The organism is Mesorhizobium sp. L-2-11 (assembly GCF_016756595.1).
Lineage (GTDB): Bacteria > Pseudomonadota > Alphaproteobacteria > Rhizobiales > Rhizobiaceae > Mesorhizobium.
The window spans coordinates 1804439-2035124 of record NZ_AP023257.1 but is presented as its reverse complement, the minus strand read 5'-3'; the positions used below and the strand labels follow the sequence as shown (position 1 = coordinate 2035124).

Below are 230686 nucleotides of genomic sequence, written 5' to 3'. Positions count from 1 at the left end.
CCCGTTCCACCTTTCCGTCCCGTGCCTCGTGTTCGCAGAGGATCGCACGGCTCTCGGCCTGCCGCGCTTCGACTTCCGGGTCTGCGCGATTGAGAACGGGCCGATCCGCACCGATGCCGGGCTGACCATCAGCGTCGCGTACGGGCTTGCCGCGCTTGATGGCGCCGACATCGTCATCGTGCCTAGCTGGAAGGAGCTCGAAGTCCCACCGCCGGCGGCACTGATCGAGGCGCTGCGTCTCGCGCACCAAAGGGGCGCGCTGATTGTCGGATTGTGCCTGGGAACGTTCGCGGTTGCGGCGACCGGATTGCTTTCTGGGCGGCGTGCCGCGACGCACTGGGCCTACACGGATCAACTGCAGGCGCTCTATCCCGACATTCTCGTCGAGCCGGAGGTGCTGTACATCGACAATGGCGATGTCGTGACCTCGGCCGGTGTCGCCGCCGGGCTCGATTGCTGCCTGCATATCGTGCGAGCCCGCTGCGGGGCCGAGGCGGCGTTGCGCCTCGCTCGGCAAATCGTGCTGTCTCCTCACCGGCAGGGCGGGCAGGCGCAGTTCATAGAACGCCCGATCGCCAGGACCGAAAATGCGGACCGCTTCACCCAGGCGCTCGACGCGGTGCGCAGGACGCTGGGCCAGACGCACAGTCTGGACAGGGTCGCCGACGCCGCCGGCCTCACCCGCCGGACATTCACGCGCCGCTTCCAGAAAACAATCGGCACCAGCTTCGGCGACTGGCTGATCGACCAGCGCGTCGCGCTGGCGCAACAACTGCTGGAAGTAACGGAAAAATCGATGGACATGATTGCCTTCGAGGCGGGCTTCGGCAGCGCCACATCGCTGCGCCAGCACTTTGCGGCGCGGCTCAGAACCACGCCGGCGCAGTACCGTCGCGAATTCTCGAAGAACGCTCAGGAACGCGTGGCGCACGCGCCGAGGTGAGGCAATCGCTTCAGGTTTGCGCTGCCCCTCATTGCCCTGCCGGGCATTTCTCCCCGTATAGAGACGGGGAGAAAGACGCCGTCTCCGACGATTTCGCCACCTGTCAGCGTCGCAAAAAGAGGGCGCCGAGGTTGCGGCCAGCCGCTTCTCCCCGTCACTATACGGGGAGAAGATGCCGGCAGGCAGATGAGGGGCGGCGCCGACGCCGAATTGCCATCCAACTGGCCATCTTTTCTCGGCTCTCGATCCTGCGCTCGCTTCGGGTCCCTTCTGCTACGCCTCTGGTCAAATCCATAAGCTGTGCTAGCCTGCCCTGGCTGGGCTGTCCCAGGCGGTGTGTTCGAGGGGTCAATCATGCTGTACATGCTTGCGCTTCTGATCGGCGTCGTTGCCGGCCTTCGCGCCATGACTGCGCCTGCCGCCGTTGCCTGGGGCGCCTGGCTCGGCTGGCTGCCGGTCGCCGGAACCTGGGCCAGCTTCATGGGCCACTGGATCACCGTCGGCATCTTCACCATCCTGGCCATTGCCGAACTGATCACCGATCAGTTGCCGTCGACGCCGAGCCGCAAGGTGCCGCAGCAGTTCGGCGCGCGCATCGCTGTCGGCGCCTTCATCGGCGCGGTGATCGGCGCCACCGGTGGCGCCACCGTCGGCGGCCTGATCGCCGGTGCCATCGGCGCGGTGATCGGCACGCTCGGCGGCGCCGAGCTGCGCAAACGCCTGGCGCTGGCTTTCGGCAAGGACCCGCCCGCCGCCTTCATCGAGGACGCGGTGGCGATCGTCGGCGGTCTGCTGATCGTGGCGGCCGTGGCATGACGGCAAAGCCATTCGACGCCATCATCATCGGCGCCGGACAGGCCGGCCCGCCGCTCGCCGGCCGGTTGACCGCGGCCGGCATGAGCGTGGCGCTGATCGAGCGCAAGCTGGTCGGCGGCACCTGCGTCAACACCGGCTGCATGCCGACCAAGGCCATGGTGGCCAGCGCCTATGCCGCGCATCTCGCCCGCCGCGCCGCCGACTACGGCGTGACGCTCTCCGGTCCGGTCGGCGTCGACTACACGGCGATCAAGGCGCGCAAGGACAAGGTGACGAACGACGCCCGCGGCAATCTCGAGAGCTGGATTGCCGGCATGGAGAGATGCACGCTTTATCGCGGCCATGCACGCTTCGAGACGGCCGAAACCGTGCGCATCGGCGACGAGCTGCTGAGCGCCGAAAAAATATTCATCAACACCGGCGGCCGTGCCTCGGTGCCTGATCTGCCGGGCGTCGACGACATTCCGTTCCTGACCAACTCGTCGATGATGAATCTCGACGTGCTGCCGCGTCATCTCGTCGTCGTCGGCGGCAGCTACGTCTCGCTCGAATTCGCGCAGATGTTCCGCCGTTTCGGATCGGAGGTGACGGTGATCGAAAAGAGCCCGCGGCTGATCGGCCGCGAGGACGAGGATGTCTCGGCCGCCATCCTGTCCATCTTCGAAAACGAAAATATCGCCGTCCATCTCGGCGCCGACGACATCAGCTTCGCCAGGCAGGGCAACGAAATCGCCGTGACCTTCACCGCCGGCGAGGCGCCGGCGGTCGGCTCACATGTGCTGCTGGCAGTGGGCCGGACGCCCAACACCGACGATCTCGGCCTCGACAAGCCCGGCGTCGCGGTCGACAAACGCGGCTTCATCGTCGTCGACGATCAGTTGCGCACCAGCGTGCCCGGCATCTGGGCGATGGGCGACTGCAACGGCAAGGGCGCCTTCACCCACACCTCCTACAACGACTACGAGATCGTCGCCGCCAATCTGCTCGACAACGACCCGCGCAAGGTGAGCGACCGCATCGAGGCCTATGCGCTCTATACCGACCCGCCGCTCGGCCGCTGCGGCATGACCGAGGCAGCGGTCAGAAAGTCCGGCCGCCGCGCGCTGGTCGGCCAGCGGCCGATGACCCGCGTCGGCCGCGCCGTCGAGAAAGGCGAGACGCAAGGTTTCATGAGGATCCTGGCCGATGCCGACACCAACGAAATCCTCGGCTGTTCGGTGCTCGGCCCCGGCGGCGACGAGGCGATACACTGCGTGCTCGATCTGATGTACGCCAAGGCGCCGATCAGCACGCTCGCGCGGGCCATGCACATCCACCCCAACGTCTCGGAACTTCTGCCCACCATAGCCCAGGAATTGAAGCCGCTGGCATAGGCCGGGCCGCGTTGGACCAGTATGTCCATCGGGCCCGGCCGGTCTTGCGCCCATGGCGCAGCAGACTGGACCAATCGACAGCGTATCGGCGAAGGGGCATGTGTGTTCCTGGAGGCGTATCATGCAGAAATCGATCGAGCGTATAGTCGGCGACAGCGAGGGCGTTTCCTACGAATTCCCGGTCTTCCGCTTCCAGGGGCTCCGCTTTGACGGCAGCGACAAGGCCGCACCTTCGGCCTATCTGCAGGCGGCACTGCATGCCGGCGAACTGCCGGGCGTCGTCGCCATCGACACGCTGATGCCGATGCTTGAAAAGGCCGAAGCCGAAGGCCGCATCAAGGGCAATATCACCATCGTGCCGCAAGCCAATCCGATCGGCCGCGCCCAGTATCATTTCGGCGAGCACCAGGGCCGTTTTCACTTGGGCACCCGCACCAACTTCAACCGCGGCTTTCCGCTGCTGGCCGCGCCTGACGTTGAATTGTTGCCCGACACCACGCTTGCCACTGCCGATCAGCGGCTGAAGAGCCGGCTGCTGCAGCTGTCGATCGGCCACGACATCGTGCTTGACCTGCACTGCGACGACGAGGGCCTCGCCTACCTCTATGTCCATGCCAGCCTGTGGCCGGCCATGGCGGATTGTGCAGCGGCCATGGGCGTAGATGCGGTGATCCTGTGGGATGAAGATACCGACGGAACCTTCGAAGGCGCCTCGATCACGCCATATCTGAACCTCCCTGCAGAGGTGGCGCGTTTCGACCGGCGCGTCGCCACCACGGTCGAGTATCGCGGCATACTCGATGTCGACGGCACTTTGGCCGGCGCCGATGCCGAAGGGCTCTATCGGCTGCTGGTGGCGCGCGGCGTGATCCTGGACCAGGCCTTGTCCACGCCCGGCAGCTTCACTGGTACCGTCGCGCCGCTCGAAAACATCGACATGATGCCGGCGCCGCGGGCCGGCGCGGTCCTCTACGAGGTGAAGCCCGGCGACCGTGTGGCAAAAGGCGCGCTGCTCGCCACCATCGTCCATGCGCCGGGTGAAGCCGGCGGCCGCACGCAGGTGTTCGCGCCGCAGGCGGGCATCATCCTGACACGGCGTTCCCGGCGCATCATCCGCGCCGGCGAAGATCTGCTGAAACTGGTCGGCGACAGGAAAAGCGCCGATGCACGGTCGGGAACGCTGGAGGATTGAGAGCCTCATGCCCTTTTCCATGCCCTCCCCCGTCTCCATGCCCTTCATTGAATCCAGTTGCGCGGCCGTGCAATCGCCGCTATTGGAATCGCCATGAACATGCGTTCGATCAAGACCGTTTGGTGGTGGGCTCGCTGACAGCGGCCTGTTCGAACGCGTGCGCGTGAAAAATAGAAGGTGGCCGCAACGGAATGTCCGGGCGGCCATTTGTTTTTTAAAGCCAAGCCCCGGGTCCGTTGCCCCCAAGACGCTGATAGAGCCAAGTCGCTGAAATACCCAAGACGCTGATGGAGACGGCAATGACGACGAAAATTCTGGAGAACGGGGCGGAGCGCTTCGTCACGGCGGGTGGCGTGACGATTACCCGCGAGCGCCATGACCGGCCTTACCAAGGCGCGATCGACTTCTATGTCGACGGGCTGAATTCACGCCGTGGCGCCGTGTTTTCCTCGAATTACGAATATCCCGGCCGCTATACGCGTTGGGACACCGCCATGATCGACCCGCCGCTGGTGATCTCGGCGCGCAGCCGCGCGATGCGCATCGAGGCGCTGAACAGCCGTGGCGAGGTGCTTCTGCCGGTGATCGGCAAGGCGCTCGGCAGCCTTGACGACGTGACGATCGCCGAGACGTCGAAGAGACTGATCCGCCTCGACGTGGCCAAGCCTGCCCAAGTCTTCACCGAGGAAGAACGCAGCCGCGTTCCCTCCGTCTTCACCGTGCTGCGCGCCATCACCGCTCTGTTCAAGACAGAGGAAGACGCCAATCTTGGCCTCTACGGCGCCTTCGGCTACGATCTCGCCTTCCAGTTCGATCCGGTCGACTACAAGCTCGAGCGCCAGCAAAGCCAGCGCGACCTGGTGCTGTTCCTGCCCGACGAGATTTTGGTCGTCGACCACTATTCGACAAAAGCCTGGACCGACCGCTACGATTATTCCGGCGATGGGTTTTCGACGCAGGGATTGCCGCGCGACGAAATCGTCGAGCCGTTCAGGACCGCCGACCGCATCCCGCCGCGCGGCGACCATGAGCCCGGCGAATATGCCAATCTGGTGCGCAAGGCGATGGAGAGTTTCAAGCGCGGCGACCTGTTCGAGGTGGTGCCCGGCCAGATGTTCTACGAGCGCTGCGAGACACCGCCCTCCGACATCTCCCGCAGGCTGAAGGCCATCAACCCCTCGCCCTATTCCTTCTTCATCAATCTCGGCGAAGGCGAATATCTGATCGGCGCCTCGCCCGAGATGTTCGTGCGCGTCAACGGCCGCCGTGTCGAGACCTGCCCGATCTCCGGCACGATCAAGCGCGGCGGCGACGCCATTTCCGATAGCGAGCAGATCCTGAAGCTGCTCAATTCGAAGAAGGACGAATCCGAGCTGACCATGTGCTCGGACGTCGACCGCAACGACAAGTCGAGGGTCTGCGACCCGGGCTCGGTGCGCGTCATCGGCCGCCGCCAGATCGAGATGTATTCGCGGCTGATCCACACCGTCGACCATATCGAGGGGCGGCTGCGCGAAGGCATGGACGCCTTCGACGCGTTCTTGTCGCATGCCTGGGCGGTCACCGTCACCGGCGCGCCGAAATTATGGGCTATGCGCTTCATCGAGCAGAACGAGAAGAGCCCGCGCGCCTGGTATGGCGGTGCGATCGGCATGGTCAATTTCAACGGTGACATGAACACCGGCATGACGCTTCGCACCATCCGCATCAAGGACGGCATCGCCGAGGTGCGCGCCGGAGCCACGCTGCTGTTCGACAGCATTCCCGAGGAAGAAGAAGCCGAAACCGAATTGAAGGCATCCGCCATGATCTCCGCCATCCGCGACGCCAAATCAGGCAATGCCGCCGACACCGAACGCGCCACCGCGCGCGTCGGCGACGGCGTCAACATCCTGCTGGTCGACCACGAGGACTCCTTCGTCCACACGCTGGCCAATTATTTCCGCCAGACCGGCGCCAATGTCTCGACCGTGCGCACGCCGGTGCCGGACGAGGTCTTCGACCGGCTGAAACCCAATCTGGTCGTGCTGTCGCCCGGTCCCGGCACGCCGAAGGATTTTGACTGCGCCGCCACCATCAAGCGGGCCCGCGCGCGCGACCTGCCGATCTTCGGCGTCTGCCTCGGCCTGCAGGCGCTGGCCGAAGCCTATGGCGGAGAGCTGCGGCACCTGCACGTGCCGATGCATGGCAAACCGTCGCGTATCCGCGTGTCGAAGCCGGGCATCATCTTTTCCGGCCTGCCCAAGGAGGTGACGGTCGGCCGCTATCACTCGATCTTCGCCGATCCGGTGCGGCTGCCCGACGGCTTCGTCGTCACGGCCGAGACGGAAGAAGGCGTCATCATGGCCTTCGAGCACAGCAAGGAGCCGATCGCCGCGGTGCAGTTCCACCCGGAATCGATCATGACGCTCGGCCACAATGCCGGCATGCGCATGATCGAGAACATCGTTGCGCACCTGCCGCGCAAGGCCAAGGAAAAGGCGGCTTAGCTCCGGTTTCGGCGGCCGGAAGCAATCGATGACCGCTATTGAGTCGAAAAACGCCGCCAGGCGCAAGGTCGCCAGCCTCGCCTTCTGGTCGATAGTCCTCGCCTTCGTCGTGCTCGGCCTGAAGCTGGCGGCCTGGTACGTCACCGGTTCCGTGGCGCTCTATTCCGACGCGCTGGAATCGATCGTCAACGTCATCGCCTCGGCCGCCGCCTATTGGGCGATCCGGGTCAGCTACAAGCCGGCCGACCAGGATCATCCGTTCGGCCACCACAAGGCCGAGTATTTCTCTGCTGTGCTGGAGGGCGTGCTGATCGTGCTGGCAGCCCTTCTGATCCTCAACGAAGTGTGGTGGTCCCTGCGGCATCCCGTCCCGCTCGAACAGCCATGGACCGGCCTCGCCATCAACGGCGTCGCGACGGTGATCAACGCCTTCTGGGCCTTGACGCTGATCCGTGCCGGGCGTGCCGAGAAGTCACCGGCACTGGTCGCCGACGGCAGGCACATCATGACCGACGTGGCGACCTCGGTCGGCGTGTTCATTGGCCTGGTCGGCGCCGTGCTGACCGGCTGGCAGGTCGTCGATCCCGCTCTCGCCGTCATCGTTGCGCTGAACATCCTGTGGCAAGGCTGGCACGTCATCGGCTCGTCGATGAACGGTCTGATGGACCGCGCCGTCGACACGCAGGAGCACATGCGCATCCGCGACATCATCTCGGCCAATTGCAAGGGCGCGCTGGAAGTCCACGATCTGAAGACGCGGATTGCCGGCCGCGCCACGTTCATCGAGTTCCACCTGGTCGTCGACGCCGACATGTCGGTAGGCGCCAGCCACATCATCTGCGACCGCATCGAAGATGCGCTGAAGGCAGAAATCCCCTCGGTGCGCGTCACCATCCATGTCGAGCCCGACGACGAGGCAAAACTACCCAAGGGCACGACGGCAGTGCCGTTCGCGTGAGGCCTGGACACCGGCTTCCCTGCCATGACATCAAGAACGTCGAGCCGGTGCAGAACATCTATGTCGGAGGGACAGCACCCCCCTCTGTCCTGCCGGACATCTCCCCCGCAAGGGGGGAGATCGGCAGCTTCATTTGGCGGCTCTAATTTCCAACGCTCAAGATTAGCGAAGGCCGGGATGACGACCAATCTCCCCCCTTGCGGGGGAGATGTCCGGCAGGACAGAGGGGGGTGGGAAGGATCGCTGCCGGCGCCGGTTTCCGAACCGGGGATCCGGATCGTCACAACTGTAGCTCTGCCTGCGTCATCAAACTTACCGAATTGCAGCGCCAGAGCTACGCCTATTTGCGGTCGAAAACCTCTGCGGACTTGAACATCAGCACGGCGAGGCTCTACGAAGAGCAGGAGAGTCCCGGAGGAATAGCCGTGCCAGCCACCACAACCGCCCCTAAATCCGCCCCTGTTAATTCCGCCCTTGTCACCCCCACTTTGGTCATCCCCGACCTCGCCGGCAAGGCGGTGCTGATCACCGGCGCTTCGACCGGCATCGGGGCGGCACTTGCACTGGCCTACGCCGCGCAGAAATGCCGCGTCGCGCTGCATTACAATTCAAGTCGGGCGGCTGCCGAAAACCTGGCCAAAACCATCCGCAACGGCGGTGGCGAGGTATTCCCGGTCCAGGGCGATTTCTCGATCGCTGCCGATGTCGAGCGCGTCGTCGAGGACAGCGCGCAACATTTCGGCCGGCTCGATGGCCTGGTCAACAATGCCGGCGGCATGCTCGGCCGCGTGCCTTATGCCGAACTGACCGAGGCGCATTACGACGCGGTGATGGACCTCAACGCCCGCTCCGTGCTGACCGCATCACGCAAGGCGATGCCATGGCTGAAGCGCCAGGGCGGCTTCATCGTCAATACCTCGTCGATCGCCGCGCGCAATGGCGCCGGCGGCGGCGCCGGCCTTTATGGCTCGGCCAAGGCCTTCGTCTCCAATGTGACCCGCGGCATGGCCAAGGAACTGATCGGCTTCAACATCCGCGTCAACGCGGTGGCGCCGGGCACCATCGCGACGCCTTTCCATGAGCGCTATTCGACCGAGGAGCACATGAAGGCCATGGTTGCCACCATCCCGCAGGGCCGCGCCGGCACGCCGCAGGACTGCGTCGGCGCCTATCTGTTCCTCTCGTCCGCCCTGTTGAGCGGTTACATCACCGGCCAGGTGATCGAGGTGAACGGTGGCCAGTTGATGCCGTGAGCGGCGGCCTGCATACTTGTCGCAGCAAGCAACGGAGAAACCGGCAATGTATGGTCTGATCGGCAAGATGCGGGCGACGCGCGGCCAGCGCGACGCAATGATGGACGTCCTGCTTGCCAGCACCGGCGCCTTACCAGGCTGCTTGAGCTATATCATCGCCACCGATCCGGCCGATGCCGACGCGATCTGGGTGACCGAGGTGTGGACCGACCAGGCAAGCCACAAGGCTTCGCTGCAATTGCCGGAAGTCCAGGCGGCGATCGCCAAGGCGCGGCCGATCATCGCCGGGTTTGAGTTCCAGGTGGAAACGCATCCTGTTGGTGGGTTCGGGTTGCCGGCGAAGTCGAGCTGAGGGGGAGAGATGCCCGCGGGACAGCGCCCCCCACTGTCCTGCCGGACATCTCCCCCACGAGGGGGGAGATGCCAAGTGGTGGCAAAGAAGGGCAGGACAGAGGGGCGCGCGAAGGATCACTACCCAAGCCGGTGTACCACCCGCCACCATACTCCCCGCAAAAAGGGTTCGCATTTCTCCCCGGCCCGTTTAAGAGCCGGATATGGACTCTTTGCCGAACCCGCCGGCCCCCAACCCGCCGGCCATCGAGCATCTGGCGCGGCTGCCCAAGGTCTGGCAGTGGCTGGCCCTGCTGATCATCTCGATGCTGTTTGCCGGCGCGCTGGAATTCGGCGCCTTGCCGGCAGCGCTGCTGATCGGACCGATGCTGGCGGCGATCCTGGCCGGCACCAACGGCGCCACGGTGCGTGTGCCGCGCCCTTTGTTCGGCGCCGCCCAGGCAATCGTTGGCTGCCTTGTCGCCGCTTCGATCTCCGCCGACATCTTTCCGCTCTTCTACAAGGAATGGCCGCTGTTCCTCGGCGTTGTGGTGGCCACCGTTGCGGCGTCCAGCCTGCTCGGCTGGCTGATCAGCCGCTGGCGCATCCTGCCCGGCACCACCGCGGTCTGGGGCTCATCGCCGGGCGCGGCCACCGCCATGGTGCTGATGGCCGGCGCCTTCGGCGCCGACCAGCGCCTCGTCGCCTTCATGCAATATCTGCGCGTCATCCTTGTCTCGATGACTGCCGCACTTGTCGCAAGGGTCGACACATCAGGCGTCGAGACCCCGGCCATCATCTGGTTCCCGCCGATCGATCCAATTGCCTTTGCCGCAACACTTGGCGTGGCGCTCGTTGGCAGTCTCATCGGCAAGCTGTTCAGGCTGCCGTCACCCTTTTTCCTCGGCACCTTCATTCTCGGCACTGCGGTGCATCTCGGACTAGGCGTGACGATGCAGTTACCGCCCTGGCTGCTCGCCCTCGGCTATACGATGATCGGCTGGACCATCGGCCTGAATTTCACCAGGACGATTCTGCGGCACGCGACGCGTGCGCTGCCGCAGATCGTCGGCTCGATCATCATCCTCATCGCCTTCTGCGGCGGCCTCGGCTTCATGATCAGCCATGTGCTCGGCATCGATCCGCTGACCGCCTATCTGGCGACCAGCCCCGGCGGCATGGACAGCGTCGCCATCATCGCCGCCGCCGCACAGCATGTCGACATCTCCTTCGTCATGGCCCTGCAATCGGCCCGCTTCCTCGTCGTGCTGCTGGTCGGACCGAGCGTGGCGCGGCTGGTGGCGCGAAGTCTGAGGGAATAAAGCTGCGGCTGCAGAAAGACCTGCGGCGCTGTCACATAAATGGACCGCAATCTGTTCGCGGCCGCTAAGGGGCCAGCCCGGTCGCTCAGGATTGCGTCGGGTAGCATGGAAACCACCAGGCGTCCGGCCACTGTCGTTCAGGGCTCCGAGGTTAACGGCGTAGGTCACCGAGGACTGCGGGGAGGTAGTCGGGCTCCAGTCGGGCCTCGCCTCTATCGCCTTACAGCAGCGCGTCTATCACGCTTCAGTCAGGAGGTTGTCCGAGACGTCCAGCTAAGCTACCGCTTTAAAAATCGTCAAGTTCAGTCACGAGAGTTCGAACCGCGCGAAGTTCGTCCGCGCAAAATTCGCAACTAGCGAACCGGATAAGCATCATGTTTTTCAAGACAATATTCTGTGTGATCTGCCTTCTAGCCTGCTCATGGTCAGCGACGGCGGAAACGCGCGCTCCGTTCAGGCTTTTCGAAGCTATCCGGTTCGCCGGCGGGCCCGATTTGCGGGCGTTCGGCTTCGAGCATCTTACGATCGTGGACCCTCATGTTCTGGGACCAGATGTTCCCGACGCCGGCCAGGTGCGGCAAGCGCTGGCAGTGCCGAGGAGCAACGAATATCTCAATGTCGACATTGAAAGCTGGCCCCTTGAGGGTCCGGTTCAAGCATCGTCCATCGCGAAATATCAGAAGACGCTCAGCGCATTCAGAAAGGCAGACCCGAGCGTAAAGCTCGGACTTTATGCTGTCTTGCCGATCAGGGATCATTGGAGAGCAATCGGCCATCAGGGCGCGGTTGCACTGGACGACTGGAAGCAGCAAAACACCAACCTCGCTTCCTCCCTCATCCCTTATGTCGATGCGCTATTTCCCTCGCTGTATACATTTTACGGCGACAAGGACGCTTGGATAGCCTATGCGCAATCCAACATCGGGGAAGCACGAAGGATTTCACAAGGAAAGCCAGTCTACTGCTTTCTGTGGCCGCAGTTTCATAATACGCTTGCGTTTCTGCCGGGTGACCTTTGGTATACCCAACTGGACACTTGCAGGAGGCTGGCCGACGGAATCGTTATATGGGGCACTATCGGTAGCAATTCGCCCTATCGGCCAGCGAAAAGTTGTGTGCGTCAAGTTCTGCAAAAATGGCGTGGCATTCAGCGGTGACGTTGGCGTGTCCGCCGCGCAGCCCCCGTGTTTAGCGGAGCGGCGGACATGGCGGCCGCGTCAGGCGGCCAGTGCCCTCAGGTTCTCCTTCTTGTGCTCGCGCAGATGATCCATGTTGAGGTAGCGGGTCGCCTCGAGCCAGTTCTCGTGGATCTCCACCGCCAATGCCCGAACCAGCCGCAAACAGCTCTGCGGGTTGGGGAAGATGCGAACGACCAGGGTGCGCCGCTTGATCTCCTGGTTCAGCCGCTCCAGCATGTTCGTCGACTTCATGTGCTTGTGATGCGGCAGCGGCAGCCGATAGAAGCTCAGCGTCTCCTCGATGTTGTTCTCCACCCAATCCACCAGCTTCGGGTATTTGGCCTGCCATTTGGCGATCCACTGCGCCAGGTCGCGCTTGACCTCGGCGAGGTCGCGCCGGTCATAGAACCATCTGAGCTCCATCAGGCAGTCGTCATCGACCTTGCGCGGCACATAATCGAGCGCGTTTCTGAGGAAGTGCACGTAACAGCGCTGCCAGACTGCCTCGGGCAGGACTTCGCGGATCGCTGCCCTGAGCCCCGGATGGTCGTCGGAGACGACAAACTCGACGCCGGCGAGCCCGCGCTGCTTGAGCCCTGCCACGAACGCGCGCCAGCTCGAATGGCTTTCACGGTTGGCCAGCTCGACACCGAGCACCTGGCGCCGGCCTTCCCAGTCGACGCCGATCGCCACCAAGACGGCCTGGCTGGCGATCACGCCGGCCTCGCGCGCCCGCTCGTAGCGCGCGTCCAGAATGAGGTACGGGTAAGGTTCGGCAAGCCGCTGCTCAAAGAACGCCTTCAGCGCCTCATCCAGCCGCGCCGTCGCCTGGCTTACCGTCGAGGCCGAGAAGGAATGGCCGCACAGATCCTCGGTGATCGCCTTCACCTTGCGCGTCGACACGCCTTGCACGTACATCTCGACCAGCGCCGATACCAGTGCCTTCTCCGAGCGCTGGTAACGCTCAAACAACTCCGTCGAGAACCGGCCGGCCCGATCTTGCGGAACCCGAAGTTCCAGCACGCCAACCCGCGTCACAAGCTTGCGTTCGTAATAGCCGGACCGGTAACCAACCCGCTCCGTCGTCCGCTCGCCTTTCTCGGCCCCGATCGCCTCCGTCATCTCGGCTTCCAAAGCCTCCTGCACCACAGTCTGCAAAACTCTGCGGAAGCCGTCCTCATCCGACAACAGCAACGCTTTCAACTCGCCTCTGCTCAGTCTAACCTCTCGCTTGGTCATGGCACTTACCCTTCCACGGGAATCGGTGATCGCAACGTCACCAGCGTGCCATGGCCGCCCCTCGCCTCAGAGTAAGGGCTGTTCTCTCTCCAGAGCTTTTTGCAGAACCTTCAGAACACTATCCAGCGAAATGGGATGAGAAGGCGGAATGGTGGCAGGCTACCCGGAGATTCCTGAACGAGCTTGACAAAGCCCCATAGCTGGCTGTGACCGTATTTCAGGCTTATATTCCGGCGTATCCCGGCTTCGAACGGCAATGTTTGTCGGGTTATCCGACCCTACCGGGTACCCCAAACTGGGCATATGAGCGCCACATCCCACCTCGGTGTGCCCACATTCAAATGACCTCATGGCATTGAAGCGGAAGATCAAGACGGTGATGGTGATCCAAAGGAACGCCGATCCCCAGAGCGAGCCGGAAAATTGCGCTCAGACGATGGCTTGCGTGGTCAAAAGCGGCAGAAGCACCAAGCGCTTGTCGGCCAGGAACTTTACCGCCAATGCTATCCTCATGAAAACCGGAATGAATATCGCCATACCGAGAAGGCCCATTGCTTGAAGGATCTCCATGAACATATTGTGGGGATATACGAACAGTGGCAGTTGTGTTCCGTAGCCAAACAACGGGTCTTGCTGAAAAAGTTCCCACGACAACGCAACCGATCCTAGACGTGCCGTCGTTGAACGGTCTTCTCCAATCGTCGTCAAATGAAGCTTATCGAGCAACGGCGTTATGTCCGTGATTGCCAACGCCAATACCGCGACTGCAAGACACAGCAGACACAGGATCATGGTGGTGAATTTTGGGCGGAGCATAGGAAGCACAACGATGCAGCATGCCAAGGCAACAACTGGACCGCGAGCAGCTGCCAGATAAATGGCGAATACCGAAGCAGCAACTACAGCAACAATTGCTATTTTAGCGATTTTTCTTCGGGAAATTCTTATCAGAGTATATGAGGCTATAATTGTAGTTAGTCCGGCGTGACCTATGGAAATAGGATTTAACCGATCGAGAGTGACCCGCTCAGTGTAGTCGAGCCGCACGGCATTGGAGCCAGTATACTGCAGCCAAATGATACCCAGCACGCTCAACGCTCCGACGATGAAGAGTGCCCATGCTACATTGATCTCCGACCATTTGTTTGTTGACAAACCCAGAAGAGCCGCAGGCACCATCGAAGTGAGGACGGCAAATACAAGGGCGTCCGATGCCCCATTTATGTCGTAGCTGGCATCAATACCAAGCTTCATTGTATAGAGTCCCGCAAAACCAAATAGCCATGCGTCGATGGACCGCCAAGCTTTCTGCCGGTCTGAAAAAAAAGACAGCCCACAGAGGCCGATTACCAGAGCGCGAAAGGCGATCGGTAAGACTTGATCTTCTCTTGCGGTCACAGATGAGACGATTCCGACCAAAGGATAGCCGGCAATCGCCAGGGCAAAGCTGCAAGCCCACAAATCCTTGTAGATCGGAACATGTTTTCTGACATGCATGACGATAGTAGTGGCCCTGATTGCCTGCCTTCGAAATTCCGCTGTACGCTTACTTCCACAAATCCACTACGATGGAAAGTGGGCGCGGGTGGCTCGCTACACGAGGGTCTCTATAGGACGTTCGCAATACCCGCCCATATGATTCATCGACGGGCTTGATGATTGCGTGGCCGTCGGGATCATAGCCTTCAAGCACGTCCCATTTCGAGAACGGGCTTGCCGCCGCGAGCGCAGTAACGCTTTCGTATGTTGGAAACCACAAATGCCCGCCGCCAGTGACGATGCCATTTTCAAATTTGCCGCCGCCGACAGGGTCGAATACGAAACGGTCGCCATCCTTGACCGAGCGATCCCGGTACACGTCGAAGCGATAATCGGGCACGCTCATCCGGAACAAGCCGCCCGGCTTCAGCACGGCATGGATGTACGCAAAAATCTGCGGCAGTTTTTCGTAAGCTACGTGTTCAAAGACGTCTTCGGATTGATATATATCGATGCATTGCTTCAGCGGCATCGGCTGCGTCACATCGTGGTTGATGTTACGAGGTGATGGGCTGTAGGGCGTTAGTCCAATATGCGTATCGAATTGGGGTAGATTGCGTGTCAGCCGCCCCGCGTAGAGCTTGCCGCATGATCGCGCATCATCCCAGGTTGCAATACGAAACCCGAAGGTTGCCAGGCGCCGCTCGACCTCGTCGGCAATTTTTCCATACATGCGCATGTCTCCAAACCAATCGTCTGATAAAGGCTCGCCTCGAACGAGGGAGCCCTCAAGGGGCGGCTATGACAGCAAAATTCCTGCAGGTTTTCAGAGCAAGCATACCAAAAATTCGGCGGCACGCAGAGAATTCCCAGCCATCAAACCCCCATCGCTATCGGCCGCGAAATCACCCGCCGGCTACGCCAGTTCGACAAACCGGTCGAATTGGCGTTGCTTGCTGTATTCTTCACGAATTGCACGGTTTCCGGCCCAGCCGATCCTGTCCCAGCTGCCGTCGTCCAGTTGCTGCTCGATTCTTCTCGAAACGTCTTGCGGCTGCTCATAGACAATCATGGTTTCGCCATCGCGCATCGGCCCGGGGTAGTTACCGGCGTCGGAAACCAGCAGAGCTCCAGCCCCCATCGTTTCGAAACAACGCATATTGCCACGATCCGGGCCCGCCATATCGATCGAGGCATTGATCACGATCTTGGCTCTTCCAAGCTGTTCATACATGGCGCGCCCGAATACGGGAGGCGCGCTGACTTTGCGGATCGCGCGCGGGCGGCGCACCGCGCTCAGCGGACCGAACAAGCCAAGCGGCGTCTCGGCGAGTGGCGTATAGCGTGACAAATGCAAATGAAAAACGACGTGGCGGCGGCCGGAAAGACCGGCGACAGCTTCCAAGATCTGCCGCCGACGCTGGTGGTGGCGACTATAGCCGCCGAAGAACAGGACATCGATGTCTCTGTTCCGATTCGCGGCCACTGCATCGAGCTCCGGGTCGTGAGCCGGAAAGAAGTCCGCTGTCCTGGCGCCCTGCTCTTCCCAGAGCTGTCGCATAGACGGGAAATTGCAAAGCACCAGGTGATAGCCGGAAAAGTCGATCTTGCCTGGTGCGGCGCGCCAGGCAATCTTTCGTTTCACGTGCCCAGGCAAGCGGCGCACAAAAGCGGCGCCGTAACGAAACGGGTCGAGATTATAGAAGACTTCCGTCTTGTGATGCTCGATCTGGGCAAGAAGGATGTCGGCCAATGACGTATCTTCGCCAAGGCCGTTTTCGCGTGCCCACGCCCGCTGCAGCGATTCGTCATCGCCATTCGTAAAGAACGCCTCCGGATGACGGTCGAGTACCGGTAAAAGGATATGCGCGGCGCCGTAGCGATCGTTCAGAAACACGTTCTTCTGCTGCTCGAATCCGCTGGCGTCGCCGACGAGTTCGTCCAGCCGAGGTTGATAGGTGGCATTGATCCCGGAATTTTGAAAAAGTCGCATGGCCTCGTTCTTACTGACAGCTAGTCTGCGGGTCTTGTGGCGCTGATGACGAAACCTGAACTGAAGATGCGCCAGTTCAAGGCCGCACAAAGATTCTCGAATAGAGCGACGGAAACATAGGCAGGCAGGAAGAAAGCGAAGTAATCGCTGGCACGGAAGAATGGCATGACGTTGATCTTCTCGAATCCTTGCTCGCGAAATACCTTCGCCATATCCGAGGGCGAGCAATGGTCGAAAAAGGCCGGATAGCCGGTAACGCCCACCGCGGACGGCCGGAGGTACGGGATCAGCCACTTTTGCATGACTGGTCCGACGAGCCGCAGTGCGATCGAATAAGGATGCCATTTCGAGGGCATATAGTGGTGCATCGCGCCACCTGGCCGTAATGCGGAAAACATCGAACGCGCCGCCGCCCTGTTGTCCGGCACATGCTCCATCAATGTGATAGAAACGAGCATATCTGCGTCGACATTAACCGGCTGCTCGATCGACTGCACGATAAATCGATCGTAGACGGTATAGCAATTAGGCCTCTCCTCGATATCGAGGCCGATGTAGCGAAAGCCGAGGCCACGCTGCAAAAGTGGCCGATCGATCCCGCCAACCTCGAGGATCGCAGATGGCTTGAGGCGCGCAATGTCGTCGGCGATACGGCGTTCGAGCTCCGCTTTGTAGGACGGGGCGCCGAACACCTCGGGAAAGCGGCGTTCCAACCACGCGGCGGCATTCCTGTTCCAGCCAATGAACTTCTTGAGAATCACCCCACTCCTTTTGGTACCAAGTGGCCATCGCCCGTTAAACCGGCGAGCCGCCATCTGCATATCGCAACCAAAGTGCGCAACGGCCGGGATATGCATGCATCACGCCAAAGACGAAAGCGACGCGTCTTAGTGCAGAATGATCGCGCCGCTGCTGATCTGTGCCAGCGTGGCGTGGCGACCCTTGACCGCCACCGGATAAGCGCGCCCCTGGCACTCCACCTTTGCAGAGGATACGGCGTCTTCTGCCTGCCAAGGGTTGATCACCAGCGCTACACAGCCCTCTTTGCCGACATCGAACATACGAACCAAGGGACGTCTCTCCCGCCAAAGCACGTTGGCAGGCTCCCCGGGAACGAGGCGCCCCCTGCCGATGAGGTCGGACACCGTCGACAGCCGCGCCAGAGTATGGGTGAACAAGGGCAGCTGCGAATATGGCAGCGGGTCGCCCGATTTGACGCTCGGCTCGTGGCCCCACAACACAACGGCGCGAGCCCCGCTGAAATAGGGTACCAGTGTCATTGCCTCGACCAGGAACGTATCCACCAAGGGCGTGGCTTGCCGCCAGTCTGGGCCGTAGTAACGCAGCCATAGATAGGCAAAAATCGGCTTGCCGCTTATTTTCTCTGATCGATAATAGTTTTGTTCAATCTGTGTCGCGATGTAAAATACTGAATCCGGTTTCGAATCCGGGAGATATGCTTCCGTAATAATAAAATCTACATAGGGGTCTATGCTCTTCCACAATTTCAGGTCGAAACTATGCTTCTCCGCGAAGTCCTGGGCGCTGTAATCTCTAATCTTGCCGGTCTCTTTGAAAAATGGCTGTGGCCCGAAGATGCCAACGACCGCGTCAGTGTAGCGTTCGCGGGTCCACTTGACCGGCAGCACGAACCACGTCGCCCATTCCTTCCAATACGAGTCCTCAAACTCGGTAAATGATGAAAAAAATCGTCTGCCGATAGCGTTGAGTACCCACGCCTTCAGGGCTGACCGCTGAAATACGAATTCTATGTCGTGGACGTAAATGCCTCCGGCAACAGGAAGGGCAAGATCGATATTCCGCCTGACGATACGCTCGAAGAAGTCAGGCTTTCGCCAAGGGTTCGTATTCAGTTTTCCCAGAAATGTGTTGATATTTTCCCGCTGCGCCCCGGGATAATCTGCAAACGTGTTCTGGATCGTCACCGGCAGGAAACCGTGGCATAGCGCCGCCGCCACATGGCTACCGCCACTGCCGTCGTAAACGTTCCAGTATGCCTTCAGCCCACCTTCCAGCCTAAATGCCTGAACCTCGTCCCATCTGGGCGCGGCCGGACACTGTGGCGCCGATCGAGCCTGCGGCACGTATGTCGCGGTCAGCCATAGCGAAAGCACAGCGACGGCCAGGCCAAGGTTGCGAACTCTGTTCATCGGCCCGCCGAGGCAGGGCGCGCGTACACCGCAACGTAGGCCAGCGGAAAACGCCACGCCGCCCTTTCGTTAAGGCGCCTTATTGTCGGGAGCAATTTTGCGATCATCCAACCGTGGTAGGGGATCCGCGCCAGCGGTCTCCAAAAGCCACCCAAAAGCTTGCCTGTAAGGTCGCTCCAGACATCAAAAGCACCACCAGCCTCGATAATCTCCACCGGCGGAACGTGGTGTTTGAGACCGAAATGCGCCAATGCGAACTTTGTGTAGCGAAAATGATCGTGCGGCTCCTCGTGAAGATAATACAAAAATGGAACACCTACTATTATGTGTCCGCCAGGCTTAAGCATTCTGGCCAACTCCGAAAACAACAGATCAGGTTCGGCGAGATGCTCGAGTACATCAGTAAGTAAGATAGTGTCAAATGAACGATCCTTAAAAGGGAGTGGACTATTAAGGTTCACTTCAAAATCAAGGTCAAATCTTTGATGTGCCGAATTCTCCCAATCAGCCCACAGATATTCATCGACGACGCCGCGATATATTCCAGCCAATGGGGCGTTGCCGCAGCCCAAATCGATAAGTCGTCCGCGCGCGTATTTCTGGATTGCGTGCTCGTAGACAGCGACCTGGAGGTCGCCCACAAGCCGAGAAATTACCCCGCCTGTCCTGGCGCTCCGCCACCGTCCGTGATGAAATTCAAATTTGGTAGGCACCCACGCGCTCTTCGGCCGCGACGCTAATCTATCCATACTGGATCCTTCCAACATATTGATGCCGGCGATTTTCAAATACTATAATTCCGAAAGTAAGCCACACCATTGGATCATAAAAGAAGAATTTTGTTACAAGAAATGGGCAAAACAACAGAGCGAAGCTTGGACCCCAAAGTCGAAACAATTTAATAAAAGATACAGAGAATATTAACAAGGAAGGTATTATTCCTAGATAAAAGAACATATTAAACACGAGACCAAGATCTTGCGGTGATAAGCAGTAATCACAATATGTTCTCGGCAAGGGAGAGCCGAGGAGCATCTCCTCGCCCGCAGAATCTTGCCATGCACGAAACGCCTGGTCTTTATAATATCCAGATCCCTTCTCCCGTTCGGCGCTGAAGCGATCATTGAAGTATTCGACGTACTGAGAGCCGAAAATCTGCGGTGCAATCAAGGGCGCCGAAATGGAAAGCAGCGATACCGAAAACAGAACTGTGGCAAAGCGCAGAATTTTTGGAACCTTAGGATTCAAGATCATGAACTCGATCGCAAAACAGACGATATAGACTGCTGCACCAACCACTGCCCACGCAGCCAAGGTCGCTACCGTGCTGAGCATTGCAAAGAGGTCTAAGAAATTAACGATCCGTCGCCGGAAGAGGCATCTCAGGAAAACGAGTAAATAGACGATATTCGAGTAGTTTCCGGGCTCTAGCTGAAAGCCAGAAAGACGAACCTGATTCATCATTATGCCGGCGCGCGAAGCGCTGAATGGAAATATAATTCCATGTAAGTCGACGATGTTTCCGGACAAAAGATAAATGGCGAGACCCAGGACCAGGCCGACAACATTGAAAATGAGATAGGCTCGAAGCAGGAATTCCAGCCGCTCACGCCAGGCAGCTCGAGTAACCACGCCGAACGCCAAGCCCCAACTCATGAAAGCGATCGCCATGAGTGAAAACCGCGAAAAGTCACTGATATTGATGATGAAAAAATAGAGCAAAAACGCAGAAATTATCGCGACATTGGCGTGAAACGCAGAAATTCCGAACCGAAACACCATTCCACCAAGGAAGGCCAGCGCCGCCAACGAGCGGATGAAGAATGCAACGCCACCCGAACGCGGATCGTCGCTGATCTCGAGCTGAGTGGCGATCACTATGAAGAGCGGAAAAAGGATCAGCCAGTCGGATAGCCCAATCGCCTGAAAACTGGCGACCCTACGGTAGCCGCTCAGCGCCGGATAAGATTTCGGCAGGCCTAGCAAGAGCGCGCCTGCATCGATTGGAGAATGTCGATCAGCTCGCCAGAATTCGATGCTGAATGATAGCGAGCCTGCCATATCTTGCGGGGCGCGGCCCGCGCCAGCTCACCTCCAGGTGAAAGCGCCTGCAGAACGCGCTCCGCCAAACGTTCCGAATCCTGCGCCTCGTCAAGCGAGACAAGCAACCCGGTCTCGCCATCGATCACCGCTTCCGGGGTACCATCGACGGCCGTCGCGATCACTGGTATCCCGAACGACATTGCCTCCATGATCGACACCGGGACTCCTTCGGACAAACTTAGATTGACGAAGATATCGACGTGGTTCTGTCGGTAGAACTCCATCACTTCAAGGTTGTCAGTCTGCCCCCAAAGCTTGACCTCCAGGTTGGGAACCTCCTTTTCCAGGACGGAATTGACCTCGGTAAAATCTCCGCCACCAAAGTGATGCCACGAAACTCTCGTGTGCTTTGCCAGGGCGCGGACCAGCGCGGCGATCAGATGAACCCTTTTCACCGGAAAAACATTCGAGCAACTGACTATCGTTAGCGAAGTGTCTCCAGCCATCCGCGGAGGGGTTTGGCCCCTATCCGGCACGCCCAGACGGTTGACAGCGAAATTGGAGGTCAGCCCCCCAGGCCATTTCTCCTGGAAGTACGCAAGGCCATGCTCTGAAATGAAAAGATTCATGGCAGCGGCTGATGCGATTTCCTCACGCCAAGGAAAATATTGGGAGTTTCGCGATAGATAGGATCCGGTTTCCATGGCATGTTCGTAGAGATCCACTCGGTGATAGCGCACCGCGCAAGGCACATCGGCCTTCGCCAGCAAGGGGATTGCCAGATCGGGCACGTGCCCCCAATAGCTATAGGCCACCACCTCGGACGGCGCGCCAAGAACTTTTCTAACTGCAGGAGATCGCTCGAGCGCCGTGCGATACATGGACCATAAAAGCACACGGTAGATTAGACCGATATGAACTCGCTTTTGGCGCCAGCTCAGGGACACCGCCTCCGGCCAGAAGAGTGACCAGGTACGAAATTTTGCGAGTTGCAAAAGGTAGAATTTGTAACGCGACCGCTGGGAATCCCAAATGGGTGGTTCCACGGTGACGTTCGCCGGAACTTTCCGCATTGGCCCGGAGCCGCTCATTGGGAAGATTGAAATGCGTTCAAAACCTTGGCTGAGAAAGGGCATCTCCAAGCCGATAAAAGGTTCGTAGTGGCCATACGGATAGTTGATCGTGAAAAGAAGGAGATGCTTTCTCAACGCCCCGACCCTTCGGCACCAGAAAAGTGATCCCTGGCCACAGAAAATGGTCGAGGGGTTCGCGAGACAACAAAGAACAAAACTATAAGCGAAATCATGTAGGGCATAGAAACGTATACGGATACTGAAACGGATCTCTCCAGCGACATACCGAACCAAGTCGGTATGAAAAAACCGCCCACGAAAATAGCATTTTGGACAATAGAAAGTATCAAGGCCATTCTCTGCTGGCGGGCGATAACTGGAACCGGGGCAAGAGCGGATAGAACGAGGTGTACAGCAACGTACGGCGCAAATAGCTCGGCCAAATGACCCGACGGCGCCCATTGTGATCCAAGCACAAATGAAAACATTTGCACGCCGAACAATAGTAATACAAAAAACAATATCGCTCCGAGCAACATCTGAAGTATTAAAACCCTCATGACAGCGCCATCGAACCTGCCGGTCTTTTGCACCAGCTGGTGTGCCTCGACATAAAGAATCTGGGCGACCGCTATGCTGATAATCCCGGCAGGAATCGTTACGATGCGCTGCATCATGAAATATTGTCCTGCTTCCGTAGACGAAAAGAAACCAACAATAATTACGATCAAGACAAAGCCGCTTAGGCTATTAATTAAAAATTGCGGCAGGCTAAACTTTGGAAAGGACTGATGTCGTAGAGCAACCAACAAAAGAGGCCTTCGCTGCCTGGGCTCGAAGACATTGAGCCGAAGATCGGACAGACAAGACCATCTACGCGCGGACAGGAGCAAGGCGGCGCCGACGCTTGACGCAAAGGTCTCGCCAATTATCAAGCCCCATGCGTTTGGCAAAATAGTCAGGCCCAAGGCAGCTTGTATCAGAATTGCGACCATCGCCTTGCAAAAGCGGCTGACGGAGATTCCCCCGTAGCTCTGCCTCCGTGAGGCAACCATGGTGAAGGTGGTGGTGATAGAGACGAAGAAGGCCGCAATGGACGTCAGTGGCCATGCCAAGCCGAGCGAAGTATTGAAGATGAGGTCCAGTTCGCGCGCGAACAGCGTCAGCACGAGTGCGCTCGCCAGGGCCGAAACAATAGCCAAGCTGACGCACAGTGCCGTAAGCGCGCTAACATGTCTCTCCTCGGCGACCATTATCGCCTGCTCGTAGCGAGCCGCAAAGCATGTGCCGAGCAATTGGCTGCCGAGAAAGAACATGGCAAACACGCCAAAGTCATTAGCATTGAAGACGCGGGCCAGGACGGGGACTGCGAGAACGCCGAGGAACTGTGCCGAAGCAGCACCCGAACCAAGTGTCAGCGTGTTGGTAAGCAGCTTCAGATTCGAGTTCATGCTGAAACCATACGACTACCGGATGTGTCGCTCGGCTGCGCGCCGGCGGGAACAAAGCCGTGTCGCGTGTCCGAGCAACTGAACCCTACCAGCCGTGACGTCTCGCACTTAAGACGCACTGAAACGTCATTGTTTCTCCACATGCCGGGGCGCGAAAGGCCACCCCCAAATCTTATGCTCCTAGTCGGCGCATTGCGGCGTGCGCTCACGTTCTCACGTCTCGCTCAGGCAAATAGCAATCATCCTCGTCTAATCTCGCCGCGCCAAAACGAACTGCCTGATTTTCCGCGCCGGCTTGGCAACAAGCGCATAGTCGACGGGGCCGGATCCGAGCCAACGGCGCCTGGCACGCAACGCTTCCAGATTGTGCCCGATGTGGGAACGCAAGCTTCTTGTGCTTGCGCCTCCTATCATCATGTCGACAAGGACCTGATCCATCGTCGCGACCCTGAATCCATGGAGATCGACGGCCCTCAGCATCCAGTCGTAGTCGGAGGAAACTTTAAGGGCCAGATCGAATGATCCGACCTTTTCGGCAACGGCACGCCGAACATAAAAGGTCGGGTGAGCAGGCATCCAACCCGAACGGAAGCCATTGCGAGGTCTTGGTTCTGCCCGCCAGCGACGAACCACCCGCTTGCTATCGTGGTTGTCGACAAAATCGAGATGGCCATGGACGATATCGGCGTCAGCGAGCGCCTCGCTGATCTTACCAAGCGCGGAAGCGTCATGGAACGCGTCGTCTGCGTTAAGAGCCCCTATTGCTTCGCCCGTGCAAAGCGCAAGCCCCTTGTTCAGCGCGTCATACATGCCGCGGTCGGGCTCGCTGATGATCTGTAGGCCTTGCCCGGCATAGGAACGAACGATCGCGAGCGTTTCGTCGGTCGAGGCTCCGTCGACAACGACCAGTTCCTTGTCCTGATGATCTTGGGCAAAAAAACTGTCTAGCGTGTGCCTGATCGTTGCCGCTGAATTCCAGCAGACCGTCAATACCGAGATTTTCATTTGAAGCGGCCCAGCGTCGCTTACTGTGCCGCAGCGCGAATGCGATCCTCGTCCAGGCGCCGGTGCTCGAATTCCCGTCTTACCGTTTCGAGGTCGGACTGAACCATTTCCTGGACCATCGCATCGAGCGAAGTTGTTGCCTTCCACCCGAGAACGCGCTCCGCTTTCGAAGGATCGCCGATCAGCAGCTCAACTTCGGTCGGCCTGAAATAGCGCGGATCGACCTCAATCAGGACAGCGCCTGATTTTGCATCGATGCCTTTTTCGTCAACGCCGGAACCAACCCATTGGATCTCGGTCCCGACCTCGCTGAATGCAAGCTCGACAAAACGGCGGACTGAGTTCTTCACCCCGGTTGCAAGGACGTAGTCGTCCGGCACTTCATGCTGAAGGATTCTCCACATGCCTTCGACGTAATCGCGGGCATGGCCCCAATCCCGTTCAGCCGACAGATTGCCGAGGTAGAGCTTGTCCTGAAGGCCGAGCCTGATTGCAGCAGCAGCGCGCGTGATCTTGCGGGTGACGAACGTTTCGCCGCGCATCGGGCTTTCGTGATTGAACAGGATGCCGTTGGAGGCATGGATATCGTAAGCTTCGCGGTAATTCACGGTGATCCAGTAGGCATAGATCTTTGCCGCCGCATATGGCGACCGAGGATAGAAAGGCGTCGTCTCCCGCTGCGGGATCTCCTGCACCTTGCCGTAGAGCTCAGAAGTCGAGGCCTGATAAAAACGCGTCTTTTTCGTCAGGCCAAGCAGCCGGATGGCTTCGAGGAGACGCAATGTGCCGATCGCGTCGGCATTCGCGGTATATTCCGCGGTCTCGAAGCTCACCTGGACATGCGATTGTGCGGCGAGATTGTAGATCTCGTCCGGCTGCACTTCCTGGACGATGCGGATGAGGTTGGTGGCGTCGGTCATGTCGCCATAATGCAGCGACAGCCTTACGTCCTTCTCATGCGGATCCTGGTAGAGATTGTCGATGCGACCGGTGTTGAACGACGAGGAACGCCGCTTAATGCCGTGGACGTCATAGCCCTTCGCCAGAAGGAGTTCGGCCAGATGGGCACCATCCTGGCCGGTGATGCCGGTAATGAGTGCGGTTTTTCGGCTCATTTCGTTCCCTTCGGCGGCTTTAGAAACACAACGATTAGCATTCTCCAGTCCAAATGGAACCAGGCTGAATTCAAATCGGCTATTATCGGGACCCAAACCCGCTTAGCATCGTTTTTAGGGTCCTTAGCACAATAACGATGTCAAGCCATGGCGAGAAGTTCTTGATGTAGTAGAAATCATAATGCAGCTTCTCGATCTCGTCGTCGTCGTCCGACACATATCCCTGATTCACCTGAGCCCACCCGGAAATTCCTGGACGAACGATATTTCGGTAGCGATAGAACGGCAGCGCCATCGAATAATGAGAAGACAACACTGTCGCTTCGGGGCGGGGCCCAATCCAGCTCATTTCCGAGCGAACGATATTTATCAACTGCGGCAGTTCGTCAATTCGGCTCCTGCGAAGGAAGCGGCCGAGGCGGGTAATCCTGCTATCGCCCGGCTTCGTCACTGCAAGACTGCGAACGTTCTCCGCCTCAGGCGCGCTGACGGTCATCGTTCGGAACTTATAAACTGTAAATGATTTCCCGCCGTAGCCTAGGCGTTCCTGGCGAAATATGGCGGGCCCAGGAGATTCCAGCCTGATCATCAGCGCAACCAATAACAAGAACGGCGCCAGCACAATCAGGGCCAACAGGGCGCAAACCCAGTCGATCACCTGCTTGATCTTGATATAGGCCTGATTGGGATTAAGCGAACCCAGCGTGTTTTCGGACAAATGCTCAATTTCAACGCGACCAGTCAGAGATTCACTGATCTGCTTGACGTGATAGACTGGAACGCCTGCGAGAGCCTGGTCAGCTATGTAGCGCTCCCAATCATCGGATAGCTCGGCACGAAGGTCGGCCACGACGCCACTCACGCGGTCAATGACCGTCTCGGGTGAGCGGAGCCAATGCCAGTTCACGCCACCAATCTCTTCAAGACGACTGACGGCCCCGCCTGGAATCACGGCGAGACTGTACGGGTCCAGGCGCCGGCTCAGGATGCTCAAACTGAAATACCAGAAGATCGACAGCGTCAAACTGCCGGCTGCCTGGAAAGCGCTATAGTCAATACGGAACAGGAAAATTACCAGATACACAAGTCCGTAGGACATGGCAAAGGTTGGCATGATATAGCCGGCAGCCGCGACGCCAGGCAGATTGATTATTCGACGAAAGAAAAAGAAACCTACGGTATGCGCGACGATGCCTGCGAAAATCGTAATCTGAATGTTTGAATAGTACAATATATCGGCATTTAACAGCATTCTAACTAGCGCAGGAGTTAGAATTGCAAAAGCCAATCCACCAAGAAGCTGAAACCTGATCCGATGCAGCAGGTGCCGCTGGCTTTGCGGCTTTATAATGGGAGCATTCAATTCCGAGCACTCACCGGCAGATCGGTAAAGAAGTCGACCATTCTCAATGTTCGGGGCTCGATAACTCTTCGATCCGACAATAAGGATTTCAAATCAAAATTCATCGACCGGTCAACTGATATACCGATGGAGCCGGTGCAGCAGCCCTCGGCTGCCCATCCTGTTTTCGCGCCGGGGAAGTTGCCGATCCGCTTGTAAAGCATGTAACCCGATGTATGAGCGACCAATGGCGCAAAAATGGTTGCCTGCATGTTCGATGACCAGATTACGCGGGGATCGACCGACATCCTGATGAGAGCCGGCAGTAGAATGGCGAATGTCAATCCGCCAAGCAGCTGAAAGCGCATCCGAAGCAGAAGATGCCTCTGCCTGGCCAGGTTGATAGTGGTGGTGTTCAAATTGCCACTCGCAAGCCGGGTCCCGCGAAAACCTGACGTTCACTTAACAAGATGCCGCTCTCGGCCAACGCTCGAATAGGCTATGCCTTCCTTCACGACATCCTCACCTCGGTAAACGTTTCGAAGGTCAACCATCACTGGCATCGCCATCAGTGCACGGAGCCGCTTGAGATCCAATGACCGAAAGGCATTCCACTCGGTGACGATCACTATCGCATGGGAGCCGTCGGCTACCGCGTAGGCGCTGTCCCCGAATTCAATGCCCTCGATCAACTTGCGCGCCTGCTCCATGCCGACCGGATCATACGCCTTGATCGAAGCGCCCGCATCCTTCAGCGCCTGAATGATGGCCAATGAGGGGGCGTCGCGCATATCGTCGGTGTTTGGCTTGAACGTAAGGCCGAGGACACCAATGGTCTTGCCGCGAACCGAGCCGCCGCAGGCATCGACCACTTTGCGCGCCATCGCCCGTTTACGCTGGTCGTTTATCGAGACCGTCGTTTCAATAAGCCGGATGGGACTTGCCGCGTCCTGCGCTGTCTTGACCAGCGCCAGCGTATCTTTCGGGAAACAGGAGCCGCCGTAGCCCGGCCCGGCGTGAAGAAACTTTGCGCCGATGCGATTGTCCATGCCGATGCCCCGCGCGACGTCCTGCACATCGGCTCCCAACCGCTCGCAGAGATCGGCAATTTCGTTGATGAAGGTGATCTTCATCGCCAGAAATGCATTCCCTGCATATTTGGTAAGCTCCGCCGTACGTCGGCTCGTATAGAAAATCGGCGCGGCATTCAGCGAGAGCGGACGGTAGACCTCGCCCATCACTGCCTTGGCCCCTGTGGCGTCGGTCCCGACAATGATGCGATCAGGTCGCTTGAAATCGTCGATCGCCGATCCCTCGCGAAGAAATTCCGGATTGGAGACCACCGCAAAATCGGCCGTTGGATTCTGCTCGCGGATAATTCGCTCGACCTCGTCACCAGTACCAACAGGCACCGTCGATTTCGTCACAACGACCGTAAATCCCGTCAACGCCCGGCCTACTTCGGCCGCCGCGTCATAAACAAAGGATAGATCGGCAAAACCGTCGCCACGTCGCGACGGCGTGCCCACGGCGATGAAGACGACATCCGATTGAGAAACCGCGTCCGCCAGATTGTCGTCGAAACGCAAGCGACCTTGCAAAGTGTTGGTCGTGACGAGCTCTTCGAGCCCTGGCTCATAGATTGGTATCTTGCCGCCTTTGAGCATGGCAAGCTTTTCTGGATCGCGATCGATGCAGCAGACCTGATGGCCAAAGTCGGCGAAACAGGCGCCCGAGACAAGCCCAACATAGCCGGCACCAATCATTGTTATTCGCATGCCACGTACTCCCAATCGGCGCGGATGAGGCGATCTCGCAGAGACGCAAGTCTTACCAACCGACGGCTACCGCACTCCAGGGTGAAATCCCGAGAGCGGATACCACAACAACTTACATCACGGCGCCGCCTTGATGGTGGCGCTATGCGATTGCGACGAGTTCCCTTGAATCCATGTCAACAGGGATCTCGCCATTCATGATGGCAACCAAAACCCGGGCCCTTCCGGCTGGATCGAGCCGGTCAAGGCGACCGATCATCTCCGCGAAAGGACCTGAAAGAATCCGAACCGATGCGCCCGCAGCGAGGCCTCCGCGGAAATCAAGCAGGCCGTCCCTGCCGGTCAGGGCTATGAACCGCTCCACCAGCCCCGAGGGGACCGGCAATGGCCGCTCGCCCTGCATGACGAGGGAGCGCACACCGAACGTTCCATTGACCGAGCGCCACCGCTGCAGCGCGACATCGAGGGCGATGAACATGTAACCTGGAAAATAGGCTGCCGGTCGCGTCTCGATGCGGCGGGCATGACGAATGGTCTTCTCGCAGCGAGGCGTAAACGGGTGAAACCCCTGTAACCGGAGATGCCGTTCGGCGACGTCTTCTTTTCCCGGAAAAACGCTGGCGGCATACCAGCGTGCTGCGGCGCCGACCGCGGGCCGCTGCAACGATATAGTCGCCTTAACAGTTGTTTTTTCCGGACTACTCACGCGTCCCCCTCTGGGCGGTTCTCGGCATGGTTGATGGCATGGGTTACGACAGCGTGAAGACACCAGCAAGCAACCATGTCGCGAGAATCGATGCGGTTGGTCGAATCCTGTTAATTGTCCACTACTTTAGCTGCGCCTAAAAGGCATCGCGCCGCTTTCTTTTTCAGCTATCCAGCAGCGGTATCGAGCAATTGTGTCGATATGTAGCTGCTTGGTAACGCTGACTCGCGACGACCGCTGGCTCTTCTGGTCCTTAATCGGTCGATTTGAACATTGTGTGACGGTTATCGTTAGCAAAGTGTTAACCGACCGCTTGGCGCGGTGGCCTGCTTCGACGAGAACTCGCGGCAGGCCGTCGCGGAAACGGGACCATTCCACGATCTGTGGTTGCGTGGACTCGATCGGTGCCGCGCCCGATCTACCGACCGCAGTTCAGGGGCGTTTGAGCAGCGACCAGACGGCTGGCACAAGGCTCGCCGCCAGGGCGACCTTGATCAGATCGCCGACGATGAACGGCACGACGCCGAACTGCCATGACTTTTCCGGGCCGATAAGCAGCGCCAGCCAGGCAAAGCCCATCGACATCATAACGATTTCGGCAACCAGCATCGCATTGAAGAGTTTGACCGGATGGCGATCCCAGCCGCGATCGGCGGCCCAGCCGACAATCGCCGCCATGACGACGAAGCCGGCAAGATAGCCGCCGGTCGAGCCGAGCATGTAAGCGATGCCGATACCCTTTTCCGGCGTGCCCTGGAAGACCGGCAAGCCGATGGCGCCCTCCGCCATGTAGAGAAGCAGCGTGGCGACGCCGAGGCGCATGCCGAATGCAGCTGATATCAGGAACACGGCCAAGGTCTGCATCGAGATGTCGACCGGTCCGAGCAAAACCCTGGTCTTGGCCGACAAGGTCAGCAGCAGCGTACCAACGATCGCCAGCAAAAGCTGCGTCGCCAGGCGGGCTGCGCCCTTTTCAGGCAGAGCGAGAGAAACAAGCGGCATCGTTGCAATTGCCATGGTCTTCCTCATTGCGACTGCCGCAGATCGCGGCCTTGCGTTTTCCTATATTGGCTTCCGTGCTATGCGGCAATCGGTTTTGCCGACATCGGTTTTGCCGCCTCTGGAACAGGGCTGAACTGCCATGGCGCTGAAATTCGACACAGACTTCGACCCGGCCTACGGCCAGGGCGTGACCGTTGCGCCCGACGTGGTTCGGATCACCGCGAAAAATCCCAGCCCGTTCACATTCTACGGCACCAACAGCTACATCGTCGGGCGCGAGACGCTGGCGGTGATCGATCCGGGGCCGGATGACGACGCGCATCTCAAGACACTGCTCGGGGTGATCGCAGACAGGCCGGTCAGCCACATTTTCGTCAGCCACACGCATCGCGACCATTCTCCGCTGGCAGCGCGGCTGAAGCAGCACACCGGTGCAATTGTCCTGGCCGAGGGTCGGCATCGGCCGGCGAGGCCGCTACGCACGGGCGAAATCAATCCGCTCGACGCCAGCGCCGACACCGCCTTCAATCCGGATATCGCGCTTCCCGACGATATGATGGTCGACGGCGACGGCTGGGCGATCAGAACAGTGCTGACGCCGGGCCATACCGCCAATCATGCAGCCTTTGCGCTGGAAGGAACCGGTATCCTGTTCTCGGCCGACCATGTCATGGCCTGGGCGACCTCCATCGTTGCGCCGCCGGACGGCGCCATGGCCGACTATATGGCCTCGCTGGATCGGCTGATCGAGCGCGACGACCGCCTGCTGCTGCCCGGCCATGGCGGGCCGGTGACAGCGCCGCGCAGCTTCATGCGCGAGTTGAAGACGCATCGCAGGATGCGCGAGCAAGCGATCCTGGAGCGGGTCACAAGCGGCGACCGGACGATCAAGGAGGTGGTCGCGGCGATCTACCGGGATACCGAACCTCGCCTGCACGGCGCGGCCGGGCTGTCGGTGCTTGCCCATCTCGAGGACCTGGTGGCGCGCGGCCTGGTGAGCACCGACGGCGACCCGGCGATCGACGGGATTTTCAGCCTGCCTGGCTAAGCTCCCGCCAGAACGCGCGCTAGGCTCCTGAAAGCTCAGAACCGGCGGGAACGCTCTTCCGGTTGAGGCGACTTCAGACCCTGGCAAGAGCATTGCGGATTGGCCGGCAGTCGCGCGGCGGTCTCCAGCGCGACCCGCGAGGCTGTCATGGAGAGATTGGGCAGCACGTCCTCCTGCAGCAATTTCTGGCGGTTGCGGTCCATATAGTCGTTAAAACCCGCCGTGACGAACGCACAGGGCACGAAGCAGGCGCCGATCTCGCGCGCCAGGGTCGCCTCAGGGGCGATGGAATGGTTGAGCACATCCGCCCCCATGCCGCGATACGCCAAGGCTTCGGCTGGGGTTGTCAGCCGCGGCCCATAACAATGGGCAGCCACCAGCTGCTGTTCGATGCCATGAACGCGGCATTCGGCTGGCCAATGGCGGCGGGCCGTCTCGACCAGAACCGCCGCACATCTTGGACATACGATCTGCTTGCCCGAACAGTCAAAACTCTGGCGATCCGGAAGCAGTGAAAACGGGGTCTGCGTCAGTTCGATGATATCGGCGTTCACCACCAAGTCGCCGGGCTGGATCGCCTTGTTGACGGCGCCAACGGTCGAGCAGGCGAGGACCTGCCGCACGCCCGCTTGCATCAACACCCAGAACGCGCGGCGATGGCAGGAATGGTCGATATGGTCGCGGGGATTGCCGTGCGAATACATGCACAACGCCCGCTTTGCTCTGCCTTCGGCTGAAATCGAGGCATCGAACTCGAGCAACTTCCAGTTGTCGCTACGACCGAAAGGCGTTTCAAAACTCATGTCGCGCCGCAGCGTGCGCACGCCGTCGAATCCGACATCTTCCGGGAAGGCAAGCCCCCAGTTTGCCGACCCGGTGATGATGGCCAAGCCAACCTGAGGTATGTCAGTCGATTGATCCGCCGGAGCACCGGCTGCGTGATGATTTTTGGGCATGCTTCCCGTCTCGGTCAGGATTTTGGCTCGGTCAGGATTTTTGGCGCAGGGCCACGATCACGACGACGACCACAACAATAGCGGTCCACAATGTCGAGATCGCCGCAATGGTCGGATCGATCTGATCGCGCAGCGACAGGAACATGAGCTTCGGCATCGTGCTGTTGCGACCACTTGCGACGAAGATCGAAATCACAGACTCGTCGAGCGACGTCAGGAAGGCCATCAATGTCGCCGACAACAGACTGATCCGAAGTTGCGGAACGATTATGCCGCCAATAGCCCTGGCCCAGTCCGCGCCGAGGCTGCGCGCCGCCTGAACCTGGTTCCAGTCGAAGCGAGCCAGGGCAGGCAACAACACGATGCACGCCACCGGAACGGCCAGCACCACATGTCCGACCAGCACACCGAAAAGCGTTCCGACCAGACGTTGTGCCGCCAGCACAAAAAACAGGCCGATCGCCAGCAGGATCCCCGGGGTGACCGAGGGGGTGAGCAGGACGCTCTGGATGGTCGCAGCGGTCTTCCCGCCCAGCCGATTCATCGAGATGCAGGCGAGCAGCGCCAAAGGCACCGCGATCAGCGCCGTCAATGTCCCAAGGATCAGGCTCGTCCTGAGTGCTGCCATCCACGTCGCCGAGCCGAAGAAGTTCTCGTACCAGCGCAATGAGTAGGCGTGCGGCGGAAACTCGAGGAGGCTAGACGCCGAAAACGAAAGCGGCACCACCACGAGCGTCGGCAACATCAGAAATGCCATGACAAGGGCAGCAAAGCTCCAGAGGACAATGCGGGCGAGCCGGTTTTGCGGATAGGCTTCAAGCATGGGAGGCTGCCACTGCGTTCTGGGCCAGCAGGCGGCGTGCCGCCAGCAGCATCACACCGATCAGCGCCATGAGAACGAGGAGCAGAATGCCCAGGACGCTCGCCGACCCCCAATCCTGAAAGGTCGATAGCGCACGCTCGATCCGGGTCGAGAGAGGATTTACCTTGCCGCCGCCCAGCACCGCCGGCGTGATGAAAAAACCGATGGAATAGATGAGCACGATGACCGAACCCGAAAAAATGCCGCCGGCCGACAGCGGCATGATGACGGTGCGGATGACCTGCCCGAGTGTGGCTCCCATGCTCGCTGAAGCGCGAACGAGGTTTGGGTCGATATCGCGCATCGCGGCATAAACCGGCAGCAGAAACAGCGGCAGCATGTAGTGAACCATGCCGATCAGCGTTCCGGTAAAATTATAGACCAGCGGCAAAGGCTCCGCCGTCAGGCCCGAACCAGTCAACGCCGCGTTGATCAGGCCATCGCGCCGCAAGAGCACGAGCCAGCCATAGGTGCGCACCAGGATGGCGGTCCACAATGGCAGCATGACGAAGGCCATCAGCACGTTGGCCACCCTTGGCCTGGCGCTGGCCAAAGCGAGTGCCAGCGGGGTGCCCAGAAGAATGCAGATCGCCAGCGTGCCGAGGGACAGTTCAAGGGTGGTGACGAGCGCCGACCATGTCAGTCCGCTCGAAAGCACTTTCGCGTAATTGCCAAAAGTGTACTCACCGCCTGTGGTCAGGAAAGATTGCCGGATGATCCAAAGGATGGGCAAAATCGCCGCTAGTCCGACGATGAACAGCGCCGGCAGCGAAAGCGAAAGGAAGAAACGCCGCTCGCGTCGCGCATCCGCCAGGAGCGCTGGATCCACAGTGACGGTCACGCCAGCGCTCCCGGTATCGCGTGAACCTTCGCTGCCGGTGCATATGCGGTCATCCGCTGACCGGCGGCAAGCTCGGCGCAGCCGCCGGCCAGCGCTGCCGGAATGCAGACAAGGACCTCCTGGCCACCGTCGAGCGCCAGTGTCAAAAGCCAGTTCTCGCCGCGGAACGCCTTGGCGCGCAGTATGCCTTCGAGAGCCACTGAGTCTGCCCCGACGAGCTTCGCATCAAGATGGAAGCTTTCGGCGCGGATCATCAGAGTTTCGCCTGACGCTTCGGCGCCGTCGATCCTGCGCACCGAGCCCGGCGCCACAATGTTGGCCTCGCCCATGAACTCGGCGACGAAGCGGGTCGATGGACGATCATAGATCCGCTGCGGCGTATCGATCTGCTGGATGCGGCCGGAGTTCATCACCGCAATCCGGTCAGACATGATCAGCGCCTCGCGCTGATCGTGGGTCACGTAGATTGTGGTGATGCCGAGATCGTCGTGCAGCCGCCGGATCTCGTACTGCATGGTTTCGCGCAGGTTCTTGTCGAGCGCCGACAGCGGCTCGTCCATCAGCATGACGCGCGGTTCGAAGACGATCGCCCGCGCCAATGCCACCCGTTGGCGCTGGCCGCCGGACAGTGCGGCGATATTGCGCTCCGCCAGGCCATCCAGCTTGACGCGGGCCAGGGTGGCAAGCGCCCGCTGACGCGCCTCCGCTCTCGGCGTCTTGCGCAGCGCCAGCGGATACGCGACATTCGCCAGGACGTTCATATGGGGAAACAAGGCGTAATTCTGGAATACGATGCCGATGTCGCGTTTGTTGGGTGCCAGGCGAGTAATGTCGCGATCGCCCAACAAGAGTTTTCCGGAATCCGTCCGGACAAAACCGGCCAGAGCCATGAGCAGCGTGGTTTTGCCCGATCCCGATGGCCCCAGCAGCGTGAGGAACTCGCCAGCTTGAATGTCGAGCGAGACATCATCCAGCGCGACGTAGGACCCGTAAGCCTTGCTGACGCTGTCGATGGTGATCGGGAGCGACTTCATCATCTGCTCCAGCCTTATCAACCGAGACTCAGCGGGCCATCATCTCATCGAAGGCTTGTTGGGCAGCCTCGCCGTTCTTGACCCACCATTCTGAATTCGAAAACACCGAGGTGCCGGCATTCTCAGGCGCGGTCGCAAGCGTCTTCAGACGGTCCTCGGGAATCAGGCCACCCTCATAGGCCGCAGGATTGACCGGGCCATAGGCGATGAAATCGGTCAGCTTGGCAACACGCGCGGGCTGCGTCATCGCTGCGATGAGCTTCATCGCGGCTTCCTTGTTCGGCGCTCCCTTCGGCACCCCAAGGCAGTCCGTGCCGATGACCGAACCCTTGAACGTGTAGTCAGCCGCGCCGCCATCTTTCTTCACGGTTTCTGCCCGTCCGTTCCAGGTAACCACCAGATCCGCCTCACCGTCTTTCAGCAGCTGCGCCGACTGGGCTCCCGAGGTCCACCACACGGCGACATCCGGTTTGATCGCTTCGAGCCGCTTGATGGCGCGCTCCAGCCCTTCCGGCGTGCTGAGCACGGCATAGACGTCGGCCGGCGCCACACCATCGGAGAGAAGCGCGATCTCGATCGAGTCCTGTGCATTGGCACGCAACGCGCGGCGGCCCGGGAATTTGGCAACGTCCCAGAACTCGGCCCAGGTCTTCGGCGGGTTCTCGCCATAGGTCTTGGTGTTCCACGACATGACGGTGCCGTAGGAATCGAACGGATAGCAGTAGTCGGATTTTGCGCCCTTCGGCACGGATTTGGGATCGATGATCTTGTAGTCGAGTGGCTCGAGCAGCGACTGAGCGGCCGCCTGCGCGCCTTCCGGCGAGCCGAGGTGGATAATGTCGGTCGCAATTGCCCCCGAGGTGACCTGCATCTTCAAGGCGGCCAGGCCGTCGCTCAGGGTCTCCTCGCGGACCTCATAGCCAAGCTCTTTTGCAGCAGGACCCCACATGGCCTCTTTCATGGCGTTGCCATAATCGCCGCCTGCGGTCGTGATGGTGAGTGTTTGCGCATGGACGGGCAAGGCAGCCGAGATGGCGAATGCTGTTAAGGAAATGCGCAGCCAGGACATAGGTTCTCCTCCCAAACGTTCATCAAATATTGCCTGAAACGGCCATTTTTGTATAATCGTAACGTTACGATTGCATCTGAATGCGCAGGAGTCAAGCTGCTTCGTACGAGCGTTTGGATTGACCGGGATGTCGAATCCGGTAACCTTATGGCGGTCAGCAAGTCAGCCGGGCGAACAATGGCCAATCTAAAGCAGATCGCGGCGGAACTTTCCCTCTCGGTGACCACGGTGTCGCGCGCTCTGAAGGATGGGCCGGAAGTGCAGCCCTCGACCATAGCCCGCGTCAAGGAGGCGGCCAAGCGGGTCGGCTATCTGCCAAACCATCAGGGTCGTGCGCTCAAGACCGGTCGAACGCTGACGCTGACGGCAGTCCTCCCGATGGAAACCCGAGACCATCTGTCCGATCTGTTGAAGCTGCCTTTGATCGAAGGCATGACGCTGGCGGCGCGAAAAGCCGGTTATAGTCTGTCCATCTATTCCACCACTCCCGACGACGATCCGGTCGAGAGTGTGCAGCGGCAGCTTCAGGCGCGCAGCACAGACGGACTGATCATCACGCGCCTGGTGTCTGGCGATCCGCGCGTCAAGCTGCTGCTGGATCAGCGCATGCCATTCGTCGCGTTTGGACGGACCGACCTGGACACCGCGTATCCTTATGTCGATGTCGACAATGAACAGATCGCCTACGAGGCGACCCGACGGCTCATGGACAAGGGCTGTCGACGCATTGCACTGCAACTTCTGGTTGCGCAAGATCAGGCAAGTGCCATGCGTCTTTCCGGCTATGCAAGGGCAATGGCCGAGGCCGGCATTCCGATCGACCAATCGCTGATCGGTCATGGCATGTTCACCATGGAATCGAGCGCAGCCTGGTTCGATCGCTTGCTGGCTTGCTCAGATCCGCCGACAGGCTTGGCATGCGCCAACGAACTGGGCCTTCTAGGGGCGCTGCACGCTCTTGGCAAAAGAGGTCTTGTGCCGGGGAGAGACGTCCACATCGTAACGCGTGACAGCACGCGGCTGGCACGCTTCCTGCCGGCGAAGATCGGAGTGCATTCCGTCGATATGGCGGCTGTCGGCCGCAAGCTTGTCGAAGTCCTGGAGAACCGGATCATCAATCAGCTTGGGCCGGTGGAGACAATCCTGCTCAAGGGTGAATTTGACCCTGGCGACTAGCCTGGACCTCACTCGGCAGGGGCCGTGCCGACCTGGCCGGCGACTTCCTGATCCAGCTCGGCCAGGAAATCGACGATGCGGGCCGCATTGTCGCCAAGGTCGTAGCGGCCGTAACGCGAGGCCGAACGCATGTCGACGGTGACAGCATCGCCATCGTCGCTCACCCGGATGGCGACGTCGGCGGGAAGGCTGAGGATGAAGCTCCTGGCCAGGGCGTTGATCGTCACCTCGCTTTGCCCGATCGCACGCGGAAACGGCGCCGCAAGCTGCCAGTCGCGACGACCGAGCACGGTTGCAACCGCTTCCAGGACCCGATCGAAAGGCAGGTTGTAGCTGCGTCCGGTGACAAGCGGATAGGTCTCGGTCTGCAGGCGCCGCTCACCCGGGCTCGGCGGCGAAAGCGCGTTCATATCCCCGGTTCGGGTGCCGGTGTCGAGCACCGGCGGATCGTCGAAATCCGTCGAGATGTCCCTGAGCGGCGGAGAAGTCGCTGCCCAGTAAGCGGCAATGCCAAAAGGAACAAGCACCAGCAGGGCCAGCACCGCGCCGACGCTGAGATCGCGACCGCCACGGTCGCCGAAATTCCAAATTCTCGAAAAGGCTAGGCCGGCGAACAACAGCGCAAAGGCGGCAAGCAGCGCGACAATGCCGAGCACCCAAAGGAAAGCCGGCGTTTCGACAAGGCCATAGCGGTGGCCGACGAGGACGGTCAGCAGCAGGACCGCCGAAAAAGCCCCTGCCCGCCGCGACCAGCCGGCCGCCCTCGACGTCCGTCGCTCGGGATTTTTCATTATTTTCAGCACTGCTTCACCCCGAACCGGCGCTTAGGCCGTTTAGGGGCGGCTTGAAGGCGAAAGACGTCATGTCAGTCAGTCCGTCGGCAGGCGATAGTCGCTGAATTGCTGGCGCAAAGTTGTCTTCTGGATCTTGCCGGTAGCGGTGTGGGGAATTTCGCCGACGAAGGCGACGTCATCCGGCATCCACCACTTCGCCACCTTGCCGTCCATGAAAGCCAGGATATCGTTTTTGGTCGGCTCGCGGCCCGGCTTGCGGACCACGACAAGCAACGGCCGTTCGCCCCATTTCGAATGCTGGATGCCGATGGCGGCCGCCTCTGCCACGTCAGGATGACCGATCGCGAGATTCTCGAGCTCGATGGTCGAGATCCATTCGCCGCCCGACTTGATGACGTCCTTGGCGCGATCGGTGATCTGCATGTAGCCGCCCGGGTCGATATGGGCGACGTCACCGGTATCGAACCAGCCTTCTTCATCGAACTGTTCGGAGCCGATGCCGCCATAATAGGCGCGCGCGACGGCCGGCCCGCGGACCTTCAGGCGCCCGAATGTCTTACCGTCCCAAGGCAGTTCCTTGTCGTCGTCGTCGGTGACCTTCATCTCGACGCCGAAAGGCGGAAAACCCTGCTTGCCCTGGACGTCGAGCCGGGCTTCGCCCTCAAGCCCGGCATAATCCGGCTTCATGGTGCACAGCGTGCCGAGCGGCGACATTTCGGTCATGCCCCATGCATGGATGACCTCGACATCGTAATTGCCCTGGAACTTTGCCGTGATCGCACGCGGGCAGGATGAGCCGCCGATAACGACCTTGTTCAGATAGGGAAGTTTCTTGCCGGTCTCCTCCAGGTACTGCAGCAGCATCAGCCACACGGTCGGCACGGCGGCGCTGAACGTCACCTTTTCGGTGTCGAGCAATTCATAGATCGAGGCGCCGTCCATCTTGCAGCCAGGCATCACCAGCTTGGCGCCGATCATCGGGCCGCTCTGGCCAAGGCCCCAGGCGTTGGCGTGGAACATCGGCACAACCGGCAGTATGGTGTCGCGCGAGGAGAGGCCCATCGCATCGGGCATCGCTGCAATCATGGCGTGCAGCACGTTCGAGCGATGGCTGTAGAGGACGCCTTTCGGATCGCCTGTCGTGCCCGAGGTGTAGCACATGCCGGCGGCGGTGTTTTCATCGAACGTCTTCCAGCTGAAGGCGCCGTCGGCTTCGTCAAGCCATTCCTCATAGGCGACAGCATTCGGTAGCGTCGTCTGCGGCATGTGCGCCTTGTCGGTCAGCACGATCACCTTTCTGAGCGATTTGACCGCGCCGGCGATCTTTTCAAGCAGCGGCACGAATGTCAGATCGACGAAGATCGCCTTGTCCTCGGCATTGTTCATGATCCAGGCGATCTGCTCGGGAAACAGGCGCGGATTGAGCGTGTGATAGATCGCGCCGACACCCATGATGCCGTACCAGGCTTCGAGGTGGCGCGCCGTATTCCAGGCCAATGTGGCGATCCGGTCGCCAAACCCAAATCCGTCACGCTCGAGCCGCTCGGCGACCCGCAGGGCGCGGCGCTGGATTTCGGCGTAAGTGGTGCGGACGATCGGGCCCTCGATCGAGCGCGACACGATCTCACGTTCGCTGTGCTGCCTGGCTGCATGGTCGATGAGCTTGTGGCAAAGCAGCGGCCATTCCTGCATCAGTCCGAGCATTCTTCTCCTCCCATTCGTTTTCGTTCCCATTGGTTTTCGTTCCATTGTGGGACGAACAAGCGGATTGTCCAGCCATGACCGGGCAGACGCAGCGCATTGTTCGAAAACGCAGGGAACCCGGCCTCAATCCGGCCGCCACAATCCGGCCATTGTCGACGTTAACTTTGATTAATGGTAGGGGTGTGATTGGCGAATGAAAGAGGTTCGCATGGACGCGCAGCTCGACGACAAAGCTCTCGAAAATTCGCTTGCCGAAAGCCTGGCCGATTTGGTGCCGGACGCCAAAACCGTTTCCGAGGACGAATTCGTCGAAGTCGTCGGCGGCGCCCTTGAGGCGGTCGGCGGCACGCTGCTGTTCAAGATGTGCGTTCAGAACGAAGGCGAAAGCCAGCATGTCGCCGCGGCTTGCGTCGGCGATGGCGGCAACCGCCAGTTCCTGCTTCTTACCTTGCCGACCGGCGGTGGTGCGCTCAAGGTCGAAACCGCGTCGCGAAGCACCAATCCGGTCGCCGGCATCGCCGCTGCCTATGCCGGGCTGATGGACGCCTTTCAGGCTGCCGCCTGATCGGTCGTTTGCAAGGCCGGTTTGACGAGAGATCCGGCAACGCCAAAGGCGATGGTTTTTTGAGCCCCGCATTCGATGGCGGCCTTGCATAGCGCGTGCGTCCGACACACCTTAGGTCGATGCAAGGAGAACCCCTCATGGACCAGATCGCCAATCCGTCACCCGGCTTTCAGCGCAACCCGGATAAGGTGATTACGATCGAGCCCTATATCGGAACTGTGACCGTACGCGCCGGCAACGCGGTCATTGCCTCGTCCACGAGGGCCAAGCTGTTGAGCGAATCCCCCTACCCCGCGGTCCTCTACATTCCGTTCGAAGACATCGATTTCGACCAGCTTCGCAAGACGGCATCGTCGACTCATTGCCCATACAAGGGCGATGCGAGCTATTGGAGCGTGCTGCCTGCCGCGGAAGCAGGCAAGGATGCGATGTGGGCCTATGAGCAGCCTTTCGACGAGATGATCGAAATCCGCGATCACGGCGCGTTCTATCCCAACAAGGTGACGATCGAAGCCAAACCAGCCTGAGCAGGGCCAGCCTGAGCAAGGACGACTCGTGACCTGTCCTGCCGATCGTTCGGTGGCAGGGCCATGGCCTACGTCGGCCGCTTACCCGCGACCGTTCTTAGCAGCCTGCACCGCCGCCTGCGCGGCAGCCAGCCTGGCGATCGGCACGCGGTAGGGCGAGCACGACACGTAGTCGAGGCCGACCTCTTCGCAGAAATGGATCGACGCCGGATCGCCGCCATGCTCGCCGCAAATGCCGAGCTTGATCTCCGGCCGAGTCGCCCTGCCCTTTTCGGCCGCCATCCGCACCAGTTCGCCGACGCCCTCGATGTCGAGCGACACGAACGGATCCTGCTCGATGATGCCCTTCTGGCGATAGGTCTCAAGGAACGAGGCCGCATCGTCGCGTGAGATGCCGAAGGTGGTCTGGGTCAGATCGTTGGTGCCGAACGAGAAGAATTCGGCCGCCTCGGCGATGATTTGGGCGCGGATCGCGGCGCGCGGCAGTTCGATCATCGTGCCGGTAAGATAGGTGATCTTGACGCCGGTTTCCTCCATCACGCTCGTGGCGACGGCATCGATCCGCGCCTTGACGTAGTCGAGTTCCTTCACCAGACCGACCAGCGGCACCATGATTTCCGGGACCACCAGCGCGCCGGCCTTCCTGCCGGCTTCGACCGCCGCCTCGAAAATGGCGCGCGCCTGCATCTCGGCGATTTCGGGATAGGAAACCGCAAGCCGGCAGCCGCGATGGCCAAGCATCGGGTTGAACTCGTGCAGGGCCACGGTGCGCTGCCTGAGCTTGTCGGGCGACAAATTCATGGCGGCGGCGACTTCGGCCACCTCTTCCTCGGTCTTGGGCAGGAATTCGTGCAGCGGCGGATCGAGCAACCGGATCGTCACCGGCAGGCCGGCCATGATCTCGAACAATTCGAGGAAATCCGAGCGCTGCATGGGCAAGAGTTTTTCGAGTGCCGTTCGCCGGCCCTTTTCCGTGTCGGCCAGGATCATCTCGCGCATGGCAACGATGCGGTCGCCCTCGAAGAACATGTGCTCGGTGCGGCAAAGCCCGATGCCTTCGGCGCCGAAGGAACGCGCCATGCGCGCGTCGAGCGGCGTTTCGGCGTTGGTGCGCACCTTCATGCGGCGCACGGCATCGGCCCATTCCATGATGGCGGCGAAATCGCCCGACAGCTCCGGCTGCAGCATCGGCACGGCGCCTTTCAGCACCTGTCCGTTACCGCCGTCGATGGTGATGATGTCGCCCTTGCGGAACGTCGATCCCATCGCCATCAGGGTGCCGGCCCTGTAGTCGACGCGCAGCGAACCGGCGCCCGACACACAAGGCTTGCCCATGCCGCGCGCCACCACCGCAGCATGGCTGGTCATGCCGCCACGCGTGGTCAGAATGCCTTCCGCCGCATGCATGCCGTGGATGTCCTCGGGACTGGTCTCGATACGCACCAGGATCGCCTTGCGGCCTTGCGTCTTGAGCTCCTCGGCATCGTTGGAGGAAAAGACGATCTCTCCGGTGGCTGCGCCCGGAGATGCGGGCAGACCGATGCCGATGACATCGCGTGCCGCCTTCGGATCGATGGTCGGATGCAGCAACTGGTCGAGTGAGGCCGGATCGATGCGGGCGACGGCCTCCTCCTTTGAAATGAGCTTGTCACGCGCCATCTCGACGGCGATTTTGAGCGCCGCCTTGGCGGTGCGCTTGCCGGACCTCGTCTGCAGCATCCAAAGTTTGCCGCGCTCGATGGTGAATTCGAGATCCTGCATGTCGCGGTAGTGCTTTTCCAGACGCTCGGAGATGGTGACGAAAGACTGGAAGGCGTCCGGCATCAGCTTCTGCAGCGACGGCTTGTCGGAGCCGGCGGCAATGCGCGCCGCCTCGGTGATGTTTTGCGGCGTGCGAATGCCGGCGACGACATCCTCGCCCTGCGCATTGACCAGGAACTCGCCATAGAGCATCTTTTCGCCGGTCGACGGATTGCGGGTGAAGGCGACGCCGGTGGCCGAGGTCTCGCCCATATTGCCGAAGACCATGGCCTGGACGTTGACCGCGGTGCCCCAGCTTTCGGGAATGTCGTGCAGGCGCCGATAGGTGATGGCGCGGTTGTTCATCCAGCTCGAAAACACGGCGCCGATCGCACCCCAGAGCTGCTCGTTCGGATCCTGCGGAAACGGCTTGCCGAGTTCCTCCTCGACCCTGGCCTTGTAGAGCGCGATCACGCCCTGCCATTCGATTGCGCTCAGTTCGGTATCGAGCTCATGGCCAAGCCCGCCCTTCTGGTCTTCGAGGATTTCCTCGAACACCTCATGGTCGAGGCCCATGACGACATCGGAATACATCTGGATGAAACGCCGGTAGCTGTCATAGGCAAAGCGGGCGTCGCCTGAATCGGCGGCCAGCGCCTCGACCGTCTCGTCGTTCAGGCCGAGATTGAGCACGGTGTCCATCATCCCGGGCATCGAAGCGCGGGCACCGGAACGAACCGACACCAAAAGCAGTTTTGAGGGATCGCCGAAACGGCGCCCGGTCAGCCGGCCGATATGATCCAGCGCGACCGCGACATCCGCCTCCAGCGAGGCCGGGTAGGTGCGGCCGTTGGCGTAATAGGCGTTGCAGACCTCGGTGGTGATGGTGAACCCCGGCGGCACCGGCAGGCCCAGGCTGCACATTTCGGCCAGATTGGCGCCCTTGCCACCCAGCAGATTCCTGTCGCCGGCACGGCCTTCCGCAGCGCCGTCGCCAAAGGTGTAGACCCATTTGGTCATGCTTGCTCTCCGGTTGCAGGAGATTGAAAAGATTGACGAAGCCGAAGTTCCGCCGTGTCCCTACACGAGCGATATGATGCTGCAGTGCGAAAGGCAAGGCTCGGCAAAGCCAGCCGGCTTTCTACAATCGATTAAGCAAAAGCTGTGGCAAAAAGACTTGCGGCTCGGCGGCCAGCGTATAAAACAAAACAGGAACAACTGACAACGCCATGTGACTGACCGAAAAGCTCGATTTTCTGGAGATGCCGGCCAAGCGGTGGAACGATGGACAGGCTCAAGCGACAGCAGACATGATATGCGAACGCTGCGAGAACCGCTGGATCAGTTCCGCGCCTTGCCATTCTCGCCATTGAGCTTTGCGTCGGCTCGTCCTATAAGGCCGCGCGCAGTGGGCATATTCCCCGCTGTTGGGGCGTAGCCAAGTGGTAAGGCATCGGTTTTTGGTACCGACAATCCCAGGTTCGAATCCTGGCGCCCCAGCCAGGTCGGGCATTGGAGGCCCCTTCGAAGCTGACATTGCAAACGCGGGCGCCTTTACGACCGGGGCAGTCGGGTTTCTTTCTGAGTTCGAAGAGCAAGCGATGACGGGTATCTGCCTACGCGGCTGGCTGCCGGTGCGGACTCGGGGTGGAGGCCTTCCATGGCGATAGCCGCGGCGGACAATTACCGCGCGTTCATCCCGCAAACCCGCCTTCTTCGAGAAACCTTTGTTCCTCTTCAGTCATCGCGCGGCCGAGAATCGGATTGCGATGGGGGAAGCGCCTGAAGCGTCGCACGATGTCGCGGTGCCGCTCGGCATGGGAAAGGTTGGGCTGCCCGAGGTGCCTGTTGAGCGCCACTGATCGTTCCTGATCAGTCAAATCTTCCGAGTGTCCAAACGGAAGATAGAAGAAGAGTCGTAGCTTTTCCTCCACGCTGCGGTCGTGGCCAGCAGCGATGGCGGCAGCTGCCATTTCGCGTGCCAATGCGTCGGTCTGATACATGCGCGGCGTGCCGCGAAAGGCGTTGCGCGGAAACTGATCGAGCAGAAGCAGCAGGGCCAAGGCACCGTATGGTGTGCTGAGCCAGCCCGCAAGTTCGCCGCGCACCGCAGCCTCATGCCAGGAAAGAAAGCGCTCACGGAAGCTCCTGTCGAAATCCGGATTCTTGGCGAACCAGAGATCGGGACCGGCGTCCTGCCAGAAAATAACGACGGCAGCAGCTTCCATAGGCGACGCAAGCGCTCGCTTAAGGCTTTCGTTAAAGGCAGCGGTCGCGGCTGCGTCCTCGGACCCCTCGGCAGCCGATCCTGAAAGTGTGCCGACATCTGACAATCCATGGCCCGTGAGCGATGCCATCTGCAAAAAGGCTTCCATCGAATTGAGTCCACGGAGTTGGGCAGCCCATTCAAACGTCCACGACATCCTAAGCTCCAATTATTGGGTGAGGAACTCGCTTCGTCGCTGCTCAGCTTGTTCAGCAAGTAGCGTGTCGAATTCGCCGAGTGTCGAGCGCAAGTCGTGAACCTCCGACGGGTCCAGCAACCTTGCAATCAGGCGGTCGATTTTCGGCGTCAGGATGATGAGGTACCGGCTCGGCTCGACGGCCCGGTAGGTGTGTGCCAGACCTGCGGGCACGAAGACCGTCGTTCCCGGAGTGGCGTCGATTTCCCGATCCAGGAATTTGAAGCGGAGCCGCCCCTCCAGCACATGCCATGCCTCGTCATCCGACTCGTGAACATGCATCCAGGAGGGGCCGGACATCGTCCACTCCCGAATCACGAGAGATGTTCCGGCAGCGGAGATCGGAGGCGCACCGGGCTCTGCGATGATCGGGTGCGGGCCCTCGGCGGGTACTCGTGACATGGAACCTCTCCGAAGTGATTTGTTCACTGGGGAGAAATTCCCACTTGCCGCCACATGAATCCAGCGACATTATTTCAGTGATATGCTGAACCAAACTGATCTATCGCGTGTCGACCTTAATCTCCTGGTGTTGTTTGAGACCGTGCTGGAAGCGCAGCATGTCGGTCAGGCGGCGGGAAGACTCAACCTCTCGCCATCGGCGGTCAGTCACGGTCTCGCGCGCCTGCGGCGACTGCTCAACGATCCGTTGTTCCTGCGAACGCCGAAGGGCGTGGTGCCGACCGACCGGGCGTTGGAACTGGCCGAGCCGGTCGCCGACATTCTCGCGCGGGCGCGCAGCGTGATCGCCACTGCCGCGCCGTTCGACCCGGCTACCTCAACACGTCGTTTCACGATCGGCGCACCCGATGGCGTCTCGGCGGTGTTCCTGTCCCCGCTTCTGGCGGAACTACGCAGGCTCGGTCCGCGCATCGACATCAGCGTGCGGCAAATCCTCCCCCCACGCGCCGTTAGGACGATCGAGGGCGTTTGGGAACCGGTCCTCGCCGACCTCGATGCGCGTGCCATGGATATTGCGGTGGTTCCCGCCGACGAGGTTCCGGCGCGGTTCGTTGCCCGGACCCTTTACGAAGAGGATTTCGTGATCGCGATGCGCGCCGGGCACCCGTTTGGCAAAGACCCGACGCTTGATGCATTCTGCCGGATGCAGCATCTGATCGTTTCGCTCACCGGAGATGCCTACGGCTTCGTCGACGATATTCTTGGCGAGCACGGATACTCACGCCGGGTAGCGCTCAGTGTCCCCAACTTCATGTTCGCGCTCGCGGTCATTGCGGAAACCGACCTCATCGCCGCATTGCCCAAGACGTTCGTGGCCATGTACCCGCCGCGATTCGGCGTGGTCAGCGCCGAGGCGCCGCTGCCGCTGGTTCATTCCCGAATTCGCGCGATTGCCTCCAAGGCCGCCCTCATGGATGCGGGCGTGGCCTGGCTCTTTGACCTGCTGGGAAAGCCGTAAAGCCTGCAAATGTCTTTGGATAAAGAACGCCTCTTACCAGCGCACCAGACATTGCCTCGTCAATAACAGCCGTCTCTTTAGCTAGCGATCCATGCCGACAGCAAGGGGCGCGACACCTTCGCTTTTCGATCCGATCTGCAGTCCCCATCTCGAGATTGCCGACGGCCTGCGCATTCGGACACCCTATTCGGAGACCGTCCTTAGGGAACTCCACGAAATTCCCTGGGCAAGTCGGGACAATGAACTCCGGCGTGGCGCGTCCCGATTCGGCCGTAAGAGGAACTACGGCGCCGGTGGCCGACAACCGAAGAGGCTGCCCTACGAGCGGAAAGAATGGCGACCAAACCAAAAGCACCCCGATTCCCGATGCAAACCATTGGCAGCGAAAGCGGAAGCTTCCTGAGAAGCATGGGTAGCCAGGCGGTGAGGAGCACGATTGCTCCAAAGACCGCCAAGAGGAGGGCATCGGACTGCATGTGCGTTTAGGTCATTGAACGCATCTTCGCGCCAACCTTCTTCCAACCCGAGCACAAACAGGCACCCCTCCAACATTCGCCCGCCATATGCTTCCCCAACGCATCGCTTGACCGACGCTATCGTAACACGGACTTGGAGCCGCTGTCCGCGCTTAAGGGGCACCGTCAGCGGCGACCGGCGCCTGCATGCGGAGGCGATCCGCGGCTTATGCCTTCACCAATTCGGTAACTGAGGCTCGAGCAGGATTGATCCGCGTATCGCATTTCAGTTCATTGGCCAAACGATCATAAGCATCGGCACGGCAACAATGATGACGAGGAACGATAACGGCAGTCCCAGGCGTGGATAGTCGCTGAAACGGTAGCCGCCAGGCCCCATGACCAGCGTGTTGCACTGGTGGCCTATCGGGGTGAGAAAATCGCAGCCGGCGCCAATGGCGACTGCCATCAGAAATGCTTCCGGCCTGTAGCCGAGATCGCCGGCGAACGCGGCGGCGATAGGCGCCATGACCAGAACGGTGGCGGCATTGTTGAGGAATGGCGTAACGGCCATCGCGGCGACAAGGATAAGCGTCAGTGCGCCGGTCGCCGGCAGAACGGTCCCCAGTTTGGCAAGCTCGCCGGCGATGACTCCTGTCGCCCCGGTGCTGCGCAGCGAATCGCTGACTGGAATGAGAACGGCGAGCATGACGAGGATCGGACCATCCAGCGATTGGTAGACGTCCCGGAGCGGGATGACCCTGAAAAGCACCATCCCGACCGCGGCCGCAAAGAAAGCGACGGAAACCGGGAGCAGCCCGAACGCAGTCGCCAGCATGGCGAGAGCAAGGATGATTACCGGCACGATACCCTTACGGACGCTGCCAAGCAGGATAGCCCTTTCTGCCAGCGGCAGGCAGCCGAGCTCACGCAGTACATCGGGTATCGTCGCTGCATTGCCCTGCAGCACGACGACGTCGCCGAGCCTCAGCTGGACTTCGGCCAGCCTGCGGTCGAGGCGCTCGCCGTGACGGCTGACAGCCAGCAGGTTGACATTGAAGCGGTGATAAAGGGCAAGGCGCTGGGCTGTCCAGCCGATCAAAGGGGAGCTTTCACCGATGACGGCTTCGATGGCGACCATCTCGCTGGCCATGTCGTCACCGCTGACCCTGTTACCCGTAACGCTGAGCTTGCCCTGGGAGACAAGGCGATCCAGCGCCGCCGGGTCGCCCTCGAGCAGCACAATATCGTTCAGTTTGAGGACGACGTCGGGCAGTGGCGTCATCCGCATGGTCCGGTTGCGCAGGATCGACGTCACGACAGCATCGCCGCCGGAGAGCTTCATGAGGTCTGCGACGGTTTTCCCGAGCACAGTGGAATCGCGGACAATTTTGGCCTCTGTCAGGTAATTCTTGATGTCGATGGCTTCATTCACCGACCCGCCCAGCTTTTCGCGCACCGGCAGCAACCAATAGAAAAGCACCAGGAAGGTCGTTCCGGCGGCGGCCAGCGCGGCTCCAACAGGCGTGAAGTCGAACATTGTGAAGGCGGCGCCGGTCAGTTCCTCCCGCACCCGGGACACGACGACATTGGGAGATGTCCCCACCTGCGTCATGAGTCCACCGAGCAGTGACCCGAACGCCATAGGCATGAGGAATATCGACGGTGAAACGCTCGACCGGCGCGCGAACTGGAAGGCTATCGGGATCATGATCGCGAGCGCGCCGATATTCTTTACAAAGGCAGACAGGATCGTGACCACGATGACCAGCAGCGCCAGTTGCGAGCGAACGCCCGACAAGTTCGGAGCGAAGCGCCTGATGGCAACTTCCATGATGCCCGAGCGTGCGATGCCTGCGCTCACCAGCAGGGCACTGCCGACAATGACCACGATATCGTCGCTGAACCCGCTGAAGGCTTCGTCAAAAGGCACGATGCCGATCGCCAGTGCTAGCAACAGTGCCGCGGCTGCAACCAGATCATATCGATACCGACCCCATACCAGCGCCGCCATCATTGCGACGATAACGGCGAATGACAGGATTTGCGGCACGGTCATGTTGCGGATGCCCCCGGCCACTCGTGCAACTGATCAGAACGGCCAACCCGCCCCTTGGTTGCTTTCGCTGATCGCGGCTTTGCCAGCACGCTTGTGAATGCCGAGACTTCCATGCTTGCCGACAAGCCCGTGTGGGAGCGATGTTCCTGGCTCTCGCAACCAGGCCCTGGGTGGCGCTTTCAACCCGGCCGGCGCTGACCGTTCCGACCTTACATCGATAGCCGTCATTCTCGCTAGTGCCCGGCTCGCTAGTGGTCCCGGATCGGGCCGCGTCAGGCCTTCTGCTTTGCTGCCGCCTTCCTGGTCGGCGCCTTTTTGGCCGGCATTTTTGCGCCTGCCTTGCGGCCCAGGCCGATTGATTTCGCCAGCTCCGATCGCTGCGCAGCGTAGCTTGGCGCCACCATCGGGTAATCAAACGCCAGCCCCCATTTGGCTCGATACTCATCGGGTGTCATGCCAAGCAGCCCCAAATGGCGTTTCATCGACTTGAACTTGCGGCCGTCTTCCAGCGAAATGATGTGGTCGGGAAACACCGACTTCTTCGGATTGACCGCCGGGGCCCGCGCGGGCTGCTCGACTGCGGGCGGCGCCCCCAGGGAAGCGAGAGCGGCGTTCACAGTGGCTATGAGATCCGGCAGGCCGGCGACCGGCACCGCGTTGTTTTGGACAAAAGCCGCGACGATATCGGCGGTCAAGCCCACCAGATCCAGATTTCGGCGGTCTGTTTCGTCAGTCAAATCGTCAACTCCTCTTGAGGTCCCCAAAAGGTCCTATTGTGGAAACCCGGATTGTGCAACGGTTCGGCCGAAGGGGCTGACGCCGGCAAGCGCAATAGCGTTATCGAACAGCAAAAAAATCTCCGCTCGCGCACCACGCGGCAGCCTCAAGAGCTGCAAACGACCGGGCGATTCGCCATCTTCTCCATCGAGAACCGGCGAGATTGTCAGAGTGCTGCTTGCATCGCCATCCCAACGCCTCATGCGCCGTCGAAGATCCGGCCGCGGTTCAGGATGCCCTTTGGATCGAGCGCGGCCTTCAGCCGGCGCATCGTCCCGATCTCGGCCGCACTTCGCGACAGATGCAGCCAAGGCTTCTTGTCGATGCCGATGCCATGTTCGGCCGCGATCGACCCGCCGCTCTCCGCAACCATGCGATACACCGTCTCCATGGCCTCGCGAGCTTTCGGCGTCGCGAGCACATAGTGCAGATTGCCGTCGCCGAGGTGGCCGAAGACGAGGAACTCCGTCTCGGGATCGACGCGCCGGACGGCCGCCTGACTGGCGCTCAGGAAGGCTTCGATGCGGTGGAGCGGCACGCTGACGTCGCCGCCGACGATGTGATCGCGCGTGCGCACATAGTCGGAGCAGGCGTCCCGCATCGTCCACAGCGATTGGAACTCGCGCGGCGACTGCGAGACCACCGCATCCTCGGCATCGCCCTCCTCCAGCGCTTCCATGAGGCTCGCCGAAAAGCGTTCGATGGCCTGGTCGTCGCGGAACGACTGCACCTCGGCGAGCACGTAGAACGGCGCCTGCGCCGCGAGCGGGCGTGGCATGCCGAGGAAGCCCGTCACGCCCGCATAGGCCTGTGGCAGCATGATCTCGAATGCCGAGAGACCTGGGCCGACGGCGCCGCGCAGGCGTTTCAGGAGAGCGAGCGCGGACCCGACCGAGGGGACCGCGACAAATGCGTTGGCCTCGTCCAGGGGTTTTGGATGCAGCCGCAACAGGGCCTTTGTCACCACGCCCAGCGTTCCCTCGCTGCCGATGAAGAGCTGGTTGAGGTCGTAGCCGGCATTGTCCTTGTCGAGGCCGCGCAATGCAGACAGTACCGTCCCGTCGGCAAGCACCGTCTCCAACCCCGCCACCTGGCCGCGGAACATGCCGTATCTCAGCACGCGGATGCCCCCGGCATTTGTGGCGACGTTGCCGCCCACCGTCGCTGAGCCACGCGCGCCGATGTCGACGCCGAACTGGCAGCCGGCGGCATCGGCTGCTTCCTGGACCGCCTGCAGCGGCGTGCCGGCCGAGGCAAGCACCGTGCGCGTGAGCGGCTGAACCGCGCCGAGCAGGCGCATGCGTTCGGTCGACAGAACCGCCTCCCCGTCGGCGATGCGATGCCCGCCCGAGAGCCCGGTCCGGCCGCCCTGGACAACCAGCGGCTGGGCGAAATCGTTGCAGGCGGCGAGGCAGGCTGCCACTTCTTCGGTCGTTCCTGGCCGGGCTACAAAACGGGGCCTGGCCGAATAGCGCCCTCTCCGATCCTCCTGGTAGCGCGGCTCGATGGCGTCCCCGACGAGCAGGGCATTGCGCGGCAAGATGGACGCAAGCCGATCGAGCAGCGCGGCGGGGACGCCGTCGCCGGCGTGGATGGCAGTCGGAACGGGAACTGACATTGGGCGTCCTCGAAATGCGAGATCGGAAAAAGTCGAGCCAGGTTTCCCCAGTCAGCCGCGTTGTCAGCCGCGAAATCAGCCGCGGGGGGAATAGCCGAGTGCGATCGAGATGCTGCGTGCGGCCTCGATGACGTCGACCGAATACTGCTTGATCTGCTTGCGCTTGATGCGGGTGTCGGGGCCCGACATGCCGATCGCGCCGACCAGTTCACCGTTGCGGCCGAGGATGGCGCAGGCGCAGGCAGCGATGCCCTCGCGCCATTCGCCGTGCAGGACGGCCGCGTAGCCTTGCGCACGCGCCAGTTCCACGTCCGCCCGCAATTCCTCCATCGCCGAGCGTGTGGCTTCGGTGTAGCGCTTCAGCTGCGGGCGGAAGCGTTCCAGATAGCTGTCGGGAAGCTGCGCCAGCATGGCCTTGCCGGTCGCCACCGCGTAGGCGGGCGCCCGGGCGCCGACGCTGGTGTGGGCGCGGATGTGGTGATCGCTCTCGATCTTGTCGACATAGAGGACCTCGGTGCCCTCGAGCACCGACAAATGGATCGTCTCGCCGGTCGCGGCGGCGAGCCTGGTCATGGCCGGGCGCGCCAGCTTGACGAGATCCATGCGGCGGATGACGTGATTGCCGAGCTCCCAGATCTTGGTCGTCAGCTCATAGGTGCTGTGCGGCGGGATCTGCCGGACATAGCCATGCGTCTGCAGCGTCGTCAGCAGGCGGTGGACATTGCTCTTGGTGAGCTTGAGCTCGGCGGCCAGGTCGGTCACGCCCCGGGGCTGTTCACTGAGCGCAAGCGCCTCCAGAAGTCGCAATCCCTTGATGAAGGCTTTGTCCATGTATGACCGCTTCGATGTCCATACCTTCGATGTCCATGCTGGGGCTGTAGCACGCCGGGCCGCGCCACCAAAGCCCGCTGATGAGGGCGGCCGCGATACGCAACCAGCGGCCGCCCTCATCGTAATGGGAGGCGTTACTGCGCGAGCAGGGCGTTCAGCTTCTCCTGGCCGTACTCCTCATTCGTGGAGTTGCCGGCCGGCGACGGCGCGCCCCAGTAGTCCGGACTCCATTCGATCGCGCGCGAGACGTTCTTCGGGTTGTTGGCCCAATAGATGCTGATCGCGGGATCGGCGGCTTCGAACACGACCGGGGATGGCAGCGCCACCGGGAAATTCGAGGTCAGTTCGGCCGCGCGCTGCGGGTCGAGGCGCCACGACAGCAGCTTGTGGGCGTTCTCCCGGTTGGGTGCGCCCTTCGGGATCGAGAAGAAGTCGTAGTAGACGAAGCCCTGGTTCCATTCGAGCTCGACCGGCGCGCCTTCGAGCGCCAGCTTGCTCATCGAGCCTGTATAGGCCATGCACATGTCGGCCTCGCCATCCAGCAGCAGCTGCGGCGGCTGGGCGGAGGTGGTCCACCATTTGGCGATGTGTGGCTTGATCTGCGCGATCTTCTTCAGCGCTCGCTCCATGTCGAGCGGGTAGAGCTTGTCCTTCTCGACCCCGTCCGCCATCAGCGCCGCCTCGAACACGAAGCGCGGCCAGCCTGGCATGCAGCGGCGGCCCGGGAACTTCTCGACGTCCCAGAAGTCGGCCCAGCTCCTGGGCACATTGTCGCCGCTGAACTTCTCCTTGTTGTAGACCATGGCCACGCCGATCACCTGCAGCGCCACGCCTTTCTTGCGTTTCAGCTTGTCGGGCATCGCCGCCAGCGTCTTCTGGGCCGGCTCGGACAGCATCGAATAGTCGATATCCTCAAGGCAGCAGTCGCCGAGCAGCTTGGTTTCCTGATCGAAGATGAAGGTCAGGTCCCATTCGGCCTTGCCGGCGTCGGCCTGGGCCTTGATGCGCGGCCCGCTGCGGGCCTCCTGCACGGTGATGACCTTGATCCCGGTCTCCGCCTCGAACGGGTCGTACATCACCTCGCGCAGCGCCTCGCCGTAGCCGCCGCCCGGGTCCTGCATGATGACCTCGGTGCTCTGGGCCATCGCCATCCCGGTGCCCGCACTCGCAGCAACGGTCGCCGCAAGCAGCGCCGTCGACAGTCTGCCTATCGTCCTTGCAAACATTTCAGATCTCCTCCGATTGATTTTTGCAGTCTCACGCCACGCCCCGCGACCCGGCCAGGACCGGCCGCGCGAGAGCTATTCCGCCCACGACAAGCAGCACCTCGAGGGTCGACACGACCGCGAGGACCGGATTGAGCTGGTAATTGATGTCCGCCCACAGCATGAGCGGCAGGGTTTTCAGATGCGCGCTCGACAGGAACAGCGACAGCACCAGTTCGTCGAACGAATGCAGGAAGGCGAAGAAACTCGCAGCGGCGAGCCCTGGGGCGATCGCCGGCAGCGTGACGCTGGCGAACACGGTCACCGGCGAGGCGCCGTGGACGGCTGCCGCCTGCTCGAGCCTGGGATCGACCGCCTGCAGCGAGGCCGCGACGATGACGACGACGATCGGCAGCCCGCCGATCGCGTGCGCTGCCGCCAGCCCCCACATCGAGCCGACCAGATCGAAACGCAGGAACAGCGTGTAGAGTGAGAGGCCGAGCACCACCGGCGGCACGATCACCGGGCTGACCAGCAGCAGCATGATCGCAGCCTTGCCCCTGATGCGACTGCGCACGATGCCCATTGCCGCCGACGCACCCAGCGTCACGGCGATGCAGGCCGACATGGAGGCGATTGCGAGCGAGTTCCAGAACGCCGCCATCCAGTTGGAATCGGAGAAGAACTTCTCGTACCAGCGCAGCGAGATCGCCGGCGGCGGGAAGGTGAGATAGGTGGCGCTGCTGAAGGAGATGATCATCACCACCACGATGGGCAGGATCAGCCCGGCCACCACGACGCCGCCCATCACGCGAACCGTCCAGGTGCCGAAACTCTGCGGCAGGCGGCCGGCCAGGCGCAGCAGCGGCCAGCCGATCGCATCGGCTGCCGCGCTGGCCGGTGAACGCCGCCTCGCGGAACCGCGCCGCGCCGCGCCGGCGGCCGGCTTCGCCGCCGCATCCGACAATCTGCTGCCGCCCCAGATGAACTCGAAGCCGAGGAAGCGGCCGGCGATCCCCACCACGGCGAGCGTAATGACCAGCAGAACCACGGCCAGCGACTGCAGAAAACCCTCCGAGGTGGCGAAATCGGCCTGCTGGGTGATGTGCATGGCGAACATCTGGTCGGCCGGGCCGCCGAGCAGGGTCGGCGTGATGAAGAAGCCGAGCGCCGTCACGAAGACCAGCAGGAAGCCGGCCCCGACGCCTGGCAAGGTCAATGGGAACAGCACCCGCCAGAACACGGCGATCGGCCCTGCCCCGGCGGCCTGAGCGGCGCGCGCCAGGCTCTGGTCGAGGCGCGCCACGCTGGCATAGATGCTGAGGACCATCAGCGGCAGGAGAACCGCGGTCATGCCGAGCAGGACGCTGCCGCGGTTGAAGAGCAACTGCGCCGGTTCGGCGAAGACGCCCAGCGCCGTCATCAGCTTGTTGACCGGGCCGTTGCGGCCCAGCAACACCATCCAGGCGTAGGTGCGGATCAGGATCGCGATGAAATAGGGCAGCACGATCGCGGTCGCGATCAGCACCTGGGCCACGCCGCGGCTGCGGTGGATCAAAAGCGCGGTCGGATAGCCGAGCAGCAGGCACAGGCACGCGACGGTAAACGAGATCTGCATCGTGCGCAGAAGCGATTCCCAGTAGAGCGGAACCGAAAAGACGCGCTCGAAATAAACCGACCAGGTCGGCCCGCTCACGCTGATGCGGCTGAGGTCGATCAGCGGCAACAGATAGATGAAGGCGAGGAAGCCGGCCGCCGGCAGCAGCAACAAGGCGGGATCCTTGATCCGCTGCGAAAGCCGGACCGCAGGGGTGCGCGCCGGCCGCGCGTCAAAGGCGGCGGTCGTCATGACAGGACCCAGCAGTCTTCGGCGCCCCAGCTGAGATGCAGCGGGTCGCCGACCGACGGCAGCGGGCGGCCGACCCTGTCGGTGCAGCGGATGAGCAGGGTCTCCCCGCCTTCCATCCGTGCCTCGACGCGCAGGATTTCGCCGAGGAAGAGCGCCGAGGTGACGACCGCCGGAATCGAGCTCGCCGCCGGCATATCGGAGATCGCGATGCGCTCCGGGCGGACGAGGACTGTTACGCGTCCGACGTCGATCGCGTCACGACTCTCGGCGCTGAATAGGTAGCCGGCGCGGTTCTTGAGCGTCATGGTGGAGCCGCGCTTTTGCACGACCTCCGCCTCGATCAGGTTGCTCTCGCCGACGAAGGAGGCGACAAAACGGTCCTTCGGGCGACGATAGATTTCGGTCGGCGTGCCGACCTGGATGATCCTGCCGGCGTCCATGACCGCGATGCGGTCGCTCATGGTCAGGGCCTCGCCCTGGTCGTGGGTCACGAACAGGATCGTCGAGCCGAGGGCCTGGTGGAGCTGGCGAATCTCGATCTGGATCGACTCGCGAAGCCGCCGGTCGAGGGCACTCAGCGGCTCGTCCATCAGCACGACCTTGGGCCGCAGCACGATGGCGCGTGCGATCGCCACGCGCTGCTGCTGGCCGCCCGACATCTGCGACGGCATCTTCCCGGCATGGTCCGACAGCCGCATGATCTCGAGCGTTTCGGCGACGCGCCGCTCAGCCGTTGCGCGGTCGATGCCGGCCATGCGCAGCGGAAACGCGACGTTCTGCGTCACGGTCATGTTGGGGAACAGGGCATAGCTCTGGAAGACCATGCCGAAGCCGCGCTTGTGGGTCGGCACGTCGTGGACGGCCTGACCATCCACCGCAATCTCACCCTCGTCGAGCCTCTGGAAGCCGGCTATGAGGTTGAGAAGCGTCGTCTTGCCGCTGCCCGAGGGACCAAGCAGCGTGATGAATTCGCCGGGCTCGATATCGAGGCTTATCTGGTCGGCGGCGCGGAAGGCGCCGTAGGACTTCACCACATCGCGAATGGCGAGACCCGATCCTATCACGCTTCGCCCCTTGGCGTCGCCCGCGGCGCCAGGGGCATTGTCGGCGATGCTGCGGCGCTCGACGCGCCAGGCCATCTCGTCGGCCATCTCACCACTCCTCCCTCTGTTCCATATTGTAGAACAGCATTCTGTTTTTTATCATTCGCCGCCGCTTCGCGCTTGTCAAGCCTTTCGTGAAATGCCTGCCTCGCCACGGTTTGCCCCGGTGGTCGGAGCCGTTTCGCCTTACTGAACCATGCGAATCCGGGCCGAAACCGGATTGACAGGCACCAGCACCTGCGACTACGCTATTTTTCAGAATAGTGTTCTATATTCTAGAACCATTGCAAGAGCCGAAAGCCGGCCGTCCGTTCGCCCCAAGCGAACGGGACGGAATCTGGAGGATTGACGTGCCGACTTCCCTTGGCGACATGGCGAAGAACATCGAACAGGGCATGCGGATCGCCCTGCCTGTCGATTATGCCGGCGTCTCGATGGCCATGACGAAGCCGATCATCGAACGGGGCGCCGGCGATCTTCACCTGATATGCGTTCCGACCGGCGGCCTTCAGGTCGACCAGCTGGTCGGCGCGGGCCTGGTGCGGACGGTGGAGACCAGCGCCGTGTCGCTCGGCGAAGCCGGCGGCGCCCCCCGCTTCAACGAGGCGGTCCGTGCAGGCGCGATCCGGGTGATGGACGCGACCTGTCCGGCCATTCATGCCGGCCTGATGGCGGCGCAGAAGGGAAGCCCCTTCGTGCCGATGCGCGGCCTCATCGGCACCGACGTCCTGCGCTATCGCAGCGACTGGCGGGTGATCGACAACCCCTTCGCGGAGTCTGGCGACCCGATTGTTCTCATTCCCGCCATCAGGCCGGACATCGCCGTTTTCCATGCCCCGGTCGCCGACCGTTTCGGCAATGTGTGGATCGGACGCAGGCGCGAGCTCGCCGCGATGGCCTATGCCTCCGCCAAGACAGTCGTGACGGTCGAGCGCATCGTGGAGGAGAGCCTGCTCCTGTCGGAGACCACCGCCGCGGGCACCTTGCCGGCGATCTACGTGACCGCGGTCGCCCATGCGCCGAAGGGCGCGTGGCCGTACGGCTTGTGGGGCGAATACCCGACCGACACCGCCGAACTCCTCCGCTATGCCGGCGCGGCACGGACCGCCGACGGCTTTGCCGACTACATGCGAGCCGACGCGATGGAGCCCGTGCAATGAGCCGGATCCTGCCACGCGAGGTGCTGATCGTCACCATCGCACGGCTGCTGGACGGGGTTCGCCACGTCGCCGTGGGCGCCTCCTCGCCGATTCCCGCCGCGGGCGCCATGCTGCTGCGCGCCATCAAGGCACGGGCCGGAGCGCCCGAGCCGCGCCTGTCGATCCTCGGCTCCGTCGAGCACAACTTCTTCACCAACGGCTCGGCCGAGCTGTTCGACTGCGCCGGCCAGGGCCGCATCGACGCCTTTTTCCTCGGCGGCGGCCAGATCGACGGCCACGGCAATGTCAACCTGGTCGGCGCCGGCGAATACCCGCGCTCGCGCGTGCGCTGGCCCGGCTCCTTCGGTTCCAGCTATCTCTACTTCGTCGTGCCCCGCGTGATCCTGTTCCGCGAGGAACACAGCCCGCGCGTCTTCATCGACAAGGTCGATTTCGTCAGCGCGCCCGGCCTCAGCGATGACGGCGTCTACCGCGCCGGCGGGCCCTATGCGTTGCTGACCGGCAAGGCGCTGTTTGCCTTCGACAAGGCGCGGCCGGGCTTCCGGCTGGAAAGCGTGCATCCCGGTCACGATCTGGAGGATATCAGCCGGTCGACCGGTTTTACCTTTGCCCACGACGAGGCGCCGCGACAGACGGAGCTCCCGGACGAGTCGACGCTAGCCGTTTTGCGCGGGCGTGTCCTCGACGAGCTGGCGCAAACCTATCCCGGCTTCGCCGACCAGATGCGCAAGGATCTGGACCGCGCTCAAGCGCCCGCCGGGCTCGCCTCATGAATGAACTGGACAGGATGATGATGCTGAACACGGGCTCGCTGGCCAACATCAAGGTGATCGACGCCAGTCGCGTGCTGGGCGGTCCCTATGCCGGCCAGGTGTTGGCCGACCACGGTGCGGCCGTCATCAAGGTCGAGCCACCTGCGGGCGACGAGACGCGCGGCTGGGGCCCTCCCTTCCTCAACGGGACCGCGAGCTACTTCCTCGGATTGAACCGGAACAAGCGCGGCATGGCGCTCGACATGGCGCAGCCGGCCGGGCAGGAACTGCTTTTGGCGCTGCTGGAGACGGCGGACGTCTTCATCGAGAACTTCAAGACCGGCACGCTCGAGCGCTGGGGCCTGACCCGTGAAGAGCTGGAGCGGCGCTTTCCGCGCCTCGTCCACTGCCGCGTCTCCGGCTTCGGCGCCGACGGGCCGCTCGGCGGCCTGCCGGGATACGATGCCGCGATCCAGGCCACGACCGGCATCATGAGCGTGAACGGGGAACTCGGCGGCCAGCCGCTGCGCGTCGGCCTGCCGGTCGTCGACATGGTGACCGGCCTCAACGCGGTGATCGGCATCCTTATGGCGCTCAACGAGCGGGCGGTGAGCGGCAAGGGCCAGTTCGTCGAAACCACGCTGTATGATTGCGGCATTTCGCTGCTGCATCCCCACTTGCCGAACTACTATCTCTCCGGCCAGGTCGCAGAGCCGTCCGGCAACGCGCATCCGAACATCTGTCCCTACGACACATTCGCCACCGGAACGGAGCCGATCTTCCTCGCCGTCGGCAACAACCGGCAGTTCCAGACGCTGTGCCGGATCATCGGACGCCCCGACCTGCCCGACGACCCGCGCTTCGCCAGCAATGGCGAGCGCAGCATCAACCGCGATGGCCTGAAGGTCGAACTCGAAAAGGCGCTCGCCGCGTTCGAATGCGATCCGCTCGCCGATACTCTGATCAAGGCGGGCGTGCCGTGCGGCGCCGTGCGCAGGATCGATCAGGTCGTCGCCGACCCGCATACCCGCCACCGGGAGATGGTGGTCGACATCGGCGCCTACCGCGGCACCGGCAGCCCGATCAGGATGTCGCGAACCCCGGCGAGCTACCGGTTGGCGCCGCCGCATTTCGCCGAGCATACGGCCGAGATCCTTGGCGAGGTCGCTGTCGACGGCGATCGGTACCGGGACGTCCTGCCCGGGTTCGACGGCGACGGCCCCGCCCGGGCCAGGACGAAGACCGCATAGGAGTGCCGCCAATCATGGACCTGGTATCGCAAACGCGTCCGCTGTCGATCGGGATCATCGGCGACGGCTTCATGCAGCCCGGCTTCTTCGAGCAGGCGCTGTCGAGGCGGCTCGGCAAGCGTGAGGCGAGCTACCGGCAGATGCAGCTCGACTGGCCGCTCAAGCTGCAGTCGACGAAGTTCGATCCGCATCTTCCGGTGGCCGAATTCGTCGGCCGCCCGGAGCACTATTTCGAGTTCATCGCCGACCTCGATATCCTGGTGACGCACCTGGCGCCGATCACGGCCGACAGCCTCGGGCATGCGCCGAAGCTGAAGATCATCGCGGTGTCGCGCGGCGGGCCGGTCAACATCGAAATGGCGGCGGCTCGCGCCCGCGGCATCACCGTCGTCAACACGCCCGGCCGCAACGCCTCGGCGGTCGCGGAGTTCACCATCGCCTCGCTGCTGGCGCAGACGCGTAACCTGACACGGGGCCATCTGTCGGTGGCGAGCGGTGAATTCCGCCGCGAATTCTACCATTACGACCATGTCGGCCCGGAACTGGGCGAGCTCACGATCGGCATCGTCGGCTTCGGCGACATCGGCTCGCGCGTGGCGCGGCTGCTGCGGCCGTTCGGCTGCCGCATCGTCACCCATGATCCGTTCCGCCATCTGACGCAGGAAGAGGCCGAGGCCGGCATCCAGAAGATGGAGCTGCACGAACTCCTGTCCCATTCGGACGTCGTCACCTTGCATCCGCGCGTCACACCGCAGACCAAAGGCATGATCGGCCGCGCCCAGATCGCCTCGATGAAGCCCGGCTCCTACATCGTCAACACGACACGCGGCCAGGTGCTCGACTACGACGCACTTTACGACGCGCTGGTGTCGAGACAGTTGCGCGGCGCGGCGCTCGATACTTTCGATCCCGAACCGCCGCCGGCCGATTGGCCGCTGCTGAAGCTGCCCAACGTGACGCTGTCGCCGCACATAGCCGGCGCCTCGCGCCTTTCCATCGCCAAGGCTGCCGACATGATCGCCGAGGATATCGGTCGCATCCTGGAAGGCAGGCAACCCCTCTACCCGACAAAGTGAGATGGCACCCGCAATGACCGACGAAGAACACGCGCTGAGAACCGAACTGATCGAGGCATGCCGCAGCATGAACAGCCTCGGCATCAACAAGGGCACGGCAGGCAACATCAGTGTCCGCCATGGCGACGGATTCCTGATCTCCCCTACCGGCATCCCCTACAAGGACCTCGTCGCCGAGCACGTTGTGGCGATGAACTGGGACGCCAGCTTCGCCGGCGACGTCCTGCCGTCGAGCGAGTGGCGCTTTCACCGCGACATCCTGCGCGCCCGGCCGGACCTGAGGGCGGTCGTCCACACTCATTCAACGCATGCGACCACCGTCTCGATCCTCGGCAAGGACATTCCGGCGATCCATTACTCGATCGCCGCGACCGGCGGCGCCACTATCCCATGCGCGCCTTACGAGATCTTCGGCTCGCAGGCGCTGGCCGACGTCGTGGTCAAGGCCCTGGAGGGCCGCCGCGCCTGTCTCATGGCCCATCACGGCGTCATCGCGGCGCATGGTTCCATCGCCCGCGCGCTGGCGCTTGCGGTGACGGTCGAGCAGTTGGCGCAGCAATATCTTCTGTGCCTGCCGCTCGGCGAACCGCCGGTGCTCTCGGACAGCCAGATCGCGGAGGTGCTGGTGAAGTTCAAGACCTACGGACAGCAGGGCACGGCCGCGCCCGAAGGGCTGCGGCGGGCCTCCTGATCCAGGACATGAGCGCTTTCCTGCTCTGCCTCGATTCCGGGACGACGGCGGTCAAGGCCGCCGCCTTCGACCGGCATGGCCGGATCGTGGCGTCGGCGCAGCGCCAGAACCGGGCGCTGCGGCGCGACGGCGCCCGCATCGAGCAGGACATGGCCGCAACCCGCGACGATGCCTTCGCCGTCCTGCGCGAGTGCGCGGCCGGGCTCGGCGGGACGCTCGACGGCATCCTCGTCACCGGCCAGGGTGATGGCCTGTGGCCGCTCGACGCGCAGCTTCGGCCCGCCGGCCACGCCATGACCTGGCTCGACGGCCGGGCACGGCAGATCGCGTCCGAGCTGCAGGACTCAGGCGCGCTGGACGAGATCCAGGCGGTGACCGGGTCGCGTCCTACCGCCGCGTCGCAGAGCCTCCAGCTGCTCTGGCTGCAGCGCAACGACCCGCAGCGCCTGGCGACGATCGCGCATCTGCTGCGGCTGAAGGAGTGGCTGTTCTTCACGCTGACACACGCCCTGCTTGGCGAGCCGACGGCCGCCCTGCCCGTCTGGGGCGACTGGCGTTCGGGCGCCCTGTCGCCGATCGTCCAGCGGACGCTCGGCCTGCCGCGCGGGCTGGAACTCCTGCCCGACTTCGCCCCGGTCGGCGAATGCCGCGCCAGGCTTTCGCCGCAAGCGGCCTCGGCTACCGGCATCGCGGCGGGCACACCGGTGCTGCTCGGGCCCGGCGACGTCCAGTCGACCCTTGTCGGCCTCGGTCTCGGCGTCCGGCCGGCGGTGACGCGCGCCTCGATCTTCGGCACCAGCGCCATCCATGCGTGCCACATCCTGGACCCGGCGCTGACGCCGGCGGCGCCGGCTGGGGCCATGCTGCAGCGTTTCGTGCTCGGCGACGGCTATTTCCTGTTTCAACCGAGCTTCAACGGCGCGACGCTTTTCCAGCACATCGGGCGCATCGCGGCTGGCCTACCGGCCCATGCCGAACCTGCCTATTCCGGACTGATCCTGCACCCGTTCCTCGAGCCGGGCGGCGAGCGGGCTCCCTATACGTCGCCCAATGCCAGCGGCGCGCTGTTCGGTCTGACCGCACACGCCCGGCCCGAACAGATCGCCTGGGCCGCCCGCGAAGGCCTGGCATTCGTCGCGCGCGCCAGCCACGAGATGATGAATGCGCCCGCCGGCGTCCTCTCACTCGGCGGAGGCCTGGCGGCGGACCCCCACTTCGCCGGGTTCCTGGCGACGCTTCTGGACACCCAGGTCGAGCGCGCCGGCGGGGCCCAGGCCGGCTTGCGCGGGCTGGCCGCCATCGGCGCCAGACATCTGCTCGGCACTGGCGACGCCGAACTCGCCGGCTCGTGGGTGGTGGCGCCCGATGCCGTCGCCGCGCCGCGGACCGGCAAGGTGGCGCAGTATGCCCGGGAAAAATACGCACTGTTTGTGGACCTGCTCGATTCGATCTCGCCGCATTGGCAAAGGATGGCCGCGATCCGTGATCTTGCGGACATGATGGAGACCACGCGCCAATGAACGGTGCCGACCTGCTATGCGAGACACTGCTCGCCAACGACATCGAAATGTGCTTCGCCAACCCGGGCACATCGGAAATGCATTTCGTGGCAGCGCTGGACCGCCAGCCGCGCATGCGCTGCGTGCTCGGCCTGTTCGAGGGCGTGGTCACCGGCGCGGCCGACGGCTATGCCCGCATGGCCGACAAGCCGGCGGCGACGCTGCTCCACCTCGGTCCGGGTCTGGCCAACGGCCTGGCCAATCTCCACAACGCGCGGCGCGCCGGCTCGCCGATCGTCAACGTGGTTGGCGATCACGCGACCTGCCACCTTGTGCATGATGCGCCGCTCACCTGCGACATCGACTCCCTCGCCTGGCCGATGTCGCACTGGGTGGGGCGCGCCGAGACCGCCGATACGGTCGGCGAGCGGGCGCAGGATGCGATCCGCGCCGCCCGCGGCACGCCGGGCCAGATCGCGACCATGGTCCTGCATGCCGACGCCGCGTGGAGCCAAACGTCGCGCGGCCTGCCGGCGCCCCTTCCCCCCGCCACGCCGGCCCGCCCCGACCAGACGCGCATCGACGCCGCGGTCGCTGCGCTGCGCTCGGGTCGGCCAACAGTGATCCTGGCGACCGGACCTGCACTACGCTCGACGCAGCTCGAGCGTCTCGACCGCATCGCCGCCCGCACCGGTGCGCGCCTGATGGCGCAACAGGCGAACGGCCGCATGCAGCGCGGCGCCGGGCGCGTGGCCGTGGACCGGGTGCCCTATGTCATCGATCAGGCGGTCAGGACATTCGCCGAAACCGAACAGGTGATCCTTGTCGGCGCGAAGGCTCCGGTCGGCTTCTTCGCCTATCCGGGAAAGCCGGGAAGCATGTTGCCCAAGGACTGTCACGTGCTGGACCTCTACGTCGCGGGCGAGGACCCCGTCGCGGCGATCGCAGCGCTGTTCGACGCGGTCGGCGCCGGCGAAGCGCCGCCGGCGCGCCTGGCGCTGCGGCATTCGCCCGAATTGCCGTCCGGGCGGCTCACGCCCGAGGCGATCGCGATCGCGCTTGCCCGGCACATGCCCGCCGACGCCATCATCTGCGACGAATCGGTCAGTTCCGGGCGCGACTTCTTCCGCAGCACCTACGGTGCCGAGCCGCACGATTTCCTCCAGCTCACCGGGGGCGCCATCGGGATCGGCCTGCCGCTCGCCGCCGGTGCCGCCTTAGCCTGTCCTGATCGCAAGGTGATCGTGCTGCAGGCCGACGGCAGCGGCATGTACACCGTCCAGGCCTTGTGGACGCATGCGCGCGAGAAGCTCGATGTCGTCACCATCATCTTCGCCAACCGCCGCTACCAGATCCTGCTGGGCGAACTGAACAATGTCGGGGCCGGACCGCCCGGCGAGAACGCCAGCCGCATGCTGAATCTCGACGACCCGGCGCTGGACTGGGTCAAGCTCGCCGCCGGCATGGGCGTGGAGGCGGCGCGCGCCGAGACCGCGGACGGTTTTGCCGACCTGCTGGCCTCGGCCTGCCGGCGCAAGGGACCGTTCCTTATCGAAGCGATGATCTGAGCAGGGGCTGAAATGGCAGCAATCAGACGATTTCCGCACTGCAGCCACTGGGGCGCCTACACGATCCTCGTCGAGGCTGGCCGCATCGTCGGCGTCGAGCCCTTTGAGCACGATCCGGCGCCTTCGCCGATGATTCAATCGATCCGCGAATGGGCGAAGCCCGACCGCCGCGTGCTGCGGCCGATGGTCAGATCCGGATGGCTCAAAAAGCGACAGGCGAGCGACCGCGGCGGCCGCGGCAGCGAGAGGTTCGTGCCGGTCAGCTGGGACGAGGCGACGACGCTGGTGGCGGATGAGATCCGGCGCGTCTCTGGCGAATTCGGCAACGCGTCCATTTTTGCCGGCTCCTATGGCTGGACAAGCTGCGGGCGCTTTCACCATGCCTCGTCGCTGCTCAAGCGGACGCTGAACCTGGCCGGCGGCTATACCGGTCATGTCGACACCTATTCGATCGCGGCCGGGCCGGTGATCCTGCGCCACACTCTCGGCAACGACGACGCCTGCGGCGGACAGGCGAACACGCTGGACATGATCGCCGAGCACACCGAGACGCTCGTCGTGTTCGGGGCGCTGTCGCCACGCACGGCCCAGAGCGAGGCGGGCGGCATCGGCAGCCATAGGCTGGAGACGCATCTGCGGCGGCTTGCACAGCGCGGGGTGAAGGTCGTCCTGGTCTCGCCCCTGCGCGACGACCTCCCCGATTGGCTGGCGGCAGAATGGTGGCCGATCCGGCCGAACACCGACACCGACACCGCACTGATGCTGGGTCTCGCCGGAGAGATCGTCAAGGCGGGACGCCATGACCGGGGTTTCCTCGTCCGCTGCACAAGCGGCGCGGACCGCCTTCTCGCCTATCTCGAAGGCGATGGGGACGGCGTGCGCAAAGATGCGGCCTGGGCGGCCGGCATCTGCGAGCTGCCAGCGGACGCGATCGCGCAGCTGGCGCGCCGCCTGGTCGAGACGCGCAGCATGCTCACCGTGAGCTGGAGCCTGCAGCGCGCCCAGCACGGCGAGCAGCCCTTCTGGGCGGCGCTCGGTCTGGCGTCGATGATCGGCCAGATCGGCTTGCCGGGCGGCGGCGTCGGCTACGGTTACGCCTCGCTCGGCGGCGTCGGCGCGCCGCTCAATCTCGGCAAATCGCCGGGCATGTCGCAGCTCGCCAAGCCGATCGACAGTTTCATTCCGGTGGCGCGCATCGCTGACATGCTGCTCAATCCGGGCGCGTCCTACAGCTATGAAGGGCAGACGCGGATCTATCCCGACATCCGGCTCGTCTACTGGGCGGGCGGCAACCCCTACCACCATCACCAGGATCTCAACCGGCTCGCCCGGGCCTGGACGCGTCCGGAAACGATCATCGTCCAGGATCCGATGTTCACCGCCACGGCGCAGCGCGCCGACATCGTCCTGCCGGCGAACACCTCGATCGAACGCAACGACATCGCCGGCAACAAGCGCAGCGACTTCATCTTCGCGATGCACCGGGCGATCGACCCCGTAGGCCAGGCGCGGTCGGACTTCGCCATCTTCGACGCGATTGCCGGCAAGCTGGGCGTCGGCGAGCGCTTCAACGAGGGACGCGACGAGATGGGCTGGTTGCGCCATCTCTACGCGATCAGCCGGGACGACACGGCCAGGCGCCTCGGCTTCGACATGCCGGATTTCGACGCCTTCTGGGAGCAGGGCTACGCGCGCTGCCCGGTCAAGGCGGAGCACACCTATCTGGCCGAGTTCCGCGACCACCCCGAGGACCATGCGTTGGACACCGAGAGCGGCAGGATCGTGCTCGGCAGCGAAACGCTGGCAAAGCTCGATTATGCCGACTGCCGGGCGCACCCGGCCTGGATCGAGCCGGCGGAGTGGCTGGGCGGCGCCGGCAAGACCGGCCGGTTCCACCTCATCTCCCATCAACCGGTCGGGCGACTGCACAGCCAACTGGAGACCGCCGCGACCAGCCGGGCGATGAAGCGCGGCGGACGCGAGCAGGCGCGGATCAATCCCGCCGACGCCGAAGCGCTCGGCATCGCCGACGGCGATTGCATCAGGTTGTGGAACGACCGTGGCGCCTGCCTTGCGACGGCGCAGGTGAGCGACAGCGTCCGGGAGGGCGTCGTCGTGCTGCCGACCGGCGCCTGGTTCACGCCCTCCGGAAACAGCGGGCTGGAAATCGCCGGCAATCCGAACGTCCTGACGCTCGACGTCGGCACCTCACAGTTTGGCCAGGGCTGCTCGGCCCAGACCTGCCTGGTCTGCATCGAAAATTATGCCGGCGCATCCGCGGACGCCTTCGAATACTATGAGGAAAAGCTGGTCGCGTTGACGGCCGCGCAAGGGAGAGAACACAGATGACCGCGCCCGCCATAAGCCGCTTCCCCGTTCCCGAGATCGCCGGCCTTCCCGACGACGTCCGCGAACGGATACTCGCCGTGCAGGAGAAGTCGGGCTTCGTGCCCAACGTCTTCCTCGTGCTGGCGCATCGGCCGGACGAGTTCCGCGCCTTCTTCGCATATCACGACGCGCTGATGGACAAACCCGGCCCGATCACCAAGGCCGAGCGGGAGATGATCGTCGTGGCCACGAGCAATGCCAATCAGTGCCAGTACTGCGTGGTGGCCCATGGCGCGATCCTGCGCGTTCGCGCAAAGAACCCGCTGATCGCCGATCAGGTGGCCACCAACTACCGCAAGGCCGACATCACCCCGCGCCAGATGGCGATGCTCGATTTCGCCATGAAGGTTTCCGCGCGCGCCAACGAGGTCGGCGACGCGGACATCGCGGACCTCAAGATCCATGGCTTCACCGACGAGGACGCCTGGGATATCGCGGCCATAGCCGCTTTCTTTGCCATGTCAAACCGGCTGGCCAACGTCACCAGCATGAGGCCGAACGACGAGTTCTACGCGATGGGGCGCTGACCATGCCGAAGGGATACAAGGACCTGCTGGCCGACGCCGATGCCGTCGTCCGCTCGGTCGAGGCAGCGGACATGGCGGCCATTCCCGACGGCGTTGTCATGGTCGACATCCGCGATCCGCGGGAACTAGAGCGCGACGGCATGATCCCCGGCGCATTCCATGCGCCGCGCGGCATGCTCGAATTCTGGATCGACCCCGAAAGCCCCTACCACAAGCCGAAATTCGCCGAGCCTAGGACCTTTGTGTTTTACTGCGCGTCCGGCTGGCGCTCGCTGCTCGCCGCCAAGATCGCGCAGGAGATGGGACTCGATGCGCGCAGCCTGCGCGGCGGCTTCTCGGAGTGGAAGAAGCGCGGCAATATCGTCGCCGAGAAACCGAGGAAGAACAGCTAGGCTCGACGACCGGCACCGTCGCTCGACACTGGGAATGCGGGCGATCAAGGCGCGCGATCGGTCAGCGCGCTTGCACCTTCCTCCGCGGCGCAATGTGCGCAGCAGTAGATGATGTCATCCTGTTCAACACCATGTCCGATGATCCGGCACCCGCAATGCGGGCAGAGCGGCGCAAGTTTCTGGATCGCGCATTCGAAGCTGTCGAACGTATAGGTTTCCTCAGCTAGCGTCACTTCGAAAGCCTTGTCGTAGTCATTGCCGCATTGATCGCATCTGGCCATAGTTCTTTTCCTTCTTCTTCATTGCTTCAAGCTCGACCAACCCGCCGCATGGCGATAGGTTCCCATCAGGGTCGCGCGTCCTGCTGAGCGGGAGAGTCTTGCTAAACAGGAGATGGGCCCGAGCAGCCTCACGCGCGCCGTTCGATCAAGCGGATCACCTCCTCGATATCGCGCGGCGCGATGTCGAGTTCCTTCAGGCCCGGCGCGCCGATTGCGGCCACATTGTCGTGCCGCATAAGATCGACCTGGTTGCGCGTAATCGGCGCTCCCGGAAGGAGTTCCGCGACGCCGGCCAAGGCGTCCCACGCCGCAAACGGCACCGGCATCAGCCTGATGTGGGTATCGAGCTGTCGGGCGATTTCCCGCAGCAGCTCCTTATAGCTGTAGATGCGCGGGCCGCCGAATTCGAAGATCGATGAGCCCTTGTGGTTTTGCCCGTCGATCAGCCGACTGACTGCGTCTGCGACGTCTTCCACATAGACCGGCTGAAGCCGTGTGCCACCATCGCCGAACAGCGGATAAACCGGCAGCAGGCGTATCAGCCTGACAATCGTCGTGAGGAAAACGTCGTCAGGTCCGGTCATGACGGCGGGACGCACAATGATGGCGCCGGGAAATGCGCTCGCCACCGCCTCTTCTCCGCGCCCACGTGCCCTGATGTAGTTCGAATCCGATTGAGGGTCGGAGCCGATCCCCGAAACCTGGACGAACCGATCGACCCCGCAAGCGCGCGACGCGGCGGCAAGTTCAGCAGCGGCTTCCACATGCACCCGTTCAAACGTCTGGGCGCCGTGCTCGACGTAGAGACTGACGGCATTCACGATCGCCTGCGATCCGGCAATGGCCGAGCCGATCGAGGACGCATCCAATATGTCCGCCGCGACAGCTTCTGGCATCTTTGCAGTCGAAGAAAAAACCTGGCCGACCCGAGTCGGGTGGCGGGATGCGGCGCGAACCGTGAAACCCCTTTCCAGGAGCCGCTTCACGATCCGGCGCCCGAGAAAGCCTGTCCCGCCGAACACAGTGACGATCCGTTTTGCGTTGAGATCGTCAGGATCCATTTGACTCGCCATCCCTTGGCTTTGCGTGCCCGCCGAGCGCCTGCCGCAAGGATTGCCTCTGGCCGGCGTATGAACCAGCCCCTTCGAACATCGGGGCGGTTGGAGAACAACGCAGGAACGCTTTTTGTTCCAGTCGCGCGCTCCGACATGCCCAGCAACTCGCCTGCCTCATCATCGAAAGATCGCCGCCTTCCCAGCGGCGCAAAACGCCCCACTAACTTCTGCATTCTCCGGTCCTGTAGCCATGCTGTCCGTTTCATCCCCAGCCTCCATGCGCTGGCAATAAAACCGGTCAACTCACGTGCTACCTGATCCGGACAACTCATCTGCTTACGACACTGCCGTTCGGCCCCACTTGCCTCGCTTTGCCTGCTCCTGTATGAAACCGCCATGACCAACCGCGCCACCTCCGTCGCTTCCCGTCAGACCGGCTTTGCTGGCGAGACCGTGCGCGCGCTTGCTTCCGCTCTGCTGCTTCTCGGCCTTATCGGCGATCGCCGGGTTCGCTGAAGGAGCGCCCGGCGGTCGAACCGCCGCTCACGCGCATGCTCCTTGGCCAGTCTCAAATTGGCAAGTCACATCAAGCGAATGAACATCTGGTAGAGGCGCCGCTCGGCACCAAATCCGCCTGAAGGCGGAACCCGCGAGCCGCCGGGAGAGACGACAATGAACGCACGAGAAGAGATCCGCGCAGACAACGGGGAGATGGGCAAGGATGCCCGGGGCATGCCGGAGGCAGCCCGGAAATACCAACCCTACCCGACCGTTGGTCTTACCGACCGCGTGTGGCCTTCGAAAGTCATCGACAAGGCGCCGATCTGGTGCTCGGTCGACCTGCGCGACGGCAATCAGGCGCTGATCGATCCGATGGGCCACGAGCGCAAGGCGCGTATGTTCGCCCTGCTCCTCGACATGGGCTTTAAGGAGATCGAGATCGGCTTCCCGTCGGCCTCGCAGACCGACTTCGATTTCGCCCGCTGGTGCATCGAAGAGGGTAATGTATCAGACGATGTCTCGCTGCAGGTGCTGGTGCAGTGCCGGCCGGAACTGATCACCCGCACTTTCGAGGCGCTGCAGGGCGCCACCAACCCGATCGTGCATTTCTACAATTCGACCAGCGAACTGCAGCGCCGCGTCGTCTTCGAGAAGGACGTCGCCGGCATCAGGCGGATCGCCACCGATGCGGCCAAGATGATCACCGACATGGCGGCGAAGGCCGGCGGCTTCTATCGTTTCGAATATTCGCCGGAGAGCTTTACCGGCACCGAGCTCGAAGTGGCGCTGGAAATCTGCAACGCCGTCACCGAAATCGTCAAGCCGACGCCGGAAAACAAGCTGATCATAAACCTGCCGTCTACGGTCGAGATGTCGACACCCAACATCTATGCAGATCGCATCGAATGGATGTGCCGCAATCTCGACAACCGCGAGAACCTGCTCATTTCGCTGCATCCGCACAACGACCGCGGCACCGGGATCGCCACCACCGAACTCGGCCTGATGGCGGGCGCGGACCGCGTCGAAGGCACGCTGTTCGGCAATGGCGAGCGCACCGGCAATGTCGACATCGTCACGCTGGCGCTCAACATGTACACGCAAGGCGTCGATCCCGAGCTCGATTGCTCCGACATCAACCGGATGAAGGACGTCTACGAATATTCGAACCAGTTGAAGATCCCCGAGCGCCATCCCTATGTCGGCGAGCTCGTCTACACGGCCTTTTCCGGCTCGCACCAGGATGCCATCAACAAGGGCATGAAGGCGTTGCGCAAGGCCAACACGCCATACTGGGAAGTGCCCTATCTGCCGATCGACCCGGCCGATGTCGGGCGCAACTACGAGGCGATCATCCGCATCAACTCGCAGTCCGGCAAGGGCGGCATCGCCTATGTGCTGCAGGCGGACTACGGCCTCAATCTGCCGCGCAACCTGCAGATCGAGTTCAGTCAAGCGATCCAGGCGATCACCGACGCCGAAGGCAAGGAGGTGCCGGCCAAGCGCATCTACGAGCGCTTTCTCGAAACCTACGTCGATCAGCCCGGTGCGCGGCTGAAATTCCTCGACCACCACACTTATCCCGACATCGAGATCAAGGGGCGGCGCGCGGTGGAGGCGATCATCCTCGACAGCGGCAAGGAGGTGACGATATCAGGCTCCGGAACCGGCCCGATCGACGGCTTTGTCGACGCGCTGTCGCGCTATGTCGGCGTGCCGATGTCGGTGCTCGACTATTCGGAGCACTCCATGCAGCGCGGCTCGAATGCCTCGGCCATCTCCTATGTCGAGATGGAGCATCCCGGCGGCAAACTGTTCGGCGCCGGCATCAACACCAATATCGTGGCTGCTTCGCTGGAAGCGGTGGTTTCCGCCGCCAACCGCATCGTCGACCGAAAGGTCGACTAATGCATGTCGCGCAAAAGCATGCTGCCCTCGGGCCTGACCCGAGGGTGCGTAGCGGTTTTCCGTCCGGAATTGCGTAAACAAATACTTGATGCATGTCGCGCAAAAGTGTGCAGCGGTTTTGCGATAACGACATGCAAAAACAACAACCTAAAGCGCGTCGCGTGAGGCCGGTCAAATGCGACGCGCCTTAGAGCGGTTCGGCGGTTCTATCAAAAAGCTGAACCGCTCCAGACCAGCTGTGAGCTGGAGCAGGATGAGGCCGGATGGTATCATCCTGCTCCAGTCTTTCGCCCATTAACCACTGGAATATTATCCGGTGGGGTACGCGATCGCATAATGGATGCATGCTTGTATGGCAGTGCAGGCGCTATATGATTGCGTCTTAACCTGTGCCGACTTCGAGAGGATCGACACTTGCAGCATGCCACGCCTGCCGCCCCCGCAGTGCGCGAGACGTTGGACCGATTGCTAGCCAGCGAAACGTTCGGGAGATCCGAACGAGCGCGTAAGCTGCTTCGCTACCTGGTCGAGCGCGAGCAGGCAGGCGAAGCCGACAAGCTCAAAGGCTTTTCCATCGCGATGGATGTTTTCGGCAAAGACGGCGATTTCGATCCGTCGACCGATGCCGTGGTGCGGGTGCAGGCGGGCAGGCTGCGCGAGCTTCTGCAGCATTACTTCGCCAATGAGGGCGTTGCCGAGCCGATCCGCATTGCCATTCCGCGTGGCGGCTATGTTCCATCCTATGAACTCAACGCGATCCGCCTGCCGGTCGAGCCGGCGTCGGCGGAACACATCGAGGCGGCGGCCGCCTTGCCGGAATCGCCCGAAGAACCCGGCAAGGCGGCAGGTGCCGCATCGTTGATGTCCCCCGCTGTTCGCCAGCCGGCACCCTCGCTGCTGCGCCATCTCCAGTTCTTCTGGCTGGCGATCGCTCTGGTCATCGCCATGCTGGGCGTGCTGATCCTTCGTCAGGGAAGCAGCGCATTGCTGGCGGGAAGCGATGCCGCGGCGACGATCGAAAATGCGGTGGCAACCGGCAGTATTGCGCCATGGGCTCCGGTTGAAAGCCTTCCGCTTGTCTACATCGCGGTGAAAACCAACAGCGCCGAGGCTGCCCGCGTCGCCGCATCGCTGCGCGCCGGCCTCAGCGGCTTCGACACGGTTAGCTTCATCGGTCGCGATGCTGACGGCCCGCTCGATCCGGTCGCCGATGCGATCAGCTTCGTATTCGATGTCTTGCCGGGACCAACGGCAGGCGATGTCACGCTGGAGCTTCAAAGCGTAGCGACCGGACGGGTCCTGCTGTCACGCAACTTGACTGCCGCCGACAGCACACCCTCCACCGTCGAGGACAGTGTCGCCGGCATTTTGAGTTCGGCCGTTCCGGCCTCGGGCGCGATCTACAACTATATCGAACAGAGCGGCCTTCAGACCGGCCTGACGGAATGTCTGCTGCTCAACGACAAATATTATCTCGACCAGGGCGCCAAAACCCATGAGGCTGCCTATCGCTGCCTCGAAAACCTGGTCGAACGGGATGCGAAATCGTCGCTCGTCTTTTCGGAGCTGGCGACCCTGCATCTCGAGGCGGCCACAGATCGCTATGCCTATCCAGCCGGCGCAACGATCGAACAGGCGATGTCGCTGGCCCGTCGCGCCGTGCAGATGGGGCCGACCAGCCCCTATGCCCACCGTGCCTATGGCTATCTCAATTCCCGCCTCGGCAATTCGGAGGAATCGATCCGCTGGATGCGCAAGGCCTACGAACTCAACCCTTACGACCTCAGCATGGCGGCAGCTTACGCCTACGGGCTGATTTTCGCCGGCAGGTACAGGGAGGGAACGCCGATCCTTGCTCACGCCGCCGAAACCTCCAGCGCCCATCCGACCTGGTGGGACTACGGGCTTTTCGTCGGCCAGTTCATGACTGGCGATATGAACAAGGCCGCACTTGCCAGCGATGCGTTGCAAGCGACGCCGACGAAATCGCACTATCTGGCTGCGCGGCTTATCACTGCCAAGGCCGCCGGCCGCGATCAACTGGCGCACGAACTTTTGGACGAGTTGACTGTCAAGTTCCCGAAATTCGCTGCCGATCCGCGCGCGACTTTTGTCGAGCGGAGATATCCCGCCGATCTAACCGAGCGGCTGGTCGAGGCTTTGCGTGCCGCCGGGCTCGGCAATGCCAGCTAGGCCAGCAAGTCCTTCCGACCAGCACGGCCGATCGCGGTGATTTCATCCCTTTACGCTGCCGAACGGGGCGACGGCCCGAAGACGGTTGTCTTTCTGCATGGCTTCGGCGGTTGCCACGGCGACTGGCACGAGGTGATTTCGATACTGGCAGCTGGTTCACGGACGCTGGCCTATGATCTTCCGGGCCATGGGCTGTCCCTCGATTTCCCGGGCGGCGGCCCGGCCAGGATAGCCGCCCGGGCCGTTCTCGCCGACCTCGCCGCACGCGGTATTCGGAGGGCGCATCTCGTCGGCCATTCGATGGGCGGGGCGGCGGCTGTGCTGATGGCACTGGCCGAACCCGAGGCGATAGCCTCGCTGACGCTTCTCTCGCCGGGCGGGTTTGGCACTGAGATCAATGGCCCACTGTTGCGCCGTTACGCCGTAGCAGCCGGCAAAAGTGAAATTCGCGCCTGCCTCGCCGCCATGTCCGGACCGCAAAGCCCGCCCTCGGAGCGCATCGTGGATGTGCTTGGCGAAATGCGTGCCCGTCCCGGCCAGTTGCACAAACTTGTCGAGATCGCGGCCGCCATGACCAGGGATGATCGGCAGGGCGTCATCCCGCGCGAACGGCTCGAAACGCTGGATATGCCGGTGATGGTGGTTTGGGGGACAGATGACACAGTGCTGCCCTTCAGCCAGGCCGATGGCCTGCCGGCGCATTTCCACCTGCACCACGTTTTGGAGGCCGGCCATATGCTGGTCGAGGAGGCGCCCGGCCTGATCGCCAAGATCGTCCGCCGCAACATGAAACGCCGCAGCAGGCCGCTTCGTCCAAACTCCGCTCCCGTGGCGGACTGATCCGTCCCTGTCACAGCGCGGCTTCGAGCTGGATTTCGCAGGCCGCCTATCGATCCCGCAAGTGCATTTTGCTGCATTTTGCCAGTGACTATGTTAATTCGGTGTTAACCAAACCCGCGAGGCAACGCCGATGAAGGATGCAGCCGAGAACATAAGCCAGGCCGATCAGTCGCGAAAATTATCCGACGCCATCCGCGACGTGAAAAACGCCTTCGCCGACCGCGACGACGTCGTGGTCGACATGCGCGAGGCGCATCGCATGCGGCTCGAATTGCTTGCCGCCGAACTCGCGCCGATCTTCGCCGACGTGCCCGCCGACATGGACAATTTCGACTTCGCCGTCTCGTCCGGGCTGCAGCCGCGCCTCTGGATCGACGCCGTCAGCCATGTCGCCATGGGGCGCGACCGCCGCACCTATCGCTTCCTCAAGGACACGCGCATCGGCCGCGTGGTGCTCGCCGAATCGACCGAGATGAAACCGGTTGCCAATCAGGTGACGCGCTACGTCGCGGAGCGCGTCGTCGAACGCCAGAGAATGCTGGAAGGCGGGGTCGAGCAGGCTGTCGCCGGCCTGAAACGTGCCTTGGTCCCGGAAGCCGAGCCGCCACTGCGATCCGTCACGCGCCGCAAGCGTTGGTCGACCTTTCTCTCCGGTCTTGGCCTGATCGCCGCCGGCGCCCTGGTCGGGCTGGCTGTATCGATCGTGTTGTTCTGGGACCGCCTCGTTGCGATGGGACTGAGTTTTGGACCATGATCCTGAACCGAAGGTCCGCGTAGCGAAAAGTGGAAACCGGTTTTCGGAAAAGATCATGGTCAAACAAAAAGATAGAGCCCAATCCCGATTCGATCGGGATGGAACAGGCTCTAGGCCATAGCGTCCGCGCCAAGCTCCACAACCTCCAGATCGGCAGGCGGGATGGCCGGGCCGGTCAGGCCGCGTCGCGTCAGCCTGAGCCGCCAGTTGCCTATTTCACCATCGATTTCCAGCAGATTATATTGCGCCGCTGGACGCCTGCCGCCTGGCGCCTGCCCTGCGGCGGCGACGCCGACCACCGGAATTTTGGCGCCGCGCCCATTGATCGAGAACAGCGTCGGCTCGTGCGAATGGCCGTGCAGCACAAGCTCGGCCCCGTGCCGCTGAACGACCTTTTGGAAGCGGGCGATGCCGAACAGCCGCTTGGCCTGCGAAACGGCGCCGCGTACTGGCGGATGGTGGATCATGATCACCCGGAACAGCCCGCGTTTGGCCGTGGCATCGAGCACGTCGCGCAGCCTTTCGGCCTGGTCTTCCAGAAAAAAGCCGTTGGCCATGAACGGAGCCGTGGCCCGCGCCGTCGTGACACCGATCAGCGCGACGTTGCCGCGCACGCGCAGAAAGGGAAAGGCTTCGCGGTCGACCGGCGTATTGACGCCGTCCCCGGTCATCCAGGCCGTCCACGACCGGCAGGACTTGTCGAAAGCGCCAGGCACATAGGCGTCGTGGTTTCCCGGGACGACCGACACATCATCGGGAGAGCCCAGCGTCTCCAGCCAGTGCTTGCCCATCTCGATCTCGCCATCGAGCGCCAGATTGACCAGATCGCCGGTGACGGCAAGGTGATCGGGTGCGCTCGCCTTGATATCGGCGACGATGGTGTCGATGACGGCGTCGCGCATATGGCGGCGGCGATTGCGCTGCCAGTTGACGTAACCGACCACCCGCTTGGAGGCGAGATCGCGATAGGTTACATCGGGAAGCGGTCCCAGATGGATATCGGAAATATGCGCGAGCCTGAACATCCCTCCTTCATAAGCGACCCGCGCGCTGCTTTCCACCCACGGTTTCGTGGGTGATGATGCGGCCCGATCCGGAGCAAGCTTTCCGCCAGACCGGCTGGCCGGGTCTCAGAGCAAGGCTGTTTCATCTGTATTTCGTGCTGCGGCGGCCGATGACGCTCGGGGTGCGCGGCTTGATCCACGATCGCACGTCCAGTTCCGTCTTCCTCATTCGCCATACCTATGTACCGGGCTGGCAGCTACCCGGCGGTGGCGTCGAGCTGGGCGAGACGATGATCGAGGCGCTGGCGCGCGAGCTCTCCGAGGAGGGCAACATTGCGTTGACCGCGCCACCGGTGCTGAAATCGATGCATTTCAACCGTCTGGCCAGCCGCCGCGACCATGTCGGCCTCTATTTAGTCGAGCAGTTCGACCAGACGGCGCCTAAGCTGCCGGACCGCGAGATCGCCGCAGCCGGTTTCTTTCCGCTCGACCGCCTGCCGGAAGGCACGACGCCGGGCACGTTGCGGCGGATTGCCGAGAGTTTTAGCGGCGCCGCGGCATCGCCCTACTGGTAGATCACGCTGCCTTCCTGAACCGCGCCCGATCATGCGGCGCCGCGTAGTCCAGTTCCGGCCCGACCGGCACGATGTGCGTCGGGTTGATCATTTCGTGGCTGCCATAATAGTGCGCCTTGATGTGGTGCAGGCTCACCGTGCCGGCGACGCCTGGGACCTGGTAGAGGTCGCGCAGATAGTTCGACAGGTTTGGATAGTCGGCGATGCGGCGCAGGTTGCACTTGAAATGGCCGACATAGACCGGGTCGAAGCGGACCAGCGTGGTGAACAGCCGCCAATCGGCCTCGGTGATGCGGTCACCGACGAGATAACGCTGGCGAGATAGGCGATCCTCGAGCTGGTCGAGCGCCGAGAACAGTTCGCCAAACGCCTTCTCATAGGCCGCTTGCGTGGTGGCGAAGCCGGCGCGATAGACGCCGTTGTTGACTGATGGATAGACCAGATCGTTGACCGCGTCGATTTCGCCGCGCAGTGCTTTCGGATAGAAATCGAGGCTGGCATCGCCCCATTTGTCGAAGGCTGAATTGAGCATCCGAATGATCTCGGAGGACTCGTTGCAGACGATTGTCTGGTCTCGCCTGTCCCACAGAACCGGCACCGTCACGCGGCCGGAATAGGCGGGATCGGCCTTGGTGTAGATCTGATGCAGGAAGTCGAGGCCGTAGAGCGTATCGCCGGTGGCGCCGTCCTCGGCCAGGAAGGTCCAGCCGTTGGCGCCCATGAAATGATGGACGACCGAGACCGAAATCACGTCCTCGAGCTTTTTCAGTGCCCGAAAGATCAGCGTCCGGTGCGCCCAGGGACAGGCAAGCGAGACATAGAGATGATAGCGGCCCGGCTCGGCCTTGAAGCCGCGCATGCGGCCTTCGGCCGGCCTACCGTCGACCGTGACCCAATCGCGCCACTGCGACTGCGCCCGCACGAATTCACCGTCGCTCGCCTTGGTGTCGTACCCGCTGTCCTGCCATTTGCCGTCGACCAGCAATCCCATGCGATGTCCTTTCGTCTTTGTAGGGATGTAGGCACAAACCGACGATGCGGAAATCGCCAGGCGTTGAACAGTTTGTCAATCGCCAAGGCGGCGAAGGAGGCGGCAAAGGAAGGCGGCAACCGAAGGGCAGCAAGCAAAACGGCCGATTGCAGTGGCTGACGAATGGTGCTAGCGGAAAATCCGCATGTTTGACTTTGCTTTGATCCGGGTTGACCGACGACGAAAGGACGCCCGCGCTTGATGAAGCGCTGACTGGCGAACGCTGCCGTTTGCAGCAAACCTTTCCCCGTCTACCGGAACGCAAAGACCATGAGCCTTGCCGACGTGAAATACCTGCCGGAAACTCCGGCGCATGACCTCGAAATCGAAGCCATCAACGACGAAGCCTTCGGGCCGGGCCGTTTCGTGCTGGGCGCCTACAAGATCCGTGAGGGCGGCCCGCATGAACGCGCTCTGTCCTTCGTGGCCGTCGACGGCGATATCGTTGTCGCCTCGGTGCGCATGACGCGCATCGCGGCCGGCGCCGGCCGCGCGCTGATGCTCGGACCGCTTGCCGTGCGGCCGGCCTACAAGAACCTCGGCATTGGCCGCCGGCTGGTGGCGATCGCGCTGGAGGCCGCCGCCAAGGCCGGCATGCCGGCCGTGATGCTTGTCGGCGACGAGCCTTATTACGGCCCGCTCGGCTTCAAGAGAATCCCGCGTGGGCAAATCTCCATGCCGCGCCCGGTCGATCCTGACCGGCTGTTGTCGCATGAGATCGTGCCTGGCGCGATGGCACGGCTGGTGGGGGAGGTTTGCCACGCCGATCAGGCAAGGATCGCCGCGCAAATCGCCGCGATGGCGTGACAATCCGGATGCTGTTGCGCCGTCCTGCCGGGCTTCGTAGCATGCGGCCGAGGTGCATGTCGCCCAAAAGCATGCCCTAGGGCTTGAACCGAGGGTGGGCAGCGGTTTTGGGATAACGACATGCACAAAACAGAGATTTAAGGCGCGTCGATTGAGCCCGACGCGCTTAAAATGGAGGACGCCGACATGGACCCGAACGGCCAGATTGCGATCGTCACCGGCGGCGGTTCCGGCCTCGGCGAAGCGACGGCACGTGCACTGGCCGCAAGGGGCGCCGGCGTTGCCATCCTCGACCTCGGCATCGAGCGTGCGGCGAAGATTGCGGCCGATATCGGCGGCATCGCCATCCAATGCGACGTAAGCAGCGCCGACGGCGGTGCTGCTTCAGTGGCAGAAGTGGTAAAAAAGTTGGGCGAACCCCGTATTCTGGTCAATTGCGCCGGCATCGCCATCGGCATGAAGACGATCGGCAAGGATGGTCCGCACCCGCTCGACCAATACCGCAAGGTGATCGAGGTCAATTTGATCGGCACCTTCAACATGATCCGCCTCGTCGCCGACCGGGCCGCGAAGCTTGAGCCGCTGGACGGCGGCGAGCGCGGCGTCATCGTCAACACGGCGTCGGTCGCCGCCTATGACGGTCAAATCGGCCAGGCGGCTTATTCGGCCTCCAAGGGCGGCGTCGTCGGCATGACGCTGCCGGTGGCGCGCGACCTTGCCCGGTCGGGCATTCGCGTCTGCACCATCGCGCCCGGCATCTTCAAGACCCCGATGATGGCAGGCATGCCGCAAGAGGTGCAGGATTCGCTGGGCGCCGCGGTGCCCTTCCCGTCCCGTCTCGGCGAGCCTTCCGAATATGCAGCCCTTGCGTTGCACATTATCGAAAACCAGATGCTCAACGGCGAAACCATCCGCCTCGATGGCGCCATCCGCATGGCGCCGAAGTAGCCGACCATGAGTGCCGAAGTCGCCCTTCAGGCGAAGACCGGCCCGCTCGCCGGCCTGACGGTGATTGAGATGGCCGGGCTTGGACCGGTGCCGCTGGCCGGCCTGATGCTGTCGGAGATGGGCGCCGAGGTGCTGCGCATCGAGCGGACTGGGTCGAGCCAGCTGTTTCTGGCGCTACCGGACGAATACGACATCGACTGTCACGGCCGCTCCATCCTGCGGATTGACCTGAAGCGCTGGGACGGCGCCGAACTGGTGCTGCGCCTTGCCGAAAAGGCCGATATGCTGATCGAAGGGTTTCGTCCCGATGTCATGGAGCGGCTTGGTCTCGGGCCGGATGCGGTACTGGCGCGCAATCCGGCCCTTATCTACGGCCGCATGACGGGGTTCGGCCAAGACGGTCCGCTCTCGGGACGTGCCGGTCACGACATCACCTACCTCGCCTATTCGGGTGTGCTGCATGCCATCGGCCAGCAAGGCGGCCGGCCAGTCCCACCGCTCAACCTTGTCGCCGACTACGGCGGCGGCGCCATGATGCTGGTCGCCGGCGCCCTGGCCGCCCTGTTTGAGCGCTCGCGCTCCGGCAAGGGTCAGGTGATCGACGCCGCGATGACGGAGGGCGCTTCAATGCTGGCGACACCTGTGCACGCCCTGATGGCGGCAGGCCTGTGGAGTGACACGCGTGGCGCGAACCTGCTCGATTCCGGCGCGCCCTTTTACGACACTTATGAAACCGCGGACGCACGGCACGTCGCCGTCGGCTGCCTTGAGCCGCGGTTCTTCGCCGAATTCGCAAGACTGCTGCCGCTCGACCAAATTTTTGTACGCGGCCAATACGACAGGAATTTGTGGCCGCAGATGCGGGCCGCCATTGCCGATCGGGTCGGGCAGAAGACACGGGACGACTGGGACCGTCTGTTTGCTGCAACCGATGCTTGCGTCGCACCGGTCTTGTCGCTGCGGGAAGCCAGGGATCATCCGCACAATCGCGCTCGCAATGCCTTCTTGAAGTCGGGTGCGCTTGAGCGCCCCGCCCCAGCGCCGCGCTTTTCGCGCTCCCGGCCGACGCTTGCCGCCATGCCGGCCGATCACGATTGTCAGGCGGCGACGGTGCTGGCACGTTTCGGCCTTTCGGAAAGCGAGACTGAGGCCCTTTTCAAATCCGGGGCCCTTCTCAAATCCGAGGCCCTTCTCAAATCCGAGGCCCTTGTCAAATCCGGAGTGAAAGGGTGATAACCGGAGAATACAAATCAGCTTAAGACGGTGTGGATTTGAACGATCGAAAGAAGGACGTGATCCGCGAGACCGACGCCGAAGCGATCAGGCTGGCGAAGACGCTGATCCGCAGTGCCCGTTTCGGCGCGCTGGCGGTGATCGAGCCCGGGACCGGATCGCCGCTGGCCAGCAGGGTTGGTGTCGCCACCGATATCGACGGCACGCCGCTGATCCTTGTATCGATGCTGTCCGCCCATACCGGCGCGATCCTTGCCGACCCGCGCTGTTCGCTGCTTGTCGGCGAGCCCGGCAAGGGCGACCCGCTGGCGCACCCACGGTTGACGCTCGTCTGTCGGGCGGCACGGCTTGAGCGTGGATCCGACGAGCACGCCCGCGCCGAACGGCGCTATCTCAACCGCAACCCCAAGGCGAAGCTCTATGCCGGTCTTGGCGACTTCTCGATCTTCCGCCTTGAGCTGGAGCGCGCCAGTCTCAACGGCGGCTTTGGCAAGGCTTACCTGCTCGAACGCGCCGATCTGGTCACGACCGCGCCGATCGTCGCAGAGCTTGCCGCTGGCGAACAATCCGCCCTCGACCATATGAATGCCGACCATAGCGACGCAGTTGCCGTCTACGCGCGCCACTTCGCCAAGGCGGCGGGCGACGGCTGGGTCGTCACCGGCTTTGACGCCGACGGCATGGACCTGGCATTGGGCGACGATGTCTGCCGGGTGTTCTTTCCCGAGCCATTGAGGACGGCGCGCGAGCTCAGGCATGTTCTGGTCGACATGGCAAAAACCGGCCGAGTGGCGGATTAAACACAGTCCGACAGTTAATCGCGTCGGGTCGAAAGCAAGTCTTGAGGTTTGAGCGGGATGTTCTACGCTTCCCGGTAGCGTTGAATCGCCAGCGCACATTCGCAAGCGAGCCTATGGAATCAGACGCTATTGCCCCCATAGCGCCGGAGGAGCAGGAAGGTATGGGGGATCGATGGTCTCGAAAAAACTAATCGCCAATGCCGAATCAGCGGCTTCGTTTCTGACGCTGATGGGCAACGAGAAACGACTGTTGATCATGATCTACCTGGCCGACGGTGAAATGTCGGTCGGCGCCATCGCCGAAAAGGTTCTGCTCAGCCAATCCGCGCTGTCACAGCATCTAGCCAAACTGCGGGCGCTCGATCTCGTCGAGACCCGGCGCGACCGGCAAATGATCTACTATTCCTGCAAGTCCGATGCCGTGCGCGAACTTCTCAACACGCTGGACGGAATTTTCGACGAGGGTGAGCCATCGCAGATGGCATACCGCCCGCGTCGCTCCGGGACTTGACCGGCCAATGCATGTCGCCCAAAGCCGGCAGCATGCATAAGATAAGAGCTGGTCCGAGCGCCCCTTGCAATCGGGCCGATGCGGGCCAGTTGAGGCAAGCATGCGCAGCATTCGTATCGACGACCCGCAAGACCCGCGCGTCGCCGCCTATCTCGACATTCGCGAGCGCGATCTTGCCGGGCGGCAGGGTCGTTTCGTTGCCGAAGGCAAGGTGGTGCTCGAAATGCTGCTCGCGGCCAAACGCTTTGCCGCCGAATCGGTGCTGGTGCTCGAAAACCGGCTGGCAGGCCTCGATACAACCCTGCGCAAGGCGCCCGCGGACCTTCCGGTCTACGTGGCGGCCAGCGAGGTCATGGACAGGATTGCCGGCTTTCACATGCACCGCGGCATATTGGCGATCGGCCGCAAGGGCGAGGCGCAGTCTGCAGAGGCCTTGCTGGATACCCTGCCCGCCCGCGCGTTGATCGTCGTGCTGATCGGCATCGCCAACCATGACAATATGGGCTCGATCTTTCGCAACGCCGCCGCCTTCGGCGCCGATGCCGTGTTTCTGGACGCGACCTGCTGCGATCCTCTATACCGCAAGGCGATCCGCGTTTCGGTCGGCGCCGCGCTGAAAATTCCTTTTGCCTCCTTCACTGAGACCGTCGGCTTTACCGCGGCGCTCGATCGGCTGGGCTTCGGCCAATTCGCATTGTCGCCGCGCGGACAAACCGACATCCGCGATGCGAAAAGGACCGAACGGCTGGCGCTCTATCTCGGCACTGAAGGCGAAGGCCTGCCCGAGATGCTGCTCGCCCGCCTGCGGACAGTGCGGATCGATATGACAGAAGGCTTCGACAGCCTGAATGTCGCCGCCGCGTCAGCCATCGCCTTGCATCATTTCTCGGCAAGCAGGACCTGAGCCGCAGAAGTCAGCATCACTGCCTGGGCTCAATGCGCCGATTCGGCCTTCTGCAGCGCCCGCACGCGATCGGCAAGGCTGCGTTCGCCGCTTCCTCCTGGGTTGGGTGCCGCAAGAACCTTTGCGATCGGCGATTCCGGCCCGTCGAGCTTCGCCGTCAGGGCTACGACCTGCGCCGCCAGGTCGCTCATCTGCTCGCGCAACGCAGCGCTGGCGGCTTCGGATTCGGATGCCGCGTAGGCGGCAAGATCCGTTTTCAGCCTCTTGTTCTCGCTGGCCAGTGCCGTCAATCTCGCCTCCAACTGCTCCCGGTCGCTTTCGAGCTTGGCGATAGTTTTTGCCATATCGCCCTTGACGGCCACATCGGCCTGACTGCCTTGCGCTCCGACGAGACGCACCACCGCCGACGCGTTTTCCACGCTTCCGCTTTTCAGCTTTTCGCGAAGCCGCGCGATTTCCTTTTCGCGGCGTTCAAGCTTGTCCTCGCGATCGGCAAGCGTGGCGAGCAGGCGCTCGATCTTCTTGTCCAGTTCGCCGGTCCTTTTCTTCTCGGCTTTCAACGCGTCTCGCGCCGCCTTGCTCTCGGCCGCGATCTCCTGTTGGCGCCTGTCCGCCTCCTTGCGCTGGCCGCGCAGCACTGAAATATCATCGGCCAGCTTTTGCAATTCGGATTCGCGCGCCACAAGTTCGATCTGACGGCTGCTGGAAGAAAAGCTGGCGTCGTCATACATGTGCTCCAGTTTTTTCAGCTCGAGCACACGCTTTTCCAGGGCATGCTCGGTTTGAGCAAGCCGATCCGACAAAAGCTGCAACTGGTCTTTGCGCTGCCGAAGGTCTTCGCCCTTGGCCTCGAGCGCGGAAAGCGCCTGTTCCTTGTCCTTCCGCTCGAGCGCCAGTTCCTTCAGTGCTTCGCGGCCACGGCCGATCTCGACAAGCTGTTCGGCCGATTTCTCGCGCAACGCCTTGACACTCATCTCAAGCCGACGCGTCGACATGGCGAACTCGGCGCGGATGCGATCCTTCTCCGCCTGGATCTCGGCCAGCGTCAGCGGCATCGAGCCCTCGATGCGTTTACGCGTCAGCATCACGGCCCGCCGCCAGATGGCCGGGGCAATCATCAGCGCCAGAAAACCGGCGCAGAGAAAGCCGAGGACAAAGAACAGGACCGACTGAACCAAAGTGACTATCCGTTATGAACGGCAAACAAACCGTAAGGGACTGTGCCACGTTCGCATGACGGAATTCCAGTGCCGCGGCAAGGGTCTGCCGCAGCAATGTTCAGACCGTCGATCCTGGAAACAATCGCGGTGACGAGCAAACCGCTTGCTCAGAATGGATTCCAGGTGGCGTGCTGGGTAAGCTTGAGATAGCCGAGGTTGACGCCAAGCCGGGCGCCAACGCCGGTACGGATCGGCACCAGCAGCACATTGTTGTTCTTCATCACGTTGAAGCCAACGCCAGCCACGAGGTAGGCGGAACCGGCAAGGCCGCCGAAACGATTGTAGAGGCTGGTCACATCGTCGAGATTATAGACCAGCATCATCACCCGCGAGCCCTCGCCGCCAAAATCCCAGCCGAGCGACGGGCCCTGCCAGAACACTTTGTGATCGCCGGCATTCTTGGTGTAGAGTGTGCCTTCACCATAGGTCAGGCCACCGATCAGGGCGCCCGAGCCCTCCTCGCCAAGCAAATAGCCATTGGGCAGGCCATAGGAGGAGAAAATCTTCTCCACGACGGTGGCGAGCCCGCCCGACGTCGCACCGAAGAATTTATGACCGGAATCGACGATCTCCTGAGCGGTGTACTCCTGGGCCCGCGAAGGCGAGGTTGAAAAGACGACAAGGCCCATGAGAGCGATCGCCATTGAGAAGACACGGAATAAACTCCGGTCGTAGTATCGGGAAAACATGCTTCCAATCTCCGTCAGGGAGCACTTTCGCCGACGCCTCGCACCCGTGCGGCTCTTTGGCGGCCGTTAAGGATGACTGTTATGGACAAACTATGCCGTAATCCTTTTTCAACCATTAAGCTTTCACATGAAGATGGCGGTTAGTAGGCTGGTTTCGAGCTGATTTCGCGTCGGCCCGCGATATCCGCATCCTGCGTGAACACATCATTTTCATAACGACAATTCCGGATTTGTTGCTGCACGCTCAAGCGCTGTGTATTCAGTGGGCCTTGGGAGAGACAGCGTGATTCGTGTGGACAGGCGTGATCATTGATCGCCCGGCCATTTCCAGTGAAATTTTGCAGGGACTTTCGCCGATGGCCGAGCTTTTCACCCTTTCCGCACCCGATCTCGCCGCGCTTTTGTGCAGCCGGGTCTGCCACGACATCATTTCGCCGGTCGGCGCCATAAACAACGGGCTTGAGCTGCTCGACGAAGGCGGCGCCGACGAAGACGCCATGAAATTGATCCGCCAGAGCGCCAGAAACGCCTCGGCCCGCCTGCAATTCGCCCGCATCGCCTTCGGCGCAGCCGGTTCTGCCGGCATGATGATCGACACCGGCGATGCCGAGGCCGTTGCGATCGCCTTCTTGAAGAACGAGAAGCCGGACCTGATCTGGAATGGAACCCGTGCCCTGCTGCCCAAGAACAAGGTAAAGCTGCTGCTCAACCTCATTCTCGTCGCCAACGCTGCCATTCCGCGTGGCGGCAAGCTTACGGTCACGCTTGAAAACCTCGACACGGAGCCACGCTTTGCGCTCGCCGCGAACGGTCCGATGCTGCGCGTGCCGCCCAAATTCCTGGAGCTCCATTCCGGCAACAAGCCTGAAGAACCGATCGACGCGCATTCGGTGCAGCCCTACTACACGCTGCTTTTGGCGCGCGAGGCGAACATGACCATATCGATCCACGCAACCGCAGAAGAAATTGTTCTCTCGGCTGCTTGAATTACCAAGCTGATCGGAAAACGAGCAGACGAGCGTTGTTCAGACAATATTTACCGCGACATCACGGTCGAATGAAATGGACCCCCAAAAGCTAGATCGGCCGAAGCATCGGTAAAGAAGTCTCCGTAAAAGCTGTTCTTGCAAGAATTTTACCTATTGGCTTTTCAGCTTCTTTACCGGATTGACTATACGGTGCCTTCCAGACCGCGACGCTGCCGGATTGCCGCATGGCAAAGAGGGCCCGGAAATGAAACGCTGCATGTTCATCGACGATTCGAGCGTCATCAGAAGGGTTGCAAAGCGCATCCTGGGTGGTTCCGACATGCTGGTCATCGAAGCTGCCAGCGGGCTTGATGCGGTTGAGATGTGCGCTGCCGACATGCCGGATATCATCATTGTCGACGGCGCCTTGCCGGACATGCAGGCCGAGGACGTCATCCGCCGCGTACGCGCCATGGAAAGTCCGATACAACCGAAGATCCTGATTTCGCTGGTTGAGGTCGACGTCGCTTCGATCATGCGGGCAAAGCGCGCCGGCGCCCACGGCTATCTGCTGAAGCCGTTCACTCGGCCGCAACTTCTCGAGCGCTTCCGCAGCTTGAGATTTACAGCCTGATTCGCCGCCGCTGACGCATGGCCGTGGAAATCGACGCTGCAATATCTGCGACATGACATAAAAACGCAAAATCCGGCCGAAGCCGGATTGTTGTCGGAAAAATCGATCGGAACGGCGTCGTCAGCTCAGGCGCTGACGCGGATGTCTTCCGGCTCGCGCAGCACGTAGCCGCGACCCCAAACCGTCTCGATGTAGTTCTGGCCGCCGGAAGCAGCGTCGAGCTTCTTGCGCAGCTTGCAGATAAACACGTCGATGATCTTCAGTTCCGGTTCGTCCATGCCGCCGTAAAGGTGGTTGAGGAACATTTCCTTCGTCAGCGTGGTGCCCTTGCGCAGCGAGAGCAGTTCCAGCATCTGGTACTCCTTGCCGGTCAGATGCACGCGCTGGCCACCGACCTCAACGGTCTTGGCATCAAGGTTGACCACCAGGTCGCCGGTGGTGATGACCGACTGGGCATGGCCCTTCGAACGCCGCACGATGGCGTGGATGCGGGCGACCAGTTCGTCCTTGTGGAACGGCTTGGTCATATAGTCGTCTGCGCCGAAGCCGAGCCCACGTACCTTGTCCTCGATGCCGGCCATGCCGGACAGGATAAGGATCGGCGTCTTCACTTTGGAAAGGCGAAGTGTTCGCAACACCTCGTATCCCGACATGTCGGGGAGATTGAGATCGAGAAGGATGATGTCGTAGTCGTAGAGCTTACCTAGATCGACCCCTTCCTCGCCAAGATCGGTCGTATAGACATTGAAACTTTCCGATTTCAGCATCAGCTCGATGCTCTGTGCGGTCGCACTGTCATCTTCTATCAGCAGAACACGCATTTCATTCCCCTTTTCTGCTGCCGGACCATTTCACGACCCGTCCAGGACCGGAGCAGTGATTGCCTGAGCAGAGGCTGCCATCGAATGGTTAACAAAACCTAATCCCCGTGCCGTTGACGGTACCAGATTTTTTAACCCCTTTCTACACCTTGTTGAATCTAATAGTGAATCACAGAACCAAACCGCTAATGCAAAACATTAATAAGCCAGACTAAGTGACTCCAGGGACTCGCTGGCCGTGCTTCCGCATCGGGGCCGGAATTTTTACCCGGCCTTAAGTCCTGAGCCGTATGATTAACAATGCCCGTAAACGAATGGTTACCGCCGGCAAAAAACTTTAGGAATTTGTTTCCCATAGTTCTGGTAAAGTCGGTGGACGCGGGTCGAAGCCTGAGTTTGCCAGGCGGATTGGACGATATGTGCAGGTGTGCGTTTTCAGGAGTACCGAATCATGAAGTCACGTGAAAACCTCGTTCGGCTGAAGCAGTTTCAGGTGAACGAGAAGCGGCGGCAGTTGCTGCAACTCGACATGATGATCGCCGAATTCGAGCGCATGGCTGTCGAACTGGAGCTGCAGATCACTGCCGAAGAAAAGAAAGCCGGCATCACCGACATCAACCATTTTGCCTACCCGACCTTCGCCAAGGCAGCGCGCCTGCGCCGCGACAACCTCAGGAATTCGCAAAGCGACCTCGCCCAACAGCGTAGCGTTGCCGAATCACTGCTCGGCGAAGCCGAAGCCGAGCTTTCCAAAGCAGAAATGCTCGAATCGCGCGACACCAAGATCCGCGACGCCGAGACCGGCGGCCGCAGCGCCATGATCGGCTGAAAACAAGGCTTTAAGATCGGTCAACACCCAGCGATCAGGGCGTTGCTCGTCTGGAACGTCGCCGGGCGGCCTACGCTACAAAATCCCGTTTATGTTCCGCGATCTTATCTGATGGAGCGGCGGTTCCGACCATCTTGCAAGCGTCGCGCTGCCCCTCATCTGCCTGCCGCCATCTCTCGCCGTGAACGGGGAGAAGGACGCCGTCATCAAAGATTTCGCCAATCCCCAGCGTCGCAGAAAGCGCCAAGGCTGCGGCCAGCTTCTTTCTCCAAATGCCCGGCAGCGCCGGACGATCGAAACAACTCGCCCGGCCAAACGGTGCTTGCGCACCGCTCGCCATGCTGGCGGCACACGCAAAAAAGGCGCGGAGCTCCGCGCCTTGTATTCCTCGAACCAGCCCTAATGCCGATATTGCTGGATGCGCGTCGTGCGCAGCCCGGCAAGTCCATATTCGTCGATCGACGCCTGCCAGGACAGGAATTCCTCAGTGGTCAGCTTGTAGCGCTGGCACGCCTCTTCGAGGCTCAAAAGCCCGCCGCGCACCGCCGCCACCACTTCCGCCTTGCGCCGGATAACCCAGCGACGTGTGTTCGTCGGCGGCAGATCGGCAATCGTAAGGGGGCTGCCGTCAGGCCCGATAACATATTTAACGCGCGGTCTAACAAGATCGGTCATCGTACTCTCTACTAAAAACTCAAAGACCCAATCCCCACCACATTACCGCCACAGCTTTAAAAATTGCCTAAGCGAACCCTAATAGCTAGGTAAGGATCATGAACGCCGCGTTAGTCTTTTCGTCGGCATTTGAGATATCTGCCCGCGAGCGCAGAATCCGTTCAAAAAAATCGGCCGGCTCGCCAAGCTGGCGCACCCGGAAAGCTTGACCTATATTCCGGCCATTGGCATTCAAGCGCCGTCATCCAGGGTGCCGTCATCCAGAGCGCCGTGCAGAACGAAAGAACCATGAACAGCCTCGACCTTCCCGGACGCCCCGAAGATACCCGCATCGTTGTCGCCATGTCGGGCGGCGTCGATTCGTCGGTCGTTGCCGGCCTTTTGAAGCATGAAGGCTATGATGTCGTCGGGGTCACGCTGCAGCTCTACGACCATGGCGCGGCAACGCACCGGGCCGGCTCGTGCTGCGCCGGCCAGGACATCGACGATGCCCGCCGCGTCTCCGAGACGCTCGGCATTCCGCATTATGTGCTCAATTACGAGGAGCGCTTCCGCAAGGCGGTGATCGACCCCTTCGCCGAGAGCTATGTGGCCGGCGAAACGCCGATCCCTTGCGTTTCCTGCAACCAGACGGTGAAATTCGCCGACCTCCTGGCGACCGCCAAGGAGCTCGGCGCCGAGGCGCTGGCCACCGGCCATTACATCCGTTCCGGCGCCAACGGCGCTCATCGCGCATTGTACCGGCCGGTCGATGCGGACCGCGACCAGAGCTATTTCCTGTTCGCCACCACACAGGCGCAGATCGACTATTTGCGCTTTCCGCTCGGCGGCCTGTCGAAGCCTGAGGTTCGCGCCATCGCCGAGGAAATGGGCCTGACGGTCGCTGCCAAGCAGGACAGCCAGGACATCTGCTTCGTACCGCAGGGCAAGTATTCCGATATCATCGCCAAGCTGAAGCCGACTGCTGCCAATCCGGGCGACATCGTCCATATCGACGGCCGCGTGCTCGGCCGCCATGAAGGCATTTTGCGCTACACGATCGGTCAGCGCCGCGGCATCGGCATCGCCTCGGGCGAGCCGCTCTACGTCGTCCATCTCGACGCCGACCGGGCCCGCGTCGTCGTTGGCCCGCGCGAGGCGCTGGAAACGCACAAGATCTATTTGCGCGGCATGAACTGGCTGGGCGACGCTGCGCTGTCAGATATCCCGGCCGCCGGGCTGGAGCTTTTCGCCAAGGTCCGCTCGACCCGTCCGCCACGCCCTGCCGTGCTGCATCACGACGCCGGCATCACTTCGGTGGAACTGGTCGACGGCGAGTCCGGTATCGCGCCCGGCCAGGCCTGCGTGCTCTATTCCGACGACGGCAACGAGGCCCGCGTGTTCGGCGGCGGCTTCATCGAGCGCTCCGAACGCGGCGCCGAGGCCGAGGCGATGCTGACGCGTCTGGCAGCCCGGCCGGCGCAGATTCCCGCCGAATAGACGATTTCTCTCAGGAAGACGATCCGGTGTGGGCAACCGTGCCGGCGGTCAGGATACGCAGCACCCTGATCGCTTCCTCGCCGCTGGTACGCGGTTCTGCCCGCGTCTCGATGCACTGGATGAAATGCTCGAGCTCTCGCGTCAGCGGCATGCCCTCGCCCACTGCCACATAGGACGGCTCGTTTGTGGTGAAGGCCCATTGGCCGCTGTCTTGCCATACCGCGTGGCGGTAGACGGCGAGCTTGCGCTCCCACGGCTCGACATCGTCGAACACCGCCATCGCCTTGGTGCCGACCACGGTCAGCCGCCGTTCGCGGTAGGGGTTGAGCCGCGACGCGAAGAGGTGGCTGCGCAGACCGTTGGGAAAGCGCATGTGCAGATGCGCGAAATCGCTGAGATTGTCGAGGAGCGCTGCCCCCTCGCCACGCACCTCGATCGGCTCCGTGCCGGTGATGGCCAGGATCATCGACAGATCGTGCGGCGCCAGATCCCACAGCGCATCGTTCTCGGTGTGGAATTTGCCGAGCCCGAGCCGATGCGAATGGATATAGCGGACCTCGCCGAGCTCGCCATTGTCGATCAGCGCCTTCAACGTCTCGAAGGCAGGATGAAAGCGTAGCACATGACCGACCATGAAGACGCGGCCATTGTCGGCCGCCGCCTTCACCGAACGCTCGGCATCGGCCACCGTCAGCGCGATCGGCTTCTCCACCAGCACGTCCTTGCCGCCCTGGACGGCGCGCACCGCCATATCGGCGTGGAACTGCGGCGGCAGCGCCATCACGATGGCGTCGATGTCGCTGCGCACAAACAGCGCCTCCGGCTCAATCGCCAGGCAATCCTGCTCGCTGGCGAAGCCTTCAGCGCGGGCGGGGTTGACGTCCGAGACCGCGTGCAGCGCGCCGAGCGCCTTGAGGGTGCGGATGTGGTTGCTGCCCCAGTATCCGCAACCCAGGACTGCAATGCGCGGTTTCATCATTCCAACTCTAGAATTTCGTGGCCGAGACATAGCGGCGCGCCCCGCCGAACTCAACCCGGCATTTCTGTGCCCAATTGTCTGCCCGGCAAAGCTTTTCGGCCCTCAGAGCGACGTGCGTCCGCCTGGACACACAAAATACGTCTCAAGACCGTGAAGCGTGGCGATGCGACGGGATGCGATAGAATGTGGCGCCAGACCGGCTGCATCGACACCGGCTGCATCGATGCTTGACAGGCTTGGCATCCCAACCTTATATCCGCCCGACCTTGGCGAACGCATCGAGATGCCTGCTGATTTGAGGCGGATTTCGGGCCTTTCGCCGCCCTGGCGGGGTAGCTCAGTTGGTTAGAGCACGGGAATCATAATCCTGGGGTCGGGGGTTCAAGTCCCTCTCCCGCTACCACTTTAGACGTTTAACCGCATGATACTGTTGGATTTTCTTCGGCAAATAGTCGGAAAAAGGCTCCGGCGGCAGTCCAGGTTCTGACCGCCTTGGTGCGCCACGCGACAGCCATCACGGGGCGGCTGGCAACATAGGTCGACTGGCGCCACTCCAGTTTGTCAGGCGTGATTGTTAGCGCACGATACGCCGCCTGCGGCGTGGAGGATGGCGTTGGCGATTGCCGGCGCGACGCCGACCATTGCGATCTCGCCGAGGCCTTTACGCCGAGAGGATCCACCTACGGGTCTTCCTTGTCGACGAAGATAGGTCTCGACGACGAAGGATGCGGCAATCAAATCGTCGGCATCGATTCTGCCCTTGCCGTCCTCCATGAGGGCTGCGACCAGCCACGCGCATTTGCAGCGCCTGGGACGCTCCAATCTCACGGTTCGACATGGTGATCACATCCTCGTCGCTTGACTTTCCCGCCGCACCTTTAGGCACGGCGGGCTGTTCTCCCAGTCGCTTAGGTCATTCGATGACTTTGATAATCTTGCGTGTGCCCGGATCAACAACAACGGTCCGGTTGTCGACGACAACGGTGCGGTATTTGGTGTTGGGGACTTCATGGAGTTCGATCGTCTCGGGCAGGGTTGAGCCGATGTTGAGCTCCACTCCAGGGATTGATGTTGAGCTCCACTCCAGGGATTTTCACCGATGCCAGCGGCTGCTTCTTCACGTATTCCCTGATGACCGTCCCTGTTCAGGCTCGATGATGACGTCCTGAGCGGCAGCGGCGCCGATACCGGCCAGCAGCAGAAATCCCGCGGCGAAAGTTGAAAGATGCATTCTCATAATTGGCTCCTTGCGTGAGTTCTGTTTGCGCTGAACGGCACGTCTTCGCGCCAGCCTCACCCAACCTCAGGCGGCCGCAAACGTTCCTTGATTGGGGCTTCGGTCTACTGAAAGTAGGACCTAAGCCTGACCCTGTTGTCGCAAAGGACGACGAGGGGGTGCAGCCCGGAACCGCGATTGCCGGCACTCGTTATCGCCATGTGCTCACAGGAGAGAGACCATGGAGAATAGTGTCCACCAAGCTCGCTGGTTACTCGCTCCGGTGTTCGCCGTATCGATCACGTTCCTGGCGATAGGAATCATCGTTAGCAAGAGGCACCCGATTTGAGATCCGCGCAGCTAAGTCCCTTCCTGCGCTGATAAGGGACCACCCGCCATTCCTCGATTTGGCGGGTGGTCCGCAAATCATGGCTGGCCAAATCGAGCCGGGCGAGGCGTGACAGCGTTCAAGGTCACGAGGGCGGCATCACCTCACAGCAGGTCTTCACCTCACATCAGGTCTTCGGCAACCCCGTCGAATTTCCTGAGGCCTACGCTTGGAGGATTTCGCTTGAGAAGCCCCTGTTCACTTGCGGCCGCCTTAAAGGCAGCAGCTTGGTGACTGCAATGTCCGGCCAGGCATTCCTCGATCATTCGGATTGCCTCAAGTCGGGACGGCTTGTCCATGAATGGCCATGGTTGCTGAAGCGCCGTCTCAGCATCAGCGATCGACGCAACCAGCATAGATCTGTGATTCAGGTAGATCGTAATCGGTATAAACGCCGGCATCTTTGTCGCTCTCCGGAATTGAAGTGGCTAAACGCGAACACATGGCGGTGGTTGCATAAACGTGAATTCAGAGAGACCTGCGGGCGGAGCGTAATAGCGATCGGCAGATGAGACCGGCCCCATATCCTCCGCGCTCTCTCAGGTTGCCTACTGCGAACGCTCGACCGCTAATGTCGGGGCGTCATCTCCCTCGCCGGCCTGGAGAAATTTGACGACGGCAGAATGAAGTCGCTCGGCGACGATCCTATTCATGGCCAACTCGATCGTGCCGCTGTTGATCTCCAGTTCGAGCAGTCCGATCAACGGCTCGGCCAATAACAGCGTCGTGTCGGCGGCGATAAGAATGGTGAATCCGGATTTGGCGGGCTTGCGTTTCATGATGGCTCCATCGGGCTGGAAGTGCCGAAATCAGGCTATTGCACCACACCTCAAGGACGAACGAGACTGCCTTCGCCAAGATGCTTTCATGGGAACATGACGACTTCGTAAGCGCGTAGGCGTCCCCACGTAGCGTGCAGGCGGTTGATCGCTCATTTTCAGCATGAATCATGCGGAGAATCCTATGAGCGACAGTATGAGCCATCATCGAACATTCGAGATTTTGACGGCGGAGCCTGTGCCGTCCCGACGCAAGCCGCGCCATCGGTCGGACGAAGAGAAGGCACGGCTTGTCGCCGAAGCGTTCTCGCCAGGGGGCAATGTCTCGGCGGTTGCGCGTTCCGAGGGGCTGGACCCCTCGCAGCTCTATGCGTGGCGCCGCAAGGCGCTTTCGTCGGGCATGGTTGCGCCACTGACGGAGGGAGCGAGCAAGCCGGCGAAGTTCACGCGCTTTGAAGCGGTGGGCAGCGACACGGTGGAAATCGTCATTGGCGACGCAGTGGTGCGCGCCGGCGGCGATGTCGATCCCGATCGCCTGGCGAGGATCATCCGCGCGGTTCGTAAGGCATGATCGCTTCCGGTGTGGTGGTTTACGTGTCGTGCCAGCCGGTCGACTTCCGCAAGGGCGCGGCATCTTTGATGGCGCTGGTCAGGGATGGCGGCCTGGACCCATTCTCGGGGGCACTTCACGTATTCCGTTCGAAGCGTGCGGACCGGGTTCGCATCGTGTGGTGGGACGGCAGCGGGGTTTGTCTTTATTCGAAGACTCTGGAAGATCACAGCTTCTGCTGGCCGGGGATATCGGCCGCGCGCATGCGTCTCGACCACGCCCAGTTGATGGCGCTTCTGGCCGGACTGGACTGGAAAAAGATTCGTCCGGCCAGGGTCAGGCGGCCGTTATCGACGGGCTGAAACCGGCCTGCGGCAAGATGAATCATGCGGCTGGAACGGTTGGGAAAGCGGCTGTTTTTGTGCTCTGTTGCTTGCCATGGTTCTACCGGGTCTTGCCCTTCCCGACGACGTTGATGCGCTGAAGGCGATGATCCTTTCCATGGCTCGCGAGCAGGCTGCAAGCGAGGCCCGGATCGCAGTCGCCGACGCTCGGATCGCAGCATCTGAGGCGGAGGTCGCCCGGCTGAAAGCTGTCGAGAAAAGCGCCAGCGAGCGGATCGCCAATCTCACGTCAATCCTGAAAGTTTTACAGCGCACGCAACATGGCACGCGTTCCGAGCGGCTACGCCTGGCCATCGACGACGAGCAGGCCTCCTTTGCCTTCGAAGAGGTCGAGACCGGCCTTTCGGAAATCCGGAGCGAACTCGACCGCGCGGTCGGGAACAAGCCGAAGCGCGCCCCGCGTCCGCGCAAGGGCTTTGCTGCCCACCTCGAACGCATCGAGGAGGTCGTCGAGCCGGAAATCCCGGCCGACTGCGAGGGGCTTGAAAAGGTTCTGATCGGCGAGGATCGATCCGAGCGGCTGGACGTCGTGCCGCCGAAGTTCCAGGTCATCGTCACGCGCCGTCCCAAATACGCCTTCCGGGGCCGTGACGGCGTGGTCCAGGCTCTGGCGCCGGCGCACATCATCGAAAGCGGGCTGCCGACGGAGCGGCTGCTCGCCTATATCGCCGTCTCCAAATACGCCGACGGCCTCCCGCTTTATCGGCAGGAGGCGATCTATCTGCGCGACGGCGTCGAGATCAGCCGGTCGTTGATGGCGCAGTGGATGGGGCATCTGGGCTTCGAGCTGCAGATGCTTGCTGATTACATACTGGAGCGCATCAAGGAGGGCGAAAGGGTCTTCGCCGACGAGACGACCTTGCCCACCCTTGCCCCTGGTTCCGGGAAAACCACGAAAGCCTGGTTGTGGGCCTACGCACGGGATGACCGACCCTATGGCGGAACCAGTCCGCCAATGGTTGCCTATCGTTTTGAAGACAGCAGAGGTGCGGATTGCGTGGCGCGCCACCTCGCCGGATTCAGCGGTATCCTGCAAGTGGATGGCTACTCGGCCTATACCAACCTGGTCAAGGCACGGGCCAAAGCCGGCAGCAATGAAACAATCCGGCTCGCCGGGTGCTGGGCTCACCTGCGGCGCAAATTCTACGACCTGCACATCAGCGGGGTCTCGCAGGCCGCGACGGATTCGATCATCGCCATGACCGAATTGTGGAAGGTCGAGGACGAGGTCCGCGGCAAGGATGCCGGAAGCCGCGCCGCGCTACGTCAGGAAAAGTCCGTGGCCATTGTCGCGAGCCTCTTCGATCTATGGGAAGCGGAACTGGGCAAGGTCTCCGGAAAATCCAAGACCGCCGAGGCGATCCGCTACGCGCTCACCCGGCGGGAGGCGCTGGAACGCTTTCTGATGGACGGTCGCATCGAAATCGACTCCAATATCGTCGAGCGTGCAATCAGGCCCCAGACGATCACGCGAAAGAATAGTCTATTCGCCGGCAGCCACGGCGGTGGACGAACCTGGGCGACGGTAGCCACCTTGCTGCAAACCTGCAAAATGAACAGCGTCGATCCGCTCGACTGGCTCTCGCAGACCTTGACCCGCATCGCTCAAGGCTGGCCGGCATCCGAAATCGAAATGCTCATGCCTTGGAACTTTAGGCCTGACGTTATCGGCTGACCGCTTACACGACTTCTCCTGGGCGGCCAAGCGTAACGAACTGAGACGCCAGCGAGAGGCCCGCCGGAAGCAGGCGGCATAGAGATCATTCAAGCCCGTCCGGCTCACAGCCCCCCGGAGCATTGACGAACATGTAAAATCCGGCCCAATCACACTAGATTGTTTGTCGGGGATTCGCATGAACCGATTTCTCTTTGCGGCTGCCGACTTTCTGTCCCGGCCGCCGGGCTTCTATTTGTTGATCGCCGCGATGGTCGCTTGCACGGCGATGGTTCCTTTCGGGCTAACAAACGTAGTCACCTATGCGCTTTCAGTAGCTGCGATTGTGATTACCGGTGTCGTCCTGATCCAGGGTTATCGCGACACCGCTGCTATTCATGCAAAGCTTGATGAGATCATAGTTGCACTGCAGGAAACGAGGAACAATGTCGTCGGGCTGGAGCACGCCGAGCCCGAGGAGATCAAGGCCCATTTGGCGCGGCTTGAAATGGAAGCGGCGGAGGCCGATCGAAAAGCAGAGGAAGACGGGGCCTCTGCCGCCTAAGCGTCCATGCAGTCGACGGCGGCTAGGCCGACTAGGGCACAGCATCGCCGCCGGGAAGGAAGCGGAAAGCCGCCCGAGGGAACTTTGCTCCTCATGCCGAGTTGGCGATTTCTCAACGGAGAAAGAGCCGTGTCTAAGAAAAACCGTCTTGATAAAGAACCGGCCGAAGGCAGCCGCTCGGTAGTCGATCGAGAGCTCAGACGCTCATCCGCCAAGCCGGGGCCGGAGGCGGACACCAAGGGCCAGTCAGAGAAAAACCACAAAGGTGGAACCAGCAACGGCGTCTCTAGCGCCAATCCTCGCGTCGTATCCGGGAATGATGATGGCGACGCCACCTTCCCGTATAAGCGTAAGAAGTAGGACGCCGCACGTGCGAGGCAAAGACGGCGCCGGTGCGTGCTCAGCATCGCACATCTGAGGCAGAGCGCAACATAGGGCGAGGACGGCGGAGTGGCACTCGGCGCTCACGCCGCAGCTCATTCCTGACGTTCGTCCAACGGAGAGTGTCGTCCCGCCTCCTGCGGCCTGTTAGACCTGCCAGACCCAGTAGGCCGATAAGGCCCAACCAACCCCAGTCGAAGTTGTCGCGAGCATCATCGGCTGTGGCAGGCGGTGTAGGTGTTGGCGTCTCTTACGAAAGGGCAGGTGCTGCTGTTGCAGTTAAGCTGGCAGCCAGCATGAGGGCTAATAGAGATTTGGTGAGCATCGCAGTCTCCCGTTGTTCGAGGTGGTGATCTAACAGGCGGACACGATCTTTGTTCCCGCGAGTGCTCAAACGGTGACCTACGCAACCAAAATCAGGCGCGATCATCGGGCGCTGAGATCAGGGCGATCCTGCAAGGTTAATCCCGCCCGATCAGGACGCTTCCTGCACTTCCGCGACTTGTGGCGTCACGGGTGCAGAATTAATGACGTAGGTGTTCGAGGTCAGGTCGCTAGTAGATCGGATGATGATGCCGTCGTCTCTTAATCGGGTAAACGTCGCCCTTGCGATACGCATTGGCTTGCCTTTGGCATCTGAGGCGGTGACTTTGTTCGACCACGGAACGTGAGTGATGCTGTCAACGCGCTTGAGAAAGCGCTTTTCCTTTTCAGTTAACTCGATCACGCCCGTTCCTCCATATCATTGGCAGCGTTTGGTTGGCCGGTAACGCCGATGATGCGACTCCGTTCCAAGGACCCATCCGCCAAACCGGGATGGGGAGCGAGCAGGTCCGCCGGGCTGCCTATCCGCCGAAGCACCCTCTGCCGAGGGCGAAGAAATTAACATTGCCCGCCAGGGTTTGCGGTTTAGAGCTTAGCCTTCAGCTATTTCATGAGCTTGTCGTTTTGTTGCCTGATAAGCGTCAAATCGGCATCCAGCGTTTCGTTGGCATCGAGCATTGCTGCGTCGTGCCCGTGACGAGTTTCGCCGAGCCCGCACGCTCGTGGAAACGGTGAACCGCCCCTTCTGATCGCGGCGGCTGGCTACGACCATCATACCCGCCATACTCGGTACAGCGACGAAACCGTTGATCACGGGCACTCCAAAACAACGCCTGGGATCAATCGACAAAAATCCTATCCCCAAACCGAGCAACACCGAGATGGAGATAACGCTGTAAAATCCTACCGCTTCCCAAGGCTTGTTTTCCAAACCGCATTTCCAGCCTTGAGCCTCCCCAAATGCGTAGGCTGCAGAACCGGCGAGAACGGGAAGCGACAATAAACCGGGTCCGATGATACCAAGGCTGAAGATGAAGAACGCGAACTCGCCTGCAAGCGGGCGCAGTGCCTCGGCAACGTCGGCGGCGCTCGCGATCTCGGTCTGTCCCGCTGCATGAAGGGTTGCTGCTGTGCTCGTTATGATGGCAAGCGCGACCACATTGGAAACAGCCATGCCGACGAACGTATCCAGTCGGATGCGCCGGATCTCACGCTTCGCCCCATCCGGTGCCCTGACCAGCGCTTTGGCTTGCGGGTCTTGTTCAATTTCCTCGACTTCCTGGGAGCTTTGCCAAAACAGAAGATAAGGACTGATCGTCGTTCCCAGGATCGCTACGATGACGGTGAAACTATCTCCGTTGAGCGGAAACGAAGGCGTCACCAGACCCTTGGCCGCAGCGAGCCAGTCGACATCTGCGAATACGAAGGCTTTCCTCTGGTTGGCGGAAGAGAAAATCTTCGTCTTGGTTCAGTTCCGACCCAAGAACTCGCCGGCCCGACCGGGTCCACTGTTCCGGCAGCCGAGTGTTATTCTTCGAAATGCGGGCCACGTGACACCCACCAGGAACTTAAGTGGGTGTCCCAGCATTGAGGGAGACCTGAAGCCGCCCCCTCCTTTTCAAGGAATTCAAGCATGGCCAAGACAACTAGACAGTCGTCGGGCAAGCCCGCGACGATCCATGATCAAAAGCTCGTGCGGGGGAACGGAGGCGAGCTTCACCAGATCGCCGAAGGCGACAGCGAGATCCTGACGACCGCCCAAGGCAGCCCAGTGGCCGATGACCAGAATACTTTAAAGATTGGCCAGCGCGGACCGTCACTAATCGAAGACTTCCACTTCCGTGAGAAGATTTTTCATTTCGATCACGAGCGCATTCCCGAGCGCGTCGTGCATGCACGCGGCTATGGCGCGCACGGCTTCTTCGAGACCTATGAATCGCTAGCGGCTTACACCCGCGCGGATATCTTCCAGCGTGCCGGCGAGAAGACGCCGGCCTTCGTGCGGTTCTCCACGGTGGCCGGTTCGAAAGGCTCGTTCGACCTGGCGCGGGACGTGCGTGGGTTCGCCGTCAAATTCTACACCAACGAAGGCAATTGGGATCTCGTCGGCAACAACATCCCGGTTTTCTTTATTCAGGACGCAATCAAGTTTCCCGACGTCATTCATTCAGTGAAGCCTGAGCCTGATCGTGCCTTCCCGCAGGCGCAATCGGCACACGACAATTTCTGGGACTTCATCAGCCTGACGCCCGAATCGATGCACATGATCATGTGGGTCATGTCGGATCGGGCGATACCTCGGTCCTTCCGGTTCATGCAGGGATTCGGCGTTCACACGTTCCGGCTGGTCAATGCGAAGGACGAATCCACCTTCGTCAAATTCATCTGGAAGCCGAAGCTCGGCATGCAGTCGGTCGTTTGGAACGAAGCGGTCAAGATCAACGGCGCTGACCCCGATTTTCATCGACGCGACCTCTGGAATGCCATCCAGTCTGGTGATTTCCCGGAATGGGAGCTCAACCTCCAGCTCTTCGATCAGGACTTCGCGGACAGTTTTGACTTCGACGTTCTGGATCCGACCAAGATCATTCCGGAAGAAATCCTCGCGCCGGTCCCGGTCGGCCGCTTGGTGCTCGATCGTATGCCCGACAATTTCTTCGCCGAGACCGAGCAGGTCGCGTTCATGACGCAGAACGTACCGCCCGGCGTCGACTTTTCCAACGATCCCCTGCTGCAGGGTCGAAACTTCTCCTACCTGGACACGCAACTGAAGCGTCTCGGCAGCTCCAACTTCACCCATATCCCGATCAACGCACCCAAATGCCCGTTCCACCACTTCCAGCAGGATGGCCACATGGCGATGCGAAATCCGGTCGGCCGCGTGAACTACCAGCCGAATTCATTCGGCGAAGGCCCGCGGGAATCGCCGCAGCACGGTTTCCGGTCGTTCGCCGAGGCGGATGAAGGCCAGAAAGTCCGTCTGCGCGCAGAGAGCTTCGCCGACCACTACAGCCAGGCGCGACAGTTCTTCAACAGTCAGACCGCGCCTGAGCAGAAGCATATCGCCATGGCGCTGTCCTTCGAGCTTTCCAAGGTCGAGACAACGGTTATCCGCGAGCGCATGGTGGCGCATCTCCTCAACATTGATGAAGGCTTGGCAGAAACTGTCGCTGACAAGCTTGGCATGAAGCAATTGCCCAAGCCCGCGGATGCGGCGGTCGCGCCGAGGGACGATCTCGAACCATCGCCGGCGCTCAGCATCATCCGGAACGGGCCTGACAGTTTTGCTGGCCGCAAGGTCGGCGTGCTTGTCAGTCCCGGCGCCGATGCAGCGCTGCTGAAGAACCTCCAGGCAGCGATCGAGAAAGAAGGCGCGGTGATGGAGGTCATAGCGCCCAAGGTGGGCGGCGTCGAGGCGGCGGATGGAAGTCTCATCGCTGCAAAGCACATGATCGACGGCGGGCCATCGGTCCTGTTCGACGCAGTAGCGCTGATCCTCTCCGAGGAAGGAGCGGAGCGCCTGACGGGTGAGGCCACCGCGCGCGATTTCGTTGCCGACGCTTTTGCTCATTGCAAATTCATCGGCTTCACGTCGGGCGCCGTCCCGCTGCTGCAGAAGGCCGGCGTCGATCCGGAAGCCGATGAAGGCATGATTGGTCTCGATGACCCCAAGGCGATTACCGGTTTTATCGAGAGCTGCCGCAAGCTGCGTCTCTGGAGCCGGGAAATGGCCGTCAAATTGTAGCGATGGTGACGGAGTTTCTCATGCAGATCATTCGAACCGAAGTTACCCAGGCAACCGCCCCGACCGGACAGTCCATCCTGCGCGTGATCTTCTGCGGCGAAGGCGGTGACTGCGTTCCCGTCGGCATGGCACGCGTTGACGGCGGAAACAACGAGGCCGCTATCAATCGAGCGAAGGCGGTCCTGGTCCAGACCGCGACCTTCGATTTGGCTGTGAACGACTATGATGCCCGAAGCAACGGCAATTTTGACGAAGTCGCCGTCACAGCGGCGAATGATGAAAACGGCGGGCTCTACATCTTCGAGTATCGCGACGGCGGACGCGGCCGTCAGGTTCCTCCGTCCAGGATGCCAAGTTTAGAGGATGCGCGGGAGGAAGCAGTTCGATGCGCTATCGATCTTCTGGTCGACCTTCAGCCGGGCACGGACGATCTTTCAGGTTGGCTCGTGCGCCTGCGCGACGAGAACGGCGAACTGCTGTACGCCATCGACGTGCAGGAGGCGGAAGCGGCCCGCCTGACAAGACCATGAACCGGCAACGGCTAAAGGCGGATTGGCAGAGATGCGAGGCTACGGCGGGACCTCCCGGGCTATGCCCGCGCTCAGATAGAAGCTATGCTTCACCCGATCGCGGCGGCCGCGGCTGATCATGGCCGCCCTAGGCCTGGTACACGGTCCGCTTGGTGAGAATTCCCTACATCTTTGCGTTGACATGCAGCGCCTGTTCGCGCCGGGCGGGCCTTGGGCCGTGCCGTGGGCGCAAAACGTGCTGCCGGTCATCGAGGAATTGACCGCAAGACATCCGCAGCAAACGCTGTTCACACGTTTTGTTCCGGCCGCTCGGCCTGGCGAAGCACCGGGCATGTGGGCGCGGTATTATCGGCGTTGGGCCGAGGTCACCCTTGCCAACATCGATGCCGGCCTCGTCGATCTGATGCCTTCTCTGGCGCGGTTCGTGCCGCCGGCAAGAACGCTCGACAAGCATGTCTATTCGCCGTGGACTGAAGGTCGGCTCGACGCGATGCTAAATGGGTCAGGGATCGACACGCTGGTCATTACCGGCGGCGAAACCGATGTCTGCGTGCTTGCCACGGTCCTAGGCGCCATCGACCGTGGTTTTCGTGTCGTCCTTGCGACCGATGCCATCTGCAGTTCGGTCGACCAGACGCATGACGCACTGATGGAGCTCTACCGCTCTCGCTTCAGCGAGCAAGTCGAGGCGGTGAGGATTGAAGAGGTTCTGGAGAACTGGCGCTAGCCGAAGGCTCCGTGGGAGACAAGAACATGAGAACCATATTTCGGGACAACGGGCTTACGATCGCCCTGGTGGCGATGTTCCTGTTCAGCGCACTCGGCATGATCTGGTCGGGGCATTCTGCCTACAATGAAGAACTTCGTGAGCATGGCTCGGCAGCGATCGGACTGTTGGCTTATTTGAAAAGCGGCGACTTCCTCTCGGCGCTCTTCGAAAACTGGGAAAGCGAATTCCTGCAGATGTCGGCCTATGTCATGCTGACTGCCATGCTGTTCCAGCGCGGTTCCGCCGAGTCTCGTGATCCCGATGATCCCAACCGGCCCGAGGACGAACTTCCGACCGCCACCCGCAGGCGCAACCCGATCCTGTCGTGGCTCTATTCATACTCGCTGGGCTTGGCGCTGGCCCTGCTCTTCATCATCTCATTTGCCTTGCATTGGTGGGCGAGCCTGGCGGCCGCGAACGAGGAGGCGCTTCGGCACGGCGGCAAGGTTCAATCCCTGGGAGACTATCTTCTCGACACCCAGCTATGGTTCGAGTCCTTTCAGAACTGGCAGTCGGAATTCATGTCGACGGCCGTCCTGGTCCTGCTGTCGATTTTCCTACGCCACAAGGGCTCCCCGGAATCAAAGCCAGCCGGCGCGTCAAACTCCGAAACCGGCGCATGAGTCTCCGCGTGCAGGCAACGATCGCTATGCTTCGGCATCAGGCGGTGCCCGAAACGGTCGCGAAAGAACCGGCCCTTTACGAAGGCGTTTCGGAACGCCGCATAGGTCTCCGGCGGCACAGCCTCGTAGTCGTAACGCCTGCCGCTCGCGACGAACCACACCGAGAGAACCCTTGTCTCCGGATCGTACTCGGTCTTGCGGATTGACGTTGATGGATACACGATAACGGCCTCTATACGAGCGGCATTGGCATGTAGCGGGTGATCACCGTGTCCTGCCGGAACCGCCGTTCTAGCTCGGCGCGCCGTTTGCACCAGTCCGGCAGGTCGATATCATCCACCATCACTTCGAAGATGACGATATCATCTTTGCTGGACTGCTCGCCATCTTGCCACTGACCTTCCGCAGGCGCCTGCAGATAAGCCATGGCGCCTTCGAAACGGCTGGCCAGCGTCTTCCTTCACACGGTCGAAATCTTCCCGGCCAAATGGGCGACCGGTGTTGTCTGCGCGGGGAAGCAGGATCTGGACGAGGTGCAGGGCGACTGCTCGCTGAAAAGCGGTCACCGATTCCAAAGAACGACGCGTTCCCTTGCTTGGTCGGAGCCGCTTGACCTTCGCGGGCCGGCGAGACAGTCGGCGAGCGATTTGCGCCGCCCGCCTAGCGCATCAGGCCCGCTGCCCGCAGGGCATCCTCGATGATCTTCTTCACGCCGGGCTGGCCCAATTCCGTGCGACGCGGGACCTGATGGATGGCAGTCGGCTGCGGGGGCTTCGGCTTCGCATTTTCTATACCCGGCGCCGGTGACTGGGGTAGTGGCCGTTGGCTGGCTGGCACTTGCGGCCTCGATCTCCGGGAGGCGCTTTCCTCGGTTGCCGCGATCCCCCAGAACTGCGCGATCTCGCGTGTGGAGGCAATACCGACATCAAGCATATAAGGTCCCGGAGCACCAAGACCGTTGCCGAGCGGCGTGCCGTGGCCCATCCCGGCGATCATGTTGATTTCGATCAAGGCCTCTCCCGCGCCGTTGCGCCAGACCTGCTTTGCGTGCGGTCCGGCAGCTTCCCGATGCGTCGGCGCTTTCGCAAGCCGGTGGACTCCCCGCCATTGGCCTGCGATCGCTTCCGCGTTGGAAGGCGAAACCGTGTGGTCAGCGGCACCGTGCCAAATCGAAATCCTCGGCCACGGTCCCCGATGATCCGATGCGCTGCGGAGGGCCTGTTGCAGATCCTGTTCCGAACGACCACCGTGACCGCGCATTCGATCGAAGGCCTCCGGGATTGTCGTTGCGCTGCCGTAGGGCAGGCCGGCAATCAACGCACCGCCGGCAAACACTTCCGGATAGGTCGCCAGCATGGCCGCCGCCATTGCGCCTCCGGCCGAGAGGCCGGTGATGAAGATTCTCCTTCGGTCGAGACCGTGGGTGACGACCATCGTCTCGATCATCTGGCGAATCGAAAGCGCCTCGCCCGAACCACGCTTGGTGTCGGCAGGCTGGAACCAGTTGAAACAGAGGTTCGGATTGTTGCCGCGTTGCTGTTCGGGAAAGAGGAGCGCGAAGCCAGCCTCGTCGGCGAGTTGGGACCAGCCGGAATGATGATTATAGCCGGCCGCGTTCTGTGTGCAGCCATGCAGCACGACGACGACTGCAGCGCCCTTGGATAGGCCACTAGGAATGTAGAACCTCGCTCCCAATCCGCCGGGATTGGTACCGAAGTCGGCCAGCGTCCGGAGATGGTCTGACGCACCGAGGTCGGCGGGATGTGCGGCATGTCGCGCCTGCAGCGCGGCGAGGCGGGCGATGGTATCGGAGATTTTTCTCAAGGGGGCCGTCCCTGTTCTGACGCCCGGAATGGACGACGATCTGTGCAACGCACATGCAGCAGTATCGTTGCTGCACTGCACAAAAATAAGGGAGCGCGGCGGGAGATGGAGTCCGGCCGACCCTCTGGGTCGGCCGGGAGTAGACGTCTTCAGCCTCGACTAGCTGTGAGATAGAGCGCGGCTTCTTCGTCGTCGCGCTGCTTGCCGCCTAACGCTGCCGCTGCGCTGGCGATGAACGCACCGATGATGAGAGAAAGCGCGCCAACCAGCGCGAAGGTGGCGCCGGCTTTTCTAGCTGTGTCGGCTGCTTCCTGTGCTTGGACTTTGGCCGCCTCGACCTGAGCAAGCACCGCATCAACCCGGGCAGTAGCATCCGCTTGCGACAGGCCAGTGCGAGCGGCCACGAGTTGACCCAGATAAGTCTTGTCGTCGGCCGAGACTTCGCCGGCCGCCGCACTTGTAATGAGGATGCGGGAGGCTTGTGCGGCTGCTGTCGCATCGCCCTCCGCGCCCGGCGCCGCCAGCCTGGAAGGATCGGTCGGGCGGAACAGCGCATCGACGAAATACGAAGTCGCGTCGCTGCCTCCGTCGTTCCCGGCGTTTGCGGTCGCCCCTGCCGAGGCACCCATTGCTGCTCCCGAGGCCACTGTCGAGGCCGCCTTGACGCCGGTGTCGATTGCCGCGGACAGCACTGAACCGAGCACGAACACGACCAGAAGCGTCGCCAGCGCCCACGCCATGAATCCGTGCGCGGTATCCCGGAAGAACGTCTCGTCCGTATGAATGCCGACCCATTTGGTGCGAAGGCGCCCGGTCAGGTACCCCCCGAGCCCGGATGACAACCATTGTACGATGACCAGCCAGATTGCAGTGGACACAGCGAAGGTGGTGACGCTGGCGCTTTCGTTGGACCATGGAGACACCATCGTGAGCCCGAGGCCGGACCCGACAAGCATCAGGATGAACGTCAGGGTCGAGGCAGCGAAGGCGCCGGCGATGATCGGTCCCCAGTTGACTGCGGATGACGAGGACTCGACCGGCGCGGCGACGTCGGTCGCCAGGATGGTTGATGCCATGGATTCCTCCTACCGCATGAACAGCGCGAGAAGGATGATGATCGGAATAGGAACTCCGAGCAGCCAGAGTAGAATGCCACGACCCATGATTGTCTCCTATCGAAAGACGGATGTTGGAAGTAAAACAGCCACCCCAACACAGTTGGGGTGGCTGGTGTGTGATCAGGCGGCCTTGGCCATTTCGTTGGCCGAGGCGTCCGCCAATCCGGTGAGCGCCTCGTCCGTCATGGATTCCTCCGCGAGCGTCTGTTCGAGCAGCTTGGCGGCGTCGCTCATGCCCAAGACCTCGGCCCAGCGCTTCAGCGTGCCATAGCGGGTGATCTCGTAGTGCTCGACAGCCTGGGCAGCGGAGATCAGACCGGCGTCCAGTGCGGGAGTTCCCTTGAACTCCTCCATAATCTCCTCGCCCTCCTCGACGATGCCGTCGATCGCGGGACACGTCTTGCCCTGTGCCCGCTTGCCAAGGAGCTCGAAAACCTGCTGCAGGCGCTCGACATGACCGTCGGTTTCGTCCTTGTGCTTCTCGAAGGCTGCCTTCAGATCGGCCGATGAGGCGGCGCGCGCCATCTTGGGAAGCGCCTTCAGGATCTTCTTTTCCGCGTAATAGATATCTTTGAGCGTATCGAGGAAGAGATCGTCCAATGTCTTTTCTTTCGCCATCGCGGATTTCCTTTTGGTTCCAGCGTTTTTTTGTTGTCGCTCACGGTTGTGAAACGCATGCTCAACAAGCGCGCAATGCCGGAAAGGTTCCCTTGAGACGTCTGGCTGCACGTCACTCTGACTTCGTGGGGTCAACCCCCTGGTTCAATTCACTTCCCGCTCCGCCAGCCATTTCGCTATCGAGGGATCGCATGATGCTCTGATGCTTGGCGTCTCTATCTATCGAGCTTCTTGAGAATATTTTTGTCGGCGCAGCCATGAACGAGCGCGCCGACCTTGGGTACGCTGCTCGCCAAAGTCGCCGGCGAGATCAGCCCTTCCACCTATAGAATTCTCTGCGAGAACGATGTCTCCCGCCAATCGTGACACCGCCTGGCCTCCGATCCGGTTGCTCCCAGGGCGGCCAACAATGCCCACGGCGAAATAGACGTCCGGTCGTTTTTCGAATTGGCGCGCTGGGGAAGACCAAGGAACAACGACCAGCGGTGATGCCTGCCGGTCAACCGCGCGGTGGTCGCTCGCCGTCGCTTTCGCACAGGTAGTTGTGAATGTCGGTTGCAGCGAAAGCGTCCCTCGCCGATGTGCCATCTAGGCGCCCGACCCCACCGCATCGACCGCAGCCGCCTATCCGGCCTGCGTCCAACATGTGACAGGCTGATCATTCGGCCGCCAGTCCGGGCCAGCACTGAAACCCAGTGTTAACGTCGTTCGCGGGTGAGAGGATGCGGCCCGCAGTTTGAGAGTGTAGGGTACAGCTCGCTGCCAGGCAGGGAGGCGGAAATGAAATTGCTTCGGATTGCGCTCTTGTGCACGGGCACGATCAGCGTAGCAATGCCGGCTGTTCGCGCTGAGGATCAGCTTGTTCCGCCTAACCACGTAGAACCGCCACAGCCGGCAGTTCATTGCGAGGGCCAAAACTGCCTGCCACCAGCCGATGACCCTGTCGAGGAATGCAAGGGGCAAAATTGCTCGCCGGCTCCGCCGGTTGACGCAGGCGCGCAGATTGAACAGGTCGACTGAACAGCATCAGCCGAACACCCCGACTACGAAGGTAATCGCGGATCCGTGGAGAAGGTTGGATTCCGGTTCCCCGCCCTCCGCCAGGATGTACCAACCTAACTGAGGCTCACATCTGCGATCAGGCCTGCACGCCCCCAACTCCGGTAACGACGGACTGTAATATGGAACAGTCGCCCAACCCCCTGCATGGCCCCTTCAGACGAGTCTTTGATCATTGCTTGAGGAGCGTGCCTGTGTAGGTTTGGCCGGAAAGCGACGATAGTTCCGGAAGCTCGGTACTGTGCTGGCATCCGCGTTTTGTAATTCTTGAAATTGGCGGCTTCGGCGACGCCGAGTTTCGCGGGAGAATTGTTGGGACGAATTTTGGAACGAATTTCCACGAGCCGCATTACGATCGGCTAAGGTAAGACGGGGTTTGGGATGAATAAGCTGACGCAGGCGAACATTATCGCCCTCAAGAACCCGGAAATGTCCGGCAAGGATATTCAGGACTTCGACTACCAGGATTTTTTCGAGAACGGCGCCATAGCGCTGCATCTGGTAAACGCGGATGGCATCATCCTGCACGCCAACAAGGCAGAACTGGACCTTCTCGGCTATCCTGCGGAGCAATATGTCGGCCGCCACATTGCCGAATTCTATCCCGACCGGGATGCGATCGAGGATATTCTAACGCGCCTTGCCAGTGGCGAGAAGATCGAGAGATATCCGGCGCGTTTGAGGACCAGTGACGGATCGATAAAACATGTCGAACTCACGTCGAGCGGCAATTTCCGAAATGGCAAGCTGATCAACACAAGGTGCTTTACCGTCGACGTCTCCGACCTGCAGCGGGTGCGCACCGAACTGACGCGCCAGGACAACACACATCGCCAGATCCTCGATAGCCTTCCCGTTGCCATCTATACAACCGATCAGCATGGAACGATCACCTACTTTAACCGTGCCGCCGCCGAGCTGGCCGGGAGGGAGCCGGAAGTCGGCAAGGACAAATGGTGCGTGACGTTCAAGCTGTTCACTCCGGACGGCAAGGAATTGCCGCATGACGAGTGCCCAATGGCAATTGCGCTCAAGGAAAACCGGCCTGTCCGCAATCAGGAGGCCATAGCGCAGCGTCCGGACGGGTCCTTCTTCCCGTTCCTGCCCTATCCAACACCGATACGGGATGAGGACGGCAATCTGATCGGCGCCGTCAACATGCTGCTCGACCTTACTGACCGCCAGTGTGCCGAAGAGGCCAGGTTCCATTTGTCGGCCATCGTGGACTCTTCGTTCGACGCAATCGTCAGCAAGGATCTGAACACCATAATCAAGAGCTGGAATCATGGCGCCGAACGGCTGTTCGGCTACACCGCCGAGGAAGCGATAGGCAGGTCGGTGACCATGTTGATCCCGGCTGATCACCAGGACGAGGAACCCCGCATCCTGGAGCGCATTCGCCGCGGCGAGCGCGTCGAAACGTACGAAACGATACGTCAGCGCAAGGATGGCAGCCTGGTTCCTGTGTCGCTTACGGTATCGCCTGTGCGTAACGCCACCGGACATATCATCGGCATCGAAGATTGCCCGGGACATCACGTCGGCGAGGGAAAACGAGCATCGTATCCGCATGCTGATGCGTGAGGTCAACCATCGCGTCAAGAATCAGTATTCGGTCATTCTTTCAATGATCCGCGAGACCAACAAGCGGGCCAAAAGCCCCGCCGAATTTGAACGAGAGGTTCGCGAGCGGATCACGGCTCTGGCGCGGTCGCACGATCTGCTCGTGATGGGCGACTGGAAAGGCGTCCCCGTTTTCGAACTCCTGTTGTCGCAGGCGAAATCTTTCGGCAACGAGGAGCGAATTTCGATGTCCGGACCGTCCATCATCCTTAGCCCAAATGCAGTCCAATATCTCGGCATCGCCTTTCACGAACTCGCGACCAATTCGGCCAAATACGGGGTGCTTTCAGGGGATCAAGGCCAGATTTCGGTCGCATGGAACACCACGGGTTCCGGTGCCTCGAGACTCTTGCACCTCAGTTGGACCGAGACAGACGGTCCTGAGGTGCAAACGCTCGGCGAAGGCGGCTTTGGAACCGTCGTGTTGAAGCGGGTGGCACCCGAGGCAATCGGGGGGAAAGGAAATCTCGAGTACGGTCCACACGGAATCACCTGGAGCGTGGAAGCGCCATTGGCCACCGTCGAGACGTCGATTGGGAGCGAACTGTAGAGCTCTATCCATCGAGTGGCCAAAAAGGGAATGAAGGATTTGTTCATGACCTTTGCACAGCGGTCGATCGAGTGAACCCGCGCCGCTGCGGCGAGGACTGCCGCTGATTGGGGAGCGCCAGGTGCAGCGTACTACTACGACATCTTGATGTTCCAGTTCTTCTTCGGTTTCGGTGCCGATCCCCCAGGAAGAGAGGCGCGATGCCTGTTCTACACCGGACCAAAGCGCTGGTTTTGATTCGTTTAAGATATCTGGCGCGTCCGAAGAGATTCGATTACTGACCCCTGGATTGTTTGCCAGCAGAGGGCTCTACTCAACCGCAGCAACGAAGCCTGAACCGGCAAGTCATTGGGTGTGGGGGAAAGGCGGCAGCGCTCTCCCGCTAGCATCACTGCAGCGTTAGGCGCCTCTCCCGCTTGCGATTTGGCAGGTTGAGAAGCTCCGCCAGCGCACCGCGGACTTTCAGCTCAACCTGTCCCCTACGCTCCGTCGGAATGATCTCGATGCCCGTGACCAGCGAGCGGATGATCCTCGCCGCCTCGTGGCGTTCGCGCTCATCGGATTGCAATGCGTCCTGGAGCTCGGATACTTGCCGACGGTAAACCGTCACCGCTGTCGGATGAAACTCCACAATGCTTTCTGCGGCCGCCATTGCCTGAAGCTCTCGGCCTAGATTCTGCTTTTCGCGCTCGAGGTCCAGCAGCTTCGATTTCATGCTGGTCGTCGCGACACCGTCAGCGATAGCATCGACGATGTTAGCAATCTGCCTGTCGATGCCGGCATGCCGCCTTTCGACTTCCCTTTGCCGTTCGCGGTTCATGGCGTTCAGTCGCTTATGCCCAGCATGATATTCAGCAAGGAAGCCCGCAATGGCATCTGGCGCCAGCTTCAGGGCACAGGCGTCGCTGTCCAGCTTGCTGGCGCGATAGCGCTTCTGAATTGATAATCACGACGATGGTAGTCATTCTCGACGATACAAGAGTTGCTGCCATTTATTCGGACAGGAGCTACCGGTTCGATTGAACCGGTAGCGGTGAACGAAAGGGCACAAACACCCTTCGGCCGCGATTTCGCCAATAGCAATACCGCAGAAACGTGCCACTTTGGCGGAGGATCTGCGCCCTCCGAAGGCAGAAGTTACAGGTTCGAATCCTGTCGGGTGCGCCATTCACGAACAAAACTGGGCACTCCAGCCGGAGCCGCCCCACCACCCATCACAAGACGCTCAAGAACGGTCCGCCTTCCGTGGATGCGGATTTCCGTGTCATCGACCTCGACATTGTCGATGACCGCACGCAGGTAGGCGCGTCGGAAGGACGTGTCGCCGGTCAGCACGTTCTGGCGCATGACATCGACGAACGCCGCTATCCTGTCCTCGGTGATGCGCGCCTCTGGGCGCATTTCGGCGACCGCCCGGTCGAAGGCAGCCTGTGCGATGTCGCGCTCGGTCTTGATGGCGGCAACCCGGTCTTTGAGGGTCGGGTCTGCCGGGTCGGCAATGCCGTTCTCGATGGCCTGATAGAGCCTACCAAGGCGGGCTTCCGCGCCTGACAGCTTTGCCCGGAGCGCCGAAAGCCGGGCAGCGTAGTCGGCATCTTTGCGGGTCTGCCGGTCCATGAGACCGTGCAGCAGGTCCGCGACGCGCTCGGGCGTCAGCAACTCGTCGCTGATGCGCGCCATGACGGCATCATCGAGCCGGTCCATCGGGACGGACCGGCCCTTGCACGCTGACTTGCCCTTCTGCGCGCAGGTGGCGCAGGCATAGTATCGATATCGCCCTGACTTGCCGGTGCGCAGCGTCATCCCGCCGCCACAGCTGGCGCAGGTCGCGATGCCGGTCAAGAGTATCGGCCCTGTCACGACTCGCGGCGGCGATGCCTTGGGATTGCGTGCCTTGAGGCTCGCCTGAAGCGCATCGAACCTTGCCGGTTCGATGATGGCATCGCAGGCGACGACGATATGCTCAGAGGCCGGTTTTTCCTTGCGGGTTTTCGAGTCCCGCCGGTTGAACACCGCCTCACCCTTATAGACGGTGTTGGTCACAAGGGCGTGCAAGGGACCAATCCCCCACCGCGCGCCGCCGCGCGTCCGGTAGCCACGCTCGTTGAGCCAGCAGGCAGCGGCCTTGATGCCCATCGGACCCGACGTCCCGTCACCTTCCATGACGAGGCGGAAGATGAGGCGGACGGTTTCAGCCTCGACCGTGTCGACGGCGAGCTTTTTCTTGATGCGCGCACCGCGCTCCCCGGCCGCTACAGTCGTGTAACCGAAGGGCGGAGCCGCGCCGTTCCAGAAGCCCTGCCGGGCATTCTCGTTCATCGAGCGGCTGACATGCTTGCGGATTTCGTTCGACTGGTACTCATCGAACAGCGCAAAGACCTGCCGGACCATAACGCCGACCGGGTCGTCGCCGACTTCCTGCGTCATCGACACAAGGCGCACCCCGGCCTTGGCGAGCCGGCGAACGTGCATTTCCTGCAAGAACGCATCGCGCATGAAGCGGCTGAGCGAATGGACGACCACGACATCAAATGGCGAACCGCCGCCGGTGGCCATTTCTAGCAGCCGCTGAAGCTCGGGGCGATTGTCCGTCGTGCCCGAAAGTCCGGCATCGACGAACTCTGCTGCGACTGGCCAGCCGCGCGCCGCACAGAAGGCTGTCGCCTGACGGCGCTGGTCAGGAATCGACAGGTCGCTTTCGGCCTGACGGCCCGTGGATACGCGCATGTAGAGTGCGGCCCTGAGCGGCGCACCCTGTTCGGCATTCGGTAGTATGGCCTTCATCGCCTTCGTTCCCGGCCCTGAGCGGTTTTCTTAACTTCAGCATGGGTTTGCGGCCGTTCCGAGTCGCAAATGCCCGCGAGGTCCGCCATTGGCGGCATTTCGCCTGCCATGACAGCCTTGAACGCAGCCATCAAGAAGGCTTCGACCGCATCAAGCTCCCTCTCCGACACCGGCATGCCCGCAAGGTCATCGACCACGCGGAAGCCGTGGCGCTCTGACAGCGCGATAGCGGCTGGCTTGCGGGCGAACTTGTCCATGCCCGGAGCGTGCCTGCCGGCATGACCTGTGAATTGAGCACAGGTTGGTCACACAGCGCGAAGACTGTGTCCGGCGGGCTCCCCCCGCCTTGTGGCGTTTCGAAAAGGTTGCGGCGGTGACGGCCCGCAGGACCGGCGCAACGGCCTGCCCGCTCCTTCGCCCGAATAAGGTCCGGGCTCCCGTGTTGGCCGTGATCCGGCGGTGCGCCGCCCCTTCAGCGGACCGTCCTGTCCCTCTGCGTCGAAACGCAAGAACAAGGCAGGAGGACGCCATGAACCAGACAAATCTCACTTCCCGCAACGTGGTCCATCAGGGTGACTGCATCAGCATCATGCGGCAGATGCCGGCCCGGTCGGTCGACTTCATCCTGACCGACCCGCCCTATCTCGTGCGCTATCAATCCCGCGACGGCCGCCGCATCATCAACGATGACAACGGAAGCTGGCTGGAGCCGGCGGCGCGGGAGATGTTCCGAGTTTTGAAGCCCGACAGCCTGTGCGTGAGCTTCTATGGCTGGACGCAAACCGACCGCTTCATGAGCGCCTGGCGCGCGGCCGGATTCCGGATTGTTGGCCACATGGTCTTTCGCAAGAAATACGCCTCAGCCGCCCGGTTCGTGAGCTACACGCACGAATCCGCCTATGTGCTGGCCAAGGGTCAACCGGCCCTGCCGGAGAACCCGCCGGCCGATGTCATCGATTTCCCGTATACTGGAAACAAGCTGCACCCGACGCAGAAGCCGGTGGCCATTCTGAAGCCGCTCATCGAGGCGTTCTGCCCGCAAGGCGGGCTGGTACTGGACCCGTTCTGCGGCTCAGGCTCGACGCTGGTCGCGGCTTGTGAGGTTGATTGCGACTATGTCGGCATCGAGCTGGACCGGACCTATCACGGCATTGCCGCCCGGAGGCTGGCGGCCTGATGGCCCGCCTTTGCCTGACGTTGCGCCGTGGTGCGCTCTGGCGCGGAACCTGCCGAACCACCCCCCTGAAGGCAATACTACCCTCTCCGCCTCGCAAACGGGCGGGAAACGGCCCTTCGGATGACGCAAGATTCTTACGTGGTGGCGATTGCTGGCAGCCCGGCGAGCGGGTTGGTTTTCATATAGCTGCGGAATATCCCATCCATGCAGCGCATCGCCCATTGCTGGACGCCCATGCGTTGGCTTTCCACCCGCGCATAGTAGTCCTTCGCCTTGGAATAGTAACTCTTGCTCTGATTCAATGACATTGATGTCACCCCTGGATTTCCAAGACTTCCGGGCCAGCGGTGGTGGTGATGCGCAGCGAGAAGCGGCGCGAGCAGCTGCACGACAAGACCGACGCACATGCGCGCGCGCTGCGAGATCACCACATCAACCGCGACATAGCCCTCCCTCTCCAACTGGCGGAGATAGCGTTGCACCGTACGGCGGCAACGGCCGAGCGCGGTCGCGAGGTAAGTGACTGTCACCGGCAGCGTCCGGCCTTCCCTGTTCTGGCGATAGGTCAGCTCGGCGAGCTTCCGCGCGCAGCGGCGCGCGCCGTCGGTCAGATTGGGATCGTCCTCGATGCGGGCCGCCAGTTCCGGCACATAGGCGCGGCTGCCGCGCAGTGGGGCCTTGCGCGGCAGCTCCGTCTGCGCATAGCGATGGCAGGTATTGAGCGACCGCTTGCGCCGTTCGGCGCTGCCAGCCGGCACATCTGCCGGTCGCGGAACGGCTCCCGGAGCTACGATTCGACTCTTGAGCTTGCGCGCCGATTCGATGAACGCGGTTTGCGGATCATTTTGCATAGTCACTGGTTTCCTCCCTTGTGATTGGAGAAAACCCGCAGAAAATCAGGGCGCACAAATCCCTCGCAGAAATTACTTGCGATGTTTTTAGGAGTTTGAGATATTCGGATTACCACATCGCGAATATCTTTGATTTTAATGCACCCGCTTCGGCGGGTTTTCTTTTTGTTATTTCAAAGAATCCTCATTGGTTATTCAAAAGAATTACATGAAACCCGAATGGGTTTTGTGAATTGTCCGCAAAGTGCAGCGCTATAGCAAGTCAGTTCTGGGAACCAAGGGTTTGCGCGGCGTGTAGGACGCCCGGCGCACGCAACAGCGTATTTTTCACAGGCGAATCGCAGGACGACTCCAAGCGCTGGAGTTTGTCATAGTGTTATCTATCTTTGATTTTCGCCGGATAGCGACCAGATAGCCAATGGATAGCTATCAACTGGCTACCCGATAGCGGGCTATCGTATAACATCCAGATAGCTATCAAATGTATTTCGCCACGCACCAAAACTCTGGTATTTTTTGTAGAAAGTTGTTCCAATAATATTTTGAATTGTGAGTGTTCATGCCTGTTATTTCTTTTGCCAACCCTAAAGGGGGAGCCGGAAAAACAACCTCAGCCTTGCTTCTTGCCGGAGAACTTGCCGCCAAGGGCGCACGTGTCGCCATCATCGACGCAGACCCCGAGCGCTGGATCTCCCAGTGGGCGAAACTTCCCGGCAAGCCAGCCACGATCGACATCATCGCGGACGTGAGCGAAGACACCATCGTCGACCACATCGAGAGCGCAGCGAAGAAGGCGCAGTTCGTCATCGTCGACCTTGAAGGCACTGCGAGCCTTATGGTGGCGAACGCTATCGGTATGTCTGACCTTGTCCTCATTCCCACGCAGGGCGCGTCAATGGATGCGAAGGGCGCGGCCAAGACCATCAAACTCATCCGAAATCAGGAGCGCATGGCGCGGCGGACCATTGCTCACAGCATCCTGCTCACGCGCACCAGCGCCGCTGTCGCATCACGGGCACTGCGCAACGTGCGCGACCAACTGGACAAGGCCGGCATTGACGTCCTGACAACCTCGATAGTCGAACGAGCCGCTTATCGCGACATCTTCGACTATGGCGGCTTGCTGTCCGAGCTAACGCCGGACCAGGTCAGCAACGTCGAAAAGGCTCGGGAGAACGCCCGCGCCTTTGCTGGCGAAGTCATCGCCAGGCTCAAGAGCGCGGCCGTTGCGCCCAAGGTGGCCTGACATGGACAAGCAGCGCGCTGACCTTGGTTTCACCGACGCGTTCGACGACTTCGATCCGGCTGAATGGATGCCACGCCCGGACATGCCGGCCAACGACAAGCCGCCGAAGGCGGAAACATCAAAGGCTGCCGCAGCCGCCGGGTTTCGCAGCCGTGAACCGCAGCCGTTGGAGGAACGGTCCGCGCCGTCGAAAAGCGCGAAGCTTAGTCCCCCGCGCGGCCGTCGCACCGGCCGTAATACACAACTGAACCTGAAAGCCACACCCGGTACGGTTGCCGCGTTCTGCGCGATTGCCGACCGGCAGGGCTGGGGTTTGGGTGAAACGCTTGAGTATGCTGTCGCGCTTCTCGAACGTGAATATGCGGGCAGCACAGGCGCTGATAAAGGGCACCCGCCGCAGTAGTCACTACGGCGGTATGGCAATCCGAAGCGAGGAAGGGCAAAATTACTCGCGGGAGCGGGAGATGGCCGGAAGCAAGGACGACGACAGCGACACCGAATGGACGGGACGGCCGCAGGACGACCCGCGATACATTGCGGCGGCCACGGCGGCCCGGCAGGCATACCGCGCAAAATATCCGCCGGTGAATTGCTGGATCGACTCCGTTCACGAACTTGACCTCTATCTGGATGGCAGGCATCGCGCGCGCGTACTGCCCGACAAGGCGACAGCCCATCTGCTCGATGACGACGGGAATGTTGCCGGCTCCTTCATCTACCTCCGGTCGGAGACACCATTCGACGCTGTCGAAAAGCATCTCGGCATCGACCGCGTGACGGAAATTCGGGACGATAGTAATGAAGGCGGCGGCAGGATAAGGCCCCGCGTGCGCGGTACAGCCGAACGAAGTGCCGCAGCATTCCGGGAGGAATGCATGCCCTCGCAAGAGGCGTGGCGTTACATCAGGGATGCCATCCGGGTAGCCGAGGTCTTTGGTATCGAAGAAGCAGCCGCGCAGGCTTGGCGCGGCAAGATGGACGAAGCCTTGAACGCGATAGCGCTCAATCGCCGCGAGAAGGCGCTGGCCATTGTGCGGTCAGCGCTTGCCGGCATGAGCCGGGTCACTATTCTCGACTGGCAGGCGGCACGGGTCGATTGCGCGCGGGCCGCCGAGGCGCTTACCCGCGATCTCGTGGCGGAGATTGCCGGCCACATTGACGGAACGGAATCAACGGCGAACGAAAGAAGCGGGGGCTAAAAGCCCCGCGCTCCCTGAACCATCGTCATCGCCCGCGAAATATTCTCCAGTGTCGCGAGCCCAGCAAGGCGCTCCGGCGTGCCGGTTGCGGTGCGAGCCAGAGCCTGCGACGCCTGCCGGAACAGGGCGCGCAGTTCCGATTGGCTGCGATGTTGCAGTTCGGCGATTGTCAGTAAGCGATTCATGATTTTCTCCCTTGTTTTGCGGCCGGCTTGATTGCCAGCCTTGTGAATCACCGAGGCGTCGGCGATGGACGGCGCGCACGCGCAAAAACCGAGGGGAATCGCCCACCTGCAACGAAGTGAAGGCAGGGGAAACGGGAATTTGCGCTTGCGCGCTTCAAGGACAGACCGATGCAGATTCACAGTCTGGATTGGCAGTCAGGTCCGGCTTGCAAAACGTCGGTTTGGGAAAAATCCTGAAGCGACTCTGATGATTACAGAACCAGATAGTGCAGCAGCCTGGAACGGGCGCGTCCGCCCTGCGGACCAGGCTGTCAGGCTTCGCCCGGAGCCGCACAGCGTCTCCGCCAGCCGGTTTCCATCCTTCGCGCATTGAGAACAGCAGAGCCGGCGTTGCCGGCGCTCTGAATTGCGGGCCCTGCCCGCATCTTTCAAGCAGAAGGGGGCCTGCGGCCCCACGGCCGTCAAGGCTTTTATCCTTCGCTTGCGCTGCGGACGCCGCCGGGGCGTTCCCCGACTTTCGGTCGCAAGCTCCCTGCCAAGTCGGGAGATACCCCTGTCCCCGGCGGCGGCCCTGACCGCCGAACCCCCGCTCATCGCCGCGCGGCTAGTCCGGTTGCATGCGCAACCGGCTAACCAAGGAAGGAAAGGCCATGAGTGAGGAACGGAAAGACATCTATCAGCGTGTAACCGACAGCATCATAGCGGAGCTGGAAAAAGGCGTCCGCCCGTGGCTGAAACCTTGGAATGCAGACCATGCGGCAGGGCGCATCACCCGGCCCTTGCGCGCCAACGGCATCCCGTATCGCGGCATCAATGTTTTGATGCTCTGGGCCGCAGCGACCGAACGCGGCTATACCGCGCCGCTGTGGCTGACCTACAAGCAGGCGCAGGAGCTGGGCGCACAGGTGCGCAAGGGCGAGAAGGGCAGCCTTGTCGTTTATGCCAACACTATCACCCGCACCGAGCAGGACGACGTGACCGGCGAGGATTTGGAGCGGGAGATTCCCTTTACGAAGGGATACACCGTGTTCAACGCCGAGCAGGTGGACGGTTTGCCGGCGCATTTCTACGCCGTGCAACAGCCGGCCCTTGACCCTGTCGCTCGTATCGCGCGCGTGGAGACTTTCTTTGCATTCGTCGGAGCCGACATCAGGGAAGGAGGCAATCAGGCTTTCTACAACATGGCAGAGGACCGCGTGCAGATGCCGCCCTTTGTGGCGTTCAAGGAACCGGAAGCTTATTACGCCACCTTGGCCCACGAGTTAGGTTTCATCGCAAGTGTCCTTCTTGCTTCAGCACCTGCAGCAGGGAGGGCATGACGATGGCTTCTCTGAACCGAGCAGATGTTTATGCCCGCATCACTGAAGAGATTATCGCTGCCATCGAAGCCGGTGCTGGCGAGTATGTGATGCCCTGGCATCATGATGGAACAGCCACTGCCCGGCCGACCAATATTGCATCCGGCAAGGCCTACCGTGGCGTGAACACACTTGCCTTGTGGGTCGCGGCGCATAGCGCTGGATATCCTGCCGGCCTCTGGGGAACGTATCGCCAATGGCAGGCCCTTGGTGCCCAGGTGCGCAAAGGTGAGAGATCCACAACCGTCGTCTTCTGGGGGCAGATCGGCGGCAAGACTTATGAGGATGATGATTCCAATGATGGTGAGCGTCGGCGTCTATTCGCCCGCGGCTATTCGGTGTTCAACTGCGCCCAGGTCGATGGTTATGAGCCAGAACCGGCGGTTGCCCGCTCGGAAGAAGAACGTATCGCACACGCTGATGCTTTCTATGCGAACCTTGGGATCAGCACCGTATATGGAGGCAACGAAGCCTACTATTTGCCTTCGGCTGATCGGGTGCATATGCCAGTTTTCAGCTCATTCCGCGACGTCGCGTCTCATTACAGCGTGCTTTTCCATGAAGGTCTTCACGCGTCAGGAGTAAAACACAGACTCGACCGCGATCTATCCGGACGGTTCGGCTCCGAAGCCTATGCCATGGAGGAGATAATTGCTGACGCTGGAGCAGCCATGGTTCTCGCCGATCTATCGATATCGGCACGGCCAAGGCCGGATCACGCCGCCTATATCTCCAGTTGGTTGAAGGTCCTTCGCGCCGATACCTCCGCCATCTTCACGGCCTCAAGCAAGGCTCAGGCCGCTGTCGACTGGATGCATGCGCAACAGCCCTGCCAGCAGATCAGCGCGGTAGCGGCCTGACAGGCAACGCAGCGGCAGGCGCCAATGGCGCCCGCCGCTGCGAGGATGCCAGTTTGTCCTCCGCCGTCCTCGCCCGGTGAAGGAGTGCTAGATTTTCGCTCGCCAGCTTCCGCTTTTCTTCGCTGTGCCGGCGGGCTTCGGAACGGAGCTGTGCAATCTCAACCTCCATTTCCGTCACCCGGGCCGCGAGGTCTTTGGAAGGACCTGGTGCCTGTACGGCGGCCTCGATCTCATCGAGGATGTCGCGATGTGTCGTGTAGAGCGGATTTCGGCTTTTCCCCGCTTCACGCGCGACCGAAGCGGGACTGATCCTCACGATGCGCCCCTGATGATCCGGATGGCGGCCCTCGCCACGAACCAGTCGAGCCAGCGCCGCACGATAAGCGCGCGCCGCAGACAAGGCGGAAGGCGAGCGTGGGTCATCCATCATGTTCTCCGATCCTGATCAGGACATTGTCGCATTGTTCGATTGCCTCGGTGAGAACCGCGACCGTCATTTCGTTGGCGGCAGGGAGCAACACCTGGTTCCTCGTCCGACGGTCCTGCCAATAAGGCGCATGCTGCGGCTCGATCACCATGTTCGCGCAGCCCAGGCAGACAGATGGACTCCGGCCGGCCTCGCTGGGTGCTATTTCACCTCCACAACGACTGGTCTCCTGCTGGAACACACACCAGCCGTAATCGCAGGCGTGGATGCGCAGGTCCGTTTCGGCGAGGACAAACTCGATGTAATCCTGACGGACCTGCTCGCCGGCGCGTCCCCGGAACCGGGCGTTGCCCGCGACAATGCGCTCGCCCATGCGCCCGGCAAGTCGATCGCTGACCAGCATTCGTTCCAATGCCGTGGCTGTTTCCGCCCGGTTTTCATGATCGACGAGTTGCCGGAGATCGAAGTCGCTGCCGACATAACCACGCGCGGTCATCGCGACCGATGCGTGTTTGTAATGCCCCGCAAGGCCAAGAAGTTGCGACCGGTCCTTTCGCGCGATAAAGCGCGCAAACGTCTTGCGGAACTGGTGGCTGCTGAATGCCCAAGGCTTTCCCTCGTGCATGGGCACGCCAACATGTCGGGCAAAATCGTTGATCCGCCAGCCGATATGCATCTGGGTGACCGGGACGATCTCGCCGTACTGGGTATTTTTGACGAGGAAGAGTTCTCGCCTTCCGGACGCTTTACGCAACGGTGCACTCAGCTGCTCAAGTAGGCTGACCGCCTTCACCACGGGGTCAGGAGCAATCCAGCGCTCCAGTCGTCCGCCATGCTGGTCGACGGTCTTGAACAACCGCGCGACAATGTAGGCTTGATCGACGCCGGTATCCCCGATGGGGTGGAACTCGATGGCACCGACCTCGGTCGAGAGGATTTCGCTCACGCGCATGCCGACGAAGCCGGCAATGATGATATAGCAGGCCTCCGCGAGATGCGTGGCAGCGTGGCGGACCGCATACGCGCCGGACAGTGCTTCGCCCGCAGGGCCTTTCAGATCGGCACGCCGCAATGCCTTGCGTACATGGTAGGAAGCTTGCCTTTTTGCCCCTTGGGTCAGTCCGAACGCCCGTGCCTCGCGTCGGATCGTCTCTGCTTTCACGATCGTTGGACCATGGTCCTCCACCCATTGCAGAGCGGTATTCAGCAAGGAGATCGCAATGGCATCGGGAATGAACGGGATCGCACCGCGCGTCGCGGGCGTCAGGCCTGCCGCCTCATAGGTCGTCTCCTGCGGCAGAGGATCGATCAACGGGGCATCATCAAGCTTGGTTCGCTGTCGATAGAGATCCTTCAGCACCACCATGTAGTTGACGATGGTGTTCGCCGTGATGGGCTTTCCCCGGTATCCCACTCGTGTCAGCAGCCAGGCTCGCAGCCGCTCCACGGCCGCGGCATCAATGCTGCTGAACGTCTCCAGTCCGTCGAGCACCATCCACCGGATCATGGTTTTCAGGGTGATGGCTTTGCCATGCACCGACGTTGGTGACAGCCGCTTGCGACCGGCTGGTGGATTCACGGTCATCGACCATAAGAACTGCTTCGCGGTTTCATGGAGAGCACGCCACGCGTCTTCACTGATGACAGCTCCCTCCGGCAAGGCGATCGTCCAGCTCATTTTGTTCTGGTCGGCGCGCCGGCCGGCGGTCCGGATGTCGAGCAACCATTCATCATCGCCGAACCGGCTCCATTGCGAGAGCGGTGCTTCGGACCACTCGGCGAGAACAGGTTTTCGAGCACGTCGCGCCTTCATTCGATCACCGGCAGAGCTGGTGCCGCTTCCATGGACGCGGCCAAGTGAAGCTCCGGCGAGAAGCGCGGCAGGATGTCGTGCTCGAGGATTTCCAGTTTCGGCGCGTAGAGGAGCCGCCAGCGGTCCGGAGCCAGCGCTTGACGTGCCGCGACAAGGGCATCTCGCGTCGACAGCAACCGGATTAGAACACCAGGATCGAGAGGAATCACCGCGTTCGGGCAGGTGAAGCAGCCCAGCCAGGCCGTGCATAGACGGCCAGTTTTCTGGCCTTCCCCGACGCCCGCGAGTGGATCCTTGCAGATGAAGCCGGCAGCCGTGGCATATTCGGCCTGGACTGTCGCTACGTCGGCATCACGTTCGTCATCAGCCTCATCGTGGGGGCTGCGAATGGCTTCGACGAAGCGTAATTGCAGATCACCGATAATGCGCTCCTGGGCCTTTCGCACGATCGGCCGATCGATATAGCGCTGCGTTGTATCCGGCGTGGCGTGATTGGCGAGGATCTGGGTCTTCAGGATATCGTGCCCGAGCGTTTCATGCGCGAGAGTGAGCCCCGTAGTTCGCAGCGCGGCCAGGGTGAGCGCGAGCGGCGCGCCTTTTTCGTCAACAAGGCCGTGACGTTGGGCGAACAATCTGACGTGCTTACTCATCAAGTAGTCGGGGATCAGCTTGATCGCACGCGTGCCGTTTATGCTCGCGACCAGAAAGAGCCGCTCGCGATCATGCGCCGGAACATGGGGCATCAATAACGCCGTCATTTCCACTACCTGATCGATGAGGTGAGGCACCGACAAACTTTTGTCACGCAGGAAGCTTCGCCGCTGCACTCGGTTTGAGCGGCCCTTCGACCACGTCATGACTTCCCGGCCATCTAAAAGCAGATGATCGCTCATGCAGTCCCGTCGAAGTTCTCGGAGGGCCTCGGGGTTCGCGTAGCTCTGCGCCCCGATGGCGATCATGTATGGAATCAGCGTTTCGGGCAGGGTGTGAAGATAGCTCGCGAGCTTCTGGTTCCCGCCATGCTTAAGCGAGGCGAAGTGAAGCCGCCATCGACCAGCACCGCGCTCCAGCGTCACGTTCTGGGGAGGAACCAACCCGCCGTAATGCTCGACGATGACAGCGAGCATCACACCGAGATCATCAAGGTCGAGCCGACTGAGATCCCGTTCCCGCGCGATAGCCTCGCGGTCGACCTGGGAGAGCAGGGTTTTCCCAGCCTGGAAGGTCGACCAGATTGCTTCTATGTCTTTGCGAGCCGCGGAGAGGATCGCTTCCATCTCAGACCGGCTCAGCGCCTCGCGGGGACGCGTCTCTGCATTCTTGCGAGGAAAGGCGTTGAACGGGATTTCCAGATCGGTGGCGACGAGCTCAGGCCGATTGCGCTTCAGCCAGCGAACCATCTGTTTGAGCACGGACCAGGTGCCATGGCGAGAACTCTTGGTCCACGGTTTGGTATCGAGCCACGCAATAAAAGCTCGTAGCGTTGTTGTATCGACATCCCGCATCGATGTGATGGCGGGATTTTGCTCACCAAGGAACACAAACCAACGGCGAAGCGCATGGAACGCTCCCTCGCGCGTGGCCGGACTGTGACCGGCATGGTGGTTGCGGAAGGCAAGCGCGATTTCGGCAGCGACTCTTGGTGTCATTCCATAGATCGAGAAGTCGAAGCTTTTTTCCAGTCGACCGTTGGGATCAAGGAAGTTGACCACCAGCGAAGTAGGCTCGCCAGCGAGCGGTATAGGCGATGGATCGAGCCGATAATCTTTGCGTTGCCGCTTCATTGTAGAAGAGCCCCGTAAAGTTCGTCGACAGAGGATTCCACCAGTGTCAGATCTGTCGCCAGCACGCGCAGATAGATTGCCGTCGTAGAAAGATCGGCATGTCCTAACACCACCTGGAGGGTGAGAAGTGGATTGAGCTCCGGCTCGTCTTGCGCCCGCCGTTGCAAGAACCGGAGCATCGCTGTCGCAAAGGTATGTCGCAGCGCATGGAAGCTTGCCGTCACACCTGCTGTCCCGGCCGCGGCGGCGAACATTGCACCGACACGGCGAGCACTGATTCCGCGACCGGCTTCCGTCAGGAAGACAGCATCTGGTTCCGCGTAGTCGGCGTGCCGCAATTTGGCTCGTCGAACGATGACCGCTCGCTCTTCGCGCGCATAGGCGAGCGTGCGATCGATCAGGGACAATGGCGGATAAACCGTCCGCGTTTTGCCCCCTTTCGTGGCTTCGATTCTGACGACGACCAGAGCATCCAGACTGGATCGTGGAAGTGACCGCAGTCTCAATCCGGCTACCTCCATCCGGCGCATGCCGGTTGTGACAGCCCATTCGATTATCAAACGGTCGCGAGACCCCAGGCCAGCCATCACGCGTCGCAACGCGACCGGCGACAGCGGTTTTGGCAGCGCCGAGGTTTGCCGGATAGTCAGTTCATTGGCGAGCTGTCGCCCGCCGGTGGCATCAACATGAGTGAGGAATCCCTGCGGCTGACGTCGCGACAGCGCAAGTTCGCTCGTGTTGAACGGTGCAGTATCAGTGAGACCCGCAGCAACACACCATCGATAGAACAAAGCCAATGTTCTGAGGCGACCATTGACGGTGCTGCGGGCATAGGCCCGTCCGGTGTGATCGCTGGGTCGAAAGAGCATCCGATCTCGGTACGCAGCGATTTCCGCGACGCCGACCTCATCCCATATCCACTCATTCGCTTCGAGGGTCTGCCACCAGTCGTAAAGGGCTTCACCATAAGTGCGCCATGTCTGCCGGCTGCGTGTTCGTCCTCTTACGAGCGCAATGTGCAGCAACCAGGCACAAGCCGGTTCGACCAGACGCATCTCTCGGTCGAGGAGCATCGGCACGCCAGGGACTGACATACCGTTCGGTGCAAACTCATCGGAAGTGAACAATAGCTCGGCCAAAGGCTCTCCAATTCGGGCGACCCGCCTTTCGCGGGGAGCAGGCCCTCGGGCCCGCTCCCCGCGAAAGGCGGAGCAGCGTCTCATACGTAGAAACTGTCCTGATTCCCCATCAGGGAGATGACAGAAAGGACGCCATGGAGATGTGACCTAACATGAGCTTTGCCACTGGACGAAGCACGCCAAGCGCCTTGCCCGTGATTTCGGGCGCAAGCGGTGGGGCGATGAAGGCTATGCGATGGAAGAACTTGTCGCCGAGCTGGGCGCGGCCTTCGTTTGCGCCGACCTCGCCTTGACCCCGCAGCCCCGCGAGGAACACGCCCGCTATATCGCGTCATGGCTCAAAGCCCTGAAAGATGACAAGCGGGCCATCTTCGCCGCCGCCGCCCATGCGCAGCGGGCCGCCGACTATCTCGCCGGCCGGCAGCCCGTCGCCGATAGCGGGCCGCAGGCAGAAGCGGCATGAACAAAGCGCCGCCCGTAGGGGTACGGGCGGCGCTTGCTAGAGGATAGGACTAGCGGATTCAGTGTCGCGCGCCGGTCAGGCCGGCGGCAAGCGAAAAAATTGGCCGCCCGGCCACGGCCAGGCGGCGGGCGCGCTCCGCGCAGGACCAGGCCTGATTCCCTTCGGTAACACAGTAATTTACAGAACGGTGGGCAAGTCCGCTGCCCTCGATTTTTACGCTTGATGTCAAACGTCAGAATCGGGACAATCACCTCATAGGGGGAAGGCGTGTCATGCCTCGTCGAGCCGTACATCCCGGCGAGGTTCTCGCCGATGAGCTTCAGCAGCTGGGCATTTCGCCGACCGAGCTGTCGCGCCACCTCAATGTCCCGCCCAACCGGGTCACGCAGATCATTCACGGCCGGCGCAGCATCACCGGCGACACCGCGCTCCGGCTGGGGCACTGGTTCGGAAACTCCGCCGAGTTCTGGCTGCGCCTGCAAAACGCATACGACATCCGCATGGCCGAGAAAAAGGCCGGGCGCGAGATTGCCAAACTGCCCGTCCGGCGCGGCGGCGCTGGCTTGGAAGGAGAAGGAGCCGCATGAACGCCGTCGAGATCGAGGAAGCCATATCGGCATTGGCCGAGCAGCCGTTCGACGGCGCTGAGTTCCCTTATCGCTTCCTCGAAGCCTTCGGCAACAAGGCGACGACGATCAAGAAGCTGCGCGCGGGCGCGTCGAACAGCTCGGATATGGGCGGTGTCCTGCAACGGAATCACATACATATCGCTGTCTGCGCGCCGGGCGAAGTCACGCGGACGCTGGCAGCGCTGAAGGCGAGCCCGGCAACCGCGAAGGCGAAGGCGCGCTATATTCTCGCTACCGATGGCGAGACGTTCGAGGCGGAGAACCTGGACTCCGACGACGCGCCGGTCGCCTGCGCTTACGCCGATTTCCCCGACCATTTTGGTTTCTTCCTGCCGCTCGCCGGCATCACCACCGTCAGGCAGGTTCGCGAAAGCTCGTTCGACATCCGCGCCACGAGCCGCATGAACCGGCTCTATGTCGAGCTTCTGAAGGACAACCCCGAATGGGGAAGCGCCGCCCGCCGTCATGACATGAACCATTTCATGGCGCGGCTGATCTTCTGCTTTTTCGCAGAAGACACCGACATCTTCAGCGGCACCGGCCTGTTCACCGACACCATCGACCGGATGAGCGCCAAGGACTCGTCGAACACCCACGAGGTGATCGGCGAGCTGTTCCGCGCCATGAACACGAAGCGCGCAGACAGGGCGAGCGCCGCCATCCCGCGATGGGCGGACGACTTTCCTTATGTGAACGGCGAGCTGTTCTCGGGCAGCGTGGAAGTGCCGCGCTTCAGCAAGATTGCGCGTTCCTATCTCATCCACATCGGCAAGCTGGACTGGACGAAGATCAATCCCGACATTTTTGGGTCGATGATCCAGGCCGTCGCCGAGGATGAGGAACGCGGCGCGCTCGGCATGCACTACACATCCGTGCCGAACATCCTGAAGGTGCTGAACCCGCTTTTCCTCGACGATTTGCGCGCCCAGCTTGAAGAGGCTGGCGATAACGCCCGCATGCTGCTCAACCTGCGCAAGCGTATGGCGAAAATCAGGGTGTTCGACCCCGCCTGTGGTTCAGGCAATTTCCTTGTCATCGCCTACAAGGAAATGCGCGCCATCGAGGCCGAGATCAACAGGCGACGCGGCGAGGCCGACCGCCGCACGGAAATCCCGCTTACCAATTTCCGCGGCATCGAGTTGCGCGACTTCCCCGCCGAGGTTGCGCGGCTGGCACTCATCATCGCCGAATTTCAGTGCGACGTTCTTTATCGGGGACAGAAGGAGGCACTGGCCGAATTCCTGCCGCTCGACAAGGAAAACTGGATTACCTGCGGCAATGCGCTGAGGCTTGATTGGCTTAGCATCTGCCCGCCGACCGGCACCGGCGTAAAGTTCCAGGCCGATGATTTGTTTCATACCCCTCTCAATCAGGCGCAGATCGACTTCGACAACGAAGGTGGCGAAACGTATATTTGTGGGAACCCTCCATATCTCGGAAATAAGCTTCAATCAGATGAGCAAAAGTCCGATCTGGGCAACGTCTTCGACGGGCGAATCGAAGGATGGAAGTCCCTCGACTACGTAGCTGCATGGTTTATGAGGGCGGCAGATTATGGCACGAAGACTAGCGCGGCATCCGCCTTTGTTACCACAAACTCGCTGTGTCAGGGGCAACAAGTGCCACTCCTGTGGCCTGCGATACTTGCAACTAATCACGAAATTGTCTTTGCTCATACATCTTTCAAGTGGGCAAATCTGGCAAGCTATAATGCCGGCGTAACCGTAATTATTGTTGGCATTTCCAACTCTGAGGGGAAGCGGCGGAGGCTATACTCAATCGATCAGGACGGATCGACTCAAGAAAAGATATGCAATAACATTAATCCATATCTCGTAGACGGCCCGAACCTCGTTATTGAAGGCAAGCGCGAGCCGGGGCGAGGCCGTGCTCCGATGTTGTTCGGAAATATGCCGCGCGACGGGGGAAACCTAATCGTTACACAAGAGGAACTTACTGCAACAAGGCCTCGCCACGATGACGTATTTAATAAGTATCTGAGGCGATTTGTCGGATCCGAGGACTTCATCCAAGGCAAAGCACGATATTGTCTTTGGATCGAAAAAGCTCAGCACCAGGACGCTCTGCGGTCGACGCAGATAGCAAAACGACTGGATGCCGTGAAGGAGATGCGACTTTCGAGCAAAGCAGGATCGACGCGCGACTATGCAAAGGCTCCCTACCGATTTGTCCAAATACAAGGCACTGCCAAGGTCAACACTCTGATAGTGCCCCGTCACAGCTCGGAGCGCAGAACATATCTCCCAGTCGGATTGTTGGACGCGTCCGCGATCATCGCCGACAGCGCATTCGCAATTTACGACGCGCCATTGTGGACGCTCTCGCTAATCGCTTCCCGCCTTCACCTTGTCTGGATAGCAGCAGTCTGTGGAAAGCTCAAAACGGACTACCGGTACTCCAACACGTTGGGCTGGAACACGTTCCCATTGCCCCGCCTTACTGCGAAAAATGAGTCGGATTTGAACGACTCCGCGACCAACATTCTGTTGACGCGAGAAAGCTATTTTCCGGCGTCAATCAGCGAAATGTACGATCCTGACGAGATGGAAGGTGCATTCCCGTCTTTGCAGCAAGCTCACGACCGCAACGATGAGATCGTCGAGCGCATCTACATTGGGCGGAAATTTAGGAATGACACTGAGCGACTCGAAAAGCTCTTCGCAATGTACGCGGACGATCAGAAAGGCGGTCAACGCAGGGAGCAAATGGCGACTGGGACGGGAGGCCGCGCATGACTCAAGTCGATTACATCGCGCAGCCAACCTCGCGAACAACGCTCGAAGCCATTGACGGCATTCTATCGCAGGCCGGGATCGAAGCGATGGACGTAGCCGCAGCATACATCACGTCAGGAGGCCTTAGTGATCTGGTCGTGCGCAGCACCGCGACATTGGGGGCTGGGTGGAATGCCCTAGAGAAGAGATGGCTTACCTCATTTGACTATTGCCGAACGGAGCCTGTCGCCCTTGGTGCCATGCTTGCAATGCCGGCTTCATCTGTCCGCGTGTACGACGCCCAATTCTGCTTGGCTCATGGGGGTATACCGAGGGTGCCCTTTCACCCGAAGGCCTATTTGATGCGCAGTGACCAACGAGATTACGCCCTTTCGGGGTCTGGCAATCTCTCACGGTCTGGATTGTCGAGGGGTGTTGAGGCCGGGCTTGCAATCAGTGTGGATCGATTGGTCCCGGATGAGCCAACGTCGGTCGCCGCCCTGCAGGCGCTGCGCGATTGGTACGCAGCGACGTGGGCTGCCGCAACACCTTTGAATGCAGCGTTGCTAACAGACTACGCCAAAGTTTTCGAAAGCGCAGAAAACCTCAAAAAGCCCACCCCAACGGAGGATGACGTTGCAACCAGCGACACCAGTGCAGGTGCGATTTCTAGCGCAAACCTGCAGAAACTAAGAGTTTGCCGAAATTTTTGGATCGAAGCAGGCAACATAACAAAAAATAGAGGCCCGCTTCTGCCCGGAAGCCAGCTGATGATGAAGCGACTTTCGCGCGTATTCTTTGGCTTTCCACCAACTGACTTACCAACGAATACTCACATTGGAAACGTCCTGATAAGCTATAATGCCGGGAATTTGGAACAATACTCGCTGACCTACAGCGACAACAAGATGGACAAGCTGAATCTCCCCATTCCAGGCGCAGGTGGACCGGTTACCTACGATGGCCAGCTCTTAATTTTCCGACAGTTGGGTCCAAAGGCATTTGACTTAACCTTGGGGACGCCGGCGGACAAAGCGAATTGGTTGAAGAGAAGCCGCGCGATTGACGGCGCATTCAAAATGACAAGCGGCCGCGAGTGGGGAGTGTTCTGATGGCAGGCAATAAGAACGACGGTGAAGGCATGCTCGCGGTTCCTTCCGTTTCAGTCTCCTATGCCAGCAACGGCTCCTCAGCCAAAGCGAACGCGCTCGGCATGCGGCCTATGCAGGAACGCGCCTATGAAAGGCGCGGCGAGCAGTATCTTCTCATCAAGTCGCCACCGGCCTCGGGCAAGAGCCGGGCGTTGATGTTCATCGCGCTCGACAAGCTCGCCAATCAGGGATTGAAACAGGCCATCATCGTCGTGCCGGAAAAATCCATCGGCGCGAGTTTCCATGACGAGCCGCTTTCCAAATACGGCTTCTCCACCGACTGGCGCGTGGAGCCGAAATGGAATCTCTGCAATGCCCCAGGTTCCGACAACGGTGGCAAGGTCAATTCGCTTGGCGCTTTCCTTGAGGGGGACGACAAGGTGCTGGTCTGTACCCATGCGACCTTCCGCTTCGCCGTAGATAAATTCGGCGTGGAGGCTTTCGATGACCGGCTGATCGCCGTAGACGAATTCCACCATGTTTCCGCCGATCCCGACAGCAAGCTGGGCCAGCATCTCGGCGCATTCATCGCCCGCGACAAGGTGCATATCGTCGCCATGACCGGCTCCTATTTCCGGGGCGACGCTGTGCCGGTGCTGAACCCGCAGGACGAGGCGAAATTCGATACCGTCACCTACACCTATTATGAGCAGCTCAACGGCTACGAATATCTGAAGCAGCTCGATATCGGCTATTTCTTCTATTCAGGCTCCTATGCCGACGACATCCTTAAGGTGCTCGATCCAGCCGAGAAAACCATCGTCCACATCCCCTCCGTCAATTCGCGCGAAAGCACGAAGGACAAGATCAAGGAGGTGGAACACATCATTGAGGCCCTGGGCGAATGGCAGGGGGCCGATCCTGTCACCGGCTTCCAGATGGTCAAGACACCGGATGGGCGGGTACTGAAAATTGCCGATCTCGTCGATGACGATCCGGGCAAGCGCGACAAGGTTTCCGCCGCGCTGAAGGACGCAAGTCAGAAAAACAACCGCGACCATGTCGACATCATCATTGCGCTCGGCATGGCGAAGGAGGGCTTCGACTGGATTTGGTGCGAGCACGCGCTCACCGTGGGCTATCGGTCGAGCCTCACCGAGATCGTTCAGATCATCGGTCGCGCCACCCGCGACGCGCCGGGCAAAACTCGCTCCCGCTTCACCAACCTCATCGCCGAGCCGGATGCGTCCGAGGACGCCGTGACTGAGGCCGTCAACGACACTCTCAAAGCCATCGCCGCCAGCCTGCTCATGGAGCAGGTGCTGGCGCCGCGTTTCAACTTCACACCGAAGAACTTGCAGAGCGGTCCGGTTCAGGGCTTCGACTATGGCGAGGGCGGCTACGATCCCAACAAGACCAATGTCGGCTTCAACGAGCAGACGGGTCAGTTCCAGATCGAGATCAAGGGGCTGGCGGAGCCGAAAAGCCAGGAAGCTGCACGTATCTGCACCGAGGATCTGAACGAGGTCATCGCGGCCTTCGTCCAGGATAAAACCGCTATTGAGCGCGGTCTGTTCGACGAGGAACTGATCCCCGAGGAACTGACCCAGGTCAGAATGGGCAAAATCATCAAGGACAAATATCCCGAACTGGACGAAGCTGATCAGGAGGCTGTGCGCCAGCACGCCATCGCCGCCCTCAACCTGACGCAGCAGGCCAAGCAGATCGCGCTCGGCGGCGGGGGCGGCGGCAGCGACGAGCCATCCGCCAACACCGCTCTGATCGACGGCGTGCGCAAATTCGCATTGAGCGTGACCGAACTCGACATCGACCTGATCGACCGGATCAATCCGTTCGGCGAAGCCTATGCCATCCTCGCCAAGACCATGAGCGAGGACAGCTTGAAACAGGTCGCCGCGGCGATTGCCGCCAAGCGCACCAGCCTGACGCCGGAGGAAGCGAAGGAGCTTGCGGTCCGCGCGGCCAGGTTCAAGAAGGAGCGCGGGCGGCTTCCCGCCATCGACGCGCAGGACCCTTGGGAGAAGCGCATGGCCGAAGGCGCAACCGCCTTCATGCGGTTCAAGAAAGAGGGCCGCTATGACTGATTTCGATCTTGACGAACTGGCGACGGAACTCGCCGACTTCGCCCCGCCCGAGAAGAAGGGAGGCCGGTCCCCGCGCGAGGAACGCATCATCGCCGGCTTCGAGGAAATCCAGCGCTTCGCTGATGCGCACGGCCGTGCTCCCCAGCACGGGGAATGCAACGACATCTTCGAGCGGCTCTATGCCGTGCGCCTCGACCGGCTGCGCGCGAGCGAGGAATGCCGCTCGCTTCTCGTCCCGTTAGACCACCAAGGACTTCTGGCTGGCGCGACGACAGCCGCTGCCGCGCCGGTCGAATCGATGGACGATGATGAGCTGCTGGCCGAGCTGGAGGGCATGGCCGGCGCGTCGGACATTACCGAGCTTCGCCATGTGCGCACCGCCGCCGACAAGCGCGCCGCCGAGGAAATCGCCAACCGCACCGTCTGCAAGGATTTCGAGACGTTCAAGCCTTTGTTCGCCCAGGTGAGGAAAGACCTCGATGCCGGCATTCGCCAGACGCGGCCGTTCCAGACAATGGCTGAGATCAAAAAGGGCGAGTTCTTCATCGTCGGCGGCCAGATTGCCTATGTCGCGGAAGTGGGCGAGGAGTTCATGACCGAATACGACCGGCGCGACAGTCGCCTGCGCGTCATCTACGACAACGGGACGGAGAGTGACGTATTGCTGCGCTCATTGCAGCGCGCGCTTCACCGCGACGACGCCGGACGGCGGATCACTGACCCTGCCGCCGGGCCACTGTTCGCCGGAGAGAGCGAAGACGGCGACCTTGCCAGTGGCACGATCTATGTGTTGCGCAGCAAATCCGACAACCCGGTCGTGGCCCAGCACCGCGATGTGCTGCACAAGATCGGTGTGACCGGCGGCAAGGTTCAAACGCGGATCACCAACGCGAAGCTCGATCCGACATTTCTGCTGGCCGACGTTGAGATCGTCGCCACCTATGAACTCTACAATATCAACCGCACGCGGCTCGAAAACCTCATCCATCGCATCTTCGATCCGGCCCGGCTCGACATCGAGATCAAGGATCGCTTCGGCAATCCGGTCATCCCGCGCGAATGGTTCCTAGTACCGCTGTTCGTCGTGGATCAGGCCGTGGAACGGATCAAGGACGGCACCATCACCGGCTATCGCTATGACCCGAAGGCGGCGGCTCTGACGCGCGCGGACAAGTAGGAGTCGCCTTGCCGTTTCCACTTTCTCCTCAATCCATCGAGGCTCTGGCTCAGGTTATCAGCGGCGGGGGCGGGAACGACCCGACGCCGCCCATCGGCATTTACCGCAGCGGCCCGAAGATCGAGACATTCATGCGCGGCTGCAACGTGGACTTCCGCGTTGCCGGGTCGCGGTTGCCTTCGCTTGTCGACTGCCTGCTCGAAATAAACAGGGGCTATGAACCGGAGAAAGTGCTGCCCAGGATCATCGAGGCCGCCGCCGACCCCCGCGATTTTGCTAACGATCCTCCGCGCCATGCCGCCGTGACAGAATACCTCAATGGCGTGCTACGCTACGACGGATTTGAACTTCTGCAGCAAGGACTCCGCGTCCGGCTCGTTGTTGCTGGTCATGCAACGCCAGTTGTCGAACGGCTGTCGGGCGTGGCCGATACGATCAGCTTTGACACGGTGGGAAGGGACCTTGACCGCGCCCTCGCGAGTATCGATAGCGACCCCGAGGACGCCATTACCGCCGCATGTTCGACCATTGAGAGCGTTTGCCGGTCCATCCTCATTGAACTGGGGGAGCCTTTGCCGGCTAAGAAGGATGTGTCCGGCCTTTTCAACGCCGTCAAAAAGCCCCTTGGCCTATCCCCCGACCGCAGCGACCTCGACTCGCTGATTGCCGATGATGTTCGCACCACCCTTGGCGGGCTGGCGACGGTCATCAACGGCATCGGCGCGTTGCGCACCCATGCCGGCGACGCCCATGGTCGGGAACGAGGCTACGCGCGCGTCGACGCTCGCATCGGGCGTCTCGCCATCCATGCCGCCAGCACGGTTGCTCTGTTTCTGATAGAGACTTGGCAGCGCAAGTTTCCAGCCCGCGCCTTGCGTCGGCATGATGATCCGGCATAGCCAGCGACGCCGCTATCCGACCTGCTCCGGGAACAGGCCTGGCATCCAGCGCGAGGCGAGCTTAGCTGGAAAGTTCAGCCGCAGCGGCGCACGGCTGCTTTCCGAGGTCAGCACCTCTCGGTCGAGCAGAGCGGATGTGATGCGGCGCGCCTGACGCTCGCCCGTGCCCAGCAGCGCGGTGACCTCCCCTCTGGGCAGGTCGCCTCGGAACAAAACAGCTTCCAGAACCGCCCCCGATTTCGGCGGGAGCTTATCGGCGCGGATTTCTTCCTCAGTCCATATTAGAATGCGGTCGCGCAGCCTGTTCGGCTGGACCAATTCTTCCATGAATGCCACCTGATCGATGCAGGTCTCGAGGAAGAACCGCGTGAAGCTCGCGAGCGCTTGTTCGCTAAGCGTGCCCCGGCCATCGAGATCGTTCCGGCGCGGCTGGTCGCAATCAGCCAGATGCGCCTTGTAACGGTCGACATTCCGCGCAAGCCCGCGCGCAATGGACCATATGCCGCCGGTGTCGAGCGCCTCCCGCAGAATGGCATAGGACATGAGCCTTGCGACGCGACCGTTGCCGTCGAGGAACGGGTGAATCCATAACAGGCGATGGTGCGCTCCAGCCGCAGAAAGGATCGTGTCGGTCCTGCCGAGGCGGCTATAGGCTTGCTCGAACCGGGTCAGGAACCGCCCGACCGCGCCTGGGCTGATCGCCACATGCCTCCCAACCTTGACATCGCTATCGCGTAACGCGCCGGGCACGACCTTCATGCGCTCGCCCGTGTCGGGGTTCGCTGCCCAAAGCATCGCCTCGGGCAGCAATTCGCAGAACCTCCCGTGTATCTCGCGCAACCCGTCCACGGTGACCGCGCGGCCGTCCAGCCCGCCGGCATCAATCCATTGCTGCACGGCAATGTGTGCCTTGGCTTCGAGCTGGAGGTCACGCTTCTTGGCATCGGCGCTGTAGTCATCCTTCAGCGCGCGCTCTATGTCGACCGGGTGCGTGTCGTGCCCTTCAATGAGATTGCTGTAGTAGCAGTTCATGGCACGAACGAGCTGCGCAAGCGCCGCCGTAACGCCGTCCGGCAAGCTGCGCCGGAAACCCGCTGAGCGGCTTGCCAGTTCAATCGCCAGGTCGGTGACGGCCGTGCGGCGCGTGGAAGACTCCCCGACCAGCATGGGCTCCATCAGGCCGATGGCTTCCCCCCGGTCAGATAGCGCCGCTTCCATGTCCGCTTTTATGTCCGTTTTACTATCGCTCATCCATCAACAATACCATGCGCTTATGCCATAAGCCAGTGGTTCTCGGCCGTTCGGATGTCCGCTTTTATGGCCGCTTCGTGGGCCAACAGGCAACGCCAGCCCTTGGCATCTTCCGTTCGTTGTAGCCCTCGGAAATTCCGCTGTCCTGCCGGACGGCGCTTTGCCCTTCAATGGTCCGCCCGCACCACCCCGCCAAGGGGCGGACCGTGTTGACTATGACGGCGGCAGCCCATGCCGCCCGGCCTTTCGTCCGCGTCCTTCGGGACGATCAACAACGAACGAAAGGAAAGACAATGGGACTGGATATGTACGCTCACTTCTTGTTCGACGCACCGGCAACCGCCGTGGACTTCGAGGTCGCGAACTACGGCGAATTGCACTACTGGCGCAAACATCCCAACCTGCACGGCTGGATGGAACGCCTGTACCGCGAGAAAGGCGGGCAAGACACATCGTTCAACTGTGTCAATCTACTGCTGACGCGCGAAGACCTGGACCGGCTCGAATCCGACATCCGTTCTCGCAGCCTGCCACCGACGTCCGGCTTCTTTTTCGGCGAGAGCGACGGCTCCGAAATCGAGGACGACCTTCGCTTCATCGCCAAGGCCCGCAATGCCATCGCCGAGGGACTCACGGTCTTTTACTCGTCGTGGTGGTAGTCCCCAACGCGAAACGGGCCGGCGATAAGCCGGCCCGTTTCTTTGTTCAGTAGATGCGGCAGCTTCTCAGCTCGCCTTCGCCCTGCGCGGCGGAAAGAGCAGGGGATGCCGCCCCTCGATGAATTCCGCCAACTGGTCTTCCAGGTTGCCGACCAGAAGGTTTGCCAGATACCGCCCGGCGCGGTCGAAATCGGCCTGCCTGTCGATATCGATGGCGGGGCCGACGACGCGCAGGCTCCCCTGAATGCGGCTCTCGATGAGGCGGTCGAGCCAGGCCATGAAAATCAGGCTCGCGTCCGAGACCTGCAAGGTAATGGCCCGCTGCGGATTTTGTCCGTCCGCCGCATTTTCGGCCACTCTGTCCAGCTGGGCATGAAGCTCGGCAAACTCCACCATGACCGTCGGCGAGGGTTCCGGCATCTGAAGACGGCAACCGTTGCATTTTGGGTTGGTGCAGCGCTCATTGTGATGGCCCTGAGACAGCTCCATGATGGCAAGACCGGCTTCCAGCAGGTCCATCAGGAACGCGCCGTCGAGATTCTTGCCGCCGCGCAGCGCCACAGCACGATTTACGAAATCCTCGCTCAGTTCGAGACCGGCGGAATGTGTGGTCGGTTCATTTGTCATCGGTGCAACTCCTTTCGCTTGAGCTGCATCCGTTATGCGGGCTAGACCGCCGCCGGTCGTGGCCACAAGCTGGTCACGCTGCACGAGCGGAACGCGTGGTCGCACGGCATCTGGAAAATGCGAATGCGCCGGTGCCTGCCAAATCGTTGATTTGATTGCCGCCCTGTGCCCTATTTTCCGTAAGTTATATTATCGCACCGGCGGATTGCGCCGACTCCGAGCCGCTTCCTCCGGTAACCGGCATTAAGATCATGCCGGGTTCGCTTGGCGTTCCCGATGCCCCGGCACCGCACCAAATCAGAATCGGGCCGAAGGGCTTTCTGTTCCGCGACGAAGACGCCGCCAACGCTCCGCCCGCGTGCAGGTCATGATTTCGCGGATCGCGGCGGCGGCTCTGCCGTTGCCGTGCCTTCAGATGATGATCGCGCGTTCCATCCGCTTTGGGTTTTGCTCGACTGATCACGCCTGAACCTGAGCGAGCACGCCGCCGATGCAACAGGCTGCCCGCTCCGTTCGCTGCGCTCCCGTGTTGCCTGTTTCCCTGCGGTGCATTTGCGGCTCGAAGCCCGCTCTGAAGGTCAGCGTGTCGAGAAACCCCAAGCGAAAGGAGCTTACATCATGGCACGCAATGAAAAGCAGAACCGCCGCCCCGCCCGCGAAACCCGCAGTCCGGCCTACATCGCCTGGCACGTCGCCGGAAACGAGGACAAAGCCTTCTGGACCCGCATCGGCGCGGCCTGGACGCATCAGGACGGCGAGGGCCTGACCCTTCAGCTCGACCTGGTGCCGGTAAACGGCGGGCGCATCGTCCTCCGCCATCCGAGCGAAAATAACAACGGAGCGGGCGCGTAAGCGCCCCTCCCACCGCTCGGAGGACAACATCATGCGCAAGCATTCCCATGTCGAAACCGCCCGCGCCGCGCTGGCGCGCGCCGCCTGGAGCCGGGGTGACAGTCCCACATACGGTCAGGAAGCCGTCTCCGACCTGCTCGCCGACCTGAAGCACTTTTGCGTGGCAGCCAACATCGACTTCGCCACGTGCGACCGCCTCGCCGAAATGTACTTCGACGCTGAAAGTGAGGACGAGCAATGACCCGTCCCCTCACCGACGCCGACCGGCGCGAAGGCTTCATGCGCGCGACCGGCGGCTTTTCCCGCTCGAAAGAACGATGGGCCGAACGCGCCGTGCTCGGCATGACCGACGCCGAACTGGCCGAAGCGCTCACCTTCGAGTTGGGCATCTTCGGCGGCTCCGGTGGACCCGATACGCTGGACCTGACGTTTCAGGGTGCCGGCCTGAAGATCTGGATTTCATGGGGCGTCCACAACCACGTCATCATGAAGCCGACCTTTGAGGGCAAGAGCAGCATCGCTATGGCGCGGCTCGTCTACGGCATCAAAGACCCCGCCGACAAACAACTTGCGCTCTTCTGAGAGTAAGCCGCGCAAATAGGAGTGCCTATTCAAGATCATTGCTCAAAGCAGTATAGTCTACTAGCCGCCGCGCAATTGTATGACGACAGATAGTCTGTCCAGTCGGAGTCTATTTGGGTTCGATGGCCGATGCGCCCAGTTCCACTTGCGGACCAATCACTACAGTGGTCAGTTGGCGCTGACCCAGCCTGAGTTCCGTCCGTGGCAACGTTCGTTCGCACGCCGTTCGCACTGGGCGGCAAGTAACCCGTTTCGGAGCCAATGGAATTATCCAGTGACCCATCGATTAGATCGGTCCAATTGTCGGCCACCACGATACCATCCACGCGCACGTAGGGAACGGGCGAATGGATGAAGCGCGTTGCCGGCGCGCTCGCAGGATCAGAGCCTGCGATCCACGCTTTATAGGTGCCGACCAGTCCTGCTTTGTTGGCCCGGTCCTGGCAAATGGCATCTGCACCGGCGACGCCGCCAATACTGTGCCCTGAGAACTCGCTAAGTGTGTAGAAAACCACCTTCTTGTCAGGGGCTCCCCCGCATGCGGTACAGGGCATTCTGCCGATGAATCTCCAGGTGTCGCCGTCGCAGTATTGCAGAACCCGGTACTCTTCGTTGAAGACTAGTGTTCCGCCTTCTTGCACCGGTGCTGTGCAGCCGTCGTTCGGCCCCGGCGGGTTAAGCGGTCCCATCCGCCACCAGTTTGAGCCATCGCACCATTGCGCGACCCGATAGTCGGCGTTGAAGATCATACTGCCGGCCATCCCGTCAGGACCGGTACAGGCCGGCTGAAGATGCACCATGCACATTACGGTGGTCGCCCCGCATTGGTCCGTAAACTTGGCAAGACGCTCAGGATAGTAGCCAGTATCCGTAACGCCAAAATTGGTGTTGTTAGCAGTCGATCCGGATGTCCAGTTGCTGCACGTCAAGCCGGTCGCAGGCTGATTGCTGCTGGTGCGCCCGGATATGATCCAATGAAAGTCGTTGAAGGCATCTGGCGTGTCCCACAACAGACCGTCGTCCGGGTAGTAGCCGCTGGCCGTCGCTGTCGCCGTGTACCCGCCTGCTGTCGGATGGTAAGTTGTCGCAAGGCGGTAGTCTGCCCCCGGCTCCATGTCCTGACAGGTACTGTCATCGCACAGCCATGCCTGCACATTGGCGGCATGGAGCTGGCCGGCCGCAACCGCATCTGACTTACCGAGCCAGTTTGCTGACTGCAGATGCGTGAGGCAGGCGGCGTTCGCGCCGGCAAGAGCGCCGAAATTTGCATCCGGAAACGTGAGAGCGAAATCTGTGGCAACCAAGTAGCCGTGGTCCGGGGCGGAGGCCCCGCAATCCGTCGCCATCAACCTGTTCGTGCCGTTGACCGCCACAGCCGCGAACGATCCGTTGCCGTAGGTGACTGCCTGCCACTGGTTCGCTTCCGGCGCCGTGCGCGCTGTCCAGTTAATCCCATCCGGCGAGGTCATCACCTGATTTGTACCGCTCACCGCCACCGCCACGAAGAGCCCGTTGCCGTAGGTAACGGAGGCCCACGGGTTCGCCTCAGACGCCGTGCGCGCGGTCCATGTGATGCCGTCCGGCGAGGTCATCACGCGGTTGGTGCCCACGTTCGCCACCGCAACGAACAGACCGTTACCGTAGGTGACGGAATACCACCCGCCTGACGCTACCGTGCGTGCCGTCCATGTGATCCCGTCTGGAGACGTCATGACGCTGCCGCCGCCGTTGCCCGTAATCGCAACAAACTGCCCGTTTCCGTAGGCGACTGCCTGCCATAAGTTCGCCTCAGCCGCCGTGCGCGCTGTCCAGTTAATCCCGTCCGGCGACGTCATCACCTGATTCGTGCCGTTTCTTGCCACCGCAACGAACAGACCGTTACCGTAGGCGACTCCTCGCCACCAGTTCGCCTCCGCCGCAGCGCGTGCGGTCCATGTGATGCCGTCCGAGGACGTCATAACCCGGTTGGTGCCGTCTTGCGAAACCGCAACGAACAGCCCGTTGCCGTACGTGACCGAATACCACTGGTTCGCTTCCGGTGCCGCGCGCGCTGTCCAGTTAATCCCGTCCGGCGAGGTCATCACCTGATTTGTGCCGCTATACGCAACCGCAACGAACAGGCCGTTGCCGTAGGTGATGGAATACCAATCGCCTGACGCTACCGTGCGTGCAGTCCATGAGCCGATGTAGCAGGCCGCGCCAGGTCCCTTCGGAAACGCAATCCAGTCTGAGCCATTGCAATACTGCATGGCGGCACTGCCACCATCAAAGGCGACCGCGCCCGCCTCACCAGCGGGATTGATGCACGCCGCCTGCGCAATTCCGGGAATCGCGAGAAAAAAGAAAAGCAATATCGAAAATAAATACTTACGATGTTTCATTCCTGTTTAATGATACACTTACCTTTATTAAAAAATACAGAAGGAATGTTTTATGAAAGGGAGGCAGAGAGTTTCGGAGCGTTATGACCTGATCGTTTTCGAGAACTTCGAGTACAAGGGCCAGAAGCGTCACAAGGCGCACCGCGTCGGCACCGCCACCATATCGCCCAAGGGCGGCCTAGTGCTCTATATCCCGGCCGGCATTTCCATCACCGGCCGGGTTCTCGTGGTTCCGGAGAAGACGCCCATGAACGAGGTTGATCTCCTCGAAGCCTACCAATCTGCCGCCGACGAGTTCGGCATCTAGATGACTACAGCAGCCGAATCCGCTGGCATTTGCCCGCCGACGGTTCGGCAGTTTTCCAGCCCCGAATTCCGTAATACTGACAGTTCAACTCGGTCGCTGTCGGGCCGCAGCGCCCATAGCACTGATACTGGACGAGGATGTGCGGGGTGCCGGCGACAAGGCTGACCAGCACCAGCCCGGCTATCGTCCAGAAGCGAACACCGAGGCAGGCGTCCAGCCTCTCGGCGATGCTGTACAGCCGCCTTTCCCATTCGGGGGAGCTATCCTTGCGGCCGGGCGAGGTGACGGTGACTTCATAGTCCTTGCGGTCAGTCATGGCGCTTCTCCCGGTAGTTAAGGGTGAAAGATGGCTCGGGGCGCGGATGAGAGCCTTCAACCGGATTCGCCGCTGCCCAGTCACACCAAGGAGCCACCGACCAGAACGGCACCCGCTGCGCCCGTATGGGCGGCAGCGACTGGATAAGCAGGATTTGCTCGCTCTTCCCCATCATGCGAATTTCATCGGCGGTCATGAGGGGCCGCGCCGCTTCGCTGCGGCTTTCGCCGGGGTCGTCGTCTTCCTTGCGGCCAAGATTGATGGAAAGCGTCTTCACCGTCCGCTGGCCGAGCGCGTCCGAAAGCATCTTCGCGAGTCCGTGGTCCTGGACTGCAAAATACTGTTGGACTTCGGCCTGTGAGAGGATGGTGTTGGTTGCCTCGCGCCCATAGACGGCCCGCAGCTGGTCGAGCGACTGGACGATAATCCAGACGCGCACGCCCAGCCCCGGAAGCAGCGTCAGGCTTTCCGACAGGCCCGCGAGCTTGCCCATGTTGGCGAACTCATCGAGCATGAAGAGAACCGGACTATTGCCGGGCTGGCGCGCCACAGCCGCAATAGCCTGCCGCGTCAAAAGGCCAAGCCACGCCCCATGCGTCGCCACCCGGTCCGGCGGGATGACGAGATAGACGCTGACCTTGCCGGTTTTCATTTCAGCGAAGGAGAAGTCCGAGGCCGCGACGCTGTCCGCGAGCCAGCCGGCCGGGTCGAAAATCGACACGGCCTGCGTCGCTCCTTCGATGAAGCTCTGAAAGGTTTCGGGATTCTTTTCGACGGTGCGGGCAATGTCGTCGGCAAGGTCTGCAATGATGCCGCCGAGCGCGTCGGAACCCGCCATCTCCACCAGCGTCGCATCGAGTCGGGTTGCATTCTGAAGCACGCGCCACAGCTCCGGCAGCGTGCAGCGGTCCGGTTGCCGGCGGCTGCAAAAATGCAGCATGAAGGCCCGCAGCAGCTTGCGGCTGCCTTCCCGGAAGAATTTGTTCCGTGCGTCCTCCGGCTCGGGGATGAGCTGAAGCGCGAGCGCCGCTACCTCTTCGGTCAGGCCGCGCCTGGCCGCGTGGTCTTCGTACAGGTCGACGAGATCGGCGAGCGGGTTGAACCGGTGCTGCGGCAGGCCATGAAGGCCCCACGGGTTCAGGATGATCACTTTCTGGCCGAAGGTTTTCCGCCGGTGCCGGGCCGTCACACCGGCCAGCTCGCCCTTAGGGTCGACGACGCAAACGCTTCCCTGCGAATGCAGCAGATTCGGGATGACCGCGTTGATGCCTTTGCCCGACCGGGCCGGGGCCACAACGAGCCCGTGCGCCTTCCCCGTGTGGAACAGCATCATGCCGTTGAGCGCGCCGAGGAACAGTCCGGCCGGATTGGTGAGCCCGGCGCGCTTCGCCTCTTCCGGCGTCATGAACGACGCCGTGCCATAGACGCCGCTTGGCGTCTCGGCCGCACGCCGCTTGCGCTCACGGTCCTGCTCGGCCCGCCGCCGGTCAGCGCCAGCAATCAGCGCAAGGGTGCTGGACGCACCCAGGAACCACTGGCCGGCTTCATTCGGAACGCTCCAAGCACCCCAGGCGCACGCGGCGGCGAGCGCGAACATACTGATTGATGAGCCTTGCGGCTTCTGGTTTGCCATGACCGTTTTTCTTTCCCAGCTCTTGTGCAAAACTGCGTTTGTGTTCTGGAAATAGCCGAAGGGCCGGATGCCCTGCTTGGGCAAAGGCTGGTCAGGTTGCGGGATGGAGACGGCGCAGATCGCGGAAACAAAGAACCGGTTTGACCTTGCGGACCGCGACCGAATCCGCCGCGCGCTGCTGCGCTATATGCAGCAGCGCGGCATCGGCGTGCCGACGCTCCAAGGGGAGATTGCAAAGGCTAACAAGCTCGGCCTTGACCGTGTCCCGCTGAAGACGCTTCAGCGGTTCCTCGGCGACACGCACCGCTCTAACGACGCGCTCGTCCGCTTCTGCGCGCAGTTCATCGCGACGCTGCCGGACAGCGACCCCCTTGCCGATTTCGGCGAGCAGATGGCCGCGTTCCTCGGGGTCTGGCGGGACGGGCACGACTGCCGGCCCGTCCCGCCCGAAATCGCCGGCGCGTATGCCGGACGAGCCCGGCGCGCGCCGGAGCCAGGCGGGGCTATGCGGGTCTACAGGGGCGACGCTGAAGACTGGGTTCCCTTCTCCGCCGTCGCCATCGAGCCGCAGCGCGCGCACCCCTACGCCATCGTCCGGGAGCAGGTCACCAATTGGGACCGCAAGCCGCCCGGCGAGACAGGTCCGGAGGCGGGGCCGCGCCGCGCTTACGAAGGCATCGCCATTCACCCGAACGGCTCGTTCTTCATCGTTCTGCGCAACATCCTGACCGGAACGCCCCGGGTCTACTGGCTCGACTGGGCGGCTGAAGGCCGACTGGGCGGGCATGGCCACGAGTCGCGCGCCGGGCTAGATGAACCGGCCGTCGGAACCAGTCCGCAAAGCAGCACGCTGGTCCTATTCGACCGGCTTCAGGAGGATGCCTGATGGCCGCCCCAAGCCCTCAGCGCGGTCGTGATCACTCCGGCGGCCCTGATCCGAACGGCGCTTTGCTACGTGCCGCTTACGCCGCCGATAGCGCTGCTGTTATCGCATCGCTTGAAGATGGAGCCGATGTGAACGCCGCCGAACCCGTCACCGGGCTCACGGCGCTGCACATCGCGGTCGGCACGAACAACCTGCCTCTCGCGCGCATCCTGATCGAAAATTGGAATGCACCATTCGGCCCAGACGGCAAGGGTCGCTGGCCGAGTGTCATCGCCGCTGAATGCCGGGTCGATGATGGCCTTGCTGATTACATCGTCGAAGCTGAAGCAAGAGCCGTGAGTGCGAAGTGACCAATGTTTGACCAATCGCGCTATCTTCTGTAAACTGCTGGGAAATTTGACGCCGTGCTGTTTCTGAAGGGCGTCGGGAGCGTGTTTTAAGCCGTTCCTAACCTTGTTCCCCTACACTGAAACTTACATCTTCTGTGCGTTGCAAGATGTGCGCGCGGAGAGTCCGCGCTCCATCTTGGCAAGGGGGCTTTAGCCAGCCCCCGTTGCATCCCCCGGCATTGCCCGGCGGGCGGCATCGAGCCTTGCCGTGCAACGCAGCGTATCCCGCTGCACTGGACCAAATGGAGCCTTCGCGCTCCCTCTGGACACCCATCGACCAAGAGGGTGACTTCACCTCTCCCTCTTGGAACACCCATGCACCAGCACACCGTGGCTGGACCCGGCCGGGGATCACGCGTCCCCGGATGCGCGACAGGAGGCGGCCGTGGCGAAGGCCAGCGAGAAGCGACAGCGCGGAATTTCACTGTCTGCCCGGTTCAACGAGCAGGAGCTGGAAGCCGTGCGCCGGGGTGCCGGCGGGACGGGCGTGCCCGTGGCTTCCTTCCTGCGGACTGCTGCGTTGAACGAGGCCGCTGGCCGGCCCGCTCCCGACCGGCAAGATGCTGCCCGCGTCCTAAGCCGGCTCGGCGACATCGCCGATACTCTGCGCGCCATGCAGGCATCCGGCGTCGTGCCGGCGGACGACCCGAACCTCGCGGCGGCATGGCGCGACCTCGCCGAAATGCGAACGGCCTGCCTTCAGGCCCTGGGGATGCGCCCATGATCCTGAAAGGCAACCAGCGCACCGGGGCTGCCGATCTCGCGACACACCTGTCGAACGAGTACGACAACACGCGCGTCGAGATTGCGCAGCTGCGCGGCGTGGTGGCCGACAACTTGCACGGCGCGCTGGCGGAGTTCGCCGGCATAGCCCGCGCGACCCGCTGCAAGCAGCCCCTCTACAGCCTCGCCATCAACCCGGCCGAGCCCCTGAGCCGCGAGCAGTACATGGCCGCCATCGACCATATCGAGGGCAAGTTGGGCCTGACCGGCCAGCCGCGCGCCGTGGTCTTCCACGTGAAGAACGGCCGCGAGCATTGCCACGTCGTCTGGTCCCGCATCGATGTCGAGCAGATGCGCGCCGTCCCCATGAGTCATGACCGCATGAAGCTCCGCACCTGCGCGCGGGAGCTGGCCCATGCCTATGGTCTTCCCCTGCCGGTCGGTCTCGCCGAGGACCGGGGCGACGCGCGGTTCGAGAAGGCCCGCGACGTCTCGTTCGCAGAGAAGGCTATGGCCGAAGCGTCCGGCATCACGCCCGAGCAGCGACGCAGCGCCATCACCAGCCTGTTCCGGGCGTCCGACAGTGCGGAAGCCTTCCGCGCCGGACTGGAACGGGCCGGATACGTCCTAGCGCAGGGCGAGCGTCGCGCCTATGTCGTCGTGGACCGCGCGGGTCATGTTCATGCCCTCGCGCGGCAGATTGACGGCGTGCGCACCAAGGACGTGAAGGCGCGCCTCACGTCCTTGCCGGCAGTGAGCCTGCCGACCGTGGAAGCGGCACGGGCCGAGCAGGCCGACCGCCAGCGGGCGGTCGACGAGCGGCTGCGCGAAAAGGCCCGGCAGCGCGGCGCGAAGTCCGCCGCCGAGCTTGCTGCCAAGCAGGCGGTACGACGCAGGCGCGTCATCGACAGCAGGAGCCAGAAGCTGGCCCTTACGCATGCAAGCGAGCGCATGGCGCTGCATGCGGCGCAGAAGGCGGAGGACGGCCGGCTGTTCAACGTCCTCGCGGGCAAGCTCTTCGAGTTGATGGATCGCGTTCCCGGCCTTCGGTCCGTGGTCGGCCACTTGAGGCGCAACCCGGCGCTCAACCCGGCCGAGCGGCATCGTCTGGAAAACGAGGCGCTGGACCGCCGGCATGAGCGCGAGTGCAAGGGCGTCCACCAGCGCGCAGCTGCGCTCGATATGATCGAGGCGCGCGAGCGGCGGAGCCTTATCCGTGACCTAGTTCGGGAAACCCGCGTTGAGGACCAATTGCGGCTCGCGGAGACCGAGCAGCGCCAACGCGAGGTGCGTGAAACGGGGCTGGAGATCACGGCCAAACGCAGCGATGATGCTATGGGAACAGCCGCAGATGAACGTCGCGCGCGGATGCAAGAGCGGCTTGCGCAGGCTAGACAAAAGCCAATTGGACCTCAGCGCGGCGGACCCGGCTGGGAATAAAGAAACCGGGGAGCGGTATGAGCAGGGATGAGTATGAACCGGAGCGCATCGCTTTACTCGAAGAGCGTAGGCGCGATGAGGCCGAGAGCGAAGTTCCCGATTACCCGAGCCTAGAGAGCCGGTACGGGCCAGGAACGTTCGGCTGTCACGAAGGAGTCCATGTCACGAAGCTGGTCGTGGACCTCATCGAGGACAAACTCGTCAACCACGGCTCAGTGATTTTGAACCCATATTGGTTCTACTGTGTCCGCGAGGCGCAGCAATTGCTTTATGCCGCCTACAGCGCGGTGGGTGGAGAACATCTTGGTGCGCCGCGGCCGGGCGATGCCGGGCTGGAGAAACCGACTACGCAAGAACTCGAAAAGATGTCGACGCCAACCATTCAAGAATCCCCTTTCCCGTGGCCTGATGAGGAAAAGGGCTATCACTTGTTCCCCGCCGCTATGGAAAGCGACAGCCTTGTAGCCTTTCACGGAACAGCGCGGAGCAACCTGGCCGCCATCGTCGCTGAAGGCTTCAAGTTTACCGCGAAGTTGCAATCGCTCTCCTTCGCGAAGGAAAGCTCGTACGCGCTGTCCCACGCGTGCGCCCGGCGTTCAGAGACTTCGCCAGAAGGCTGCGTCATCGCCGTTCGTTTCAGCGCCCCGATACCGAGGTCGAACGTGGCGGTCGAAACATCCGACATCCACGTTTACGACTTGGCGGAGCAGCCTGAGGTGATCGGCTATTGCATCGTGCCAGCGGACTACGTCTGGCGATGAGCTGACAGTTCGACCAAAAATTACAAAGCGCCTACAATGACATAGCGGTGCCCAGTTTCATCCTGTCCGGCGCAGCATTGCCGCAGTTCGCTTGCCGACAACTATTCCTGCTGGAATTGACAGGGCCAATCTTCAGGCCTCGTCAGGCCAGAAGGCAACTCGGTCCGGGCGTCTCCGCAAGCCATGTTGAGCTGCCACTGGGACAGACCCGCCGAATTGGAAAGGTCGACGCCCTCGATACGGGTCAGAAAGAGAAAGGCGCGGTCAAAATCTATCGGCGCGGTGAACGTCGCTCCTCGGAAGTCCGCCCGTGCGAGATTGGCAAACGAGAAGCGGCTGCCGCTGATATCGGCGTTATGGAACTGCGCACGCCCCAATTCTGCCTTTGTGAAATCAACATTGGTCAGATTGGCGTCCTGGAAATTCGAGCGCTGCATTTCCGCGCTCGCAAACACAGCGCCCTGCGCGTCCATACGGCTGAAGTCGGTCCTGTAGGCCTCGATTCTGTCGAACCGGGCGCCTTTGGCGGTCGAGTCGGCCAGGGAAGCACGCACAAGCGTTGCCTTCTCAAGATTTGCCGCAAGGAGATTGCTGTTCCTGAGGTCGGTCGAAGTGAAATCAACACCGAACAGGTTCGCCCCGCTCAGGTCCTGTCCCTCTAGGATGAGAAGCTTCTTGTCACACTCGTGCCAATTGACGCCAGGCGCCGCGGCTGCGCGGCAATTGTCAGCAGCAGCGTCGTTCTGCCAAGCAAACACACTGCACACCGCTAGAACCAAGCCGGATGCGCCGTAAGCTCTGGCTGGCCTCAAAGTCATTGTTGCTGGACCTCTGCTACTCGCCGACACACAACCTTACCACATCTGCTGACACTCGAGCCACGGTGACCACCGCCGTCACAGTTAGCGCATTTCTCATATTCACGCTTTGATGTTGATCAACCGATCAACCCGCGCGTAGGGCGCGATTTGCGAGCGCCTCCCCATATCATCGGCGGTCCAGCAGAGATTCATTTGTCACCGGCCAGGCGCATCATTCTGGAGTCGGACCTATTTGCGCTGACTAACAAGCCCCGTCAGCAAACGAATTCGGTCACAGCACTGTATTGGCGGTATCCCTCTCCCGCCTCTGTCAGTTTTCCCTTGTCAACGCTTCATCGGCGGTAAGGGCGCGCTCGCGCGTTCCGGAGACGATGATCTCCAAGACCTCGTGCTCGTCCGTGCTCCTGATGTAGCGGTCGCCGACGTTCTCGCCGCGCTTCAGCACCATGACGCGGTCGCCCACGGCGAAGATGTCGACCAGGCGGTGCGAGATAATGATCTGGGCGACACCCTGCTTCTTCAGCTCCAGCATGGTTTCGAGCAGGCGCTCGGTTGCCATCACCGAAAGATTCGCGGTCGGCTCGTCGAGGATCACCACGCGCGGCTCGAACGAGATCGCGCGGGCGATCGCCACGGATTGCTGGCGCCCGCCCGACAGGCTCTCGACCTTTTGATAAACGGAGTTCACGTCGACCTTGAGCCGCTTCAGCACTGTGTCGGCTTGCGCGTACATCTTTCGCCGATCGACGAAGAGCCCTCTGAGCGGCCAGCGACCAAGGAAGATGTTCTGGCCGACATCCATATTCCCGCAGAGCGCGAAGTCCTGGTAGATCATCTCGATGCCGGCGTCGCGACTTTCATGCGGGCTCTTGAAGTGAACCGGCTGTCCGGCAACGAAGATTTCCCCAGTGTCGCGTTGATAGGCGCCGGTCAGAATCTTCATGAGTGTCGACTTGCCGGCCGAGTTGTCGCCTACCAGGCCTAGGATCTCACCGGGATAGAGCACGAGGTCGACGTTGCGGAGCGCCTGCACCGCCCCAAAGGCTTTTTCGATGCCACGCATTTCCACGATCGGCTCGGGCGGCGTCCCGTCACGCATGAGTGGTTTCCGGTGTTCGTGCGCCTCTTGCGAGGCGTGCCCGCAGGCGTCCGAAAATGTTGGCCTGACGGACCCAGATGTCAATCAGCACCGCGACGATGAGAATGCCGCCGATGAAGACGTTGATCCAGTGCTGCGGCATGCTGAAGCCCTGGACATTGAGCTGCAGCAGCGCCCGAACCAGGGTGATCACCGCCGCGCCCGCGAGCCCGCCGATGATGGTGCCATGGCCGCCGAAGATCGAACCGCCACCGATGATCACGGAGGCGATGGCGTCGAGCTCACGGAACTGGCCGGCGACCGGGTTGAAGCTGCGGAAGTAGGCGACGTTGATGATCCCGGCCATGGTCGCGCAGAGTGCGGCCAGCATGAGCGCGACGAAGCGGACCCGGTTGGTGTTGATGCCGGCATAGGCGGCGGCGCGGACGTTGCCGCCCGTCGCGTACACCTTCTGCCCGAACGGCGTGTAGGCGAGGACGACGCCGGCGACCAGGGCCACCAGCAGCATCCAGATGGTCTGAACGCTGACCACCTCGGCGACCGTGCGGAGCAGTCCGTCAGGTAGCGCGATGCGATAGTGCAGCAGAATGTCGTTCACCTTGCGGCCAAGAAGGTTGTAGCCCTCGGGCCAGCCGGTCAGTTGTTGGCCGGCAACAAACCAGGCGGCGAGGCCGCGGGCGATATAGAACATGCCAAGCGTGACGATGAAGGCCGGCAGCTTGAATCCGACCGTGACGATGGCGTTGACGAGACCGGCGGCCATTCCCGCGAGCAGCCCCAGCGCGACGGCGGTGAGGGGGTCGGCGCCGAGGACTTTCAGGAAATAAGCCGCGGTGCTGCCGGCAAGCGCAAGCACCGCCCCGACGGAAAGATCGATATCGCCGGCAGCGATGACATAAGTGAGCCCGATCGTGATCAGCGCCAGTTCGGTGTAGTTGAGCAGGATCGCGAAGCTGTTGGACAGGTTCCACCAATAGTCCGGCCTGAGAGCGAAACCTGTCAGCCACAGCACCACCGTCAGGATAATGGCGAGCGCGTCGCGCCGGGCGAGAAATTTGCCGAGCCCAGCCGCCGACAGCGCCATGTCGGTCGCCATCGCGCCCTTGGTCTGCACGCCCTCGATCGCGACGCCGCCGATCTCGTAGGCGGGGGGTGGCGGCCTGCCGCGGAGCCATGCCCAGAGCCGCGCCGCGAGCTGGCGGCGGATGAGATAAGGCTCGATAAGCACCGCGATGACGAGGAGCAGTCCGAGGAAGACCGGCACCGCGCCCACAGGCAGCGAGTAGACCGCGTTGACGGTTATTTCCGCGTCGCCGATCTTGATGATGCGCGTGATCGGCCAGCCCTCGCGCAACACCTTGTCGAGCAGCACCACCAGTAGGGCGCCAAGGCAGGAGCCCGCGACTCGGCCGCGTCCGCCGAGGATGGAGGCGCCGCCGATGATCACGGCGGCAATGACGGTCAGCTCGCCGCTGACGCCATAGAGCGGCGTCACGCCCTTGTCCTGGGTAGCCGACAGCAAACCGGCAAGGGTCGCGCATAGCGAGGAGATCAGGTAAGCTCGGATGCGCACCCAGTTCGTCGGTATGCCGGCATAGGACGCCGCCTGCTCGTTGCCGCCGGTTGCGAAGGTCTCATAGCCCCAACGGGTCTTGGCGAGCACATAGGCGCCGATCAAGGCGACGACGGCGAAGATGACGATCTGGTTGTTGAAGCCGAAGACGTTCGTCTCGCCAATGTCGAAGAACAGCGGATAATCGTTAGCCTTGGCGGGATAGTAGATGGCTTGGCCGTGCGTGAGCGCGAGCACGAAGCCGCGGCCGATGAAAAGCATCGTCAGCGTGGCGATAAACGCCGGCACTTTCAGTATGGTGACGAGCACGCCGTTGACGAGGCCTATCACCGTGCCCAAGAGCGCGCAGAGGATCACCGACGTGACGATGTCGAGATCGAGAAAGCCTGGCGCGAACAGCCTGGCGAAAACCACGGCTATCAGACCATAAGTGGAACCGACCGAGAGATCGAGGTCCTTGTTGACGATGACGAAAGTCATTCCGACCACGATGATGGCAACGCGCGAGGTGTCGCGGAGCAGCGCATGGAACGCTTCGGTTGACCCGAAGAACGCGGGATTGACGAAAGCGCCGCCGAGATAGAGCAACAGCAGCAGCGCGAGCAGCCCCGCCTCCCAGGCGCCGACAATCTGGGACGGCGCACGGCCGAGCGATGTGGTCGCGATAAACGCCATAGGTCTCTTCTGGTCAATTTCCCTGCTGCCGCTGCGGGGGGACCTTGCGCCCTCCCGCAGCGATTTCAGACGTCCGACCGGGACTCAGTTCTCGAACCGTTTGCCGACCTTCTCGACGTCCTCCTGCGTTACGAGCTGGGCGCGTGTGTCGAGATTGGCCGCCGCGATGCCGCGGTCAATCTGCAGATAGAGCTGCATAACCGGCCAGAAGCCTTGCAGGAACGGCTGCTGCCCGAGCGCGCCGGTCAGGTCGCCGCTCTTCAACGCATCCTGCTGAGCCGGGCCGAGGTCGAAGCCGTAGGCGCAGATCTTGCCGGTCTTCCCGGTCTGGGCGACGGCCTTGGCAAGGGCCGGCGTGAACACGTTGTTGCCGGCGAAAGCGCCGACAACATCGCCGCGCGATTCGAATAGCGTGACGATGCCGTTCACCGGATCGTTCGGATTGGTGTCGATGCCGGTGTTCTCCGGACCGGCGTCGACCTTGAAGTTGGCGAGTTTGCCGGCGTCATTCAGCCCCTTGACGATGGCATTGAAAGCGGCGGTCACCCGGTTATTCACCTCGACGTTGCCCATCGCGGTCGAGGACGGTAGCACGATCGTGCCCTTCTCAATGCCCTTGTCGGCCAGGCATTTTACCAGCGCCTCACCGGCGATCGCTGCGGCCGATGCGTCCTGGCCGGTATGGCTGATGCGGCTGCGGTCAAGGAGCGTGCCGTCGAACGAATTGGTCGTGGCGACGGGAATGCCCTTCCCCTCGGCGGCCTTGACGATGTCGTTATAAGCGCCGACCTGCGGCGTCGTCATGATTATGCCGTCGACGGTGGGATCCTGCACGATCTGGTTCAGAATTTCGATCTCGCGGGCGGGATCGTCGGTTGGCGATTCCGAACCAAGCAGCAGGATATTGGCGCCGATCATGTCGCCGGCGACCTTGGCTCCGACATAGACCGGGTCGAAGAAGCCGTTGCCGGCCGTATGCGTCACGATGGCGAAAGTGAGGTGGCCATCGGCCGAATGGAAGTCCTTTGTGCCGGGAGCCTCCTTTGCCGCTTCTTCGAAGCTGTAGCCGCCGACTGCTTTCTCGACGCTGCCGGACTGCGTGAAGGCGTCCGAGACGCCGAACAATAACGCCGCGGCGCATACCGCGAGCGAGAAAATACGCCTCATGATTGCTCCTCCCTTGAAACCAGCGAGGTCGGAAGCCACTCGGGCGAACTTTATCGAAGGGGTCCGAATGCCTCCTCCCACTCGATGATATTCTGCGCAAAGTCGGTCCAGGTAAATAGTGCTCCTCACTTGCACAGACGAATTGGCTCAGAGCGAGAAGCATCGGCGCCGGCGAAAGGTCTCCTATTGCATGCGAGGGCCCGGCCAAGAGTCGGTCGGCTTTGTTCCGGCAAGCAGCAAGCGAAGTCGGAACCAGGCGGATGCCCGTCCTGCGATTCATGCACCGACGGCAATTTTGATCAGGCAATGAGCTGATGCGACCGGCGGTATCCGGCACACGCTTCAAGCACGGCGTGATCGTGCAATCTCTACCAGGACGCGCTTACCTTGATAGCCAGATGAGCTTAGAATTGGTCCTCCAGGCGGCTCGTCAGAAGCCGCCGGCGAAGAGGCTTTATGGAGGGAGGAAACCATGACGCCGATCGATCCCAACATGTCGCGTAGCTGGCATAGGTCAGTGCTCGGCGCGGCCGTGCTCGGCATGGGTGTGCTGCTGACGGGAACCAGCGCAGGCGCTGGCTCTGTGGACAAGACCCCATTCGGGAACACGCAGGACGGCAAAGCCATCGATCTGTACACGCTCACCAACGACAGGGGCGCGTCGGTCAAGTTCATCGCCTATGGCGGTATCATCACGGCGATCAATGTGCCCGACCGCTGGGGCAAGCTCGACAACGTTGTGCTCGGCTTCAAGGAACTCGCCGATTACGAATCCATGAACCCCTATTTCGGCGCCTTGATCGGGCGCTACGGCAATCGCATCGGCGGCGCCAAGTTCACGCTCGACGGCACGCAATATCAACTCGCCGCCAATAACGGGCCCAACAGCCTGCATGGTGGTACGAAAGGCTTCGACAAGGTCGTCTGGGCGGTCGAGCCGCTGAGCAGCGTCAGCGGCGCCGCAGCACAGCTCAACTACACGAGCAAGGATGGCGAAGAAGGCTATCCCGGCACGCTCACGGTCCAGGTCGTCTATAGCCTCACCAACGACAACGAGTTGCGCATCGACTACGAGGCGACGACAGACAAACCAACCGTGGTTAATCTCACGAGTCATTCCTACTTCAATCTCGCCGGCGACGGCACGGGTGGGATCGACGATCACATCCTCACCATCAACGCCGACCGCTACACGCCGGTCGATGCGACCTTGATCCCGACCGGGCAGCTCGCCTCCGTGACCGGCACGCCGTTCGACTTCCGCCAGGGGGCGCCGATCGGCGCACGCATCCGCTCGAACGATCCACAGATGGTCTATGGCCGCGGATACGATCACAACTTCGTGCTGAACCGGTCGGGGAGTGGGCTTTCGCTCGCCGCGCGAGTCTACGAGCCGCGCTCGGGCCGGATCATGGAGATCTCGACCACCGAGCCCGGGGTCCAGTTCTACAGCGGCAACTTCCTCGATTCGACGCTCGTCGGCGCGGCCGGTCAGCAATATCGCCAGACCGACGGCTTCTGCCTTGAGACGCAGCACTTTCCGGATTCGCCGAACAAGCCGTCATTTCCGACGACGGTGCTGAAACCGGGCGAAACGCTGAAGTCGACTACGATACACAAATTCTCCACCGACGCGTCCTAGCGCTGCAGCTGCGTTCTTCTGGTTGCTGAATCGATGGGTCGCCATGATTCTGAGATCATGAATGACGGGCGTTCGATCGAGGTAGCCCCCGGAGCTCTGGGTGTCGTCGCTGTGGGGAGGCAAGGCAGCGGATCCGGAGACTTAGCTTGCTTGCTGGCGCCATGTCCCCGGCGGAACACGCAGCATCTCTGCGGCGAAGCAGGCGAACGCAACGCCTGCGGCTTTCCATCGCCCAGAATGCCCACTGGCCATAGCCAATCAGACCTTCATGCAAGTCGCTGTCTACGCCTCCCGATCAAAGTCAGGGCGAGCTAACCAGCGGACCGGGCTCACTGGTGTATAACGAAACTACGCACGCGTCTGCATCGAGCTCAGTAGGCGTCGCTCTTCTTCGACAATATAATCGCGGATGACAGGGACATCGTCACGGCGAGTCGAGATCAGTATCTGGTAGACAAAATTTGAACCGTTTAGGAAGCCGAGTTCGGCCGACGCCAGATAGAAATCCCACATACGGCAGAAGCGTTCGCCCATCATGGCGATTGCCTCCTCGCGCCTGGCCTCATAACCGAGACGCCAATCGTGGATCGTCCAGTAATAGTGCAGCCGCAAATTTTCACAGTCCGCGCACCAGATCCCCGTGCGCTCCAACGAGGCAAACACCTCTGACAAAGCCGGCACATACCCACCTGGAAAGATATACTTGCGGATGAACGGCGCCGTCGTACCAGGCGGTGACATGCGTCCGATCGCATGAACCAATGCGAAGCCGCCCTCCTTCAACAATCTACTAATGGTTGTGAAATAGCTGTCGAAATGAACGACGCCTACGTGCTCCATCATTCCGATCGAGACAACACGGTCGAACTGTCCGCTGACCTCGCGATAGTCGACCTCGCGAAAATCGATCTGATGAGCGACCCCGGCCTCGATCGCTCGAAGCCGAGACGCCGCCAATTGCTCCGTCGAAACGTTGATCGCCGTGACCTTCACGTCGCAATACTTGGCGAGATAGATGGCGAGAGCGCCCCAGCCTGAGCCGATTTCCATCACATGCATGCCCGGCTCTAGCTTGAGCTTCGCGGCAATGTGGCGATGCTTGTCGATCTGCGCTTGCTGCAGACTATTGCCCGCTGCCGTGTAATAGGCGCACGAATAGGTCATTGTCTCGTCGAGCCATAGCTCATAAAATTTTGTCGGGATGTCGTAGTGGTGCTGAACGTTTTTGGCGGCGAGACCGAGCTTGTTGTTCTGCTGGCGCCGGCGCAACGCACGCCAGACTTTCCGCAACGCCTTCTGAACAGGGTGGGCTGCCAACCCAGTGCGGTTGACGGAAAAAAGTGACAAGAGGTCAAATGCTTTGCCACCGTTCTCGATCACCAAGCGCCCATCCATGTAGGCTTCGGCCGCCTTCAGTTCCGGATTGAAGAAGATCTCGCGTTCGACCGCTTTGTCGGTCAGGCGGATCGTCACGTCGGGCCCATCCTGTCCACTGCCGAAGACTTGCCTGAAGCCATCCTCGAATATGACAGTCAGGCGCCCGTTTTTTACAAAACGGGAGAGCAGATTTGGCAGCAGACGCATTGTGGATCGTTTTCTCCTCACTTGCCCCGTAAGTATGACTACCCGGTGTCGGTACATCAATGCCGATCTGGGGGCGGAGAGGGATCGGACTTCAGAAATCCCCTCCCAATGCCGAGTAGCGACCCATCCGGGCAGCCTGCCCGCGATCGGAAATGTCTGCTTCTGGCGCAATAAGATCCGAGATGAACGCAGCTTCCCGGCTTCCGCATATCTACCCTCTGGGGTAATTGATAATTGCGCCGTCATGTTCCAAAACAGGTCGGTGGACCCGCGAGGCTAGTTTCGTGCGGGGTCGGCCACAGTCCTCAGGCGAGAATTCCAAAAGACGTTCAACAATGACCCAGCACGTACGAAATGCTCGAATTCTCATGTACAGCCACGACACGTTCGGGCTCGGCCACTTGCAGCGCTGCCGGACGATCGCGCATTCGCTGGTCGAGGATTTCCGCGGACTTCAGGTGCTTATCATTTCGGGTGCGACTATCGCCGGCGCCTTCGACTACCGCGCCCGTGTCGACTTCGTGAAGATCCCCAGCGTCATCAAGTTGCGCAACGGCGAATACACCTCGCTGGAAAAGGATATCGATCTGCATGAGACGCTAAGGATGCGCCAGTCGATCATCCGCCACACAGCCGAGACCTTCCGGCCGGATATCTTCATCGTCGACAAGGAACCGCTTGGCCTGCGCGGTGAGATCGAGGACACGCTGTCCTACCTCAAGACGCGGGGCACCACGCTCGTGCTCGGCCTGCGCGAGGTGATGGACGCCCCGCATCTGCTCGAAGCAGAGTGGGCACAAAGGGATGTGATGCGCAAGATAGGCCTGTTCTACGACAAGGTCTGGGTCTATGGTCCGCCGGATTTCTACGATCCGTTGACCGGTTTGGATGTGCCGCCGGCTGTCAGGGCAAAGATGAAGTTCGTCGGTTTTCTGCAACGGAGCCTGCAGAAGAACGAGTTGCCCGGCCACCGGCCCGAGGGCGATTATATCCTCGTTACCACCGGTGGCGGCGGTGACGGCGCCGATCTGATCCACAGCGTCATCGATGCCTATCAGCACGATCCGCAATTGCAGCATAGGGCGCTGATCGTGCTTGGGCCTTACATGCCGGCGCGCAAGCGCAACAAGCTGCTCAAGAAGGGGTCCAAGATCCCCTATATCAAGATCATCGAGTTCGACAACCGCATGGAAGATCTGATTGCCGGCGCCAAGGCAGTCGTGGCGATGGGCGGTTACAACACCTATTGCGAGATACTGTCTTTCGACAAGCCGGCGCTGATCGTGCCGCGCGTCAAGCCCCGCGAGGAACAACTGATCCGAGCACGGCGCGCAGCCGAACTCGGCCTCATTGAGATGCTTTTGCCGGAAGAAGCCGAGGATTCCCAGCGGTTTGCCGATGCACTGGAGGTGCTGCCGGACCGGCCCGGCCCATCGCAGAGCCATCCGCATCTGACGCTGGAAGGGCTGCCTCATATTTCCGAAATCGTCGCGGAACTGCTCGACCGGCGGGGCGGCCATCACCTTTCGGTCATTGAAGGCATGATCTGAGTTGCAACATCGCAAGATCGTCGTGGTTCTGAAAGGCTATCCGCGGCTGTCGGAAACCTTCATCGCGCAGGAACTGCTCGGCCTGGAGCGCGCGGGGTTCGACCTGATACTCGTCGCGCTCAGGCGGCCGACCGACCCAAAACGCCACCCCGTGCATGACGAGATCAAAGCGCCCGTCCATTATCTGCCGGAATATCTGCATGAAGAGCCGCTACGCGTGGTTCGCTCGCTGTTTGCTTATCTGCTGCGGCCGGGCTTCTGGCGCGCGCTCGGATCGCTGGCTATCGACCTCGGCCGCGACTTTACGCGCAATCGCGCGCGCCGCTTCGGGCAAGCGCTCGTGCTGGCGGCCGAATGGCCGCAAGACGCGGGCTGGCTGCACGCACATTTCGCGCATACACCGGCATCGGTGACGCGCTACGCCAGCCAGCTTCGTGGCCTGCCCTGGAGCTGCTCGGCCCATGCTAAGGACATCTGGACTTCGGCGGACTGGGATCTGGCTGACAAGCTTTCCTCGGCACGCTGGACGGTCACCTGCACGAAAACCGGCTTCGACCGTCTGAAAAAACTCGCTAACGGCAACTCGTCTGTGCATCTGAGCTATCATGGGCTCGACCTTGATCGCTTCGGCAGTTTCGGCGAGGCGCGAAAACAGCATGACGGCTCGGCGCCGGACGAACCGGTTGTCATTCTGAGTGTCGGGCGCGCCGTTGAAAAGAAAGGTTACGATACATTGCTGGAGGCCCTCGCCCTCTTGCCTGGTGATTTGGCGTGGCGTTTCGAGCATATCGGCGGCGGCGATGAACTGGAACGGTTCAAGGCGCTGGCGCAAAAGCTCGGCCTGGATGGCCGCGTCTTTTGGAAAGGCGCGCTCGCGCAGGAGGAGGTGCTTGAGCACTACCGCTGCGCCGACATCTTCGCCCTGGCCTGCAGGATCACCGCAAATGGCGACCGGGACGGTCTGCCGAATGTTCTGGTGGAGGCGGCTAGCCAGCGGCTTGCCTGCGTGTCGACCGATATTTCCGGCGTGCCGGAGCTTCTGTCGCCGGATGAAACCGGGCTGCTGGTTCCGACGGAAAACCCAATTGCCCTGGCGCAGGCGCTGGAGCGCCTGATCCGTGATCCCGAGCTGCGCGCCCGCCTCGGCGACGCCGCAGAGCGGCGCGTGCGCGGAAATTTCGATCATTTGGCAAGCATTGGGCAGCTCAAGGAACTGTTCGAGCGGGAGTGGCGGGCCGCCGAATGAAGCGGCTGCGCGCTTTCTTCTATGTCCAGCACCTGCTCGGTATCGGCCATCTCGCGCGCGCCAGCCGGATTGCCGCGGCTCTGGTCGATGACGGGTTTGACGTAACCGTCGTGACCGGCGGAGTGCCGATCGCCGGGTTTCCGGGAGCGGGTGTGAAATCTGTAACCCTGCCACCTGTCACCTCCGGCGATGAAGGATTTTCTGGACTTGTCGACCTGCAGGGCAAACCTATCGACGATGATTTCAAGAAATGGCGTTCAGAGATGCTGCTGCAGGCGTTCCGGGATTGCAGGCCTGATATCGTCATTGTCGAGGCGTTTCCATTTGGACGCCGGCAGATGCGTTTCGAACTCCTGCCGCTGATCGAGGCCATCGACGCGACGTCGCCCAAACCGCTGCTGGCGACGTCCGTCCGTGATATCCTTCAGGAGCGCGTCAAGCCGGGCCGAAACGAGGAAACGGTCGATCTCATCAACAGGCATTTCAACCTTGTCATGGTCCACGGCGATCCGGCTTTCGCAACCATCGACAAGACGTTTCCAATGGCTGGGGCGATCAAGGCCGAGGTCACCTACACAGGGCTCGTTGCCGCGCCGCCGTCGCCCGCGACCTCCGAGCGATTCGACGTTCTGGTGTCGGTTGGCGGCGGGGCAGCCGGAAAGAGCCTTGTCAGTTCCACCCTCGCAGCGGCGCGGAATGCCAACAACACTTGGAAATGGTGTTTGATCACCGGCCCAAACCTGCCGAAAGACGAGTTTGACGCGATCGCACGCGATGCCTCGCCGGTCTTGTCCATCTTCCGGTTCCGCGAGGATTTCGCCAGCCTGCTGACCGGCGCCCGCCTGTCAGTCTCGCAGGCGGGTTACAACACGGTCTGCGATGTCCTGCGCGCGGGTTGTCGCTCCCTGCTCGTTCCATTTGCAGCCGGCGGGGAAACCGAACAGACGGTTCGCAGCCTGATGCTCGAAGAACTCGGCCTTGCAACGGTGCTGACGGAGAAGGACCTAACGCCTGAAGGTTTGGCGCAAGCGATCGAACAGGCGCTTGCCGGACCGAGGCCAGCCGCGCATCGTCTCGATCTGGAGGGGGCGCGTCGCTCGGCGCAAATTCTGCGCCAGCGGTATCGAACATGGTCCCTTAAAGTGGGGCCCGGTTTCGGAAAAGTTCATGATCAAACAGACGATAGATGCTAACGCGCGTCGCGTCTGGCGAGGTACGTGCGATGTGCTTCAACTCCTCGTTTATGCATGTCGTTGTCCCAAACCGGGCGAAATGCATCAAACCGTTCCAATCAGCATGAAGCGCGTATAATTTTTTGTCGGCAGTTCGCCGGAGAACCGCACCTCCCGTAGCGCCGCCATTGCTTCGAAGGCTGCAAGTGAAGCCACGCAGTTGATGTGCGTCGGCTCGCTGAAATAATCGTTCGATTGCAGCAGTACAGTCGTGCCCCGCGGAAGCAGGGCAAGCCAGGCGCGCAGATCGGCTATGTGTTCGCAGCTCGTATTGACCACCAGGTCGGGCCGCCCGCCCGCATAGTCGAGTGCGTACATATCTGCCGTCAGCGCCCGGAACCGGTCGCCGGCTTCCCGGTTGAGGGTCCGGGCGACCGGCGCGACTTCGGGATCGATGTCGATGCTATCGACCGCCGCGATTTCGAAGCGGACATCGTTGAAAAGCATTGCCGGCAATACGCCGTACCACCCACCCAGAACCCATATGCGCCCGAACCGGCCGCCGCAACTTTCGAACAGCCTGTCGAGCGCCCACATCTTGCAGGCGACCTGCTTGTGGTTGAAGGCGTTGGCGATATCGGCGTTCGGATGCTTGGTGATGACGCGCGCCAGCCCTGCCACCAGGGGGGACTTGACATAGGCAGCAATTCCCCGCGTCAGGTCAAAGGCTTGCTCGTGCCAGTCCATGCCGGCATTGCGTGGTTGCGTGACATCAATCATATTCGTCTTGTATGTTGGGATTTCGGGCGACACAACGCAATCTTGCCCCCGGAAGGCTGTTGATTCGCGGACGTGATTATGCTGCAAGCCGCTTCGCCATTGCCCGGTGCCGGAGAGAGCCTGTTGCATCTGTCCGGACCATCGGCGTCAATCCACCAGCACCAGCCGCGCAGCTCGGGCCGCGTGCTGCTCTTCTATTCGCCAAAACCCTACGGAAGCCGCGAACCGTTTGGCCAGCTGCTTTCTTCGCTGATCAACAATGCCCATGACATTGTCATCGATCATGCGCCGGAACTGGATCGCGCCGCCTCGCAGGTTCTTTCCATCGTTGAGCGCAGGACAATTCCCGTGCGCTGCAGTTTCGAGCTTGTCGTTGGCGACGAAGAAATTGCCGATACGCCATTCGCCAGCAGGTGCTTTTACATCCTGCATCCTTCCAACTGAAGGGTCCACAGCCGCATATGGAACCCAGCATAGCCCGCTATATCTGGACGCACACCAAGAAGCAGCAGCTCTGGATATTGATGATCGTCGTGCTTTCGATGATCCCGTATTTCATGTCCTTCGACCTGCCGAAGCTGATCGTCAACGGCCCGATCCAAGGTAGCGGCTTCGAGCAACCGGGCGCGACCCAGCCATTCATGCGGCTACACTATAACCTGCCGTTCATCGGAGAGGTCCAGTTGTTCTCCGGTTTTCAGCTCGACCGCAAGGCGACGCTGTTTGCCCTGAGCCTTGTGTTCCTCTTGCTAGTCGTCATCAACGGCCTGTTCAAACTCTACATCAACACCTACAAGGGCCGCCTCGGCGAACGCATGCTGCGGCGCATCCGCTTCGATCTGGTCGATCGTGTGCTGCGGTTTCCGCCGTTTTACTTCAAGCGTGTGAAATCCGCCGAAGTGGCGACAATGGTGAAGGACGAGGTGGAGCCGCTTGGCGGCTTCATCGGCGATGCCTTCGTGCAGCCGGTGCTGCTCGGCGGCCAGGCGCTGACGGCCATGCTGTTCATCGTGGTCCAGAACTTCTGGCTCGGAATGATAGCTGCCGTGATCGTGGTGATCCAGATCGCGCTCATCCCGCGAATGCGGCGACGACTGATCGTGCTCGGGCGCGAACGGCAGTTGACGGCGCGCGCGCTTTCGGGCCGGGTTGGCGAAATCGTCGACGGCATCGGCGCGGTTCACGTCCACGACACATCAAACTACGAGCGCGCCGACATAGCTGCCCGGCTCGGGCTCATCTTTAAGATCCGCTTCGACCTTTACCAATGGAAATTCATGGTGAAGTTCCTCAACAATTTTCTCGCGCAGGTCACGCCCTTTCTGTTCTACATGATCGGCGGCTATCTGGTCATCCAGGGGCGGCTGGACGTCGGTCAGCTCGTGGCCGTGATCGGCGCCTACAAGGACCTGCCCGGACCGATGAAAGAACTGATCGACTGGGATCAGGCGCGGCAGGATATCCAGGTCAAATATCAACAGGTCGTTGAACAGTTCACCGCCGAGAGTCTCATTGCGCCGAGAATAGGGGCATTGACGATCGACGATCCCGATCCGATGACCAAACCCCTGTCGGCGATCAGTCTGTCCATAGCAGACGATGGCGGTGCAATGCTCCTCGACCGTATCTCCCTCCAGATCAAGCCGGGTGAGACGGTGGCGCTGGTCAGTACCGCAACAGGTGGAGCTGAGGCGCTTGCGGAAGCCTTCGCGCGGCTGAACTGGCCGGCCAGCGGAAGGATCGCCTTGGGCGCCGACGACCTGCTTGAACTCCCCGAATCAGTGACCGGCCGGCGCATGTCCTATGCCTCGTCGGATGCTTTCCTGTTCCAGGCAAGCCTCCGCGATAACCTGCTCTACGGGTTGAAGCATGCGCCGCTGACATCGGTGCCTTATGACGGTGCTGCGGCAGACCGGCACCGCTGGAACATCAACGAGGCGCGCCGGTCGGGCAATCCGGATTTTGATATTCACAGCGACTGGATCAATTATGCTTCCGCCGGCGCTACCGGACCGCACGACCTCTTTGAAGCCGTACGCCGGGTGCTCGACGCGGTTGTCCTATCGCGCGACATTCTGGATCTTGGCTTGCGCTCTTCGGCCGACCTCACGCGTCACACGGAGCTTGCCAGGCGGATCGTCGAACTGCGTGCGGCGCTGCGAACCCGGCTGGAACACGAAGGGCTGAGCGAACTGGTGGTTCCTTTCGAACCGGGCGCCTATAACAAGGAAGCAACGATCGGCCAAAACCTGCTCTTCGGCGCTGCCGCCGGCCCCGAACTGGCCGACAGGGCGCTAGCGTCCAATCCCTATTTTGCTTCTGTGCTAAGGCAAGCCGGCCTCGACCGCACGCTCTATGAAATGGGCATGGAGATCGCCGAACAGGCGATCGAGCTGTTTGCCGACCTGCCGCCCGATCACCAGTTCTTCCAGCAGCTCACCTTCATGAGCGCCGAGGAGATACCCACCTACGAAACCTTGCTGCAACGGCTCAAGAACCGTCCCCACGAGGCGGTTTCGGAGAACGACCGCGCCATGATCGTCACCTTGAGCTTTGCCTATATCGAGCCCCGGCACCGCTTCGGCCTGCTAAGCGACGAGCTGATGAGCAAGATCGTCGCTGCACGCAACCGGTTCTATGAAAACCTGCCGCCCGAGCTGCAAAATGCGATCGAACGGTATGATCCTGCCAAATACATTGCCGCGGCCTCCGTCATGGATAATGTCCTGTTCGGGCGTGTGGGCAACAACCATCCCGACGCGCCGGACCGCATACGCTCGATCGTCTATGACATTCTTGACGAACTGGGGCTTTATGCCGAACTTCTGGATGTCGGCCTGGACTTCAACGTCGGCTCCGGCGGCAGGCGGCTGACCAGTGGACAGCGACAGAAGCTCGATGTTGCCCGGGCCCTGCTCAAGCGTCCTGATTTTCTCATTCTCAACCGGCCGCTGTCGGCGCTCGACCAGCGCATGCAGGACAAGGTGCTGCGGAACGTGCTCGAGGAAGCCAGGCGCGACGGGCATTCGCCGGCAATTGTGTGGGTCGTGACGAATCCGGCGATGGCGATGATGTTCGATCGCGTTATCGTTTTCGACTCGGGTAAATTGGTGGAAGACGGAACACCCGAGACACTTTTGGCAGGGAACGGTATATTCAAGGAACTGGCGTCATAGAGCAACGGACATTCAGATGGATCGTTCTGCCGGTGGGAATTCACGGCAAGGTCATGGGGTTCGGCGAGGGGCGTAGCGAGGCCACATCCCCGCCGAAACCCAGAAGGGTTTGCCGAAAATTCACCCGGCTCTTCGGGTTTCCGGTTGGCGGACGCCATTTCCAGGCGGCATCGCCCGATCGCACGACATCGGGCTCGCCACCTTTCGCGCGGTTCGTCTCGCCATCCCGGAAACAGAATTCATTCCATCTGGGCGTCCGTTGCTCTAGTCTGGGAAACGCGAATTTTGGGAGGGTTTGCGACAATGCTGCTCAAGGATGAAGTTGCAATGCTGCAACGCGTTCCCTTGTTCTCTGCCATCGAGCCGACAAAGCTCAAGCTGCTTGCGTTCACATCCGATCGTGTGAGCTACAGCGCCGGTCAGATCCTTTTCCGGCAGGGCGACGAGGGAGACGCCGCCTATGTCATCCTTTCAGGCAGGGCGGATATCCTGGTCGATTCCGACAGCGGACCGATAAAAGTTGCCGAACTGGAGCCAAATTCGATTGTTGGCGAGATCGCCATATTGTGCAACAGCTCCCGCACCGCCACCGTCAGGGCGGCAAGTCCGCTGGAAGCCTTGAGGATCCGCAAGGATCATTTCCTGCGGCTTATGAGGGAGTTCCCGGAAATGACTATCGAGATATTGCGGGTTCTTGCCGATCGCCTAAGCCATACGACCGCGGATCTGATCGACGCACGAAGCGCCAAGAACGGATGACGTGAGCTCGATCCTCGCCGTCGCGACGGCACTGGCCTCTTGCTGAGAAGGTCACCCGGAGAAAACCTGTCTCGCCTAGCAGCAGTTGTTTGGCTACGATGGGCGACGGGGACTGGGAAGGGGTAGCATGGACTATGACGTTTTCCAGGTCAGGTTTTGGGGCGTGCGCGGCAGCATTCCGGTATCGGGGCCAGAATTCTCTCGCTATGGCGGCAACACGAGCTGTATTGAGATGCGATGCGGCAAGCATACGCTTCTATTCGACGCGGGCTCCGGCCTACGGGCTGCTGGCGGGGCGCTTCGAGCGTCGGGCGTGACCAATTTCGACCTGTTTTTCACCCATTGCCATTACGATCACATCATCGGGTTGCCGTTTTTTGCGCCGATCTATGACCGGAGCGTCAAGCTTCAGCTTTGGTCCGGGCATCTTGCAGGACGCATGACGACCCGGCAGATGGTCGATGAGTTCATGCGGCCGCCGTGGTTTCCGGTGAAACTGGATATCTGCAAGGCAAGGCTCGACTGCCGCGATTTCGTATCCGGAGACGTGCTTCGCCCGCGCGAAGGGGTGGTGGTCCGAACCGGCAGTCTTATCCATCCGGGCGGCTGCATAGGCTACCGGGTCGAATGGGGCGGCCGGGTCGTGGCGGTGATCACAGACACTGAGCACGAGCCGGACAAACTCGATCAGGCGGTGCTCGGCCTGATCGAAGATGCCGACCTCGTCATTTACGATTGCACCTACACCGAGCAGGAAATGGAACGCCGCCGCGGTAACGGTCACTCGACGTGGCAACAGGGCGTCAAGCTCTGTGAGGCGGCCGGTGCACGAGGCCTTGCGCTGTTTCACCACGATCCGACACGCACCGACGAGGAACTGGACGAGATCGAGCAACTGGCCAAAGACAGGTTTGCCGGCGCTTTTGCCGCTCGGGATGGCCAGACGCTCAAATTTCCGGGCTCATTGCACAAAAAGCGCTGAGCTATTTTCCTCCATCTCTTTGTGTTAACGCAATTCCGGACGGAAAACCGTTCACACTTTTCCTGGAATTGCTCTCTCTTTGTGTTGACGCAATTCCGGACGGAAAACCGTTCACACTTTTCCTGGAATTGCTCTACCGGCGCTGCGCCCGATCAATGTCCTGATCGGAAGCCATGCGCAGGCTTCAGTCTGTGCGGTGACTGTGAACAGCCGTTCGAGGAAAAGCCAGGCCGATTCATCATGTACGAGATGATGGGTGAGCAGGCCGACCGGTTCGCCGCCGTGCAATTGCGCGATGATAGCCTGAACCAATAGGCCGTGATCGCGGCAGCCGCGCGTGCCGTGCCAATCCATGATGTCGACATTGCTGTTGATGATCGCCAATGGAGCCGGCTTCGGCGGCCCATAGACCGACAATGCCGCAAATCCTATCGATTCAAGGTCGGATACCAAGCCGGCGTCGATCCTGTTCCAGGGTGGCACCAGCATCGGAACGGCACGTGCGCCGTGCAGGCGGGTTACGTGCGACAGCCCGCGAGCCAAGTCATCGAGCACCGCCTCGCGTGGTCGATGCGCGCCGAGCTCCTGCTTTTTCTGGTCCTCGGGCGCATGATTTCGGTGCGCCCAGCCATGGATGGCGACCGTGGCATGCGGCGCCTCGTCAAGCCGGGCGACAAGCTTCTCATCAGTCAGGGCCGGAATGACGGCCAGAGTGACCGGAACCGCGAATTCACCGGTGAGGTCGAGGAGCCGATCAAGCGCAGGCGTCGGATCCACGGCGTCATCGTCACGCAGCCAAAACTGTGCCTTACGGTCCGCCCGTTGCCGGCACGCCAGTTCTTCCACCAAGGGCTGCCAGATCGGATCGGACGTCATGAAACCGGGATCTTCGCAAGAAGTTCTGCCAGACGCGCCACTGCAGCACCGAGGGAACGTTCTTCGAGGATGAAACGTCTGGCTTCCGCGGCCATGATGGTTCTTTCGTCGTTACGGATGAGAAGCCTTTCAATGGCAGAAGCGAACGCCGCCACATCGCCAGGCGGGGTGAGAAATCCGGTCTGGCCATCCCGCACGACCTCCGGCACGCCGGCGATGTCCTGAGCCACCACCGGGAGGCCGGCGGCCTGTGCTTCAAGATAGGCAATGCCATAGGCCTCGCCGTAACCCGGCCAGACGTAAATTCCCCCACTGTAGAGGACATCCGGCACGGCGGCTGGCTCAATCGCGCCAAGCCATTCGATACGGTCGGCGGGCAAGCCGGCGAATTGCGCTTTGACCTCGTCACGGGCAGGCCCATCCCCGACGATCGACAAGCTCCAAGGCAGGTGGCCGATCGGACCGAGCGCCTGCGCCAGCATGCGATAGCTTTCGACTTTGTCGCCCGGGCGCATCATGGCGACGGTAACGAGGCGCGTCGGACAACCCCGTGCCGGCATTTCCCGGAATACCGATGTGTCGATGAAGGGCGAAAGCAGACCGAGAGCGGCGTCCGGAATCGCATCTGTCAGTCCCTGACGATCCCTTTGCGTGAAGCAGATGTTCAGCGCTGCCTGTTCGACGGCTCGCGCCACCAACGCTTGCGTGTCGGCCCACAAACCGGCGTCGCGCCGCCTCGAATAGGAGGCTTCTGCCGTCACATAGGGGATAGCAAAGGCCGACGCCAACTCGGGTCCGATCAGGTCGGGCGCCTTGTAATAGGGATGATAGCAGAACCAGAGGTCGGGCTTGCCGTCACGATCCCAAAGCTTTGTCAGCCGCGCGGCTTCCTCTCGGGCCTCGATCTTGAGCGCATCGAAACTTTTCGACTCCGGTTCGCGTAGATAGAAGCGCAATTCGGATGCAAGTTCGACGCTATGCCCTCCATGCTCCAGCGCCTTGAGCAGCGTCCGTCCCATCTGGCGGTCGCCGGAGGCAACGGGATGATTGGGCGACTTCAGCGGCGCGTAGAAGGCAATTCGCATCGCCGAATCCTATCATCGGAAAGCCTGCGCAAGTCAATTTCGAAGCATGATCGACTCCACCTTCAAGCAGTGAAATGTGCTATCTGATGCTCATGGAAACAGCTGCCGAGTCCGATCCGTTTGTCGCTTCTTTGCCGGTCTTCGCAAAGTTCGAAAGCGTTGCCGATCTCGATAACTATCGGCCTCTCCCGGATGGCTGGGCGCTGGCCACCGCCGACATCGTCGGCTCGACCAAGGCGATCGAGGCTGGGCGCTATAAGACCGTCAATATGGCCGGCGCCAGCGTCATCTCGGCGCTGCTCAACGCGCTGGGTCGGCAAGATCTTCCCTTTGTCTTCGGCGGCGACGGCGCGCTCGTGGCGTTTCCCAGCTCGGCGCTGGAGATCACCCGCAACGCGCTGGCGGCTGTCCAGAGATGGGTGGCGGACGAACTCGACCTGACCTTGCGTGCCGCAATCGTTCCAATAAAGGATATAAGAGCGCAAGGCCTCGACGTTCGCGTGGCGAGGTTCCGGGCCTCCGACGCGGTGTTCTATGCCATGTTCGCCGGCGGTGGCGGCAGTTGGGCGGAAGCCGAGATGAAAGCGGGGCGCTACCGCATCGATCCTGCGCCAGCCGGCACACGGCCAAATCTGACCGGCCTCTCCTGCCGCTGGAATCCGATCGACGCCCGGCATGGTGAAATCGTCTCGATCATCGCCATCCCGGGGGCGTCTCGCGACTTGCGCGGCTTTCAGTTTCTGGTTTCCGACATCATCGCCCTTGCCGGGGGGCAGGAACGCGATGGCCACCCTTTGCCGGTGAACGGTCCGGCCTACAGTTTTTCGCCCGCCGGCCTCGATATCGAGGCGCGGGCCATGGCGCCGGCAGGATGGCGGTGGCTGTCGAAGCTGTGGATATTGTTCCAGCTGACGCTTACGGCTGTCACCGATAGATATGGCTGGACGATCGGCAGCTTCGATCCAAAGATCTACAAACGCGACGTGGCCAGCAATTCGGATTTCCGGAAGTTCGACGACGGCTTGAAGATGACTATCGACGTTGACGCGGATGTGTCGCAACGGATCGAGAACCGGTTGAAACAGGCGGAAGAGGCGGGCATCTGCAATTATGGCCTGCACCGCCAGAAATCGGCCTTGATGACATGCCTCGTCGCCTCGCCGCTGCAGCGCGATCACGTTCATTTCATCGATGGCGCCGCCGGCGGCTATGCGATGGCCGCCGCAAGCCTGAAGGCGAAGGTGCCGGTCTGACGACAGCTTGCGGAAATCGATTTTCCGCAATATGCCTCGGGTTCTTGGCGAACCAGGTGAGCCTCGCCATCGGGCGCGGACGGCCAGTCCGAATTGACGGAAAGCAGATTTTTGGACGCCTCACGATCGACATATGACTGTCTTCTTAACCGGATTTCGACGCGCGCCGCGCAAGTCGGCGTGATCGGACTGGGCTATGTCGGGTTGCCGCTGGCGGTTGCCATCGCACGCGCCGGCTTCCCGGTTTCCGGCTTCGACATCGAAGCCCAGAAGGTCCAGAGCCTGAACAACGGCCAGTCCTATATTGAGGCAGTGACGTCGACAGCCCTTGCCGGCCAGGTGGCGAGCGGACGGTTCCGCGGCACCGCGGATTTTGCCGAACTGGCCGTCTGCGATGTCATCATCATCTGCGTTCCGACACCGCTGACGAAAAACCGTGAGCCGGACCTCTCCTTTGTCAGGAACACGGCAGGCACCGTCGCGAAGCATCTGCGTCTCGGCCAGCTGATCGTGCTGGAATCGACCACCTATCCCGGCACCACCGACGACGTGATCAAGCCCATACTGGAACAAACCGGCTTGCAGTCGAAGATAGACTTCTTCCTCGGCTTCTCGCCCGAACGCGAGGATCCCGGCAACCGCAGCTTTGAAGTCGCGACGATCCCCAAGGTCGTGGCAGGCGACGGCATCGAAGCGGCGACACTCGTGCAGGCTTTCTACCAGGGCGTGGTCAAGACCGTCGTTCCGGTTTCCAGCACGGCGACCGCCGAGGCGGTCAAGCTGACGGAAAACATCTTCCGCTCGGTCAACATAGCCCTGGTCAACGAGTTGAAGGTCGTGCTCGGTGCGATGGGCATCGACATCTGGGAGGTGATCGAGGCGGCAAAGAGCAAGCCCTTCGGCTACATGCCTTTTTATCCTGGCCCCGGACTTGGCGGGCACTGCGTTCCGATCGATCCCTTCTACCTGACGTGGAAGGCGCGCGAATACGAAATGCCGACCCGCTTCATCGAGCTGGCGGCAGAGATCAACACTTCCATGCCGCGTCATGTTGTCGATGAGCTGGCGAAGGCGCTGGACCGGCGCTGCGGCAAGGCGCTCAGCCGCTCGCGCATACTCATCATCGGGCTCGCCTATAAGAAGAATGTGCCCGACATCCGCGAAAGCCCCTCATTGCGGCTCATTGAACTCATCGAGGAATGGGGCGGCAAGGCGGAATTCCACGATCCGCATGTTACCGAGATCCCGACCACTCGGGAGCATATGGCGATCAAGGGGCGGCGCTCGGTCGAATTGACCGAGGCGGCATTGAAGGATTTCGATGCTGTCGTCGTTGCAACCGACCACGACGCGATCGACTATCAGGCGATCGCTGATCACGCCCTTCTGATCGTCGACACACGCAATGTTTTTGGCCGCCTCGGGCTAGCCCGAGAGACGGTGGTGAAGGCCTGACGGCGTCTGAGCCGGCGAATTTTTTGCCTTATGTCAGGATCGTGATTGCACTCCGCCGGCAGCCTCGCCACATAATGCCCCTTCGCCGGCTTTTGCCCGAATCCGGCTTCATTGACTTCGAGGGTCTTATCTCTTGGGTCGTTAGCGGACCGTTTTGTAGCGGATCAAAGGAGAATGGCTCGTCTTAGACGGGTCTCAAGGTAGCATGAGCACAGCGCAAGCAGAAATTTCCACCATTCTCATGGACAAGGTTGCCGATTGGCTAACCCAATCGGCGCTGGCGGGCGACGCTCTGGAAACATTGGTAAGGGGCTTTTGTGAACGGCTGGCTGCTGCCGGCCTGCCGCTGAAGCGGGTGCATTTGAGCTTTTCGATGCTTCATCCGCTTTATGACGCGCTTGGCTTCACCTGGCTTCGCGGCCAGGGCATGGAAGTGGAAGGCTTCCGCAAACAGGACGGCGTTCATTCTGACAGATTCCTGACCAGTCCATACTACCATCTGCTCAGCAACAAGCTCGACCATCTGCGCCGCCGGCTCGACCCCTCGATGCCGTCGGAATTTCCTGTTTTCGATGACCTCAGGCTTATGGGCGTGACAGATTACATGGCTTTCGTCCATCCCTTCAACGGCAACACCAGTCAGGGCATGATGGGGTCCTGGTCCACCGACAGTGCTTCAGGCTTCAGCGACAGCATGATTTCGGCGCTGCTGCGCATTCAGAACCATCTCGCTATCGCAACCAAGATGGCGGTGCTCACCAAGCTGGCCGACAATATGATGACCACATATCTCGGCGGCGACGCCGGCAGGCGCGTGCTGGATGGCCAGATCAAGCGCGGAGAGGGCGACACAATCCGGGCCGCACTGGTCATGGCCGATATGCGCGGGTCGACAAGACTTGCCGAAACTTCCGGCCGCGAAATCTACATCGATACGCTGAACCAGTTTTTCGATGCCATCGCTGCACCTTTCAATCGCAATGGCGGGCAGATCATGAGTTTCCTGGGCGATGGCTTCATTGCCGTCTACCCTTGCGAAAGGCACCGCTCGCAGTCCGAGATCGCCTGCCAGGCTGCTCTTGCGGCAGCGCACAAGGCCACCGCACGCATGAGGGATCTCAATCTGCGCAGAAAGGAGCAGGGATTGCCCGACATAAACTTTGGCATCGGCCTGCATGTCGGCAATGTGATGTTCGGCAATGTCGGGCTTACCGACCGGCTCACATTCTCTGTCTTCGGCTCGGCTGTAAACGAGGTCCAGCGCCTCCAGACCCTGACCAAGAAATTTCCGCACAGCGTTCTCGCCAGCAAAGAGTTCGCCAGCTATTGCGGCGCCTGCAGCTGGCTGACGCTCGGCAACGAGGAACTGGCGGGCATCAAGCAGAAGCTGACGGTGCTTTCACCCGATCTGTCGGGTGCTCTCGCACTCGATGAAGACGGTGCGCTGGAGCCGATTTACGACCGAATATCCGATGCCGAGCAGGTCATGTTGCTTCATCGCGATGCAGCGCGGCTGTCGGCGGGCGACCCGAGGAAGCTCCAGTAGCCACCACGATCTGATCCGAACGCCTTGGTATGCAGTCCGGTCGCCGGTTCCGCCAGGGAACTGGCGACCGATTCGAATCCAAGTTGCTCTGCGCTGCCAATGCGTTAGTCTCGCTTTGTGGGCCTGCCGCCCGGCAGGCTGCCAGAGTGGGGCTGGTGTGAGAATGAATTCGGGTGTTGATCTGCTGCGGATCGAGGACGTTGGCATCTCTTTTGCCATTATCGGGGGACCGTTGCATGCCGTCAGACGTGCAAATCTTCGCGTCTTGCCCGGCAAGGTTACTGCGCTTGTGGGCGAGTCCGGTTCCGGAAAATCGGTTCTCAGCCAGGCAGTGATGGGCATTTTGCCGAACACAGCCCATGTTCGCGGCCGTATCCTGTTTTCCGATCCTGAGAAGCCCGGCACGACGCAGGATATCCTGCAGATGCCGCGTGACGGACCCGAAATCCGGGCGTTGAGAGGCAGCCGCATCGGCAAGATCTTTCAGGAGCCGATGACATCACTGTCGCCGCTGCACACGGTCGGCAATCAGGTCAGCGAATCCCTGCAGATTCATACACCCATGGCTCGGGTGGAGCGCAAGGCGCGGGCCGTGGAAATGCTCGACCTTGTCGGCTTTCCCGACCCCAAGCGCGCCTATGACATGTATCCCTTTGAACTTTCGGGAGGACTGCGTCAACGCGCCATGATCGCCATGGCGCTTATCTGCCGGCCCGCCCTGTTGATCGCCGACGAGCCGACAACGGCGTTGGACGTCACCATCCAGGCGCAAATCCTGCAGTTGCTGCGCGGGCTTCAGGCCAAGCTGAACATGGCGATGCTGCTGATCACGCACGACCTTGGCGTGGTCGCCAATGTCGCCGACGAGGTGGTGGTCATGTACCATGGCGAGATCATGGAAGCGGGACCTGTCGAGGCGATATTCCGCCGGCCGGGCCACCCCTACCTGAAGGGCCTGATGGCAGCCGTTCCGCATTTCGACCTGAAGCCTGGCGAAAGGCTAAAGGCGCTCCGCGAGGTGCCGGTGAATGTCGGGAACCTGCTCGGCAAGCAGACGGCGCCGGCATCGAAGGGGCCGGACGACGTCCTGCTGTCGGTCAGGGATCTGACAAAGACCTTCACCATCCGCAAGTCGGGATGGTTCGGCGGAGATCATCAAACCTCTGTTCGCGCCGTGGACGGCGTGAGCTTCGATATCAGACGGGGTGAGTGCCTGGGTCTTGTCGGCGAAAGCGGCTCCGGCAAAACCACCGTCAGCAAGATCCTCATGCGGGCTGTCACCCCTAACGGCGGCTCTCTGATCTTCAACGGCCGCGATGGTCCGATCGACGTCTTGGAAGCCGAGGGAGACGCCCTGCGCATGCTGCGCGCGAAAATCCAGATGGTCTTCCAGGATCCGGTTTCGTCACTTTCACCTCGCATGACGGTGGAAAACATCTTGAGCGAGCCGCTGGAAATCCATCAACGAGGCGATGCCGCGTCCCGCCTCGCCACGGTCAAGAGCCTGATGGAGGCAATCGGGCTCGATCCGCGCTTCATAAAGCGTTATCCGCACAGTTTCTCCGGCGGGCAGCGTCAGCGTATCGGCATCGCGCGCGCGTTGGCGCTGGGGCCTGAACTCCTGATCTGCGACGAGCCGGTTTCGGCACTCGATGTCTCTGTCCAGGCGCAGATCCTGAACCTTCTGAAGGACCTGCAGAAGGAACTGGGCCTGACCTACCTGTTCATATCGCACAATCTGGCGGTGGTGGACTACATGGCAGACCGCATCGCGGTGATGTGCGGCGGGCGTATCGTCGAGCTCGCGCCACGCGAAATTCTGCTTAGGAAACCGGTCCACCCCTACACGCGCTCACTGGTCGCCGCAGTACCTTTCCCCGATCTCGACAGGCCGATGGACTTCGAGACGCTGAAGCTCGGCGGCGCTTCCGACACCAGCGCATGGGGACCGCAGTTCCGCGACGAGAGCGACAAGGATACGCTGTCGTCGCTCGACCTTGGCGGCGGCCACCTCGTGCTGGCCCGGCGTACGGCCAATGTCAGCGAGTTACGCCATTGATCAGCCGGCGCACCGTCCTTGGACTCATGGCTTCGGCATTTTTTCCGGGCACGTTGCGCGCCGGCGATCTGGAGCCGGAATTTCTTCAGCCGCAGCTGAAAGCCAAGGCGCTGCCAGCGCTCGCCGAACGCTTGCCCAAGAGCCCGCGCGCGTTGAACCTCGCCGCGATGGGCCGGCAGCCCGGCCAGTATGGCGGCACGCTGCGCACGATCATCGGCAGCCAGAAAGATATCCGGATGATGACGATCTACGGGTATGCTCGCCTAGTCGGCTATGACGAAAAGCTTAACTTGCAACCCGACATTCTCGAAAGTTTCGACGTAGCGGATGATCGCGTCTTCACTTTCAAGATTCGGGAAGGACATAAATGGTCTGACGGCAGCCTGCTGACGCCGGAGGATTTTCGCTATTGCTGGGAAGATGTCTGGCTGAACGATGAGCTTTCGCAAGGCGGGCTTGCCCCGGCCCTGCTGGCGGATGGCAAGCCGCCACGCTTCGAGATCGTCGATCCGTTGACGGTCCGCTATAGTTGGGATGCGCCCAATCCCGACTTCCTGCCCAAGCTCGCTGCTGCTTCGCCATTACCGCTTGTTCTGCCGGCCGCCTATCTCAAGCAGTTCCACAAGAAATACCAGGACCCATTCCGGCTCGCCGGCCTAATGAAGGAGAACCGGGCCAAGAAATGGACGCTCCTGCATATCCGCATGTCGCGGCAGTATCGCCCGGAGAACCCGGAACTGCCGACGCTCGATCCCTGGCGAAACCGGACCAAGCCGCCGGCCGAGCAATTCGTCTTCGAGCGCAACCCGTTCTTTCATCGAATAGACGAGAATGGCCGGCAATTGCCCTATGTTGACCGGATCGTGATGAATGTCAGCTCGCCGGCGATTATCTCCGCCAAGACCGGTGCGGGAGAGAGCGACCTGCAATCCATGGGAATTGACTTCAGCGATTACTCTTTCCTGAAGGACGCAGAGAAGCGCTACCCGGTGAAGATGCATCTCTGGAAACGCACACAGGGTTCGCGGCTGGCGCTGCTGCCCAATCTGAATTGTGCCGACAAGGTGTGGCGTGGCCTTCTGCGTGACGTGCGCGTGCGCCGCGCCCTTTCGCTCGCTGTAGACAGGCGCGAGATCAATTTGGCCGTGTTCTACGGACTGGCGCAGGAAAGTGCCGATACGATCCTGCCGGAGAGCCCGCTCTACCGGCCGGAATTCGCCAAAGCCTGGGTCGCCCATGATCCCGACCAGGCCAATGCGCTGCTCGACGAGGCCGGGCTTCAGACGCGTGACGATGACGGCCTGCGGATACTTCCCGATGGACGCCCTGCGCAGATCATAGTGGAAACGGCCGGCGAAAGCACACTGGAAACCGACGCGCTCGAACTCATCACCGATCACTGGCGCAAGATCGGGATCGCCCTGTTCATCCGGACTTCGCAGCGCGATATCTTCCGCAGCCGCGCGCTTGGCGGCCAGATCATGATGTCGATGTGGTCGGGCATCGACAATGGCGTGCCGACCGCCGACATGAACCCGTACCAATTGGCCCCCACCATCGATGACCAGCTGCAATGGCCGCTCTGGGGTGCTCACTACTTGTCTCATGGCAAGGTCGGTGAGGCGCCCGATCTTCCGCCTGTCATCGAGTTGATGGCTTTACTCAATCGCTGGAAGGCATCGACCGAAGCCTCGGAGCGCGCCGAAATCTGGAATTCAATGCTGTCGATCTACACCGACCAGGTGTTTTCGATCGGCACCGTGAACGGAACGCATCAGCCGATTCTGGTGTCCTCGCGGCTGCGCAATCTGCCTGACAAGGCGCTCTACGGCTACGACCCGACTGCCTATTTCGGTGTCTACATGCCGGATACATTCTGGCTTGGAGAGTCCTGAGCGTGCTTCGATATCTTGTCTGGCGCATCGCCGTGATGGTTCCAACGCTGCTGGTGATATCGGCACTGGTGTTCACGATCATCGAACTTCCCCCAGGCGACTATTTCGACAGCTATGTTGCCGAGCTTCGGGCTCAGGGCGAAGCGGTGGATTCCGATCGCATCGAGATGATGCGCAAGGACTATGGTTTCGACCAGCCACCGGTCATTCGCTACTTCTACTGGGTCGGCGGGATGCTGCGCGGCGATTTCGGCTATTCCTTCGAATATGAGCTGCCGGTTCGCGACGTCGTCGGGGACCGAATGTGGCTGACGGTGCTGGTTTCCTTTGTCACGATCATCTTCACCTGGCTCATCGCCTTTCCGATCGGCATGTACTCCGCCACGCATCAATACAGCTGGGGCGACTACGGCCTGACTTTCTTCGGTCTTCTCGGCCTTGCCATTCCGAACTTCATGCTGGCGCTGATCCTGATGTATTTCGCCAACATCTGGTTCGGCACATCCATCGGCCATCTCATGGACCAGCAATATCTCGGCGAGCCGATGAGCTGGGCCAAGGCGAAATCGATCCTCGCCCATCTCTGGATTCCGGTCTTGATCATCGGCACCGGGGGCACGGCAAGCATGATCCGGCGGCTGCGCGCCAATCTTCTCGACGAACTACACAAGCAATATGTCGTGACCGCGCGCGCCAAAGGACTTCATCCGTTCAAGGCGCTGGTCAAATATCCGCTGCGCATGGCGCTCAATTTCTTCATTTCCGATATCGGCTCTATCCTGCCGGCCATCATCTCCGGCGCCGAAATCACGGCGATCGTGCTATCTTTGGAAACGACCGGGCCGATGCTGATCAAGGCGCTGCAAAGCCAGGACATGTATCTGGCAGGCTCCTTCCTGATGTTCCTCGCCTTCCTGACGGTCATCGGTGTCCTGATTTCCGACCTGGCGCTGGCGCTGCTTGATCCACGAATTCGTTTGCAGGGCGGCAGCACCAAATGAGCACGCATTCGCCGCTGCCCGCTCCGGGTGCTCCGCTGCAACACTACGTTTCCACCGCACCCTTTGACCTGCAGTCGGTCGAGGCGATGACGCCGGAGCAGTCGAAGGTCTTTCAGGCGTCGCAGTTGCGGCTGATGTGGTGGAAATTCCGGGAGCACCGGGTTGCCGTTATTTCAGGCATATTCCTGGCGGCGCTTTATTTCGCGATTCTGATCTGCGAGTTCCTGGCGCCCTACAATCTGCACACGCGCAACATGGACTACATCTATTCGCCGCCGCAGCGGGTGCACCTGTTCCACAACGGCCAGTTCGTCGGGCCGTTCGTCTATGGCCGCCAGATGACGCTGGATATGGACACCCTCAAGCGGAACTACATCGAGAATCAGGATGATGTTCAGCGAATCCGTTTCTTCTGCAAGGGCGACAGTTACCGGTTCTGGGGCCTGATCGAAGGTGACAGGCATTTTGTCTGCCCTGCCGAAAACGGCCAGCTCTTTCTGGCCGGCACCGACAGGCTGGGGCGCGATGTGCTCTCGCGCATCATCTATGGCGCACGCATTTCACTGACAATCGGCCTCGTCGGCATCAGCTTCAGCTTCCTGCTCGGCATTATCATCGGCGGACTGGCCGGCTATCACGGCGGTATCTTCGACCTGATCGTTCAACGGATTATCGAAGTTCTGCAATCGATCCCCAGCATCCCGCTATGGCTGGCTCTGGCGGCGATCATGCCGATAACCTGGAGTCCGATCCTGATCTATTTCGGCATCACCATCATCCTCGGGCTGCTCGACTGGACCGGACTGGCGCGTGCCGTGCGTTCAAAGCTTCTAGCCTTGCGCGAGGAGGATTATGTTCTGGCCGCGCAATTGATGGGCGCCAGAAGCAGCCGCATCATCGGGCGGCATCTCATTCCCGGTTTCATGTCGCACCTGATCGCGACGGCGACGATCTCCATACCCGGCATGATCCTGGGCGAGACGGCGCTGAGCTTCCTCGGGCTCGGCCTGAGGGCGCCGATAACCAGCTGGGGCATCCTGCTCACCGAGGCGCGCAGCGTCAGCGTCATCGCGTTCTATCCATGGCTGCTTTTGCCGATGCTTCCCGTCATTCTCGTCATCTTGGCGTTCAACTTCCTTGGCGACGGCTTGCGGGACGCCGCAGACCCCTACAAGTGAGATAACTATTCCGCCACTCGGCCTGCCGACGACTCGTATGATGCTTGTCGGCGGCCGGTTGCGTTATTGCAAGGTTCGTCGTTCGCTTCTATATGCGGCAAGCCTCGATCGGGGCTGCTGGTTCGGGACATACAATCGCATATGAGTCGCCTCGATAATTTCATCAGCAGGATGACCGCACAGCGCGACATTCTCAATCAAATCTGCCCCGAGGTGGCGAAGATGGAGGGGCTTGTGCTCGAGCTCGGCCTCGGCAATGGCCGGACGTTCCACCATCTGCGCGAGCGCCTGCCCGGGCGCCGGATCGTGGTGTTCGACCGCGAAGTTGGCGCACACGCCAGCTCAATTCCCGACACTGAAAACCTCGTGCTCGGCGAAATACGCGAGACGGCCCGCAAGTTCATTGGCATCGACGCCGCTCTTGTTCATGCCGACATCGGCACCGGCTATGACGATCGCGATGCAGTGACCGCTACCTGGCTTCCTGATCTGATTGCGCGCCTGCTTCGCGTCGGCGGCTTCGCGGTCAGTGGCACGCCGCTCGATCACCCGCTGCTGCAACGCCTCCCGCCGCCGACTTCGGAGCCCGCCGATCGTTATTTTGTCTACAGGCGCGCCTGAGGGGCCGAGACCACCTAAATCTTCAGGGGCCAAATCTTTAGTGGCCAAGTCTTCAGAGGCCCGAGCCATCAGGGGATCGTATAGACGGCTATCTCCCGCTCAATGCCGCGCAGCGAGACCTCGTGGGGCACGGGCGTCAGCGCGTTCCTGTGCAACAGATCGGCGGTGAGATTGTCGTCGACCACCGCACGAGTGGCGAAGATCGCCTGTGCGTTGGCAAGGTTCTGGACCCGCGAAGCAATGTTGACCGTCTGGCCGAAATAGTCCTGTCGCTCGTTCATAGACACGGCGATGCAGGGGCCGGCATGGACTCCGATCTTGAGCAGCAGATCCTCACGCCCGCTCTTGTCGTTGAGCTCACGCATGGCATCGCGCATCCTGAGGGCCGCAGCAATCGCACGATCAGGCGTCGCGAAGGTCGCCATCACCGCATCCCCGATCGTCTTCACCACCGCGCCTGCCTCCGCCGCGACGATCTCGTGCAGAACCTGGAAATGCTCGCGCACGAGATCGAAGGCTGAAAGATCGCCCACCCGCTCATAAAGCTCGGTCGATCCGCGCAAGTCGGTGAACACGAAGGTCAGGCTGGTGATTTTCAGGCGCTGGTCGATGTCGAGCGTATCCGTGCGATAGAGATCGCGGAACGTCTGGTTGGTGAGCAGGCGCTTGGCGGTCAGGAAGGGCCGGCGTTTACCCAGGAGATCATGCAATTCCTGGCCAGCGATGAAGACCGTCGGCAGCACGCGAGTGTCGGTTCTGTTCTCCAGCGAAATGCGCAACGGGCCGGGTTGCATCTCCAGCGTCTGGTTCTGGACATGGTCACGATCGAAGACCAAAGAGAGGCTTCGGCGCTCTTTTGTTGGTTCGCCCTTCGCATCGATGAACTGCGCTGAATGGGTGACCGGCTCGAAGACGATGACGAATTCAGACGGAAGCTGTATGGGCAGAACCGCCTTTTCGCCGGGGGCAAGCTCGATATCCGCCAGCGAGAACGCTTCGATCTTTTTCGCAAAATCCTCTTCCGGCAGATCGACGCCGGACGCCCAGTAGATCTGGCGGTAATATTCCAGCAACGGCAGTTCGTGTGGATTGTGGGCAGCAATCCTGCGCACGCGGGGACTGACGGTGAATGTCACCTCGACCATCTCGTCGAGGGTCGGCGAATAGCCCTCGGAGCACAGCGCGCAGGTGTATTCGTCCTTCTGCAGGGTTTTCAACGTGGCGTTGGTGTCGAGCACGCCGCCACAGCCGGGGCACAGAACATTCCAGGAAATGTCAAAGATGCCCACCCGCGCCGCATGGAGAAAGGCACTTATGGCGCGTTCCTCGTCGAGGCCGTGCTTGCTGGCGAAGGCCGGCGCATTGATGCGACAAAGTTCGCGGTCCCTGCCCTCCGCGATGGTTCGCTTGATCGCGTCGATTGCCTGCGGATCGACATCAGTCGATTGCCGCAGAAGCGAGAACAGATCCTGAGCTTCGTTCATCGTGCAGGCTCCGGGAAACGCGCCCGGAGGCGTCTTTGGTTCCAGTGCTCCATCTTACTTCGAAACGGATCGTACGGCCATTCGAATAGATGGGCCTGGTGACAGTTCAATTTCCGTTCGGCGGATTTTCACCGGCCGCAAGCGGCACTATGATGGGCCATGGGGTATTCATCTTTGGGGGCTTTCTTCCATGCCGGCATCCGACAACCCGCCATTTCCCGCGGCCCTGCGCCTCTTCTCCGTGGCGGTCATCATCGTCCTGATCGTCGGCGCCGGCCTGTTTTTCGCGCCTGAGCTGGTCAAGCCGCGCTGGCCTTGGGCCGTCACGCCGTTCAATGCCCGCTTCCTCGGCGGCTTCTATACCGCCGAAATGGTCGTGATGGCGGCGCTGCTGGTCTGGAATCGCTGGTCACCCGGCCGGCTCGTGCTCGTCATGGCATTCATCTTCACCGCCATCGTGTCGGTGGCTTCGTTCATCAATCTCGGCTATTTCAACTTCGAGCGTAAAGCGCCCTGGCTCTGGTTTTTGGTCTATCTCGCTTCGGTCGCGGTATCCGGGCTGTTCCTGTGGCGGGCCAAGGCCCCTCCTTCTGCAAAAGGCGTGACCTTAAACCCCGTATGGCGCCGCTACATGCCGGTGGAATCGGCGATCCTTGGGCTCTATGGCGTCGGCCTGTTGCTGTTCCCCCTGACATTCGGCAGCATCTGGCCATGGCCGATCGATGCCTTCCATGCTCAGGTCTACAGCGCCATCTTCCTGGCCGGTGCGGGGCGGTACATATCTCGTCTGGACAAGCGCGCCGCGCGAGGAACTGCTGGTGCTCGGCTTGGCGCAGTTTCTGGTTGGCCTGCTTGCCGTCCTTGGCCTCGTTATCACCGACGCTGCAGTGCACCGGATCGACTGGACGGCGACCGGGACATTGTGCTGGCTCGCCCTTTTCGGCTGGATCGGCATCAGCGGCGTCTGCAAACTCTACGCCGCCTCCCGGTATTTTCGCTTGCAATCGGCATAGGTTGCGGAGACGGCTGGATTTTCAGGTGACGTCCGGTGCATCGTGCCGGGCCGATTGCCTTCGCCGGGAAAGCCATGACCAGCACGACCTCGCCATCCTCCGAGAAAATCCAGCCGCTGCTCCGGCCCGTCCGGCTAAGCGATGCGGAGGCGCTTTGCGTTATCTTCAACATGCCGGGCTTCCGCTGGGGCACGCTCAGGATGCCCTTCGAGATGGTGGAGCAGGTGGAGCGGCGCATCGCCAAGTCCGGCCAGGAAACCACCTGGATCGTTGCCGAGTTGGACGGCAAGGTCGTCGGCCATGGCAGCCTGGTCGTGCAGGGTTCGCCGCGCCGCTCGCATATCGGCGAGATCAATATCGGCCTTGACGATGCCTTTGTCGGCAAGGGTATCGGCTCTGCCATACTCGGCGCGCTGCTTGACGTGGCCGACAACTGGCGCGCCCTGAAGCGGGTCGAATTGACCGTCTATGCCGACAACGAACCGGCAATCCGTCTCTACACAAGACATGGCTTCAAGGTCGAAGGCCGGCATGTGAAGGCCGGTTTTACCGACGGCCAGTACCATGACCTCCTGAGCATGGCCCGGCTGCGGTTCTGAGATCCGCTGTTTTGCCTTAACTGTTTAGCCAATCTAACAATCGTGCCGAGTGGCGAACAGGCGATTGCTCATGGAGAACTCAGCTGGATACGGTCAAATTCGCTCACACCATTTTGATCAGAGTTGACAGGGCGGATTCAAGCGGTCGTCGCAACACCGATTGTGTTCACTCGCGACAGCAACTCGTCAAGCGCTTCTGCGGGTGTTTTCCATCCCAGAGTTTTTCTCGGTCGGGCATTGAGGGCCACGGCCACGGCGGCGATCTCGTCGGCGCTGTGGACGCTCAGGTCGGTGCCTTTCGGGAAGTACTGACGCAGCAGTCCATTGGTGTTCTCGTTGGTGCCACGCTGCCATGGGCTTTGCGGATCGCAGAAGTAGACTTGGACACCCGCGTCGATCTTGAGACGATCATGCTGAGCCATTTCGGCTCCCTGATCCCAGGTCAGCGAACGCCGCAACTCTTCGGGCAAGGTGATGATGGTGCGCGTAATCGCGTCACGCACGGCTTCAGCTCCGTGTCCCGCGAGAGCAGGGCCATTCTTCATGCGCGGAGCTTCGCCATGCCCCGCAAGTCGGGGAAGATGCAGCAACATCGTGAAGCGCGTCGTACGCTCAACCAGCGTGCCGATCGCCGAGCTGCCAAGACCAAGGATGAGGTCTCCCTCCCAGTGACCCGGCACCGCGCGATCGACCGCTTCGGCGGGGCGTTGACTGATCATGATCTCCGGCGAGACAAAGCTCTTGCCTCGCCCGCGTACGCGCGCCCTGGGGACCCGCAACACGCGCCCCGTTCTCAAGCAGGCCGACAGTTCGCGGCGTAGCGCTCCCCGGCCCTGAACAAAAAGGGCCTGATAGATGGCTTCGTGGCTGATGCGCATCGTCTCGTCGTCCGGGAAGTCGATCGGCAAGCGTCGGGCAATCTGTTCCGGGCTCCAGGCCGTGGCCCACCGCCGATTCTTTCGCGGGCCATGCCGGCGGCCCTTCCACGAAACGGCGGGACCCGGAACGGGAGCGCCGCTCGGAGTCATGACGACGCCGGCCAGTCTCTGCTCAACATAAGTGCGCAAGGTCGTGTTGAGCGCAAGCTTGGTCGGTTTGGGTCGACGGGCCGATCGCTCGGCATGCCATTGGGCTGTCGATGCACGATACTCCAGGCCACCGCTGCGCGTCGCGGCATTGCGTCGTAGCTCGCGGGAGATGGTTGAGGCGGATCGGCCAAGTTGGCGACCGATCTCGCGTCTCGAAAGGCCTTGAACGCGAAGTAGTGCGATCTCCTCACGTTCCACAAACGAGAGGTACCGCCCGGACGGCGGCTTGCTCGAAGATCTGAACATCGCTGGTGCCATGCCACCCGCCTGTCGGAACAATCTGGTTCCAACAGGCTGCGACATACCAGCAGCCAGCGCAGCATCTTCGCTTGTCATTCCTTGCGCGATCCCCAACCAGAATCGCTGGAGTTCAGATCTCTCCGCCACTGGCGGACGTCCCGGTGACGGCAACGGCGCTCGTCCAGAACGGTGTGATCGTCGCTTTTGGATGCCCATCGCAACCTCCTTCGTTTAGGTGTTGCGACGACCGCTTGAATCCGCCCAGTCTGGGCCGGTCGCATCCAGCAAGTCTGGTCTCGCAAGTCTGGTCTCGCTTGGCGTTTGCACGGCAAGCGGCTAGACGGGACCAATGACCGCCGTCTTTGACCCATCCCCTACGCCTCCGGCGGAGACTCTGGCAGTGCTGTCGCTGCTCTGCCCGGAAGTCGTGCGCGACATCGAACAGAACTGGAATGCACCGGTTTCCGATTACGCCCGCCATCTGTGGCGGCCAGTGGCAAGGCCTGCATCGGGCCCGGCGATCGCTGCCCGCTCGATCCTGCGCGAAGTCCTGCATCAGCGCCTTGGTGTGATCATGCAGCCTGAACAGATCTGCAAGGTCCTCGACGAGTTCGAGTTCAGACCGGTGATTCAGTCCGGCCTGCACTGTCTGCTTCTGATGGACCGGATCACCTTCGATACCCTCCTGCTTGCCTGGCTCGGCGCGGTCGAAAACGGGCTGTCGGCCTTCTTCGGCTTCATGGGAACGACGATGACCATGGAGACAATTGGCCGGGAGGGGCCGGGATGGCTCGATGTCGGTGACGACAAGGTCAACCTGTTTGGCATGGGGCGCCACAAGCTGTGCCGCAAAAGCGCCTGCGTGGCCGGTCCCGTCACCCTCAACAAGCGCGCGCTCGAAGCGGTGGGCGACAAAACGGATGCCAGCCGCTGGCTTGGCACACTGCTTGCCAGCCAGGACAAGGTGTTTGGAACAGCCGCCGATGCGCTGATAGCCCTCAACGAGGATCTGGTCGCCGATTGGGATCGTTCCGGCGCGACCCTGCCGGTTTTCATCGATGATCGGCTCGCCGCGGCTGCCATGGCGCGGCATCTGGAATATGACGGCAGCCTTCTTTCCAGGCTGCTCATTGAGCCCGCAAGGCGTCAGCGTCTCGAACGTGCTTTACAAGCAGCCGCATCGAGCCCGTTTGGCAGATTCCTGCCCAATGCCACGGCCTTTTTCTGGGGCGTCCGCGAGGAGCGCGTGCGCAAGCTCGTCCTCGAGAACGGGCACCTGATCGAGCCTGGCAGGCCGCATGGTCTTTCCATCCGGTTCGAGCGGCCGCATCTCAGGCAGGCGCTGCTGGACGGCGTGCTGCTGCCGAACTTGTTCCTGATGTTCCTCGTCCTTGCCATATTGCCTCGCGTGCGGGTTGTGGGCGGCCTGAGGCAGATTGGGTATGTAGCGCTTTTCCACTCGATCCTGCTGGCTGCACTAGATGAAAACGCGCCGGAAGAGCGCGATCTGGCTGCGGAGCTGCAGGTTCGGGAAAATGCCTGGGGCATGCGGGTCATCGACGAAAAGATCTCGGTCCGCGAGCAGCTTGCCGGCCTGCCGGAAGGGGCGCTCTTCCCGGCCCTGCTCCGGCAATACCGTTTGCGGACGTTTGCCGAGGCGACCGACGACCTGAAGCTGGTTCGCGAAAACGCCCGATGGCGCAAGATCGGCCAGGCAGTGATCAAGGCTAGATGAGCCTACTTCAGATTGATTTTCTGGTGCGCAACCCCAAGCGACGGCGATCTATCGGTGAGCCTCTGGCGTCTGATCCCGCCGCCTCCTTGACGCTGATGCCTTTCGGGATTTCGACGACGGCAGCCGCCTCGATCGGCGGCGCTCTGCCACCGGACCCATACGGATCACTCGATGCCATTTGCGCTGCCGCTTGCCGGTCGACGGCTATCGGTGCATCCTTGTGATAGCTTGGCCGTGACGTGCGTGGCGAGATCAAGCCATCACGGCCTCTGTTGAGGTCTTGTTCGATGGACTGCTCGGGCTGCGGTTTCGAGGTTGAAGGCGGTTATGCTTTCTGTCCGAGGTGTGGCAGACGCCAGCCCGTGCCATGCGCCGGTTGCGGCTACCCCTGCGCACCTGATTTCGAGTTCTGTCCGAAATGTGGGGCCAGCCTCGGTGCGCCCGCAAAAGCCGGCGAACGGCCTGCTCAGACGCCAAGCCGGACCACTTCTCGAACTCCGTCGCTGCTTCCGAACATCGACAGCGAAGATGGGCTTCATCCCGTCTCTGACGCCGATCGCCGGACGGTAACGGTCCTGTTCGCCGACCTTTGCGGCTTCACGACACTCAGCGAGGAGCTCGACCCCGAGGTCATGCAAGCGCTGCAGAACCAGCTGTTCAAGGAATTGACGGCGGCCGTGCGAAACTTTGGTGGTTTCGTCGACAAATTCATCGGCGATGCACTGCTCGCTTTGTTCGGTGCGCCGGTCGCACATGAGGACGATCCGGAACGTGCGCTTCGCGCCGCTCTCGACATGATCGCCCGGACGGCGCGGCTCGGCGACAGCACCCCCCACTCCGGCTCGCCTCTGTTACTCCATATCGGCATAAACACTGGTCCAGTCGTTACCGGCGGATTGGGCATCGGCACCGCCAAATCCTATTCGGTGACCGGCGACACAGTGAATACGGCGCAACGCCTGCAATCGCTGGCCGCACCGGGTGAGGTGCTGGTAGGCGAGCTCACTCACCGGCTGACCCGGCATGCCTTTTCTTACGAGTCGTTGGGTGATGTCGTGTTTCGCGGCAAGGCTGGCAGTGTGCTCGTCCATCGACTGCATGCACCGCTTGCGACGCCTCGCCCAGCGCGTGGGCTCGAGGCGCTCGGCCTCAGTGCGCCGATGATAGGTCGTGGTGCGGAGCTCAATAGAATGATGGCGAGCCTTGACCAGGCGTGCGGCGGCTCGGCCCAACTTGTCCGCCTCGTCGGAGAAGCCGGTATCGGGAAATCGCGGCTGGTGAAGGAGTTCGTCGCCCGCGTCGGCGACGAAGATCGTTTCCGCAACGTCGCCGTGAGGCTGGCCACGTGCTCGCCGCTGGGCGAACAATCATTTGGCGCCTTGGGCGCAGTGGTACGCAGCGCTGCCGGCATGATGCAAAACGACAGTGGGGACGAAGTGCGGGGGAAGCTCGCAGGCTTGCTTGCCGACCTCGGCCTGCAGGGCGAGGAGTCGAAGCGGCTGATGCCTTTGCTCTACCATGTGCTCGGCCTTGGCGATCCCGATGACACCTTGCAGCACGTCGAGCCCGAGCAGCTGCGGCGGCAAATTCTCTACGCAGTCCGCACAATCGTCGAACGGCGGCTTGCGTTGTCGCCGCTGCTGATTGTCGTCGAAGACCTTCACTGGGCCGACGCCGTGTCACTCGAGGCACTGCGTTTCGTGATGGACAGGTTGGAACGCACGCGCTTGATGTTGCTGGTCACGCATCGTCCGGCGCCGGACAATGGCCAGCTCGACTCAAGTCGGGTCAGTAACACAGCGCTCAGGCTTTCGCCGCTCGACAATGATGACGGACGCAGCCTGCTGGCGGCCCTTTTCGGCGAGAGCTGGGTAAACTCCGCAGGAGGGCTTCTCGACCAGATCCTCGAGCGCGCCGGCGGCAACCCGCTTTTTGTGGAGGAAATCGTCCGCGGCCTTATCGATCGCGGTGTACTGATGCGCGAGGGCCAGCGATGGCGGACTGCGGCAGGCGAAGTCGCAACCGACATTCCCGCCACTATCCAGGCAATGTTGCTTGCTCGCGTCGACCGGCTGCCCCAGGAGGTGCGCCGTTTGGCCCAGGAAGCCGCGGTAATCGGCCCGCGATTCGATGCGACGCTTCTGAAAGCCGTGACATCCGATCCCGGCCGGCTGGAAGCCGGCTGCGAACTGCTTTGCGATGCGGAAATCATCGAGGAAGTTGCCGGATCAGGCTCGGTCTCGTCGCAAAGCTACCGCTTTACGCAAACATTGCTGCAGGACGTGATCTACCAGAATATGCTCCTGCAGCGCCGGACTGACATCCACGGGCGGGTCGGGGCTGCCTTGGAGCAACTGTGCGGCGACAAGCCGGAACGGCTCGAGGATTTGACCGTGCTCGGTCATCATTTCGCCCATAGTGCCGAGCGGGAGAGGGGCGCGCATTACCTGCAGGCGGCGGGCGATCGCGCTCGCATGATATACGCCAACGACGACGCCCTTCGTTTCTACGAGCGAGCACTGACTGCATTGGGCACGACCGGGCAAACACCGCTTAAACTGGCAATTGCAGAGCGCATCGCCGATTTGAGCGGCCCGGCAGGCCGCCGCGAGATCGCGCACCTCCACTACGAAACGGTGTTGCAGGCATACCGCGAGTCAGCCGATCATGTCGCGTCGGCGCGAGTTTTGCGTAAGATCGGTCGGCTGCTCTGGGACGTCGGCAAGCGGGACAACGCAGAATACCGTTATGCTGAAGCGGCAGCGCTCCTCGATGGAGCGGATGCCCCGATCGAGCAGGCGCATCTCTGGCAAGAGCGTGGCCGACAGGCGTTCCGCAGCGGAGATCACGCTCTCGCGGCAAAATGGGCAGATGCGGCGCTGGATTGCGTTCGATCCCTGACAACGGAGCATGTCTCCGAGGCAGGGTGTGATGCCACTCTTGTGACCGCCGAGGCACTTAATACCAAGGCTGTTGCATTGGCTCGCCTTGGGCGAAACCGTGAGGCCGTGCGTCAGGTTGAGCATAGCATTGAATTGGCTGAAGCCGCCGGTCTCCTGGGCGCGGCCTGCCGCGGCTACACCAATCTCGGCGTGCTTTACACGACCATCGATCCGGCACGGGCGATGGAGGTCTGTCGGCGCGGTCTTGAACTGGCGCGCCGTATTGGCGACTTGGGTTTCCAGGCGCGCCTCCTAGCCAATCTGGCGGTCGCTTGTTGTACTTTCACGGATCGCTGTCCAACGGAGGGCGTGCCTGCTGCCGAGAAGGCCATCGAGATCGACCGGGCGCTCGACCAGCGCGAGCACCTGCCGGTGCCGTTGATCGTGCTTGCGCAGATCCACCAGTGCCACGGCCGTCCGGAACTGGCGGTTGGCTTGTTCCACGAAGCATTGGACGTAGCCCGCGAAACGGGCGAGCCCCAGCTGCTGTTTCCGTGCTATGATGGTCTCGCAACGCTTAATCTCGACCTCGACAATCTGGTCGAGGCCGAACGCTATTTTTCCCTGGCGCAGGGTGTATGCGCCCAGCACGGGCTCGACCCGGAAGCGCTTGTGGTGCTGCCTTTTCTCGATTAGCCGGGTTGGAGGTGGAAATGTCCGCGCGTAGTGAGTTGGTACCGCTTCAACCGGGCGACCGTGCGCCCAACGTGGTACTCGACGCCATTACCCGGGAAGGCAAGATCGCGCTTGACGACTTTCGCGGACAAAAACCGGTGCTGGTCGGCCTGTTTCGGGGTCTGCATTGTGCGTTTTGCCGGCGCCATATCGCCGCCCAGGCGCGGCTTGATCCGGAGCTGCGCGAAAAGGGCGTGGAGAGCCTGACGGTGGTCAACACGCCGATTGAACGGGCGCGTCTCTATTTCCGTTACCACCCGATACCGAATCTGCTTGCCGCCTCCGACCCTGAACGCGCTTCACATCGTGCTTTTGGACTGCCCAATCTCGAATTCACCGAAAACGAGACGAACTGGCCGTACAAGGTCTCGATGGCAGCGGTAAAGGATATGCGGGTCGACATACCAGGCGAGTTGCCCAGTCCAATGGATCCTATTGCGGCCGGCGAGATCCTGGGCAAGAGGGACCATTACGAAATGACCGAAGCCGACGAGCAGATGATGGCAGTGGGACACGGACAACTGGCCGGTCAGTTCCTGCTGGACCGGCAGGGGATCGTCCGCTGGAGCTTCACGGAGGTTCCAGAGGGTGGGCGATACATGTTCGGGGCGCCAAACCCGCAGGAGGTGATGTCAGCGGTGTCCCAAGTCGTCCAATAGACTTGCGAACGAAGTAAACGGGCGGGACACTGACAAATTCACCGCTCTTCGAGCACGGCCTCGATCTTGGCAACAAAGTCATCGTGTGAGCGATCCCCGCGAATCTCGATACGCGGAAGGTCGATGGGATCGCAATCGAGGCCCGCCGTCCCGTGTCTGCCGCCGAAGCCGATCCGATAGCCGCACTCCTTGGCCAAGCGGCCAAGCCGTCGGTCAGTGACAGAAAAGGGTGCCGCGAACGCGCAGGTTGGCCGACCGGTCCACCGCTCGATGAACATACGAGAGCGCAGGAGCTCGGCGGCCAAGTCAGAGCTCGACAGACCATCGATCGCGCGATGCGTCGCCAAATGGCTTCCGAAGAACGCACCTTCGGCGGCGAGGCGTCGCACCGTCCCGGCGTCCATAAGCGGCGTCGGCGGACCGCTGTAGGCATCCCACTGTGCATTTTCACCTACCAGGTCCGTCACCAGGAACACTTCCGCGGTCAGGTCGTTCGCGCGCAAGATCGGCCAGGCATGGTCGGCAAAGTTCTGGAAGCCGTCATCGAAGGTGATGAGCACTGAGCGGCCAACGAAAGGTTGACGGTTGGCGATGGAGCATTCCAGCTGTTCGGACCCAATCGCGTGAAAGCCATTGGCGCGCAGCCATGCCATCTGGCTGTGGAATGCGGCGGGCGTGAGCCGAAAACGGGCGAGCGCGGCCGGGCCTGCATCGGAAACGCTGTGATACATGAGGACAGGGATACGCTGCCGCCGCTCGCTACGCGCAACGTCGCGGCGCAGGGCCCGCGCCCCGCCCCAGACGATATTTCGCGCGACCCCGATTTCGAGGCGTGCGCGAATTGGGACGTAATCGATTGTCGGTTCCGTCGCGAGGTCGTCCGGTGACTGGCGGCGGAAGCGGTCTATGCGATAGAGTTCGGTCTGGATCGATTGATCGAGGACGAGGCCTTCGGTCGCTGCCAGAGTTTCTGAGATCGCTTGTGCACCGAATGTGTTCCAGTCGAAGCCGGTCCTTTCAACATTGTCACGTAACACGAATGCGTGTGCGTTGATGAAACTGCCGCCAGGCGCCAACGCCTCAACGATTTTTTTGGCGATGCGCCGCAACTCGGCGAGATCATCCAGATAGTAGAGCACTTCCGAACAGACGATCAGGTCCATCTCACCAGGCAGCGTGTCCGCGCAGAAATCCAGTACGCCGAACTCAACATTCGGCTGATAGCTGCATCGCGCGCGCGCTCGCCCGATGGCTACGGCGGAGATGTCGGTTGCGGTCAAATGGCCGACTCGCGGCGCCAGCTGCCGCGTGAAGTGCCCCTCCGCGCAGGCCAGCTCAAGCGCCCGTCCGATCGGACCGGTCGGCAGAATTTCGAGCTGACGCTCATATTTTTCCTGCTCATAGGACGAACCGTAGTTCCAGGGATCCTCGGTCGCGAAATACCCATTCCAGAACGACGTGCGATCCTTGTCGTGCCTGGGCCGTGCGCGGCGCGGCGCCGCAGGAGGCGCCGCAGGTTCGGCGCTCGACCGAACCAGCTCCCGCGCTTGCGCGCCCAATTGCGCGAGTTTGCCAAAGTGGCTGTCCGGATCAGATCCGCGCTCTGCTGTTGCTGACAAGGCCTCGGCTGCGAGCGTGTTTGACATGTCGGCGCCGACGGGCTGTTCCGGTACAGGTGATCGTCCCGCAAACCTTGCCGCACTGTCTACAAGCCGCTCAGAAGCCACGACATTCTGGATCAATTCAATCCAATGATCCCTTGTCACCGTCCCGAGTACGCCGAACTGCACTACAGCCTCGATCTGGCCATCCAGCATCAGATAGGCATAAATTCGATCGATTCCTTCGGGAAGTTCGATCGAGGTCGGATTTCGAATATCGACGCGAATTCCAAGCGTCCGGGCCAGCCTGCGCGGCGCGGCAAGATCGTCGAGGTCGAGGAGCACTTCCTCGAGGTGATATTGGACGCGGCGACCCGCGACGGGATCGCCCCAGACCTTGCCGAGTTCGGTGATCAACAAGGTGAGGGAGCCGCCGAACCTGTCCCACCTGGCAGCCATTTGCGCTGGCGCCGATAGGCTTCCTACCATAAGGCCATCGAGGACCACTTTGGCGATCTCACGCGCCCACTTACGTCCTGCCGGGAGCGCGCGCAGCGTCTGCGGGCTGATCGAGCGGCGCCCGCGGCCGCAATCCGACGCCGCGTTCCACAATGCGAACCACGCGAGTGCTTCGGAAGCGGTGCCGCCGTTCGCCTCGATCGCTCCATTGACGTGAGCCGATGCTGGCTGTTTGACCCTGGGATCAGGAGAAAAGCCGCGGGCGATCACGATTTCCGCATCGGCCAGCATCTGCGTCGAATTGCGGGTGAGCGAGTTGGGGCTGGTCCGACAGAAAGCGAGCGGCTCGTCGACCATCACCCAACGTTTGCCTAGACGTGACAGGCGCTGCCACAGATCCCAGTCCTCGCAGGTGCGCAGCGAAACATCGAAGCCGCCCAACTCGACAATTGTCTTGCGGTCGACGAGCAGCGCGTGAGTGCGGATGGCACACCGGCGGGCGAATGTTTCGAAGGGCTGGATCGCAACCTCCGTCGGGATGCTCGGCGGGGTGAGGTCGCCATCGGGCATCACCCGCCGGGAACCGCAATAGGCGGCGACCGCATCGGGCGCGGCTTCAAGTAGGGCCAGCATTTTCGCAAGGAAGCTGGCGTCCACCCAATCGTCCGCATCCAAAAACATGAGCCAGCGGCCGCGCGCTGTCGAAAGCCCACTATTGCGCGCGCCGGCGGCGCTATACGCAGAAGAGCTCAACGTCCGAAACCGGGCATCGTGCTCCACATAGCCGGCGACAATCGCGGCGGTGGCGTCCGTGGAGGCGTCGTCGACGACGATCGCCTCCCAATCCACTATTTCCTGATCGAGAAGGCAATCGAGTGCGCGCGCCAGCGTTACCTCCGCGTTGTGCGCAGGAACCACGATTGAAACCAAGGGATTATCCGCCACGCCGTCTTACCCGCGCCTGGTTCGAAAGGTAGAACCAGGGTCCCGAAACACAGCCGGCGAATTCCTGCCGAAGGGAACGGTCCTCAGCGACGCTGCGTCCAACCAGTCTCCTGCGAACTCTTCCGAGCCGCCGCGACGCCGCCATTTGGCTGCAGAGCGAGCTTGCTCCTGTCGCGCTACCGATGTTGGAAGCCTGGCGCAGCATTCGCATCCGTGCCGTCGAGCTTGGGCGCCAGCTGTCGCAGATGCCCGTCAACCAAGCATGCCGCATATTCGTGTCGATCCCCGGAGTCGGCGCCATGACCCCAAGCTGCGGTCCCTGGCACCGTGTGAGTGCAATCGCTACGGCAAACTGACGTCTTTTGCAATCGGGGGCGCAGTGCAAGCCCACTGAAGCTTTGGTGTGGATGACTGCAGTTATTGGGGCTATTGCTCCCCTCCTATCGGCCCAAAACGCCTCGATTCCGAGGTGCTTTCTCGAACAGCCATTCTCCGTGCGGAAGAAGACCTTCTTTCTACCATTGGGCCCGCATCGGAAGCTGATCGTCGCAGTATACAGCCGGGTGCGAGACAGTATGCGCACCGCTTGGCCAGCTAATTTAGATACTTCTAATGAATCTGCGCTACTTAGTTGCGCTCCAGTAACTATAGCCTGACATTGTATTACTCATTTCGATAGTAAGATTGCGTCCAATGGTCGATTAGATTAGCCGGTTGTGGCTGCTATCACAAAGGATGCCACAGCGGCACCAATCGGAACTCGTACATTTGCTGCTAGTCCAAGAGATGTAAAAGGGACGCACGAATTGGGATAAGTCAAGAAGATTCCGGCTTGCGAGCCGGGTATTTTGCTGACATGCTTGGGTGTTTTTGGGTTTTGCACTGTGGCAGGTGTTCAAATGAAGGGGCATAAGGATGGCTAAGGAATCTTCGAATACCGCTTCTTCAGCAAGTAAAGCGGACGAAAAACTGATAAGCAATGCAGATGGAAACGGGCTGGGTTTCATGGGGGTCCAGGCTCGCGAGAGCGGGGTCCCCGGCGACGCTGTAGGTGTCGACAAGATACGTGATCTGCTGTTCGGCAACCAGATGCAGGACTACGACCGCCGTTTTTCCAAGCTTGAAGAACGGTTCTTGCAGCGCTTCAAGGATGTCGAATCCGAGGCCAAGCGCAATCTTGAAATGTACGAGTCAAATGCAAAGAAGCAGGTCGAATCGCTCGCGGCGCAATTGCGGAACGAAAAAGATGCACGAGCCGAGGCCGACAAGGAGATTGACCGGAATCTTCGCGAGCAAAATCAGGCGCTTGAAAAGCAGGTGCGCGCGTTGTCGGATCAATTGAGCGAGCTCGAGCGCGATGTCGCGGACCGGATAAATCGAAGCGATCAATTGCTGCGTGAGGAAATCAAGCAAAAGAATGAAAGCATTCAGATGCTGATTGAGAAAATGTTTTCCGATCTCAGCAACGTCAAGACCGACCGAAATCTTTTGGCTGGCCTGTTTGTCGAGGTTGCAAAATGTCTAAATCAGGATCCCGTCGGCAACAAGCACAACTCGGAACGTAGCTGGAAAGTGAGTTGATCGGAACTTGACGTCGACCGTCGACCCAATCAGCCTTCCTCAAAGAGCAGCTTCGAACGATACAGAGATTGATCGCGAGGCTCTGGCTAATCTTTTGGTCGAAATTGCCCGGAACGTCGACCCGGACTATCGTGCGCGTCTCGACAGTGTTCCAACCGCCGATCCTCGCATGGAAACACTGCGCCAGTTGCTGGTCGGCCGCGAAATTTCGGAGCTTTCACGAGTTACGCACCTGCTCGACGAGCCTGAGCAGCTTGCGGCTGCAGTGGGGGGTGTTCTCCCCGGTGCAGCCGCACGTGCGCCTCATGCGCAACTCGGCGAGGCCCTTGCGCCGGCTGTCGAGAGGGCCGTGCAACGGTCCATCCAGAGGAGCCCGCGTACGCTTACGGATATATTGTACCCGGTGTTTCTGCCGGCAATTCGTAAGTCGATCGGGGAAAAGATCGATCAGACCTTTCAGTCGCTGAATGAAACTTTAAGACATATATTTACTTGGCATGGGCTCAAGTGGAGATTTGAAGCTTGGAGAACAGGTGCAAGCTTCTCAGAAGTTGTTCTTAAGCATTCTCTTGTCTATCGTGTAGAGCACGTCTTTCTCATCAACCGCAATTCCGGGCTTTTGATAACGCATGTAGCTGCCGATAACGCAACGAGCGAAGATCCTCAACTCATTTCTTCGATGCTTAGTGCAATTCAAGATTTTGTGAAAGACTCATTTAACGAAAAAGAACAGAGCGGCCTGGACACTATCCGTTTCGGGGAGCTTCGTCTCTGGTCGGAAGTTGGACCGTTTGCGACCTTGGTCGCGGTGATCCGGGGAAATCCGCCAGAGGAATTACATGAAATCGTTCGCGATGTGTTGTTTCGCATCCATGATGAATACTCACAGGCTTTGGAGCAGTTTGACGGCGACAGTTCGCAGTTGGTCGGCATAGAGACGCAGTTGCATTCCTGCGTTGAACTGAAGCAGGAGGACTCAAGCCAGGGATTTCCGTGGCTGGTGGTGGCTGCAGTCCTGCTGGTTTTGATTCCGGCAGGCGTTTGGTTCTTTCTTTCCTGGCAATCCGGGCAACGCTGGCAGGCCTATGTGTCGCGGCTGAGTACCCAGCCGGGCATCATCGTTGCCGAACAAAAGGTGCGCGATGGCCAATTCTATATTTCCGGCCTGAGAGACCCGCTTGCCGCCGACCCGCAGTCGCTGTTGTCCGGAACGCAGGTCGATCCCGCCCGCGTTCATTCACACTGGCAATTCTATCAGAGCCTTCATCCGGAGTTCGTGCTGAAGCGGCTAACCGCGTCGCTGACCCCGCCCAAATCGGTTCGGCTTTCGATCGTCGAGGATCGCATCGTTGCCGAGGGTGAGGCTCCCGACACTTGGTTGGATCGGGCACGCGTAGCGGCCCGACAGCTTGAGGCAGGCGGACCGGTATTCGACATCTCGAAAGTTCGTGATGTGAGCCCCGCAGCACGCGCGGCGGAGCACTGGCAGACTTATGTGTCGCGACTTGAGGCCCAACCGGGAATCATCGTCGCCCAACAAAGGGCGAGTGGCGGGCATTTCTATATCTCCGGCCTGAGAGACCCGCAGGCCGCCGACCCGCAGGCTCTGCTGTCCGGAACAGGGGTTGATCCCGCCCGCGTTCATTCGCAGTGGCAATTCTATCAGAGCCTTGAGCCGGAGTTCGTGCTCAAGCGGCTAACCGCGTCGCTGGCTCCGCCAAAATCGGTTCGGCTTTCGATCGTCGAGGATCGCATCGTTGCCGAGGGTGAGGCTCCCGACACCTGGATAGATCGGGCACGCGCAGCGGCCCGACAACTTTCGGCAGGTGGACCGGTATTCGATATCTCCAGGGTGCGTGATGTGAGCCCCGAAGCACGCGCGGCGGAGCACTGGCAGGCCTATGTGTCGCGGCTGAGTACCCAGCCGGGCATCATCATTGCCGAACAAAAAGTGCGCGATGGCCAATTCTATATTTCCGGCCTGAGAGACCCGCTTGCCGCCGACCCGCAGTCGCTGTTGTCCGGAACGCAGGTCGATCCCGCCCGCGTTCATTCACACTGGCAATTCTATCAGAGCCTTGATCCGGAGTTCGTGCTGAAGCGGCTAACCGCGTCGCTGACCCCGCCCAAATCGGTTCGGCTTTCGATCGTCGAGGATCGCATCGTTGCCGAGGGTGAGGCTCCCGACACTTGGTTGGATCGGGCACGCGTAGCGGCCCGACAGCTTGAGGCAGGCGGACCGGTATTCGACATCTCGAAAGTTCGTGATGTGAGCCCCGCAGCACGCGCGGCGGAGCACTGGCAGACTTATGTGTCGCGACTTGAGGCCCAACCGGGAATCATCGTCGCCCAACAAAGGGCGAGTGGCGGGCATTTCTATATCTCCGGCCTGAGAGACCCGCAGGCCGCCGACCCGCAGGCTCTGCTGTCCGGAACAGGGGTTGATCCCGCCCGCGTTCATTCGCAGTGGCAATTCTATCAGAGCCTTGATCCGAAATTCGTGCTGAAGCGGCTGGTGGCGTCGCTTGCTCCGCCCAAATCGGTTCGGCTTACGATCATCCAGGATCGCATCGTTGCCATGGGTGAGGCTCCTGCCGCCTGGATAAACCGGGCGCGGGTTGCCTCCCAACAACTGTCCGCGGACGGACTCTCTCTAGACATCTCCAAGCTGCTTGAGTTGACCCCTCAGGAACTCACGCATTCGAGGGACGCTATTCAAGCGGTCGACATTTTCTTCGATTCCGGCAAGGCTGTACCGGGACCCGCGCAATTGCCGGTTCTCGACAAATTGGCGAATCAGCTGACGGAATTGGCCAAGGATGCCCGCGAGGCAGGCGTAACGGCACAGTTCATGTTGACCGGCCACTCGGACGCCACGGGCCGTGAGACGGCCAACGTGTCGATCAGCGCCGCCCGCGCGGAGACAGTTCGTGCGCTTCTCAAGAAGCGCGGCGTCGATCCGGAATTGCTCTTGGTTCGCGGCGCGGGCACCTTTGAGCCAGCGGAGACTGAAGATAGCCGAACCGGGAGCTCCGCCAATCGCAGAGTTTCGGTTACGGTAACCTTCCACTAGGGCGGAGCCCAGGACATTGCAAAAGAAGATCTGCATGTTGGGCGGGTTCGCTGTCGGAAAGACGAGTCTGGTTCGCAGGTTTGTGCAAAGCATCTTTTCAGAAACCTACTTGACCACGGTGGGAGTGAAAATCGATAAGAAGAGTGTTGTACTGCCGGACAAGACCGTGGATCTGATTTTGTGGGATTTGGCCGGCGAAGACGATATCGGCTCGTTCCGCGTCAGCTATGTGCGGGGCGCGAGCGGGCTCGTGCTTGTCGTCGATGGAACCCGTGCCGCTACTCTTGCCGTGGCGCTCACGCTGCGCGAGCGGGCCGAGGCCGAATTCGGCGCTATGCCGTTCGTATTGCTGTTCAACAAATCCGATCTGGCCGATCGGTGGGCAATATCGGATAGTGAGATTAACGAACTGAGGCAGCTTGGGTGGCAAATCTATCTGACAAGTGCGCTTTCGGGTGAACATGTTGATGATGCGTTTCGTCAGCTTGCTTCGATGGTTGCCAAATAGACCATGGATGGATTGCCAAGAGAAGTCAGAAGCTGGATTTACGACTTCTTCTGCAACGAGCGCTCTGTCGCATATCTGCAAATTGACGCTCAGCTTTGCATCGCTGCAAAGGGCGGTGATGTTGAACATTACGGCCTTTCATCACTTTGCATTGGCAAGCCGGTAGCCGAACAGCTTGAATTCATGGAAGGTTTGCTGCCTTGCCCGGAGCTTCCATATCATATGGCCATGGTCGAACTGCCCAGCGGGCGTGTCGCGGACCTTCATCTTTTTGCCGACAATGCCTGCGTATGGCTGCTCTTTCTTGACGCCACTGCCGAACGCGACAACAGGCAGCGGCTTCAACAGAAGGCTTATGAAATGACGCTCCTGCAAGAGAGGGAGCGTCAACTCAACGAAAAACTGCAATTGACGAACGAGGCGTTGAGGCAGAGCCAGGAGGGATTGTCGCGTGAATACCAGCGCGCCGAAAGCCTGCTCCTCAACATTCTTCCGGCGTCGATCGCGGAGCGGCTAAAAGCGGACGAGCAAATTGCAGACAACCATGCTGAGGTGAGTGTGCTTTTTGCCGACATCGTCGGCTTTACGGAAAGGGCGCGGAGCGTCGGAGCCGAGACAACGCTGGCGATTTTAAATTACTTCTTCAAGGCGGCGGATCTGCTCTCGGAACGAGACGGCTGCGAAAAGATCAAGACGATCGGCGATTGTGTGATGGTGGTCGCTGGCCTGCCCGTCGCGCGATCCGATCATGCAGAAGCCCTTGCGCACTATGCACTTGAACTGCGCAAGGCGGTCAAGCGCGAACGCTTCGCAGGAGAGCCGATAAGACTGAGAATCGGAATTCACTCAGGGCCGATCGTCGCGGGCGTCATAGGCAAAAGGCGGTTTGCCTATGACCTTTGGGGCGAAACCGTTAATCTCGCCGCACGTATTCAAACGTCAGCGGAGCCCGATGAAATCCGTATTTCGGATGCAACTCGCAAACTACTTGGGCCAAATTTTGCTTGCGACCCGCTCGCGGAAACGGAATTGCGTGGTACAGGTCGTGTGCGAATGTGGCGGCTCCCGGCCTAATTTGCCGGTTGCCGACGCTGGAGCGCATTGCAGCTCACGTCAGACATCATAGTTTCGAATGTCCGCAGGTTGCGCAAATCACTCGAATACGAGCCGACACGTGCAGCGAAAGAATAAGCCGCACAGGGATTGGTGACATAGTTGACGTTGCTTTTGGCAAGACGCAGCAATCTTGCTAAGATCGGCGGTGGGAGGAGACTGGCATGCAATCGATGCCGATAGCCCATCCTGGCGTAGCCAAGACGACAGCCGACGCATCGCTTCCGCTCGCCTATTCCACCGCGACGCTCTGCTGGCTTCTGTCCGCCGGCGTCTACATCGCAGCCAAGTGGGTTGCCCCCGAGATGCCGCCTTGGGCGCTCTGCTTCTGGCGGCTGGCGCTCGCCTGTGCGATCCTGCTGCCTATCGTCCATCATCATCACGGGGCGATGCTCGCGCTGCTCCAGTCCCGGGCGATCGAGGTAGTGGCCATCGGCGCCATCGGGCTGACCCTCTGTCAGGGCATGATCTACACGGGCCTCAATTACACCGACGCGACCACCGCCGGCATCATCATGGCGCTGTCGCCGATCATGACCATGGTGCTTGCCCGCTTCGTGCTCGGCGAGCCCCTGGGCGTCTGGAAGGCACTTGGCGGGCTGCTCGCTCTGGTCGGGATGGTGGTGATCGTAGCGCGCGGCGACCTTGCCGCGCTGATGCGGCTCCAGTTCAATCCCGGCGAGTTGTGGATCGTCGGCAGCGCGTTTTGCTGGGGCCTCTACACCGTGCTGCTGCGTCGCGCCAAATTCGCTATCGAACTGCTGCCGACGGTGGTCCTGCTGCTGGGGGCCGGCGCACTAGTCGCACTGCCCCTCTATCTCTGGGAGCTGTTTTCCGGCGAGCGTTCGGCGCTGCATGCGAACGGCCTCCTGGCACTCGCCTATGTCGCTGGCCCGGGCGGCGCTCTGATGTATTACCTCTACAACCGCAGTGTCGAGACGCTTGGTGCCGGGCGCGCCAGCATGCTGCTCTATCTGCAGACTGTCTTCGTCGCCGTGCTCGCTTATCTTTTCCTAGGGGAAAGCTTGCACGACTACGACCTCGCCGGCGCCGCCTTTATCGTCGCCGGCCTGCTGCTCGCCACCGCGATCAAGCCGAGGCAACGCACGGTGCATGTCGCGTAGGGATACCTCTCCCGCTTCGCCTCTCACCTTCTGAGATACAGCCATAGTGTCGTCGGCGCCAGGATCGCGGTCAGCGCCACCGGCGCGATCAGTGCGAGGACGACCTGACTGAGTGTCGCCCCGCCAGCCATCAACCCGCGCAGCGCCGTCGTCATCAGCGACACCGGGTTGACTTCGACGAAGGCCCGCAGCCAGTCCGGCATGGTCCCGGGGTCGACCATGATGTTGGAGGCGAAGACGAGTGGGAACAGGAAGGTAAAGCCGAGCGTCATCACTGTGGTTGGCGTGCGGATCAGCAGGCCGAGCACGATGAATACCCAGCCCATGCCGAACCCGATGGCGATCAGCATAGCGAAGGCGGCAAGCACGCCGAGGATGCCCGCCTCCGGCCGGTAGCCGAGGATCAGTCCGATGGTGAGAATGATCGAGGCGGCAATCAAGTGACGCAGGATGTCGCCCACCATCAGACCAGCGAACGGAGACAGCGACCAGATCGGCAGCGATCGGAAGCGGTCGAACAAGCCCTTGCCGAGGTCGGTCGACAATCCCATGCCCGAATAGACTGCGTTGAACACCACGGTTTGAACCAGGATGCCGGGTAGGAAGAACTGCAGGTATTCGCCAGGCGAACCGGCGAGCGCACCGCCGAAGACGAAGGTGAACAGCAGCGTGAACATGATTGGCGTCATCACCAGGTCGAACAGCTGCTCCGGTACATGCTTGAATTTCAGCACCGCGCGCCATCCGAAGACCAGCGCGTTGGAAAGGGCTGATGGGGGCCTCGGTCGGGCGACCCTTTGCAGCCGCTGCAGGGAGGTCGTGTCGATCATGGCTTGTCGTCCTTCCGGCTTTCACCCAGGCTCGGCTGACCCGTCAGCGCGAAGAAGACCTCCTCAAGGCTGGGTTGGCCCATGGAGAAATCCGACAGTTCGATGCCGGCAGCGACCAGATCGGCGAGCGCCTCGTTGGCGGCCTTCGCAGTGCCGGCAAGGACGGAGAGTTCCGCGCCTTCGGCACTGCGTTGGACAGGGTGCTCCAGCCGGCGTTCCAGAATCGCCGCCGCCTGGTCCAGCCGCGCATCATCGGCGAGCGCGACATGGAGAAACCCGGAGCCGGTGGCCGCCTTCAATTGCCGGCTGGTACCCTCGGCAATCTTCCTGCCGTGGTCGATGACGGCGATGCGTGCCGCGAGTTGATCGGCCTCTTCGAGATATTGCGTGGTGAGCAGGATGGTGACGCCGGCCTCGGCAAGGCCGCGGATCATGCCCCAGACATCCTTGCGGGCATTCGGATCGAGGCCTGTGGTCGGCTCATCGAGGAACAGCACGCCCGGCGTGACGATCAGCGAGGCAGCTATGTCGAGCCGCCTTCGCATGCCACCCGAATAGTCCCTCACCTGCTTCGTCGCCGCTTCGGACAAGCCGAAAGCCGCGAGCAGGTCATCCGCACGGGTTTTTGCGGCGCGACCCCGAAAACCCCAGAGTCGGGCGAGCAGGACGAGGTTCTCCCGGCCCGTCAGGTCCTCGTCGAGCGAAGCGAACTGCCCGGTCATCGCGATTGCCGCACGGACCTCGTGCGGGGCCTGCACGAGATCGTGCCCCATCACGGTCGCGGAGCCGGCGTCGGGGCGCGACAGCGTCGCAAGCATCCGCATCAGCGTTGTCTTGCCGGCGCCGTTCGGACCCAGGATAGCGAAAATTATGCCGCGCGGCACATCGAGGTCGATACCGTCGACGGCGCGCAGCTTGCCGAAGGTTTTGACCAGGCCGCGGGCGGAAATGGCTGACTGGGCAAGGCCCGTGGCAGGCACACCCATAGGAGAAGTATCGTTCATGCAATCATCCGGCAGTCGCAAATGAAGGCCAGCTTCGGCGCAATGGCTGCGTCGTCAGTTCCTCTGCAGGCGCACGAGCTTGCCGTCTGGCTTATCCTCATGCCAGAGGCTCCGACCATCTGCCTGGCCGCCGCGCCGTAGCGCCGGTCAGACGATATGTCGGCTGCGCCCTTGGGGTTTCTCACTCGATCACGGCACAGGCCTGACGTTTTCCGGCATCACCGGCAGGCTGACTTTTGTAGTCGTCCTGCCCACCGTGGATCATCAATGCCTTGCCTCGTATCGCCGTTTCTCCGCCATCCAGCTTGACCATGCTGTTGAAAACCTGGACACGCAAAACGCCGTCGGCGCCGACCCGCTGATTTGGCATATCGCCCGCGTGCGGGCCTTTCCCGGTGAGATATCCATGTTCGGCGTTCGTCGGATTGAAGTGTCCACCGGCCGAGTCATGGCCGGTCTGATGATCGCACTTTCCGGTCTCATGGACATGGAACGCAACCAATTCGCCCGCCGGCAGTCCCGTCACCTCCAACTCAATCAGCACACCCTGCGCCGTCTCGGTCAGCGTGGCCGTTCCATTCTTCTCGCCAGCCAAGTTGACGAATTCGGCTTTCGCCGTCGCGGCGTCCTGAGCCGCCGCAGGCATCGCGACCGCCAGCGCCAACCCTGTTGTTGCAACCAATTTTCTCATCGACTTGGGCCTCCGGTTGTCCAAGGCACCCAAACAACAACGGGGCCCCTTCGTTCCATTAGGGAATTGAGTTTTTGTCTCCGGCACAGCCGCCAGGAAATCGACGCCGACAACTTTTTCGATGTGTCTTCAGCTCATACCAGTTCGAAGAGTTGCGCGGTTTGCCAGCCCGCCAGCAGTATGATGAGAATGCCAACGAGCCTGAGAAGCGTCTTTTCTGCGATCGACTTCACCATAAATCCGGCCATCGGCGCCGCGATCACCCCGCCAAGGACCAAGCCGGCAACGGCGATCAGATTTTCTGCCAGCGCTCCTGCCTCCGCCCAATGGCCCGTCAACAACGCAAACAGGAAGGTCAGAGACACCGACAAGGTGGTAAGGAACTCGGTGGCATTGACCGTACCAATCACGTAGCGGGGCGTCCCGCCAAAACCGAGAAGGCCCGTCGTCACGATGGGTCCCCATCCGCCACCCCCTGCGGCATCGAGAAATCCACCACCAAGTCCAAGCGGAGGTACCGCGGCTGCAGGGACCGGCTTGCTTGGGATCCGTCGGAAGGAACGGAACAGGAGCCAAGCACCGACGAGCGCAAGATATGTGGTCACATAAGGCTTCATGATGGCCCCCTCAAACGAGGTGAGCACATAAGCGCCGAGAACGCCGCCGAGCACGCCAAACGGCATCAGCCGCCAGAAAAGCTTCCAGTCGATATTGCGGTGATAGAGGTGAGCCGAACCCGAGGCCGCCGTGGTAAATAGCTCAGCTGCGTGAACTGAAGCCGAAGCGTGCGCAGGAGACACGCCGAACCCCAGCAGTGTTGTCGAGCAAATCACGCCGTAGGCCATGCCGAGAGCGCCGTCCACAGCCTGAGCTAAAAACCCGACGACCACAAAAAGAAGGAATTCCTGCATTTGGCTCTCCAAAAAGGCGCTGACATACTCGACGAAAGAGCAACCCGCTGCCGATAACGCATGCAATCTTCACGCTTCCACAACTCACCAAACGCCTGGCATCGATAATGGGACGACGAACGGGAAACTGTCCACCCGATCGACGCCTTTCTCCCCACCCGCTGCGATCGAATAGCACTGCGACCACCTCCCCTGACCTGAGGTTTTGGGGTAAGCGCAGCTTTCGCGAGCGATACGGCCTTCCACGTCTTTAGGTCTAGAATCGAACTGGCGGCGCGTAGCGGTGCTTATTCACGACCAGGCGCGGCTCTCGACTGACGTGATGGCTTTGTGTCGCGCTTTGGCGTCAGTGCCGCCTCGGGCTGGTCGCTCAGTCGTTGCTTGAGGATGTCAATGAGGCTGACGGTGACCGCAATCACCGCCGGGCCGAGGACGAGACCGGATGCTCCGAACAGGACGATGCCACCGACAGCACCGACAAAGGCCACCACTGTGTGGAGCCGCAGCCGGTTCCCGACAAGTATCGGATAGAGCAGATTGTCGATGCCGGCGACAACCACGCCGCCCCAGACGGTCAGGATCGCCGCGCTCGCCCAAGCCCCCTCCAGCGCGAGATAGATCGCTGCCGGCACCCAGATCAGGAATGCGCCGAGCACCGGCACGATGGCAAGAAGTCCCATTGCCAGGCCCCAGAACACCGGAGTGGGCAGGCCGAGCCACCAGAAAATCAGGCCGCCCAGCGTCCCCTGCACAGCGGCGACAAGCACCGTGCCTATCAGGATCGCATGTACCGTCTCGGCAAGGCGGGACAGCGTGTATGCCGTCTCCGCGGTACGCAGGGGCGAAAGACGCTCGATCCCGCGCAGGGCGGATTCACGATCCCGCAGAAAATAGAACAGCAGATAGAATGTCAGCACGAACATCACGGCCTGATTGATCGAGCCGCGCAACAGCGATGTGCTTTGTGCCGTCAGCCATTGAACGAATGCGGCGACCGTGCCGGCCGGATCGATTTGGTTCTCGATCCACTGGGCAACCGCCGAAAGCCTGGGATAGCCCGACATGAAGGCATCTGTGTTCCAGCCCCGGATAACCTCCTCCATATAGGTGGCGCCGTTTACCGTCTCGCGAACAAGCTGCTGGGCCACGAAGATGAGCGGCAGGCCGACCGCCACCGCCGCGACGCTCACCGATATCAGTGCAGCCAGGTTTTTGTTCCTGAGCCTTTCCTCGACCTGTCGATGAGCCGGATACAGAATGATTGCCAACACCACCGCCCAGGTCAGTGCGGGCAAAAAAGGCAATGCCAGGAGATAGCAGACATAGAGGCCGATCGCCGTCGCGGTCACGATGCCGAGCAATCTCATTTGCTTCATATCGGGCATCTGTTTCAGGTCGGGCATCTCTCGCCGTCTCGCAAACCAACCGAGCCTAGTGGATTTCCTGACAAAATGGCAGCTTCCGTTGCCGCACCCCTAGTGCCAAGCCGCTGTCGAGTGTGACGAGAATGGCCATTTCTCGGTCATTGGCTGGGTTATGCCGATTGGGCGCCCGTCCACGCTGCCAGCACCAAGTCCTGCCGGTCGTGGATGATCAGACCTACGGGCGGTTCTACAGCTCGCTCGCGGCAGCGCAGCTTCACAGGGCCAAAAAGAAAAAAGGCCGGACTGTTAAAGTCCGGCCAGGCATGAAGGTTCAAAACCTCCAGAGGGGAACGCGCCGGACGCAATGGGAGGAAAACATCCGACGCAATACAGATATGGGTTGGCACGGATGACGTTTCAACGACATGGGGTGGGCCACATCAACCGCTCCATAGAGCCAAGTGGGCTCATGGGTGCCGCCACGAAAGGAGCCCTGGCTTTCTCAATCGATGTCGAAAGACACGCCTTGGGCGAGCGGCAGCGCCTTGGAATAGTTCACCGTGTTGGTGGCGCGCCGCATGTAAGCCTTCCAGGCATCGGAACCCGACTCGCGGCCGCCGCCGGTCTCCTTCTCGCCGCCGAAGGCGCCGCCGATCTCGGCCCCCGATGTGCCTATGTTGACGTTGGCGATACCGCAGTCGGACCCGTCGACGCCGAGGAAGCGCTCGGATTCCTGCAGGTCGCGGGTGAAGATCGATGACGACAGCCCCGCTCCGACTGCATTGTGCTCGTCGAGCACGGCGTCGAAGTCCGAGTATTTCATCACGTAGAGGATCGGCGCGAAGGTCTCTTCCGTCACCGGCGAGACCTGCTTGGGCATCTCGACCAGCGCCGGACGAACGTAATAGGCGCCGGGATGGCCATTCTCGACCCGCGTGCCGCCGGTCACCTTGCCGCCGTGAGCGGCGGCTTCCTTCAACGCATTCTGCATGCTGTCGAAGGCTGCCTTGTCGATCAACGGCCCGACCAGCGCTGATGTCTCCAGCGGATTGCCGACCGAGACGCTTTCATAGGCCTTCTTCAGGCGTGGAATCAGGGCATCATAGATGCTCTCATGCACGAACAGGCGCCGCAGCGTCGTGCAGCGCTGGCCGGCCGTGCCCATGGCGCCGAAGGCGATGGCGCGCAGGGCCATGTCGAGATCGGCCGTCGGGCACACGATGCCGGCATTGTTGCCGCCGAGCTCCAGCACGGCGCGGGCAAAGCGCTTCGCCAGCCGCGGACCGACATCCCTGCCCATGCGGGTCGAGCCGGTGGCCGAAACCAGCGGCACATCAGGATGATCGACCAGGATTTCGCCGACGGCGCGATCGCCGATCAGCACCGAAATCAAGTCTTCCGGAGCATCGCCGAAACGTTCTGCCGCACGCTTGAAGATCGCCTCGCAGGCGAGCGCCGTCAGCGGTGTCTTTTCCGACGGCTTCCACACCACCGCGTCGCCGCAAACCAGCGCCAGCGCGGCGTTCCACGACCACACCGCGACCGGGAAGTTGAAGGCCGAAATCACCCCGACGACACCCAGCGGGTGCCAGGTTTCCATCATGCGATGGCCGGGCCGCTCGGTGGCGATGGTCAGGCCGTACAATTGCCGGGAGAGGCCGACGGCGAAATCGCAGATGTCGATCATCTCCTGCACTTCGCCGAGCCCTTCGGAGGGGATCTTGCCGACCTCGATCGACACCAGCCGGCCAAGCTCGGCCTTATGCGCGCGCAGTTCCTCGCCAAGCAGCCGCACCAACTCGCCGCGCTTCGGCGCCGGCACCAGCCGCCACGTCTGGAAGGCTTTGTGCGCCCTGTCGATGGTTTCTGCCGCAGCGGCCGGCGCGATCGTCTTCAGCGCGGCGATCTGCTCACCCGTCACCGGACTGCGCACGATGAGATCGCCGCCCGAAAGCGCAGCCTCGGCAACGCCCAGTTTCGCCAGCAGCCCGGCTGTTTCCTTCGCAATCGTCATTTTCTTTCCCTTCAGATTCCGTCGCTCTCATATGGCGTCGGTCAAAGCCTTGTGCCATGCCGTCCCTGCGCCGATCGGCACATCAGGCGCTGTCATGGCGTGGCATTACTCGTTTCAGGGAAAAATCGCCACCCCGGCATGGTCTAAGCCAAAGCCAGACCGTTGAACCAGCGAGTCGTCTCAGCGCGCTGCCTGCGCACCCCGCACGGCGCCTTCCTTCATCAGCCGGTCGATATGCATGCGGATATGGGCGGCCTCGGCGGCCGTGTTGGCAAGCGCAATGGCGCGGTCGAAGGCGATGCGCGCCTCCTCGCCACGACCGAGCTGCATCAGCAGGCCACCCTTGAGGCCAAAGAAGTGAAAATAGCCGGCAAGCCTTTGCTCCAACGGCTCGATCATGGCAAGCGCGGCTTCCGGCCCGCGCACCTTGGCGACCGCGACGGCGCGATTGAGCGTCACCACCGGCGACGGCTGCATCTGCTCGAGCAGGCTGTAGAGCAGCTCGATCTCGTTCCAGTCCGTGTCCTCGGGCCGTTCCGCGCGCGCATGCAGGGCGGCGATCGCCGCTTGCACCTGGTAGGGACCGGGCTTGTGGTGGCGCAGCGCTTTGTCGACCAGCGCCAGCCCCTCGTCGATCATCTTGCGGCTCCACAGGCTGCGGTCCTGGTCTTCGAGCAGCACGATTTCGCCGTTCTCGTCGAAACGCGCCGGCGCTCGCGCATGCTGAAGCAGCAACAGCGCCGTCAGGCCCATGATCTCCGGCTCGGTCTGGAACAGCCTGAGCAGCAGCCGGGCCAGCCGGATCGCCTCTTCGCAGAGCGGCGCGCGGGCCGGTGCCTCGCCGCTGTTGGTCGAATAGCCTTCGTTGAAGATCAGGTAGACCATGGCGGCGACCGCGGCGAGCCGTTCGGAGCGCTCGACCGCGCCGGGCGTCTCGAACGGCACGCCGGCATCGGCGATGCGCGCCTTGGCACGGGTGATGCGCTGCTCCATAGCGCTTTCACCGACGAGAAAGGCGCGGGCGATCTGCTTGACGCTCAGGCCTGAAACGATGCGCAACGCCACGGCGATCTGCTGCGTCGCCGGCAGGTCGGGATAACAGCAGATGAACAGCAGCCGCAATATGTCGTCGCGGTAGTGCGCGCCGTCCAGCCGTTCGGCGATATCGGTCTCGGCATCTTCCAGATCGGAAATCTGGTGCTCTTCCGGCAGCGGCGCCTGCTTGGCACGCTTGCGCACCGCGTCGATGCCGCTGTTGCGGCCAACGAAGATCAGCCAGGCTGCCGGATCGCGCGGCGGGCCGTTTGCCGGCCAGTTCTTCAGAGCTCGCAGGCACGCGTCCTGGAAAGCTTCTTCCGCCGCATCGAGGTCGCGGAAGTAGCGCAGCAGCGCGCCCATCGCCTGTGGGCGGGCGGTGCTGATCGCCGTGCTGATCCAGGTGAGATCGGTCATGCGGGAATCCTGGCGGGATTGAAGAGCGAAACCGGCCGTATTTCGTAGGAGCCGCCGCTCGGGTTGACCTCGGAAAGCTCGCGCGCAAAGTCGACTGCCTCGTCGAGATCGGCGCATTCGAGCGTGTAAAAGCCGAGGAACTGTTCCTTCGTCTCGGCAAACGGGCCATCGATGACGACCGCTTCGCCCTTGACCTTTCTCAGGGTTGTCGCAGCGGTCGTCGGCAGCAGCCGCGCCACCGGGCCAAGCCGGCCGGCCTGAGCGTATTTTTCCTGCACGCCGAGGAGTTTTTCCATGACGGCATCGTCCTGTTCCTTGCTCCACGAGCAGACGACGTCTTCGGAGGCATAGCAGAGGATTGCGTAGAGCATGGGTGCGTCCTTTTCTCTGTCAAAGGACGAAACTGTAGGACCGATCCCGACACAACGTCGATAAAAAAATCGCGTCCTGCCAGCCCAATGAAGCGCCATTCGATGGCACCCGCCACGCGCCGGACGCGCCCAGCCTTCCGGGGCGCATTGCAGCTACATTTGGATTGGCCGATACATCAAGACCCGGCCTGTCGGGATCAGCTGCAGCAAATAATCGAAGTCGCTGATGTTGCCCGTTAGAACGGTACATCCCAATTTCTGGGCCTGCAGGAACAGCACGCAATCCTGAAGTGCCCGCAGCCTGGAATCATTCTTGTAGCCTTGCAGGCGGCACAGCATCCCTGAGAGGAGTGCGGCTCGGCCCAGTACATCGGGATCTGGTGCAAAAACCCGATGCGGCGGCATATCCTTGATCATGGTCCCGATCTGCTTGATAGCTTCGGCGCTGCCTGGGTGCTTCGGCTTAAGGGCGCCAACCGTGTGCATTAGCTCCTGGATGGCTACGGTGGAATGATTGACCTGCCTGACGTCGAGGAGGTCGGCAACTGCTTCTGGCGTTCGGCCTTGCAAACCGTCGAGGTAAACACAGGTATCCAGCAGCAATTCCTGTCCCGCCTCGACAAGGTTACCGACGATCGGCAGCTCCTCGTCGGGCCGGCGGCTTAAAGTTTTCTGGGGGTCAAATCGCGACCATCTGACGGCCGCACCGAAGTCGAAATCGGCCAATTCAGAATCCGAGCTTCAGCGTCGGATCCACCGTTCCCCGTGTTTTCCTGAAGGTCTCGGCGAAATTGTCTTCCAAGGCTACATTTGCCAGCGCAAATTCGACCAGCTCGGTATCAGACGTCAATCCGGTTCGAGCCTTAGCCTTCTTAATCAGGTCAGCACTCACGCGTCCCGCAATCCTGCCGTTCTTCTCAGCGCGCAGGCCGGATTCTTCCGCCCTCTGCAGGACGGCATCAATTCTGGCTAGGCGACGCATCTGCATTTTCGCAGCCGCTTTGGGAAGCGTTCTCGTCCGCTTGCCCACGGCGAGGCCGCGACGCACAGCTGTCTTCGCCATCAGGGTGCCTCACGTTCTTTGTTTAACAAAAATCGATTTTGGACAACATAGCAGGAGGGATGATTTTTTCAATGCCGCTACCGGAACATGTCCAGGCGCGCTTTTTGCTACCGATTATCGCGATGAAAGCCTGTGGCTGCTCTGTTCGGTTCAGCTTTCCTGCGCCTTCAGCCATCTCAGAACGACGGCTTCTTCGTCATCAAGGCCGGCTATCGATCGCTTTCGCTTGTTCACATCCGCCATTTCACTGAGCAGCCGTCCTTCGGACCAGGCTTCGAAAACCTGTGGGTGGATATAACAGCTGCGGCAGATGGCGCGCGTGTTGCCCAGCCGCTCGGCCACCTTGTCGATGACGCCGTTCATCACCCGCTTCTGTTGTGCCTGGCTTTCGGGTCGTTCGGTTTGCGCAAACAGCGACGCAGCATGGATGGTGCCGCCCCAGGTTCGGAAATGCTTGGAGCTGAAATCGTCCCCTGCGTTCTCCCTGATGTAGCGGTTGACGTCGTCGGAGCGGATCGGTCGCCTGCTTCCATCCTCGTCGAGATACTGGAACAGCTTCTGGCCCGGCAGATCCTGCGCCCCGCGCACGATCCTGGCGATCCGGCGGTCGACGAGCTTCAGCTTCCATTCCTTGCCGGACTTGCCCTTGAAAGCGAAACGCAGGCTCGAGCCAGTGATGTCGACATGACGGTCGCGCAGCGTGGTCAGCCCAAAGCTGTTGTTGTCGCGGGCGTAGGCGGCATTGCCGACGCGAATCATTGTGTTGTCGAGCAGCCAGACCACAGCGGCGACAACCCGTTCCAGCGGCAGGCCGTGACGGCGCAGATCGGCGTCGATCTGGCGTCGCAGCTCAGGCAGGCTCTCTGCAAAGGCAACCAGGCTCGAATATTTGACGCCGTCGCGCTCCTCGGCCCATTGCGGATGATAGCGATATTGCTTGCGTCCGCGCTGGTCTCGGCCGGTCGCTTGGATGTGACCGTCGGCAACGGGCGAAATCCACACATCCGTCCACGCCGGCGGAATGGCGAGCGCCTTGATGCGGGCCATGGTGTTCTCGTCGACGCCCTGCCCGCCAGGTCCTTTGTATGAAAATCCCTTGCCGGTCCTGAAACGGCGGATACCGGGCTCGATATCGGTGACATAGGTGAGCGAGGCTCGTTCGGCCGAGGCCTCTCCGCCATTCTTCGGCGCCCCGTTTTTTGGTGCAACCTCGTTGGCAGCCGATCGGCCAGACGACGACCCGGATTTGTCCAGCATGTCCTCTCCACGAGAAATTTTCCCGTAGATAAGCGCAGGAACGGCTGCTGGTTCCGCGAATGGCGTTCAGAATGATGTCAGCGCACCGCATGTGCGTTCGACGGGCCGTCTTCTCTGTCTACCTTCGGCGCCTGCAAGTCGATTGCGGCCTCGCTTGCCGTCAAGCCTTTTCCAGCACGACCGGAATGACGTCGACAGCCTGCTCGCCGACCTGTCCGCCCGTCGTCTTAAGGACGCCGACGATCGGCGCTACATCCGAATAGTCGCGGCCGTGGCCGACGGTGATGTGGTCGTTGCTTGCCCGCATGCCGTTGGTCGGATCGAATTCCTGCCATCCGGTGTCGCGCCCGCACCACACCTTGACCCAGGCATGCATGGCGTCGGCCCCTTCCAATCGCGGTTTTCCGCGCGGCGGAATGGTGCGCAGGAAGCCGCTGACATAGCCGGCGGGGATACCCAGGCCGCGCAAGCCGGCGATCATGATGTGCGAAAAATCCTGGCAGACGCCCCGCTTCAGGCTGAAAGCATCGCTCGCCCGGGTCTGCACCGTGGTCGCCTCGCCATCGTAGGTGAAATCGCGATGAATGCGGTTGCACAGGTCCATGGCGGTACCGACGACGGAACCGCCGGCACTGTTCCGCGCATACAACGTGATATCAGCATCGACGCCGGCATGGTCGCTGGCGGCCAGAAAGTGATGCGGCGTATCAGGCGACAGCGACCGCACCACTTCGAGTTGCTCCCGCAGACGGCGAATGTCGGGCGACACGTCAAGCCCGGGTTCCGGCCGCGAGACGGCGACGCGCGCGCTCATCCTGATGTCGAGCGCATCATGAGCATCGCGAAAGGCGATCGACGTGACATTGTTGCCGAAGAAATCGGAAAAGTCGGAGCGTTCGCTCGGCGCCGGCGCGAAGGACAGCGAAGCGGCGATCACGCGCTGCACGCCCGATATCGTCGGCGGCAGCACACGCACCTGATGGCGGCCGCCGCCGGCTGCAGCATCATAGTCGTAACGCAGATTGAGCCTGATGTCGTAGAGCATGCCAGCCTTTATCCGGAACCCGTCCTTAGCCGAAGTAGGCCTTACCCGAAATAAGCCTTGGCGAGGCTGTTATAGAGGCCGCCGATCTCGCTGGCGAGATCGTCCAGGGCCTGCGCCGTCATGTCCGCGGGCTCCTTGATGGCTATTGCCGTATTGAGCTGCAGTATCTCTTTCGCCGCCTGCGACATATGCCCCTCGCCGCCGATAGACGGCAACAGCGCGATTTCGGCCTTCAGCCGCTCGAGCTGGAACAGGATGGAGCGCGGGTTGAGCGGATCGAGCACCAGGAGGTCGATCACCGTGCGCCTGCCGGCCTGCACCGGATACTGGCGCCGGTGGGTCATCACGCTGTCGCCGATCTCCAGCATCATGTCGAGCGCGCCTTCGGGCGCCGCAGCCCCGGTCAGCCGGGCAAGCGTGCGGGCGATCTGGATGCCGCGTTCCAACCGCCGGCCGATCTCCAGGAAGCGCCAGCCGGTGAAGCGATACATGTTCTCATGCAGCAGGCCGGAAAACCCGGCGAGCTTGCGCAGGATGACCGTCATCGCCCGCGTCGCGTCATCGCCCGGCGCGACCGTTGTCGCAAATTGATGAATGGTCTTCGACAGATCGTTCAGCGCCAGCCAGCCGTCGGGCGAGAAGCGGTCGCGGATCTGCCCGGCGCTGTAAACGGCGCTGTCCAGCGTTGCGATCAACCCCGGCGGGATCGCCGCCGCGACGTCGATGCCGAACGGTTCAAGATGGTCTCTGATATCGGCAAGCAAGGGCATGTCCGGGTCGGAGGCCTCGGCCAGCCGCACGTGATAGGCGCGCAGGATGCGCACAGTGTCTTCCGATCGCTCGATATAGCGGCCGAGCCATGTCAGGTTTTCCGCCGCGCGGCTGGGCAGGCTGCCTGGCGAGGTGCGGATAAAACTGTCGTGCTCCTGCGGCAGCAGCGTCTCGCGCTCCACCGGCCTGTCGCTGACCACCCATACATCCGCAGCCTGGCCGCCGCGCTGCATGGCGATTGCCGTCGGATCGAGCGAAAAGCCGACACGGGCAAAGCCGCCGGGCATCACCGTCCAGCCTTCCGGCGTTCGCGCCAGATAGACGCGCAGGGCTGCCGGACGCGGCTCAAGCCGACCGCCGACATAGACTGGCGTGGTCGAAAGCGTTACCGCTTCCTGTCCGACGAAGGCGCCGCCGTCCCGTTCGATCCGGGCTATCAGTTCGGCCCGTTCCCCGGCAACCAGCGCCGAGCCCAGCCTGGTGCAATCGTCATCCTCGAAGGCAAGCCGCGTCGACAACGCCGGACCGATCACCATGCGGTCGAGGTTGGCCAGCACATGGTCACGGTCGGCGTCCCGGCCACACCACCATGTCGCGACGCTCGGCAAGAGAAGCTCCTCATTGCGCAATTCGCGCGAAATTTTTGGCAGGAAGGCGAACAGCGCCCGCGTTTCCATCAGCCCGGAGCCGAGCGCGTTAACGGCTGACACGGCTCCCCGGCGGATCGCCTCGACCAGCCCTGGCGTGCCGATCTGCGAATCCGGCCGCAGCTCCAGCGGATCGGCGAAGGCGGCGTCGAGCCGCCGCCACAGCACGCTGACCGGCGCCAGCCCGGAAACCGTGCGCACCATCAATCTACCGCCGGACACGGTCAGATCCTCGCCTTCGAGCAGCATGATGCCGAGATAGCGGGCGATATAGGCATGCTCGTAATAGGTTTCGTTGAGTGGCCCCGGCGTCAGGATGGCGACACGGCCGCCTGATGCCTTGGCCATGCCGTTCAGCGCGTCGCGAAAGCGACGGAAGAAGCCGGCAAGGCGGTGCACGTGCATCTCGCCATAAATGTCGGACAACGCACGCGTGGTGGCGACGCGATTTTCCAGCGCAAAGCCGGCGCCCGACGGCGCCTGCGTGCGGTCACCCAGCACCCACCAGCGGCCATCCGGTCCACGGCCGAGCTCGAACGCGCAGAAATGCAGGAAATGGCCGCTGGCCGGCCTGGTGCCGACGACGGGGCGCAAATATTCCGGGCTGGCCGCGATCAGCCCTGCCGGCAGGATGCCTTTCTCGACCAGGTGGTTCGCCCCGTAGATATCGGCAATCGTCTCCTCGAACAGTTCGGCCCGCTGAACCAGGCCGGCACTGATCGCGGCCCATTCCTGCTCCTCTATCAGGACAGGCACATGCGCCAGCGGCCATTCGCGCTCATTGGCGCCGGCCTGATCGTAGAGACGGTAGTAGACGCCGGCGTCGCGCAGATACTGGTCGGCGCGAGCAAAACGCTGGGCGAGCTTTTCAGGCCCCAGATCTTCCAGCGCCTCGATGAAGTCCTTCCAGACCGGACGGGGATTGCCTGATGCATCGACCATCTCGTCGACGACGCCGTCGATCGGCTGGTAGTGCTCCAGCAAATTATGCGGCCTGCCGATTATTTCCTGGTTATTCCCCTTTGCCATGGCTGATCAGAGTCTTGCAGGCCGCCGCAGGTCAAGGGTCATCGGGAAATCTTCAGCGGCTTGTTCGTCGCGCAGCGCGTAGGCGGACGGCGTATGGCCGCGCGGCTCGAAGCGGGCGAGCCGTCGCGCCTCCGCTTCGTTGCCGTTGACCGGAAAAGTGTCGTAGCTGCGCCCGCCGGGATGCGCGACATGGTAGACGCAGCCGCCGATGGCCCGGCCCGACCAGCGATCGTAGATGTCGAAGACCAGCGGCGTGTTGACCAACAGTGCTGGATGCAGGCCAGATGACGGCTGCCAGGCCTTGAAGCGGACGCCGGCCACCGCGATCTCCCTGGTGTCGGTCACCTTCATCGGCACGATACGGCCGTTACAGACGACGGCGTGACGCTCCGGATTGAGCCCTTCGGTCTTCACCTGCAGCCGCTCGACCGAGGAATCGACGAAGCGCACCGTGCCGCCGATGGCGCCCTGCTCGCCCATGACATGCCATGGCTCCAGCGCTTGCCGCAGCTCCAACTTGATGCCGGCTTGGCTAAACTCACCGCAGAACGGGAAGCGGAATTCGAGCTGCGCGTCGAACCATTCGGGACGGAATTCAAAGCCGTTCAACTTGAGGTCGTCCAGCACGTCGAGAAAGTCAGCCCAGACATAGTGCGGCAGCATAAAACGGTCATGCAGAGACGTGCCCCAGCGCACGAAACGGCCATCGAGCGGGTTCTTCCAGGCGCGGGCGATGATGGCGCGCACCAGCAATTGCTGCGCCAGGCTCATGCGCGCATTGGGCGGCATCTCGAAGCCGCGGAACTCGACCAGCCCCAGCCGGCCGGTCGGGCCGTCCGGCGAAAAGAGCTTGTCGATGCAGATTTCCGAACGGTGGGTGTTCCCAGTCACGTCGGTCAGGAGGTTGCGGAACAGCCGGTCGACCAGCCACGGCAGCGGTGCATTGCCGCTGTCCGGATGCGGCACCTGCGCCATGGCGATCTCGAGCTCGTACAGCGAATCGTGGCGCGCCTCGTCGAAGCGCGGCGCCTGGCTGGTCGGGCCGATGAACAGGCCCGAGAACAGATAGGACAGCGACGGGTGGCGCTGCCATTGCAGGACAAGGCTTTTCAGCAAATCGGGGCGGCGCAGGAACGGACTGTCGTTGGGTGTCGCGCCGCCGACGACGACATGGTTACCGCCGCCGGTGCCGGTGTGGCGGCCGTCGATCATGAACTTGTCGGCGCCAAGCCGCGTCTGCCGCGCCTCCTCATAGATCGCCGTGGTCGTCGCCACGCAGTCCTGCCAGTTCGCAGCCGGATGGATGTTCACTTCGATGACGCCGGGATCCGGAGCCACGCGGATGACGTTGAGGCGCGGATCGTGTGGCGGCCCGTAGCCCTCGATATGCACCGGCAGCCCGATAGTTTTTGCCGCATTCTCGGCCGCCGCGACAAGTTCGAGATAATCTTCCAGCGCCTCGACCGGCGGCATGAACACACAAAGCCGTCCGTCGCGCGGCTCGACCGACAGCGCGGTGCGCACCGCTCCACCGATCTCGGTAATCTCCTGTTCGACACGGTCCTGCTGGCCGCTCGCGGCGGCGAAGGACGCCGCCTGCTGCCGACGCGCCATTTCGTCGGCGCCTTCAAGTTCGGCCAAAATGGGCTCGGGCAAATGGGCCGCCCCCTGTACAGGGGCAGCTCCCGGCAAAATAGCCTCGCGCGCCGGCAATGCTCCGCGCGGCAGCGACGGGTCGACCGGCACGATATAGGGGAACTGCGCCGGCGGCACATGGGGAAGCGTGCCGAGCGGCAGGCGATAGCCGACCGGTGAATCGCCCGGCACCAGAAACAGCCTGCCGCGCCGCGTCTTCCATTTCTCCGAACGCCAGCGCGGTCCCGATGCCTGGCTGTTCCAGCGCTGGACCGGCAGTACATAGCCCGACGGCTTGGTCAGGCCGCGCTCGAACACCCGCGCCATGCGGCTGCGCTCCTCGGGGTCGTCCAGCTTCGAATTGGACGGATCGACATTCTCCGGCAGCTTGCCTTCCTTGAGCAGCCACTCGGCCGGGTCCTCATAGGCTTCGCTGACCATGGTGTTGTCGATGCCGAGTTGATCGGCAATCGCCGTTAGCAGGCTTTCAGCCTGCTTCGGGCCGACATCTGCTTCGCCTGCTTCATCTGCGTCGCTATTCTCCCGCGCGATCAGCGACGCATCGCTCCACACCGGCTCGCCGTCGGCGCGCCAGTACAGCGAGAAGGTCCAGCGCGGCAGGCTTTCGCCCGGATACCACTTGCCCTGCCCGTAGTGCAGGAAGCCGCCCGGTGCGAAACGCTCGCGCAGCCGGCGGATCAGCGCATCGGCCTTTTCGCGCTTTGTCGGGCCGACGGCGGCGGTATTCCACTCCTCCGCCTCGAAATCGTCGATCGACACGAAGGTCGGCTCGCCACCCATGGTCAGCCGCACGTCGCCGGCCTCGAGCGCGGCGTCGACCTCAATGCCCAATGCGTCAAGCGCCTGCCAGCTTTCGTCGGAGAATGGCTTGGTGATACGTGGGTGCTCGGCGATGCGGTCGACCCGCATGTCGAAGCCGAACTCGACATTGGCGAAGCTCGCCATGCCGGAAATCGGCGCGGCGTTGCGGAAATGCGGCGTCGCGGCGAGCGGCACATGGCTTTCGCCGGTGAGCAGGCCGGAGGTCGGGTCGAAGCCGATCCAACCGGCGCCCGGCAGATAGACTTCGCACCAGGCATGCAGATCGGTGAAGTCGACGGCAGTGCCGGGCGGTCCGTCAAGCGCGACGAGATCCGGCTTCAGCTGGATCAGGTAGCCGGAAACGAAGCGCGCGGCGATGCCGAGGTTCCTCAGGATCTGCACCAGCAGCCAGCTAGTATCGCGGCACGAGCCTTTCTTGGCGGCCAGCGTTTCCTCCGGCGAAAAAACGCCGGTTTCCATGCGCACGATATAGGCGATCTCGCGCTGCAGGCGCGCATTGAGGTCAACGACGAAATTGACGGTGTTGGTGGGGTGGCGGTCGATGGTTTGCAGGAACGCCGACAGCAGCGGTCCAGCCGGTTCCGGCGTCCGGTAGATGGTAAGATCATCGCTGATCTCTTCCGGGTAGTCGAACGGAAAGATCTCGGCCGCCGGCTCGACGAAGAAATCGAATGGATTATAGACCGTCATGTCGGCGACGAGGTCGACCTCGATCTTCAGTTCCGTCACCGGTTCCGGAAACACGAAGCGCGCCAGGAAATTGCCGTAGGGATCCTGCTGCAGGTTGACGAAGTGGTTCGCCGGCCCGACCTTCAGCGAATGGCTGAGCACCTTGGTGCGGGAATGCGGCGCCGGCTGCAGCCTGATGACCTGTGGGCCGAGAACGACCGGCCGGTCATATTTGTAGTGGGTCAGGTGGTAGACGGCTGCCAGAATTGCCATGGGGCCTCGAAAGTCGGCGTTTCAAACGAACTCGCCGAACCCTGACACAAATGCTGGCCATTCTCCAAGCAGAGATGTTGCGGTGCATCTAATTTAAGCAGCGTTGCCGGCCTCGGGGCCGGCTTAGAAAAACGCCTGCAATCCGGTCTGCGCCCGTCCAAGGATCAGTGCATGCACGTCATGCGTGCCCTCATAGGTGTTGACCGTTTCCAGGTTCTGCGCGTGGCGCATGACGTGATAGCCGATCTGGATGCCGTTGCCGCCATGCATGTCGCGGGCCTGGCGGGCGATGTCGAGCGCCTTGCCGCAATTGTTGCGCTTGACGATCGAGATCATCTCCGGCGCCATCTTGCCCTCATCCATCAGCCGCCCGACCCGCAAGCTGCCCTGCAACCCAAGCGCGATCTCGGTCTGCATGTCGGCGAGCTTCTTCTGGAACAGCTGCGTGCCGGCCAGCGGCTTGCCGAACTGCTTGCGGTCGAGGCCGTATTGGCGGGCGCGGTGCCAGCAATCTTCCGCCGCGCCCATCGCCCCCCACGAAATGCCGTAGCGCGCCCGGTTGAGGCAGCCGAACGGCCCTTTCAGGCCCGACACGTCAGGCAGCAGCGCATCCTCGCCGACCTCGACGCCTTCCATCACCACTTCGCCGGTGATCGACGCGCGGAGACTGAGTTTTCCGTCGATCTTTGGCGCCGACAGCCCCTTCATGCCTTTTTCCAGCACGAAGCCGCGAATCTCATTGTCATGCGCCGCCGATTTCGCCCAGACGACGAAAACGTCGGCGATCGGCGCGTTGGAAATCCACATTTTCGTGCCCGAGATCCTGTAGCCGTTCGCCGTCTTCTCGGCGCGCGTCTTCATGCCGCCCGGATCGGAACCGGCATCCGGCTCGGTCAGGCCGAAGCAGCCGATCCATTCGCCTGACGCCAGCTTCGGCAGGTATTTTTTGCGTTGCGCCTCCGAGCCATAGGCATGGATCGGAAACATCACCAGCGACGACTGCACGCTCATCATCGAGCGATAGCCCGAGTCGATGCGCTCGACTTCGCGCGCCACCAGGCCATAGGTGACGTAGTTGGCGCCGAGCCCGCCATATTCTTCCGGAATGGTGATGCCGAGCAGCCCGACCTCGCCCATCTCGCGAAAGATCCCGGCATCGGTCTTTTCCTCGAGATAGGCTTCCTCGATCCTGGGGGCGAGCTTGTCGGCGGCGAATGCCGCTGCGCCATCGCGCACCATCCGTTCGTCTTCCGAAAGCTGGTCCTCGATCAGGAAAGGATCATCCCAGACGAATGCGTTCTTGTCGGCGGCCATGGCCTTTGTCTCCAGATGACGGAATTGGGCGGCTTATCGGCTTCCAGTTCGAAAAAATCAAACGAAATTGCTTCGCAACCCATGAGCATTGGCGCTGCCCCTCATTGCCCTGCCGGTGTCCAGCCGATAGATAGGTAACAGTTTGAACCGGATACATAGGTTACAGTTTTCCCCCCTTCTCCTGCGCAGTGGTGTCCGCCGCAGCGCCGGCTGGTCGGGGTTGCAAGGCGCTGCGGCGGACCAGGCGCATTCGCTTGAGATCGATGTGGCCGAGCGGGTGGGCGTAGAAGCGTAAGGCCCATTCGCCGGTTTCGGTTTCTTCGACGGCGACCGGCTCGCCGGCAAGCGAGGCCGAGACATAGATCTCGCCGCCCTGCCACTTGATCGCGCCATTGTTGCGCACGCGCCTGACTGCGGCCTCGGCCGGATAGTCGGGCTCGGGCACGTTGGCCGGCATTTGCCGCTCGCTACCGCGGTAGTATTCGGCCGGCGTGTCCATGCCGAGCGCCTCATGCGGACGCTCCTCATTGTACTCGCGACGGAAGGCGTCGAAAGCCTGGCTCTGCGCCTGTCTGTCGATCTCAGGCGCCTTGGCCAGCGGCAACATGGTCAGGTGAAAGCGCTCGTGGCAGCCGTTCTGCTGAGGCTTGCCGGGCGCGATCCGCTCCAGCGCGATGCCGAGCTTGATGAAGCGCACCGCAAGCGGCGTCAGCCCGGTGACGCCGGCCGACGCGAAGGGTGAACCATTGTCGCTTCTGAACCGATCCGGCAGACCATGCTCCTCAAACAGCCGTTCGAACACCGGCCAGGCCTCCTCATCTGCCGTCGAACCCGTCGCTTCGAGCGCCAACAGGTAGCGGCTCCACGCATCCAGCACTGTCAACGGTTCGCAGCGCCACCCGTCACGGGTCCGGAACCAGCCCTTGTGGTCGCCCGTCCACACCGCATTCGGCCTTTGCGCATCTGGCCAGGGGCCGTTGCCCACAGCTCTCCAGCGCCCCCGCCGCCGGCCGACAAGGCCGTGGCGCTTCAGAATCTCGCCGGCCGTCGAGATCGCCGGCCACGGGTGCGACGGCGCCTCACGCTTGAGCCGCCCGATGATCTTCTTGGGCCCCCATGCCGGATGCGCCTCCTTCAGCGCAACGATCCGCTCAACCAGATCGGCAGCGGTCGCGCGGCCGTGATTGAGCGGCGCTCGCGGCAGATCATGCAAACCTTCCGGGCCGAACTCCCGGTAACGACCAAGCCACTTGTAGCCGATCTTGCGCGATATCCCGTACCGCTCGCAAACAGCCGTCATCGTCTCCTCTCCCGAAAGGCAATCCACTATAAACCTCAACCGCTCGTCCATGATGTCAGTCTCTCGCCAAACCATCGCCGGTACCTCCCGGCGGACAAGAAAACTGTCACCTATGCAATCGGTCTACTCTGTTACCTATCTATCCGGTTCGGACACCGGGCATTTCTCCCCGTATAGTGACGGGGAGAAAGACGCCTTCGCAAAGGATTTCGCCAATCTGCAGCGCTGCAGAAAGGGCGCAGACGTTGCGGCCAGCCCCCTTCTCCCCGTTCACGGGGAGAAGATGCCGGCAGGCAGATGAGGGGCTGCGCCGACGTCGACAGCGATCGCCTGCTACTTACGCTTCATCGCCTCCGCCAATGCGGCGCCGAATGCACCCTGCCCTGCCGCCCGTTCCGGCTGACGCTGCGGCGCCGGCGCGCGCGGCACCGGTCTGCTGCGATTGTCGCGCCGCTTCGGTGTACCGCCGTCGCCATCCCTGCGCATCGAAAGGCCGATGCGCTTGCGCTTGATGTCGATGTCGACGACGCGCACCTTGACCACGTCGCCGGCTTTCACCACCTCATGCGCGTCCTTGACGAAACGGTCGGCCAGTTGCGAGACATGCACCAGGCCGTCCTGATGCACGCCGATATCGACGAAGGCGCCGAAAGCGGCGACATTGGTGACAGTGCCCTCCAGCAGCATGCCTGGCTTCAAATCCTTGATGTCGTCGACGCCGTCGGCAAAGGTCGCGGTCTTGAAGCCGGGGCGCGGATCGCGGCCGGGCTTTTCCAGTTCCGCGAGGATATCGCGCACCGTCGGCAGGCCGAACCGCTCATCGACGAAGACACGCGGATCGAGCGCCTTGAGAGCGGCACTGTCGCCCATCAGCGAGCGGAGGTCGCGCCCGCAGGCCGCAACAATCTTTTTCGCCACGCCATACGCTTCGGGATGCACGGCCGAGGCATCGAGCGGTTCGGTGCCGTTGGCAATGCGCAGGAAGCCGGCGCATTGCTCGAAGGCGCGGGGTCCAAGGCGAGAGACCTTCAACAGGTCGCGGCGGCTGGCAAAAGGGCCGTTCGCGTCACGGTGCGCGGTAATCGCCTCAGCCAGCGAGGCGCCAAGGCCCGAAACCCGGGCCAGCAGCGGCGCCGAGGCGGTGTTGAGGTCGACGCCGACGGCATTGACCGCGTCCTCGACCACCGCTTCCAGCGAGCGGCCGAGCCGGTACTGGTCGACATCGTGCTGATACTGGCCAACGCCGATCGACTTCGGCTCGATCTTGACCAGTTCGGCGAGCGGATCCTGCAGACGTCGCGCGATCGACACCGCGCCGCGCAGCGACACGTCAAGGCCGGGAAATTCCGCCGCTGCCGTCGCCGAGGCGGAATAGACCGAGGCGCCCGCCTCGCTGACGATGACCTTGAGCGGCTTCGGCCCGGACTCGGCAGGCATGTCGGACAGCATGTCGGTCACCAGCCTTTCCGTCTCGCGGCTGCCGGTGCCGTTGCCGATGGAAATCAACTCGACCTTGTGCAGGCGGATGAGCTTTGCCAGCTCGGCTTGCGTGCCGCGCACATCGTTCTTCGGCGGAAACGGATAGACCGTCGTCGTCGCCAAGAGCTTGCCGGTGCCGTCCACCACCGCCACCTTGACGCCGGTGCGGATGCCGGGATCGAGACCCATCGTGGCGCGCGATCCGGCCGGGGCGGCGAGCAGCAAATCCTTCAGGTTGCGGGCGAAGACTTGGATCGCCTCCTCCTCGGCCCGCTCGCGCAGATCGCGCATCAAATCGAGCGTCAAATGCAGCGACAGCTTTATGCGCCAGGTCCAGCCCGCCACCTCCATCAGCCAGCGGTCGCCGGGCAACTGGCGGCCGATGGCATAGGCATCGGCGATCATCCGCTCGACCGGCTTCACCGGTGACACGTCGTCGGCATCGACTTCGATGTCGAGCGACAGCACCTCTTCGTTGCGGCCGCGCAGCATCGCCAGGGCGCGATGGCTCGGCACATTGGCCCAGCGCTCGACATGGTCGAAATAGTCGGAGAATTTCGCGCCGGCTTCCTGCTTGCCGTCGACGACGCGCGACCGCATGAAGGCGCGTTCCTTCATGTAGCTCCGCAGCCTGCCGACCAGGTCGGCATTCTCGGCGAACTGCTCGGATAGGATGTCGCGCGCGCCCTCAAGCGCCGCCTTGGCGTCGGCTACCTCTTCACTGATGTAGGCCAGCGCCAGTTCGCTAGGCACCGCCGCGCGGTCGGCAAGGATGGCCTCGGCCAGCGGTCCCAGCCCGCGCTCGCGCGCGATCTCGGCCTTGGTCCGGCGCTTCGGCTTATAGGGCAGATAAATGTCTTCGAGTTCCGCCTTGGTGGCGGCCGCTGCGATCTTGGTCTCAAGCTCTTCGGTCAGCTTGCCCTGCTCGCGGATCGAACCGAGAATGGTGTCGCGGCGCGCGTCGAGCTCACGCAGATAGGCGAGCCGCTCGGCCAGCAGGCGCAACTGCGTGTCGTCGAGACCGCCGGTGACCTCCTTGCGGTAGCGCGCCACGAACGGCACCGTCGCGCCTTCGTCCAGCAGCCCGATCGCCGCCGCGGCCTGTTCGGGCCGGGCCGCGATTTCGGCTGCGATGATTGCTGCGATGCGCTCGGATGCCATGTCGTTCCTGCTGTCCTGTCGAAAACAGCGGCGACCATAGGCGCAGAGCGTCGCCCCGCCAACCGCCGCGTTTTCGACCGCCCAATAGGTCCACAGGAAAGCTCGTTTGAAATTCGCATGGCAGAATGCGCCACGCCTGGATTTTGCCCATGCACTTCAGACGTTCGCGCTGCCCCTCATTGCCCTGCCGGGCATTTCTCCCCGTGTAGTGACGGGGAGAAAGACGCCTTCGCAAATGGTTTCGCCAACGACCAGCGTTGCAAAAATAGCGCCGCGGTGCGGCCAGCCCCTTCTCCCGTCACTATACGGGGAGAAGGTGCCGGCAGCGGGGCAGCGCCGACATCGCCGGTCGGATGCTGCCCAGCTAAACCATCCGGCTCAGCGCTTCGAAGAAAGCAATCACGTCGACATCGAGCGGCTCGTCGACCGGCACCGGCTGCGACGACATCTTGGCGATAACCACCTCCGCCTTGGGATCGACGTAGAGCCACTGGCCGTGGATGCCGATGCCGCAGAAGGCGCCGCTTGCCGCTCCCGTCTGGTAATATTTGTTGCGGTAGCGGCCTTGCGGGAAGAGGAACGCCATCGCGCCACGCTGCCAGGCCTCAGCATCTCCGCCTGTGCTGACAGTGTCGCGCACCCAGGCTTCCGGCACGATGCGGCGGCCATTGGCCATGCCGCCTTGCCGCATCATCTCGCCGACCCTCGCCAAGTCGCGCGGCGTCACTGAAATGCCGCCGGCCGCGCGCGCAGTGCCTTCCCTGTCGACCGTCACCGAGGCTTCGCTCGTTGCACCAAGCGGCAGCCACAATCTCTCGCGCATCAGCTCGGCGAAGCGCTGGCCGGACGCGCGCTCGAGCAGGACGCCGAGCAGGTCGGAATTGGGCGAGCGGTAGCGGTAGGTCCGGCCATGCGGCTCGCCAAGACGCTGCAGCGTCAGGATGAAGTCGGTCAGGCTTTCGGTGCCGCCGCCCGGATTCCACAGCGTCGCGCGGCGATAGCGGGCAAAGGCGCTTTCCGGATCGAGATAGGCTTCTTCGAAGTCGAGGCTGACGCTCATGTCGAGCACATGCCGCACGCTGGCATCGCCATAGGCCGAACCGGCAGCTTCCGGCAGATAGCGGGTCACCGGCGCCTGCGGATCGAAAACCCCCTCGCCTTCCAATATGCCGGCCAGAATGGCGGTCAGCGACTTGCTGATCGAGAAGATGATATGGCGGGCGCCGAACTCCATATGCGGTGCAAACCAGTCGCCAACGATCTTGCCGGCTTTCATGATTGTCAGCGCGTCGGTGTCGGAGCGCCTGAGAAAGGCCGCAACCGTCTCCGGTCCGCCAGCCAGCGCGATCTTTTCGTCAAGCAGCCCAGCGAAATCCTGAGCCGGTAACTCGCCATTGCCCGGCATGGCTGCGACGCGTGCGCTCGGCACCAGCTCGCCGACATTCTGGAACGACCACCGGTTGAACGGGCTTTCGCGCCAGTTGCCGAGCAGCACCTCGTTGCGGGCAAAGCCATATCTGGTCTCGAACGCGGTGTTGCCGGTCACGGCGTTTCCTCTCGAATTCTTTTAGGAACTTAAGCCAGCGCGGCGGCGATCGCGTGGACGGCTTTCAGCGTCGCCACCGAATAGGCGATGCTGGTGAAATCCGGGTAGCTCGAAAGCTTCACCACGACCATTCTCGTGTTCCAGTCGATATGGATGAGCTGGCCGAACACCCCCCGGCACATCAGCGCGCGTGAGCGCGGATCCTCGATCCAGAACTGGTTGCGGTAGCTGCCTTGCGGCAGGCTGGGATTGAAATCCGGTCCATGCCTGCCGTTGCGCGTCGCCTCGATCCAGTCGGCCGGCACCACGCCACCGCCATTGTCGAGGATCAGCTGGCCGAAACGGCCATAATCGCGCAGCGTGGCGTTGAAGCCGCCATCGGCGATGGCGTAGGCGGCGCTGTCGACGGTGAAGCAGGCGCTTTCATCGGCGCCGAGCTTTTGCCAGAGTTCGTCCGAGACCAGCTGCGCCAGCCGCTTGCCGGTCACCCGTTCCATGATGAAGGCGAGCACGTCGGTCTCTATCGAACGGTATTCGAAGGCAGCGCCATGCGGCCGGCTTGTCTCCTTGAGCCGCAGGATCAATTCGAACATATGCGACGGCCACTCGAAGGCCGGGTCGCTGCCTGGCGGCACCGGTTTCCAGCCGCTGGCGACATCGACCTGGCCGATGTCGGAATAGCGGTCGGTGTATTCCTCGGAAAAACGCACGCCGGTCGTCATGTCGAGCACATGCTGCACGCTGGCACCGGCCCAACCGGTAGTTTCCAGCTCCGGCAGATAGGTCGTCACCGGCATGGCCGGATCGATCAGGCCGCGCCCGGCCAGTATGCCGAACACCGAACCCGTGACCGACTTCGCCATCGACTGCGACAAATGCAGCGTGCGCTCGGTCATGCCGTTGCAATAGCGCTCATAGGCGATCTTGCCGTCCTTGAGCACGAGGAACCCATCCGTATAGGTTTCGTCGAGCAGCCCGGCCAGCGTCGTCGGCTGCCCCGTGCTGTCGCTCACCGGCAGCGCGTCGAGATCGACTTCGGCGCGCTCGAACCGGCGGCGATGGCCATTGCCGCGCCACACTTCGACGGTCGGCAGAATTTCGCGGATGTGCTGGAACGCCCAGCGGTTCCATGGCGGCCGGTCCCAGTCGAGCTTCGGCGGCACCATTTTGGGCGGCGAGCCCTGCATGATCGGCGGCACCGGTTCGCTGTTGCGGTAGGAGGTCATTGCATGCTCCGCGTCGTGTCGTCCCGCGGTATCCCGACGGTTTTGCGTCATCATAGTTTCGGCCGGCGCGCCTTTTCTCCGTACCAGCCACCGACTGCTTTTTCATAGGCCATGCCGGCGCGGAACACATCTTCGTCACTGTAGGTACGGCCGACGATCTGGATGCCGGTTGGCACGCCGTTCTTTGCTTGGCCGGATGGAACCGACAGCACCGGGCAGCGGCTCATCGTGTTGAACGGCGTCGTCATCACCCAGCCCAGCGAGGGATTGACCAGCTTGCCGTTGATCCTGATCTCGTCTTTCGATTGGTCGTAGTCGGCCGGCACTGACGGCAGAGCCGTGGTCGGGCAGATCAGCACATTGTACTTTTCGAGCAGCGGCCCAAGCGTCATGTACATGCGGCCAGCCACCTCCAGGCTGCCGACGAAATCGGTCGCCTTGGATACTGCTCCCTCCTCGGCGAACTTGCGGGCGTAGGTCGTCATCTCGTCGGCATGGTCGGGCAGCAGTTTCGACAGGAACGCGCCGAACAAGTGGTTCAGATAGGCGAGCCCGGCCTCTAGGGCCTCCGGTCCCCAGCCGAGATCGACCTCCTCGACCTCGGCGCCCAGCGAGCGGAACACGTCGAGCGCTTTCTTCGTGTTCTTCACCACTTCCGGGTCGACCTCGAAGCCGCCGAGATCCATCGAAAAGGCGATCTTCCAGCGCTTGATCGGCTTGAAGCTGGTCGGCAGCGTCAGCTTTGGCCGGAGCGAGGCTATGTCCAGAGGGCTGGGACCGGTCATGACGTTCTGCAGCAGGATCGCATCCTCCACCGTGCGTGCCAGCGGCCCGGTGTGACAGTAGAAGTCGAGATTGAAGGGCGGGTCGTCCGGGTTGCGGCCATAGGGCGGCTTGTAGCCGACGACGCCGCAGGCCGATGCCGGGATGCGGATCGAGCCGCCGATGTCGGAGCCTGTGGCGATCGACGACGTGCCGGAGGCGAGCGAGGCACCCGAGCCGCCCGACGAGCCGCCGGGTGTGAACTTGGGATTCCACGGATTGCGGGTGACACCCCATAACCTGGACCATGTATAGGTCGCGCAGGAGAACTCTGGCGTCGCCGTGCGTGCATGGACGATGCCGCCCGCCTCGATGATGCGCTCGTTTATGGCCGAACTGGCGTCAGCAACGAAATCCCTGGTAATCAGCGAGCCACCGGTGGTCGGCTTGCCCTTGATGTAACTCTCGTCCTTGATGCCGATGGGCAGCCCCTCGAGCGGGCCTGTCTTCTTGCCCTTGGCGTATTTCGCCTCGGCTTTTTTGGCCAGCGCCATTGCCTCGTCGAAATGCGTGTTGGTGAAGGCGTTGACCGTGTCCTTCGTCGCCTCAGCCTGGCTGATGACCGCTTCCATCAGCTCGACCGGTGAGAGCTTCTTTGCCTTGAAGCGCTTCAGCGCTTCGCTTGCCGGCAAATAGCAAAGATCGAGATCGGACATGGCAGGCGCACTCCAGGCACGTCGGACGACAGCCCGACGTTGATTCTTGTCGAAGGCATTCCCTTGATGGGTTCAAACAGGGCCCGGCAGGCATTGCTGCCGGGCCAATGGTACTGCGATCACTTCTGCAGTTCGGTCCAGATCCTGGTGTAGAGCGCCTGCACGTCGGGCGCGCAGGTCAGCATGAACTCGCCCTTGTCGGCGAACTCGGCGGGGATGTTGACCTCCGGCGCCGTTTTCATGTCCTCAGGCATGAAGGCTTCCGATCCCTTGATGCCGTTGGCGTAGCGCGCGAAAGACGAGATCATCGCGGCGTTCTCGGGAGCCATGACGAAGTTCTGGAACAGCTTGGCGTTTTCGACGTTCTTGGCGTCCTTCAGTACCGCGAGATTGTCCATGAAGATTGGATAGCCCTCCTTCGGATAGCCAAAGACGATATCCTTGTTCTGCAGACGGGAGCGGAACGAGGCGCCGTTCCAGTCGACGCTGGCGGCGAAGTCGCCCTTGGCGAACTTCTCGACCGTGCCGTAGTCCATGGAAATCCATTTCGGCTTGGCCGCCACCAGTGTATCGCGCACCTTCTTCAGCACCTCCTTGTCGCCGGTGCACGGCTCGCCACCGACATATCTGATGGCGAGATGCATGACGTCGGCCATTTCGGGAACGACGTTGACCTTGCCGACCAGTTCCGGCGGCGGATCCAAGAAGATGGCCGAGGTGTTGGGATCGCCCTTGTAGACTGCGGTGTTGACCGTGACGCCGGTCGTGCCCCACTGCCACGGCACGGTGTATTTGCGGCCCGGATCGAAGGGAACATCGACCCATTTCGGATCCATGTTCTTGAAGTTCTCCATCTTGTTCGGCTCTGTCTCCAGGAGCAGCCCTTCCTGGATCCAGATCGGCACGAAGCTCGCCAAAGGCACCACGACGTCGAAGCCGCTGCCGCCCTGCCTGATCTTGGCCAGCGCGGTGTCGTTGGAATCGTAGTCGGTGACGGTCACCTTGACCTTGTATGTCTCCTCGAATTTCTTGATGAGCTCGGGGCTGGTGTAGTTGCCCCAATTGTAGATGTTGAGTTCGCCGTCGGCACGGGCGAGACCCGCCGAGGCGAACAGCGCGGTGCTGAGCGCCGTCGCAGTCAGTTTCCACTTCATCGTTTCTCTCCTGTCATTCCTGATCCTTTTTCCTGCTGACGAAAAAGAAGACGGTGACGATCAAGATCGAGATCAGCAGGAACACCGTCGAAATTGCGTTGATTTCCGGCGTGATAAAGCGCCGGAACTGGCCGAGCATGTAGGTTGGCAACGTGTCCTGGCCGCCGGACTTGACGAACTCGGTGATGACGACGTCGTCCAGCGAGATGACGAACGCGAGCATCAGCCCGGCAAGGATGCCTGGCCACAGCAGCGGAAAGGTGACGCGCCGGAAAGCCTTCCAGGGGGTCGCGTAGAGGTCGGCCGCCGCGGTTTCCAACGACAGGTCCATGCTCTCGAGCCGCGCCCGGATCGGCAGATAGGCAAAGGGAATGCAAAAGGCGGTATGCGCGACCATCAGGTAGCCCAGCCCCGAATAGCCGGTCCAGATCTTGATGCGCGAGAAGAAGATCAGCAGCGCCACCGCAGTGACGATCTCCGGCACCATCAGCGGCTGGTTGATGAAGGCGTATTTGAAGCCGAGGCCGGGATAGGGTTTGGTTCGGGTCGTGGCGAGTGCAGCCATGGTGGCGACGATGGTGGCAACAGTCGCGGCGACCAAAGCGATCTGCAGCGACCGGATGGCGGCATCGACGACCTGGTTGTTGTTCCAGGCCTGGTAGAACCAGCGCAGCGACACGCCTTCCCAAATCGCGATCGAATCGCCGGCGTTGAAGGCATAGACGACAAGCGTGACGATCGGCAGGTACAGCGCAAAGAAGCAGATCATTGCGATGGTGGTGAAGCCGGTCTGCCGGCGGATGTCGAAGCGGCTAGCCATGCGCGCCACCCCGGCGCCCGACGGTGCGGACATACAACAGCATCGCGACCATCACGATCGCCATCAGCGACAGTGACAGCGCCGAGCCGAGCGGCCAGTTACGGCCCTGCCCGAACTGCAGCTCGATCAGATTGCCGAGCATCATATTCTTCGACCCGCCGAGCACGCGCGGCGTGACATAGGCGCCCAGCGCCGGGATGAAGACCAGGATCGAGCCGGCGATGATGCCGGGCTTGACCAGCGGGATGATGACCCGCCTCAGCACCTGGAAGCGGTTGGCATAGAGGTCGTAACCCGCCTCGACCAGCCGGAAGTCGATCTTTTCCATGCTGGCATAGAGCGGCAGCACCATCAGCGGCAGATAGACATAGGTCATGCCGACCATCAGCGCGAAATCGGTGAACATCATCTGGATCGGCTGGCTGATGATGCCGAGCTTGATCAGCACCGTGTTGACGAGGCCCTCATTGCGGATCACCTCCTGGATGGCAAAGGTGCGGATCAAGAGATTGGTCCAGAACGGGATGGTGATCAGGAACAGCCAGATGTCGCGCTGGCGCGCCGGCCGTGTGGCGATGAAATAGGCGGTCGGGAAGCCAAACAGCAGCGTCAGGATCGTTGTCAAGAACGACAGCTTGGCCGAGCGCCAGAAGATCGACAGATGCGCGTCGGCGAAGGCCAGCGTATCGTCGAAGATGTCACGCTGCATCAGCACCGACAGCCAGCCGTCGGTCGAGAATTTCCACACCACGTCGCCATACGGCCCAGGCGTCAGGAAGGAGTAGATCACGACGATCAGCAGCGGGCCGGTCGCGGCGAGAAAGATGATGATCAGTGCCGGCGCCGACAGTAGCCAGCGATCGCGGATCTCTCGGCGTTCGGCTTCCTCGGCGACTTGTTCCGCGCTCGCCATCAATCCCTCAGCACTTGTGCGGCGTCGTTGCCGATCGAAATGCCGACCTTGTCGCCCCGCTCGAAGCCGCAGCCGGCGCTGCGCGTGTTCTGCTGGCGCACGGTGAAGCTCTCGCTGCTGTCAAGGCGAACATGGATGTGCGTGTCGGTGCCGAAATAGCCGATGTTTTCGACCGTGCCCGACAGGTCGCCCTTGCCGCTGATCAGCTTGGCATGTTCCGGCCTGACCACCACGGTGGCATTGTCCTTCGGCTGGAAGCCGTCCGCCACGGTCGCGTCGATCGTCGCGCCGGATTTGAGCGTTGCGCGTGCCTTGCCGTTGCCCATGCCAGATATGGCCGCGGTCAGGAAATTGGTTTCGCCGATGAAGTCGGCGACGAAGCGCTCCGCCGGCTTGTCATAAATATCCCATGGCGTGCCGACCTGCAGGATCTTGCCCGACGACATCACCGCAATGCGGTCCGACATGGTCAGCGCTTCTTCCTGGTCGTGGGTGACGAAGATGAAGGTGATGCCGGTCTGGTGCTGCAGCCGCTTCAGCTCGATCTGCATCTCCTTGCGCAGCTTGAAGTCGAGCGCCGACAGCGGCTCGTCGAGCAGCAGCACTTTCGGCTGCGGCGCCAGGGCCCGCGCCAGCGCCACGCGCTGCTGCTGGCCGCCGGAAATCTGGCTGGTGCGGCGGTTGCTGAGCGCCTCCATCTTGACCAGCTTCAGCATCTCGGCGACCCGCGCCTTCACTTCGGCCTTGGGCTTGCCGAGCATTTCGAGGCCAAAGCCGATGTTCTCGGCCACCGTCATATGCGGGAACAGCGCATAGTTCTGGAACACGGTATTGACCGGCCGCTTGAACGGCGGCAGTGGCGCGATGTCCTGGCCATGCAGCAGGATCTCGCCGGCGCTGGGGAAATCGAAGCCGGCGATCAGCCGTAAAAGCGTCGTCTTCCCGCAGCCGGACGGGCCAAGCAGCGTGAAGAACTCATTTTCGCGGATCGACACCGAAACCGTGTCGAGGGCGGCGACCTGTGACTCCCCGCTACCGAAGACCTTGCGGACGCCACGAACTTCAATTGCACTTCTACCCGGTTGTTCCGGCACGATTACCCCATTCTTGTGTCCGCTCTTCTGGCGGATCCAGTTCCCACTCGATTGTCAGCACACGGCGCATGGCTTGGCAAGCACACATCTGAATGTCGATTCAGTAGGCAATTCCCGTGCCACCATCAGGCCTGGTAGGTGACCTTGCCGCCGCAGATCGTCGTCGCCGGCCGCACCGTATGCAGCGCTTCCGGCGCGGTCGCCTCGATGTCGCCTGAGAGCACCACCAGATCGGCCATAAAGCCTGGCTTGAGACGGCCCTTGCGATGCTCCATGAACTCGGCATAGGCGCCTTCCACCGTGTAGCCGCCGAGTGATTCATGCAACGAGAAGCTCTGGTCGGGATCGCTTTCTGCCCATGGTTTGCGCAGCACAGCCGCCTGAATGCCCAGGATCGGATCGATCGGCGACACCGGCCAGTCGGAGGCGAAGACGACGCGCGCCCCGGCATTCTTCAGTGTCCGCCAGGCATAGCTCAGCGGCCAGCGGGCAGGCCCGATGCGCGACACAGTTGGTTCCAGCGGCAAGCCCATGCTGCCCGGCGGATGCGGCGGCTGCATCG

General features: G+C 61.6%; 201 protein-coding genes, 2 tRNA genes and 5 pseudogenes (2 of these 208 cut by a window edge). 101 read left to right on the top strand and 107 right to left on the bottom strand.

The features are described from left to right. The 10 genes from JG739_RS09770 to JG739_RS09725 form a co-directional block, all read left to right on the top strand. A protein-coding gene (locus JG739_RS09770) for a helix-turn-helix domain-containing protein (protein ID WP_202366280.1) crosses the window boundary here: on the top strand, positions 1-943 show its 3' portion. The gene continues 44 nt to the left of window position 1, outside the view; only the last 943 of its 987 coding nucleotides appear in the window; its start codon lies beyond the left edge, outside the window; it ends in the stop codon at positions 941-943. A gap of 354 nt (positions 944-1297) precedes the next feature. Further along, on the top strand, positions 1298-1759 hold the full coding sequence (locus JG739_RS09765) for a DUF4126 domain-containing protein (protein ID WP_202366279.1): 462 nt from the start codon (positions 1298-1300) through the stop codon (positions 1757-1759). After that, positions 1756-3132 (top strand): FAD-containing oxidoreductase, encoded by a 1377-nt coding sequence (locus JG739_RS09760; protein ID WP_202366278.1) that lies wholly within the window; start codon positions 1756-1758, stop codon positions 3130-3132. Before JG739_RS09765 ends, JG739_RS09760 begins: the two co-directional genes overlap by 4 nt. A gap of 121 nt (positions 3133-3253) precedes the next feature. Further along, positions 3254-4324 carry a succinylglutamate desuccinylase/aspartoacylase family protein gene (locus JG739_RS09755; RefSeq protein WP_202366277.1) on the top strand — a complete coding sequence of 357 codons (1071 nt, stop codon included), beginning with the start codon at positions 3254-3256 and terminating at the stop codon, positions 4322-4324. 299 nt (positions 4325-4623) lie between these two features. Then, the gene (locus JG739_RS09750; RefSeq protein WP_202366276.1) at positions 4624-6813 is read left to right on the top strand and encodes an anthranilate synthase; all 2190 of its coding nucleotides are present in this window, start codon (positions 4624-4626) and stop codon (positions 6811-6813) included. A gap of 28 nt (positions 6814-6841) precedes the next feature. Then, positions 6842-7771: a cation diffusion facilitator family transporter gene (locus tag JG739_RS09745; RefSeq protein WP_202366275.1), complete on the top strand. Its 930-nt coding sequence runs from the start codon at positions 6842-6844 to the stop codon at positions 7769-7771. Positions 7772-8259: 488 nt separating this feature from the next. Next, entirely contained in the window at positions 8260-9024 is a 765-nt protein-coding gene (locus JG739_RS09740; RefSeq protein ID WP_202367397.1) for an SDR family NAD(P)-dependent oxidoreductase, read from the top strand. A gap of 46 nt (positions 9025-9070) precedes the next feature. After that, positions 9071-9376: a putative quinol monooxygenase gene (locus JG739_RS09735; protein ID WP_202366274.1), complete on the top strand. Its 306-nt coding sequence runs from the start codon at positions 9071-9073 to the stop codon at positions 9374-9376. Between the two features lie 202 nt (positions 9377-9578). Next, on the top strand, positions 9579-10676 hold the full coding sequence (locus tag JG739_RS09730; protein WP_202366273.1) for an AbrB family transcriptional regulator: 1098 nt from the start codon (positions 9579-9581) through the stop codon (positions 10674-10676). Positions 10677-11050: 374 nt separating this feature from the next. Further along, positions 11051-11833, top strand: coding sequence for a hypothetical protein (locus tag JG739_RS09725; RefSeq protein WP_202366272.1), 783 nt, complete (start codon positions 11051-11053; stop codon positions 11831-11833). A 60-nt stretch (positions 11834-11893) separates the two neighbouring features. Here the strand turns inward: JG739_RS09725 and JG739_RS09720 are convergent, their stop codons facing one another. The 17 genes from JG739_RS09720 to JG739_RS09640 all read right to left on the bottom strand — a co-directional run bounded on the left by JG739_RS09720 (position 11894) and on the right by JG739_RS09640 (position 30266). Further along, entirely contained in the window at positions 11894-13093 is a 1200-nt protein-coding gene (locus JG739_RS09720) for an IS256 family transposase (RefSeq protein WP_202362577.1), read from the bottom strand. A 429-nt stretch (positions 13094-13522) separates the two neighbouring features. Further along, positions 13523-14590: an O-antigen ligase family protein gene (locus JG739_RS09715; RefSeq protein WP_202366271.1), complete on the bottom strand. Its 1068-nt coding sequence runs from the start codon at positions 14588-14590 to the stop codon at positions 13523-13525. 49 nt (positions 14591-14639) lie between these two features. Continuing rightward, the gene (locus tag JG739_RS09710; protein WP_202366270.1) at positions 14640-15305 is read right to left on the bottom strand and encodes a methyltransferase domain-containing protein; all 666 of its coding nucleotides are present in this window, start codon (positions 15303-15305) and stop codon (positions 14640-14642) included. A 183-nt stretch (positions 15306-15488) separates the two neighbouring features. Further along, on the bottom strand, positions 15489-16565 hold the full coding sequence (locus JG739_RS09705) for a glycosyltransferase family protein (protein WP_202366269.1): 1077 nt from the start codon (positions 16563-16565) through the stop codon (positions 15489-15491). A gap of 20 nt (positions 16566-16585) precedes the next feature. After that, positions 16586-17326: a methyltransferase domain-containing protein gene (locus JG739_RS09700; RefSeq protein WP_202366268.1), complete on the bottom strand. Its 741-nt coding sequence runs from the start codon at positions 17324-17326 to the stop codon at positions 16586-16588. A 126-nt stretch (positions 17327-17452) separates the two neighbouring features. Beyond that, positions 17453-18736: a hypothetical protein gene (locus JG739_RS09695; protein WP_202366267.1), complete on the bottom strand. Its 1284-nt coding sequence runs from the start codon at positions 18734-18736 to the stop codon at positions 17453-17455. Continuing rightward, complete coding sequence (locus JG739_RS09690; protein WP_202366266.1) at positions 18733-19377, bottom strand: methyltransferase domain-containing protein; 645 nt, start codon at positions 19375-19377, stop codon at positions 18733-18735. Before JG739_RS09690 ends, JG739_RS09695 begins: the two co-directional genes overlap by 4 nt. Positions 19378-19477: 100 nt before the next feature. Then, positions 19478-20722 (bottom strand): hypothetical protein, encoded by a 1245-nt coding sequence (locus JG739_RS09685; RefSeq protein WP_202366265.1) that lies wholly within the window; start codon positions 20720-20722, stop codon positions 19478-19480. Continuing rightward, positions 20716-21987, bottom strand: a complete 1272-nt coding sequence (locus tag JG739_RS09680; RefSeq protein WP_202366264.1) for a glycosyltransferase — start codon at positions 21985-21987, stop codon at positions 20716-20718. Before JG739_RS09680 ends, JG739_RS09685 begins: the two co-directional genes overlap by 7 nt. Continuing rightward, a complete protein-coding gene (locus tag JG739_RS09675; protein WP_202366263.1) occupies positions 21984-23303 on the bottom strand; it encodes an oligosaccharide flippase family protein in 1320 nt (439 codons plus the stop codon). Before JG739_RS09675 ends, JG739_RS09680 begins: the two co-directional genes overlap by 4 nt. Positions 23304-23552: 249 nt before the next feature. Next, a complete protein-coding gene (locus tag JG739_RS09670; RefSeq protein WP_202366262.1) occupies positions 23553-24308 on the bottom strand; it encodes a glycosyltransferase family 2 protein in 756 nt (251 codons plus the stop codon). Between the two features lie 20 nt (positions 24309-24328). Further along, on the bottom strand, positions 24329-25423 hold the full coding sequence (gene gmd / locus JG739_RS09665; protein ID WP_202366261.1) for a GDP-mannose 4,6-dehydratase: 1095 nt from the start codon (positions 25421-25423) through the stop codon (positions 24329-24331). A gap of 82 nt (positions 25424-25505) precedes the next feature. Next, complete coding sequence (locus JG739_RS09660; protein WP_244749777.1) at positions 25506-26786, bottom strand: sugar transferase; 1281 nt, start codon at positions 26784-26786, stop codon at positions 25506-25508. Continuing rightward, positions 26783-27184, bottom strand: a complete 402-nt coding sequence (locus tag JG739_RS09655) for a hypothetical protein (RefSeq protein ID WP_202366260.1) — start codon at positions 27182-27184, stop codon at positions 26783-26785. The genes JG739_RS09660 and JG739_RS09655 overlap by 4 nt, the downstream gene beginning before the upstream one ends. Positions 27185-27223: 39 nt before the next feature. Further along, positions 27224-28543 carry a UDP-glucose dehydrogenase family protein gene (locus tag JG739_RS09650; protein ID WP_202366259.1) on the bottom strand — a complete coding sequence of 440 codons (1320 nt, stop codon included), beginning with the start codon at positions 28541-28543 and terminating at the stop codon, positions 27224-27226. A 142-nt stretch (positions 28544-28685) separates the two neighbouring features. Continuing rightward, positions 28686-29207 (bottom strand): transcription termination/antitermination protein NusG, encoded by a 522-nt coding sequence (gene nusG, locus JG739_RS09645; protein ID WP_202366258.1) that lies wholly within the window; start codon positions 29205-29207, stop codon positions 28686-28688. 474 nt (positions 29208-29681) lie between these two features. Further along, positions 29682-30266, bottom strand: coding sequence for a biotin transporter BioY (locus JG739_RS09640; protein ID WP_202366257.1), 585 nt, complete (start codon positions 30264-30266; stop codon positions 29682-29684). A 124-nt stretch (positions 30267-30390) separates the two neighbouring features. Here JG739_RS09640 and JG739_RS09635 point away from each other — a divergent pair, with 124 nt between their 5' ends. Next, complete coding sequence (locus JG739_RS09635) at positions 30391-31299, top strand: MBL fold metallo-hydrolase (protein ID WP_202366256.1); 909 nt, start codon at positions 30391-30393, stop codon at positions 31297-31299. Positions 31300-31334: 35 nt separating this feature from the next. Here the strand turns inward: JG739_RS09635 and JG739_RS09630 are convergent, their stop codons facing one another. Genes JG739_RS09630 through JG739_RS09610 form a run of 5 tightly spaced genes read right to left on the bottom strand, consistent with a single transcriptional unit; the run spans position 31335 to position 36061 of the window. Beyond that, entirely contained in the window at positions 31335-32255 is a 921-nt protein-coding gene (locus JG739_RS09630) for a phosphorylase family protein (protein WP_202366255.1), read from the bottom strand. Between the two features lie 31 nt (positions 32256-32286). After that, positions 32287-33078 (bottom strand): ABC transporter permease, encoded by a 792-nt coding sequence (locus JG739_RS09625; RefSeq protein WP_202366254.1) that lies wholly within the window; start codon positions 33076-33078, stop codon positions 32287-32289. Next, positions 33071-33958, bottom strand: a complete 888-nt coding sequence (locus JG739_RS09620) for an ABC transporter permease (protein ID WP_202366253.1) — start codon at positions 33956-33958, stop codon at positions 33071-33073. Before JG739_RS09620 ends, JG739_RS09625 begins: the two co-directional genes overlap by 8 nt. Next, positions 33955-34992: an ABC transporter ATP-binding protein gene (locus JG739_RS09615; RefSeq protein ID WP_202367395.1), complete on the bottom strand. Its 1038-nt coding sequence runs from the start codon at positions 34990-34992 to the stop codon at positions 33955-33957. Before JG739_RS09615 ends, JG739_RS09620 begins: the two co-directional genes overlap by 4 nt. A gap of 28 nt (positions 34993-35020) precedes the next feature. Then, positions 35021-36061: an ABC transporter substrate-binding protein gene (locus JG739_RS09610; RefSeq protein ID WP_202366252.1), complete on the bottom strand. Its 1041-nt coding sequence runs from the start codon at positions 36059-36061 to the stop codon at positions 35021-35023. A gap of 177 nt (positions 36062-36238) precedes the next feature. On the opposite strand from JG739_RS09610, the gene JG739_RS09605 reads away from it, so the two are divergent. After that, positions 36239-37237, top strand: coding sequence for a LacI family DNA-binding transcriptional regulator (locus tag JG739_RS09605; RefSeq protein WP_202366251.1), 999 nt, complete (start codon positions 36239-36241; stop codon positions 37235-37237). An 8-nt stretch (positions 37238-37245) separates the two neighbouring features. Here the strand turns inward: JG739_RS09605 and JG739_RS09600 are convergent, their stop codons facing one another. Together JG739_RS09600 and JG739_RS09595 are read right to left on the bottom strand one after the other, a co-directional pair. Further along, entirely contained in the window at positions 37246-38028 is a 783-nt protein-coding gene (locus JG739_RS09600) for a DUF1499 domain-containing protein (RefSeq protein WP_202366250.1), read from the bottom strand. 78 nt (positions 38029-38106) lie between these two features. Beyond that, positions 38107-39735 carry a fatty-acid--CoA ligase gene (locus JG739_RS09595; RefSeq protein ID WP_202366249.1) on the bottom strand — a complete coding sequence of 543 codons (1629 nt, stop codon included), beginning with the start codon at positions 39733-39735 and terminating at the stop codon, positions 38107-38109. 208 nt (positions 39736-39943) lie between these two features. Between JG739_RS09595 and JG739_RS09590 the strand changes: the two genes are divergently transcribed. Then, complete coding sequence (locus JG739_RS09590) at positions 39944-40300, top strand: hypothetical protein (protein ID WP_202367394.1); 357 nt, start codon at positions 39944-39946, stop codon at positions 40298-40300. Between the two features lie 137 nt (positions 40301-40437). After that, positions 40438-40827 carry a DUF427 domain-containing protein gene (locus JG739_RS09585; RefSeq protein ID WP_202366248.1) on the top strand — a complete coding sequence of 130 codons (390 nt, stop codon included), beginning with the start codon at positions 40438-40440 and terminating at the stop codon, positions 40825-40827. Positions 40828-40908: 81 nt separating this feature from the next. Here JG739_RS09585 and ppdK read toward each other — a convergent pair whose 3' ends face one another. Then, positions 40909-43587: a pyruvate, phosphate dikinase gene (ppdK, locus tag JG739_RS09580; protein WP_202366247.1), complete on the bottom strand. Its 2679-nt coding sequence runs from the start codon at positions 43585-43587 to the stop codon at positions 40909-40911. On the opposite strand from ppdK, the gene JG739_RS09575 reads away from it, so the two are divergent. Both JG739_RS09575 and JG739_RS09570 read left to right on the top strand, forming a co-directional pair. After that, the gene (locus JG739_RS09575; protein WP_202366246.1) at positions 43580-43789 is read left to right on the top strand and encodes a hypothetical protein; all 210 of its coding nucleotides are present in this window, start codon (positions 43580-43582) and stop codon (positions 43787-43789) included. The two genes, ppdK and JG739_RS09575, sit on opposite strands and share 8 nt — an antisense overlap. Positions 43790-43995: 206 nt before the next feature. Beyond that, a tRNA-Gln gene (locus JG739_RS09570) sits at positions 43996-44070 on the top strand. Between the two features lie 191 nt (positions 44071-44261). Here JG739_RS09570 and JG739_RS09565 read toward each other — a convergent pair. Together JG739_RS09565 and JG739_RS09560 are read right to left on the bottom strand one after the other, a co-directional pair. Further along, the gene (locus JG739_RS09565; protein ID WP_244749775.1) at positions 44262-44942 is read right to left on the bottom strand and encodes a DUF924 family protein; all 681 of its coding nucleotides are present in this window, start codon (positions 44940-44942) and stop codon (positions 44262-44264) included. Between the two features lie 60 nt (positions 44943-45002). Then, positions 45003-45329 carry a cupin domain-containing protein gene (locus tag JG739_RS09560; protein ID WP_202366245.1) on the bottom strand — a complete coding sequence of 109 codons (327 nt, stop codon included), beginning with the start codon at positions 45327-45329 and terminating at the stop codon, positions 45003-45005. A 184-nt stretch (positions 45330-45513) separates the two neighbouring features. On the opposite strand from JG739_RS09560, the gene JG739_RS09555 reads away from it, so the two are divergent. Next, positions 45514-46449 carry a LysR family transcriptional regulator gene (locus tag JG739_RS09555; RefSeq protein ID WP_202366244.1) on the top strand — a complete coding sequence of 312 codons (936 nt, stop codon included), beginning with the start codon at positions 45514-45516 and terminating at the stop codon, positions 46447-46449. A 741-nt stretch (positions 46450-47190) separates the two neighbouring features. On the opposite strand, the gene JG739_RS09550 is transcribed toward JG739_RS09555, so the two are convergent. The 7 genes from JG739_RS09550 to JG739_RS09520 form a co-directional block, all read right to left on the bottom strand. After that, a complete protein-coding gene (locus JG739_RS09550; RefSeq protein WP_202366243.1) occupies positions 47191-48963 on the bottom strand; it encodes an SLC13 family permease in 1773 nt (590 codons plus the stop codon). Between the two features lie 272 nt (positions 48964-49235). After that, positions 49236-49700: a MucR family transcriptional regulator gene (locus JG739_RS09545; RefSeq protein WP_202366242.1), complete on the bottom strand. Its 465-nt coding sequence runs from the start codon at positions 49698-49700 to the stop codon at positions 49236-49238. 239 nt (positions 49701-49939) lie between these two features. Next, positions 49940-51358, bottom strand: coding sequence for an FAD-binding oxidoreductase (locus tag JG739_RS09540; RefSeq protein ID WP_202366241.1), 1419 nt, complete (start codon positions 51356-51358; stop codon positions 49940-49942). Between the two features lie 75 nt (positions 51359-51433). Then, entirely contained in the window at positions 51434-52189 is a 756-nt protein-coding gene (locus tag JG739_RS09535) for an IclR family transcriptional regulator (RefSeq protein WP_202366240.1), read from the bottom strand. 134 nt (positions 52190-52323) lie between these two features. Next, positions 52324-53415: an extracellular solute-binding protein gene (locus JG739_RS09530; RefSeq protein WP_202366239.1), complete on the bottom strand. Its 1092-nt coding sequence runs from the start codon at positions 53413-53415 to the stop codon at positions 52324-52326. A gap of 31 nt (positions 53416-53446) precedes the next feature. After that, positions 53447-55243 (bottom strand): ABC transporter permease subunit, encoded by a 1797-nt coding sequence (locus tag JG739_RS09525; protein WP_202366238.1) that lies wholly within the window; start codon positions 55241-55243, stop codon positions 53447-53449. Then, positions 55240-56394, bottom strand: coding sequence for an ABC transporter ATP-binding protein (locus JG739_RS09520; protein WP_202366237.1), 1155 nt, complete (start codon positions 56392-56394; stop codon positions 55240-55242). The genes JG739_RS09525 and JG739_RS09520 overlap by 4 nt, the downstream gene beginning before the upstream one ends. Before the next feature lie 323 nt (positions 56395-56717). Between JG739_RS09520 and JG739_RS09515 the strand changes: the two genes are divergently transcribed. Genes JG739_RS09515 through JG739_RS09470 form a run of 10 tightly spaced genes read left to right on the top strand, consistent with a single transcriptional unit; the run spans position 56718 to position 67649 of the window. Then, complete coding sequence (locus JG739_RS09515) at positions 56718-57506, top strand: CoA transferase subunit A (RefSeq protein ID WP_202366236.1); 789 nt, start codon at positions 56718-56720, stop codon at positions 57504-57506. Then, entirely contained in the window at positions 57503-58279 is a 777-nt protein-coding gene (locus JG739_RS09510) for a CoA transferase (RefSeq protein ID WP_202366235.1), read from the top strand. Before JG739_RS09515 ends, JG739_RS09510 begins: the two co-directional genes overlap by 4 nt. Next, positions 58276-59508: a CaiB/BaiF CoA transferase family protein gene (locus tag JG739_RS09505; RefSeq protein ID WP_244749773.1), complete on the top strand. Its 1233-nt coding sequence runs from the start codon at positions 58276-58278 to the stop codon at positions 59506-59508. Before JG739_RS09510 ends, JG739_RS09505 begins: the two co-directional genes overlap by 4 nt. Positions 59509-59522: 14 nt before the next feature. After that, entirely contained in the window at positions 59523-60584 is a 1062-nt protein-coding gene (locus JG739_RS09500; protein WP_202366234.1) for a 2-hydroxyacid dehydrogenase, read from the top strand. Between the two features lie 13 nt (positions 60585-60597). Then, positions 60598-61275: a class II aldolase/adducin family protein gene (locus tag JG739_RS09495; protein ID WP_202366233.1), complete on the top strand. Its 678-nt coding sequence runs from the start codon at positions 60598-60600 to the stop codon at positions 61273-61275. 8 nt (positions 61276-61283) lie between these two features. Beyond that, a complete protein-coding gene (locus tag JG739_RS09490; protein WP_202366232.1) occupies positions 61284-62795 on the top strand; it encodes an FGGY family carbohydrate kinase in 1512 nt (503 codons plus the stop codon). Then, positions 62792-64342: an acetolactate synthase large subunit gene (locus JG739_RS09485; RefSeq protein ID WP_202366231.1), complete on the top strand. Its 1551-nt coding sequence runs from the start codon at positions 62792-62794 to the stop codon at positions 64340-64342. Before JG739_RS09490 ends, JG739_RS09485 begins: the two co-directional genes overlap by 4 nt. Before the next feature lie 12 nt (positions 64343-64354). Further along, positions 64355-66691, top strand: coding sequence for a molybdopterin-dependent oxidoreductase (locus JG739_RS09480; protein ID WP_202366230.1), 2337 nt, complete (start codon positions 64355-64357; stop codon positions 66689-66691). Further along, positions 66688-67257 carry a peroxidase-related enzyme gene (locus JG739_RS09475; protein WP_202366229.1) on the top strand — a complete coding sequence of 190 codons (570 nt, stop codon included), beginning with the start codon at positions 66688-66690 and terminating at the stop codon, positions 67255-67257. The genes JG739_RS09480 and JG739_RS09475 overlap by 4 nt, the downstream gene beginning before the upstream one ends. Positions 67258-67259: 2 nt before the next feature. Beyond that, a complete protein-coding gene (locus JG739_RS09470) occupies positions 67260-67649 on the top strand; it encodes a rhodanese-like domain-containing protein (protein ID WP_202366228.1) in 390 nt (129 codons plus the stop codon). 44 nt (positions 67650-67693) lie between these two features. On the opposite strand, the gene JG739_RS09465 is transcribed toward JG739_RS09470, so the two are convergent. Together JG739_RS09465 and JG739_RS09460 are read right to left on the bottom strand one after the other, a co-directional pair. Continuing rightward, entirely contained in the window at positions 67694-67930 is a 237-nt protein-coding gene (locus tag JG739_RS09465) for a hypothetical protein (protein ID WP_202366227.1), read from the bottom strand. A gap of 128 nt (positions 67931-68058) precedes the next feature. Then, positions 68059-68991: a complex I NDUFA9 subunit family protein gene (locus tag JG739_RS09460; protein WP_244749771.1), complete on the bottom strand. Its 933-nt coding sequence runs from the start codon at positions 68989-68991 to the stop codon at positions 68059-68061. 666 nt (positions 68992-69657) lie between these two features. Here JG739_RS09460 and leuA point away from each other — a divergent pair. The 4 genes from leuA (at position 69658) to JG739_RS09440 (ending at position 75181) form a co-directional block, all read left to right on the top strand. Further along, positions 69658-71394 (top strand): 2-isopropylmalate synthase, encoded by a 1737-nt coding sequence (gene leuA / locus JG739_RS09455; protein WP_244749769.1) that lies wholly within the window; start codon positions 69658-69660, stop codon positions 71392-71394. A gap of 414 nt (positions 71395-71808) precedes the next feature. After that, positions 71809-73587 carry a tetratricopeptide repeat protein gene (locus JG739_RS09450; protein WP_202366225.1) on the top strand — a complete coding sequence of 593 codons (1779 nt, stop codon included), beginning with the start codon at positions 71809-71811 and terminating at the stop codon, positions 73585-73587. Between the two features lie 36 nt (positions 73588-73623). Next, positions 73624-74427 (top strand): alpha/beta fold hydrolase, encoded by an 804-nt coding sequence (locus JG739_RS09445; protein ID WP_202366224.1) that lies wholly within the window; start codon positions 73624-73626, stop codon positions 74425-74427. A gap of 130 nt (positions 74428-74557) precedes the next feature. Next, positions 74558-75181 carry a hypothetical protein gene (locus tag JG739_RS09440; RefSeq protein ID WP_202366223.1) on the top strand — a complete coding sequence of 208 codons (624 nt, stop codon included), beginning with the start codon at positions 74558-74560 and terminating at the stop codon, positions 75179-75181. A 110-nt stretch (positions 75182-75291) separates the two neighbouring features. On the opposite strand, the gene JG739_RS09435 is transcribed toward JG739_RS09440, so the two are convergent. Next, complete coding sequence (locus JG739_RS09435; RefSeq protein WP_202366222.1) at positions 75292-76206, bottom strand: metallophosphoesterase family protein; 915 nt, start codon at positions 76204-76206, stop codon at positions 75292-75294. Between the two features lie 53 nt (positions 76207-76259). Here JG739_RS09435 and JG739_RS09430 point away from each other — a divergent pair, with 53 nt between their 5' ends. After that, positions 76260-76760, top strand: coding sequence for an NUDIX domain-containing protein (locus tag JG739_RS09430; RefSeq protein ID WP_202366221.1), 501 nt, complete (start codon positions 76260-76262; stop codon positions 76758-76760). A gap of 1 nt (position 76761) precedes the next feature. On the opposite strand, the gene JG739_RS09425 is transcribed toward JG739_RS09430, so the two are convergent. Next, positions 76762-77751 carry a glutathione S-transferase family protein gene (locus JG739_RS09425; protein WP_202366220.1) on the bottom strand — a complete coding sequence of 330 codons (990 nt, stop codon included), beginning with the start codon at positions 77749-77751 and terminating at the stop codon, positions 76762-76764. A 309-nt stretch (positions 77752-78060) separates the two neighbouring features. Here JG739_RS09425 and JG739_RS09420 point away from each other — a divergent pair, with 309 nt between their 5' ends. The 6 genes from JG739_RS09420 to JG739_RS09395 all read left to right on the top strand — a co-directional run bounded on the left by JG739_RS09420 (position 78061) and on the right by JG739_RS09395 (position 82993). Then, the gene (locus JG739_RS09420; protein ID WP_202366219.1) at positions 78061-78597 is read left to right on the top strand and encodes a GNAT family N-acetyltransferase; all 537 of its coding nucleotides are present in this window, start codon (positions 78061-78063) and stop codon (positions 78595-78597) included. A 186-nt stretch (positions 78598-78783) separates the two neighbouring features. Then, complete coding sequence (locus tag JG739_RS09415) at positions 78784-79545, top strand: 3-hydroxyacyl-CoA dehydrogenase (RefSeq protein ID WP_202366218.1); 762 nt, start codon at positions 78784-78786, stop codon at positions 79543-79545. 6 nt (positions 79546-79551) lie between these two features. Then, positions 79552-80778, top strand: coding sequence for a CaiB/BaiF CoA transferase family protein (locus tag JG739_RS09410; RefSeq protein ID WP_202366217.1), 1227 nt, complete (start codon positions 79552-79554; stop codon positions 80776-80778). 38 nt (positions 80779-80816) lie between these two features. After that, complete coding sequence (locus JG739_RS09405) at positions 80817-81578, top strand: HugZ family pyridoxamine 5'-phosphate oxidase (protein ID WP_202366216.1); 762 nt, start codon at positions 80817-80819, stop codon at positions 81576-81578. Positions 81579-81750: 172 nt separating this feature from the next. Then, positions 81751-82089: an ArsR/SmtB family transcription factor gene (locus tag JG739_RS09400; protein WP_202366215.1), complete on the top strand. Its 339-nt coding sequence runs from the start codon at positions 81751-81753 to the stop codon at positions 82087-82089. 100 nt (positions 82090-82189) lie between these two features. Beyond that, positions 82190-82993 (top strand): TrmH family RNA methyltransferase, encoded by an 804-nt coding sequence (locus JG739_RS09395; protein WP_202366214.1) that lies wholly within the window; start codon positions 82190-82192, stop codon positions 82991-82993. A 29-nt stretch (positions 82994-83022) separates the two neighbouring features. Here the strand turns inward: JG739_RS09395 and JG739_RS09390 are convergent, their stop codons facing one another. After that, entirely contained in the window at positions 83023-84171 is a 1149-nt protein-coding gene (locus JG739_RS09390) for a hypothetical protein (protein WP_202366213.1), read from the bottom strand. 149 nt (positions 84172-84320) lie between these two features. Next, positions 84321-84857 (bottom strand): DUF1134 domain-containing protein, encoded by a 537-nt coding sequence (locus tag JG739_RS09385; protein WP_244749933.1) that lies wholly within the window; start codon positions 84855-84857, stop codon positions 84321-84323. Positions 84858-85258: 401 nt separating this feature from the next. On the opposite strand from JG739_RS09385, the gene chpT reads away from it, so the two are divergent. Then, on the top strand, positions 85259-85888 hold the full coding sequence (gene chpT / locus JG739_RS09380; protein ID WP_202366211.1) for a histidine phosphotransferase ChpT: 630 nt from the start codon (positions 85259-85261) through the stop codon (positions 85886-85888). A 247-nt stretch (positions 85889-86135) separates the two neighbouring features. After that, the gene (locus JG739_RS09375; protein ID WP_202366210.1) at positions 86136-86504 is read left to right on the top strand and encodes a response regulator; all 369 of its coding nucleotides are present in this window, start codon (positions 86136-86138) and stop codon (positions 86502-86504) included. 125 nt (positions 86505-86629) lie between these two features. On the opposite strand, the gene ctrA is transcribed toward JG739_RS09375, so the two are convergent. Then, complete coding sequence (gene ctrA / locus JG739_RS09370; protein ID WP_006203583.1) at positions 86630-87325, bottom strand: response regulator transcription factor CtrA; 696 nt, start codon at positions 87323-87325, stop codon at positions 86630-86632. 451 nt (positions 87326-87776) lie between these two features. Between ctrA and JG739_RS09365 the strand changes: the two genes are divergently transcribed. Continuing rightward, on the top strand, positions 87777-88154 hold the full coding sequence (locus tag JG739_RS09365) for a flagellar export protein FliJ (RefSeq protein ID WP_029349790.1): 378 nt from the start codon (positions 87777-87779) through the stop codon (positions 88152-88154). Positions 88155-88224: 70 nt separating this feature from the next. Here the strand turns inward: JG739_RS09365 and JG739_RS09360 are convergent, their stop codons facing one another. Together JG739_RS09360 and sciP are read right to left on the bottom strand one after the other, a co-directional pair. After that, complete coding sequence (locus tag JG739_RS09360; RefSeq protein ID WP_202366209.1) at positions 88225-88494, bottom strand: hypothetical protein; 270 nt, start codon at positions 88492-88494, stop codon at positions 88225-88227. A gap of 59 nt (positions 88495-88553) precedes the next feature. After that, positions 88554-88829, bottom strand: a complete 276-nt coding sequence (sciP, locus tag JG739_RS09355) for a CtrA inhibitor SciP (RefSeq protein ID WP_006203587.1) — start codon at positions 88827-88829, stop codon at positions 88554-88556. Positions 88830-89117: 288 nt separating this feature from the next. Between sciP and mnmA the strand changes: the two genes are divergently transcribed. Further along, on the top strand, positions 89118-90308 hold the full coding sequence (gene mnmA, locus JG739_RS09350; protein ID WP_202366208.1) for a tRNA 2-thiouridine(34) synthase MnmA: 1191 nt from the start codon (positions 89118-89120) through the stop codon (positions 90306-90308). A gap of 10 nt (positions 90309-90318) precedes the next feature. Here the strand turns inward: mnmA and JG739_RS09345 are convergent, their stop codons facing one another. Then, complete coding sequence (locus tag JG739_RS09345) at positions 90319-91284, bottom strand: Gfo/Idh/MocA family protein (protein ID WP_202367390.1); 966 nt, start codon at positions 91282-91284, stop codon at positions 90319-90321. 329 nt (positions 91285-91613) lie between these two features. Here JG739_RS09345 and JG739_RS09340 point away from each other — a divergent pair. Next, a tRNA-Met gene (locus JG739_RS09340) sits at positions 91614-91690 on the top strand. A 158-nt stretch (positions 91691-91848) separates the two neighbouring features. Here the strand turns inward: JG739_RS09340 and JG739_RS09335 are convergent. The 4 genes and pseudogenes from JG739_RS09335 to JG739_RS09320 all read right to left on the bottom strand — a co-directional run bounded on the left by JG739_RS09335 (position 91849) and on the right by JG739_RS09320 (position 93670). After that, on the bottom strand, positions 91849-92061 hold the full coding sequence (locus JG739_RS09335) for a hypothetical protein (RefSeq protein WP_202367735.1): 213 nt from the start codon (positions 92059-92061) through the stop codon (positions 91849-91851). A gap of 139 nt (positions 92062-92200) precedes the next feature. Next, positions 92201-92524 (bottom strand): annotated as a pseudogene (locus tag JG739_RS09330) (DUF1236 domain-containing protein). 489 nt (positions 92525-93013) lie between these two features. Further along, entirely contained in the window at positions 93014-93292 is a 279-nt protein-coding gene (locus tag JG739_RS09325) for a DUF982 domain-containing protein (RefSeq protein ID WP_202366207.1), read from the bottom strand. 147 nt (positions 93293-93439) lie between these two features. Next, the gene (locus JG739_RS09320) at positions 93440-93670 is read right to left on the bottom strand and encodes a hypothetical protein (protein WP_202366206.1); all 231 of its coding nucleotides are present in this window, start codon (positions 93668-93670) and stop codon (positions 93440-93442) included. Between the two features lie 184 nt (positions 93671-93854). On the opposite strand from JG739_RS09320, the gene JG739_RS09315 reads away from it, so the two are divergent. From JG739_RS09315 to JG739_RS09295, 5 genes are all read left to right on the top strand, one after another. Next, complete coding sequence (locus tag JG739_RS09315; protein ID WP_183445375.1) at positions 93855-94241, top strand: transposase; 387 nt, start codon at positions 93855-93857, stop codon at positions 94239-94241. Continuing rightward, positions 94238-94582 carry an IS66 family insertion sequence element accessory protein TnpB gene (tnpB, locus tag JG739_RS09310; protein WP_183445374.1) on the top strand — a complete coding sequence of 115 codons (345 nt, stop codon included), beginning with the start codon at positions 94238-94240 and terminating at the stop codon, positions 94580-94582. The genes JG739_RS09315 and tnpB overlap by 4 nt, the downstream gene beginning before the upstream one ends. A 76-nt stretch (positions 94583-94658) precedes the next feature. After that, the gene (gene tnpC / locus JG739_RS09305; RefSeq protein ID WP_183445373.1) at positions 94659-96299 is read left to right on the top strand and encodes an IS66 family transposase; all 1641 of its coding nucleotides are present in this window, start codon (positions 94659-94661) and stop codon (positions 96297-96299) included. 178 nt (positions 96300-96477) lie between these two features. Beyond that, complete coding sequence (locus tag JG739_RS09300) at positions 96478-96843, top strand: low affinity iron permease family protein (RefSeq protein ID WP_202366205.1); 366 nt, start codon at positions 96478-96480, stop codon at positions 96841-96843. A gap of 129 nt (positions 96844-96972) precedes the next feature. Continuing rightward, a complete protein-coding gene (locus JG739_RS09295) occupies positions 96973-97203 on the top strand; it encodes a hypothetical protein (protein WP_202366204.1) in 231 nt (76 codons plus the stop codon). Between the two features lie 40 nt (positions 97204-97243). Here JG739_RS09295 and JG739_RS36350 read toward each other — a convergent pair whose 3' ends face one another. From JG739_RS36350 to JG739_RS09280, 3 genes are all read right to left on the bottom strand, one after another. Continuing rightward, positions 97244-97408 (bottom strand): hypothetical protein, encoded by a 165-nt coding sequence (locus JG739_RS36350; protein WP_202366203.1) that lies wholly within the window; start codon positions 97406-97408, stop codon positions 97244-97246. A gap of 291 nt (positions 97409-97699) precedes the next feature. After that, on the bottom strand, positions 97700-97951 hold the full coding sequence (locus JG739_RS09285) for a hypothetical protein (RefSeq protein ID WP_202366202.1): 252 nt from the start codon (positions 97949-97951) through the stop codon (positions 97700-97702). 189 nt (positions 97952-98140) lie between these two features. Continuing rightward, positions 98141-98929, bottom strand: coding sequence for a divalent metal cation transporter (locus tag JG739_RS09280; protein ID WP_244749767.1), 789 nt, complete (start codon positions 98927-98929; stop codon positions 98141-98143). Positions 98930-99181: 252 nt separating this feature from the next. Here JG739_RS09280 and katE point away from each other — a divergent pair, with 252 nt between their 5' ends. The 4 genes from katE to JG739_RS09260 all read left to right on the top strand — a co-directional run bounded on the left by katE (position 99182) and on the right by JG739_RS09260 (position 103215). After that, positions 99182-101293, top strand: coding sequence for a catalase (katE, locus tag JG739_RS09275; RefSeq protein WP_202366201.1), 2112 nt, complete (start codon positions 99182-99184; stop codon positions 101291-101293). Positions 101294-101313: 20 nt separating this feature from the next. Next, positions 101314-101823 carry a DUF6894 family protein gene (locus JG739_RS09270; RefSeq protein ID WP_202366200.1) on the top strand — a complete coding sequence of 170 codons (510 nt, stop codon included), beginning with the start codon at positions 101314-101316 and terminating at the stop codon, positions 101821-101823. A 181-nt stretch (positions 101824-102004) separates the two neighbouring features. After that, on the top strand, positions 102005-102550 hold the full coding sequence (locus JG739_RS09265; protein WP_244749765.1) for a cysteine hydrolase family protein: 546 nt from the start codon (positions 102005-102007) through the stop codon (positions 102548-102550). Positions 102551-102576: 26 nt separating this feature from the next. Then, positions 102577-103215, top strand: a complete 639-nt coding sequence (locus tag JG739_RS09260) for a DUF6766 family protein (RefSeq protein WP_202366198.1) — start codon at positions 102577-102579, stop codon at positions 103213-103215. A gap of 113 nt (positions 103216-103328) precedes the next feature. Here JG739_RS09260 and JG739_RS36345 read toward each other — a convergent pair. The 5 genes and pseudogenes from JG739_RS36345 to JG739_RS09240 all read right to left on the bottom strand — a co-directional run. Next, positions 103329-103376: pseudogene (locus tag JG739_RS36345) on the bottom strand (KTSC domain-containing protein); the annotation flags it as partial. 71 nt (positions 103377-103447) lie between these two features. Then, on the bottom strand, positions 103448-103642 hold the full coding sequence (locus tag JG739_RS35255) for a hypothetical protein (protein ID WP_244749763.1): 195 nt from the start codon (positions 103640-103642) through the stop codon (positions 103448-103450). 233 nt (positions 103643-103875) lie between these two features. After that, positions 103876-105039 (bottom strand): extracellular catalytic domain type 1 short-chain-length polyhydroxyalkanoate depolymerase, encoded by a 1164-nt coding sequence (locus JG739_RS09250; RefSeq protein WP_202366197.1) that lies wholly within the window; start codon positions 105037-105039, stop codon positions 103876-103878. 149 nt (positions 105040-105188) lie between these two features. Next, complete coding sequence (locus JG739_RS09245; protein WP_202366196.1) at positions 105189-106115, bottom strand: hypothetical protein; 927 nt, start codon at positions 106113-106115, stop codon at positions 105189-105191. A gap of 162 nt (positions 106116-106277) precedes the next feature. Next, positions 106278-106775, bottom strand: coding sequence for a YciE/YciF ferroxidase family protein (locus tag JG739_RS09240; protein ID WP_202366195.1), 498 nt, complete (start codon positions 106773-106775; stop codon positions 106278-106280). Between the two features lie 1488 nt (positions 106776-108263). Between JG739_RS09240 and JG739_RS36340 the strand changes: the two are divergent. Then, positions 108264-110007: pseudogene (locus JG739_RS36340) on the top strand (PAS domain S-box protein). A 388-nt stretch (positions 110008-110395) separates the two neighbouring features. Here JG739_RS36340 and JG739_RS09230 read toward each other — a convergent pair. From JG739_RS09230 to JG739_RS09220, 3 genes are all read right to left on the bottom strand, one after another. Then, on the bottom strand, positions 110396-110827 hold the full coding sequence (locus JG739_RS09230; protein WP_202366194.1) for a hypothetical protein: 432 nt from the start codon (positions 110825-110827) through the stop codon (positions 110396-110398). Between the two features lie 317 nt (positions 110828-111144). Further along, entirely contained in the window at positions 111145-112791 is a 1647-nt protein-coding gene (locus JG739_RS09225) for a recombinase family protein (RefSeq protein ID WP_202366193.1), read from the bottom strand. Continuing rightward, a complete protein-coding gene (locus JG739_RS09220; RefSeq protein ID WP_202366192.1) occupies positions 112788-113048 on the bottom strand; it encodes a hypothetical protein in 261 nt (86 codons plus the stop codon). Before JG739_RS09220 ends, JG739_RS09225 begins: the two co-directional genes overlap by 4 nt. A gap of 272 nt (positions 113049-113320) precedes the next feature. On the opposite strand from JG739_RS09220, the gene JG739_RS09215 reads away from it, so the two are divergent. Next, positions 113321-113968 (top strand): DNA methyltransferase, encoded by a 648-nt coding sequence (locus tag JG739_RS09215; protein WP_202366191.1) that lies wholly within the window; start codon positions 113321-113323, stop codon positions 113966-113968. 134 nt (positions 113969-114102) lie between these two features. On the opposite strand, the gene JG739_RS09210 is transcribed toward JG739_RS09215, so the two are convergent. Then, a complete protein-coding gene (locus tag JG739_RS09210) occupies positions 114103-114819 on the bottom strand; it encodes a helix-turn-helix domain-containing protein (RefSeq protein WP_202366190.1) in 717 nt (238 codons plus the stop codon). A gap of 559 nt (positions 114820-115378) precedes the next feature. Here JG739_RS09210 and JG739_RS09205 point away from each other — a divergent pair. Genes JG739_RS09205 through JG739_RS09195 form a run of 3 tightly spaced genes read left to right on the top strand, consistent with a single transcriptional unit; the run spans position 115379 to position 117264 of the window. After that, on the top strand, positions 115379-116065 hold the full coding sequence (locus tag JG739_RS09205; protein ID WP_202367389.1) for a ParA family protein: 687 nt from the start codon (positions 115379-115381) through the stop codon (positions 116063-116065). Position 116066: 1 nt separating this feature from the next. Continuing rightward, positions 116067-116468, top strand: a complete 402-nt coding sequence (locus tag JG739_RS09200; protein WP_202366189.1) for a stability/partitioning determinant — start codon at positions 116067-116069, stop codon at positions 116466-116468. Next, a complete protein-coding gene (locus JG739_RS09195; RefSeq protein ID WP_202366188.1) occupies positions 116398-117264 on the top strand; it encodes a hypothetical protein in 867 nt (288 codons plus the stop codon). The genes JG739_RS09200 and JG739_RS09195 overlap by 71 nt, the downstream gene beginning before the upstream one ends. Here the strand turns inward: JG739_RS09195 and JG739_RS09190 are convergent. Continuing rightward, entirely contained in the window at positions 117261-117449 is a 189-nt protein-coding gene (locus tag JG739_RS09190) for a hypothetical protein (RefSeq protein WP_244749757.1), read from the bottom strand. The two genes, JG739_RS09195 and JG739_RS09190, sit on opposite strands and share 4 nt — an antisense overlap. Before the next feature lie 650 nt (positions 117450-118099). Between JG739_RS09190 and JG739_RS09185 the strand changes: the two genes are divergently transcribed. Then, the gene (locus JG739_RS09185; protein WP_202366187.1) at positions 118100-118768 is read left to right on the top strand and encodes an ArdC-like ssDNA-binding domain-containing protein; all 669 of its coding nucleotides are present in this window, start codon (positions 118100-118102) and stop codon (positions 118766-118768) included. Next, complete coding sequence (locus JG739_RS09180; RefSeq protein ID WP_199202493.1) at positions 118765-119667, top strand: ArdC family protein; 903 nt, start codon at positions 118765-118767, stop codon at positions 119665-119667. Before JG739_RS09185 ends, JG739_RS09180 begins: the two co-directional genes overlap by 4 nt. On the opposite strand, the gene JG739_RS09175 is transcribed toward JG739_RS09180, so the two are convergent. Genes JG739_RS09175 through JG739_RS09160 form a run of 4 tightly spaced genes read right to left on the bottom strand, consistent with a single transcriptional unit; the run spans position 119648 to position 124830 of the window. Further along, positions 119648-120097: a hypothetical protein gene (locus tag JG739_RS09175; protein WP_199202492.1), complete on the bottom strand. Its 450-nt coding sequence runs from the start codon at positions 120095-120097 to the stop codon at positions 119648-119650. The genes JG739_RS09180 and JG739_RS09175 overlap by 20 nt on opposite strands. Next, on the bottom strand, positions 120087-121907 hold the full coding sequence (locus tag JG739_RS09170) for a hypothetical protein (RefSeq protein WP_199202491.1): 1821 nt from the start codon (positions 121905-121907) through the stop codon (positions 120087-120089). The genes JG739_RS09175 and JG739_RS09170 overlap by 11 nt, the downstream gene beginning before the upstream one ends. Then, entirely contained in the window at positions 121904-123691 is a 1788-nt protein-coding gene (locus JG739_RS09165) for a site-specific integrase (protein ID WP_244749624.1), read from the bottom strand. Before JG739_RS09165 ends, JG739_RS09170 begins: the two co-directional genes overlap by 4 nt. Beyond that, on the bottom strand, positions 123688-124830 hold the full coding sequence (locus JG739_RS09160) for a tyrosine-type recombinase/integrase (RefSeq protein WP_199202490.1): 1143 nt from the start codon (positions 124828-124830) through the stop codon (positions 123688-123690). The genes JG739_RS09165 and JG739_RS09160 overlap by 4 nt, the downstream gene beginning before the upstream one ends. 151 nt (positions 124831-124981) lie before the next feature. On the opposite strand from JG739_RS09160, the pseudogene JG739_RS09155 reads away from it, so the two are divergent. The 7 genes and pseudogenes from JG739_RS09155 to JG739_RS09125 all read left to right on the top strand — a co-directional run. Continuing rightward, positions 124982-125293, top strand: a pseudogene (locus tag JG739_RS09155) (zincin-like metallopeptidase domain-containing protein); the annotation flags it as partial. 272 nt (positions 125294-125565) lie between these two features. Beyond that, positions 125566-125880, top strand: a complete 315-nt coding sequence (locus JG739_RS09150) for a HigA family addiction module antitoxin (protein WP_202366186.1) — start codon at positions 125566-125568, stop codon at positions 125878-125880. Next, positions 125877-128678 carry a class I SAM-dependent DNA methyltransferase gene (locus tag JG739_RS09145; protein ID WP_202366185.1) on the top strand — a complete coding sequence of 934 codons (2802 nt, stop codon included), beginning with the start codon at positions 125877-125879 and terminating at the stop codon, positions 128676-128678. The genes JG739_RS09150 and JG739_RS09145 overlap by 4 nt, the downstream gene beginning before the upstream one ends. After that, positions 128675-129769, top strand: coding sequence for a hypothetical protein (locus tag JG739_RS09140; RefSeq protein ID WP_202366184.1), 1095 nt, complete (start codon positions 128675-128677; stop codon positions 129767-129769). The genes JG739_RS09145 and JG739_RS09140 overlap by 4 nt, the downstream gene beginning before the upstream one ends. Next, entirely contained in the window at positions 129769-131853 is a 2085-nt protein-coding gene (locus tag JG739_RS09135) for a DEAD/DEAH box helicase (RefSeq protein WP_342216440.1), read from the top strand. Before JG739_RS09140 ends, JG739_RS09135 begins: the two co-directional genes overlap by 1 nt. Beyond that, positions 131846-133030: a GIY-YIG nuclease family protein gene (locus JG739_RS09130; RefSeq protein ID WP_202366183.1), complete on the top strand. Its 1185-nt coding sequence runs from the start codon at positions 131846-131848 to the stop codon at positions 133028-133030. Before JG739_RS09135 ends, JG739_RS09130 begins: the two co-directional genes overlap by 8 nt. 8 nt (positions 133031-133038) lie before the next feature. After that, positions 133039-133929, top strand: coding sequence for an abortive infection family protein (locus tag JG739_RS09125; RefSeq protein ID WP_202366182.1), 891 nt, complete (start codon positions 133039-133041; stop codon positions 133927-133929). Between the two features lie 12 nt (positions 133930-133941). On the opposite strand, the gene JG739_RS09120 is transcribed toward JG739_RS09125, so the two are convergent. Then, a complete protein-coding gene (locus JG739_RS09120) occupies positions 133942-135180 on the bottom strand; it encodes a Fic family protein (RefSeq protein ID WP_202366181.1) in 1239 nt (412 codons plus the stop codon). A 293-nt stretch (positions 135181-135473) separates the two neighbouring features. Between JG739_RS09120 and JG739_RS09115 the strand changes: the two genes are divergently transcribed. Beyond that, complete coding sequence (locus JG739_RS09115) at positions 135474-135839, top strand: phosphoglycerate kinase (protein ID WP_202366180.1); 366 nt, start codon at positions 135474-135476, stop codon at positions 135837-135839. A gap of 66 nt (positions 135840-135905) precedes the next feature. Here the strand turns inward: JG739_RS09115 and JG739_RS09110 are convergent, their stop codons facing one another. Next, positions 135906-136532: a hypothetical protein gene (locus JG739_RS09110; RefSeq protein ID WP_202366179.1), complete on the bottom strand. Its 627-nt coding sequence runs from the start codon at positions 136530-136532 to the stop codon at positions 135906-135908. Positions 136533-137084: 552 nt separating this feature from the next. On the opposite strand from JG739_RS09110, the gene JG739_RS09105 reads away from it, so the two are divergent. The 3 genes from JG739_RS09105 to JG739_RS09095 are packed head-to-tail and all read left to right on the top strand — an operon-like array spanning position 137085 to position 137900. Then, entirely contained in the window at positions 137085-137318 is a 234-nt protein-coding gene (locus tag JG739_RS09105) for a hypothetical protein (RefSeq protein WP_202366178.1), read from the top strand. 31 nt (positions 137319-137349) lie between these two features. Then, a complete protein-coding gene (locus JG739_RS09100) occupies positions 137350-137559 on the top strand; it encodes a hypothetical protein (RefSeq protein WP_202366177.1) in 210 nt (69 codons plus the stop codon). Positions 137560-137597: 38 nt separating this feature from the next. Further along, positions 137598-137900: a hypothetical protein gene (locus tag JG739_RS09095; protein ID WP_202366176.1), complete on the top strand. Its 303-nt coding sequence runs from the start codon at positions 137598-137600 to the stop codon at positions 137898-137900. Between the two features lie 35 nt (positions 137901-137935). Here JG739_RS09095 and JG739_RS09090 read toward each other — a convergent pair whose 3' ends face one another. Beyond that, positions 137936-140281 carry a hypothetical protein gene (locus JG739_RS09090; protein WP_202366175.1) on the bottom strand — a complete coding sequence of 782 codons (2346 nt, stop codon included), beginning with the start codon at positions 140279-140281 and terminating at the stop codon, positions 137936-137938. Between the two features lie 52 nt (positions 140282-140333). Between JG739_RS09090 and JG739_RS09085 the strand changes: the two genes are divergently transcribed. Beyond that, entirely contained in the window at positions 140334-140588 is a 255-nt protein-coding gene (locus JG739_RS09085) for a hypothetical protein (RefSeq protein WP_202366174.1), read from the top strand. Between the two features lie 4 nt (positions 140589-140592). Here the strand turns inward: JG739_RS09085 and JG739_RS09080 are convergent, their stop codons facing one another. Together JG739_RS09080 and JG739_RS09075 are read right to left on the bottom strand one after the other, a co-directional pair. Next, positions 140593-140904, bottom strand: coding sequence for a hypothetical protein (locus JG739_RS09080; RefSeq protein ID WP_202366173.1), 312 nt, complete (start codon positions 140902-140904; stop codon positions 140593-140595). After that, a complete protein-coding gene (locus JG739_RS09075; RefSeq protein WP_202366172.1) occupies positions 140897-142621 on the bottom strand; it encodes a type IV secretory system conjugative DNA transfer family protein in 1725 nt (574 codons plus the stop codon). The genes JG739_RS09080 and JG739_RS09075 overlap by 8 nt, the downstream gene beginning before the upstream one ends. On the opposite strand from JG739_RS09075, the gene JG739_RS09070 reads away from it, so the two are divergent. From JG739_RS09070 to JG739_RS09050, 5 genes are all read left to right on the top strand, one after another. Further along, positions 142614-143423 carry a hypothetical protein gene (locus JG739_RS09070; RefSeq protein WP_202366171.1) on the top strand — a complete coding sequence of 270 codons (810 nt, stop codon included), beginning with the start codon at positions 142614-142616 and terminating at the stop codon, positions 143421-143423. The two genes, JG739_RS09075 and JG739_RS09070, sit on opposite strands and share 8 nt — an antisense overlap. After that, positions 143423-143773 (top strand): ankyrin repeat domain-containing protein, encoded by a 351-nt coding sequence (locus JG739_RS09065; protein ID WP_202366170.1) that lies wholly within the window; start codon positions 143423-143425, stop codon positions 143771-143773. Before JG739_RS09070 ends, JG739_RS09065 begins: the two co-directional genes overlap by 1 nt. A gap of 424 nt (positions 143774-144197) precedes the next feature. Further along, entirely contained in the window at positions 144198-144536 is a 339-nt protein-coding gene (locus JG739_RS09060; protein ID WP_202366169.1) for a hypothetical protein, read from the top strand. Next, positions 144533-145975: a relaxase/mobilization nuclease domain-containing protein gene (locus JG739_RS09055; protein WP_202366168.1), complete on the top strand. Its 1443-nt coding sequence runs from the start codon at positions 144533-144535 to the stop codon at positions 145973-145975. Before JG739_RS09060 ends, JG739_RS09055 begins: the two co-directional genes overlap by 4 nt. 17 nt (positions 145976-145992) lie before the next feature. After that, the gene (locus JG739_RS09050) at positions 145993-146736 is read left to right on the top strand and encodes a hypothetical protein (RefSeq protein WP_202366167.1); all 744 of its coding nucleotides are present in this window, start codon (positions 145993-145995) and stop codon (positions 146734-146736) included. 101 nt (positions 146737-146837) lie between these two features. Here JG739_RS09050 and JG739_RS09045 read toward each other — a convergent pair whose 3' ends face one another. The 4 genes from JG739_RS09045 to JG739_RS09030 form a co-directional block, all read right to left on the bottom strand. Beyond that, on the bottom strand, positions 146838-147554 hold the full coding sequence (locus JG739_RS09045) for a pentapeptide repeat-containing protein (protein ID WP_202367387.1): 717 nt from the start codon (positions 147552-147554) through the stop codon (positions 146838-146840). 313 nt (positions 147555-147867) lie between these two features. Continuing rightward, positions 147868-148656 carry an ATP-binding cassette domain-containing protein gene (locus JG739_RS09040; RefSeq protein ID WP_202366166.1) on the bottom strand — a complete coding sequence of 263 codons (789 nt, stop codon included), beginning with the start codon at positions 148654-148656 and terminating at the stop codon, positions 147868-147870. Further along, positions 148649-150904, bottom strand: a complete 2256-nt coding sequence (locus JG739_RS09035; protein ID WP_202366165.1) for an ABC transporter permease — start codon at positions 150902-150904, stop codon at positions 148649-148651. The genes JG739_RS09040 and JG739_RS09035 overlap by 8 nt, the downstream gene beginning before the upstream one ends. A gap of 84 nt (positions 150905-150988) precedes the next feature. Beyond that, positions 150989-152071, bottom strand: coding sequence for a substrate-binding domain-containing protein (locus tag JG739_RS09030; protein WP_202366164.1), 1083 nt, complete (start codon positions 152069-152071; stop codon positions 150989-150991). Positions 152072-152543: 472 nt separating this feature from the next. Between JG739_RS09030 and JG739_RS09025 the strand changes: the two genes are divergently transcribed. Then, positions 152544-153713 (top strand): aldose epimerase family protein, encoded by a 1170-nt coding sequence (locus JG739_RS09025; RefSeq protein ID WP_342216439.1) that lies wholly within the window; start codon positions 152544-152546, stop codon positions 153711-153713. A 348-nt stretch (positions 153714-154061) separates the two neighbouring features. On the opposite strand, the gene JG739_RS09020 is transcribed toward JG739_RS09025, so the two are convergent. Next, positions 154062-155468 carry a class I SAM-dependent methyltransferase gene (locus JG739_RS09020; protein ID WP_446720545.1) on the bottom strand — a complete coding sequence of 469 codons (1407 nt, stop codon included), beginning with the start codon at positions 155466-155468 and terminating at the stop codon, positions 154062-154064. Between the two features lie 164 nt (positions 155469-155632). Here JG739_RS09020 and JG739_RS09015 point away from each other — a divergent pair, with 164 nt between their 5' ends. Genes JG739_RS09015 through JG739_RS09005 form a run of 3 tightly spaced genes read left to right on the top strand, consistent with a single transcriptional unit; the run spans position 155633 to position 159286 of the window. Next, positions 155633-156847, top strand: a complete 1215-nt coding sequence (locus JG739_RS09015) for a glycosyltransferase family protein (protein ID WP_202366163.1) — start codon at positions 155633-155635, stop codon at positions 156845-156847. A 1-nt stretch (position 156848) separates the two neighbouring features. Further along, the gene (locus tag JG739_RS09010; protein ID WP_202366162.1) at positions 156849-158093 is read left to right on the top strand and encodes a glycosyltransferase; all 1245 of its coding nucleotides are present in this window, start codon (positions 156849-156851) and stop codon (positions 158091-158093) included. Then, complete coding sequence (locus JG739_RS09005) at positions 158090-159286, top strand: glycosyltransferase family protein (RefSeq protein WP_202366161.1); 1197 nt, start codon at positions 158090-158092, stop codon at positions 159284-159286. The genes JG739_RS09010 and JG739_RS09005 overlap by 4 nt, the downstream gene beginning before the upstream one ends. An 84-nt stretch (positions 159287-159370) precedes the next feature. Here JG739_RS09005 and JG739_RS09000 read toward each other — a convergent pair whose 3' ends face one another. Together JG739_RS09000 and JG739_RS08995 are read right to left on the bottom strand one after the other, a co-directional pair. After that, entirely contained in the window at positions 159371-160045 is a 675-nt protein-coding gene (locus JG739_RS09000; RefSeq protein WP_202366160.1) for a class I SAM-dependent methyltransferase, read from the bottom strand. A 147-nt stretch (positions 160046-160192) separates the two neighbouring features. Continuing rightward, positions 160193-160477, bottom strand: coding sequence for a hypothetical protein (locus tag JG739_RS08995; RefSeq protein ID WP_202366159.1), 285 nt, complete (start codon positions 160475-160477; stop codon positions 160193-160195). A gap of 29 nt (positions 160478-160506) precedes the next feature. Here JG739_RS08995 and JG739_RS08990 point away from each other — a divergent pair, with 29 nt between their 5' ends. The 3 genes from JG739_RS08990 (at position 160507) to JG739_RS08980 (ending at position 164962) form a co-directional block, all read left to right on the top strand. Continuing rightward, positions 160507-163221 carry an ABC transporter transmembrane domain-containing protein gene (locus JG739_RS08990; protein WP_202366158.1) on the top strand — a complete coding sequence of 905 codons (2715 nt, stop codon included), beginning with the start codon at positions 160507-160509 and terminating at the stop codon, positions 163219-163221. A 303-nt stretch (positions 163222-163524) separates the two neighbouring features. Next, complete coding sequence (locus JG739_RS08985; RefSeq protein WP_202366157.1) at positions 163525-163980, top strand: cyclic nucleotide-binding domain-containing protein; 456 nt, start codon at positions 163525-163527, stop codon at positions 163978-163980. A 127-nt stretch (positions 163981-164107) separates the two neighbouring features. Then, a complete protein-coding gene (locus JG739_RS08980; protein ID WP_202366156.1) occupies positions 164108-164962 on the top strand; it encodes an MBL fold metallo-hydrolase in 855 nt (284 codons plus the stop codon). A 111-nt stretch (positions 164963-165073) separates the two neighbouring features. Here JG739_RS08980 and JG739_RS08975 read toward each other — a convergent pair whose 3' ends face one another. Both JG739_RS08975 and JG739_RS08970 read right to left on the bottom strand, forming a co-directional pair. Continuing rightward, positions 165074-165838 (bottom strand): polysaccharide deacetylase family protein, encoded by a 765-nt coding sequence (locus tag JG739_RS08975; protein ID WP_202366155.1) that lies wholly within the window; start codon positions 165836-165838, stop codon positions 165074-165076. Then, on the bottom strand, positions 165835-166923 hold the full coding sequence (locus JG739_RS08970; protein WP_202366154.1) for a glycosyltransferase family 4 protein: 1089 nt from the start codon (positions 166921-166923) through the stop codon (positions 165835-165837). The genes JG739_RS08975 and JG739_RS08970 overlap by 4 nt, the downstream gene beginning before the upstream one ends. A 74-nt stretch (positions 166924-166997) precedes the next feature. On the opposite strand from JG739_RS08970, the gene JG739_RS08965 reads away from it, so the two are divergent. From JG739_RS08965 to JG739_RS08930, 8 genes are all read left to right on the top strand, one after another. Next, a complete protein-coding gene (locus JG739_RS08965) occupies positions 166998-168176 on the top strand; it encodes a DUF3095 domain-containing protein (protein ID WP_202366153.1) in 1179 nt (392 codons plus the stop codon). Between the two features lie 111 nt (positions 168177-168287). Next, positions 168288-169631, top strand: a complete 1344-nt coding sequence (locus JG739_RS08960; protein ID WP_202366152.1) for a nucleotide sugar dehydrogenase — start codon at positions 168288-168290, stop codon at positions 169629-169631. A 205-nt stretch (positions 169632-169836) separates the two neighbouring features. Beyond that, entirely contained in the window at positions 169837-171177 is a 1341-nt protein-coding gene (locus tag JG739_RS08955; protein WP_202366151.1) for an adenylate/guanylate cyclase domain-containing protein, read from the top strand. 163 nt (positions 171178-171340) lie between these two features. Beyond that, positions 171341-173236 carry an ABC transporter ATP-binding protein gene (locus JG739_RS08950; RefSeq protein WP_202366150.1) on the top strand — a complete coding sequence of 632 codons (1896 nt, stop codon included), beginning with the start codon at positions 171341-171343 and terminating at the stop codon, positions 173234-173236. A 26-nt stretch (positions 173237-173262) separates the two neighbouring features. Beyond that, positions 173263-175131 (top strand): ABC transporter substrate-binding protein, encoded by a 1869-nt coding sequence (locus JG739_RS08945; RefSeq protein ID WP_446720544.1) that lies wholly within the window; start codon positions 173263-173265, stop codon positions 175129-175131. Positions 175132-175133: 2 nt separating this feature from the next. Continuing rightward, positions 175134-176132 (top strand): ABC transporter permease, encoded by a 999-nt coding sequence (locus JG739_RS08940; RefSeq protein ID WP_202366148.1) that lies wholly within the window; start codon positions 175134-175136, stop codon positions 176130-176132. Further along, entirely contained in the window at positions 176129-177310 is a 1182-nt protein-coding gene (locus JG739_RS08935) for an ABC transporter permease (RefSeq protein ID WP_202366147.1), read from the top strand. Before JG739_RS08940 ends, JG739_RS08935 begins: the two co-directional genes overlap by 4 nt. Positions 177311-177451: 141 nt before the next feature. Further along, positions 177452-177931, top strand: a complete 480-nt coding sequence (locus JG739_RS08930; RefSeq protein ID WP_202366146.1) for a class I SAM-dependent methyltransferase — start codon at positions 177452-177454, stop codon at positions 177929-177931. Positions 177932-177999: 68 nt separating this feature from the next. On the opposite strand, the gene JG739_RS08925 is transcribed toward JG739_RS08930, so the two are convergent. Beyond that, on the bottom strand, positions 178000-179415 hold the full coding sequence (locus tag JG739_RS08925) for an adenylate/guanylate cyclase domain-containing protein (RefSeq protein WP_202366145.1): 1416 nt from the start codon (positions 179413-179415) through the stop codon (positions 178000-178002). A gap of 190 nt (positions 179416-179605) precedes the next feature. Between JG739_RS08925 and JG739_RS08920 the strand changes: the two genes are divergently transcribed. Together JG739_RS08920 and JG739_RS08915 are read left to right on the top strand one after the other, a co-directional pair. Further along, entirely contained in the window at positions 179606-180457 is an 852-nt protein-coding gene (locus JG739_RS08920; protein WP_244749755.1) for a hypothetical protein, read from the top strand. Between the two features lie 45 nt (positions 180458-180502). Further along, complete coding sequence (locus tag JG739_RS08915) at positions 180503-181027, top strand: GNAT family N-acetyltransferase (protein ID WP_202366144.1); 525 nt, start codon at positions 180503-180505, stop codon at positions 181025-181027. A 137-nt stretch (positions 181028-181164) separates the two neighbouring features. On the opposite strand, the gene JG739_RS08910 is transcribed toward JG739_RS08915, so the two are convergent. Beyond that, positions 181165-182571: an IS30 family transposase gene (locus JG739_RS08910; RefSeq protein ID WP_202363131.1), complete on the bottom strand. Its 1407-nt coding sequence runs from the start codon at positions 182569-182571 to the stop codon at positions 181165-181167. A 133-nt stretch (positions 182572-182704) separates the two neighbouring features. On the opposite strand from JG739_RS08910, the gene JG739_RS08905 reads away from it, so the two are divergent. The 3 genes from JG739_RS08905 to JG739_RS08895 all read left to right on the top strand — a co-directional run bounded on the left by JG739_RS08905 (position 182705) and on the right by JG739_RS08895 (position 188366). Further along, complete coding sequence (locus JG739_RS08905) at positions 182705-184090, top strand: hypothetical protein (protein WP_202366143.1); 1386 nt, start codon at positions 182705-182707, stop codon at positions 184088-184090. Between the two features lie 287 nt (positions 184091-184377). Further along, positions 184378-187668, top strand: a complete 3291-nt coding sequence (locus tag JG739_RS08900) for an adenylate/guanylate cyclase domain-containing protein (RefSeq protein WP_202366142.1) — start codon at positions 184378-184380, stop codon at positions 187666-187668. 17 nt (positions 187669-187685) lie between these two features. Next, a complete protein-coding gene (locus JG739_RS08895) occupies positions 187686-188366 on the top strand; it encodes a redoxin domain-containing protein (RefSeq protein ID WP_202367384.1) in 681 nt (226 codons plus the stop codon). A 38-nt stretch (positions 188367-188404) separates the two neighbouring features. Here JG739_RS08895 and JG739_RS08890 read toward each other — a convergent pair whose 3' ends face one another. Continuing rightward, positions 188405-191371, bottom strand: a complete 2967-nt coding sequence (locus JG739_RS08890) for a trifunctional glycosyltransferase/class I SAM-dependent methyltransferase/polysaccharide deacetylase (RefSeq protein WP_202366141.1) — start codon at positions 191369-191371, stop codon at positions 188405-188407. A gap of 915 nt (positions 191372-192286) precedes the next feature. Between JG739_RS08890 and JG739_RS08885 the strand changes: the two genes are divergently transcribed. The 5 genes from JG739_RS08885 (at position 192287) to JG739_RS08865 (ending at position 198770) form a co-directional block, all read left to right on the top strand. Continuing rightward, the gene (locus tag JG739_RS08885) at positions 192287-192952 is read left to right on the top strand and encodes a hypothetical protein (protein ID WP_202366140.1); all 666 of its coding nucleotides are present in this window, start codon (positions 192287-192289) and stop codon (positions 192950-192952) included. Between the two features lie 7 nt (positions 192953-192959). Then, positions 192960-196025: an OmpA family protein gene (locus JG739_RS08880; RefSeq protein ID WP_202366139.1), complete on the top strand. Its 3066-nt coding sequence runs from the start codon at positions 192960-192962 to the stop codon at positions 196023-196025. Positions 196026-196041: 16 nt separating this feature from the next. After that, the gene (locus JG739_RS08875) at positions 196042-196533 is read left to right on the top strand and encodes a Rab family GTPase (RefSeq protein WP_244749752.1); all 492 of its coding nucleotides are present in this window, start codon (positions 196042-196044) and stop codon (positions 196531-196533) included. A 3-nt stretch (positions 196534-196536) separates the two neighbouring features. Further along, positions 196537-197607 carry an adenylate/guanylate cyclase domain-containing protein gene (locus JG739_RS08870; RefSeq protein WP_202366138.1) on the top strand — a complete coding sequence of 357 codons (1071 nt, stop codon included), beginning with the start codon at positions 196537-196539 and terminating at the stop codon, positions 197605-197607. A gap of 203 nt (positions 197608-197810) precedes the next feature. Next, entirely contained in the window at positions 197811-198770 is a 960-nt protein-coding gene (locus JG739_RS08865) for a DMT family transporter (protein ID WP_202366137.1), read from the top strand. 23 nt (positions 198771-198793) lie between these two features. On the opposite strand, the gene JG739_RS08860 is transcribed toward JG739_RS08865, so the two are convergent. The 25 genes and pseudogenes from JG739_RS08860 to JG739_RS08740 form a co-directional block, all read right to left on the bottom strand. Next, positions 198794-199600, bottom strand: a complete 807-nt coding sequence (locus JG739_RS08860; protein ID WP_202366136.1) for an ABC transporter permease — start codon at positions 199598-199600, stop codon at positions 198794-198796. After that, positions 199597-200604, bottom strand: coding sequence for an ATP-binding cassette domain-containing protein (locus JG739_RS08855; RefSeq protein ID WP_202366135.1), 1008 nt, complete (start codon positions 200602-200604; stop codon positions 199597-199599). The genes JG739_RS08860 and JG739_RS08855 overlap by 4 nt, the downstream gene beginning before the upstream one ends. Positions 200605-200785: 181 nt before the next feature. Beyond that, complete coding sequence (locus tag JG739_RS08850) at positions 200786-201295, bottom strand: superoxide dismutase family protein (RefSeq protein ID WP_202366134.1); 510 nt, start codon at positions 201293-201295, stop codon at positions 200786-200788. A gap of 134 nt (positions 201296-201429) precedes the next feature. Further along, on the bottom strand, positions 201430-202206 hold the full coding sequence (locus JG739_RS08845) for a sulfite exporter TauE/SafE family protein (protein ID WP_202366133.1): 777 nt from the start codon (positions 202204-202206) through the stop codon (positions 201430-201432). A 287-nt stretch (positions 202207-202493) separates the two neighbouring features. After that, positions 202494-203609: an AI-2E family transporter gene (locus JG739_RS08840; protein ID WP_202366132.1), complete on the bottom strand. Its 1116-nt coding sequence runs from the start codon at positions 203607-203609 to the stop codon at positions 202494-202496. 463 nt (positions 203610-204072) lie between these two features. After that, entirely contained in the window at positions 204073-205584 is a 1512-nt protein-coding gene (gene amaB, locus JG739_RS08835) for an L-piperidine-6-carboxylate dehydrogenase (RefSeq protein WP_202366131.1), read from the bottom strand. A gap of 180 nt (positions 205585-205764) precedes the next feature. Next, positions 205765-207036 carry an RNA polymerase sigma factor gene (locus tag JG739_RS08830; RefSeq protein ID WP_202366130.1) on the bottom strand — a complete coding sequence of 424 codons (1272 nt, stop codon included), beginning with the start codon at positions 207034-207036 and terminating at the stop codon, positions 205765-205767. After that, complete coding sequence (locus JG739_RS08825) at positions 207033-207407, bottom strand: YciI family protein (protein WP_192358717.1); 375 nt, start codon at positions 207405-207407, stop codon at positions 207033-207035. The genes JG739_RS08830 and JG739_RS08825 overlap by 4 nt, the downstream gene beginning before the upstream one ends. 153 nt (positions 207408-207560) lie before the next feature. Further along, entirely contained in the window at positions 207561-208133 is a 573-nt protein-coding gene (locus JG739_RS08820) for a type II toxin-antitoxin system VapC family toxin (RefSeq protein ID WP_202366129.1), read from the bottom strand. A 1-nt stretch (position 208134) separates the two neighbouring features. Next, entirely contained in the window at positions 208135-208470 is a 336-nt protein-coding gene (locus tag JG739_RS08815) for a hypothetical protein (protein WP_202366128.1), read from the bottom strand. 150 nt (positions 208471-208620) lie between these two features. Further along, the gene (locus JG739_RS08810; RefSeq protein ID WP_202366127.1) at positions 208621-209727 is read right to left on the bottom strand and encodes a DNA topoisomerase IB; all 1107 of its coding nucleotides are present in this window, start codon (positions 209725-209727) and stop codon (positions 208621-208623) included. A 160-nt stretch (positions 209728-209887) separates the two neighbouring features. Beyond that, positions 209888-210772 (bottom strand): transglutaminase family protein, encoded by an 885-nt coding sequence (locus tag JG739_RS08805; protein WP_202366126.1) that lies wholly within the window; start codon positions 210770-210772, stop codon positions 209888-209890. Positions 210773-210813: 41 nt separating this feature from the next. Then, a complete protein-coding gene (locus tag JG739_RS08800) occupies positions 210814-213219 on the bottom strand; it encodes a circularly permuted type 2 ATP-grasp protein (RefSeq protein ID WP_202366125.1) in 2406 nt (801 codons plus the stop codon). A gap of 6 nt (positions 213220-213225) precedes the next feature. Next, positions 213226-216639, bottom strand: coding sequence for a transglutaminase family protein (locus JG739_RS08795; protein WP_202366124.1), 3414 nt, complete (start codon positions 216637-216639; stop codon positions 213226-213228). Positions 216640-216762: 123 nt separating this feature from the next. Next, positions 216763-217953: an acyl-CoA dehydrogenase gene (locus JG739_RS08790; protein ID WP_202366123.1), complete on the bottom strand. Its 1191-nt coding sequence runs from the start codon at positions 217951-217953 to the stop codon at positions 216763-216765. 160 nt (positions 217954-218113) lie between these two features. Then, positions 218114-219328 (bottom strand): integrase core domain-containing protein, encoded by a 1215-nt coding sequence (locus JG739_RS08785; protein ID WP_202362542.1) that lies wholly within the window; start codon positions 219326-219328, stop codon positions 218114-218116. A gap of 258 nt (positions 219329-219586) precedes the next feature. Beyond that, complete coding sequence (locus JG739_RS08780) at positions 219587-221893, bottom strand: Tex family protein (protein WP_202366122.1); 2307 nt, start codon at positions 221891-221893, stop codon at positions 219587-219589. Positions 221894-222257: 364 nt separating this feature from the next. Next, on the bottom strand, positions 222258-223439 hold the full coding sequence (locus tag JG739_RS08775) for a serine hydrolase domain-containing protein (protein WP_202366121.1): 1182 nt from the start codon (positions 223437-223439) through the stop codon (positions 222258-222260). Positions 223440-223468: 29 nt separating this feature from the next. After that, the gene (locus JG739_RS08770; RefSeq protein WP_202366120.1) at positions 223469-224665 is read right to left on the bottom strand and encodes a serine hydrolase domain-containing protein; all 1197 of its coding nucleotides are present in this window, start codon (positions 224663-224665) and stop codon (positions 223469-223471) included. 50 nt (positions 224666-224715) lie between these two features. Then, on the bottom strand, positions 224716-226143 hold the full coding sequence (locus JG739_RS08765) for an amidase (protein WP_202366119.1): 1428 nt from the start codon (positions 226141-226143) through the stop codon (positions 224716-224718). A gap of 119 nt (positions 226144-226262) precedes the next feature. After that, complete coding sequence (locus JG739_RS08760) at positions 226263-227297, bottom strand: ABC transporter substrate-binding protein (protein ID WP_202366118.1); 1035 nt, start codon at positions 227295-227297, stop codon at positions 226263-226265. A gap of 13 nt (positions 227298-227310) precedes the next feature. Beyond that, positions 227311-228117 carry an ABC transporter permease gene (locus JG739_RS08755; protein WP_202366117.1) on the bottom strand — a complete coding sequence of 269 codons (807 nt, stop codon included), beginning with the start codon at positions 228115-228117 and terminating at the stop codon, positions 227311-227313. Then, positions 228110-229030 carry an ABC transporter permease gene (locus JG739_RS08750; RefSeq protein WP_202366116.1) on the bottom strand — a complete coding sequence of 307 codons (921 nt, stop codon included), beginning with the start codon at positions 229028-229030 and terminating at the stop codon, positions 228110-228112. The genes JG739_RS08755 and JG739_RS08750 overlap by 8 nt, the downstream gene beginning before the upstream one ends. Next, complete coding sequence (locus tag JG739_RS08745; protein WP_202366115.1) at positions 229030-230124, bottom strand: ABC transporter ATP-binding protein; 1095 nt, start codon at positions 230122-230124, stop codon at positions 229030-229032. Before JG739_RS08745 ends, JG739_RS08750 begins: the two co-directional genes overlap by 1 nt. Positions 230125-230249: 125 nt before the next feature. After that, positions 230250-230686: pseudogene (locus JG739_RS08740) on the bottom strand (amidohydrolase) (it continues 1230 nt past the right edge of the window).

Coding starts and splice junctions, on each gene's coding strand:
- JG739_RS09765 (WP_202366279.1), top strand. CDS start 1,298: ATGCTGTACATGCTTGCGCTTCTGATCGGCGTCGTTGCCGGCCTTCGC.
- JG739_RS09760 (WP_202366278.1), top strand. CDS start 1,756: ATGACGGCAAAGCCATTCGACGCCATCATCATCGGCGCCGGACAGGCC.
- JG739_RS09755 (WP_202366277.1), top strand. CDS start 3,254: ATGCAGAAATCGATCGAGCGTATAGTCGGCGACAGCGAGGGCGTTTCC.
- JG739_RS09750 (WP_202366276.1), top strand. CDS start 4,624: ATGACGACGAAAATTCTGGAGAACGGGGCGGAGCGCTTCGTCACGGCG.
- JG739_RS09745 (WP_202366275.1), top strand. CDS start 6,842: ATGACCGCTATTGAGTCGAAAAACGCCGCCAGGCGCAAGGTCGCCAGC.
- JG739_RS09735 (WP_202366274.1), top strand. CDS start 9,071: ATGTATGGTCTGATCGGCAAGATGCGGGCGACGCGCGGCCAGCGCGAC.
- JG739_RS09730 (WP_202366273.1), top strand. CDS start 9,579: ATGGACTCTTTGCCGAACCCGCCGGCCCCCAACCCGCCGGCCATCGAG.
- JG739_RS09725 (WP_202366272.1), top strand. CDS start 11,051: ATGTTTTTCAAGACAATATTCTGTGTGATCTGCCTTCTAGCCTGCTCA.
- JG739_RS09720 (WP_202362577.1), bottom strand. CDS start 13,093: ATGACCAAGCGAGAGGTTAGACTGAGCAGAGGCGAGTTGAAAGCGTTG.
- JG739_RS09715 (WP_202366271.1), bottom strand. CDS start 14,590: ATGCATGTCAGAAAACATGTTCCGATCTACAAGGATTTGTGGGCTTGC.
- JG739_RS09710 (WP_202366270.1), bottom strand. CDS start 15,305: ATGTATGGAAAAATTGCCGACGAGGTCGAGCGGCGCCTGGCAACCTTC.
- JG739_RS09705 (WP_202366269.1), bottom strand. CDS start 16,565: ATGCGACTTTTTCAAAATTCCGGGATCAATGCCACCTATCAACCTCGG.
- JG739_RS09695 (WP_202366267.1), bottom strand. CDS start 18,736: ATGAACAGAGTTCGCAACCTTGGCCTGGCCGTCGCTGTGCTTTCGCTA.
- JG739_RS09675 (WP_202366263.1), bottom strand. CDS start 23,303: ATGAACTCGAATCTGAAGCTGCTTACCAACACGCTGACACTTGGTTCG.
- JG739_RS09670 (WP_202366262.1), bottom strand. CDS start 24,308: ATGAAAATCTCGGTATTGACGGTCTGCTGGAATTCAGCGGCAACGATC.
- gmd (WP_202366261.1), bottom strand. CDS start 25,423: ATGAGCCGAAAAACCGCACTCATTACCGGCATCACCGGCCAGGATGGT.
- JG739_RS09650 (WP_202366259.1), bottom strand. CDS start 28,543: ATGCGAATAACAATGATTGGTGCCGGCTATGTTGGGCTTGTCTCGGGC.
- JG739_RS09640 (WP_202366257.1), bottom strand. CDS start 30,266: ATGGCAATTGCAACGATGCCGCTTGTTTCTCTCGCTCTGCCTGAAAAG.
- JG739_RS09635 (WP_202366256.1), top strand. CDS start 30,391: ATGGCGCTGAAATTCGACACAGACTTCGACCCGGCCTACGGCCAGGGC.
- JG739_RS09630 (WP_202366255.1), bottom strand. CDS start 32,255: ATGCCCAAAAATCATCACGCAGCCGGTGCTCCGGCGGATCAATCGACT.
- JG739_RS09625 (WP_202366254.1), bottom strand. CDS start 33,078: ATGCTTGAAGCCTATCCGCAAAACCGGCTCGCCCGCATTGTCCTCTGG.
- JG739_RS09615 (WP_202367395.1), bottom strand. CDS start 34,992: ATGAAGTCGCTCCCGATCACCATCGACAGCGTCAGCAAGGCTTACGGG.
- JG739_RS09610 (WP_202366252.1), bottom strand. CDS start 36,061: ATGTCCTGGCTGCGCATTTCCTTAACAGCATTCGCCATCTCGGCTGCC.
- JG739_RS09605 (WP_202366251.1), top strand. CDS start 36,239: ATGGCCAATCTAAAGCAGATCGCGGCGGAACTTTCCCTCTCGGTGACC.
- JG739_RS09600 (WP_202366250.1), bottom strand. CDS start 38,028: ATGAAAAATCCCGAGCGACGGACGTCGAGGGCGGCCGGCTGGTCGCGG.
- JG739_RS09595 (WP_202366249.1), bottom strand. CDS start 39,735: ATGCTCGGACTGATGCAGGAATGGCCGCTGCTTTGCCACAAGCTCATC.
- JG739_RS09590 (WP_202367394.1), top strand. CDS start 39,944: ATGGACGCGCAGCTCGACGACAAAGCTCTCGAAAATTCGCTTGCCGAA.
- JG739_RS09585 (WP_202366248.1), top strand. CDS start 40,438: ATGGACCAGATCGCCAATCCGTCACCCGGCTTTCAGCGCAACCCGGAT.
- ppdK (WP_202366247.1), bottom strand. CDS start 43,587: ATGACCAAATGGGTCTACACCTTTGGCGACGGCGCTGCGGAAGGCCGT.
- JG739_RS09565 (WP_244749775.1), bottom strand. CDS start 44,942: ATGGAAGCCTTTTTGCAGATGGCATCGCTCACGGGCCATGGATTGTCA.
- JG739_RS09560 (WP_202366245.1), bottom strand. CDS start 45,329: ATGTCCGGCCCCTCCTGGATGCATGTTCACGAGTCGGATGACGAGGCA.
- JG739_RS09555 (WP_202366244.1), top strand. CDS start 45,514: ATGCTGAACCAAACTGATCTATCGCGTGTCGACCTTAATCTCCTGGTG.
- JG739_RS09550 (WP_202366243.1), bottom strand. CDS start 48,963: ATGACCGTGCCGCAAATCCTGTCATTCGCCGTTATCGTCGCAATGATG.
- JG739_RS09540 (WP_202366241.1), bottom strand. CDS start 51,358: ATGTCAGTTCCCGTTCCGACTGCCATCCACGCCGGCGACGGCGTCCCC.
- JG739_RS09535 (WP_202366240.1), bottom strand. CDS start 52,189: ATGGACAAAGCCTTCATCAAGGGATTGCGACTTCTGGAGGCGCTTGCG.
- JG739_RS09530 (WP_202366239.1), bottom strand. CDS start 53,415: ATGTTTGCAAGGACGATAGGCAGACTGTCGACGGCGCTGCTTGCGGCG.
- JG739_RS09525 (WP_202366238.1), bottom strand. CDS start 55,243: ATGACGACCGCCGCCTTTGACGCGCGGCCGGCGCGCACCCCTGCGGTC.
- JG739_RS09520 (WP_202366237.1), bottom strand. CDS start 56,394: ATGGCCGACGAGATGGCCTGGCGCGTCGAGCGCCGCAGCATCGCCGAC.
- JG739_RS09515 (WP_202366236.1), top strand. CDS start 56,718: ATGGCGAAGAACATCGAACAGGGCATGCGGATCGCCCTGCCTGTCGAT.
- JG739_RS09510 (WP_202366235.1), top strand. CDS start 57,503: ATGAGCCGGATCCTGCCACGCGAGGTGCTGATCGTCACCATCGCACGG.
- JG739_RS09505 (WP_244749773.1), top strand. CDS start 58,276: ATGAATGAACTGGACAGGATGATGATGCTGAACACGGGCTCGCTGGCC.
- JG739_RS09500 (WP_202366234.1), top strand. CDS start 59,523: ATGGACCTGGTATCGCAAACGCGTCCGCTGTCGATCGGGATCATCGGC.
- JG739_RS09495 (WP_202366233.1), top strand. CDS start 60,598: ATGACCGACGAAGAACACGCGCTGAGAACCGAACTGATCGAGGCATGC.
- JG739_RS09490 (WP_202366232.1), top strand. CDS start 61,284: ATGAGCGCTTTCCTGCTCTGCCTCGATTCCGGGACGACGGCGGTCAAG.
- JG739_RS09485 (WP_202366231.1), top strand. CDS start 62,792: ATGAACGGTGCCGACCTGCTATGCGAGACACTGCTCGCCAACGACATC.
- JG739_RS09480 (WP_202366230.1), top strand. CDS start 64,355: ATGGCAGCAATCAGACGATTTCCGCACTGCAGCCACTGGGGCGCCTAC.
- JG739_RS09475 (WP_202366229.1), top strand. CDS start 66,688: ATGACCGCGCCCGCCATAAGCCGCTTCCCCGTTCCCGAGATCGCCGGC.
- JG739_RS09470 (WP_202366228.1), top strand. CDS start 67,260: ATGCCGAAGGGATACAAGGACCTGCTGGCCGACGCCGATGCCGTCGTC.
- JG739_RS09465 (WP_202366227.1), bottom strand. CDS start 67,930: ATGGCCAGATGCGATCAATGCGGCAATGACTACGACAAGGCTTTCGAA.
- JG739_RS09460 (WP_244749771.1), bottom strand. CDS start 68,991: ATGGATCCTGACGATCTCAACGCAAAACGGATCGTCACTGTGTTCGGC.
- leuA (WP_244749769.1), top strand. CDS start 69,658: ATGAACGCACGAGAAGAGATCCGCGCAGACAACGGGGAGATGGGCAAG.
- JG739_RS09440 (WP_202366223.1), top strand. CDS start 74,558: ATGAAGGATGCAGCCGAGAACATAAGCCAGGCCGATCAGTCGCGAAAA.
- JG739_RS09435 (WP_202366222.1), bottom strand. CDS start 76,206: ATGTTCAGGCTCGCGCATATTTCCGATATCCATCTGGGACCGCTTCCC.
- JG739_RS09430 (WP_202366221.1), top strand. CDS start 76,260: ATGATGCGGCCCGATCCGGAGCAAGCTTTCCGCCAGACCGGCTGGCCG.
- JG739_RS09425 (WP_202366220.1), bottom strand. CDS start 77,751: ATGGGATTGCTGGTCGACGGCAAATGGCAGGACAGCGGGTACGACACC.
- JG739_RS09420 (WP_202366219.1), top strand. CDS start 78,061: ATGAGCCTTGCCGACGTGAAATACCTGCCGGAAACTCCGGCGCATGAC.
- JG739_RS09415 (WP_202366218.1), top strand. CDS start 78,784: ATGGACCCGAACGGCCAGATTGCGATCGTCACCGGCGGCGGTTCCGGC.
- JG739_RS09410 (WP_202366217.1), top strand. CDS start 79,552: ATGAGTGCCGAAGTCGCCCTTCAGGCGAAGACCGGCCCGCTCGCCGGC.
- JG739_RS09400 (WP_202366215.1), top strand. CDS start 81,751: ATGGTCTCGAAAAAACTAATCGCCAATGCCGAATCAGCGGCTTCGTTT.
- JG739_RS09395 (WP_202366214.1), top strand. CDS start 82,190: ATGCGCAGCATTCGTATCGACGACCCGCAAGACCCGCGCGTCGCCGCC.
- JG739_RS09385 (WP_244749933.1), bottom strand. CDS start 84,857: ATGGCGATCGCTCTCATGGGCCTTGTCGTCTTTTCAACCTCGCCTTCG.
- chpT (WP_202366211.1), top strand. CDS start 85,259: ATGGCCGAGCTTTTCACCCTTTCCGCACCCGATCTCGCCGCGCTTTTG.
- JG739_RS09375 (WP_202366210.1), top strand. CDS start 86,136: ATGAAACGCTGCATGTTCATCGACGATTCGAGCGTCATCAGAAGGGTT.
- ctrA (WP_006203583.1), bottom strand. CDS start 87,325: ATGCGTGTTCTGCTGATAGAAGATGACAGTGCGACCGCACAGAGCATC.
- JG739_RS09365 (WP_029349790.1), top strand. CDS start 87,777: ATGAAGTCACGTGAAAACCTCGTTCGGCTGAAGCAGTTTCAGGTGAAC.
- JG739_RS09360 (WP_202366209.1), bottom strand. CDS start 88,494: ATGGCGAGCGGTGCGCAAGCACCGTTTGGCCGGGCGAGTTGTTTCGAT.
- sciP (WP_006203587.1), bottom strand. CDS start 88,829: ATGACCGATCTTGTTAGACCGCGCGTTAAATATGTTATCGGGCCTGAC.
- mnmA (WP_202366208.1), top strand. CDS start 89,118: ATGAACAGCCTCGACCTTCCCGGACGCCCCGAAGATACCCGCATCGTT.
- JG739_RS09345 (WP_202367390.1), bottom strand. CDS start 91,284: ATGAAACCGCGCATTGCAGTCCTGGGTTGCGGATACTGGGGCAGCAAC.
- JG739_RS09335 (WP_202367735.1), bottom strand. CDS start 92,061: ATGGAGGACGGCAAGGGCAGAATCGATGCCGACGATTTGATTGCCGCA.
- JG739_RS09325 (WP_202366207.1), bottom strand. CDS start 93,292: ATGCCGGCGTTTATACCGATTACGATCTACCTGAATCACAGATCTATG.
- JG739_RS09320 (WP_202366206.1), bottom strand. CDS start 93,670: ATGAAACGCAAGCCCGCCAAATCCGGATTCACCATTCTTATCGCCGCC.
- JG739_RS09315 (WP_183445375.1), top strand. CDS start 93,855: ATGAGCGACAGTATGAGCCATCATCGAACATTCGAGATTTTGACGGCG.
- tnpB (WP_183445374.1), top strand. CDS start 94,238: ATGATCGCTTCCGGTGTGGTGGTTTACGTGTCGTGCCAGCCGGTCGAC.
- tnpC (WP_183445373.1), top strand. CDS start 94,659: ATGGTTCTACCGGGTCTTGCCCTTCCCGACGACGTTGATGCGCTGAAG.
- JG739_RS09300 (WP_202366205.1), top strand. CDS start 96,478: ATGAACCGATTTCTCTTTGCGGCTGCCGACTTTCTGTCCCGGCCGCCG.
- katE (WP_202366201.1), top strand. CDS start 99,182: ATGGCCAAGACAACTAGACAGTCGTCGGGCAAGCCCGCGACGATCCAT.
- JG739_RS09270 (WP_202366200.1), top strand. CDS start 101,314: ATGCAGATCATTCGAACCGAAGTTACCCAGGCAACCGCCCCGACCGGA.
- JG739_RS09265 (WP_244749765.1), top strand. CDS start 102,005: ATGCAGCGCCTGTTCGCGCCGGGCGGGCCTTGGGCCGTGCCGTGGGCG.
- JG739_RS09260 (WP_202366198.1), top strand. CDS start 102,577: ATGAGAACCATATTTCGGGACAACGGGCTTACGATCGCCCTGGTGGCG.
- JG739_RS35255 (WP_244749763.1), bottom strand. CDS start 103,642: ATGGCTTATCTGCAGGCGCCTGCGGAAGGTCAGTGGCAAGATGGCGAG.
- JG739_RS09245 (WP_202366196.1), bottom strand. CDS start 106,115: ATGGCATCAACCATCCTGGCGACCGACGTCGCCGCGCCGGTCGAGTCC.
- JG739_RS09240 (WP_202366195.1), bottom strand. CDS start 106,775: ATGGCGAAAGAAAAGACATTGGACGATCTCTTCCTCGATACGCTCAAA.
- JG739_RS09230 (WP_202366194.1), bottom strand. CDS start 110,827: ATGAACCGCGAACGGCAAAGGGAAGTCGAAAGGCGGCATGCCGGCATC.
- JG739_RS09225 (WP_202366193.1), bottom strand. CDS start 112,791: ATGAAGGCCATACTACCGAATGCCGAACAGGGTGCGCCGCTCAGGGCC.
- JG739_RS09220 (WP_202366192.1), bottom strand. CDS start 113,048: ATGGACAAGTTCGCCCGCAAGCCAGCCGCTATCGCGCTGTCAGAGCGC.
- JG739_RS09215 (WP_202366191.1), top strand. CDS start 113,321: ATGAACCAGACAAATCTCACTTCCCGCAACGTGGTCCATCAGGGTGAC.
- JG739_RS09210 (WP_202366190.1), bottom strand. CDS start 114,819: ATGCAAAATGATCCGCAAACCGCGTTCATCGAATCGGCGCGCAAGCTC.
- JG739_RS09205 (WP_202367389.1), top strand. CDS start 115,379: ATGCCTGTTATTTCTTTTGCCAACCCTAAAGGGGGAGCCGGAAAAACA.
- JG739_RS09200 (WP_202366189.1), top strand. CDS start 116,067: ATGGACAAGCAGCGCGCTGACCTTGGTTTCACCGACGCGTTCGACGAC.
- JG739_RS09195 (WP_202366188.1), top strand. CDS start 116,398: ATGCTGTCGCGCTTCTCGAACGTGAATATGCGGGCAGCACAGGCGCTG.
- JG739_RS09190 (WP_244749757.1), bottom strand. CDS start 117,449: ATGAATCGCTTACTGACAATCGCCGAACTGCAACATCGCAGCCAATCG.
- JG739_RS09185 (WP_202366187.1), top strand. CDS start 118,100: ATGAGTGAGGAACGGAAAGACATCTATCAGCGTGTAACCGACAGCATC.
- JG739_RS09180 (WP_199202493.1), top strand. CDS start 118,765: ATGACGATGGCTTCTCTGAACCGAGCAGATGTTTATGCCCGCATCACT.
- JG739_RS09175 (WP_199202492.1), bottom strand. CDS start 120,097: ATGATGGATGACCCACGCTCGCCTTCCGCCTTGTCTGCGGCGCGCGCT.
- JG739_RS09170 (WP_199202491.1), bottom strand. CDS start 121,907: ATGAAGGCGCGACGTGCTCGAAAACCTGTTCTCGCCGAGTGGTCCGAA.
- JG739_RS09165 (WP_244749624.1), bottom strand. CDS start 123,691: ATGAAGCGGCAACGCAAAGATTATCGGCTCGATCCATCGCCTATACCG.
- JG739_RS09150 (WP_202366186.1), top strand. CDS start 125,566: ATGCCTCGTCGAGCCGTACATCCCGGCGAGGTTCTCGCCGATGAGCTT.
- JG739_RS09145 (WP_202366185.1), top strand. CDS start 125,877: ATGAACGCCGTCGAGATCGAGGAAGCCATATCGGCATTGGCCGAGCAG.
- JG739_RS09140 (WP_202366184.1), top strand. CDS start 128,675: ATGACTCAAGTCGATTACATCGCGCAGCCAACCTCGCGAACAACGCTC.
- JG739_RS09135 (WP_342216440.1), top strand. CDS start 129,769: ATGGCAGGCAATAAGAACGACGGTGAAGGCATGCTCGCGGTTCCTTCC.
- JG739_RS09130 (WP_202366183.1), top strand. CDS start 131,846: ATGACTGATTTCGATCTTGACGAACTGGCGACGGAACTCGCCGACTTC.
- JG739_RS09120 (WP_202366181.1), bottom strand. CDS start 135,180: ATGAGCGATAGTAAAACGGACATAAAAGCGGACATGGAAGCGGCGCTA.
- JG739_RS09115 (WP_202366180.1), top strand. CDS start 135,474: ATGGGACTGGATATGTACGCTCACTTCTTGTTCGACGCACCGGCAACC.
- JG739_RS09105 (WP_202366178.1), top strand. CDS start 137,085: ATGGCACGCAATGAAAAGCAGAACCGCCGCCCCGCCCGCGAAACCCGC.
- JG739_RS09100 (WP_202366177.1), top strand. CDS start 137,350: ATGCGCAAGCATTCCCATGTCGAAACCGCCCGCGCCGCGCTGGCGCGC.
- JG739_RS09095 (WP_202366176.1), top strand. CDS start 137,598: ATGCGCGCGACCGGCGGCTTTTCCCGCTCGAAAGAACGATGGGCCGAA.
- JG739_RS09090 (WP_202366175.1), bottom strand. CDS start 140,281: ATGAAACATCGTAAGTATTTATTTTCGATATTGCTTTTCTTTTTTCTC.
- JG739_RS09085 (WP_202366174.1), top strand. CDS start 140,334: ATGAAAGGGAGGCAGAGAGTTTCGGAGCGTTATGACCTGATCGTTTTC.
- JG739_RS09080 (WP_202366173.1), bottom strand. CDS start 140,904: ATGACTGACCGCAAGGACTATGAAGTCACCGTCACCTCGCCCGGCCGC.
- JG739_RS09065 (WP_202366170.1), top strand. CDS start 143,423: ATGGCCGCCCCAAGCCCTCAGCGCGGTCGTGATCACTCCGGCGGCCCT.
- JG739_RS09055 (WP_202366168.1), top strand. CDS start 144,533: ATGATCCTGAAAGGCAACCAGCGCACCGGGGCTGCCGATCTCGCGACA.
- JG739_RS09050 (WP_202366167.1), top strand. CDS start 145,993: ATGAGCAGGGATGAGTATGAACCGGAGCGCATCGCTTTACTCGAAGAG.
- JG739_RS09045 (WP_202367387.1), bottom strand. CDS start 147,554: ATGACTTTGAGGCCAGCCAGAGCTTACGGCGCATCCGGCTTGGTTCTA.
- JG739_RS09040 (WP_202366166.1), bottom strand. CDS start 148,656: ATGCGTGACGGGACGCCGCCCGAGCCGATCGTGGAAATGCGTGGCATC.
- JG739_RS09035 (WP_202366165.1), bottom strand. CDS start 150,904: ATGGCGTTTATCGCGACCACATCGCTCGGCCGTGCGCCGTCCCAGATT.
- JG739_RS09030 (WP_202366164.1), bottom strand. CDS start 152,071: ATGAGGCGTATTTTCTCGCTCGCGGTATGCGCCGCGGCGTTATTGTTC.
- JG739_RS09025 (WP_342216439.1), top strand. CDS start 152,544: ATGACGCCGATCGATCCCAACATGTCGCGTAGCTGGCATAGGTCAGTG.
- JG739_RS09015 (WP_202366163.1), top strand. CDS start 155,633: ATGACCCAGCACGTACGAAATGCTCGAATTCTCATGTACAGCCACGAC.
- JG739_RS09005 (WP_202366161.1), top strand. CDS start 158,090: ATGAAGCGGCTGCGCGCTTTCTTCTATGTCCAGCACCTGCTCGGTATC.
- JG739_RS09000 (WP_202366160.1), bottom strand. CDS start 160,045: ATGATTGATGTCACGCAACCACGCAATGCCGGCATGGACTGGCACGAG.
- JG739_RS08995 (WP_202366159.1), bottom strand. CDS start 160,477: ATGCAGGATGTAAAAGCACCTGCTGGCGAATGGCGTATCGGCAATTTC.
- JG739_RS08990 (WP_202366158.1), top strand. CDS start 160,507: ATGGAACCCAGCATAGCCCGCTATATCTGGACGCACACCAAGAAGCAG.
- JG739_RS08985 (WP_202366157.1), top strand. CDS start 163,525: ATGCTGCTCAAGGATGAAGTTGCAATGCTGCAACGCGTTCCCTTGTTC.
- JG739_RS08980 (WP_202366156.1), top strand. CDS start 164,108: ATGGACTATGACGTTTTCCAGGTCAGGTTTTGGGGCGTGCGCGGCAGC.
- JG739_RS08975 (WP_202366155.1), bottom strand. CDS start 165,838: ATGACGTCCGATCCGATCTGGCAGCCCTTGGTGGAAGAACTGGCGTGC.
- JG739_RS08970 (WP_202366154.1), bottom strand. CDS start 166,923: ATGCGAATTGCCTTCTACGCGCCGCTGAAGTCGCCCAATCATCCCGTT.
- JG739_RS08965 (WP_202366153.1), top strand. CDS start 166,998: ATGTGCTATCTGATGCTCATGGAAACAGCTGCCGAGTCCGATCCGTTT.
- JG739_RS08955 (WP_202366151.1), top strand. CDS start 169,837: ATGAGCACAGCGCAAGCAGAAATTTCCACCATTCTCATGGACAAGGTT.
- JG739_RS08950 (WP_202366150.1), top strand. CDS start 171,341: ATGAATTCGGGTGTTGATCTGCTGCGGATCGAGGACGTTGGCATCTCT.
- JG739_RS08945 (WP_446720544.1), top strand. CDS start 173,263: ATGGCTTCGGCATTTTTTCCGGGCACGTTGCGCGCCGGCGATCTGGAG.
- JG739_RS08935 (WP_202366147.1), top strand. CDS start 176,129: ATGAGCACGCATTCGCCGCTGCCCGCTCCGGGTGCTCCGCTGCAACAC.
- JG739_RS08930 (WP_202366146.1), top strand. CDS start 177,452: ATGAGTCGCCTCGATAATTTCATCAGCAGGATGACCGCACAGCGCGAC.
- JG739_RS08925 (WP_202366145.1), bottom strand. CDS start 179,415: ATGAACGAAGCTCAGGATCTGTTCTCGCTTCTGCGGCAATCGACTGAT.
- JG739_RS08920 (WP_244749755.1), top strand. CDS start 179,606: ATGCCGGCATCCGACAACCCGCCATTTCCCGCGGCCCTGCGCCTCTTC.
- JG739_RS08915 (WP_202366144.1), top strand. CDS start 180,503: ATGACCAGCACGACCTCGCCATCCTCCGAGAAAATCCAGCCGCTGCTC.
- JG739_RS08910 (WP_202363131.1), bottom strand. CDS start 182,571: ATGGGCATCCAAAAGCGACGATCACACCGTTCTGGACGAGCGCCGTTG.
- JG739_RS08905 (WP_202366143.1), top strand. CDS start 182,705: ATGACCGCCGTCTTTGACCCATCCCCTACGCCTCCGGCGGAGACTCTG.
- JG739_RS08900 (WP_202366142.1), top strand. CDS start 184,378: ATGGACTGCTCGGGCTGCGGTTTCGAGGTTGAAGGCGGTTATGCTTTC.
- JG739_RS08895 (WP_202367384.1), top strand. CDS start 187,686: ATGTCCGCGCGTAGTGAGTTGGTACCGCTTCAACCGGGCGACCGTGCG.
- JG739_RS08885 (WP_202366140.1), top strand. CDS start 192,287: ATGGCTAAGGAATCTTCGAATACCGCTTCTTCAGCAAGTAAAGCGGAC.
- JG739_RS08870 (WP_202366138.1), top strand. CDS start 196,537: ATGGATGGATTGCCAAGAGAAGTCAGAAGCTGGATTTACGACTTCTTC.
- JG739_RS08865 (WP_202366137.1), top strand. CDS start 197,811: ATGCAATCGATGCCGATAGCCCATCCTGGCGTAGCCAAGACGACAGCC.
- JG739_RS08860 (WP_202366136.1), bottom strand. CDS start 199,600: ATGATCGACACGACCTCCCTGCAGCGGCTGCAAAGGGTCGCCCGACCG.
- JG739_RS08855 (WP_202366135.1), bottom strand. CDS start 200,604: ATGAACGATACTTCTCCTATGGGTGTGCCTGCCACGGGCCTTGCCCAG.
- JG739_RS08850 (WP_202366134.1), bottom strand. CDS start 201,295: ATGAGAAAATTGGTTGCAACAACAGGGTTGGCGCTGGCGGTCGCGATG.
- JG739_RS08845 (WP_202366133.1), bottom strand. CDS start 202,206: ATGCAGGAATTCCTTCTTTTTGTGGTCGTCGGGTTTTTAGCTCAGGCT.
- JG739_RS08840 (WP_202366132.1), bottom strand. CDS start 203,609: ATGCCCGACCTGAAACAGATGCCCGATATGAAGCAAATGAGATTGCTC.
- amaB (WP_202366131.1), bottom strand. CDS start 205,584: ATGACGATTGCGAAGGAAACAGCCGGGCTGCTGGCGAAACTGGGCGTT.
- JG739_RS08830 (WP_202366130.1), bottom strand. CDS start 207,036: ATGACCGATCTCACCTGGATCAGCACGGCGATCAGCACCGCCCGCCCA.
- JG739_RS08825 (WP_192358717.1), bottom strand. CDS start 207,407: ATGCTCTACGCAATCCTCTGCTATGCCTCCGAAGACGTCGTCTGCTCG.
- JG739_RS08815 (WP_202366128.1), bottom strand. CDS start 208,470: ATGGCGAAGACAGCTGTGCGTCGCGGCCTCGCCGTGGGCAAGCGGACG.
- JG739_RS08810 (WP_202366127.1), bottom strand. CDS start 209,727: ATGCTGGACAAATCCGGGTCGTCGTCTGGCCGATCGGCTGCCAACGAG.
- JG739_RS08805 (WP_202366126.1), bottom strand. CDS start 210,772: ATGCTCTACGACATCAGGCTCAATCTGCGTTACGACTATGATGCTGCA.
- JG739_RS08800 (WP_202366125.1), bottom strand. CDS start 213,219: ATGGCAAAGGGGAATAACCAGGAAATAATCGGCAGGCCGCATAATTTG.
- JG739_RS08795 (WP_202366124.1), bottom strand. CDS start 216,639: ATGGCAATTCTGGCAGCCGTCTACCACCTGACCCACTACAAATATGAC.
- JG739_RS08790 (WP_202366123.1), bottom strand. CDS start 217,953: ATGGCCGCCGACAAGAACGCATTCGTCTGGGATGATCCTTTCCTGATC.
- JG739_RS08785 (WP_202362542.1), bottom strand. CDS start 219,328: ATGGTTTGGCGAGAGACTGACATCATGGACGAGCGGTTGAGGTTTATA.
- JG739_RS08780 (WP_202366122.1), bottom strand. CDS start 221,893: ATGGCATCCGAGCGCATCGCAGCAATCATCGCAGCCGAAATCGCGGCC.
- JG739_RS08770 (WP_202366120.1), bottom strand. CDS start 224,665: ATGACCTCCTACCGCAACAGCGAACCGGTGCCGCCGATCATGCAGGGC.
- JG739_RS08765 (WP_202366119.1), bottom strand. CDS start 226,143: ATGTCCGATCTCGATCTTTGCTATTTGCCGGCAAGCGAAGCGCTGAAG.
- JG739_RS08760 (WP_202366118.1), bottom strand. CDS start 227,297: ATGAAGTGGAAACTGACTGCGACGGCGCTCAGCACCGCGCTGTTCGCC.
- JG739_RS08755 (WP_202366117.1), bottom strand. CDS start 228,117: ATGGCTAGCCGCTTCGACATCCGCCGGCAGACCGGCTTCACCACCATC.
- JG739_RS08750 (WP_202366116.1), bottom strand. CDS start 229,030: ATGGCGAGCGCGGAACAAGTCGCCGAGGAAGCCGAACGCCGAGAGATC.